Origin of the sequence: Candidatus Magnetaquiglobus chichijimensis (assembly GCF_045865675.1) — a bacterium.
In the GTDB taxonomy this organism is placed as follows: Bacteria; Pseudomonadota; Magnetococcia; order Magnetococcales; family Magnetaquicoccaceae; genus Magnetaquiglobus; species Magnetaquiglobus chichijimensis.
This window is the reverse complement of record NZ_BAAFGK010000005.1, coordinates 1-230,686: the sequence shown is the minus strand read 5'-3', so window position 1 is coordinate 230,686 and position 230,686 is coordinate 1. Positions and strand designations below refer to the sequence as shown.

At 59.7% G+C, this 230,686-nt stretch carries 184 protein-coding genes and 2 tRNA genes; 82 read left to right on the top strand and 104 right to left on the bottom strand.

Annotation, left to right across the window (positions count from 1 at the left end; translation table 11 throughout):
- Positions 1–44: 44 nt before the first annotated feature.
- From ACOY6C_RS14900 to ACOY6C_RS14865, 8 genes are all read right to left on the bottom strand, one after another.
- Positions 45–1,532: a complex I subunit 4 family protein gene (locus tag ACOY6C_RS14900; protein WP_420906310.1), complete on the bottom strand. Its 1,488-nt coding sequence runs from the start codon at positions 1,530–1,532 to the stop codon at positions 45–47.
- The gene (locus tag ACOY6C_RS14895) at positions 1,529–3,040 is read right to left on the bottom strand and encodes a complex I subunit 4 family protein (protein ID WP_420906309.1); all 1,512 of its coding nucleotides are present in this window, start codon (positions 3,038–3,040) and stop codon (positions 1,529–1,531) included. The genes ACOY6C_RS14900 and ACOY6C_RS14895 overlap by 4 nt, the downstream gene beginning before the upstream one ends.
- Positions 3,041–3,273: 233 nt before the next feature.
- Entirely contained in the window at positions 3,274–4,824 is a 1,551-nt protein-coding gene (locus ACOY6C_RS14890) for a proton-conducting transporter transmembrane domain-containing protein (RefSeq protein ID WP_420906308.1), read from the bottom strand.
- Complete coding sequence (locus ACOY6C_RS14885) at positions 4,817–8,083, bottom strand: DUF2309 domain-containing protein (RefSeq protein ID WP_420906307.1); 3,267 nt, start codon at positions 8,081–8,083, stop codon at positions 4,817–4,819. Before ACOY6C_RS14885 ends, ACOY6C_RS14890 begins: the two co-directional genes overlap by 8 nt.
- Positions 8,084–8,093: 10 nt before the next feature.
- Positions 8,094–9,551, bottom strand: a complete 1,458-nt coding sequence (locus ACOY6C_RS14880) for a complex I subunit 4 family protein (RefSeq protein ID WP_420906306.1) — start codon at positions 9,549–9,551, stop codon at positions 8,094–8,096.
- A 346-nt stretch (positions 9,552–9,897) separates the two neighbouring features.
- Positions 9,898–11,622 (bottom strand): SulP family inorganic anion transporter, encoded by a 1,725-nt coding sequence (locus ACOY6C_RS14875; protein WP_420906305.1) that lies wholly within the window; start codon positions 11,620–11,622, stop codon positions 9,898–9,900.
- Between the two features lie 96 nt (positions 11,623–11,718).
- Positions 11,719–12,189, bottom strand: a complete 471-nt coding sequence (locus tag ACOY6C_RS14870; RefSeq protein ID WP_420906304.1) for a hypothetical protein — start codon at positions 12,187–12,189, stop codon at positions 11,719–11,721.
- Complete coding sequence (locus ACOY6C_RS14865; protein ID WP_420906303.1) at positions 12,186–12,368, bottom strand: hypothetical protein; 183 nt, start codon at positions 12,366–12,368, stop codon at positions 12,186–12,188. Before ACOY6C_RS14865 ends, ACOY6C_RS14870 begins: the two co-directional genes overlap by 4 nt.
- Positions 12,369–12,715: 347 nt before the next feature.
- Between ACOY6C_RS14865 and ACOY6C_RS14860 the strand changes: the two genes are divergently transcribed.
- Positions 12,716–14,170 (top strand): sensor histidine kinase, encoded by a 1,455-nt coding sequence (locus tag ACOY6C_RS14860; RefSeq protein ID WP_420906302.1) that lies wholly within the window; start codon positions 12,716–12,718, stop codon positions 14,168–14,170.
- Positions 14,167–15,549: a sigma-54-dependent transcriptional regulator gene (locus ACOY6C_RS14855; RefSeq protein WP_420906301.1), complete on the top strand. Its 1,383-nt coding sequence runs from the start codon at positions 14,167–14,169 to the stop codon at positions 15,547–15,549. Before ACOY6C_RS14860 ends, ACOY6C_RS14855 begins: the two co-directional genes overlap by 4 nt.
- A 285-nt stretch (positions 15,550–15,834) precedes the next feature.
- On the opposite strand, the gene ACOY6C_RS14850 is transcribed toward ACOY6C_RS14855, so the two are convergent.
- The 10 genes from ACOY6C_RS14850 to rpmH all read right to left on the bottom strand — a co-directional run bounded on the left by ACOY6C_RS14850 (position 15,835) and on the right by rpmH (position 25,899).
- Positions 15,835–16,668 carry a type II secretion system protein N gene (locus ACOY6C_RS14850; RefSeq protein ID WP_420906300.1) on the bottom strand — a complete coding sequence of 278 codons (834 nt, stop codon included), beginning with the start codon at positions 16,666–16,668 and terminating at the stop codon, positions 15,835–15,837.
- 18 nt (positions 16,669–16,686) lie between these two features.
- Complete coding sequence (locus ACOY6C_RS14845) at positions 16,687–17,613, bottom strand: ParB/RepB/Spo0J family partition protein (RefSeq protein WP_420906697.1); 927 nt, start codon at positions 17,611–17,613, stop codon at positions 16,687–16,689.
- 5 nt (positions 17,614–17,618) lie between these two features.
- The gene (locus tag ACOY6C_RS14840) at positions 17,619–18,383 is read right to left on the bottom strand and encodes a ParA family protein (protein WP_420906299.1); all 765 of its coding nucleotides are present in this window, start codon (positions 18,381–18,383) and stop codon (positions 17,619–17,621) included.
- Positions 18,380–19,066, bottom strand: a complete 687-nt coding sequence (gene rsmG, locus ACOY6C_RS14835) for a 16S rRNA (guanine(527)-N(7))-methyltransferase RsmG (RefSeq protein WP_420906298.1) — start codon at positions 19,064–19,066, stop codon at positions 18,380–18,382. The genes ACOY6C_RS14840 and rsmG overlap by 4 nt, the downstream gene beginning before the upstream one ends.
- A 7-nt stretch (positions 19,067–19,073) precedes the next feature.
- Positions 19,074–20,921, bottom strand: a complete 1,848-nt coding sequence (mnmG, locus tag ACOY6C_RS14830) for a tRNA uridine-5-carboxymethylaminomethyl(34) synthesis enzyme MnmG (RefSeq protein WP_420906297.1) — start codon at positions 20,919–20,921, stop codon at positions 19,074–19,076.
- A gap of 463 nt (positions 20,922–21,384) precedes the next feature.
- Entirely contained in the window at positions 21,385–22,776 is a 1,392-nt protein-coding gene (gene mnmE / locus ACOY6C_RS14825; protein ID WP_420906296.1) for a tRNA uridine-5-carboxymethylaminomethyl(34) synthesis GTPase MnmE, read from the bottom strand.
- Positions 22,777–23,394: 618 nt separating this feature from the next.
- The gene (gene yidC, locus ACOY6C_RS14820) at positions 23,395–25,050 is read right to left on the bottom strand and encodes a membrane protein insertase YidC (RefSeq protein WP_420906295.1); all 1,656 of its coding nucleotides are present in this window, start codon (positions 25,048–25,050) and stop codon (positions 23,395–23,397) included.
- Between the two features lie 15 nt (positions 25,051–25,065).
- Positions 25,066–25,275 carry a membrane protein insertion efficiency factor YidD gene (yidD, locus tag ACOY6C_RS14815; RefSeq protein ID WP_420906294.1) on the bottom strand — a complete coding sequence of 70 codons (210 nt, stop codon included), beginning with the start codon at positions 25,273–25,275 and terminating at the stop codon, positions 25,066–25,068.
- Positions 25,276–25,378: 103 nt separating this feature from the next.
- Entirely contained in the window at positions 25,379–25,759 is a 381-nt protein-coding gene (rnpA, locus tag ACOY6C_RS14810; RefSeq protein ID WP_420906293.1) for a ribonuclease P protein component, read from the bottom strand.
- A 5-nt stretch (positions 25,760–25,764) separates the two neighbouring features.
- A complete protein-coding gene (gene rpmH / locus ACOY6C_RS14805; RefSeq protein ID WP_420906292.1) occupies positions 25,765–25,899 on the bottom strand; it encodes a 50S ribosomal protein L34 in 135 nt (44 codons plus the stop codon).
- A 157-nt stretch (positions 25,900–26,056) separates the two neighbouring features.
- Here rpmH and ACOY6C_RS14800 point away from each other — a divergent pair, with 157 nt between their 5' ends.
- Positions 26,057–28,054 carry a thioredoxin domain-containing protein gene (locus tag ACOY6C_RS14800; protein WP_420906291.1) on the top strand — a complete coding sequence of 666 codons (1,998 nt, stop codon included), beginning with the start codon at positions 26,057–26,059 and terminating at the stop codon, positions 28,052–28,054.
- Positions 28,055–28,252: 198 nt separating this feature from the next.
- Here ACOY6C_RS14800 and ACOY6C_RS14795 read toward each other — a convergent pair whose 3' ends face one another.
- Positions 28,253–29,359, bottom strand: a complete 1,107-nt coding sequence (locus ACOY6C_RS14795; RefSeq protein ID WP_420906290.1) for a hypothetical protein — start codon at positions 29,357–29,359, stop codon at positions 28,253–28,255.
- Positions 29,360–29,409: 50 nt separating this feature from the next.
- Here ACOY6C_RS14795 and ACOY6C_RS14790 point away from each other — a divergent pair, with 50 nt between their 5' ends.
- The gene (locus ACOY6C_RS14790; protein WP_420906289.1) at positions 29,410–30,168 is read left to right on the top strand and encodes a Nif3-like dinuclear metal center hexameric protein; all 759 of its coding nucleotides are present in this window, start codon (positions 29,410–29,412) and stop codon (positions 30,166–30,168) included.
- 311 nt (positions 30,169–30,479) lie between these two features.
- Here the strand turns inward: ACOY6C_RS14790 and ACOY6C_RS14785 are convergent, their stop codons facing one another.
- Entirely contained in the window at positions 30,480–30,683 is a 204-nt protein-coding gene (locus ACOY6C_RS14785; protein WP_420906288.1) for a hypothetical protein, read from the bottom strand.
- 195 nt (positions 30,684–30,878) lie between these two features.
- Here ACOY6C_RS14785 and petA point away from each other — a divergent pair, with 195 nt between their 5' ends.
- From petA to ACOY6C_RS14770, 3 genes are all read left to right on the top strand, one after another.
- Positions 30,879–31,451 carry a ubiquinol-cytochrome c reductase iron-sulfur subunit gene (gene petA / locus ACOY6C_RS14780; protein ID WP_420906287.1) on the top strand — a complete coding sequence of 191 codons (573 nt, stop codon included), beginning with the start codon at positions 30,879–30,881 and terminating at the stop codon, positions 31,449–31,451.
- 69 nt (positions 31,452–31,520) lie between these two features.
- Entirely contained in the window at positions 31,521–32,735 is a 1,215-nt protein-coding gene (locus ACOY6C_RS14775; protein ID WP_420906286.1) for a cytochrome b, read from the top strand.
- A gap of 27 nt (positions 32,736–32,762) precedes the next feature.
- Positions 32,763–33,584: a cytochrome c1 gene (locus ACOY6C_RS14770; protein WP_420906285.1), complete on the top strand. Its 822-nt coding sequence runs from the start codon at positions 32,763–32,765 to the stop codon at positions 33,582–33,584.
- A gap of 257 nt (positions 33,585–33,841) precedes the next feature.
- Here ACOY6C_RS14770 and ACOY6C_RS14765 read toward each other — a convergent pair whose 3' ends face one another.
- The 4 genes from ACOY6C_RS14765 to ACOY6C_RS14750 all read right to left on the bottom strand — a co-directional run bounded on the left by ACOY6C_RS14765 (position 33,842) and on the right by ACOY6C_RS14750 (position 38,753).
- Complete coding sequence (locus tag ACOY6C_RS14765; protein WP_420906284.1) at positions 33,842–34,942, bottom strand: B12-binding domain-containing radical SAM protein; 1,101 nt, start codon at positions 34,940–34,942, stop codon at positions 33,842–33,844.
- 324 nt (positions 34,943–35,266) lie between these two features.
- Positions 35,267–36,502 carry a radical SAM/SPASM domain-containing protein gene (locus ACOY6C_RS14760; RefSeq protein WP_420906283.1) on the bottom strand — a complete coding sequence of 412 codons (1,236 nt, stop codon included), beginning with the start codon at positions 36,500–36,502 and terminating at the stop codon, positions 35,267–35,269.
- A gap of 91 nt (positions 36,503–36,593) precedes the next feature.
- Positions 36,594–37,874: an ABC transporter ATP-binding protein gene (locus tag ACOY6C_RS14755; RefSeq protein ID WP_420906282.1), complete on the bottom strand. Its 1,281-nt coding sequence runs from the start codon at positions 37,872–37,874 to the stop codon at positions 36,594–36,596.
- Between the two features lie 12 nt (positions 37,875–37,886).
- Positions 37,887–38,753, bottom strand: a complete 867-nt coding sequence (locus tag ACOY6C_RS14750; RefSeq protein WP_420906281.1) for an ABC transporter permease — start codon at positions 38,751–38,753, stop codon at positions 37,887–37,889.
- Between the two features lie 575 nt (positions 38,754–39,328).
- Between ACOY6C_RS14750 and ACOY6C_RS14745 the strand changes: the two genes are divergently transcribed.
- Together ACOY6C_RS14745 and ACOY6C_RS14740 are read left to right on the top strand one after the other, a co-directional pair.
- On the top strand, positions 39,329–41,098 hold the full coding sequence (locus tag ACOY6C_RS14745) for an NAD(P)-dependent oxidoreductase (protein ID WP_420906280.1): 1,770 nt from the start codon (positions 39,329–39,331) through the stop codon (positions 41,096–41,098).
- On the top strand, positions 41,095–41,796 hold the full coding sequence (locus ACOY6C_RS14740; RefSeq protein ID WP_420906279.1) for a glycosyltransferase family 2 protein: 702 nt from the start codon (positions 41,095–41,097) through the stop codon (positions 41,794–41,796). Before ACOY6C_RS14745 ends, ACOY6C_RS14740 begins: the two co-directional genes overlap by 4 nt.
- A gap of 102 nt (positions 41,797–41,898) precedes the next feature.
- Here ACOY6C_RS14740 and ACOY6C_RS14735 read toward each other — a convergent pair whose 3' ends face one another.
- A complete protein-coding gene (locus ACOY6C_RS14735; RefSeq protein ID WP_420906278.1) occupies positions 41,899–42,585 on the bottom strand; it encodes an N-acetylneuraminate synthase family protein in 687 nt (228 codons plus the stop codon).
- Positions 42,586–42,883: 298 nt separating this feature from the next.
- Between ACOY6C_RS14735 and ACOY6C_RS14730 the strand changes: the two genes are divergently transcribed.
- Both ACOY6C_RS14730 and ACOY6C_RS14725 read left to right on the top strand, forming a co-directional pair.
- On the top strand, positions 42,884–44,662 hold the full coding sequence (locus tag ACOY6C_RS14730) for a carbamoyltransferase C-terminal domain-containing protein (protein ID WP_420906277.1): 1,779 nt from the start codon (positions 42,884–42,886) through the stop codon (positions 44,660–44,662).
- Between the two features lie 28 nt (positions 44,663–44,690).
- Positions 44,691–45,944, top strand: a complete 1,254-nt coding sequence (locus ACOY6C_RS14725; RefSeq protein WP_420906276.1) for a class I SAM-dependent methyltransferase — start codon at positions 44,691–44,693, stop codon at positions 45,942–45,944.
- Positions 45,945–46,079: 135 nt separating this feature from the next.
- On the opposite strand, the gene ACOY6C_RS14720 is transcribed toward ACOY6C_RS14725, so the two are convergent.
- Complete coding sequence (locus ACOY6C_RS14720; protein ID WP_420906275.1) at positions 46,080–46,748, bottom strand: rhodanese-like domain-containing protein; 669 nt, start codon at positions 46,746–46,748, stop codon at positions 46,080–46,082.
- Between the two features lie 243 nt (positions 46,749–46,991).
- On the opposite strand from ACOY6C_RS14720, the gene ACOY6C_RS14715 reads away from it, so the two are divergent.
- Positions 46,992–49,121 carry an adenosylcobalamin-dependent ribonucleoside-diphosphate reductase gene (locus tag ACOY6C_RS14715; RefSeq protein ID WP_420906274.1) on the top strand — a complete coding sequence of 710 codons (2,130 nt, stop codon included), beginning with the start codon at positions 46,992–46,994 and terminating at the stop codon, positions 49,119–49,121.
- Positions 49,122–49,287: 166 nt separating this feature from the next.
- Here the strand turns inward: ACOY6C_RS14715 and ssb are convergent, their stop codons facing one another.
- Positions 49,288–49,863: a single-stranded DNA-binding protein gene (gene ssb, locus ACOY6C_RS14710; RefSeq protein WP_420906273.1), complete on the bottom strand. Its 576-nt coding sequence runs from the start codon at positions 49,861–49,863 to the stop codon at positions 49,288–49,290.
- Between the two features lie 133 nt (positions 49,864–49,996).
- Between ssb and ACOY6C_RS14705 the strand changes: the two genes are divergently transcribed.
- The 9 genes from ACOY6C_RS14705 (at position 49,997) to dnaQ (ending at position 63,131) form a co-directional block, all read left to right on the top strand.
- Entirely contained in the window at positions 49,997–51,172 is a 1,176-nt protein-coding gene (locus ACOY6C_RS14705; RefSeq protein ID WP_420906272.1) for a TRAP transporter substrate-binding protein, read from the top strand.
- Positions 51,169–51,777, top strand: coding sequence for a glycerol-3-phosphate 1-O-acyltransferase PlsY (gene plsY / locus ACOY6C_RS14700; protein WP_420906271.1), 609 nt, complete (start codon positions 51,169–51,171; stop codon positions 51,775–51,777). Before ACOY6C_RS14705 ends, plsY begins: the two co-directional genes overlap by 4 nt.
- A 3-nt stretch (positions 51,778–51,780) precedes the next feature.
- Positions 51,781–52,941, top strand: a complete 1,161-nt coding sequence (gene dprA, locus ACOY6C_RS14695; RefSeq protein WP_420906270.1) for a DNA-processing protein DprA — start codon at positions 51,781–51,783, stop codon at positions 52,939–52,941.
- Positions 52,942–53,052: 111 nt separating this feature from the next.
- Positions 53,053–55,407 carry a type I DNA topoisomerase gene (gene topA / locus ACOY6C_RS14690; protein WP_420906269.1) on the top strand — a complete coding sequence of 785 codons (2,355 nt, stop codon included), beginning with the start codon at positions 53,053–53,055 and terminating at the stop codon, positions 55,405–55,407.
- Complete coding sequence (locus ACOY6C_RS14685; RefSeq protein WP_420906268.1) at positions 55,404–57,374, top strand: LTA synthase family protein; 1,971 nt, start codon at positions 55,404–55,406, stop codon at positions 57,372–57,374. The genes topA and ACOY6C_RS14685 overlap by 4 nt, the downstream gene beginning before the upstream one ends.
- 588 nt (positions 57,375–57,962) lie before the next feature.
- The gene (gene hemE / locus ACOY6C_RS14680; protein WP_420906267.1) at positions 57,963–59,030 is read left to right on the top strand and encodes a uroporphyrinogen decarboxylase; all 1,068 of its coding nucleotides are present in this window, start codon (positions 57,963–57,965) and stop codon (positions 59,028–59,030) included.
- A gap of 7 nt (positions 59,031–59,037) precedes the next feature.
- A complete protein-coding gene (gene hemN / locus ACOY6C_RS14675; protein WP_420906266.1) occupies positions 59,038–60,450 on the top strand; it encodes an oxygen-independent coproporphyrinogen III oxidase in 1,413 nt (470 codons plus the stop codon).
- Between the two features lie 561 nt (positions 60,451–61,011).
- Complete coding sequence (gene hemG / locus ACOY6C_RS14670) at positions 61,012–62,433, top strand: protoporphyrinogen oxidase (RefSeq protein WP_420906265.1); 1,422 nt, start codon at positions 61,012–61,014, stop codon at positions 62,431–62,433.
- Positions 62,430–63,131, top strand: a complete 702-nt coding sequence (dnaQ, locus tag ACOY6C_RS14665) for a DNA polymerase III subunit epsilon (RefSeq protein WP_420906264.1) — start codon at positions 62,430–62,432, stop codon at positions 63,129–63,131. Before hemG ends, dnaQ begins: the two co-directional genes overlap by 4 nt.
- Positions 63,132–63,248: 117 nt before the next feature.
- Here the strand turns inward: dnaQ and ACOY6C_RS14660 are convergent, their stop codons facing one another.
- Both ACOY6C_RS14660 and ACOY6C_RS14655 read right to left on the bottom strand, forming a co-directional pair.
- Positions 63,249–63,581, bottom strand: a complete 333-nt coding sequence (locus ACOY6C_RS14660) for a P-II family nitrogen regulator (RefSeq protein WP_420906696.1) — start codon at positions 63,579–63,581, stop codon at positions 63,249–63,251.
- A gap of 14 nt (positions 63,582–63,595) precedes the next feature.
- Positions 63,596–64,228: a TIGR04211 family SH3 domain-containing protein gene (locus tag ACOY6C_RS14655; RefSeq protein WP_420906263.1), complete on the bottom strand. Its 633-nt coding sequence runs from the start codon at positions 64,226–64,228 to the stop codon at positions 63,596–63,598.
- A gap of 134 nt (positions 64,229–64,362) precedes the next feature.
- Here ACOY6C_RS14655 and argB point away from each other — a divergent pair, with 134 nt between their 5' ends.
- From argB to mutM, 3 genes are all read left to right on the top strand, one after another.
- A complete protein-coding gene (gene argB / locus ACOY6C_RS14650; protein WP_420906262.1) occupies positions 64,363–65,253 on the top strand; it encodes an acetylglutamate kinase in 891 nt (296 codons plus the stop codon).
- Between the two features lie 165 nt (positions 65,254–65,418).
- Entirely contained in the window at positions 65,419–66,810 is a 1,392-nt protein-coding gene (locus tag ACOY6C_RS14645) for a glutamate--cysteine ligase (protein ID WP_420906261.1), read from the top strand.
- Between the two features lie 203 nt (positions 66,811–67,013).
- Positions 67,014–67,847 (top strand): bifunctional DNA-formamidopyrimidine glycosylase/DNA-(apurinic or apyrimidinic site) lyase, encoded by an 834-nt coding sequence (gene mutM, locus ACOY6C_RS14640; protein ID WP_420906260.1) that lies wholly within the window; start codon positions 67,014–67,016, stop codon positions 67,845–67,847.
- A gap of 383 nt (positions 67,848–68,230) precedes the next feature.
- On the opposite strand, the gene rpmE is transcribed toward mutM, so the two are convergent.
- From rpmE to ACOY6C_RS14620, 4 genes are all read right to left on the bottom strand, one after another.
- Positions 68,231–68,461 (bottom strand): 50S ribosomal protein L31, encoded by a 231-nt coding sequence (gene rpmE, locus ACOY6C_RS14635; RefSeq protein ID WP_420906259.1) that lies wholly within the window; start codon positions 68,459–68,461, stop codon positions 68,231–68,233.
- A gap of 20 nt (positions 68,462–68,481) precedes the next feature.
- Positions 68,482–69,894, bottom strand: coding sequence for a transcription termination factor Rho (rho, locus tag ACOY6C_RS14630; protein WP_420906258.1), 1,413 nt, complete (start codon positions 69,892–69,894; stop codon positions 68,482–68,484).
- A gap of 514 nt (positions 69,895–70,408) precedes the next feature.
- Complete coding sequence (gene coaE / locus ACOY6C_RS14625; protein WP_420906257.1) at positions 70,409–71,095, bottom strand: dephospho-CoA kinase; 687 nt, start codon at positions 71,093–71,095, stop codon at positions 70,409–70,411.
- Between the two features lie 64 nt (positions 71,096–71,159).
- The gene (locus ACOY6C_RS14620; RefSeq protein ID WP_420906256.1) at positions 71,160–72,374 is read right to left on the bottom strand and encodes an NnrS family protein; all 1,215 of its coding nucleotides are present in this window, start codon (positions 72,372–72,374) and stop codon (positions 71,160–71,162) included.
- Positions 72,375–72,941: 567 nt separating this feature from the next.
- Between ACOY6C_RS14620 and ACOY6C_RS14615 the strand changes: the two genes are divergently transcribed.
- Positions 72,942–73,268 carry a two-CW domain-containing protein gene (locus ACOY6C_RS14615; protein WP_420906255.1) on the top strand — a complete coding sequence of 109 codons (327 nt, stop codon included), beginning with the start codon at positions 72,942–72,944 and terminating at the stop codon, positions 73,266–73,268.
- Positions 73,269–73,272: 4 nt separating this feature from the next.
- On the opposite strand, the gene ACOY6C_RS14610 is transcribed toward ACOY6C_RS14615, so the two are convergent.
- A complete protein-coding gene (locus ACOY6C_RS14610) occupies positions 73,273–74,067 on the bottom strand; it encodes a prolipoprotein diacylglyceryl transferase (RefSeq protein WP_420906254.1) in 795 nt (264 codons plus the stop codon).
- A gap of 15 nt (positions 74,068–74,082) precedes the next feature.
- A complete protein-coding gene (locus ACOY6C_RS14605; protein ID WP_420906253.1) occupies positions 74,083–74,790 on the bottom strand; it encodes a hypothetical protein in 708 nt (235 codons plus the stop codon).
- 106 nt (positions 74,791–74,896) lie between these two features.
- Here ACOY6C_RS14605 and folD point away from each other — a divergent pair, with 106 nt between their 5' ends.
- From folD to ACOY6C_RS14590, 3 genes are all read left to right on the top strand, one after another.
- Positions 74,897–75,754 (top strand): bifunctional methylenetetrahydrofolate dehydrogenase/methenyltetrahydrofolate cyclohydrolase FolD, encoded by an 858-nt coding sequence (gene folD, locus ACOY6C_RS14600; protein ID WP_420906252.1) that lies wholly within the window; start codon positions 74,897–74,899, stop codon positions 75,752–75,754.
- A 372-nt stretch (positions 75,755–76,126) separates the two neighbouring features.
- Positions 76,127–78,700: an ATP-dependent chaperone ClpB gene (clpB, locus tag ACOY6C_RS14595; protein ID WP_420906251.1), complete on the top strand. Its 2,574-nt coding sequence runs from the start codon at positions 76,127–76,129 to the stop codon at positions 78,698–78,700.
- Positions 78,701–78,840: 140 nt separating this feature from the next.
- A complete protein-coding gene (locus ACOY6C_RS14590) occupies positions 78,841–80,133 on the top strand; it encodes a multiheme c-type cytochrome (protein ID WP_420906250.1) in 1,293 nt (430 codons plus the stop codon).
- Positions 80,134–80,282: 149 nt separating this feature from the next.
- Here ACOY6C_RS14590 and aroE read toward each other — a convergent pair whose 3' ends face one another.
- The 4 genes from aroE to ACOY6C_RS14570 form a co-directional block, all read right to left on the bottom strand.
- The gene (gene aroE, locus ACOY6C_RS14585) at positions 80,283–81,140 is read right to left on the bottom strand and encodes a shikimate dehydrogenase (protein WP_420906249.1); all 858 of its coding nucleotides are present in this window, start codon (positions 81,138–81,140) and stop codon (positions 80,283–80,285) included.
- A gap of 23 nt (positions 81,141–81,163) precedes the next feature.
- On the bottom strand, positions 81,164–82,240 hold the full coding sequence (locus tag ACOY6C_RS14580) for an NAD-dependent epimerase/dehydratase family protein (protein ID WP_420906248.1): 1,077 nt from the start codon (positions 82,238–82,240) through the stop codon (positions 81,164–81,166).
- A gap of 601 nt (positions 82,241–82,841) precedes the next feature.
- Complete coding sequence (locus ACOY6C_RS14575) at positions 82,842–84,179, bottom strand: B12-binding domain-containing radical SAM protein (protein ID WP_420906247.1); 1,338 nt, start codon at positions 84,177–84,179, stop codon at positions 82,842–82,844.
- Positions 84,180–84,185: 6 nt separating this feature from the next.
- On the bottom strand, positions 84,186–85,424 hold the full coding sequence (locus ACOY6C_RS14570) for a glycosyltransferase family protein (RefSeq protein ID WP_420906246.1): 1,239 nt from the start codon (positions 85,422–85,424) through the stop codon (positions 84,186–84,188).
- A gap of 344 nt (positions 85,425–85,768) precedes the next feature.
- Between ACOY6C_RS14570 and ACOY6C_RS14565 the strand changes: the two genes are divergently transcribed.
- Positions 85,769–87,685 (top strand): M23 family metallopeptidase, encoded by a 1,917-nt coding sequence (locus ACOY6C_RS14565; RefSeq protein WP_420906245.1) that lies wholly within the window; start codon positions 85,769–85,771, stop codon positions 87,683–87,685.
- A 177-nt stretch (positions 87,686–87,862) separates the two neighbouring features.
- Entirely contained in the window at positions 87,863–88,738 is an 876-nt protein-coding gene (gene prmC / locus ACOY6C_RS14560; RefSeq protein WP_420906244.1) for a peptide chain release factor N(5)-glutamine methyltransferase, read from the top strand.
- Between the two features lie 104 nt (positions 88,739–88,842).
- Here prmC and ACOY6C_RS14555 read toward each other — a convergent pair whose 3' ends face one another.
- Together ACOY6C_RS14555 and ACOY6C_RS14550 are read right to left on the bottom strand one after the other, a co-directional pair.
- The gene (locus ACOY6C_RS14555; RefSeq protein ID WP_420906243.1) at positions 88,843–89,460 is read right to left on the bottom strand and encodes an ATP-binding cassette domain-containing protein; all 618 of its coding nucleotides are present in this window, start codon (positions 89,458–89,460) and stop codon (positions 88,843–88,845) included.
- A complete protein-coding gene (locus ACOY6C_RS14550) occupies positions 89,457–91,379 on the bottom strand; it encodes an ATP-binding protein (RefSeq protein ID WP_420906242.1) in 1,923 nt (640 codons plus the stop codon). The genes ACOY6C_RS14555 and ACOY6C_RS14550 overlap by 4 nt, the downstream gene beginning before the upstream one ends.
- A 483-nt stretch (positions 91,380–91,862) precedes the next feature.
- Here ACOY6C_RS14550 and phbB point away from each other — a divergent pair, with 483 nt between their 5' ends.
- The 6 genes from phbB (at position 91,863) to ACOY6C_RS14520 (ending at position 98,039) form a co-directional block, all read left to right on the top strand.
- The gene (gene phbB / locus ACOY6C_RS14545) at positions 91,863–92,609 is read left to right on the top strand and encodes an acetoacetyl-CoA reductase (protein WP_420906241.1); all 747 of its coding nucleotides are present in this window, start codon (positions 91,863–91,865) and stop codon (positions 92,607–92,609) included.
- Positions 92,610–92,731: 122 nt separating this feature from the next.
- On the top strand, positions 92,732–93,187 hold the full coding sequence (gene phaR, locus ACOY6C_RS14540; protein ID WP_420906240.1) for a polyhydroxyalkanoate synthesis repressor PhaR: 456 nt from the start codon (positions 92,732–92,734) through the stop codon (positions 93,185–93,187).
- Positions 93,188–93,353: 166 nt separating this feature from the next.
- Positions 93,354–93,713 (top strand): phasin family protein, encoded by a 360-nt coding sequence (locus tag ACOY6C_RS14535; protein ID WP_420906239.1) that lies wholly within the window; start codon positions 93,354–93,356, stop codon positions 93,711–93,713.
- A gap of 290 nt (positions 93,714–94,003) precedes the next feature.
- Positions 94,004–95,248, top strand: coding sequence for a class III poly(R)-hydroxyalkanoic acid synthase subunit PhaE (gene phaE, locus ACOY6C_RS14530; protein WP_420906238.1), 1,245 nt, complete (start codon positions 94,004–94,006; stop codon positions 95,246–95,248).
- 3 nt (positions 95,249–95,251) lie between these two features.
- A complete protein-coding gene (locus ACOY6C_RS14525) occupies positions 95,252–96,316 on the top strand; it encodes a class III poly(R)-hydroxyalkanoic acid synthase subunit PhaC (protein ID WP_420906237.1) in 1,065 nt (354 codons plus the stop codon).
- 583 nt (positions 96,317–96,899) lie between these two features.
- Entirely contained in the window at positions 96,900–98,039 is a 1,140-nt protein-coding gene (locus tag ACOY6C_RS14520) for an ABC transporter permease (protein WP_420906695.1), read from the top strand.
- A 47-nt stretch (positions 98,040–98,086) separates the two neighbouring features.
- Here ACOY6C_RS14520 and ACOY6C_RS14515 read toward each other — a convergent pair whose 3' ends face one another.
- Positions 98,087–99,076, bottom strand: a complete 990-nt coding sequence (locus tag ACOY6C_RS14515) for an alpha/beta fold hydrolase (RefSeq protein ID WP_420906236.1) — start codon at positions 99,074–99,076, stop codon at positions 98,087–98,089.
- Entirely contained in the window at positions 99,073–100,701 is a 1,629-nt protein-coding gene (locus ACOY6C_RS14510) for a carbamoyltransferase family protein (RefSeq protein ID WP_420906235.1), read from the bottom strand. The genes ACOY6C_RS14515 and ACOY6C_RS14510 overlap by 4 nt, the downstream gene beginning before the upstream one ends.
- Before the next feature lie 294 nt (positions 100,702–100,995).
- Between ACOY6C_RS14510 and ACOY6C_RS14505 the strand changes: the two genes are divergently transcribed.
- Entirely contained in the window at positions 100,996–102,450 is a 1,455-nt protein-coding gene (locus ACOY6C_RS14505; RefSeq protein ID WP_420906234.1) for a sigma-54-dependent transcriptional regulator, read from the top strand.
- Positions 102,451–102,581: 131 nt separating this feature from the next.
- Here ACOY6C_RS14505 and ACOY6C_RS14500 read toward each other — a convergent pair whose 3' ends face one another.
- Positions 102,582–103,055 carry a peroxiredoxin gene (locus ACOY6C_RS14500; RefSeq protein ID WP_420906233.1) on the bottom strand — a complete coding sequence of 158 codons (474 nt, stop codon included), beginning with the start codon at positions 103,053–103,055 and terminating at the stop codon, positions 102,582–102,584.
- A gap of 430 nt (positions 103,056–103,485) precedes the next feature.
- Here ACOY6C_RS14500 and ACOY6C_RS14495 point away from each other — a divergent pair, with 430 nt between their 5' ends.
- From ACOY6C_RS14495 to ACOY6C_RS14475, 5 genes are all read left to right on the top strand, one after another.
- Complete coding sequence (locus ACOY6C_RS14495; protein ID WP_420906232.1) at positions 103,486–105,225, top strand: type I restriction-modification system subunit M; 1,740 nt, start codon at positions 103,486–103,488, stop codon at positions 105,223–105,225.
- On the top strand, positions 105,225–106,541 hold the full coding sequence (locus ACOY6C_RS14490) for a restriction endonuclease subunit S (RefSeq protein WP_420906231.1): 1,317 nt from the start codon (positions 105,225–105,227) through the stop codon (positions 106,539–106,541). The genes ACOY6C_RS14495 and ACOY6C_RS14490 overlap by 1 nt, the downstream gene beginning before the upstream one ends.
- The gene (locus ACOY6C_RS14485; RefSeq protein ID WP_420906230.1) at positions 106,541–107,593 is read left to right on the top strand and encodes a Fic family protein; all 1,053 of its coding nucleotides are present in this window, start codon (positions 106,541–106,543) and stop codon (positions 107,591–107,593) included. Before ACOY6C_RS14490 ends, ACOY6C_RS14485 begins: the two co-directional genes overlap by 1 nt.
- Positions 107,594–107,702: 109 nt before the next feature.
- Complete coding sequence (locus ACOY6C_RS14480) at positions 107,703–110,819, top strand: type I restriction endonuclease subunit R (protein ID WP_420906229.1); 3,117 nt, start codon at positions 107,703–107,705, stop codon at positions 110,817–110,819.
- Positions 110,820–110,825: 6 nt separating this feature from the next.
- Positions 110,826–111,041: a tyrosine-type recombinase/integrase gene (locus ACOY6C_RS14475; RefSeq protein ID WP_420906694.1), complete on the top strand. Its 216-nt coding sequence runs from the start codon at positions 110,826–110,828 to the stop codon at positions 111,039–111,041.
- Positions 111,042–111,054: 13 nt separating this feature from the next.
- Here the strand turns inward: ACOY6C_RS14475 and ACOY6C_RS14470 are convergent.
- Both ACOY6C_RS14470 and ACOY6C_RS14465 read right to left on the bottom strand, forming a co-directional pair.
- Positions 111,055–111,130: transfer RNA gene (locus ACOY6C_RS14470), tRNA-Arg, on the bottom strand.
- A gap of 138 nt (positions 111,131–111,268) precedes the next feature.
- Positions 111,269–111,345 (bottom strand) — tRNA-Pro (locus ACOY6C_RS14465).
- 346 nt (positions 111,346–111,691) lie between these two features.
- Between ACOY6C_RS14465 and hemA the strand changes: the two genes are divergently transcribed.
- The 4 genes from hemA to hemL all read left to right on the top strand — a co-directional run bounded on the left by hemA (position 111,692) and on the right by hemL (position 116,596).
- Positions 111,692–112,957 carry a glutamyl-tRNA reductase gene (gene hemA, locus ACOY6C_RS14460; RefSeq protein WP_420906228.1) on the top strand — a complete coding sequence of 422 codons (1,266 nt, stop codon included), beginning with the start codon at positions 111,692–111,694 and terminating at the stop codon, positions 112,955–112,957.
- Positions 112,958–112,961: 4 nt separating this feature from the next.
- On the top strand, positions 112,962–114,053 hold the full coding sequence (gene prfA, locus ACOY6C_RS14455) for a peptide chain release factor 1 (protein ID WP_420906227.1): 1,092 nt from the start codon (positions 112,962–112,964) through the stop codon (positions 114,051–114,053).
- Between the two features lie 7 nt (positions 114,054–114,060).
- Positions 114,061–114,549, top strand: coding sequence for a hypothetical protein (locus tag ACOY6C_RS14450; protein WP_420906226.1), 489 nt, complete (start codon positions 114,061–114,063; stop codon positions 114,547–114,549).
- 757 nt (positions 114,550–115,306) lie between these two features.
- Positions 115,307–116,596 carry a glutamate-1-semialdehyde 2,1-aminomutase gene (hemL, locus tag ACOY6C_RS14445; protein ID WP_420906225.1) on the top strand — a complete coding sequence of 430 codons (1,290 nt, stop codon included), beginning with the start codon at positions 115,307–115,309 and terminating at the stop codon, positions 116,594–116,596.
- Between the two features lie 471 nt (positions 116,597–117,067).
- Here the strand turns inward: hemL and ACOY6C_RS14440 are convergent, their stop codons facing one another.
- Genes ACOY6C_RS14440 through ACOY6C_RS14415 form a run of 6 tightly spaced genes read right to left on the bottom strand, consistent with a single transcriptional unit; the run spans position 117,068 to position 122,576 of the window.
- Positions 117,068–117,646, bottom strand: a complete 579-nt coding sequence (locus ACOY6C_RS14440) for a NapC/NirT family cytochrome c (RefSeq protein WP_420906224.1) — start codon at positions 117,644–117,646, stop codon at positions 117,068–117,070.
- A 55-nt stretch (positions 117,647–117,701) separates the two neighbouring features.
- Positions 117,702–118,163 (bottom strand): nitrate reductase cytochrome c-type subunit, encoded by a 462-nt coding sequence (locus tag ACOY6C_RS14435; RefSeq protein ID WP_420906223.1) that lies wholly within the window; start codon positions 118,161–118,163, stop codon positions 117,702–117,704.
- Positions 118,160–119,029, bottom strand: a complete 870-nt coding sequence (napH, locus tag ACOY6C_RS14430; protein WP_420906222.1) for a quinol dehydrogenase ferredoxin subunit NapH — start codon at positions 119,027–119,029, stop codon at positions 118,160–118,162. The genes ACOY6C_RS14435 and napH overlap by 4 nt, the downstream gene beginning before the upstream one ends.
- Positions 119,026–119,754 carry a ferredoxin-type protein NapG gene (gene napG, locus ACOY6C_RS14425; RefSeq protein WP_420906221.1) on the bottom strand — a complete coding sequence of 243 codons (729 nt, stop codon included), beginning with the start codon at positions 119,752–119,754 and terminating at the stop codon, positions 119,026–119,028. The genes napH and napG overlap by 4 nt, the downstream gene beginning before the upstream one ends.
- A 44-nt stretch (positions 119,755–119,798) precedes the next feature.
- On the bottom strand, positions 119,799–122,285 hold the full coding sequence (gene napA / locus ACOY6C_RS14420; RefSeq protein ID WP_420906220.1) for a nitrate reductase catalytic subunit NapA: 2,487 nt from the start codon (positions 122,283–122,285) through the stop codon (positions 119,799–119,801).
- A 27-nt stretch (positions 122,286–122,312) separates the two neighbouring features.
- A complete protein-coding gene (locus ACOY6C_RS14415; protein ID WP_420906219.1) occupies positions 122,313–122,576 on the bottom strand; it encodes a chaperone NapD in 264 nt (87 codons plus the stop codon).
- A 399-nt stretch (positions 122,577–122,975) separates the two neighbouring features.
- Between ACOY6C_RS14415 and htpX the strand changes: the two genes are divergently transcribed.
- Complete coding sequence (htpX, locus tag ACOY6C_RS14410; protein WP_420906218.1) at positions 122,976–123,830, top strand: zinc metalloprotease HtpX; 855 nt, start codon at positions 122,976–122,978, stop codon at positions 123,828–123,830.
- Positions 123,827–124,483 (top strand): ribulose-phosphate 3-epimerase, encoded by a 657-nt coding sequence (gene rpe / locus ACOY6C_RS14405; protein WP_420906217.1) that lies wholly within the window; start codon positions 123,827–123,829, stop codon positions 124,481–124,483. Before htpX ends, rpe begins: the two co-directional genes overlap by 4 nt.
- A 210-nt stretch (positions 124,484–124,693) precedes the next feature.
- Here rpe and ACOY6C_RS14400 read toward each other — a convergent pair whose 3' ends face one another.
- The 3 genes from ACOY6C_RS14400 to ACOY6C_RS14390 all read right to left on the bottom strand — a co-directional run bounded on the left by ACOY6C_RS14400 (position 124,694) and on the right by ACOY6C_RS14390 (position 126,654).
- Positions 124,694–125,683, bottom strand: a complete 990-nt coding sequence (locus tag ACOY6C_RS14400; protein ID WP_420906216.1) for a DsbA family protein — start codon at positions 125,681–125,683, stop codon at positions 124,694–124,696.
- An 83-nt stretch (positions 125,684–125,766) separates the two neighbouring features.
- Positions 125,767–126,198 carry a type II toxin-antitoxin system RatA family toxin gene (locus ACOY6C_RS14395; RefSeq protein ID WP_420906215.1) on the bottom strand — a complete coding sequence of 144 codons (432 nt, stop codon included), beginning with the start codon at positions 126,196–126,198 and terminating at the stop codon, positions 125,767–125,769.
- 24 nt (positions 126,199–126,222) lie between these two features.
- Positions 126,223–126,654, bottom strand: coding sequence for a type II toxin-antitoxin system RatA family toxin (locus ACOY6C_RS14390; protein ID WP_420906214.1), 432 nt, complete (start codon positions 126,652–126,654; stop codon positions 126,223–126,225).
- 274 nt (positions 126,655–126,928) lie between these two features.
- On the opposite strand from ACOY6C_RS14390, the gene ACOY6C_RS14385 reads away from it, so the two are divergent.
- From ACOY6C_RS14385 to ACOY6C_RS14370, 4 genes are all read left to right on the top strand, one after another.
- Positions 126,929–131,188 carry a PEP/pyruvate-binding domain-containing protein gene (locus ACOY6C_RS14385; protein WP_420906213.1) on the top strand — a complete coding sequence of 1,420 codons (4,260 nt, stop codon included), beginning with the start codon at positions 126,929–126,931 and terminating at the stop codon, positions 131,186–131,188.
- Between the two features lie 27 nt (positions 131,189–131,215).
- Complete coding sequence (locus ACOY6C_RS14380; RefSeq protein WP_420906212.1) at positions 131,216–132,460, top strand: type I glyceraldehyde-3-phosphate dehydrogenase; 1,245 nt, start codon at positions 131,216–131,218, stop codon at positions 132,458–132,460.
- A 90-nt stretch (positions 132,461–132,550) separates the two neighbouring features.
- Positions 132,551–133,234 (top strand): hypothetical protein, encoded by a 684-nt coding sequence (locus ACOY6C_RS14375; RefSeq protein WP_420906211.1) that lies wholly within the window; start codon positions 132,551–132,553, stop codon positions 133,232–133,234.
- 350 nt (positions 133,235–133,584) lie between these two features.
- Positions 133,585–134,196 (top strand): DUF3592 domain-containing protein, encoded by a 612-nt coding sequence (locus ACOY6C_RS14370; protein ID WP_420906210.1) that lies wholly within the window; start codon positions 133,585–133,587, stop codon positions 134,194–134,196.
- 110 nt (positions 134,197–134,306) lie between these two features.
- Here ACOY6C_RS14370 and ACOY6C_RS14365 read toward each other — a convergent pair whose 3' ends face one another.
- Genes ACOY6C_RS14365 through ACOY6C_RS14350 form a run of 4 tightly spaced genes read right to left on the bottom strand, consistent with a single transcriptional unit; the run spans position 134,307 to position 138,109 of the window.
- Positions 134,307–135,113 carry a formylglycine-generating enzyme family protein gene (locus ACOY6C_RS14365; RefSeq protein ID WP_420906209.1) on the bottom strand — a complete coding sequence of 269 codons (807 nt, stop codon included), beginning with the start codon at positions 135,111–135,113 and terminating at the stop codon, positions 134,307–134,309.
- Positions 135,100–135,969, bottom strand: coding sequence for a glycosyltransferase family 2 protein (locus tag ACOY6C_RS14360; RefSeq protein ID WP_420906208.1), 870 nt, complete (start codon positions 135,967–135,969; stop codon positions 135,100–135,102). Before ACOY6C_RS14360 ends, ACOY6C_RS14365 begins: the two co-directional genes overlap by 14 nt.
- Positions 135,966–136,670 (bottom strand): class I SAM-dependent methyltransferase, encoded by a 705-nt coding sequence (locus tag ACOY6C_RS14355; protein WP_420906207.1) that lies wholly within the window; start codon positions 136,668–136,670, stop codon positions 135,966–135,968. Before ACOY6C_RS14355 ends, ACOY6C_RS14360 begins: the two co-directional genes overlap by 4 nt.
- A complete protein-coding gene (locus tag ACOY6C_RS14350; RefSeq protein ID WP_420906206.1) occupies positions 136,667–138,109 on the bottom strand; it encodes a hypothetical protein in 1,443 nt (480 codons plus the stop codon). The genes ACOY6C_RS14355 and ACOY6C_RS14350 overlap by 4 nt, the downstream gene beginning before the upstream one ends.
- 310 nt (positions 138,110–138,419) lie before the next feature.
- On the opposite strand from ACOY6C_RS14350, the gene dnaA reads away from it, so the two are divergent.
- The 5 genes from dnaA (at position 138,420) to ACOY6C_RS14325 (ending at position 145,792) form a co-directional block, all read left to right on the top strand.
- Positions 138,420–139,742, top strand: coding sequence for a chromosomal replication initiator protein DnaA (gene dnaA / locus ACOY6C_RS14345; protein WP_420906205.1), 1,323 nt, complete (start codon positions 138,420–138,422; stop codon positions 139,740–139,742).
- A 272-nt stretch (positions 139,743–140,014) separates the two neighbouring features.
- The gene (dnaN, locus tag ACOY6C_RS14340) at positions 140,015–141,136 is read left to right on the top strand and encodes a DNA polymerase III subunit beta (RefSeq protein ID WP_420906204.1); all 1,122 of its coding nucleotides are present in this window, start codon (positions 140,015–140,017) and stop codon (positions 141,134–141,136) included.
- Positions 141,137–141,265: 129 nt separating this feature from the next.
- On the top strand, positions 141,266–142,387 hold the full coding sequence (recF, locus tag ACOY6C_RS14335) for a DNA replication/repair protein RecF (RefSeq protein ID WP_420906203.1): 1,122 nt from the start codon (positions 141,266–141,268) through the stop codon (positions 142,385–142,387).
- A 485-nt stretch (positions 142,388–142,872) separates the two neighbouring features.
- The gene (gene gyrB, locus ACOY6C_RS14330) at positions 142,873–145,317 is read left to right on the top strand and encodes a DNA topoisomerase (ATP-hydrolyzing) subunit B (protein ID WP_420906202.1); all 2,445 of its coding nucleotides are present in this window, start codon (positions 142,873–142,875) and stop codon (positions 145,315–145,317) included.
- A 1-nt stretch (position 145,318) separates the two neighbouring features.
- Entirely contained in the window at positions 145,319–145,792 is a 474-nt protein-coding gene (locus ACOY6C_RS14325) for a methylated-DNA--[protein]-cysteine S-methyltransferase (protein ID WP_420906201.1), read from the top strand.
- Positions 145,793–145,947: 155 nt separating this feature from the next.
- Here ACOY6C_RS14325 and ACOY6C_RS14320 read toward each other — a convergent pair whose 3' ends face one another.
- The 4 genes from ACOY6C_RS14320 to ACOY6C_RS14305 all read right to left on the bottom strand — a co-directional run bounded on the left by ACOY6C_RS14320 (position 145,948) and on the right by ACOY6C_RS14305 (position 151,025).
- A complete protein-coding gene (locus ACOY6C_RS14320; RefSeq protein WP_420906200.1) occupies positions 145,948–148,584 on the bottom strand; it encodes an ATP-binding protein in 2,637 nt (878 codons plus the stop codon).
- 86 nt (positions 148,585–148,670) lie between these two features.
- The gene (locus ACOY6C_RS14315; protein ID WP_420906199.1) at positions 148,671–149,372 is read right to left on the bottom strand and encodes a phosphatase PAP2 family protein; all 702 of its coding nucleotides are present in this window, start codon (positions 149,370–149,372) and stop codon (positions 148,671–148,673) included.
- Between the two features lie 364 nt (positions 149,373–149,736).
- Positions 149,737–150,054 carry a cupredoxin domain-containing protein gene (locus ACOY6C_RS14310; protein WP_420906198.1) on the bottom strand — a complete coding sequence of 106 codons (318 nt, stop codon included), beginning with the start codon at positions 150,052–150,054 and terminating at the stop codon, positions 149,737–149,739.
- 47 nt (positions 150,055–150,101) lie between these two features.
- A complete protein-coding gene (locus tag ACOY6C_RS14305) occupies positions 150,102–151,025 on the bottom strand; it encodes a selenium metabolism-associated LysR family transcriptional regulator (protein WP_420906197.1) in 924 nt (307 codons plus the stop codon).
- A 216-nt stretch (positions 151,026–151,241) separates the two neighbouring features.
- Between ACOY6C_RS14305 and ACOY6C_RS14300 the strand changes: the two genes are divergently transcribed.
- On the top strand, positions 151,242–152,198 hold the full coding sequence (locus tag ACOY6C_RS14300; RefSeq protein ID WP_420906196.1) for an HAD-IIA family hydrolase: 957 nt from the start codon (positions 151,242–151,244) through the stop codon (positions 152,196–152,198).
- 70 nt (positions 152,199–152,268) lie between these two features.
- On the top strand, positions 152,269–153,879 hold the full coding sequence (locus ACOY6C_RS14295; protein WP_420906195.1) for a fumarate hydratase: 1,611 nt from the start codon (positions 152,269–152,271) through the stop codon (positions 153,877–153,879).
- 549 nt (positions 153,880–154,428) lie between these two features.
- On the opposite strand, the gene argH is transcribed toward ACOY6C_RS14295, so the two are convergent.
- From argH to ACOY6C_RS14265, 6 genes are all read right to left on the bottom strand, one after another.
- Complete coding sequence (gene argH, locus ACOY6C_RS14290) at positions 154,429–155,808, bottom strand: argininosuccinate lyase (RefSeq protein WP_420906194.1); 1,380 nt, start codon at positions 155,806–155,808, stop codon at positions 154,429–154,431.
- Complete coding sequence (locus ACOY6C_RS14285) at positions 155,805–157,025, bottom strand: argininosuccinate synthase (RefSeq protein ID WP_420906193.1); 1,221 nt, start codon at positions 157,023–157,025, stop codon at positions 155,805–155,807. The genes argH and ACOY6C_RS14285 overlap by 4 nt, the downstream gene beginning before the upstream one ends.
- Positions 157,026–157,223: 198 nt before the next feature.
- Positions 157,224–158,174 (bottom strand): ornithine carbamoyltransferase, encoded by a 951-nt coding sequence (gene argF / locus ACOY6C_RS14280; protein ID WP_420906192.1) that lies wholly within the window; start codon positions 158,172–158,174, stop codon positions 157,224–157,226.
- Between the two features lie 11 nt (positions 158,175–158,185).
- Positions 158,186–159,358: an aspartate aminotransferase family protein gene (locus tag ACOY6C_RS14275; RefSeq protein WP_420906191.1), complete on the bottom strand. Its 1,173-nt coding sequence runs from the start codon at positions 159,356–159,358 to the stop codon at positions 158,186–158,188.
- A 212-nt stretch (positions 159,359–159,570) separates the two neighbouring features.
- Positions 159,571–160,038 (bottom strand): sulfur carrier protein DsrE2, encoded by a 468-nt coding sequence (gene dsrE2 / locus ACOY6C_RS14270; RefSeq protein ID WP_420906190.1) that lies wholly within the window; start codon positions 160,036–160,038, stop codon positions 159,571–159,573.
- Between the two features lie 26 nt (positions 160,039–160,064).
- The gene (locus ACOY6C_RS14265) at positions 160,065–160,289 is read right to left on the bottom strand and encodes a sulfurtransferase TusA family protein (RefSeq protein WP_420906189.1); all 225 of its coding nucleotides are present in this window, start codon (positions 160,287–160,289) and stop codon (positions 160,065–160,067) included.
- Positions 160,290–160,551: 262 nt separating this feature from the next.
- On the opposite strand from ACOY6C_RS14265, the gene ACOY6C_RS14260 reads away from it, so the two are divergent.
- Complete coding sequence (locus ACOY6C_RS14260; protein ID WP_420906188.1) at positions 160,552–161,136, top strand: hypothetical protein; 585 nt, start codon at positions 160,552–160,554, stop codon at positions 161,134–161,136.
- 161 nt (positions 161,137–161,297) lie between these two features.
- Here ACOY6C_RS14260 and ACOY6C_RS14255 read toward each other — a convergent pair whose 3' ends face one another.
- From ACOY6C_RS14255 to pyrR, 10 genes are all read right to left on the bottom strand, one after another.
- Positions 161,298–161,852 carry a DUF3576 domain-containing protein gene (locus ACOY6C_RS14255; RefSeq protein ID WP_420906187.1) on the bottom strand — a complete coding sequence of 185 codons (555 nt, stop codon included), beginning with the start codon at positions 161,850–161,852 and terminating at the stop codon, positions 161,298–161,300.
- A gap of 125 nt (positions 161,853–161,977) precedes the next feature.
- The gene (locus ACOY6C_RS14250) at positions 161,978–162,865 is read right to left on the bottom strand and encodes an alpha/beta fold hydrolase (RefSeq protein WP_420906186.1); all 888 of its coding nucleotides are present in this window, start codon (positions 162,863–162,865) and stop codon (positions 161,978–161,980) included.
- Complete coding sequence (locus tag ACOY6C_RS14245) at positions 162,858–163,064, bottom strand: hypothetical protein (RefSeq protein WP_420906185.1); 207 nt, start codon at positions 163,062–163,064, stop codon at positions 162,858–162,860. The genes ACOY6C_RS14250 and ACOY6C_RS14245 overlap by 8 nt, the downstream gene beginning before the upstream one ends.
- A 318-nt stretch (positions 163,065–163,382) precedes the next feature.
- Positions 163,383–165,473 carry an elongation factor G gene (locus ACOY6C_RS14240; protein ID WP_420906184.1) on the bottom strand — a complete coding sequence of 697 codons (2,091 nt, stop codon included), beginning with the start codon at positions 165,471–165,473 and terminating at the stop codon, positions 163,383–163,385.
- Between the two features lie 86 nt (positions 165,474–165,559).
- On the bottom strand, positions 165,560–166,240 hold the full coding sequence (locus ACOY6C_RS14235; RefSeq protein WP_420906183.1) for a DUF4276 family protein: 681 nt from the start codon (positions 166,238–166,240) through the stop codon (positions 165,560–165,562).
- Positions 166,237–167,343, bottom strand: a complete 1,107-nt coding sequence (locus ACOY6C_RS14230; RefSeq protein ID WP_420906182.1) for an AAA family ATPase — start codon at positions 167,341–167,343, stop codon at positions 166,237–166,239. The genes ACOY6C_RS14235 and ACOY6C_RS14230 overlap by 4 nt, the downstream gene beginning before the upstream one ends.
- A 342-nt stretch (positions 167,344–167,685) precedes the next feature.
- Positions 167,686–168,597: a dihydroorotate dehydrogenase electron transfer subunit gene (locus ACOY6C_RS14225; RefSeq protein WP_420906181.1), complete on the bottom strand. Its 912-nt coding sequence runs from the start codon at positions 168,595–168,597 to the stop codon at positions 167,686–167,688.
- A complete protein-coding gene (locus ACOY6C_RS14220; protein ID WP_420906180.1) occupies positions 168,575–169,864 on the bottom strand; it encodes a dihydroorotase in 1,290 nt (429 codons plus the stop codon). The genes ACOY6C_RS14225 and ACOY6C_RS14220 overlap by 23 nt, the downstream gene beginning before the upstream one ends.
- A complete protein-coding gene (locus ACOY6C_RS14215; protein ID WP_420906179.1) occupies positions 169,861–170,820 on the bottom strand; it encodes an aspartate carbamoyltransferase catalytic subunit in 960 nt (319 codons plus the stop codon). Before ACOY6C_RS14215 ends, ACOY6C_RS14220 begins: the two co-directional genes overlap by 4 nt.
- A 248-nt stretch (positions 170,821–171,068) precedes the next feature.
- Positions 171,069–171,620, bottom strand: coding sequence for a bifunctional pyr operon transcriptional regulator/uracil phosphoribosyltransferase PyrR (pyrR, locus tag ACOY6C_RS14210; protein WP_420906178.1), 552 nt, complete (start codon positions 171,618–171,620; stop codon positions 171,069–171,071).
- 530 nt (positions 171,621–172,150) lie between these two features.
- On the opposite strand from pyrR, the gene ACOY6C_RS14205 reads away from it, so the two are divergent.
- Together ACOY6C_RS14205 and ACOY6C_RS14200 are read left to right on the top strand one after the other, a co-directional pair.
- Positions 172,151–173,500: a hypothetical protein gene (locus ACOY6C_RS14205; RefSeq protein WP_420906177.1), complete on the top strand. Its 1,350-nt coding sequence runs from the start codon at positions 172,151–172,153 to the stop codon at positions 173,498–173,500.
- Positions 173,501–173,715: 215 nt separating this feature from the next.
- Positions 173,716–174,756: an Rpn family recombination-promoting nuclease/putative transposase gene (locus ACOY6C_RS14200; protein ID WP_420906176.1), complete on the top strand. Its 1,041-nt coding sequence runs from the start codon at positions 173,716–173,718 to the stop codon at positions 174,754–174,756.
- 83 nt (positions 174,757–174,839) lie between these two features.
- Here ACOY6C_RS14200 and fmt read toward each other — a convergent pair whose 3' ends face one another.
- The 4 genes from fmt to ACOY6C_RS14180 all read right to left on the bottom strand — a co-directional run bounded on the left by fmt (position 174,840) and on the right by ACOY6C_RS14180 (position 180,333).
- A complete protein-coding gene (gene fmt / locus ACOY6C_RS14195; protein ID WP_420906175.1) occupies positions 174,840–175,772 on the bottom strand; it encodes a methionyl-tRNA formyltransferase in 933 nt (310 codons plus the stop codon).
- A 7-nt stretch (positions 175,773–175,779) separates the two neighbouring features.
- Positions 175,780–176,295 (bottom strand): peptide deformylase, encoded by a 516-nt coding sequence (gene def, locus ACOY6C_RS14190; protein ID WP_420906174.1) that lies wholly within the window; start codon positions 176,293–176,295, stop codon positions 175,780–175,782.
- Between the two features lie 364 nt (positions 176,296–176,659).
- A complete protein-coding gene (locus ACOY6C_RS14185; RefSeq protein ID WP_420906173.1) occupies positions 176,660–177,451 on the bottom strand; it encodes a prepilin peptidase in 792 nt (263 codons plus the stop codon).
- A gap of 473 nt (positions 177,452–177,924) precedes the next feature.
- Positions 177,925–180,333 (bottom strand): methyl-accepting chemotaxis protein, encoded by a 2,409-nt coding sequence (locus tag ACOY6C_RS14180; protein ID WP_420906172.1) that lies wholly within the window; start codon positions 180,331–180,333, stop codon positions 177,925–177,927.
- Positions 180,334–180,592: 259 nt separating this feature from the next.
- Here ACOY6C_RS14180 and ACOY6C_RS14175 point away from each other — a divergent pair, with 259 nt between their 5' ends.
- The 8 genes from ACOY6C_RS14175 to ACOY6C_RS14140 all read left to right on the top strand — a co-directional run bounded on the left by ACOY6C_RS14175 (position 180,593) and on the right by ACOY6C_RS14140 (position 190,381).
- Complete coding sequence (locus ACOY6C_RS14175) at positions 180,593–181,846, top strand: paraquat-inducible protein A (RefSeq protein WP_420906171.1); 1,254 nt, start codon at positions 180,593–180,595, stop codon at positions 181,844–181,846.
- A complete protein-coding gene (locus ACOY6C_RS14170) occupies positions 181,833–183,581 on the top strand; it encodes a PqiB family protein (RefSeq protein ID WP_420906170.1) in 1,749 nt (582 codons plus the stop codon). Before ACOY6C_RS14175 ends, ACOY6C_RS14170 begins: the two co-directional genes overlap by 14 nt.
- A complete protein-coding gene (locus ACOY6C_RS14165; protein ID WP_420906169.1) occupies positions 183,578–184,213 on the top strand; it encodes a PqiC family protein in 636 nt (211 codons plus the stop codon). The genes ACOY6C_RS14170 and ACOY6C_RS14165 overlap by 4 nt, the downstream gene beginning before the upstream one ends.
- Positions 184,214–184,349: 136 nt before the next feature.
- Positions 184,350–185,192, top strand: a complete 843-nt coding sequence (locus ACOY6C_RS14160; protein WP_420906168.1) for an SDR family NAD(P)-dependent oxidoreductase — start codon at positions 184,350–184,352, stop codon at positions 185,190–185,192.
- Between the two features lie 232 nt (positions 185,193–185,424).
- Positions 185,425–186,696, top strand: a complete 1,272-nt coding sequence (locus ACOY6C_RS14155) for an AAA family ATPase (RefSeq protein ID WP_420906167.1) — start codon at positions 185,425–185,427, stop codon at positions 186,694–186,696.
- Positions 186,693–187,373: a hypothetical protein gene (locus tag ACOY6C_RS14150; RefSeq protein WP_420906166.1), complete on the top strand. Its 681-nt coding sequence runs from the start codon at positions 186,693–186,695 to the stop codon at positions 187,371–187,373. Before ACOY6C_RS14155 ends, ACOY6C_RS14150 begins: the two co-directional genes overlap by 4 nt.
- A gap of 676 nt (positions 187,374–188,049) precedes the next feature.
- Positions 188,050–189,363: a methylenetetrahydrofolate--tRNA-(uracil(54)-C(5))-methyltransferase (FADH(2)-oxidizing) TrmFO gene (trmFO, locus tag ACOY6C_RS14145; RefSeq protein ID WP_420906165.1), complete on the top strand. Its 1,314-nt coding sequence runs from the start codon at positions 188,050–188,052 to the stop codon at positions 189,361–189,363.
- A gap of 622 nt (positions 189,364–189,985) precedes the next feature.
- On the top strand, positions 189,986–190,381 hold the full coding sequence (locus tag ACOY6C_RS14140) for a hypothetical protein (RefSeq protein WP_420906164.1): 396 nt from the start codon (positions 189,986–189,988) through the stop codon (positions 190,379–190,381).
- 67 nt (positions 190,382–190,448) lie between these two features.
- On the opposite strand, the gene ACOY6C_RS14135 is transcribed toward ACOY6C_RS14140, so the two are convergent.
- From ACOY6C_RS14135 to ACOY6C_RS14110, 6 genes are all read right to left on the bottom strand, one after another.
- A complete protein-coding gene (locus tag ACOY6C_RS14135) occupies positions 190,449–191,519 on the bottom strand; it encodes an NAD-dependent epimerase/dehydratase family protein (RefSeq protein WP_420906163.1) in 1,071 nt (356 codons plus the stop codon).
- A gap of 209 nt (positions 191,520–191,728) precedes the next feature.
- Positions 191,729–191,974, bottom strand: coding sequence for a hypothetical protein (locus tag ACOY6C_RS14130; RefSeq protein ID WP_420906162.1), 246 nt, complete (start codon positions 191,972–191,974; stop codon positions 191,729–191,731).
- Complete coding sequence (locus tag ACOY6C_RS14125) at positions 191,971–193,062, bottom strand: DegT/DnrJ/EryC1/StrS family aminotransferase (protein WP_420906161.1); 1,092 nt, start codon at positions 193,060–193,062, stop codon at positions 191,971–191,973. The genes ACOY6C_RS14130 and ACOY6C_RS14125 overlap by 4 nt, the downstream gene beginning before the upstream one ends.
- Positions 193,063–193,091: 29 nt before the next feature.
- Entirely contained in the window at positions 193,092–194,345 is a 1,254-nt protein-coding gene (gene lysA / locus ACOY6C_RS14120) for a diaminopimelate decarboxylase (RefSeq protein WP_420906160.1), read from the bottom strand.
- Positions 194,346–194,350: 5 nt separating this feature from the next.
- Positions 194,351–194,521: a hypothetical protein gene (locus tag ACOY6C_RS14115; protein WP_420906159.1), complete on the bottom strand. Its 171-nt coding sequence runs from the start codon at positions 194,519–194,521 to the stop codon at positions 194,351–194,353.
- A gap of 261 nt (positions 194,522–194,782) precedes the next feature.
- Positions 194,783–195,145, bottom strand: coding sequence for a c-type cytochrome (locus tag ACOY6C_RS14110; protein ID WP_420906158.1), 363 nt, complete (start codon positions 195,143–195,145; stop codon positions 194,783–194,785).
- A gap of 408 nt (positions 195,146–195,553) precedes the next feature.
- Between ACOY6C_RS14110 and priA the strand changes: the two genes are divergently transcribed.
- From priA to ACOY6C_RS14085, 5 genes are all read left to right on the top strand, one after another.
- Positions 195,554–197,758, top strand: a complete 2,205-nt coding sequence (gene priA, locus ACOY6C_RS14105; RefSeq protein ID WP_420906157.1) for a replication restart helicase PriA — start codon at positions 195,554–195,556, stop codon at positions 197,756–197,758.
- Between the two features lie 122 nt (positions 197,759–197,880).
- Positions 197,881–198,735 carry a biotin--[acetyl-CoA-carboxylase] ligase gene (locus ACOY6C_RS14100; protein WP_420906156.1) on the top strand — a complete coding sequence of 285 codons (855 nt, stop codon included), beginning with the start codon at positions 197,881–197,883 and terminating at the stop codon, positions 198,733–198,735.
- A gap of 1 nt (position 198,736) precedes the next feature.
- A complete protein-coding gene (locus tag ACOY6C_RS14095; protein WP_420906155.1) occupies positions 198,737–199,504 on the top strand; it encodes a type III pantothenate kinase in 768 nt (255 codons plus the stop codon).
- A gap of 11 nt (positions 199,505–199,515) precedes the next feature.
- Positions 199,516–200,328, top strand: a complete 813-nt coding sequence (locus ACOY6C_RS14090) for an SPOR domain-containing protein (RefSeq protein WP_420906154.1) — start codon at positions 199,516–199,518, stop codon at positions 200,326–200,328.
- A gap of 295 nt (positions 200,329–200,623) precedes the next feature.
- Positions 200,624–200,872 (top strand): hypothetical protein, encoded by a 249-nt coding sequence (locus tag ACOY6C_RS14085; RefSeq protein WP_420906153.1) that lies wholly within the window; start codon positions 200,624–200,626, stop codon positions 200,870–200,872.
- Positions 200,873–201,029: 157 nt separating this feature from the next.
- Here ACOY6C_RS14085 and ACOY6C_RS14080 read toward each other — a convergent pair whose 3' ends face one another.
- Positions 201,030–201,467, bottom strand: coding sequence for a hypothetical protein (locus tag ACOY6C_RS14080; protein ID WP_420906152.1), 438 nt, complete (start codon positions 201,465–201,467; stop codon positions 201,030–201,032).
- A gap of 325 nt (positions 201,468–201,792) precedes the next feature.
- On the opposite strand from ACOY6C_RS14080, the gene ACOY6C_RS14075 reads away from it, so the two are divergent.
- Both ACOY6C_RS14075 and ACOY6C_RS14070 read left to right on the top strand, forming a co-directional pair.
- Complete coding sequence (locus tag ACOY6C_RS14075) at positions 201,793–202,791, top strand: AAA family ATPase (protein WP_420906151.1); 999 nt, start codon at positions 201,793–201,795, stop codon at positions 202,789–202,791.
- Between the two features lie 155 nt (positions 202,792–202,946).
- Positions 202,947–205,307, top strand: a complete 2,361-nt coding sequence (locus tag ACOY6C_RS14070) for a S8 family peptidase (RefSeq protein ID WP_420906150.1) — start codon at positions 202,947–202,949, stop codon at positions 205,305–205,307.
- A gap of 119 nt (positions 205,308–205,426) precedes the next feature.
- On the opposite strand, the gene ACOY6C_RS14065 is transcribed toward ACOY6C_RS14070, so the two are convergent.
- The 8 genes from ACOY6C_RS14065 to ACOY6C_RS14030 all read right to left on the bottom strand — a co-directional run bounded on the left by ACOY6C_RS14065 (position 205,427) and on the right by ACOY6C_RS14030 (position 216,207).
- Positions 205,427–206,359: a transposase gene (locus ACOY6C_RS14065; RefSeq protein WP_420906149.1), complete on the bottom strand. Its 933-nt coding sequence runs from the start codon at positions 206,357–206,359 to the stop codon at positions 205,427–205,429.
- An 11-nt stretch (positions 206,360–206,370) separates the two neighbouring features.
- Positions 206,371–207,033, bottom strand: a complete 663-nt coding sequence (locus tag ACOY6C_RS14060) for a TSCPD domain-containing protein (RefSeq protein ID WP_420906148.1) — start codon at positions 207,031–207,033, stop codon at positions 206,371–206,373.
- Positions 207,034–207,399: 366 nt separating this feature from the next.
- Positions 207,400–208,041 carry a VOC family protein gene (locus tag ACOY6C_RS14055; RefSeq protein WP_420906147.1) on the bottom strand — a complete coding sequence of 214 codons (642 nt, stop codon included), beginning with the start codon at positions 208,039–208,041 and terminating at the stop codon, positions 207,400–207,402.
- Positions 208,038–208,457, bottom strand: a complete 420-nt coding sequence (locus ACOY6C_RS14050; RefSeq protein WP_420906146.1) for an SUF system Fe-S cluster assembly regulator — start codon at positions 208,455–208,457, stop codon at positions 208,038–208,040. The genes ACOY6C_RS14055 and ACOY6C_RS14050 overlap by 4 nt, the downstream gene beginning before the upstream one ends.
- Before the next feature lie 116 nt (positions 208,458–208,573).
- On the bottom strand, positions 208,574–209,125 hold the full coding sequence (locus tag ACOY6C_RS14045) for a tetratricopeptide repeat protein (protein ID WP_420906145.1): 552 nt from the start codon (positions 209,123–209,125) through the stop codon (positions 208,574–208,576).
- Positions 209,126–209,251: 126 nt separating this feature from the next.
- Complete coding sequence (locus ACOY6C_RS14040) at positions 209,252–210,052, bottom strand: metallophosphoesterase (RefSeq protein WP_420906144.1); 801 nt, start codon at positions 210,050–210,052, stop codon at positions 209,252–209,254.
- Positions 210,049–214,857 carry a M36 family metallopeptidase gene (locus ACOY6C_RS14035; protein WP_420906143.1) on the bottom strand — a complete coding sequence of 1,603 codons (4,809 nt, stop codon included), beginning with the start codon at positions 214,855–214,857 and terminating at the stop codon, positions 210,049–210,051. Before ACOY6C_RS14035 ends, ACOY6C_RS14040 begins: the two co-directional genes overlap by 4 nt.
- A 216-nt stretch (positions 214,858–215,073) precedes the next feature.
- Positions 215,074–216,207, bottom strand: a complete 1,134-nt coding sequence (locus ACOY6C_RS14030; RefSeq protein ID WP_420906142.1) for an anhydro-N-acetylmuramic acid kinase — start codon at positions 216,205–216,207, stop codon at positions 215,074–215,076.
- 267 nt (positions 216,208–216,474) lie between these two features.
- Between ACOY6C_RS14030 and tyrS the strand changes: the two genes are divergently transcribed.
- Positions 216,475–217,686 (top strand): tyrosine--tRNA ligase, encoded by a 1,212-nt coding sequence (gene tyrS, locus ACOY6C_RS14025; protein ID WP_420906141.1) that lies wholly within the window; start codon positions 216,475–216,477, stop codon positions 217,684–217,686.
- Between the two features lie 15 nt (positions 217,687–217,701).
- Here the strand turns inward: tyrS and ACOY6C_RS14020 are convergent, their stop codons facing one another.
- The 6 genes from ACOY6C_RS14020 to ubiE form a co-directional block, all read right to left on the bottom strand.
- Positions 217,702–218,505, bottom strand: coding sequence for a sulfite exporter TauE/SafE family protein (locus tag ACOY6C_RS14020; RefSeq protein WP_420906140.1), 804 nt, complete (start codon positions 218,503–218,505; stop codon positions 217,702–217,704).
- A gap of 68 nt (positions 218,506–218,573) precedes the next feature.
- Complete coding sequence (locus ACOY6C_RS14015) at positions 218,574–221,360, bottom strand: hybrid sensor histidine kinase/response regulator (protein WP_420906139.1); 2,787 nt, start codon at positions 221,358–221,360, stop codon at positions 218,574–218,576.
- Positions 221,361–221,370: 10 nt separating this feature from the next.
- Positions 221,371–222,366 carry an ABC transporter substrate-binding protein gene (locus ACOY6C_RS14010; RefSeq protein WP_420906138.1) on the bottom strand — a complete coding sequence of 332 codons (996 nt, stop codon included), beginning with the start codon at positions 222,364–222,366 and terminating at the stop codon, positions 221,371–221,373.
- Between the two features lie 729 nt (positions 222,367–223,095).
- Positions 223,096–224,736, bottom strand: a complete 1,641-nt coding sequence (ubiB, locus tag ACOY6C_RS14005; protein WP_420906137.1) for a 2-polyprenylphenol 6-hydroxylase — start codon at positions 224,734–224,736, stop codon at positions 223,096–223,098.
- A 7-nt stretch (positions 224,737–224,743) separates the two neighbouring features.
- Positions 224,744–225,418 (bottom strand): ubiquinone anaerobic biosynthesis accessory factor UbiT, encoded by a 675-nt coding sequence (gene ubiT / locus ACOY6C_RS14000; protein WP_420906136.1) that lies wholly within the window; start codon positions 225,416–225,418, stop codon positions 224,744–224,746.
- Positions 225,419–225,423: 5 nt separating this feature from the next.
- A complete protein-coding gene (gene ubiE / locus ACOY6C_RS13995; protein ID WP_420906135.1) occupies positions 225,424–226,173 on the bottom strand; it encodes a bifunctional demethylmenaquinone methyltransferase/2-methoxy-6-polyprenyl-1,4-benzoquinol methylase UbiE in 750 nt (249 codons plus the stop codon).
- A 268-nt stretch (positions 226,174–226,441) separates the two neighbouring features.
- On the opposite strand from ubiE, the gene ACOY6C_RS13990 reads away from it, so the two are divergent.
- From ACOY6C_RS13990 to ACOY6C_RS13975, 4 genes are all read left to right on the top strand, one after another.
- Complete coding sequence (locus ACOY6C_RS13990; RefSeq protein WP_420906134.1) at positions 226,442–228,424, top strand: UbiD family decarboxylase; 1,983 nt, start codon at positions 226,442–226,444, stop codon at positions 228,422–228,424.
- Between the two features lie 212 nt (positions 228,425–228,636).
- On the top strand, positions 228,637–229,128 hold the full coding sequence (locus ACOY6C_RS13985) for a TlpA disulfide reductase family protein (protein ID WP_420906133.1): 492 nt from the start codon (positions 228,637–228,639) through the stop codon (positions 229,126–229,128).
- Complete coding sequence (gene cutA, locus ACOY6C_RS13980; RefSeq protein WP_420906132.1) at positions 229,125–229,433, top strand: divalent-cation tolerance protein CutA; 309 nt, start codon at positions 229,125–229,127, stop codon at positions 229,431–229,433. Before ACOY6C_RS13985 ends, cutA begins: the two co-directional genes overlap by 4 nt.
- 521 nt (positions 229,434–229,954) lie before the next feature.
- Entirely contained in the window at positions 229,955–230,683 is a 729-nt protein-coding gene (locus tag ACOY6C_RS13975) for a cytochrome c biogenesis CcdA family protein (protein ID WP_420906131.1), read from the top strand.
- Positions 230,684–230,686 lie beyond the last annotated feature (3 nt).

The following is a 230,686-nucleotide window of genomic DNA, read 5'->3' as shown; positions in this document are numbered from 1 at the left end:
ACGCATTCATCCCGTCATTTCCACGGTACGAAAAGGGTGCCCCATCACCTCCCCAATCCCGTTTGCGCGATCCGCTCCGCCCAGGCGGTCGCCGAGGCGCGCGAAAGCTCCAGGCTCCACTCCGGAACCATTCCCAGGATCAGAATCAACGCCGCGAAGGCGTAAAGCACCCACTTTTCCCGCGCCAGAAGTTCCGGCAGGGTCTCCGGCACGTTCATGCCGGGCGGGCCAAGAAAGGCCCTGCGGTAAAAGCCGAGAAAATAACCCGCGCCCAGGATCACCCCGCCAAGAGCCGCCAGGCCGGAGCCGGCATGGGCTTTCAGACTGGCGATCAGCAGCAGCAGCTCGCCGGGGAAGCCGGAGGTGAGCGGCATGCCCATGCTGGCCAGTCCCAACAGCAGGAACAGTCCGCTCGCGACCGGCAGGGGTCGCGCCAGGCCGCCCAGATGGATCAGATCGGTGGAGCCGAGGCGTGTGTGGAGGAAACCGGCCAAAAGAAACAGTCCTCCCGAGGTGAGGACGAAGTTGAACAGTTGGCTGACCGCTCCTTGCACCCCCTGGACGGTGAGGGTGGCCAGACCCAACACCACCAGGCCGACGTGGCTGATGGAGGAGAAGGCGAGCAGACGGCGCAGGTTGGATTGGGCCAGTGCCGAGAGGGCGCCGTAGACGATCGACACCACCGCCAGTCCGGCAAGCAGCCAATGCAGATCACGGGCCACATCGGAAGTCAGGGGCAGAAGAAAACGCAGCAGGCCGTAGGCCCCGAGTTTGAGGCCGGTCATGATGGCGGAGATGGAGACCGGACCTTCCATGGCGACGATCGGCAGCCAGACATGCATCGGCACCAGGGGCACCTTGACGCCAAAGCCAAGCAGAAGCAGGAAAAAGACCGGCCATTGGGTAGATTTGGGGAGGGGATGTTGCAGCCACTGGGTGAGATCGAAACTCAAGGCCGGTCCGGGTTGGGCCAGGGCGGTCAAAAGCAGGCCGAACAGAAGCGCGGCGCCGCCGGCCAGCATGAAGAGGGTGTATTTGCCTGCCGCGTGACGACGATTCGGCCCCATGCCCCACAGGGCGATCAGGAAGTGGATGGGGATCAGGGTCAGCTCCCAGAAGAGGAAGAACAGCAGACCGTCGAGGGCGCAGAACAGGCCGATGGTGACCCCTTCGAGCAGCAACAGCAGGGCAAGGAAAAGGTTGGGCATGGCCCGACCGGTAAGGTTCCAATTGGCGATCAGAGTGGCCAGGAACAGGAGTGCGCAGGCGGTCGGGAGCAGTGCGGAGAGGCCATCGACCCCCACCAGGTATTCGGCGTGGATGGAGGGGATCCAGGCGTGGCGTTCGAGCAGTTGAAATCCGGCCACGTTCGGATCGATCCTGGCGACCACCATCAGGGAGAGCAGCAGTTCGACCACCCCCACCGTAAAGGCGATGGCGCGTGCCTGGCGGGGTTGCGGGGCGAGCCAGGCAAGCAAGGCGCCGAGGAGCGGCAATCCGATCAGGGTCGAGAGAAGCGGAAGGGTATTCATGGCCGTTCTCCGAGGTGGACAAAGGGGGCGGCCAGGGTTTGGGCGCTGTTTTTCACCAGGGCGAGCCACGGATCGGCGTTGAAGCCCGAGGCCAGTTGCACGGCGATGAGCAAGGTGGCCAACCCCTTTTCGATCGGTGTCGCGCGCGGCAGGGAGGCGAGCGGAAGCGCCTGGGCGGATGGGGTGGCCAGGAAGGCGCGTTGGAAGGCCCAGAGCAGGCAGGCGGCAGCCACGACGTTCCCAAGGGCGGCCAGCACGGTGACCAGGGCGCCGAACCGTTCGATAGCCGCTTCCAGGAGCAGATGAACCGCGTCGAACCCTGGGGTGCCGGGCATGCCCACCACCGAGAAGGCGGCCACCAGGAAGGCGATGCCGACCCACGGCAGGGGGGAGAGCAGTCCGCCGAGCCGTTCGAAGGCCAGGGAGCGGGTGCGTTGATGGACGATTCCGGCCATCAGCATCAGGGTGGTGATGGCCAGTCCGAACGAGCCGGTGAGCATGATGCTGCCCTGAAAGGCGTGCGGATGGAGGCTGAACAGGCCGATCACCAGGATGCCGGTATGGCTGACCACGGCATAGGCGAGCAGTTTCCTTAAATTTCTCTGCACCAGGGCCAGGAGTGCGCTATAGAGGATTCCGAACGCGGCGATGGCGATCACGAATTCGTGCCAGCGCCAGACGGCATCCGGAAAAAGAGGGAAAACAAAGCGCAGCATCCCATGGATGCCGGTTTTGAGTCCCAGCAGCAGCACCATGGCCGCAGCGACGGTGCCGTGTTCCATGACCTGGGGCAGCCAGCCGTGCAGAGGAAAGAGGGGCACGCGGATGGCCAGTCCATAGAACAGCAGGTAGAAGATGACGCTTTGCAGGTAGGGGGAGCGTGGATCCTGGACCAGAGTGGTCAATTCAAACGACCAGTGGCCATGGGTGAGTTCCGCGTGGTGCCAGCCGAGCATGAGGGTAGCGGCCAGGATGAGCAGCAGACTGGTGCCCATGAACTGGTAATAGCGTTGGTTGGCGAGTCGTTCATCTGCCGTGAGTGACCAGTTGGTGAGCAGATAACCGACAAGGCCGGTTTGAAGTGCGGCCATGAGGGTATACCAGAGCAGGTCGAGAGCGGCGAACTGGCCGACCAGGGTGGACTCGCAGGCAAGCACGACGGCAAAGAAGCGTGGCAGGTGGTGGAAGCGACGCACCAGGCCGCCGTAAAACAGCACCAGCAGACACAAAAAGGTGGTGAGCAGCACGAACAGCACGGTGATCCCGTCTGCCGCCGATGCCTGAACCAGCCAATCGGTGAATGGCAGGCGGGCATACCACTGCCAGTTGGTGGTGGGGTCGAAGTTTTGATAGAGGCGCAGGCTCAGCAGCAGTTCGCCGATGCCGGTGGTCAGGGCGATGGGCCAGGCCAGCCAGGTGCGGTGAACAAAAAGCAGCCAGAGCGCGCCAAGTGCGGGCAGGAGTTGCAGCCAGCCGAGCAGGTGGGTATCGATGGTGTGGATGGTCATGGTTTAAGTGGTGAGCGCCGTTCCATCGTTACGGGGGTCCGGGGGCGATTATCGTCCCCGGCGGGGGCGGGGCAGAGCCCCGCGACTTTATTTGTTTTCAATTTTTCAATTTTCTTCTGCATTTTCAAAAACAAAACCTTGCAGGCTCTGCCTCCCAACCTCCGCCGGGGGCCTTCGCCCCCCCGTCCCCCGTAACCGTTGGTGATTGGCCCCGCCTCACTCTGCCTCACCCGCTACAAAATAATCAAAAACGTCAACACAATCATCAAGATCAAATACCTCGTCTCCCCCAGCGACTGCTCGGCACGGGTCAGATAGTTCCCCAGGAAGGCCAACGTCTTCACCAAACCATCACCACTGCTCTTGAGAACGAACTGCTCCTCAACCCACGACAAAACCCGCGCCACACGCTCCAACACCCGCCCGAACATGCCACGCCCACCCGCCACACCAATGCCTGCTCCATCCACCACACTGGAAAAATCGTTCCACTCCGCACGCGCGGCCAACAACGTATCCCGCAACGGACGCCCGGCAATGCGGTTGATGACCAACTCGTCGAACAACCGCGCATCACGGGCCAACGCCAGGGTCGGACGGGTGATCAACGCGTCGGTGAGGGCATCGAGCCAACCACGATGCAAGGCAAAATTGTACAGGTCATGACTGTTCCGCAAGACCTCATGCACCTGTGGCGCCGCACCTTCGCCCAAATGAAGATAGGATGGGGACAAGAGGAATTGATAAAGACGCCAGGAGGCATGGGCAACCAGATGCCACAAGGCGAGATCGAAAAAACCGGCACCACACTCGGCGAACATCAAACCCAACTGCGCCAGGGTGGAATAGATCAAAGCGCTTTTCACATCACTCTGCACCCGTCCGATGGCCATGGCGAACAAGGCGGTAAGCAGCCCCAGCATCAACATGAGCACCATCAACACCGGCGCATGCCAGAACAACGGCTCGGCGCGGATCACCAGAAAAATGCCGGCATGGGCCATCAGGGCACCATAAAAAACCGCGCTCGACGGCGTGGGGCCCTCGAGAGCACGGGCGATCCAGGCGGAAAAAGGAAGCTGCGCGGATTTGGCCAGGGCCGCGATCACCAATCCAAAGGCGACGATCGGTACCGGCGGTTGCAGACGTTCATGAGAGGCCATGAACAACACCGGCCACTCGAGCCCCGCACCCCAACTCGAGGCCAGGGCAATGGCCAAAAGCAGACCCGCATCCCCGAACCGGTTGGTGACAAAGGCACGGGTGGCGTTCTCGGCGGCCACGGCACGGTCGCGCATGTAGGAGATCAACAGATAGGAGGCCAGACCCGCCAGCTCCCAACCGACAAAGGTCAATACCAGATTTCCCCCCAGGGCGATGGTGAGCATGCCGCCGGTAAAGAGGCTCAGAATGGCGAAAAAACGGTGAAACCCGGCCTCGCGATGCAGATAATCCACCGAAAAACGGAGCGTCACCAAACATCCGGCAGCCGAAAGGGTGGCCATGAAGAGGGCCGGACGGTCCAGAAGCAGACTGACGGTCACCCTGAACTCCCCGCTCACCAGCCACGGGAAGTAGATCCGATGCCCCGGCGGAGCATGCAGCAGGGCGAGAAGATCGAGCGCCAGCAATAACAGGAACGAACCACCCGCCGCCAACAACGCGATGCGGGCCGTGCCCCGTTCACCCGCCTCGCCAACCCGGGAACCGGTCAGCATGCCGATGCCGATCCAAAGCGCGGCCAACAGGGGGAGCAACGGAATCAGGATCCAACCATCAGACATGGGCCGACTCCTCGGGCAGGGCGATGAGCGCGGGCGGCAGAGGTTCGGAGTGACCCTGATACCAATCGGTCGAGTTGGCCGCGAACGGTGGGGGTGGCAAGGTGTTCTCCCAGACCCGCCAGCCGCTCCCCGGCGTGAAATGCTGGATCTCCCCGCTCTCCGGGTCGATGCAGGCCAGCTCGATCCAACCGTTGCCGACCAGCTCGCGAATCGGCTCCTGACGCAGATAGATTTCGGTGAGAATCTCGGGACGCTGCTCCACGATCACCAACAACCGCATCGCCTCGTGGATCTCGATCATCTGACGCGGCAGACCGGTGCGCAGGTCCGAGGCACACCCCTCCATCACCCCGAACAGGCCGGTGATGTTGTGAACCACTTTGGTGCCACACCCGAACCGGTCGTTGTCCACCGTGGAAAAATAATACTCCAGACTGATGCCCGCGCCGACCGGTCCGGCGGCCAGCAGGATCGATTCGACGATGCGACCATCCCCATCGCGGGTGGGATCGTAGGAGATCAGATACATGCGCCGGTCGAAAAAAACGCCGCGCGCCACCGATCGCCGTCCGATCAGGGCCACGGCGTTGGTGGCATGACCCAGCTCCGGTCTGGCCTGGCTGAAATCCACCCCGCGCCGTTGCATGTGGGCATGGGCCCGCTCCCGCGATCCATCGTGCGGAGCCGAGGCGAGCCGCCGGGCCCGCTCATGGGCCGAGGCGAACCGGGCGGCCTCCAACGGAGCCTCCAGACGAACCAAAGCCCCCTGCCCGCCCGCTGGCAGACGGTCGCGATCGAACCAGAAAAGAGTCTCGTCGCCGGTGTTGTGTTCACCGCCGACAAACCAGCAATCCTCCGGGATGTCGATCCCCATGCCGCGCAGACGAAAACGCACATCGGGATGATTGGCCATGGCCGCGAACAGCCGGGCATTCGGCCCGCCATGCCGCCCGCTGCACGCGCCACAATCGTAGGCGGCCAGATGGGGGTTGTTCTGACTGCTGCCGCCGTGACCCAGGATCGCCACGACCGGCGCGAAACCGTCGGTCAAACCGATGGTGCGCAGAAATCCCGCCACCCGCTCGGCCTGCTCGTCCAGGGTGAAGCCGACGCGCGGACTCTCTGGAGACGCGGGAGTCTCGCTGTCGGGCGCGGTGAGGGTCATCTCGGTCGGGATGGACGCATCCAGTCTTTCGGCCACGGATCCGGTCAGGCGGGCGAACGGTACGGGAAACCAGCTCCGTGCGAACAGAGACACCCAAGCCAGCGGCGCCAGCAGGGGCGGGATCAGCGTGGGGACCAGGATCCCCCGGTGGCTGGCGCGCATGGTCAACCGTTGCCACCAGCCGCGCAGGCCCAGCCAGCGCCGATGGCGTCGCAAGGCCGGATCATGGCCAGGACGCGCCTGTTCGTCCACGATGTGGGACGGGACCACCACCACCGGACAGAGCGGGGTCAAGGCGGTGTCGTCGAGGCCGCGCCAGTTGACCGGCACCCCGAAGAAACCCGCCGCGCCCAAGGTCTCGATGCCGGGCGCGATCTCCTCCAGATGGCGCCGGATCCCCTCCTCGCGATCGTCCATGCAGAAGATCACCTGGGCCTCGGGACGCTGCTCCCGAACCGCCCAGCGGCCCCGCCCCCGATTGGCATGCAGAGCGGCGAAAATCCGCTCCCGATAGTGCCGCTCGTAAGCCTTGAGCCACAGAAATCCCTCCTGCTCCTCGTCCAACGACTCAAGCACCGCCACCAGGGCTTGCGCCCCCTCCACGCCCAGGTCGCGCACCTTCTCGGCGGTCAGGCCGAGATGCTGGCAAAGCACGAACAGCGGCCAGGCGTGCGCGCTGGCCGCGGAGTGGCTGCGCGTGTTGTTGAGTCCGTCGGTTTCGGTCCAGATCTGCCAGGCAAGCTTGCGCCATTCGGCGGGAAGAGCCGGGTCGCTGGCCGGTCGATGGATCAGCCGACTGGCGCGCGAGGCCAGAAATTCCGGCAAACTTCCGGAAAAAAGAGCGTGCCGCGCGAAAAACTCACCACGATAGCGCTGAAAATGCCACCCCAGCATCCCCAGGGTCGGTTCGAGCAGCCAAATCGCACGACACAGCCGCAAGGCGAACAGCCGCTCGGTCACCAGCCGCACGGCCAGATAATCGGCCATGCGCACAAGGGCCGTACTGCCGCCATATCCCGGACGCAGGGAGCGCCACATCACCATCCCGGACCAGCCGGGCAACTCCAGCGCCAACCGCTCCAGATACCCTCCCCAACGGGCCTCGGGCAGCTCCAACCGTTTCAAACAGAATCCGATCGTCTCCAGCGCGTCATCCGGAAGTTCCGCCAGTTGCTCCTCCCAGTCCGGCAGCTCTTCCAGTCCCTGCCCCTTCTCTTGCACGGCATGCCGTTTCCAGACCCGATAAAACCCCTCCTCCCGCTCCGGCAGGGTCCAGCTCGCCACCCCCAGATCGAGAAAACCGCTCAGATAGCGCAACAGATAGGGGCGAATCGATTCCAGCAGATCCTCGCCGGTTACCTGTCGCAACAGACCGCGCAGCGTCAGATCCCGTCCCACCCGTCCAACCAGCCCCTCCCACTGGCGCGCCGATTCGGCGCGAATCGCGGCGATGATCTCCCGCTGCTCCTCCAGTTCGGCCAAACGGGTGGTCTCGTCCGGAAACGGCGCGTCCTCCTCGCTGGCCAGATCCAGACGCTGTTCCCCATACCCGGCCCGATGGCTCAAACCAAAACTCTCCAGACAGGCGCGCCACAACGCCCCCACCCCTTCGCGCCCCTCTTCCAGCCCGATCCGATCCCGACTCTCCTGGGAGAGGTCGGGTTGCAACCGCTCCAGCGCCCCCTTCTCCGCGATCTCCCAGGTCAACTGCCGCGACGTGATGGCTCCGATGCCGAATTGCAACTTCAAAAGCAAAATCTCACCCCGTCGGGTCGGCCCGACCGGCTCGGCAGCGCACAAGGCCGGATCGGCCTCCAGCACCGCGCGCAGATCCTCATGGTCGATGCGCCCCTCGGCAAACAGCTCCCGGAACCGTTCCGCCGAAAGATAACCATAAATTCCGGTATATTTCCGAGCTTCGGACAACGCACTGGCGAAATCCAGGTGTTGAAAACCGTGCAGGGTGTTGTGATGGACGAAATCGCGAATCGAGGCCTGACCCGGAACCAGGTGTTCCAGATGGTGGATGGCAGCCTGGATCCGGTCGCGACCGGTCAGGGGGGTATCCGCGGCGTGTGAGGGTGCGTGGGCCATGACCCCTCCCCTACAGGCGCGCGGCGAACAGGTCGCCGAATCGGGTGAGGGAGCCGGCCATCAAGTCGATCAACGGCGCAGGCAGAAAACCCAACGTCACGATGCCGATGGCCAGGATTCCGGCGGCGGCCAGCTCCATGCGTCCCAGAGGGTGGATGGCCGGGAGTTTGGGCTGTTCCGGCCCGGTGCACAGACATCCGACGGTACGCACCGCGTAGGCGGCGCTCACCAGCATGCCCACCGACAGCAGAGCCGCCGGCCAACCCCACCGTTCCAGGCCGGCGAGCATGACATGCAGTTCGGCGATGAAACCCGAGGTCCCCGGCACCCCCACCGAAGCCATGAAGGCCAGAGCCACGAAAAAGGAGAGGCGGGGCGCGACTCTGGTCAACGAGCCGTATTCGCGGATGTCGCGGGTGTGGGTGCGTTCGTAGAGCAGGCCGATGATCAGAAACATCGCGCCGGCGGTCAGGCCGTGGGAGACCATTTGCAACATGGCGCCGGTGATGCCGTCGTGGTTGAGGGCGGCGATGCCGAGCAGCACCACCCCCATGTGGCTCACCGACGAATAGGCGACCATTCCTTTCAGATCGGTCTGTTTCCAGGCCAGAACCCCGCCGTGGATCAGGTTGATGAAGGCGAGGGTGGCCAGCAGCTCCCGCAGGGTCACCACCGCGTCCGGCACCATCATGGCGGCGCGAATCAGGCCATAGGAGCCCATTTTGAGCAGTGCGCCGGATAACAGGATGCTCACCGGACTCGGGGCCTCGACATGGGCGAGCGGGAGCCAGCCATGCAGGGGGAAGATCGGCATCTTCACCCCGAAACCGATCAGGAATCCGGCGAAGATCAGGATTTGCAGCTCTTTCGAAATCCCGCGCAATCCCTCGGCCATCTCCTTCATCAAGAAGGTATGGACCTGGGAGGCGTCGAAGGCCAGCAGCAGGGCGATCAGCATGAAAACCGAGCCGCCCATGGTATAGAGCACGAAATTGAGGGCCGCGCGGTTGCGTTGTTTGCCGCCAAAGGCGTTGATGAGAAAGAAGAGCGGCAGGAGGGTCAGTTCCCAGAAAATGTAGAAGATCGACCAGTCCTGGGCCATGAAGACCCCGAGCATGGCCGCCTCCAGAAGCAGGATCAGGATGTGGTAGGGTTTGATCCGCTCCTTGATTCCGCCCGATGCCAGGATCGCAACCAGGGAGAGCAGGGCCGCCAAGAGCAGCATGGGCATGGCGATGCCATCCACGCCGAGGGCGAACTGACTGCCGGATTGGGGGCGCCAGAGGGTTTTTTCCAGCAGTTGCCATTGGCCCTGGGTGGTGATGAAGCCGGTTGCCAGCCAGAGGGTCATGGCAAGGGTGGCGGTGGCCGAGAGGATCGCCACGAAGCGGGTGCGTGCGGAAGGCAGCAGGAGAATCAATCCGGCGCCGAGCACGGGGAGCAGCAACAGGGTCAGCAGAGGTTTCATCGATGACGGAACGAAAGGTTCTTCCATTGAGCGGGGTCCAGGGGCCCATGGCCCATGGCGGGATCCAAGGGCAAAGCCCTTGGGACTTTTTTTGCCTTTCTTTTTGATCTTTTTTATCTTTTGATTTTGTCTTTATCTTTTTTATTCGGCTTTTGGTGCGCATTTAACGACAAAAATTTTTTCTCGTCTTCTGCGGAAAAATGCTTGTCGTAAAAAGCGCACGATCTGATGTGCCCTGGGTCGTTGCCGCCTTCTGACAACGACCCAGGACGAATGGCATGCGGCAGCAAGCCACCTTAACAATCACACAATCATCATGTAATCTCCCGCCCGCTTCGTCAACGGTTCACGCAGGACTCTCCACCGGTAAAAGAGGCCGATCACGCATCCGCCCCAACCGATCGTAAATGCTCCCCAACGCACCCTGCTCGGTGGAAAAAATGTTCGCATCGCCACCAATCATTTCAAAAAGCCCGGTGGCATGCATCACCTGGAGAATCTGCCGCTTGAGACCCGAAAATACCATGACAATGCCATTTTTCCGCAACCGCTCCACCAGATGATGGATCACCTCCTCGCCGGAAGCATCGAGCTGATTGATCCCATCGCCAACCAGCAACAAATAACGGGCATCGGGCTTGGTGGATACGGCGCTCAAAACCATCTCCTCGAAATAGGAAACATTGGCAAAATAAAGTTGACCATCGAACCGAATCACGATGATCTCCGGATCAGTCGGAAGATGGGGGTAAAATGCCAAATCACGAAAGGTCCCATCCTCATAAAGACCAAGCAGCGCAACACGCGGACTCATGGTGCGATAGAGAAACAGAATGATCGCCAGGCCACCCCCGAAGAAAATCCCCTTGTCCAGATGCGGGGCAAAACCAAGAGAGGCGATGAAGGTGGCAATGGCTGCGATCCCGTCGTGACGGTTGGCATGCCAGGCATGACCAATGGCGTGGAAGTTGATCAAACCCACCACGGCCATCATGATCACCGCGGCAAGCACCGCCTCCGGGAGGTGATAAAGAAGCGGGGTGAGAAACAACAGGGTGACCAGAACCATCAACGACGTGAAAACAGATGCGAGACCGCTTTTGGCCCCGGCATCGAGGTTGACTGCGGAACGCGAAAAAGAGCCGGAGGTGGGATAGGATTGAGTGAACGCGCCAACCAGATTGCCAAGTCCCTGACCGATGAGTTCCTGGTTGGGATCGATGCTGTCACGAGTACGGGCGGCCATGGCCTTGGCGATGGAAATGGCCTCCATGAAACCGACCAGGGAGATCACCAGGGCGGTGCCGGCCAAAGACACGATCCGCTCCAAATCGAGCCCGGGCATGGCCAGGGTGGGCAATCCCTGCGGAATCGCGCCAACCACCTTGCCGCCCATGGCCTCGAAGCCGATCCCCCAGCTCACCAGCGTCGAAAGGGCCACGGCGATGAGCACGCTCGGCAGGCCGGGACGCTTTTTTTTCAAGATGAACATGATGGCAAACGACACCACGCCAAAGGCCAGGGATGGCCAGTGGACCAGATGAAGCTGCTGCAACACCCCCCAGATATCGACCAGGAAATGATCGCTGCGCCCCATCTTGACACCAAAAATCTTGGAAAGCTGCGACAAACCGATGATCAACGCGGCGGCATTGGTGAAGCCGAGAATCACCGGATGAGAGAGGAAGTTGACCACCACCCCCAGACGCAACAGACCGAGCGCCAGTTGCACCACGCCAATCAACAGGGACATGAGGATGGCTAAAGAGACGAATTCGTTGCTGCCAGGTTGCGCGAAAGGCAAAAGGGCCGAGGCGGTCAGAAGCGACACCACGGCCACCGGCCCGGTGGCCAGCTGACGCGAGGAGCCGAACAACGCAGCCACGGCGCCAGGCAGAAAGGCGGCATAGAGCCCGTAATAGGCGGGCAGGCCAGCCAGGTTGGCATAGGCCATCGATTGCGGAATCAACACCAGGGCCACGGTGATGCCGGCCACGACGTCGGCGCGCAAGGCGCCGAGCCGCATGGGAAACCATCCCAGGAATGGAAAGATTTTTGACAATGAAGACATGAATTTCAATCCTTATTCAATCGTTGCGACACGCCAAGAACAGGGATACCCTCCAAAGAGCCTCAACACGGATGTGAAGCGTGATCCTCGGTTTCATCAATGCACCGCCGGTCGGGCCACCACCAGCGGACACGGCAACCGCCGACTCCAGAACGGTGAACGCCGCCGCTCCGCATTGCCGGGCAAGCCCCATTTCTCCAACGACTCGACCAGAATGCAAACAATCCCGGAGACCGCGCGAGCATGGGCCAGAACCGTCTGCCAGGAGATGCCGGGACGGTGCACCATGCGCGCGGAACGACCCGAAACCATCACCTCGCGGACAAACCCATCCCAATCCGCATGCTGCTCGGTTCCGGATCGCGCCAACAAAATCTCCACCCCGGCATCCAGACGCTCCATCATCGCCCGGGTCGTGGCCAACAGCTCGGCTTGCGGCTCGTCTCCGCGCACCACCAGCAGGATCTCCCGCGTGGCGCGACTCATCTGGCGGGCTGTCTCGAACTCCCCGGCCTCGGCAAAGGCCGACGCGGTCAACAGTCGCTCCAGTGGCGCCGAAGTGATCATGTCGGCAACGCCACGGGCTGCCCATCCCGCAACACGATCGTCGGATCGTGACGATCCGTGTTCTCGCGCGGCGCGACCGGCGCCTCGAGCAGCCAGCACGCCTGTTCCGGCTCACCCGCCTCGGCAAAGGTCACAGCCAGCCAATGACGCTCCAACAAAGATGAAAAATAGGGGATCATGGTCGTACCTCTCGGTTCAAACGAACGAAATAGTGGAATCAAGGTTGCTTGAATGGAAGGATGGCAGATGCCATGCCATAAAATTTAATGCTTGTATTTCAAATTGTTGACTCAAACACCCCATAACAAATCAGGATACTTGTGTTGCATGATGCAACACAGGATGCACGGCGTGGATGAAAATCTTGATGGGATTTGTTATTAATTTGTAAACAATCAAATGCTTATGAAAAGGCTGGCGGAAGGGCGACTAAATGCAATACTCTCTTGCAAAATGCAACAGTCGTCCGTTGCATGGATGACTTGGACACCCTGTCACCGGTATCACCGCCTCTGGAGCACCCACGATGCTGCAAAGCTCTCTGCGCCGCAAGGTTCTGCTCGGTTACACCCTGATCAGCGCCCTCGCCCTGGGACTGAGCCTTTTCACCCTGGTGGAGCTGCGCCTGTTGTCCACCCGTCTGTTCACCGGCGAACAGTTCTATCGGTTCTTGAACGATGTGCTGGAGATGCGACGTTACGAGAAGAATTTCTTTCTGTATCAGCAACAGGGCGACCTCGAACAACTGCTTCACTACGTGGAACGGGCACGTCAGGATCTCAACGAGACCGAAACCCTCGTCGCCAGACCACGGGCCGAACTCATCGAGGCGCGCGGCTGGCTGGAGGATTATCAACAACTGGCCCATGCCTCCCTGAAGTCGGATCCGGAGCATTCGCAATGGCACGAATCCCGTTTGCGCAGACTGGGCAAGTCGCTGGTCACCACCGCCGAAGAGCTGGCCGATGCGGAACGTCAGGTGGTGCATCGCGCCCTGGAACGACATCGCTTGCTGCTGCTCGTGGCCATGCTGGTGGCCATCGCCGTGATCCTGTTGATGGGCGCGGTCCTCTCCCGGCGGATCGTCCAGCCTTTGCGTCAGATCGAAGAGGCCATGGCCGGAGTCGCGGAAGGACGGTTCACCCGCATCCACATCCCGGCCAACGACCAGGAGATCGTTTCGTTGACCCGCGCCTTCAACCGGGTGCTCAACGAGCTGCGTATGCGTCAGAAACATCTGCTGCGCTCGGAAAAACTCGCCTCCTTGGGCACCCTGCTCTCCGGTGTCGCGCATGAACTCAACAATCCGCTCTCCAACATCTCCACCTCCAGCCAGATCCTCGCCGAGGAACTGGACTCCGCAGATGCCGAATTCCGGCGTGAACTGGTGGAACAGATCGATCAGCAGACCCGCCGGGCACGGGATATTGTGCGCTCACTACTCGATCTGGCCCGTGATCGGGACTTTCAACGCGCCGAAGTGCCGCTGGCCGATACCATCGAAGAGGCGATTCGATTCAGCAAGGGAAACATCCCGACACGCATCCGGGTGTTGAGCGAAATCCCGTTCGAAACCGTAGTCGTGGGGGATCGACGTCGTTTGCAGCAGGCGTTCATCAACCTCATCAAGAACGCGGTGGACGCAATCCCGGACCAGGGCGAGGTGCGGATTCGTCTCGTCCATCCCCTGTCCGAATCGCGGGTCGATCCGGAGAGCTGGTTTGCCGCCTGTCGCTGCCGTGCCCCGTGGTGCGATGTCGAGGTGTTGGATAGCGGATCCGGTATCGCCGAGGCGGATCTGGGACGGATTTTCGATCCCTTTTTCACCACCAAGCCGGTTGGACAGGGATCAGGATTGGGACTGGCGGTGGTCTACGAAGTGGTCGAGGAGCACGAAGGGTGCATCGCGGTGGAAAGTGAACCAGGGCAGGGCAGTCGTTTCGTGGTGAGGCTGCCAGTCAAACAGGAGGGTGGGGCATGAGCGGAACCGGAGCCATTCTGATCGTGGATGACGAGACAATCGCGGCGCGCAATCTGACGCATGTGATGCGCAAGGAAGGATATCGGGTGAGTACGGCGGAAAACGCCGCGCGTGCCGTGGAGCTGTTGGCCCGTCAGACCTTCGAGGTGGTGTTGACCGACCTGCGCATGGAGGGGATGGATGGCATGGGGCTGCTGCACCACTGCAAGGCCCGCTATCCGGAAATCGAGGTGATTCTGATCACGGGATTCGCTACCCTGGAGTCGGCGATCGAGGCGATGCGCGCCGGAGCCTTCTACTACATCGCCAAGCCCTACCGATTGGAAGAGGCGCGCGGTCTGGTCGGCGAGGCGCTGGCCAAGGTCCGTCTCAAACGTGAGAACCGTCAGTTGCGCGAGCAGATTCATGGACTGCGCGCGCCAGGACCGATCATCACCCGTGATCCCGGGATGATCAAGCTGCTCGAAACCGCACGGCAGGTGGCACCGACCGGTTGCAACGTGTTGATCACCGGGGAAAGCGGGGTGGGCAAAGAGTTGATCGCCCGTGAGCTGCATCGGCATGGGGGGCGTCCGGAAGGTCCGTTCGTGGCGGTCAACTGTGGGGTGTTCACCGAAGAACTGCTGGCCAGCGAGCTGTTCGGTCACGAAAAGGGGGCTTTTACCGGCGCGATCCAGGCCAAGGCCGGATTGATGGAGAGCGCCGGAGGCGGCACGCTGTTTCTCGACGAGGTGACCGAAATGAGTCCGGCCATGCAGGTCAAGCTGTTGCGGGCGATTCAGGAGCGTGAGGTATGGCGGGTGGGTGGTACGCGGGCGATTCCCATCAATGCCCGATTCATCGCCGCCACCAACCGGGATCTGGCGGAAGCGGTGGTGCGCGAGCGGTTTCGCAAGGATCTCTATTTCCGCTTGAATGTGATCACCTTGGCGATCCCTCCGTTGAAAGAGCGGCGTGGTGATATCGAGCTGTTGGCCAACCATTTTCTCAAACGTGGCGCCGAGCGGATGGAGCGTCCGGCGCGACGCATCTCCCCGGAGGCGATGGCGTTGCTGCGAGAGTATGATTTTCCAGGCAACATCCGTGAGTTGGAAAATCTCATCGAACGTGCGGTCGCGTTGTGCGAAGGGGAAGAGATCGATGTCTCCCACTGGCCGGACATGTTACGGGTTGGAGTGATTCGTGCCTTTCACCGCCGTCCGGGCGGATCCCCGACGTTGGAGGAGTTGGAGGGGGATTACATTCGTTGGGTGTTGGGTGAGGCGGGAGGAAATCAAACCCTGGCAGCGTCAATTCTGGGGATCGATCGGGTATCGTTGTGGCGTAAACTCAAACGGTTGCGGTTGGTGGCAGGAGAAGAGGGTGGTGGGACGATCTGAGCAGCGTCAATTCTGGGGATTGATCGGGTATTGCAGGGGGGACCGAAGATCTCCGGCGCAAGTCCGGAGGCAGAGCCTCCGAGGTTTGGCTTTTGACTTTGCTTTTTAACGTGCCCGTCAAGAAACGATGTTTCGCAAAAGAAATATCTTATCGTAACCTGCATGATGGAGAAAAGGGTTCTTCCCCCCATCATGCAGGTTACGTAAAAAACAAAAATAAAAAATTTGGTGCAGTTTAATTAAAATAGCTTATCAAATTCAGCCAGATCAACCTGCTTCGTTGACTCACTTCTGCCGGCTGAACTCAAACGCGTGCGACTCGTTCCCGCGTCGTACCGTGAACTGCATCGTCTGAGCCGATCCCAATGTTCCCAATACCGCCATCCCCTTCATCGGATCCGTCAACTCCACCCCGTTCACCCAGGTCACTACATCCCCTGGCTGTACCCCGAACTGCTGCAAAAAATTCGGATCCCGACCAGGAAAAAGTTGTACCCCACCAAATTGTCCGTTGGTGAACACCGGCTCGATTCTAATATTCTCCAAAATGCTTTCCGGACTCTTCTCGAACTGATTCCACAATGTCCCGATCAATGCCTGCGTCTCTCCCGACACCTGCTTGCGCGTCTTGGACTCCACCACTGGTCCGGATTCAAGCTTTGGCAACAGCAACGTCTCTAACCGTCCCTGGTGCTCCAACACCACACGATCCCACGAAACACGCACAAGTATCGCCGGCCCCACCCGATCCCCTACCCCGTAGGAGCCCTCGGGAATCCCCTCTCCACGGATCAAACCCCGCCACAACACCGAGCTTTCCGAGTCGTAAAGAATCCCCATCAGACGCGCATTCAATCGGGTCACCGGAGTTTCGATAACCGTTGCCTCACTGGCAATCACGCCTGTGGTAGTGGATCCCCCAAAAAGACCTCGTACTCCCTCCCCCACCCCACCACTCGAGCGCTTTTGATCGCCAGGTACTCCCCTCCCCTCCCCCGTCGCGTGCTCAACAATCGCCATCGACTCCGGAACGACAAGGCGCCAGCTCCACTCCGCCGCCTCCCAAGCGAGCAGGGCAATCAGGGCCAGTCTTGACCAGAAGGCCAGGCGCGCAATCATCTCTCCATCGCCCAACGCCTACTCCGAAATCCGCAACAATTGATCCGCCAACCCCTCCAGCTCCTCCAAGGTCGCATACTCCACAATCACCTTACCTTTTCCCTTGAGATGCGTGATGGAAACCTTGGTGCCGAGCGTTTCGGTCAAACGCTCCTCGATGGAGAGGATCATCGGATCCTTGCGACGCTTGGCCAAGATAGGACTCCCTTCCTCCTCTTCCACGGACACCCCTTCCTCGCCAGGCTCGACCTGCTTCGCCTCCTCCTGCTCAAGTGTGCGCAACAGCTCCTCGGTTTGGCGCACCGAAAGATTCTGCTCGATCACCATTTCGGCAACCCGATCCAGAAGCTCAGGCTTGCTTTCCAAACGTACCATCGCCCGCGCATGCCCCATGCTTAAATGACCGGACTCGATCAACGCCAGGATCGACTCAGGCAAACGCAACAGACGCAGCAGATTGGTGATCGTTTCCCGACTCTTGCCGATGCGCAGCGCTGCCTTCTTGTGGCTGTAGCCGAATTTCTCGATCAGCTGGGCGCAGCCGCGCGCCACCTCAACCGGATTGAGATCTTCCCTCTGTACATTCTCCAGAATGGAAATTTCCAGCATCTGTCGATCACTGATGCGTCTGAACATGGCCGGAATCTGATCCAACCCGGCCAACTTAGCCGCACGCCAGCGACGTTCACCAGCAATCAACTGAAACGCCTCTTCGAACGTTGGCTTGTGACGAACGATGATCGGTAACAGTACACCCTGCTCCCGTATTGAATCCGCCAATTCGCTCAACGAGGCTTCGGAAAAATTTTGACGCGGTTGATACGGATTTGGAAAAATTTGATCAATTGGAATCATCAAGATTTTTTCTTTGACTGAGGGAGCCAAAGCAGCTTCGCCAAGCAAGGCGGCCAGTCCCTGCCCCATGTCAGTTTGTAAGCTTTTCATGATTCTCAATCCTTGTGTTGCAGTTCAAGAGTTAATTGCAGATAAGCTCTCGATCCAGCCGACCAGGGATGATACCAAACACCCGGACGGCCAACCGATGGCGCAATGCTTAAATTGGGATCGCGCGGAATGATCGTTGCAAAGGTCTGGCTGGCAAAGTGGTGTCGAACCTCTTGTTCGATTGCAAGATTGCTGGGGTTGAGCTGATCATACATGGTCAACAGAATCCCTTCCATCTCCAGGGAGCGATGGATGCTCTTTTTAATGATCTCCATGGTGCGCAGCACTTGACTCAACCCTTCCATGGCATAGTACTCGCATTGAAGGGGGATCAGAACACCATGCGCAGCAGCCAAGGCATTGAGAGTCAAAAGACCCAAGGAAGGAGGACAATCCACCAGAATGGTGTCGTACTCCCCCTCCAAACTTTTCAACCGCTCTCGCAATCGGTATTCACGGCTCTTGGTGTTCACCAGTTCTACCTCGGCGCCACTCAAGTCAGCCGTGGAGGGAATCACTCCCAGCATACCACTGCCCACAATAGCACGGGTTGCCTCCTTCCAACTCGCTTGACCGGTCAGGACATCGTACACCGTGGGGAGATTGCTCTCCTTGGAGATACCGAAGGCTGTAGTGGTATTGCCCTGTGGATCGAAATCAACCAGCAACGTTCTTTTTCCGGTCGCTGCAAAGGTAGCCGCAAGGTTGACCGCAGTGGTGGTTTTTCCCACGCCACCCTTGCGATTGACAATGGCAATGATCTGTTTCATCCCTTCACCCCTGTTTCACGTGGAACCTTGCGCAACTGAACGATCACCCCCTCACCTCCAAACGGCGAGGTATGGATGAACGGTTGGTTGAAAAAGGATGACTGTTTGCCATGCGCAAACTCGGATAACTCGTCATACACTCTTCTGCCCTTCATCGCCAAGCAGATGCCGTCCACTTTAAGAAGAAGTCTGGAGAGTTTGGCTAGTCCATCCAGATCCGCCAAGGCTCGACTTGTTGTGCAATCAAACGTTCCATGCAGTTCCATGGCCTCCTCGACACGCCGCTTATGCACAACCACCCGGTCGCCCATGGCGAGTTCAGAGGCAATAAATTGAAGAAATCTCGCCTTTTTCTGATTGGCTTCGAAAAGGTGGAATTGTCTTGATGGTAATGAGAGTAAAGCCAGCACAATCCCTGGCAGTCCCGCTCCGGAACCCATATCCGCGATTATCCCAGTCTCAGGCAAAAAGGGTATCAGCGAGGATGAGTCAAGCAAGTGTCGGGTCAACAGCTCTCGAACTGCCGCAGGACCTATGAGATGGTAGGTTTGATTCCAGCGCAGCAATTGCTCGACATACTGCTTCAGCTTCTCCTCGCTGTCAGAATTCAATTGGAAAACCAGGCGCAGTGCTGCAAAGAAAGCCTGCCAGTCATACGTAATGGCGTTGTGGATTGTGTTCATGCCAATCTCAGGAACATTTTACGACAGCCTTCAAGTGGACCATCAACACCGAGATGGCTGCGGGTGTTGAACCCGGAATACGATAGGCTTGGCCAAGGGTTCTGGGACGGATTTTCATCCACTTGAGACGCAACTCCGTGGACAAACCCGGTATACCCATCCAATCGAGGTCTTCTGGTATTCGGATAGACTCGGACTTGCGAAATCGGTGGATCTCATCCTCCTGACGTGTCAGGTAACCGGCATAGCTGGCTTCGGTATCCAGGGTATCTCGGATTTCATCTGGGACTCCTTCCAAACCAGCCAACTCAAAAATGCGATGCGACGACAGCTCCTCACCTCGCAACCACTCCCAGGCGCTCTTTCTATCCCGACCATCTGCAAGCCCGGTCTCCTGCGCATGAATGCGGGTGGCTTGCAGTCGTGTGCGCGTTGATTCCAGAAGCTCCTGCTTGGCTATGAAAGTCTGCCAGCGTGCATTGTCAACCAAACCGATCTCCCGACCCAAGGGTGTCAGGCGTGTATCGGCATTATCCGTGCGCAGCAGCAGGCGAAACTCCGCGCGCGACGTAAACATCCGATAGGGCTCATCCACTCCCTTGGTAACCAGATCATCGATCATCACACCCAGATAACTCTCCGAGCGATCAAAGCGAATCGGTGCCCGATTTTGATGAAAGCGCGTTGCCTGTATTCCTGCAATAAGCCCCTGACCCGCCGCCTCTTCATACCCGGTCGTGCCATTGATCTGACCCGCCAAATAGAGCCCTTTCACCCCCTTGACCGCCAAGGCATCATCCAACTGGGTTGGGTCCACCATGTCGTATTCAATGGCATATCCAGGTCGGATGATCACAGCGCGCTCCAAACCCTCCATGGAACGTACCAGGTCGTGTTGAATATCAATCGGCAGACTGGTGGAGATGCCATTTGGATAGATCTCCTGGGTGCGCCACCCTTCGGGCTCGAGAAAGATCTGATGGCGATCACGCTCCTTGAAGCGAACCACCTTGTCCTCGATCGAGGGGCAATATCGAGGACCGATTCCCTTGATCTGACCCGAGTATAGGGGAGCCCGGTGCAGATTGCTGGTAATCAGCTCATGGGTTTTCTCATTGGTGAAGGCAATGTGACAAACGACCTGTGGGCGACAGATCTCTTTTGTCACATGGGAGAAGGGAACGGGTGGCGTTTCGCCCGGCTGAGGTTCGAGATGCGACCAATCGATGCTGCGGCCATCCAGGCGTGGTGGAGTCCCGGTTTTCAGACGATGAAGAATCAGACCCAGTTCCCGCAATGAATCGCTTAAGGTCATGCTTGGCGCATCGCCAAGACGACCCGCTGGAAAGGTTCGTTCGCCGATATGGGCCAAACCACGCAGGAAGGTTCCGGTTGTCAAAACAACCGCAGAGGCACGACAGGGATATCCCCAGTCGGTCATAACACCACAAACACGATCACCTTCGATAAGCAGGCTTGTCGCTTCTCCTTGACGAATGGTGAGATTGGGGGTGGCATCCAGGGCTGCGCGAGTTTCCCGCCGATAGTCGAGCTTGTCCATCTGCGCCCGTGGACCTCGAACGGCAGGTCCCTTGCTGCGATTCAGGATGCGAAAATGAATGCCAGCGCGATCCGCCAGCAAACCCATGAGGCCGCCCAAGGCATCGATCTCTCGCACCAGGTGACCCTTGCCGAGCCCACCAATGGCCGGATTGCACGACATCTGTCCCAGAGTATCGAGATTATGGGTAAGAAGAAGTGTATGGGCGCCCATGCTTGCGGCGGCATGAGCGGCCTCGCAACCAGCATGTCCGCCACCTACGACGATGATGTCGAAACGGTGAGTGCCCAGCATGGGTATCCAGAATTAAAAAAGTATGTCGTGGTTTGGACGCGTGGCAAGAGAAAGCCAGACAGCAGATAGTATCAACACCAATGCAGGGTGGCAAGGGTTTGGGCGTGCGGATGGGTGAGGGTAGGGGGATTCCAGGCGAAAAGGATGGGTTCAGAAAATGGAAAACTTATCAATCTGATGTTCCACGTGAAACATCAACCAAAAAGAAGAACTCATCCGTGAGGGGGATGTTCCACGTGAAAGAAGAACTCATCCGTGAGGGGGATGTTCCACGTGAAACATCAACCAAAAAAACTCATCCGTGAGGGGGATGTTCCACGTGAAACATCAACCAAAAAAACTCATCCGTGGGAGGGATGTTCCACGTGAAACATCAACCAAAAAAACTCATCCGTGAGGGGAATGTTCCACGTGAAACAATGTTGAACAGAGTTTGAATGAGAATATATGATTTAAATTATAATTATTTTCCGATACAAAAAGAACTGAAAATGCGATCCAACAGTGCGTCATGGGTGACATGACCGATCATCTCTCCCAGAGCCTCCAACGCCGCGCGCAGAGGGAGTGCCGTGACCTCACCTGGTCTATTGTGCATGATCAGGGTTTCGCACTCAATCAGGGCGCGCAGGGCGCGTGTCAGGGCCTCCTTTTGACGTGCCGCCAGGATGATGGCCCCTTCGCCATCCACCGGTACAGGCAACAGCAAGCGCCCGATCGCCGATTCCAGCTCATCCAACCCTTCGCCAGTACGAATCGAGACCCGTGCCGTGGGCATGGTAGTGGTGATGTGCAAGTCATATGCGCCGGTATAGAGATCCATCTTGTTCCAGACCACGATGGCATGGCTATCGGCCACGTCGTTCAGCAGATCCTGATCTTCGGGGGTGAGTCCGGATTCGGCATCCAGGAGCATCAGCACTCCGTCCGCTTGGCGCAATTTTTCGCGCGTGAGCGCAATGCCTTCGGCTTCAATCGGTTCATCGGTGGTACGCAGACCGGCGGTATCCAGCAAGATAACGGGGATACCCGCGATCTCCAGGCTGCTTTCGATGCAATCACGGGTGGTGCCTGGAGTAGGGGAGACAATGGCGCGTTTTCGGCCCAACAGATGGTTGAACAGACTTGATTTGCCGACGTTCGGTCGTCCGATGATGACCAAATGGAACCCCTCGCGCAATCGTTCCCCCAATGGTGCTCCGCGCAGAAGCTTTCCCAGTGCTTCGGTGGCCTGACTCAGCTCCTGCAGAATCATGGGGGAGGGTAGGGGATCGATATCCTCATCGGCAAAATCGAGGCTGGCTTCAACATGCGCCAAGACGGTCAGCAGGCGTTCCCGGAGGGTTTCGATGGGTTGTTGGAGTGATCCTTCCAATTGGCGCAGGGCTTCGCGAGCCGCGCGCATGGAGGAGGCATTGATCAGTGCGGCGATGGCTTCGGCTTGGGTGAGATCGAGTTTGCCATTCATGCAGGCTCGGCGTGTGAACTCGCCGGGCTTGGCGGGACGGATGCCGATTTCGCCCAAGATTTCCAGGGTGCGTTGAATGAGGACCAGCGCGCCATGTCCCTGAATTTCCACCACCTCCTCGCCGGTGTAGGAGTGGGGGGCGGGGAAGTAGACGACCATGGTCTGATCGAGGGTTTGATGGGTCTGTGGGTCGATGAGATTCAGGCGTTTGAGGAGGCGTGGTATCAGGTCTGAGTGGGAGACTGGGTAGCCATTCGGATGGCGCAGGATGGGATACAGGCGATCGAGGAGTTGGAAGCCACTGATGCGGATAATGGCGACTGCGGAGGTGCCGGGAGAGGTGACCAGGGCGGCAATGGGGTGATCGTCGAGGAGGGTGGGGAGCATGAGACGGGTCGGAGTTATGGTACGGAATAAAACGATTGCAGGGGTCCGGGGACCGAAGGTTCCCGGCAGAGGTTCGGAGACAGAGTCTCCGAGGTTTTGTTTTTGCCTTTAGCGCGCTCTACAAAAAAGCGTTTTTTCGCATCTTTTGCGAAAAAACGCTGCGCGCCGCCTTGGCTGCGGCATCGTTTCGCGCCTTTAGCGAAACGATGCCGCCAACATGGCCCGGAATCAGTCCGCCGAAGGCGTCTATAGCTGCCGCAAGCCGTTCGCCCCCTCCATTGCCCTGACGGGCAACGGAAGGGGCATATAAAACCTCACACTTGCACGACTTTTCGCAAAGAATGCGAAAGATCGCTTATCGTAAAAGCGCGCGAAAGGCAAATGAAGAGTCCCAGGGCTTCGCCCCGAACCCCACCAGTGGTCACAAGCCCCCAACTGTTAGCCCGGCCCCCAAACAAATGGTATGCCCAGCCCCCAACTGTTAGCCTAGCCCCCAACTGGTATGCCCGGCCCCCAACTATGCCCGGCCCCCAACTGGTATGCCTGCCCCCTGATTGGAAGCCAGTCCAGGTATCTCCCTGATCAACTCATGTGCTGGCCTGCCCGACCTACCTGCACTCACTTCTCCAACTTCATGATATAGCCCTGCTGGGCGATGGAGAGGACGTTATTGACCAACCAATAAAGCACCAATCCTGCCGGAAAGCTCAAGAACATGAAGGTGAACACAACCGGCAAAAAGAGCATTACCTTGGCCTGGACCGGATCGGCAGGTGCCGGATTCATCTTGGTCTGGATGAACATGGAAATGCCCATCAAAATCGGCAAAACGTAGTAGGGATCCATGATGGAGAGATCCTGAATCCACAAAAACAGTGGCGCCTGCCGCATCTCCACAGAAAGAAACAACACCTTGTAAAGAGCGAAGAAGACCGGAATCTGCACCACGATCGGCAGGCATCCACCAAGCGGATTGACCTTGTTCTCCTGGTACATGCGCATGGTCTCTTGCTGCATCATCGCCTTGTCGTGGCTGTAGAGCTTTTTGATCTCCTCGAGTTTTGGCGCCAGTTTTTTCATGGCGTTCATCGAGCGATAGCTCTTGGTGGCCAACGGAAAGAAAAGGATCTTGATGATGACGGTCAACAGAATGATCGCGACACCGTAATTATGGAGAAAATCGTTGAAGAACAAGAGAATTTTAACCAGAGGCACCGCCAGGAAATGGAACCAGCCATAGTCGATGGAGCGCTCCAGGTTCAGGCCCAGGGCTTCCAGATTGCGGACCTCCTTGGGACCGATAAACAGTCGCGTGGACTTCTCGAGCATTCCGCCTGCACGCAACTCCTGCTTGCCGGCCACGCTTCCGACCCGATGGGTAGGATCGTCAAAATCGAAATAATACTTCTTGGTACCGCTGTTCGCTTCGGGCACGATAGCGGCCAGGAAATATTTATCGCTGAATCCTACCCACCCCTCCTGGCCATTGATACGCTGATCCTGTTTTTTAAGATCCTCGTAGATATGTTGCACGCGCGTGCCATCCAGGTAACCCATCGGTCCCTCGAAATCAACCGGGGCCATGGCCTGCTGATCGGCGGGTTTGGGCTCGATACGCGCAAAATGGGCGAAGTGAAACAACACCACCGGTTTGTCCGAGGAATTGATAACCCGATCGCTGGTGGTGATCAGGTAGGAGTTGGTTTGAAAGGTGAAGATCTTTTCGAATTTCAAACCCTTTCCATTTTCCCAAACCAGGGTGAGCGGGGCATTGGGACCGATTTTGCCGCTGCCGACCCGTGTCCAGACCGATTTGCGATTGGGCAGATCGACGCCGACCTCGCCGAGGAAACCGCTCTCTTCGAAAAAGAGATGATTTCCGGTTGGGCTCAGGAATTCGATCGGTTTCCCTTCTGGCGGCAACTTGTCAAAATTCTTTAAGAATTTGGCCTGGGTGAGGGTTGCGCCGAGGTTGGAGATCTGACCAACGATCACGCCGTTGTCAAATTCGAACCGTTGCTCGCGTGGATCGATGACCTTTTCCTGCGAAGTGGTCGTGTGGGCCTGCGGGGGTTTGGCAGCTTCGACGCTGGCCTGATCCTGAATCGATTTCTCGATGGATTGGCTCTCCTTGGGCTCCTGTTTGACCTCCTTGGCCTGTTGTTCCGTGGTTTGGGCAGGCTGGGGCGGGGTCAGGTAGAGATCCGAGACGGTCTGGAAGACGATCAGGAGTAGAAACGACAAGGTGATGGCCAGGAGAGTCCGACGATCCATGGAGGTATCCTAGATTCAAGGGACGGGGTCGAATCCGCCGGGGTGGAACGGGTGACATTTTCCCAGGCGGCGCAGGGTGAGCCAGCTCCCCTTGAGCGAGCCATGACGGGAAACGGCATCGGCGGCATAGTGGGAGCAACTCGGGTAGAACCGGCAACTGCTGGGCAGCACGGGGGAGATCAGAAGCTGATACAGACGGATCAGGCCGAGAAGAAGTTTTCGCATGGCAATCAAATCATCAGGATGGGGATCCCCCATCGCCTCCACCCATGAATCTCCCCTCCGGGATTCGACGGTGCCGTGCCATCCATCCACAACCCGTGCATGGTCATGCCGGATCAAGCGGACGAGCGGCCCATTTTTCCAGCCGGCTGAACAGATCGCGCAGGTCGTCATGCAACTCGGCGTTGATGGTGCGACCGGCCTGGGGTTTGGCGATGACCACGCAATCGTATCCCGAGGCAAACCGCAGACGACACAGACGAAACTGTTCGCGGATCACACGTTTGACGCGCGTGCGCTGCACCGCGTTGCCCACCTTGCGGCTGACCGTGATGCCCAGTCGGGTTTGGTCGGACTGGACAGGGAGGGTCAACAGGATAAAGAATTGGGTGGCAATCCGTCGCCCACGGGAGGAGACCCGCTGAAACTCTCCGGAAACGAGCAGCCGGGCGGATTTCGGAAAACGGAAATCCGACGTATCCGGCATATCGATTATGGGATCAGCTTGCGACGACCCTTGGCACGGCGACGGGAGAGCACCGCGCGACCATCGTGGGTTGCCATGCGCGCCCGGAACCCGTGGGTGCGATTGCGACGGATTTTGCTGGGTTGAAAGGGTCTTTTCACGGTTTGAGGATCCTTCTGCCTTGATTTGTATTGAACGGACCATCCATTATGCAATTTTTCCTTTGTCGCGTCAAGCCTTTTGACAATCCTGAACGGTTCATGCGGCCTGTCCCATGCAACCGACCCTTGACAGACCATCTCGCACGCGGAGTTTGCCGTGACCAACACCCCGAATCGTTTGATTCACGCCACCAGCCCTTATCTGTTGCAACACGCCCACAATCCGGTGGATTGGTATCCGTGGGGCGACGAAGCGCTGCATAAGGCCAGGCAAGAGGGAAAGCTGATTCTGATTTCGATTGGTTACGCGGCCTGTCACTGGTGTCATGTGATGGAGAGGGAGAGTTTCACCGATCACGAGGTAGCCTCCTTGTTGGCTGCGGATTATGTGTGCATCAAGGTGGATCGGGAGGAGCGACCGGATCTGGATGCCCATTTCATGGAGATTCTCACCACCATGACCGGTTCAGGTGGCTGGCCGCTGCATGTCATCGCCACCCCGGAGCTGCTGCCGTTGCACGGCGGAACCTATTTCCCGCCCGAGCCGGGTTGGGGTCGTCCCTCCTTCAAGCAGTTGATCACGCTGATCGCCACCCAGTGGCGGGAGCGACGCCAGGCGTTGCTCAAGGATGCCCGTGAGTTGCGCGACTGGTTGCAATCCCGTCTGCCGGGGTTGCCCAAACCGGGAGGAGGGGGATGGAATCTGCGTCCGGGCACGGATCCGGCCCTGGCGGCCATGCTTTTCTGGACCGAACGACTCGATCCGGAGTGGGGTGGATTTGGTGAACAGCCCAAATTTCCGCAACCCACGATCCTCTCGCATTTTCTGCGTCAGGGCGCGCGCGGTGCGGATCAGGCGTTGATTCAGCCGGTACTCGACACCCTGGATCGCATGGCCGCGGGTGGCATTCGCGATCAGCTTGGCGGGGCCTTTCACCGTTATGCCACGGATCGGGCCTGGCAGGTGCCGCACTTCGAGATCATGTTGTACGACAACGCTTTGTTGGCGCGGATCTATCTGGAGGCATGGCAGTTGACGGGGCAGGTGCGTCACGCGCGGGTGGCGCGGGCGATTCTGGATGATCTGCTCAACCGTTTCCGGCTGCCGGATGGCACCTTCATCTCTTCGCTGGATGCGGACAGTGCGGGTGAGGAGGGGTTGTACTACACCTGGACCCAGGACGAGGTGATTGCGCTGTTGGGGAAGGCGCGCGGTACGGCGTTCATCGAACGGTTTTTGCCCGATACGCCGGAGGCCGTGGTGGATGGTCGTGTGGTGGTGAATTTTCTTGGTGAGCCGCATGCCTTGTGGGAGAGTCTGGACGGTCGGGCCGGGGAGTTGGCCGCCTTGGCGCGTGAGCGGGCCATGCGACCGGAGCCGGCGCGGGATGACAAGGTGCTGGTCTCCTGGAACGCTTTGATGGTATCCGCCCTGGCCAAGGTTGGAGCGGCACTCGAGGTACCGGCCTATCTGGAGGCGGCGCGGTTGGCCCTGGGTGTCATGTTGAATCGGGAACCGCTGCACCACAGTTGGCGTGGCGATCGGGTGGCATCTGGGGTATTTCTGGATGATTACGCCTTTCTGATCCAGGCATTGCTGGATGGTTACGAGGCGTGGTTTGATCCGTTGTTGTTACGGCGTGCCGAGACGTTGGCCATGGAGATGTTGCGACGTTTTCAGCCGGTTTCCGGCGCGCCGTTGCAATTGACCCCGATTGACATGGCGAGTGGGATTCCGTCGCGTGTCGAATGGCATGATGGGGTGATTCCGTCCGGTCTTTCGGTGGCCATGAACGTGTTGCATCGTTTGGCGGCGCGGGATCCGGGGGGTGAACTGGCCCGCGAAACGCGGTGTATCTGGACTGGTTTGGAAGGATGTTGGCGTCAGGGAGCGCCGATGGTGACCGAGATGTTATGGAGCCTGGAGTTCAGCGGGCAGGCGTTGTGTGAGGTGGTGATATCCGGTCAAGGGGAACAGGAGTTGGCATTGTTGCGGGAGATTCGTCGGCGTTTGATGCCTGGATTGGTATTGAGCCGGCAGGTGGGGGAAGGGGAAGGGGAGAGGGGAGTCTTGTCGGTGCGGGTTTGTCGGAATGGCGCCTGTCATCCGTCCGTGGCGACCGTAGAGGGATTGCGTGGGTTGTTGGAGGGATAAGGAGTTTCCAGGTTACCATGGAACTCCCGAAGGGAGGTCCGTGGTACGGGGGGTGAGGGGGCTCTCCCCCCATCATGCAAGTTACGGGGTCGAGAGGCCAATGGTCCCTGGACCCCGTAACTTGGGAGATTCTGATCAAAAACCCCTGGACCCCGCCAGTTGGTCACCAACCCAGCCATTGTCTCCCCATCCAACCTCTCACGATCGATAGGCAAACGAATACCCAATCTGCGTGGTCTCATGCGGCACGATCGGAACAATGCTCTCCCGTACCAGATGCAACCAGTCCCCATGAATCTGCCCGCTATCCCGAGGTTGATTACCCAGCGTCGGCCTGGCCGCCTCGGTATGCGCATACTCGGCCTTGAGCACCACCAATCCCTCATGTTCGTCATCAATCGAAATCAGAAATTTCTTTCGAACGTCAATACGATGCTCATGACCCAGATCAATCAACTCGGATACTGCGGCACTGCTCAGCTTGATCAGGAAAAACTGCTCCACCGAGGTCTCCTGACTCTTGCCATGCACAGTCAACAAGGTCAATCGGCGGTCCTGTTGCGAACCCACCAGAATGGTTCCAGGTAACTTTTCCCGCAACAAAAGCTGCGCCGCGTGCACGGCAGCGGCACGCCGACCGCCGGCGTTGTGGTAGAAGTGGTAGTACTCGTAAAGCTTTTTCTCCAACGTCTCGATGAAATCATCCCCCTTTTCACGCAAGGAACGCTCGAGATAATTCAAATGGATGCCCAGATTCCGCAAGGCGTTGTCGGTCAACCGCTCGATGCGCACATGAAAATTGCTCAGCTCGATCTTTTTCACCGGATCCCCAGGCGCCGCAGTGTTCTGGATCAACAACGAATAGTCCAGAGGCAACAACATGCGCAGAAGATTCACAAACGCCGGGTGGCTTGAATCCCGATGGGAATCGCAGTAACTTTCCAAAAACGGGATATCCGGCGCCACGTCCACGATGTTTTCGCGGGTGACCCGGTTGCCCTCCCGACAACGGAAATGTTTGCGCAGATTGCCTGGCAAGGGGGAATCCAAAAGCGTGATCAGACAGGTGTTGTGCAAGGTGTATTCGCGACTGGCCGTGGCAGCCCGAGGACGCACCATCGAGGGCGAAACGTAGGGATAGGGCATCTGCCGCTTGACGAACTTCTTGAACGATTCGATCAACGTGTAGTTCAAGAGGAGTTTCAGAATTTTATCTCGTGCCGCCCAATAGTGGTCGGTAAGTACCCGCTCCCGCTCCTCGGGATCGGCATGCAGCACGGTGAAGGTGTTTTCGTTGGTAATCATCGGTCACATACACGCAAGTACAAAAAATTTTCGAATAAGGAGTCGAACGATTGATCAGTTTGATAGAAGTGGAACGATTTTTGGCCGAAACCCTGCAAGTCACCTCGATCGCCGATTACACCCCAAACGGGGTGCAGGTGCGCGGTCGCGAAAAGGTGCGCCGGGTGATTGGCGGGGTTTCGGCCTGCATGGATCTGTTCCGCGCCGCGGATGCAAAGGCGGCGGATCTGATTTTGGTACATCACGGAATGTTCTGGAACAAGGATTCTCGTGTGGTACAGGGCAATTTAAAGACGCGACTGACTTTTTTGCTGGAACGCGATCTGACCCTCATGGCCTATCACCTGCCGATCGACAAACACGTCGAATATGGCAATAATGCCATGATATTGAAAAAATTCAACTTAAAACCGACGGTTCCATTCGGATTTTATCAAGGTTCCCATCTCTCCAGCATCGGAGAGAGCGATCACGAAGAGTCGATCGAAAATTTCGTCATCCGGGTGCGGGAGATTCTGGGTGGGGAACCGCTGGTGTTGCCATTTGGACCGGAACGGATCCGGCGGGTGGCGGTGTGTTCGGGTGGCGCGCCGGAACTGGTGCGCGAAGCCAAGGATCTGGGAGCGGATCTGTTTTTGACCGGCGAGCCGTCCGAGCCGATTTACCACTTCGCCCGAGAGGAGGGGATCCATGTGATCGCTGCGGGCCACCACCGCACCGAGAAATTCGGAGTTCAGGAGGTGGGTGCGCTGCTGGGACGTCGCTTTGGCCTGGAATTTGAATTCATCGACATTCCCAATCCGATTTGACGGTTCGCAAGACCCTGGCATTGGACAGGGCTCCGGAAGCGCGAAAGACTCCCGGATCGCAACGCTTCAGGACCCCTACATTCGGCGAGGGCCAGATGCCGCGAACATGGCAGCGCGCAGCGTTTTTTCGCAAAAAACGCGAAAAAACGCTTTATTTTGAAGAGCACGCTAAAAACTAAAATCAACCAACCTCAGGAGACTCTCCGAACCTCTGCCGGGGATCTTGGCGGTCTTCCGTTCCCTGCAATCGTGGGAATCCTGAACAGTTACCCCGGATCCTTGAATCGTCCGACCGTCAAACGAGACGTGCATCAACCCGGCACGGCACCCATGCCAGGGGTGGGGGGTTCGATGGGACCCATCCAGTGACCCACGCATAAACCAAGCTGTTTGCCTTCAACCACGCCGACCCGATAGACGAATCCCTGTTTGATCAGGACCGCTTCGGCATAGTTGGGGACCGGTTTCCACCAGAACCAGCCTTGCTCTTTGGGTTTTTCACGTTTCCATTCCATGTTCGTCATCCATACTGGCGATAATGTTTTTGTCTGAATTTTCTATATTGCCTTAATTTTTTAAAAAAAGCCAGACTTCTTGTGGAAAATTTTCCATGGAAAGGGCTTGACTCCAAGCCATCAATTTGAAATAGTGGCAAGGTTTGAACCGGCTTGGTTCGCATCACCTCCTATTTGATACAGGTCAAGAACTTCATGTCCGCTTCCGCACACTCAACGGCCCATTCCCATTCACCGGTTCCGGAACAACCCGAGGAGGAGAGCCGCCGCGATTTTCTGATCCTGGCCACCGGCGCAGTCAGCGCGGTCGGTGTCGCTGGCGCGGCATGGCCCTTCATCCGCTCCTGGAGCCCCTCCGCTGATGTCCTCTCCCAGGCCACCACCGAAGTGGACATCAGCGCCCTGGGCAAGGGGCAGATGATCACCGTGCCTTGGCAGGGCAAGCCGGTCTTCATCCTCCATCGCACCGACGAGCAGATCGCCTCCGCCAAAAAGGGCGACGCGGAAAAACTGCCGGATCCGGCCAAGGATGCCGAACGGGCCCAAAAGCCGGAATATCTCGTGCTCCTGGCCATCTGCACCCATCTGGGTTGCGTACCGCAACCGATCGGTACCGGGAATTACGGCGGTTTCCTCTGTCCTTGCCACGGCTCCCACTACGATACCTCGGGACGCATCCGTCAAGGTCCGGCTCCCAAGAACCTCGAAGTCCCCTTCTATGCCTTCAAGGACGACAAGACCCTCGTGATCGGCAAGGCGGTCGGCTGATCCGGACCATGAAACGCCTCATGAAGAACCATCCTCACCAAAAAGTGCGCCACGCAAGGAGTCCTCACGGTGTCTAAATCGATCATGGATTGGGTGGATGCTCGTCTGCCCGTCACGGCTTTGATCAAAAGTCAAGCCACCGAATACCCAACGCCCAAAAATCTCAACTATTGGTGGGTTTTTGGTTCGTTGGCCCTGTTTTGTCTGATTGTCATGCTCTTGACCGGGCTGTTTTTGGCCATGCACTACAAGCCGGACGCCAACCTGGCCTTTGACGCGGTCGAGCACATCATGCGCGATGTCAACTACGGCTGGCTGTTGCGCTACATGCATGCCAACGGCGCCACCTTCTTCTTCATGACCGTCTACATCCACATCCTGCGTGGCATGTACTACGGTTCCCACCGCGCCCCGCGCGAGATCCTCTGGTGGTTCGGCATCATCATCTTCTTCTTGCTGATGGCCACCGCCTTCATGGGCTATGTGCTGCCCTGGGGTCAGATGTCCTACTGGGGCGCCGCGGTGATCACCAACCTGATGAGCGCCATTCCGGTGGTCGGCGAGGAGCTGGTGGTCTGGATCTGGGGTGGTTTCGCGGTGGGCGATCCAACCCTGAACCGTTTCTTCGCGCTGCACTTTTTGTTGCCCTTCGTGATCTTCGGCGTGGTGATCGTCCACCTCTGGGCCTTGCACGCGGTTCACTCCAACAATCCGGACGGCATCGAACTCGACGAGCACAAGGACACCATCCCGTTCCATCCCTACATCACCATCAAGGATCTCTTCTCGATGGGGGTGTTTTTGCTGGTCTACTGTGCCTTCGTCTTCTTCATTCCCAACTTCTTTTTGGAACCAGACAACTACATCCCGGCCAATCCCATGCAGACCCCGGCCCACATCGTGCCGGAGTGGTATTTCCTCCCCTTCTATGCCATTCTGCGTTCGATTGACTTTTTGGGATCCTACAGCAAGCTGGCTGGCGTCATCGCCATGATCGCCGCCATCGCCATCCTGTTCATCCTGCCGTTTCTGGATCGCTCGCCGGTTCGTTCGTTCCGCTATCGTCCGTTGAGCCGTCAACTCTTCTGGATTTTCGTCATCGACTGCTTCCTGTTGGGCTGGGTGGGGTACAATCCGGCGGATGCCACCCGTTTCAACGGCGCCCTGCCGTTGATCGTCGTGGGTCGCACCTGCACGGCCATCTACTTCGGGTATTTCATCCTGTTGTGGATCATCACCGCGTTCGATATCGAGAAACCCCAACCCGTGCCCAAAAGCTTGTAAGAAGGGGAGCATGCCAACATGGACTTCATGAAATTCCTTAAAACCGTGGCCCTGGCGGCAGCGGTGGTTCTTCCCCAACCGGCTCTGGCCGCTTCCGGCGGTCCCGCGCTGCCCACCCAATCCTGGGGTTTTCACGGGGTTTTCGGGCAGTTCGATCAAGCCGCTCTCAAGCGTGGCGCCCGCGTGGCGGTGGAGGTGTGCATGGCCTGCCACTCCATCAAGTACATCAAGTTCGATGCGTTGAAACAGCTTGGTTTCAGCGAGGCCGAGGTGATCGCGCTGGCCGAGGGGCAGAGTCACAACAAGAAGGACCGCATGACCAGCCCCATGGATCCCGTGGCCGCCAAGGACACTTTTGGTGTCATGCCGCCGGATCTTTCGTTGATCACCAAGGCGCGCAAGGGCTATGAGGATTACGCCTATGCCGTTCTGACCGGATATCTGACCGATGCCGATCGTGCCCTGGTGCAGAAGGTGATGGAGGATGGCGCCTTGTCGGATGGGGAGTTGAAGGAGCTTTCCTCGGCATTGGGTGTGGATGCCCATCAGCCCGAGAAGGTCAAGGAGATCCTGACCCGCATTCAGGCCAACGAAAACTTCAACAAGTATTTTCCGGGTCATTTCCTGGCCATGCCTCAACCGCTCAACGATGGTTCGGTGACCTATCCGGACGGGGTGGAGAGTTCGTTGAAGCAGATGTCGCAGGATGTGGTGACGTTTCTGGCCTGGGCCGCCGAGCCGACTCTTATGGAGCGCAAGGCGTTGGGTTTGAAGGTGATGTTGTATCTGGTGATCTTGACGGTGATGTTCTATGCGGTCAAGCGGCGCATTTGGGCCAAGGTGCATTGACGGATTGGTCTTGAAAGCGATGGTGTGCAAAAGCCCCCCGGAGACGGGGGGTTTTTTGTTGGGGTGGGTGGGAGATCATGGGGTGGCGATGGTGGCCAAGGAAACGTCCTCACGGGGGGCCAGAGGCCGATGATCGCTCCTGGCGGGGGGGGCGGGCAGGAGCCGCGACTTTGCCTTTGCTTTTTCACGCGCCTAGAGGCGGTTTGGCCATTGCCGAACAGCCTCTAACACATCTGAAGACACGCAGCCCTCACCTGTCAACGCTCATGTCTGACAGCTGCAATCAGTTGCTTTCTCAAGGCTCGCAAAGGCTTCCTGATGTAGTGATAATAATTATAATTGAGCGGGTTGAGACGAAACAAACACTCTGCATTCAGCAGTTTCACCCGCCAATCCGGCATATCGGTCATGTTGACTCTGAAATTCTTCAAGCTCAGGGATTGAGTCAACAGTTTCTCTTCCATTTCGATGCTGTAATTGTGCTTTGCAATCCATTCGTTATACAATTCCGAACCCGGATAGGGGGTTGCATAGAAATACCCGCCAGGCAGATTCATCTTTTTGCGCCAGCGTATGCTCTCCAAAGCGGTTTTTCTGGTTTCTCCCGGATAGGCAAAGATGAAAGTCGGATTGATTGCCATGCCAGTCTGTCTGACCAGTTGAATGCTGCGTTCCGCGCGCTCCAGGTTGAGTTTTTTGTTCATGCGCACCAACATTTCGCGGCTGCCGGTTTCCAGACCCACGTTCAACTCCCGGCACCCGGCATCCCGCATCGCATGCAACAGGGGCAGATCCGCTTCCGTGATGGAGTCTCCCCTGGTACTGCAACGCCATTCGATCTTGAATTCCTTGATTCTTTGACAGAATTCCATGACCCGTGATTTTTTTTGCATAAACAGTTCATCGATAATGATGATTTTAGACACCTTGCGCTGTTCGATCATGTAGCGCACATCTTTCATGATCTCATCCATTTCGATGGTACGATACTTTTCGGTGGGTTGATCTTCCACGCGACAGAAGTGGCATTTGAAAGGGCAACCCCGTCCGGTGAGAAGAAAGCCGACCCCTTTGGGAAAATAGTGATCCGACAGGAAATGCCAGGGAAGGTTTGGTATTCTCTCCAGGGCGGATATGGTTGCGGCTGGGGGATTGACGATCAGTTGCCCATCCTTTTTATATTGGATTCCGGGTGTATTCTCCCAATTCGGGAGATTGTTGATCAAGGCATCGATGACCGGTTCGCCTTCCTGCTCGCAGAGCATGTCGATTCCCGGAATATACGCCCAGAGGATATGCTTGATGGAGGAGGCGATGCGACCACCCAGGATGGTGGGGATGGTGTTGTGGCGCGCCACCAGATCTTTGAACAGCTGCTTGATGTAGGGATAACACGAATGCATGCCACCCGTGGCCAGCAGATCCGCGTCCGGGTGCTCGCCAATCAGCTGCATCACCCGGTCATGATCGCGTAGGACGTCGGCATCGATCCAGACCACTTCCACATGGCGCTTCAACAGGACCGAAGAGATGCACAACAATCCAAAGGGAGGACGGAAGGCATTGGGTCCCCGTCCCTGGTTGACAGGATTGATGATAACGACCTTCATGGATTACCTCCCGGTCAGATGCCGGAGACCTTGCGGGTCCCCGGATCCCTGCAAAAGTGGGGTCCTGAATCGTTACAGTCCAACAATCTTTCCGACCGTGCCGTAATCCTTTGCCTGCAAACAAGGCAGCATCTGGTCCAAGACACTCTGCAAATAGACCGGATGTTTCCGGATATCCACGTAAAAATATTGGATGATGGCATGAAGCAGTTGATCCAGGCGTGGGTCAACACAATAGCAGGTCTGACAGGCTGAAGGCATCCGATCGAAATCCCCGGTCAGATGGGCCTGTCTCCAGGACTGAATCAGCGGACCGTTGAACAGCTTTTCCAATGAATCTTCACCGATCTTGCCAAAAACGTTATCGCCATTGTAATCCCGACAACAGCATGTCAAAACACCTTCCTTGAGGGTATAGATGCTGTTCCACAACATGTCACACGGCGTTGCGGATCTGGCCTGCATGGGAAAGCAGCTTTTGGTGTTGAAATACACGTTGTCCGGACTCAGCGAAGAGATGTGATGAAACGTGAATTTCTCAGGTCGGGCGACATAGGAAAATACCATTGGAATGAATGCGATCTCATGGTAATTGTCCATGGAGACCACCGCATTGATGCCAATCGGATAGGGATTTTCGGCTTGATTGTTCCTGGTGACGAATTGGATCAAATTTTCATGCAGACTCTTCAAATTCCCGCCTACCCGGATCTTCGCGTAGGTTTCCGGGTTCACGGCATCAATGGAGAAGCGCATGGAACGTATGACATCCCGGTATTCGAACAGCAGATCCAGGTGGCGTTCCAGAAGCAGTCCATTTGTGGACAGAGCATTCACGGGAAGTTTGTATTGGCGCAGAATCGCCAGATAATCGCGCAGTTTTTTGTTCATCAGCGGATCGCCGATGGTATGCAGATTGGTGCGGGTGATCCCAGCCGCAACGCTGGCCTTGACCGTCTCTTCAAAGAGATCCAGATTCATCAACCCTTTCTGACGCGTGGACAGGGCCGTCTGACACATGCTGCAGTTGAGGTTGCAGGAGTCGTTGATCTCGATTTCTCCCATTTTCTTCGGGAGTGTGGCGATTGTTTGGTGGTTTTGGAACGACTCTTTGTGATACGCATCCGCGGAAACGGTTTCGAGGGAGTGCAACAGTTTTTTGATTGGGTTCAACCCATTCACTTCTGGTTTCCGCTTTTCAGAAGAGGTGCCGGAGAAGAGCCGCCGCAGATTGGCTTGCAAATGGTCGATAACTGATTTCATGGCACTTTTTTTGGTTGAACCGGACTTGATGAATGGCGATGTCAAGAATATGGCAAATCGAATTCATTTTCAATAAGGATCTTCCGAAATGCGCTGTCCATCCAGATGGTTGATCATCTGTTTGATTGTCGGAAGATTATACCATTTCCTGTTGCATGTTCCGCTGCTCGTCGGGATGGCATGGGTCCAAGGCTTGCCATGAGGAGGCCAATTCGACAAAAACGTTTTCGTTGGAAATGATGCTTTGTTGGGCATAGGGTATGATCTGTAAATGGGCCAATTGGGTAATGCGGCCAATCATCTCCACCTTGCCTTTTTTGAATACGGATGCACGGAATGTATAATGCCCTGGCAACAAGGATAAATGGGGAATTCTTGCCTCCAGGGTATGTCGTCCGCGCAGGAAGGAGGGCCGCTCCCCGTGATCGGAACTCTGGGTGATGATCGCGGCAATGACTTGTCGGGCCGGCGCTTCGATCATGAAAAAAAAGATCGGCGCCTCGAGATCGACCTTGGCTTCAAACGTCATGCGCAAGATCAACGGCGCACAGGATTCAAGCTGTTGTATCGCTTCGCCGGCGTCATTGTGCAACGAGACCTGTTCAACCCACAGGGTCTGTTCCGTGCCGGGATGGTGAAGATACTGGGCCCCTTTGACCTGCGGCGTGCAGGCCGCGACATAGCGGGTAATGATCTCCCGTGTCGGACCATCGGCGACGCATTGACCGCTCTTGAAAAAGATGGCTCTGGTGCAGAGACGATCCACTTGATCGAGATTGTGGGAAATGAAGATGATCGCCATGCCGGATTGGGCGAGCTGCTGCATGCGCGCCATGGCCTTGTTGCGAAAGATCATGTCCCCCACGGCCAGAATTTCATCCACCAGCAGGATATCCGGATTCATGTGGATGGCCACGGCAAATCCCAGGCGCGCCCGCATCCCGGAACTGTAGGATTGCACCGGCGAGTCGATGAACTCCCCGATATCGGCAAATTCGATGATCTGATCCAACCGGTGATGGATCTCGCTTTTGGACATGCCAAGAATGGCGGCATTCACGAAAATGTTCTCCCGACCGCTTAAGATCGGACTGAAACCGGCGCCCAGCTGAATCAGGGCGCCGATTCTGCCACGCAGATGGATCTGCCCTTGATCCGGGAGAATCAATCCGTTGATCAGGCGCAACAGGGTGGTTTTGCCCGCCCCGTTGGGTCCGATGATGCCGACGATCTCCCCGCGCTTGAGGGAGAAGGAGACATCCTGGATGGCCCAGAACTCATCGGTGCGCAACCGGTGCTCTCGAGCCTGGCCACGAACCGCGCGCATCATGTCCGTGATGCCGTAATGCAAGGAGCGTCTCAAATCGCGGCAGAATTTCTTGGAGACGTTCTCCACCCGAACCAGTTCATCGTTCACGAAATCGGTTCCTCAGGCGCCCAATCTTTCCAGGACGACCGGTATGGTGATGTGATAAAAAATCAGCGCGATCATCAACAGCAACAACGCGCCACCACTGGCCATCCCATAGGCGAACGGATCGCTCATCACCCCCTTGGCCATCCAATCCCGACACCCCTGCAACAACGGAACAACCGGATTGAGCGTCATCAACAAGGACCACGGCCACTCCTGTGGGGCCGGATAGGCAATGGGGGTCACCAGAAAGCCAATGCGCAGCAGCACGTTGGTTCCCTCGCCGACATCCTTGTAAAGAACGCCCAGAGGCACCAGAAGAATGCCAATGGCGGTACCGAACAGAATCAGTGGCAGAATCAGGAGTGGAACAAGCAGGATGGATGGTGAAATGCCATGGAAAAAGGCCAGCAGCATTCCGGTCAATACCAGTTGCATGGCCATGAGAAAGAGAACCTGAACCAGACCGGACAAAATCGGCGCTTCCCGATACATGTTGATCTTGATCATGATGGGAACGAACGAATTGAACGACTTCAAGGGTGTGGTGATGCTTTCCGAAAAGATTTGCCAGAGCATGGTTCCAAGCATGACATAGATCGGGTAGGGAATGTCGGTGGATTCAATATTTAATATTTTTTTGTGCAACAGCAGTGCAAAAATCAAGGTTGACAATAACGGGGTGATCAGGATCCAGAGAAGACCAAATCTGGATTGTCTGTAACGTTGCTTGGTTTCACGAACAATCAACAGCCATGCCAATTCACGCGATTTCCAAAAATTGCGTAACACCGAACGCAGGATCGCGACAGGATGGATGACGTTGGAATCGGATGTGTAGAGGGTCTCTTCCAAAGGCTCAATCCCAGGATGATCGGACATGGGTGGTGGATCTCGTTGAGGTTTGGTGGGGCGGTGGCCGCATGCTGCCGGGTTGGAAGCGGGTGGGATCGTCATGCGGCCCTATTCATGTGTCATGGTCAGGCGTGTCGGGAAGTCGTGGGAAATGGTGGATGATTGTCCTGGCCATGGACAATCCACGATCACCCCCGAGACCCTTCCATCCTTACCGTAGAACGCCCGCCAGGAAGGTCCATGGTACGGGGGGTGAGGGGGGTCTCCCCCCATCATGCAAGTTACCGTGGAACGCCCGCCAGGAAGGTCCATGGTACGGGGGGTGAGGGGGGTCTCCCCCCATCATGCAAGTTACCGTGGAACGCCCGCCAGGAAGGTCCACCCATCATGCAAGTTACAATCTTTAATCCACATCCTTCTTCCCGGTCAAGGAGTCATCAACCTTCATGTCTCCCGACCGTGGAACGCCCGAAAGGGAATTCCACGGTGAATATTTGTGAATCGAGTGGTTGCAGCCAAAGGCAAGGCCAGAGTGGAAATCCTCCGTGCATTTGCGCTATGATGGATCCGTCCGTCCACATCGAAACAGAGTCATCCACGCCATGTCCGATTTCACCGCTTCCTCCCCATCCCCCCGGATTCTTGCCGTGATTCAGGCCAGAAGCGGCTCCAAGGGGATTCCCGACAAGAACATCCGTCCCATTCTGGGACATCCGTTGATGGCCTATTCGATTCGGGCCGGGCTGGATGCCAGACTGGTCACGGATGTGGTGGTCTCCACCGACAGCGAACGCTATGCCGCAATCGCCCGGCGTTACGGGGCGGCAACCCCCTTCTTGCGTCCCGCCGAACTCTCCGGCGATCTGATCGCCTCGGCCCCCTCGTTGCGTTACGCGGTCCTGGAGACCGAACGGATCCTCGGCGTGCGTTACGACTATGTGGTGGAGCTGCCCTGCGTCTCGCCGCTGCGGGATGGACGCGACGTGGATGGCGCCCTGCAAAAACTGATCTCAACCGGCGCCGATTCGGTGATCAGCATGGTGGATACCGGTGAAAAACATCCGATCCGCCTGAAACGAATCGTGGATGACCAAATCGTCGATTTCACCGGGGAGTATCCCGAACCGGCCATCGGCTCGCGGCGTCAGGATCTCAAGCCCCCATCCTACATCCGCAACGGCGCCATCTACGCCATGACACGGCGTGCCATCGTCGAACTGGAAAGCCGGCACGGCGCCGACAGCCGACCCTATCTCATGGAACCGGAACGGTCGGTCAACATCGATGAACGGCTCGATTTCACCCTGGCCGAATGTCTGATGCGTCACGGTTTCTGCGACAACCGCCCGGTCCCGGTCGAAGAGTCCCGCGTGGAACGGTTGATCCAGGGGGGACGGCCCGTGGTGCTGGTGACCACGCCGATTCACTTTCTGCCCGAGATTCGCGCCGAACTGAGTGAATTCGCCGATTGCATCCTGGCCCACGGCGCCAGTCGCGATCAGGTGGCGGAGCTGCTCGGCGAGGTGGATGGCTGGATCTGCTCCCCGTGCCCCACCTACACCATCGATGCCGCGCTGCTGGAGCGCTCCGGGGGTCGTCTGCGCATCCTGGCCACCCCCTCCACCGGCTCCAATCACATCGACCGGCTCTGGTGCGCCGCCCGCGACCTGCCGGTCTCATGCCTCAAGGACAGCGATTTCGTCCACACCATCAAGGCCTCCTCGGAGTTCACCTGGGCCCTGATCATGGCCACGGTGCGCAAGCTCCCCCAGGCCGCCGAACGGGTCCGACAAGGCTACTGGCGCGACATCGAAGATGAACTGCGCGCCGTCGAATTCCAGGGACGCACCCTGGGCATCATCGGATTCGGTCGCATCGGCGGCAACGTGGCCCGTTATGCCCAACCCTTCGGCATGCGGGTTGTGGCCTTCGATCCTCACAAAACCATCACCGCCCCCGGCGTGGAACAACTCGACTCCCACGCGGCGGTGCTGGCCGTGGCCGACATCGTGTTGATCGCGGTCCACCTGGACGCCTCCACCACCGGCATGGTCGATGGTTCCTGGTTTGCCGCCATGCGACCCGGCGCGATCTTCATCAACGTCTCACGCGGGGAGATCGTCGATGAGTCCGCGCTGCTCGCCAGCCTGGAATCCGGCCATCTGGCCGCCGCCGGACTGGATGTGATCTCGGACGAATTCCTCTCCGACAAACGTCGCCATCCCCTGATCCGGTATGCCGCCACCCATGACCATCTGCTCATCACCCCGCACATCGCCGGTCTGACGCGGGATTCGGAACTCAAGGCCGCCCGTTTCGCCCTCGCGGCGGTGCGGGAGCATCTGACAGCCGTTCGACGGACCAACCCATGAGCAAGGAACTCGTCTATCTTCCCGATATCTCCGTGATCGTCGCCTGCTACAATCAGGGCGACTGGGTGGAACGGTGCGTGCGCAGCATCAGCCATCAGGAAGGGTTGACCCAGGGGGCGTTCGAAATCCTGGTGATCAATGATGGCAGCCTCGACCATACCCGTGAAGTACTGGCCAATCTGACGGTCTTGAAAAATCTGCGCGTGCTGATCCACGAAACCAACCAGGGATTGCCCGTGGCCTTGAACAACGCCATCCGTCAGGCCAGGGGACGTTATGTGATCCGCGTCGATGCCGACGATTATCTCAACCGCAGTTGTCTACAGATCATGAAGCTCTTCCTGGATGTCAACCGCCAGTATCAGGCGGTGGCCATCGATTACGTGAAGGTGGACCATCTGGAGAACACCCTGGGTCGCTTCAACTGCATGGAAGATCCGATCGCCTGCGGCATCATGTTCCGCAAGGAGTGTCTGTTTGACATCGGGTTGTACGATCCGGAGTTCAAGATGCGCGAGGGACACGAATTGCGGCTCCGGTTCGAGGCCAAATACCGCATCGGACGGTTGGAGTTTCCGTTCTACAAATACCGCCATCACGCCGCCAACCGCACCCTCAACCACGCGGATGTGGCCATCTACGACCAGAAATTGCATACACGCATCGCGGCTCAGGAGAAGGGAAACGGCGTTCCCTGAAATCCGACCAGGATTCGTTGCGCAAGCCTCAGGAATCCAGATTGAGCCTTGAAAAATACCGATGGTGAGGCGTATCGGTAGAAATGACGAGAAACGATTTCATCACACCGCCATGTCCAGATAACGCCGCATGCCGCGCCCCAGGGTCACCATGCGTGCGAACTCGTCGGGGGTGGCGCTCAGGACATGATCGCGGATGGTGGTATCGGATTTGTCCAGGGTGAAATGTTTTTCGATGATCCGGGCTCCGCGCGCGATGGCCAGAAGCGGCACCTCGATGCCCAGCGAATGGTCGCTGTAGCCCGCATAGGGTGAGCCGTCGAACGATTTGGGCAGAGCGGTCAGATCCCAGGGCTGGGCCGGATAGCTGGAGCGGCACCAGAGATAGGAGACATTCTCCGGCTCTCCGAACGGCAGACCCTCCCCCTGCCACATGCCCAGCGAGATGATCACCGGCAGGCCGGTGGCGACGATCCCGCGCACCAGATCCGGATGGTCGTTGACCGTGCGCGAGGCGATCTTGATCCGTTTGGGTTGAAACGGTCGCAGCATCTCCCAGGCATCGGAACGGATCACCGAGAACAGCAGCTCGATTTGATAAAATTCCGCGATGCGATAGAGCTGGGCAATGATCTCCGGGGTCAGACGGTTGATCTCCCCCTCGCCGTCCCGCCAGCCGAGCTGCATCTTGGCCACATCCGCTCCGGCCAGTTTGGCCTGACGGATCAACTCACCGGCCAGGGCGAAGTGGCCGTTATGGTTCATGCCGATTTCCGCGATGAACATCATGATGGGGTATCCTTGCAAGAAAAATCGGTTTCGTGTCCATTGGTTCGTTTGAACGCCCGTTTTGGCGGAGCGCCTTGTCTAACGGCTTCATCTTAGGCGCGGCGGTGCGATCGGTAAAGATTTTTCCCATCCCGGCTTCTAATGACTAACGGAAACCAGGACATTGACCACCCCTGGACCATGCGTTAGAGTCCTTTTCCAATCCCTCGATCCCGGCGATCCACGGTCGGGGGTGATGGGGGGATCCCCCCATCCTGTCAGGATTGCGATCACCAGCCGATAAGCGAGGCAAAGAATCATGATCATTCTCGGGATCCACGACGGACACGGCGCGAGCGCGGCCCTTCTGGTGGATGGCAAGCTGGTGGCGGCCATGAGCGAGGATCGACCCACCCGCCAGACCACCCGTTCCGGCTTTCCCTTTCACGCGGTGGAGGGTGTGTTGCGACTGGCGGGGGTGACCATGGGTCAGGTCGATCGCATCGCCCTGGCCACGCGCCGGCTGCCGCCGAAATATTTTTTCATTCCACGGGAGAATTTCTCCATCGCCGACTTCTGGCGCGAGCAGACCCACTATTGGAAACCGCGTCTGGAGGGAACCGGCAAGCCTGTTTATACCGAGGTGTTCGCCCATCGGGAAGACCCTTCCCGACGCATCTATGACGAGAGCCTGATCGCCCACGAGGATGACGCCGAAGGGATGCTCAAGGCGCGCCTGAAGCATCTGCAAGCCTACAGCGGTCTGCCCGTCGAGCGGATCAGCGTCCACGACCATCACACCTGTCACGCCTGGTATGGTTATCTGGCCCAATCCGCGCGTCGCGATGATACGCTGGTCTTCACCACGGATGGCGGCGGGGATGGTTGCAACGGCACGGTGTGGGAGGCGCGCGCGCGCGGTCCTCTGCGGGAGCTGCATCGCGACAGCCGTTGCAACATCGGTCGCATCTACCGTTACGCCACCCTGCTTTTGGGCATGAAACAGTTCGAACACGCCTTCAAGACCATGGGGTTGGCACCCTATGCCAACGAGAAGTACGGTCGTCTGGCCTATGAAGTCTATGCCTCGACCCTGCGAAACGATGGTCTGGGCTTCTCCTATGCCACCGAACCGACGGATCACTTCTTCTGGTTCAAGGAGCGTCTCGAAGGGGTCCGTTTCGACGGCATCGCCTGGGGGGTGCAGAAACGGACCGAGGAGTTGCTGGCCGAGTGGGTACGCAACGGCGTGACGGCCACCGGCATCGCGGATGTGGTGTTGACCGGCGGCGTGGCCATGAACATCAAAGCCAACAAGGTGATCTGGGAACTGCCCGAGGTGACCTCCCTGTTCGTGCCGCCCGGTTCCGGAGACGAATCGATCTCCGTTGGCGCGGCCCTGATCGCCGCCACCTCCCATCCGACGGTGGAGGCGGAGCGGGTGGAGGCGATCGCCCCGTTTGATACTCCCTATCTGGGGGATGCGTTTTCCGATGCGGAGGCGGAACGGGCCATCGCCGCCGGCGGGATTCCGGAGGGGTGTCGGGTACGGCGCGCCGATGCGGGCGACGTGGCTGACATCCTGGCCCGAGGCGAGGTGGTGGCCCGTTGCGCCGGACGCTGGGAGTTCGGACCGCGCGCCCTGGGCAACCGTTCGATCCTGGCCAATCCGCGCGATTCGGGCGTGGTGCGCGAGATCAACGAGATGATCAAGCAGCGCGATTTCTGGATGCCGTTCGCATCCAGCGTTCTGGCCGAACGGTCTGATGACTATTTCGTCAATCCCAAGCGTCTCGATGCCCGCTACATGACCCTGGCCTTCGATTCCACGCCGCTGGGACGCGCAGAGATGATCAGCGGTCTGCACCCGTATGATTTCACCTCGCGGCCCCATGTGGTGTTTCCGGAGGTCAATCCCGGCTACCATGCGTTGATTTCGGCCTTCGAGGCGCGTACCGGCATCGGTGCGCTGTTGAACACCTCCTTCAATCTGCACGGTGAACCCATGGTGGCCGGACCCGAGGATGCGGTGAGCACCTTCGTTCGTTCCGGCTTGCGGCATGTCTGGATCGGTTCGTGGCTGGTGAGCAAGCCATGATCCGGTTGGTAGAGAGCGAGAAACAATCATGACCATTGAACAGCGTCAACAGGTGGAACGGGAGGTTCTGCGGGTCTACCAGCAGGAAAACCCGTCGGTCCGTTTTCTGGAGTCGGATGAGCGGTTGGCCGAAGAGGAGCGGCGGCGGATCCTGCTGTTTCGGGACTACCTGAAACTTCCGCCCCAACTGTTTCGCGGCGCCCGCATGCTCGATCTGGGGTGCGGAACCGGGGAGCATGCCATCTTCTACAGCCGCTGGGGCGCGGATCTGACTCTGGTGGAGATGAATCCCCTGGCCCTGGAACGGGCGCGCGCCATCTTCGCGAAGCGCGCGCCTTCCGAGGCGCGCTATCGTTTCGTGGAGCAGTCGCTGTTCGACTTCGATCCCGGCGCGGAGCGTTTCGACATCGTAAGCTGCGAAGGGGTGTTGCATCACACCGCCGCCAAGGAAGAGGGGTTCGCGCGCCTGGCCTCCTGTCTGAAGCCGGGTGGTTTTCTGTTGTTGGCGATCTGCACCCGCGCCGGGATGTTCCAGCGCAATCTCCAGCGGTTGATCATCCAGGCCCTGGCTCGGGACGAAGCGGAGATCCCGGCCATGGCCGAACGGCTGTTCAAAGAGAATATCGATCGGGCGGAGCGGTTCGGAAGACGCAGCCGCGCGGCGATCATTCACGATACCTATGTCAATCCCAAAATCGATTGTCCCGGCAGTGGCGAGGTGTTGACCTGGTTCTCCCGGCACGGTGTGCGGCTCTATTCGTCCTGGCCTTCGCTGATGCCGTCCCGACTGGTGGATCCCCCCATCAAGGGGGTGATGCACGATCTGACCAATGATCCCGGCGTGGCGGGCGCGGCTGAACTGCATTGGATGGCGCATCGGGAGGATGATGCCCATCTGGGGCGGATCTGGTTGGAGCGTTCACGCTCCTTGAGCCATTTGATCGATACCCTGGTTGCCCAGGTTGACGATGTGACCTCCGCGCGGCGCGTGGATCCGAAGGCGTTGGCCGGGGCCGCCGAGGGGTTGCTGGCCGGGGTTCGGGCTGGATTGGACCGTTTTCCCGAAGAGGAAGAGGGCGCGGAAGGGTTGTTGCGGGAGGTCGAAGAGCTGTTTCGGATCCTGGCCACCGGTGAGGTGGGGCATGTGGAGGCGTTTCTAGGCCAGACGCGCGCGCTGTTTCGTGGCGCCAACGGCGTGGGTTTGAACTTTTTCGTGGGCTATCGCGAAGGACCGGCTCCCCACGGTCTGTTGTCCACCCAGGATGCGCAGGACGTGGCGTGAGGGGGGATCTCCCCCCATCCAGCCAGGTTTCCCGTGGAACTTCCGCAAGGGAAGGCCACGGATGGGGGGTGAGGGAAATCTCCCCCCATCCGGCAAGTCTGCCGGTGATGGCGATTCAAGCGCATCCGATCCGAATCACAACTCATCCGCAGGGGGAACCACGGTGAAACCGAACAGTTTCCACATCTGCATGCCACCCCGGTAGTAGAGGATCTTGTCTGCCGGGAATCCGAGTTCGAGCAACCCGCGAATGGCGGCGTGGGACTGTCCGCACCAGGGACCGTTGCACCAGATCGCCACTCTCTTGGCCTTGGAGAAATCCAGGGCGCCCGAATCCTTGAGCAACACTCCGAGTGGCTTGAGAACCCGTTCGATCTCCATGGGGTTGGCGCCCATCGATGGGGAGATATCCGAATAGGGGATGTTGATCGAACCGGGAATCACCCCTTGGGCATTCCAATCCGGGGTTCGGGCATCGATCAGAACACCGGTGTCGTTGTTGATCTCTTGTCTCATGAAATCAATCAACTCCAGCTCTTCGATGGTCTTGACCCCTGGCGCCGCCTCCATGGGCTGGATGCAGAACGGCGGACAGTTGCGGGCGATCTTGGCGAAATCGGGTTCGATCACCGCGCGGGTATCTTGATTGCGCATGACCGTGACCTGTTGGTTGCCGTGCTTGACGGTGAATTTCTCCAGATCCTTGGTGATGTTGACCGGCTGTGCCGATGCGGTGCCGATCGGGATCAGCCAGGAGAGCATCAGGAGCACGAACGAGAGTTTCCAAACGCGCGAGGGATTCATGAGAAGGTTCCTTTCGTTGCGGAGAGTTCGGAGTTGCTTCGGTCGCATGTCCGACAACGGACACGATCAAATAAATGGATGGTAACATCAATTGACTTGAATGCAATTAAAAAAAGATAAAATTTCGACTCTCTCGGCTGTTGTGAAACGGTTCTCCCTTCCTTGTCGAATCCATTCGTGATAGAGTGAAGATTCGTATTAATCAATTGTTTTACTTAAAAATTTTGCATCAGGAAACCGCGAATGCCCAAGGAAGATTTTGCAAAAACAAGCCCTTGTCCGTCAACGGGCATCGATCTGCAACCCGCCTCGCTGGCCATCTGGGACAGCAAGTATCGTCTCAAGACCTCCAGCGGCGAACCGGTCGATCAGGATCTGGAGGATACCTGGAAACGGGTGGCCGCCACCCTGGCGGCGGTGGAGTCCGAGGAGAAGCGTGCCGATTGGGAGCGTCGTTTTCTCGATGCCCTGCGTCAGGGGGCGATTCCCGGTGGCCGCATCGTCTCGAATGCCGGCGCCGGCGACCACAAACCGGCCACCAGCACCATCAACTGCACGGTCTCCGGCATCGTGGGGGACTCCATGGTCGAAATCCTCGACATGGTGCGCGAAGCGGGTCTCACCCTGAAAGCCGGCTGTGGCATCGGTTACGAGTTTTCCACGCTGCGTCCGCGCGGGGCCTATGTGGCGGGTGCCGGTTCCAGCACCTCCGGCCCGTTGTCGTTCATGGACATCTTCGACGCCATGTGCAAGACCATCTCTTCCGCCGGCGGACGACGGGGCGCGCAGATGGCCACTTTCGACATCTCCCATCCCGACGTGTTGGATTTCATTCGCGCCAAGCGCGAGGATGGCCGTTTGCGTCAGTTCAACCTGTCGTGTCTGATCACCACCCCTTTCATCGAGGCGGTCAAGGAGGATCGCGAGTGGGATCTGGTTTTCCCGGCCAACGCCCGTGAATTGCAGGACCCTGCCATCGAGCTGGTCTACCGTCCCTGGCCGGTGATCAACGCCCCCTATCGCCTCAACGACCGTGGCGAGGTGGCCTGTCGGGTCTATCGTCGTCTGCCGGCGCGGCGGTTGTGGGATCTGATCATGACCTCCACCTATGATTATGCCGAACCGGGGTTCATTCTCATCGACAAGGTGAACGAAATGAACAACAACTGGTTCTGCGAGGAGATCCGTTCCACCAATCCGTGCGGGGAGCAGCCCTTGCCGCCGCATGGGGCCTGTCTGCTCGGTTCCATCGATCTGACCCGTTTCGTGCGTGATCCGTTCACCCCGCGCACCGCCTTCGATTGGGAGCGGTTTCGCGAGGTGGTGCGGGTGTTCACCCGCATGCTCGACAACGTGGTGGAGATCCATGGTCTGCCGTTGGCCCCGCAGGCCGCCGAGATCGCCCGCAAGCGACGTCACGGCATGGGGTTCATGGGGTTGGGTTCGACCATCGTCATGCTCAACATGACCTATGGCGATGCCGCTTCGGTTCGTTTCACCGAGGCTGTCTCCCGTGAGATGGCGATCATCGGTTTCGAATGTGGGATCGAGCTGGCTTTGGAGAAGGGGCCGGCGCCGATCATGGCGGAGTTGTTCACCGTGGATGCCGCCATGCTGGCCAAGCGTCCCGAGATGGCCGCCGATGGCATTCGTATCGGCGATCAGGTGTCCGGCAAGGTGTTGCTGGCCCGTTACAGTCGTTATCTGGCGCAGTTTCCTGCGGTCTTGCGGGAGCGGATCGCCGAGCACGGCTGTCGGTTCACCCATCACACCTCGATCGCGCCCACCGGCACCATTGCCCTGTCGTTGGGCAACAACTGTTCCAACGGCATCGAGCCTAGTTTTTCGCACAAGTATTCGCGCAACGTGATCGTGGCCGGGCGCAAGACCAAGGAGAAGGTGGATGTCTACTCTTACGAGCTGCTGGCCTATCGTGTTCTGATCAATCCCAAGGCCGATCCCTTCGCCACGGACGAGTCAGCCCGTTTGCCGGCCAATTTTCAGGACGCCAGCTCCATTGCGCCCGAGGATCATGTGGAAATTCAGGCTGCGGCGCAAAAGTGGATCGATTCTTCGATCTCCAAGACCATCAACGTGCCGACCGATTTTCCGTATGACCGGTTCAAGGAGATCTATCTCAAGGCTTACGAGAGTGGTTTGAAGGGGTGCACCACGTTCCGGTTCAATCCCGAGGCGTTTCAGGGGGTGTTGGTGAAAAATCAGGATCTGGCCAGCACCACCTATCGGTTTGTGTTGGAGAGTGGGGAGAGTGTGGAGCTGCGTGGCGATGAAGAGGTGGAGTATGACGGGGAGATCCACACCGCCGCCAATCTGTATGATGCGCTGAAGGAGGGGTATTACGGGAAGTTGTGATGTCCGAGAAAGGGTGACGATGTTTGCGGGGGACCGGGGGCGCGACAATTTTTCTTGATCAGACGCGCCTTAAAGAAAACAAGACAAAGACAACAACCAAGTCCCAAGGGCTTTGCCCTTGGATCCCACCAGGGGCCATTGGCCCCTGGACCCCATCCATTTTCGCTCAGAACGGGATATCGTCGCTGAAACTCGGGGGCTGGGCGAAATCATCCAACGGCGGATGACTGGCACCACCGCCGCCGCCACTCCCGCCACCACTCCCGCCACCGCCACCACTCCCGCGACCTCCCGCCGCCGGCGCCGGACGGTGATACTCGGTCGAACCATAATCCTGCCCGCCCGCACCACCACCACCATAACCAGCCCCACCACCCTGCGGCCCCATGCCCGCGGGACGGGAGTCCAACATCATCATCTGACCGTTGTAAGGCTGCAATACCACCTCGGTGGAGTAACGCTCCTGATTCTGATTGTCCGTCCACTTGCGGGTCTGCAACTGACCCTCGATGTAAACCTTGGACCCCTTGCGCAGATACTGCTGGGCGATCTCGGCCAACTTGCCGAAAATGACCACCCGATGCCACTCGGTCCGCTCCTGCATCTGCCCCTGCTGATCCTTCCAGGATTCGGAAGTGGCAATGCGCAGATTGGCGATGGGACGCCCGTCCTGGGTGAAACGCACCTCCGGATCCGAGCCCAGATTGCCAATCAACTGCACTTTGTTCAATGATCTGGACATCCGCCAAGACTCCCATGCCTTCGAGAAATTTCGCCGTGTATTGTTAAGCGCCTTCGTGGCACAATAGAAAAAAACAGCCGGTTTTGCAAGCATCCCACACCGGCCATGGCCCTTTCATCGAGAACACTTCACCATGCACCACCCCAAGCCGCTGATCGCCTTTCTGATCTGGATCCTCTCGGCCTGCATCGCCCCGCTCCACGCCGAACCGACCCCGCCGCCACCCGATGCCGGCGAAACCATCCCGATGCGCCTGGCGGCCATCCACAAGGGGGATGTGGTCTATGTGCAGGCGCTCTCCCAATTCGCCAAGACGGTCGAAGAGGGCTCGGGAAAAAAAATCCGTCCGGAACTGCTCACCAACGGCAAGAAAGGGGCCGAGGAGACCGCCTTGCAGGAACTCCTCGCCGGAAATCTGGAAGGGGGATTCTTCTCGCCCCTCACCCTGGCACGCCAGGTGGCCCCGTTCCGCGCGCTGGCCACGCCACGCCTTTTCACCCGCCCGGAACAGGTGCGCGGCTTGACCGGATCCGCTCTGGACACCGCCTTGCGCGAGGCGGCGAAAGGTAAAAATCTCCTGGTGGTCGGCTATGGCTCGTACGGATTTTATGGGGTGCTGAACTTTCGCGCCGCGGCCAGCGGAATGCCCACCTGGAACGGCCTGCCGACACGGGTTCCCAACGATCCGTGGATGATCGAACTCCACCAGGCGCTCGGCCTGCAACCCTCTTCCATGCCGGCCTCCGATCTCACCGAGGCGATCAGCTCCGGCTGGGTCCAGGGGATCGCCGCCACCCCGGAGATGCTCAACCGCACCGCCTTCGCCAATGCCAACGCCAAGGCGTTTCACCAGACCCGCCATCTGCACGGCTGGATGGTGCTGGTGGTTCACCTGGAGTGGTTCAACAAACTCCCCCAGACGCTGCAAGAGGGGATCACCCACGCCGCCTCCACGGTTCTGCCACGGGTCATGGAACAAGCCTTCTCCCAGGAGAAGAAGATTCTGGATAAGTGGTCCGCCGAATACCACGTCGCCACCCCGACCCCAACCGAGCAGGAACTGACCTCCGATGCCCTCAAGGCCCTGAGCCAGAAAACGATTCAAGCGTGCGAGACTGAGCTCAATCAACCCGGCGTGGTGACCAAGGCCGCATCGTTCAATCAGGGACCGCCAGCACCGGCCAAACGGGAGTCGTCCGGCAAAAAGGAGGGCGATCCGGCCAAAAGCAAAAAAACCGCGCCCCCCAAAACCAATCCGCAACCAACCCCCGGCTCCGAACCGGCCAGCAAGGCAACACCCAAACCATGAACCTCCTGGAAATCGCCACGCTGATCGGCGCCTATCTGCTGGGCGCGGTTCCATTCGGCCTGATCGTGGCCCGCCTGGCTGGGGTCGGCGACATCCGCGCCCAGGGCAGCGGCAACATCGGCGCCACCAACGTGCTGCGGGTCGCGGGCCGCAAGGCCGGCGCCATCGCCCTGCTGCTCGACATCGGCAAGGGGGCCCTGGCGGTCGGAATCGCCATCGGGCTGCACGGCGTCGAGGCTCCGATCACCGCCGCCACGGTGGTGTGTACCTTCCTGGGCCATCTGTATCCGGTTTACCTGGGCTTCAAGGGTGGCAAGGGGGTGGCGGTGGCCCTCGGGGCCCTGCTGGCCTGGACCCCCTGGTCGGGCTTGCTGATGGTGCTGACCTGGATCGGCATGGCCAAATGGCTGCGGATTTCTTCCCTTTCGGCCCTGATCGCCTTCGTGGTCGGTCCGCTCTCCCTGCTCGTGCTGCCGGCCCCGGCCCTGGCACCCGGCATTCATGGCGTGATCGCGCTGCTGGTCTTCTGGCGCCATTGGGCCAACATCCAACGGTTGCTCGCCGGAACCGAACCGCGCATCGGCAAGAAACAATCCGACGGGTGAGACGTGACAGCCCGTCTGGACGATCCGAATCCCGAACGCGCCATCGACTGGTTGCGCCTGATCCGCTCGCCACGCATCGGACCGGTCCAGATCGCGGAACTGATCGAACATTTGGGTAGCCCGGAAGCGGTGCTCACCGCCTCGCGCGGTCGCCTGTCCGCCATTCCCGGCATCCGCCCGGCCCTGATCCGGATTCTGGAAACCTTCCGCCGCGACATTCCCATCCAGCCGATCGCCAACGAACTCAACCGGTTGCATGCCCTGGGCGGTCGCATGCTCCTGCTCGGCACCCCCGACTATCCGCCCATGCTGGCCGCCATCCACGATCCGCCCCCCGCCCTCTTCGTGGTCGGCGACCCGCGTCATCTCCACGGCGAAACCGCAATCGCCATCACCGGCACCCGTCACGCCACACCCAGAGGACAGGGATTCTGTCGGGAGCTGGCCGGAGCGCTCACCCGCGTCGGCATCGTCGTGGCAAGCGGACTCTCGCGCGGCATCGACGCCGCGGCCCATCTCGGCGCCCTGGAGGCCGATGGTCCCACCGTGGCGGTGGTGGCCACCGGGCTGGACGTGGTTTATCCACGCGAACATCAGGCGTTGCAACAACGCATCGCGGAACAGGGGTGCGTGGTGAGCGAGGCCCCCCTCGGTCTGCAACCGGTCCCCTGGGTCTTTCCACCCCGCGCCCGCATCCTTTCGGGGCTGACGCGCGGCGTGGTGATCGTCGAGGCGCCGGAAAACTCCGGCGCGCTCCTCACCGCCCGAATGGCCCTCGAACAGGGTCGCGAGGTGTTCGCCGTGCCCGGCGCACCCAACGATCCGACCCGGCGCGGCAATTTGAACCTGCTGCGCCAGGGGGCACGCCTGGTGGAACGGGCCGACGACATCCTCGAAGAGCTGGCCTGGAGTCGCCCCGCATCGCCGCTTCCGTCCGCCCTGTCGGCCCCTCCCGGCGCTTTCCACCCTCCCGCGGGTCGGTGTACCGGCGACGCGGCCACCATTCTGACCCTCATCGAAGCCGGTACCTCCCAGGAAGATGATCTGGCTCGGTGTTGTCAATTGACAGTGACCGCGCTTTCACGCATCTTACTGCATCTTGAACTGTCCGGTCTGGTGCAAAGGTTGCCTGGTGGTCGATACGTCACCACGCGACCCGGTTGAATGGCGCGCCGTTCGTGGTTGCATGGCACGCGGCTTGTCTTTGAACACAATCGACCCTGGAACGGTTTCCTCGAATTCCAACCTTCATCGCGAAGCGTCACTTAAAGATTCATGACCACTCTCGTCATCGTGGAGTCTCCGGCCAAGGCCAAGACCATCAATAAGTTCCTCGGCAAGGAATATGCCGTGGCCGCCACCTACGGCCATATCCGGGATCTGCCTTCCAAGGACGGCTCCGTGGATCCGGAGGATCAGTTCCGGATGCACTACGAGGTCTCTTCCGACTCGACCAAGCATGTGGCCGAACTGGCCAAGGCCGCCAAGGGCGCCGAAATGCTGTTGCTGGCCACCGACCCCGATCGCGAGGGCGAGGCGATCTCCTGGCATGTGCTCGAAACCCTGAAAAGCCGCAAGGAGCTGGCCAAGATCCCCTGCAAACGGGTGGTGTTCCACGAGATCACCAAGCGGGCCATCCTGGAGGCCGTCGCCAATCCGCGCGACATCGACATGAATCTGGTCAATGCCCAACAGGCGCGGCGGGCGTTGGATTATCTGGTGGGATTCAACCTGAGTCCGCTCCTTTGGAAGAAGGTGCGGCGCGGTCTTTCCGCCGGACGGGTGCAGTCCGTGGCCCTGCGCCTGATCTGCGAGCGCGAAAACGACATCCGCGCCTTCAAGACGCGAGAGTACTGGAGCATCAGCGCCGATCTGATCCGCGCCGCCCAGGAGCGGAACGCCCGTCCCTTCGAGGCGCGTCTGGCGGTGGCCGAGGGGAAGAAACTCGACCGCTACGACATCCCCAACGAGGAGCGCGCCCGGCAACTGGTCGCCGCCATCGAGGGTCAACCGCTCTACGTGGCCGCCATCGAAAAGAAACGGGTGGCGCGCAACCCCTCGCCCCCTTTCATCACCTCGACTTTGCAACAAGAGGCGTCGCGCAAGCTCGGCTTTTCCGCCCGTCAGACCATGATGGTGGCCCAGAAACTCTACGAAGGGGTCGAGATCACCATGGCCGACGGCTCCAAGGAGACCGTGGGTCTGATCACCTACATGCGTACCGACTCGGTGCAGTTGGCCAACGAGGCGGTCAATGCCATGCGGCAGTTGATCAAGGAGCGGTATGGCGCGGATTATGTGCCCAAAACCCCGCGCAAGTACAAATCCTCGGCCAAGAACGCCCAGGAGGCCCACGAGGCGATCCGACCCACCGATCCGACCCTCCATCCCGAGCAGCTGCGCAAGAGTCTGGATCGGGATGGTTTCCGGCTTTACGAGCTGATCTGGAAGCGGACCATGGCCTGTCAGATGGCCTCGGCGCAAATCGATCAGGTGGCGGTGACCATCTCGGTGGGGAGCGCCGATGCCCACGCGCCGTATCAACTGCGCGCCAACGGCTCTTCGGTGGCCTTTCCCGGCTTCATGGAGGTCTACAGCGAAAGCACCGACGCCAAGCCCGAACAGGAGCGCAACGAGGACGAAACCGATACCATGCTCCCGCCCATGGATCAGGGCGACGCCCTGGCCATGCGCGCGGTCACCCCGCGTCAGCACTTCACCGAACCGCCGCCGCGCTACACCGAGGCCTCGCTGGTGAAGATCCTGGAGAGCTTCGGCATCGGTCGTCCCTCGACCTACGCCCCCACCATGTCCACCCTCCAGGAACGCGGCTATGTGAAGCTCGATGCCCGCAAGTTCGTGCCCGAGGATGTGGGCGAGGTGGTGAACCGTTTTCTGGTCGAGCACTTCGAAAAGTACGTCGATTATCACTTCACCGCCCATCTCGAGGATGATCTCGACGCGGTGTCGCGTGGGGAGAAGGCCTGGGTGCCGCTGCTCGACTCCTTCTGGTCCCCCTTCAAGAGCCAGATCGAGGAGAAGGAGAGCACCACCAAGCGCTCCGACATCACCAGCGAGGCCACGGATCAGAAGTGTCCCGAATGTGAACAGCCGTTGTTCATCAAGCTCGGGCGTTTCGGACGTTTCCTGGCCTGCTCCAACTATCCGGAGTGTCGCTTCACCCAGAATCTGAAAAAAGAGGGCGAGGAGGAGAAACCGGTCGCCCCGCCCGAGGTGTCGGACGAGAAGTGCGACAAGTGCGGCGAACCGATGCTCATCAAGAGCGGTCGTTTCGGCAAATATCTGGCCTGCTCCGGCTATCCGGGCTGTCGCAACATCCAACCCCTTTCCAAGCCGATCGATACCGGCGTGGTCTGCCCGGAGTGCGGCAAAGGAACGTTTTTGGAGAAAAAATCCCGCTACGGCAAGATCTTCTACTCCTGCTCCGCGTATCCGAAGTGCAAAAAAGCCTTGTGGAACAAACCACTTCCCAACACCCCCTGCCCGAAATGCAACGCCCCCTTTCTCACCGAAAAGGTCACCAAGCGGTTCGGCACCGAACTCCTGTGCGCCACGGAGGGGTGTGACTATCGGGTCAAGGTGGCCACCAGTGAGCCGGGTTCGACATGATCCCCACCTCTGAAATCCCGGTCTCCCCAGGCGCCCGACTGCTCGCCTCCCGTTTTGGCGCGCTGCATCTGTTCATCCTCCTGTTTGTGGTCGTTTCGTTCGTGATCCGGGTCATCTTGAGCCTCAAGGCGCTCGATACCCTGGATCCGTCGTTCATCAACCTGGTGATGATCGAAGCCAGCGGATTGCTTTTCGACATTCTCGCCGCCTTTTATTTCTCCATTCCCCTGATCCTCTATCTGATTTTCCTGCCCGATCGGATCCTGCGCCATCCGGTGCAGCGTCTTCTGTTCAAGCTGGTCTATTTTTGCGCTCTGTATGTGTTGATCTTCAACGGCGTCTCGGAGTGGATTTTCTGGGACGAATTCGGGGTGCGTTACAACTTCATCGCCGTGGATTATCTGGTTTACACCCACGAGGTGATCGGCAACATCCGCCAATCCTACCCGGTGCCGAAACTGCTTTCCGCCATTCTGGTGGCCACCTTCGCCATCGGCTGGCTGATCCAGCGGCGCGGCTGGCTCGATCCCACCTTCGCCGCCCTTACCACCCTGCGGGAGCGGGGTCGTCGGGGTTCGCTCTATCTGATCGTTCCGTTGATCGCCTTTGTCGCCATCGATCAGGATCTCTCCGAGGTCTCCAACAACCGTTACCACAACGAGTTGGCCAAAAACGGCATCTATTCGCTTTTTTCCGCGTTCATCCACAACGAATTGCCATACGAGGTGTTCTATCTGCAACGCGACGACCGGGAGATGGCGGCGCGGGTACGGGAGCGGTTGCGGGTATCGCCGGACACCAAACCTCTCGATGCGATCGACCCGCTGGACATTGCCCGTTCCATCGTTCATCCGGGACCGGAAAAGCGGCTCAACGTGATTCAGTTGACCATCGAGTCGATGAGCGCCGAATACATGGCCCTGTTCGGAAACCAGGAGAACATCACCCCGAATCTGGATCGACTGGCCAAGGAGTCTCTCACCTTCACCAATCTGTATGCCACCGGCAACCGTACCGATCGCGGCATGGAGAGTCTGGTGTTGTCGGTTCCGCCCACGCCGGGGCGCAGCAAGGTGAAGCGACCCGATAACGAGGATCTCTTCTCCTCCGGGGATCTGTTCAAGCGACGTGGTTACGATACCCGTTTCATTTATGGCGGGTACGGTTATTTCGACAACATGAACCACTTTTTCGGTCACAACGGTTTCGAGGTGGTGGATAGAACCCTGCTCGACGCCAGCGAGATCACCCATGAAAACATCTGGGGTGTGGCCGACGAGGATCTGTTCCGGCGTACTGTGCGCGAGGCCGATCGGGCTCATGCGGATGGCAAGCCGTTTTATTATTTCGTCATGACCACATCCAACCATCGTCCTTTCACCTATCCGGCGGGTCGCATCGACATTCCTTCGCCGGGAGGGCGTCAGGGTGGGGTGAAATACACCGACTGGGCGATTGGAGAGTTTATCGCCCAGGCGCGCAAGCGGCCCTGGTTTGACGACACGTTGTTCATCATCACCGCGGATCACTGTGCGGGGAGTGCCGGCAAGACCGAATTGCCGGTGCATCGTTATCACATTCCGTTGATGATTCATGCTCCCAGGCATGTTCCGGTGCGCATGGAGTCGGCCTTGATGAGTCAGATCGACATCACGCCGACGATCCTGGGTTTGTTGAATTTCAGCTACACCAGTCGTTTCTTCGGTCAGGACATTTTCCAGACCCCACCCGAGGCGAGGCGCGCCTTCATCGGCACCTATCAGAAGTTGGGTTTTATCATGGGGGATCGATTGACCGTGCTCAGTCCGCAGCATCAGTCGAGTTTCTATCGGTTCGAGCGTCGGGTAGGGGATGAGCGGCAGGTGTTGCAGAAAGAGGAGGATGTCGAGGGGTTGCGGGATGCGATTGCCTTCTATCAGACGGCCAACATCATGCGCAAGAAGGGGTTGGACAAAAAAATCCCGTGATCCAGTCCAGGCTTGAGGTCCAAGGCTCCGGCATGGATAACTGGCAGGATAACTGGCGGGGTCCAGGGGCCAATGGCCCCTGGTGGGATCCAAGGGCAAAGCCCTGGCACTTTGATCTTTTGACGTTTCTTTTTATTTTCGCGCACTCTTCAAATAAAGCGCGCGAAAATAAGTAAAAATGTGTCTCCTTATGGGGGTACCACCCTCAACCAGAAGCAGACCAGCCATGTCAATCCTGAATCTCACCCCAACATCACCGTCACATTTTCATCCACAACCACCTGTGGATCACCTTGTGGATGTTTGCAGGCACAAACTGGGCAAAAACACGCCCATGACCGTCAAAACCCACGGTGCGCACAGTTAATCCCCTGAACCATCCACGCATCATGCCCAGGAGAATTGATAAAATTTGTAAATTATTTCAATAGTTTATCAAAAAGATCCACAATTCGGGCTCCCCTTTATTATTCCATCTTTTGATTTATAAAAGAAAATAGCATATAGAATGGCCTCAACCGACCATTCGTCACCATGTATCCTCAACCGAAATCTCATCCATTCGAAAAGGATCTCAAAGCAAAATCCATGCCCACGACCGAACCGAATCACCGTTTTTTAAGAGCCTGTCTGGGATTGCCCACGGATCGGGCGCCAATCTGGATCATGCGTCAGGCAGGTCGTTACCTGCCCGAATACATGCAGGTACGCCGGGAAGCTGGAGATTTCCTCTCCTTATGCAAAAATCCCGAATTGGCCGCCAAGGTGACCTGGCAACCCATCGAACGGTTCGGTCTGGACGCGGCGATTCTTTTTTCGGATATTCTGGTGATTCCCGAGGCCATGGGCATGGGGTTGAGTTTTGGTACCGGTGAGGGTCCGATTCTCAATCCCCGCATCGAGACATCAACCGATGTGGAGCGATTGCGCGCGCCGGATCCGGAAAAGGATTTGAAATACGTCATGGATGCCATCCGGACCATTCGTACCCTGCTTGCGGATCGGGTGCCTCTGATCGGCTTTTCCGGCAGTCCCTGGACCCTGGCCACCTACATGGTCGAAGGTGGGTCGAGTCGCAGTTTCACGCGGGTTCTGGGCATGCTGCGCGAACATCCCGAGGTGATGCAACGTCTGCTGGATCGACTGATCGAGGCGGTGACCGACTATCTCAACGCCCAGATTCGCCACGGGGTGCAGGCGGTTCAGATTTTTGATACCTGGGGTGGCGTGCTTGACCACGATGAATTCCTGAACTTCTCTCTGGAGAGCATGCGCCGCATTGTGGCCGGATTGCGACGCATCGGACCGGATGGCATGCCGGTTCCGGTGATTCTGTTTGCCAAGGGGTGCGGGGAGCATCTTGAGGCCATGGCCGAAAGCGGTTGTCAGGTGGTGGGATTGGACTGGACCACGGATATTGGTCAGGCCCGTTTGCGGGTCGGTGGCAAGGTGGCCTTGCAGGGCAACATGGATCCCGGCTTGTTGCGCGCTTCGCCCGAGGAGATCAGGCAGGAGGCGGAACGGATCCTGCGGGCGTATGGTCCCCATCCGGGACACATTTTCAATCTGGGTCACGGCATTGCTCCGGATTGTCTGCCCGAACGGGTGGGGGTGTTGGTCGAGGCCGTGCGGAATTTCTCCTTTCAGGGGTCTTGATCACGTCATGAGCGATGCCATCGTCATATCCCAGGAGGTTCGATTCGACCGCGCCCTGATCGAAAAGTACGATCGGTCCGGACCGCGTTATACCTCCTATCCCACGGCCCCGCATTTTCACGAGGGGTTTGGACCCGAGGATTTCCGGCGCGAGATCGCCCGTTCCAGCGCCGAAAAGCCGGATCGTCCTCTCTCCCTGTATCTTCATATCCCGTTTTGCGACACGGTTTGCTATTACTGCGCCTGCAACAAGATCATCACCCCGGATCGTACCCGCGCTGTGCCGTATCTGGATGCCCTGATCCGGGAAATCGAATTGATGGCCCGGAATTTCACCTCGGAGCGGCAGGTTCGGCAGATCCATTTCGGTGGGGGATCTCCCTCTTACCTGACCATGGAGCAGACCGTCCGGTTGTGGAGCGCCTTGCGCGATCATTTCCATCTGGCGGACAAAAGCGCGGGCGAATACGGCATCGAGGCCGATCCGCGCGAGTGTCCGACCGGGACCATCGCCCGGTTGGGGGAGATCGGGTTCAACCGTGTTTCCTTCGGGGTACAGGATCTGGAACCTGCGGTACAGAAGGCGGTGAATCGCATTCAGCCTCTTGAACTGACTCAGCGATGTGTGGAGGAGGCTCGCGCCAACGGCTTTCATTCAATCAATCTGGATTTGATCTACGGTCTTCCCTTGCAGACCGAAGCCTCCTTCATGAAGACTTTGGAGGTGGTGATCACCGATCTGCAACCGGATCGGTTGGCGGTGTTCAACTATGCCCATCTGCCGCAATACTTCACTCCGCAACGTCGCATCGACGTCAATCAGTTGCCGAGCGCCGAGGTGAAGCTGCGCATTCTCGAACAGACCATTTCCCGATTGTTGGCCGCAGGTTATGTTTATGTCGGCATGGATCATTTTGCCAAGCCGGATGACGAGTTGGCCATGTCGCAGCGATTGGGCACCTTGCATCGTAATTTTCAGGGTTATACCACCCGTGCCGAGTGTGATCTGGTGGGATTGGGTTTGACTTCGATCAGTCAGTTTGGTCATGCCTATGCTCAGAATTACAAGACCCTTCCGGAGTATTATGCCCGCATGGATGCCGGGGAGTTGGCGATTTTCCGGGGATTGGAATTGAGTGTCGATGATCGGATTCGGCGGGATGTGATCATGCGGTTGATGTGTGATTTCCAGTTGGACCGTCAAGGGACCGGGGAGCGTTTGGGGATTGATTTCGATCAATATTTTTCGGTTGAGAATGGTGAGATCGCCCGGATGGTGGATGAAGGATTGTTGGAGGATGATGGAAGGTGTGTGCGGGTGACGGCTGGGGGGCGGTTGTTGATTCGCAATGTATGCATGGCGTTTGATTGGTATTTGGCCAACGGGCCCCAGAAGAAGGCTTTTTCCAAGACGATTTGATGAAAATGAAGGTGAAGGTAGGTTGAGAAGGGGCGGGGGAGGAAGCAGGCGCTGACAACTGGCGGGGTCCAGGGGCCAATGGCCCCTGGTAGGATCCAAGGGCAAAGCCCTTGGTGGGATCCAAGGGCAACGCCCTTGGGACTTATTCTTTATGCCGTTCGCGCGCTTTACACGATAAGCCCATTTTCGCGTTTTTTGCGAAAATGGGCGCAAGCGCGCGGGTCTCATGTGCCCCCTCCTTATGCCCGCCAGGGCATAAGGAGGGGGCGAATTGCTCGCGGAAGGCGAGAGGCTTCCGGAGGTCTGATTCCGGGCCATGTTCGCGGCATCGTTTCGCCAAAAAGCGCGAAACGATGCCGCAGCCAAGGCGGCGCGCAGCGTTTTTTCGCAAAAAGCGCGAAAAAACGCTTTTTTGTAGAGCGCGCCAAAGGCACAAGCTAAAGACAAAGACATAAGACAAAGGCACAAGCAAAACCTTGGAGGCTCTGCCTCCAAACCTCCGCCGGGGACCTTCGGTCCCCGGACCCCTGCAACGGTTTTTATTCTTTCAATCACCGGTACATGAACACCACATTCCCTGGCCATACCCTGATCCTCGGCGGCGGCATCTCCGGCCTCTCCCTCGCCTGGTTTTTGCACCAACGCGGTCAACCCGTCACCGTGCTCGACGCTGGTCAACGCCCCGGCGGCTCAATCCGCACCGAACACGATCAGGGTTACCAGATCGAACTGGGCCCCAACTCCACCTTGCAAAAAGCCGGCGATACCGATGACGCCCTGGGCCGCCTGGTCAAGGATCTGAATCTCGATGAACGCTTGATCGAAGCCTCACCGGTCTCCTCGAAACGCTTCGTCATGCATCACGGTCGCTTGAAGGCTTTGCCAGACTCACCACCGAAATTCATTCTTTCGACGATTTTCTCCCCATGGGCCAAATTGCGACTCCTGGCCGAACCCCTCATCGGCTGGGTTCACCACGAGGAGCACATCGCCGAATTCGTGACCCGACGCCTGGGACGGGAGTTCCTCGACTACGCCATCGATCCCTTCATCTCCGGAGTCTACGCCGGCGATCCAGGCAGTCTGTCGGTGGCGGCGGCGGCACCCAAGATACACCAACTGGAACAAAGCTGGGGATCCCTGATCGTCGGCGGCATCATGGTCGGCAAGAAAAACAAGGCGATGGGCATGCCTCGGGGACGACTGGTGACCTTCGATGGAGGCCTGGAACTGCTGCCGGCCACCATCACCGCCCGTCTTCCCGCCGGCACGGTGCGCACCGGAATCGAGGTGATCACCGTGCGTCCGGTCGAGGGCGGCTGGCAGGTGGAATGGCGCAATCCCCAAGGTGAACGGGGTTTGGAACGGGCCGAACGGGTGGTATTGGCCATGCCGGCCCACGCGGCGGCCAAGGCGCTCTTCACCACCCTTCCCGCCGCCAGTCAACTGTTGGCGGGTATCGCTTACGCGCCGGTCGCCTCGACCGCGTTGGGTTATGCCCGCGACCAGGTGAGCCATCCGTTGGATGGATTCGGGTTTCTCTTGCCCCGCCGCGAACGGGTACGTCTGCTCGGTGCGCTCTTCTCCTCGTCGCTTTTTCCCGGACGCGCGCCGGACAACAAGGTGTTGTTGACCAGCTTCATCGGCGGGGCCATGGATCACCAGGCCCTGACCATGCCCGATCCGGTACTCGAAGCCTGGGTACGCAAGGATCTGGCCGATACCCTGGGGATTCGCGGCGAACCGGAATTGTTGCGCATGACCCGTTATCAGCAAGCCATTCCGCAATACAACGTCGGCCATCTGAACCGGATCAAGGCGCTGGACAAGATCCTGAAAGCCTATCCGGGGATTCACACCCGCGCCAACTGGCGGGATGGCATCTCGGTATCGGATTGCGTGCTCAACGCCGAGAAGCTGGCCAAACGTATGACCGGTGAGCTGCCGGAAGAGCCGGAAGAGGAGGAGGGACAACCCGCATGACCCGTCTGATCGCCCTGGATACCGAAACCACCGGACTTTCCCCCAACAGGGGGGATCGCATCGTCGAGATCGGTTGCGTGGAGCTGATTCATATGCGCAAGGGGGCGACACGGCAGTGGTTCATCAATCCGGAACGACCGATTCCCGCCGAGGCGACCCGCATTCACGGCATCACCGATGAGAAGGTGGCCAATGAACCGATTTTCAGGAAAATTGCCGAGGACTTTTTGGCTTTTATCGGTTCGGATCAACTGGTGATTTACAATGCCGGATTTGATCTGGGTTTTCTGAATGCCGAACTGGCGCGGATCAAACGACCCCTGCTGGATGGTTCCCGGGTGATTGATGCCCTGATGTTGGCGCGGAAACGTTTTCCTGGGGCCAAGGCTGATTTGGATTCGGTCTGCAAACGGTTGAAGATTGACAACGCGCATCGCAAGTTGCATGGCGCGTTGTTGGATGCGGAGCTGTTGGCCGAGGTGTATGTTGCCTTGAATGGCGGCGCGCAGTTCGCGATGGATTTGACTGGCGGGGTTGAAGAGGTTGTCGTCAAGGTTGCAACCACGGAGCAGGCGGTAACCGTGGATGTGGTTCGTCCGGTGCGTGTCTGGCCGATCGCCAGGGAGGAAGAGCAGGCCCATGCGGCGTTTCTGGAGTTCATGCAGAAAGAGCATGGTGCCTGTTTGTGGACGAATTGAGGGGGTGTTTCAACGGTCGCAAGGGTCCGGGGACCAAAGGTCCCCGGCTTAATGCGGAGGCAGCAGCCCCGCGCGCTTGCCATGGACCCCGAACCCCGCGAGTTTTTGCAACGCTCCTCACATCTCATCGATGAAATTGGGCACCTGACTCTCCAGACCCACCGCCTTTTCCACATCAAGGACAAAGGCGATGCCGGAGCCGGGTTGATGAAAAGCCCCCACTTTCTTGATGGTCTTTAGAACCGGCTTGACCAGATGCTCTTCGACCAAAAACAAAATCATGTCACGCTGAATGTCGAGGGTCAGACCAAAAATGGTCTTGACACCATGAATGCCCACACCACGCGCGGGAATGATCGTGGCGCCGGTCGCGCCGGATTTGCGTGCTGCGGCCACGATTCCGTCGCTCAAGTCGGAACGGATGGTCACCACGATCAGCTTGAAACGCATGCGACTCTCCGTGCTCATTCCAGACTGCCGTAAGAGGAGGTTCTACGCCGCCGCCGCATGATGAGTCCGGCAATGAAACCAACGATCAACACACCGGCACCCGCCAGGAAAAAAAGCGTGTCGGACTGCTTTTCCAAGATGCGGTTCTCATCGTTGGCCTGTTTCAGCTCCTTTTCCAGTCGCGAGGTCTTGGAGACCAGCTCCTGGTTCTCCTGCTCGATACGCAGGGCATTGCGGGAGACCTCCTGGATACGCTTGAGTTCGTTCTGGAGCTTCTCCTGGTTCACCAGCTTGGCGCGCAACTCGTCGATTTCGGCACGCAGCTGGTTGCGTTCGATCTCCGGCGGGATCTTGGTGGAAAGGGAACGATGCGCCACCCAGCCGTCACTGCCGTCGGGAAGACGAACATGATCCCATCCGGAACCGTTGCTTTCCAAGAACTCCAGCTTGTCCCCGGCCTTGAGGGTGCGGATCACCGGAGCATTCAAACCCGCCGAACGGCGCATATTGATCTGCTCATCCGCGACATAGCGATCCTCGGACAGGGCTGGCAGGGCTTGCATGGCCAGCAACAGGCCGAGGCAAAGTGCCGTGATCCATTTGATTTCAAGGCCACTACGCCTTGAGGGCGGAAAAAATTCGTTCATGCGTGAACCCGATCCTGTTGAAAGTAATCCGTTTTGATTTATGATGCCTGTTTGGCGGGGTTCGTCAACCACAGAAAGCCCCAAGCCCCGACCCTTTTTCCATTGATTGCCTCAAGCGATTCCAAGGAGCCGATATGTCGTTGGACAACCATGTCAGCAAGGCACGCGTGCTGGTCGAGGCCTTGCCTTACATGCGCCGATTCGATGGCGCCACCTTTGTGATCAAGTATGGCGGTCACGCCATGGTCGATGAGAGTCTCAAGAAGAGTTTCGCCCAGGATGTGATTCTGCTGCGCCAGATCGGGATCAATCCGGTGGTGGTGCATGGCGGCGGACCGCAGATCAGCCAGATCATGACACGCATGGGGTTGAAACCCCGGATGATCGACGGGCAGCGGGTGACCGACGAGGAGACCGTCAACGTGGTGGAAATGGTGTTGGCCGGCAAGGTCAACAAGGATATCGTCAACCTGATCAACCTCAACGGTGGCCGGGCCGCCGGATTGTCCGGCAAGGATGGTCACATGATCCTGGCGCGCAAGCGTCCGCCGAAACGCAAGGCGGCTCCGGATTCGGAACAGCCCGAAGAGCTGATCGACCTGGGTTGGGTCGGCGACGTGGAGGAGGTCGATACCACGCTTTTGAAGATGTTCCGGAATTCCGACGTGATTCCGGTGGTGGCGCCGGTGGGGGTGGGTCGTGCCGGCGAGACCTACAACATCAACGCCGATGCGGTGGCCGGCAAGGTGGCCGCGGCGTTGAAGGCGGAAAAGCTGATTCTTCTGACCGACGTTCCCGGCGTGCGCGATCAGGAGGGGGGGTTGATCAGCCGTCTCGGGGCCACGGAGGCGATCCGGATGATTCGCGAGGGTGTGATCAGCGGCGGCATGATTCCGAAGGTGGAGACCTGTCTGGCGGCGCGGCACGGCGGGGTGACCACCACCCACATCATCGATGGCCGGGTGGAGCATGCCCTGCTTCTGGAGATCTTCACGGATCAGGGAATCGGCACGCTGGTGGCATGACCCTCCCTTTCGGGATGGTTTGGACCGGACCTGCCAATGCGGTGAAAGATAGGGCATCGCGACAAGGGTTCGAACGTGTTGGGTTGAAATCAAGGCCGCCATCGGCGGTCCATGGAAAGGGTCAAAAAATGATCGCACCCGTTGTCGTGCAAATCCGGTGCCGCCATGCCTGAACAGGACGAAATGCCTGGCCAACCGCTAGGCAAGGATGCGTTGATCGCCTGGATGGAACAGGGTTGCAAGCCGTCCCGGGAGTGGCGCATTGGCACGGAACACGAAAAGTTCGGCTTTGACAAGCATGATCTCCGGCCCATTCCCTACGAGGGTCCCAACGGCATCGAGACCCTGTTGACCGGAATGGCCGGTCGTTTCGGTTGGGAGATCGAGCTTGAACAGGGCCGACCGATCGCCTTGAAGAAGGATCGGGCGGCCATCACCCTCGAGCCGGGCGGACAGGTGGAGCTTTCCGGCGCGCCCATGAAGGACATTCATGCCGCCTGGCAGGAGATCGACGACCATTTGCATCAACTCGGCCAGGTGTGTCGCGAGTTGGGGGTGGCCTTTCTGGGGATCGGCGCGCAGCCCTTGTGGCCCTTCGAGGCGATCCCGTGGATGCCCAAGGGGCGTTATCGGGCCATGCGTGCCTATCTGCCCACCCGTGGTCATCTGAGTCTTGACATGATGGCGCGTACCGCCACGGTTCAGGCCAATCTCGATTTCGGCGACGAGGCCGACATGGTGCGCAAGTTCCGGCTGGCGCTGGCCTTGCAGCCTCTGGTGACCGCGTTGTTCGCCAACTCTCCGTTCATGGATGGCAAGCCGACCGGTTTCTTGTCGCATCGGGCCTGGATCTGGCGTCACACCGATCCGGATCGGTGCGGCTGGCTGCCGTTCGTTTTCGAGGCGGGATTCGGTTTCGAGCGTTATGTCGAATATGCGCTCGATACCCCGATGTTGTTCATCCATCGCGACAAAACCTATCGCGATGCGGGGGGCGTGCCGTTTCGGGCCTTTCTGGAGGGCAGGCATCCGGCCTTGCCAGGCGTTCATGCCACCCTTTCCGATTGGGAGACCCATTTGACCACGTTGTTTCCGGATGTGCGGTTGAAGCGCTATCTGGAGACGCGAGGCGCGGACGCGGGCAATTCCGCGACGTTGTGTGCCCTGCCGGCCTTCTGGAAGGGGATTCTCTATCACGAGGATGCGATATCGGCCTGTTGGGAGTTGGTGAAGGATTGGGGGCATGAGGAGCGGGCGGCGATTCATGCCGAGGTGCCGCGTTTGGCGTTGCAGACGCCGATTCCCGGCCATCGCACTTTGCGGGATTTGGCGTTGGAGGTCTTGCCGCACGCCAAGGCCGGGTTGGCCGCGCACAGTCGGTTGAACGCCAAGGGGTGTGACGAGACGATGTTTTTGAAGCCTCTTTTTGCCACGGCGGCCAGTGGGGTGACGCCCGCGGAGCGGATGTTGGAGGCCTACCGGCAGCGTTGGGGTGGGCGGGTGGAGCCGGTGTTCGTGGAGCAGGAGTTCGAAACCTTTTTGGCGGAGTGTGGTTGAGGAGACGGCGCGGCGCTGACAACTGGCGGGTTCCAGGGACCCATGGCCCCTGGTGGGATTCAAGGGCAAAGCCCTTGGAACCCTGCTTTTGCCTTTTGTTTTTGCCTTTCGCGCGCTCTTCACGATAATCGTGGGGGTCCTGAATGGTGACCTCCAGACAGCCAATCCATTGTCACCTCCAACCCTCTGCTTCCCAATCCCCCATGCCCGAACTCCCCGAAATCGAAACCATCCGCGCCGGTCTCACCCCTCACCTGCTGGGCCGAACCATCCAAAACCTATCCATCCATACCCCTAAACTCCGCTGGCCCATCCCCATCGATACCCTGCGCCAAAACCTCGTCGGCCAAACCATCCATACCTTGCACCGTCGCGGAAAATACCTGCTCTGGTCCATGGATGCCGGCCACCAGCTGATCCACCTGGGCATGTCGGGACAACTGCTCATCCAGAACCCTGCCACCCCTGCCACACGCCACGATCACGTCATTTGGACGTTTGACGACGGAACCCGCCTGCTCCTGCGCGATCCGCGTCGCTTCGGCGCCCTGCTCTGGATCGAGGGCGATTGGCGCCACCACCCCCTGCTCGCCAAACTCGGACCCGAACCCCTGGAGCCGACCTTTCATGCCGATCACCTGGCCGCCTGGTGCCGAGGACGCCGCGTGGCGATTAAATCTTTGATCATGCAAGGTGCCGTGGTGGTCGGGGTGGGCAACATCTACGCCAACGAAGCCCTTTTTCTGGCCGGCGTGCATCCGGCCCGACCCGCCGGATCCCTCAAGCCCGACGAATGCATCCGTTTGACCCGTACCATCAAGCAGGTCCTGGAAGCCGCCATTCGTCAAGGCGGAACCACCTTGCGGGATTATCGGCAGAGCGATGGAAAACCTGGATATTTTTCAATAGAACTGAACGTATATGGTCGAACCGGCGAAACCTGCCCCATCTGCGCCACTCCGATCCGGTCACAACGCCTGGGCCAGAGATCCGCCTTTTTCTGTCCACGTTGCCAACCCGAATCCTCCCAGTCGTAACGACCCATCTTGTTCATACAGCATGGCCCGGTCTGCTTTCGACCCAAATCCGGCAGATGCGAAGCCCCCGTGGCAACCTGTTGATCCATCTGGCAGATTTGGAACAAAGCCTCATGACCGGTCAACCAGTAAGTACACCACCCAATCTTCCGTCCCAACCCGACAAACACCCACACACAAAAAGGCGTGGGACTCTCATCCCACGCCTGACCAGAGACCCTGAAGTCCCGGACCGCTAACTTGCATGATGGGGGGGGGAGAACCCCCGCACCCCCCGTACCGTGGACCTCCCTTCGGGAGTTCCGCGGTAACTTGCATGATGGGGGGAGAACCCCCGCACCCCCCGTACCGTGGACCTCCCTTCGGGAGTTCCACGGTCAAGCTCAGTGCTTGACCGGCTTGGCCGTGTACTGCTGCTTGCCATACTTCTGCATGAACCGCTCGACACGACCCGCGGTGTCCACCAGCTTGTGCTTGCCGGTGTAGAAGGGATGACACTCCGAGCAGACGCCCAAAGTCAAATCCGAACCGGTGGAACGGGTCTTGAAAACATGACCGCAACCAATGCAGGTGTAGGTGACGTCTTTGTACTGGGGATGGATATCGTTTTTCATGGCTGTCCCTTCCTTGACCATCAATTGTTCATGCTGGCGAAAAATTCCGCATTATTCTTGGTTGCCTTGATTTTGTCCAGGAGAAATGACATCGAATCCTGCGGACCCATGGGCAACAGGATGCGACGCAACACCCAGAGCTTGCTCAGATCGTCCTTGTCGATCAAAAGCTCCTCCTTGCGGGTGCCGGAACGGGCAATGTCGATGGCCGGGAAGATGCGCCGCTCCACGAGCTTGCGATCCAAACTCACCTCCATGTTGCCTGTGCCCTTGAACTCCTCGAAAATCACCTCGTCCATGCGCGAACCGGTCTCCACGAGCGCGGTGGCGATGATGGTGAGCGATCCGCCCTCCTCGATGTTGCGCGCCGCACCGAAGAACCGCTTGGGACGCTGCAAGGCGTTGGCGTCGATACCACCGGAAAGCACCTTGCCGGAAGAGGGGGCAACCGTGTTGTAGGCACGCGCCAGACGGGTGATGGAGTCGAGCAGAATCACCACGTCCCGCTTGTGTTCGACCAAACGCTTGGCCTTTTCGATCACCATCTCCGCCACCTGAACATGCCGGGTGGCCGGCTCGTCGAAGGTGGACGAAACCACCTCACCCTTGACCGACCGTTTCATGTCGGTCACCTCCTCGGGCCGCTCGTCGATGAGCAGAACCTGAAGGATCACCTCGGGATGGTTTTCGGCGATGGCGTGGGCAATGCTCTGCATGAGCATGGTCTTGCCGGTGCGCGGCTGGGCGACGATCAGACCACGCTGCCCCTTGCCGATCGGACACAACAGATCGATCACCCGCGTGCCGGCATCCTTGATGGACGAATGGTCGGGCAACTCCATCACCAGCCGCTGATCCGGATAGAGCGGGGTGAGGTTGTCGAAGTTGATCTTGTTGCGCGCCTTGATGGGATCCTCGTAGTTGATCTTTTCCACCCGCAACAGAGCGAAATAACGTTCGCTCTCCTTGGGGGAGCGGATCTGACCCTCCACGACATCCCCGGTGCGCAACCCGAAACGACGGATCTGCGACGGCGACACGTAGATGTCATCCGGACCGGGGAGATAGTTGGTGTCCGGAGCACGGAGGAATCCGAAGCCGTCCTGGAGGACTTCAAGCACCCCTTCGGCATAGATCTGTGCGTTGTTGTTGGCGCTCTCGGCCTTGAGGATCGCGTAGATCAACTCCTGCTTGCGCATCCCCATCAGACCTTCCACATTGAGCGCGGAGGCCATTTCCGACAGGGTGGTGACCGGAAGGGCCTTCAAATCGCTCAAATGGGTGATGGGATGGCGATCGGTTCTCGAGGGAGGCGTGTCCGGACGAGGAGCGGGTGGTGGTCCGAGATCGTCATCGCCGGAGAACGGGGGTTGCGCCAGATCCGGAGAGTCGGCGGTGGGATCGGTTTGCGGGTGTATACGTTTTTTTGGCATGCGGTGACAGCGATCTTAAGCAAGGATTGGAAATTTGTAAGATGCGGGGAGATCCCCCTCACCCCCCTGGCCGTGGATTTTCATGAGAAATTTTCACGGTAACAACAACCATCCGGCGTGTCTGACAAAACTTGCAAGATGGGAAACCCCTCTTTCCGACCGAGAATTCCCTGGCGGGAGTTGTTCGGTCAAGCAGAGGCTCGACAAGACGGACCGCGCGCAAACGGCATGGATTGAGCTGTGGATCCTAAAGATTCAGACACGATCCTTCGTGCGAGGTCAACTAAGTCGGGAAAAGGTTTGATCGGGCTTCGAGTGGTCTTTGGAAAGTTTCGGGGCGATCCACGATCTGGGCACGATTGGCGCACGATTTGGGCACGATTGGCGCACGCTTGAGACGCGTCTGGGCGTCGGGACTATTGGTTTTTGGCGTGGCGCGCGGGATTTAGATATCTGTAGTCAGGATGAAATGCCAAAATTCTAGCCACGGAATTTGCAAAAGTCAAATACAAAATCACGAACCGTCGAATACCGTATGATTTTGTAACCGATAAGCGTTCCATTGACCCGGCCAGGCGGGGTTTTGTGAAGGAAATTGACCGGTCAGTCGTTTCCAAAGGTTCAGAATTTGTGACAAAAGAGTCTCCGCATCGCATCGGTTGTCGAGGATCCAGTCGGCATGTTGCTGTTTGATCGTCTCGGGGAGTTGCTGGGCGATGATGTTTTGGCGTGTGGTGGTGGTGAGATTGGTGCGTTCGGCAAGTCGTTCGGTCTGACGGTCGCCGCAGATCACCACGGCAATCGAATCGCACAGGGATTCGGATCCGGTTTCGAAGAGCAGGGGGATCTCCAGGGCGACAATGCGGCATTGACCTGGCGCGGTTTGGGCGTCCCACCGTTCCAGGCTCGTGGCCATGGACGCGAAGACATGCGGATGGATGAGTCCTTCCAGCGCACGGCGTTGATCCGGATCGGAAAAGACCCGTTCGGCGAGCAGAGGGCGATTCAGGATCCGATCCGGGGTGAGCAGATCCGCGCCGAACCGTTCGGCCACCCGATCCAGGAGCGGGGAGCCGGGTGCGAGCGCCTGTCTGGCCAGTTGGTCGGCATCCAGGGTGAGGGCTCCCTGTTCGCCCAACAGGCGGGTGACGGTCGATTTGCCGCAGCCGATGGAGCCGGTGATGCCGAGCAGATAGAGCATGGTTCCTCGAGTCGCATCCCCAGCGCGGATCTTGGATCACATTTGACAAAGGCCGGACAGGCTCTCACGCATCGGGCTTGCTTCCGCCCAGACTCACCGGCACCAGGGTGTGAATTTTCAACAGCCGGTCCGCGGTACGCACGCCCCAGTATCCGAGGATGAGCGCGCCCGCCAGACTCATCCAGAGGGTCAACCGTTCGGGCATGGCCAGGATTGGAAAGAATCCGCGCGTCCAGGCCACGCCGGCCCAGAGCAGCAGCAGCCAGGAGGCGACCCGATCCCCCATCACCGCACCCGCCGAGAAAAATCCCGCCACGCGCACGGTCACGCCGATGATCAGCGTGGTCAGGCAGCCCACCCCCAACAGATGGACCGCCACATCCGGCGATCCCTCCCCGGTCACCAGCCAGGCCGCCGCCAGCAGGGCATGCAGAAAGCCGAGCGTCAGGGTGACGTTGATCGAGGCTCCTCCCATGCGCCACGCGGCCACAAAGAACTGGGTGCCGTGCAGAAGAAAAAACAGGGTGACCAGCCAGGCCGCGCCGGCCAAGGGCCAGATTTCCAGAGGTGTCAGACCTGCGAGCGCCGAGAAGAGCCAGGCCAGGGCCAGGGTGATGGCGAACAGGCGCGCGGGTCGGTTCTGGAGCAGACGACCGCCGAGCACGTTCTGGATCAACTGCTGTCCCGCCACCAGGGCCATGGTGACCGGTCCGCACCAGAGCAGGAACAGCGCCTCGCCCGGATCATCCAGGGAGAGCCAGGGTGCCGCGGCCATCAGGGTCATGCCGGCGGCCAGGGGATAGCCCCGTTGGATCCGGAAACCGGGGTTGCCTTGTCGGGTCACCTGAAACAAAAAATAACCCGCCCCGCCATAGGCCACGCTGACCAATACCGCTCCGGTCATCGCGAGCCACTCCAGGCTGAACAGCGAGAAGAACAGACCGGTCCAGAGCAGAAAGGTGAGTTTCAACAGGCTGGAGGAGGGGGGTGGCTTGCCGCCGGTGACATGCGGTCCGGATTGCAGGGCAAACCCCAGAAGAAACGAACCCAGGAATCCCTCGATCTGCACCCGGGCGTGCCAGAGTCGGATCAGGAAAAAATCCCCCTGGACCGGGAGTTGATCGTGTTGCCACATCCACAGAAAAAACCCGAACAGGAATCCCACGCCGGCAAACAACAGACCGCCCAGCCAGAAACGATGCAGCACCGGTTGGCGGGTGAAGGTCATGGGTGCGAAGGATTGATCTGCGGGCGCGAGGATCTGAATCAGACGTTTCATGGGATTTTTTGACCATGTGGATGGTGATTGAGTTGGATCGGCGCCATGCCACTGGATTTTCGAGTGGGGCGCGGAAACGGTCAAGCCTTGATGGCGATTATTTTCAGGTGAAAAATTTTTTTACAAACGGTCAAATTTTTTTACATTCAATCAATTGTTTGTTTTTGTTTGATTTTTTCATGATATTGCCTGTTTTTTCAAAATCTTATGTAACAATTTTTGTCGCTTGTATAGGGCATTCAAAAAATTATTTCTTAAATTTCAATCCATTGACTCCATAGCCATCCTGGCATGCAATCTGCTTGAATGTTAATGAGTATTCATACAATGTTTTACCATGGAACTCCCGAAGGGAGGTCCATGGTACGGGGGGTGAGGGGGTTCTCCCCCCATGCTGCAAGTTTCCATGGAACTCCCGAAGGGAGGTCCATGGTACGGGGGGTGAGGGGGTTCTCCCCCCATGCTGCAAGTTTCCATGGAACTCCCGAAGGGAGGTCCATGGTACGGGGGGTGAGGGGGTTCTCCCTCCATTCTGCAAGTTCCATTGCGTCTTCACAGGAGGGGGTCATGAAGAACTGCTGGGAAAAGAATCAGTGTGGACGAGAACCCGGAGGGAGCAAGGAGGCCAAGCTCGGCACCTGTCCGGTGGCCACCTTCGAAATGGCGGATGGATTCCTGGGCGGCAAGAACGGGGGTCGGGCCTGTATTTTCATTGTCGGTTCGCTGGCTCCGGCGGAGCGGCTCAACACCTGCGCCTCCCTGGTCAAGCAGTCCAAGCGCGACTGCCATCAATGCGCCTTTTTTGTCGAGCTGAAGAAAAAATACAAGAAGGCCTTTAATCTTGAGGTGTTCAACCGTTACATCGAAAACTCCGCCACCATGACGTTGGCGTGATCGTTCAATCCCTTCCACGCTTTTGGCGTCGGTCGCGCCAGACGGCGACGCTCCACAGCATCGCGCCCAAAAGGATCAACAGCAGCGCGAACCACTGATTCGACGTCAATCCTGCGGCCAATCTCTCTCCCTTCAGATCCCCGCGCCAGAACGAAACCATGAAATAGACCCCGAACAGGGCCACGGTTCCCAGACCGGTGAGGGCTCCCGGCATTTCTTTGCTGCGCGGCTGGATGGTCAGCAGCCAGCGGCTGGAGGCCAACGCCGCCAATCCCATGTAGAGCTGTGTCGGGTGGACCGGAATTCCGGCGGGCGGACCGATGCCAAAGGTTTCGCCGAAGGTCACGCCCCACGGCAGGGTGGTGGGGGTGCCATGGCAGCAGCCGGCGGAAAAGCAGCCAAAGGTGCGTTGCAGGCCGTAGCCGAGCACGAAATAGGGGATGAGAAAATCCATGACCCGCCAGAAGGGTAATTTTTTCCAGTGGCAGTAGCCGGCCAGCAGGAGAAAAAAGGCTGTGGTGACTGCCACGGTGCTCAGGCTTTCGAGTCTGGCGGGATTCAGATGGGCGCGCAGGTTGGCCAGGGAGTACTCCCCGGAGAGGAGCAGGAGGATCAATCCGCCGCCGAACCAGATGGAAAAGACCACCAGAAAGCTGATGTCGCCGAGATGGGACGGTTCCAGAAGGGTTTCGTCCCGATGTGCGCGCGCCAGAAAATAGATGAAAAAGAGCGCGGCCATCATCACGAAGCCGTAGGTATGGACGGTGATCTCTCCGAAGTGGGCCAGGATGGGATGCATGCGGGTTTTCTGGGGTCAGGTTGATGTATCGGGACGGAATTCGGCGATGCGGTGGATGATGACCGCGCTCAGACCCCAATCCATGGCCAGGGTGATGTCGATGCCGAGTGAGGTGAAATAAGGGTTGTAGTAGTGCCAGTAGCCGAGCTGCACGCAGGTGTACTCCCCGAGGGTGCCGAGCAGAGCGCCGATCACGAAGATCGACAGATCCGTTTCCGCGCGCCAGTATCCGGCCATGACGATCAGGAATCCGGCGTAGAGCAGATGGACCAGCGGCATTTTATCCATCAGGGTGAGGGTGAGAAAGGCATAAACCGATATCAGGATTGTGAGGATCCGGATATAGGGAACGCGGAAAGGGTTTCCGGCGGGCAGCATGGCCAGAAGCAGCCGGGTCAGGCGTCGATAGAGGGCGAACAGGTTGGCCCAGATGAGCGGGATCCAGATCGGCAGGCCGAGGATCAAGCCTGGCGCGTGGTAGGTCCACTCTCCCAGGTGGACGCTGACCGCTTCGGCGGGGGTGCCGAGCAGGGCCGCGGCCAGCATGGCGCGATGGTCGTTCGGATGGGGATGGTATTGAAGCTGGGCGATCAGAACCAGCGTCAGCACGATCGTGGTCAACGCGGGTTGATGCCAGCTCCAAACCACCGTCGCGAACAGCGTGGCTCCGGTGAGCGCGGCAAACAGGGCCTGGGGTGTCCAGTGGGTCATCCGGGGTTGCATGTCGATACCGTGTTATCCATGAAATCGGTCGCGATGGGTTGAATTATCTGCTATGGTAATGGTTTTTCGTTGGAAAGGCCACCGAACGTTACCTTGGAGGAGCATCATGACGCATGTGATCGATGGCAAGCGCATCGCCGCCGATATTCGGGAGACCCTGCGCCAGGAGGTGACCTTGTTGCGAGAGCGGCACGGCATCGTTCCGGGATTGGCTGTGGTGATCGTGGGGGATGATCCGGCCTCCAAGGTTTATGTACGCATGAAGCGTCAGGCCTGCGAGACTGCCGGCATCGCCTCGTTCCATCACGAACTGCCTGGCGACACCTCTCAGGAAGTTTTGCTTGCGTTGATTGCGCGGCTCAATGCCGACCCGGCGGTGCATGGGATTCTCACCCAGCTTCCTCTTCCGGGTCACATCTCCGAGCGGGCCATTCTGGAGGCCATCTCTCCGTTCAAGGATGTGGACGGGTTTCATCCTTACAACGTTGGCATGTTGGCCATTGGCGAGCCGTTGTTTCCGCCCTGCACCCCATTCGGGGTGATGGAGTTGTTGCGGGTCGAGGGGATCGATCCCAAGTCCAGGCATGTGGTGGTGGTGGGGCGTTCCAACATTGTTGGCAAGCCGATGGCGTTGTTGATGCTGGCTGCCCATGCCACGGTCACCATCTGTCATTCGCGCAGTGCCGATCTGCCGGCGTTGGTGGGTTCGGCGGACATTCTGGTGGCTGCGGTGGGCAGGCCGCGCATGATTCCCGGTGATTGGATTCGCGAGGGGGCGGTGGTGATCGATGTCGGCACCAATCGTCTGCCGGATGGTTCGTTGTGTGGGGATGTGGATTTTGAGTCCGCGCGGCTCAAGGCGTCGCACATTACCCCGTCGCCGGGTGGCGTGGGGCCGATGACCATTGCGATGTTGTTGAAGAATACCGTCAAGAGTGCCAGGCGGGCGCATGGATTGGATTGAGGTGGGGTGGGAGAGGGGGGCGACCGTTGCGGGGGACCGGGGGCCGAAGGTCCCCGGCGGAGGTTCGGAGGCAGCGACTCCGAGGTTTGGCCGTTGATTTTTTCCTTGCCTTTGACGCGCTCTTCAAAAAAGCGTTTTTTCGCGCCTGAAAAGCGCGCGAACGTCAAAAGTTAAAGTCCCAAGGGCTTCGCCCCTGGACCCCGCCAGGGCTTCGCCCCTGGACCCCGCCAAGGGCTTCGCCCCTGGACCTCGCCAGTTTTCCCGCCATTCACAAAGATTGACACCTTGTAATCGCCTCTCCTCATCCCTATCTCATCACTCGAAGAGAGCATCCCTCCGCATGCCCCACCCCTTTCGAGGAACGTTAGATCCATGCAACAGGAACGTTTGACCACCAAATCCCAGGAGGCCCTGCAACAGGCCATCGGCCTGACCGCAAGCCGACGTCAGCAACGCCTGGAACCGGAACACCTGCTGCTCGCACTCCTGGAGCAACAGGATGGCATGATCCGTCCGATCCTCGACAAGATGGGGGTGGCCACGCCACGCCTGGAAGAGGAGCTGTCCCGCCTGGTGGAACGAATTCCCAGGGTGGAAGGAACAGGCGCGGACCAGATCCACTTCTCCCGTCGCATGCAGGCCCTGTGGGCCGATGCCGATGGCCTGGCCCGAGAGATGCGCGATGCCTATGTCTCCACCGAACACTTCCTGATGGCCATGACCCGCGAGAAGGAGGGGGAGCTTGCCGGACTGCTCAAACGACTCGGAATCACCCTGGAAACGGTGCGCCGCACCCTGGCCGAGATCAACGGCAACCGCCGGGTCACCTCCGCGGATCCGGAGAGCGGATTCCAGGCCCTGGAAAAATATGGCCGCGATCTGACCGAACTGGCGCGCGGTGGGGAGCTGGATCCGGTGATCGGACGGGATGACGAAATCCGCCGGGCGATCCAGGTGCTGTCGCGCCGCACCAAGAACAATCCGGTGCTGATCGGCGAGGCCGGAGTGGGCAAGACTGCGATCGTCGAGGGTCTGGCGTTGCGGGTGGTGCGTGGTGATGTGCCGGAGTCCTTGAAGAATGTCCGTTTCGTGGCGCTCGACATGGGCGCGCTGATCGCCGGGGCCAAGTATCGCGGCGAGTTCGAGGAACGGCTCAAGGCGGTGTTGAACGAGGTGCGCGATGCCAACGGACGGGTGGTGCTGTTCATCGACGAGATGCATACCCTGGTGGGCGCGGGGCGCACCGACGGGGCGATGGATGCCTCGAATCTGCTCAAGCCGGCCCTGGCGCGCGGGGACCTGCATTGCGTGGGGGCCACCACCCTCGATGAGTATCGCAAACATGTGGAGAAGGATCCAGCCCTGGCACGCCGGTTCCAACCGGTGTTGATCGGCGAACCGGGGGTGGAGGATGCGATTTCGATTCTGCGCGGCATCAAGGAGCGCTACGAACTGCATCACGGCGTGCGCATCGCCGATGGGGCCATCGTGGCGGCGGTCACCCTGTCGGATCGCTACATCACGGATCGATTTCTGCCGGACAAGGCCATCGACCTGATCGACGAGGCGGCGGCACGCATCCGCATGGAGATCACCTCCAAACCCCAGGCGATCGATGAACTGGATCGGCGCATCCTGCAACTGGAGATCGAACGAACCGCGCTCTCCAAGGAGAGCGATCCGGTGTCGCGTGAACGTCTGGCGCATCTGGAGCGGGATTTGGCCGACGAAAAGGAGCGTTCGGCGGTCTTGACCCTGCGCTGGAGCCAGGAAAAGGCCCACATCGACGCAGGACAGAAATTAAAGGAGAGTTTGGAAAAGGCCCGTCAGGAGTTGACCGAGGCCGAACAGCGCGGGGATCTGAGCCGCGCCGGGGAACTTAAATACGGCATCATCCCGGATCTGACGCGACGCCTGGACCAGGCCGCCACCGAACCGAGCGCGGATCGTCTGTTGCGCGAGGAGGTGGGCGAGGAGGAGGTGGCCGGGGTGGTGGCGCGCTGGACCGGCATTCCGGTGGCGCGCATGCTCGAGGGAGAACGGGACAAGCTGTTGTCGATGGAAAACCGTCTGGCCGAACGGGTGGTGGGTCAGGAGGAGGCTCTGTCCGCCGTGGCGCGGGCGGTGCGACGCGGACGGGCCGGGTTGGGCGATCCCAATCGTCCCATGGGATCGTTCCTGTTCCTGGGTCCGACCGGCGTGGGCAAGACCGAGTTGACCAAGACCCTGGCCGATTTCCTGTTTGACGACGACCGCGCCATGACCCGGCTGGACATGTCCGAGTACATGGAAAAACATTCGGTGTCCCGTCTGATCGGCGCGCCGCCCGGCTATGTGGGGTTTGACGAAGGGGGACAGTTGACCGAGGCGGTGCGGCGTCGTCCTTATGGGGTGGTGCTGTTCGACGAGATCGAAAAGGCCCATCCGGATGTGTTCAACGTGTTGTTGCAGATCCTCGACGATGGCCGTTTGACCGATTCCCAGGGACGGGTGGTCAATTTCAAGAACTCGGTGATCATCCTGACCTCCAACATCGGTTCGCACCATCTGATCGCGGCGGGGGATACGCTCTCGGACGCCACCCGCGCCCAGGTGATGGGCGAATTGCAACGGGCCTTCAAGCCGGAGTTCCTGAACCGGCTCGACGAGATCATTTTTTTTCAGCGATTACGCGCTGAACAAATGGAGAGCATTGTCGAAATTCAGTTCAAACGGATCCAGAATGCCCTGGCGCGGCAGCGGATCACCCTGGAGATCACCCCGGCGCTGCGTCGGCAATTGGCCGAGGAGGGGTATGATCCTCACTACGGTGCCCGTCCGTTGAAACGACTCATGCAGCGGCGCTTGCAGGATCCCCTGGCCGAGGCGTTGCTGGCGGGCCGCTGTCGGCCTGGCGGACGGGTGGTGGCGGATTGGGATGGCGGGGAGGTGCGTTGGTTGGAATAGATGACGATGCGGTAAACGGTAACATTCACGGAGAATGCCGCAATCCCGATTGTCTCCTGGAGTCGCGCCGGGCACTCTGATATGATGGCCGGTGCCTTTGGGGGAAGGGCAAGGATTGACTTCAATCGGGAGAATTTTCAATGGTCGTGCAGGGCAGAGGTGGATTGGCGTTGCTGTTGGGAGTCCTGTTGCTCTCCGCGGCGACGGTTTGGGCTTCGGATACCCCGGCGGAGAGCGAACGACCTCCCTTGAAGCACATCCCCTCGGTCAACTGCGGCGAGTGCCACCAGGAGATTTTCCAACAGTGGCAGGGCTCCATGCATGCCAAAAGCACCGCCTTGACCGATCCCATTCATGGCGCGGTCTATCGCAACGAAGCCGGCGATCCCTCCCAGGAGGGGGTCACCCACAAGGTCACCAAATCCTTTCCCGCCTGCTTGCAGTGCCACGCTCCCATCGCCGCCCGCGACAAGACCACCAAGCTCGACGCCAAACCCATGTATGCCGAGGGTGTCAACTGCGTCGCCTGCCACACCATGACCTCGTTCAAGGGGGTCGAGGCCGAGGATGGCAAATTGAACTTCGGCGCTTCGGCCTATGAGTACTCCAAGGACAGCCTCCAGGGGCCGGAAGGGGCCTGGCGGGGCAAGGAACCGGTCGTGGTTCCCGGCGGCGACAAGGAGCCCAAGGTCAACAGTTTCCCGCATCGCGCCAATCCGCAGCTCTTCAAGAGTTCCGACATCTGCCTGGGCTGCCATCAGACCATGGTCAATCCCCAGAAGGTGGCGGTCTGCACCATTGGCGATCTGCTGCTCGGCAAGGATGTGCGCGAAACCAAGGTCAAGGGCAAGATGGTCAAGGAGAGTCGTGATGTCGTGGTGCCCACCTGTCAATCGTGTCACATGCCGGTGATCAATGGTGTCGCCAGCCACGAGATCCTTGGCGGTCACGATCCGGACAAGGTGCAGAAGTCCCTGGCGCTCTCCATGTACACCTCGGACGAGGAGAGCAGGCTCAAGGCGACCATCATCCTCAAGAACACCCTGTTGCACACCATGCCCAACAGTGCGCCGTTCCGCAATCTGGTGCTCAAGGTGCAGGCGTTGAACGACAAGGGTGAGGTGATCTGGAGCAACTTCAAGGAGGATCCGGGCAAGGAGGATCCCCAGGCGTTGTTCATGTTGAAACTGCTCAACAACGAGAACCAGCCGGTCATGCCGCCCCAGGCCACCAAGCTGGGTCCGGATTCCCGTTTGAAACCGGGCGAAAAGCGGGTGTTGAATTATCCGATTCCGGTTTCCGGGGTCAAGGTGGTGCGTGCCGAGTTGTATTTCAATCTGATCTCCAAGCCGATGATGGAGAAGATTGGCGATCAGTTGCCCGAGGAGTTGAAAAAGCCGGCCCTGGTCGGCAAAGCGGAAGTGACCTTGTAACGTGCATGCTGGGGGAGCCCCCCGACCGTGGATCTCCCTGACGGGAGTTCCACGGTCAATTCAAAAACAGAACCTCGGAGGCTCTGCCTCCGCACTTAAGCCGGGGACCTTGCGGTCCCCTGTCCTTTGCAACGGTTACCAACCTGTACTCACCCTCTCAGCGACGCCACGCCCATCCGCTCCTTCAATCCCCCACGCACTGCCGCCACCGGCATCATCCGTCCGGTCCAGATCTCGAAGGCCCTGGCGCCCTGATGGATCAACATTCCCAAACCATTTTCAACGTTCAGTCCCCGTCCGCGCGCCGCATCCAGCAACGGCGTGACCGCCGGGGCATAGACGATATCGTACACCACGGCATCCTCAGCCAGATCACTCAGATCCGGAACCGGCGCGCCATCATCCCCCATCCCCAGACTGGTGGTGTTGATCACCAGACGACAGGCCGGAAGACGGTTCGACCAGGACAACGGCGTGACCAACTGGTCGGGAAAATGCCCGGCGAACCGCTTTGCGAGCGTTTCGGCCCGGTTCAGGGTGCGATTCATCAAGGTGATCCGGTTCGCCCCTTCCTGTAACAATCCGGCCAACACCCCGCGCGCCGCACCCCCGGCCCCGAGCACCAGAATGTCGAGATCATGCAAAGGTTCAGAAAAGATCTCGCGCAGATCGGTGACAAAGCCGTAGGCATCGGTGTTGTACCCGGTCATCCGGCCCGAGGGATCGATCCGCACGGTATTCACCGCGCCGATCATGCGGGCAAAAGGATCGAGTTCATCCATCAGGGGAATCAGGTTCTCCTTGTGGGGGATGGTGGCGTTGAACCCTTCGATTCCCAACGCCGCCATGCCACGCACCGCTTCGGCGAGTCGCTCCGCGCGTACGTGAAACGGCAGATAACGACAGGTTGGCATGTTCAGTTCGGCATAGGCGAGCTGATGCATGAAGGGGGAGAGGGAGTGGTGGATCGGATCTCCGATCACGCCGTAAATGTGGGTTTTTTCCATGGCGTTCCTGGCAACGATTCGTATCAGGCGATTCCAAACAGAGGGGCCAGCATCGCCCGATGGGTTCGGATCCACCCATGAATCTCCTGCAAGGTCTGCTCCACCCCGCGTTTCGGCATCCAGCCCGTGGCATGGGTGATTCGGGTATGATCGGTGATGTAATAGGGGATGTCGTAATCCCGGGTCACCGGATCTGCGCGCAGGGGCACCACGTTTCCGGTGATGCGTTGGCACCAGTCGGTCAATTCGCTCAAGCTCACCGAGACCTCCCGACCACCGCCCACGTTGACCACCATTCCGGAGTACCGATCCAGATCCGCCATCTGCACCCGCAGCAGATCATACAGATCATCGACATGCAACAGATCCCGCACCTGTTTGCCCGTGCCGCCGAAGCCGATGTATCCCAGGGGCAGATTGAAAAAATGGTGTGCCATCCACAGCACGATCACCCCCTGATCCACCTTGCCCATCTGCCATGGACCGGTCAGGATGCCGCAGCGGTTGATCACGGTTTTCAAGCCGTACATGGCGCGGTACTCCTCGATCAGGAGTTCCGAGGCCAGTTTCGTGGTGCCGTAGATCGAGCGGCTGCCGGTCAGAGGGAAGGTTTCGTCAATGCCGACTTGTGACCAGCCGATGCCGCTGGCGTTTTTGGTCACCTCCAGGCGTGTGTTTTCTTCCATCATGGGGATCTGGCGCAGGGATGCGATCGGATAGACCCGGCTGGTGGAGAGGAAGATCAGGGCGCTGTTGTGTTTGCGGGCGTATTCCAGGCAGTTGATGGTTCCGGAGAGGTTGGTATGGATCACGTAGGCTGGGGAGCTGTTGTAACCGGCCTGAACGCTTGGTTCCGCCGAGCATTCGAGGATCAGGTCCGCAGGTTCGAGGTTGTCGAGATCTTCCGGGCAGCGGATATCGCCGTGATGGAATGTCACCCCGCCGTGTCGCAGTCGTTCCAGGGAGAGTTCCGAGCCGCGTCGTTTGAGGTTGTCGAGGGCGATCACCTCGGTATCGGGCAGGTCGCGTTTGCAGGCCAAGGCCAGGTTGGAGCCGACGAAGCCAGCGCCGCCGGTTATCAGGATGCGGTGGAAGGTCATGGTGGGGTGAATTCCTCGTGATGCCTCATGCTGATGGGGTCCAGGGGCCAATGGCCCCTGGTGGGATCCAAGGGCAAAGCCCTTGGGACGTGGCCTTTGACCTTGATCTTTTGACTTTGATCTTTTGACTTTGATCCTTTGACTTTGATCCTTTGACTTTGCTTTAAAGGCGCGTCTTTAAAAGAAAAAAATTTCACGCCTTTTGTGAAATTTTTTACGCGCCAGCCTTGGAAGAGGGGGCGTTTTGCGGTTTTGGCAAAACGCCCCCTCTTCGCCTTGCCTCAAACAGGCCGCCGGAGGCGGCTCAGTTGCCGCGAGCATTCGCGCCTGCCCGAGCATTCGCGCCTGCCGCGAGCAATTCGCCCTGAATCGTTGCCCAAAAACGGCAACGATTCAGGGCACATGAGACCGCGCGCTTGCGCCTTTTTTCGCAAAAGAGCGAAAAAAGGCTTATCGTGAAAAGCGCGCGAAAGACAAAGGACGAAAAATACAAAGTCAAAAACAAAACCTCGGAGGCTTTGCCTCCGAACCTCCACCGGGGACCTTCGGCCCCCGGTCCCCCGTAACAGTTTTTCGGGGACCTTTGGTCCCCGGCCCCAGCCTACCTCACCAGATGCTCGAACTTCAATTGCCCATCCGTGGCGCGCACATAATGCTCGTCCAACCGGGCCGACGGATAAGCATGCAAAAATTTCTGCCGACTCAACGTATGCAACGGCGCTCCCTCGATCTCCGCACACCCCGACTTCTGAATCGAATCCAAAGGCAAGGTGAGAATGTACGCCTCGGTACGCCGTACCTGCTCCGGAGTCTCGCCCGGTAACCCAAAGGTGAAAGTGCCATGCAACGTCATGCCTACCCGCCGGATCTCATGGGCCACCCGCTGCGCATCCTCCAGATTCAATCGCTTGTTGACAATCTTGTCCACAACCTCCTGGTCGCCACTCTCGAACCCAATCTTGACACCAAAACAACCGCTATCCTTCATCTCCTGCCATAGATGAAAACCAGATGTGTCGGAACGACACATCGCCGACCAGGGCACCTTGAGCTTGCGCATGATGGCACACACCTTCTCAACATGCCGGTCGCCGAGATTGAAGGTGTCATCGTCAAAATAAATGGACTTGAAATGGTATTTTTCTACCAACTCGGTCAGGAAGGCTTCCAGATAGTCGCCACTGTAATGACGCACGAAACGCTTGCCCGCACCGTCCGGATCGTTGCCGGTCATGGTGGCCGGCCAGACACAGAAAATGCACTTGAACGGACATCCGCGACTGCTTAACACCTGGGCGTGCGGAGCGCGCTGCCCCACCGGATTGCTGTCCCAGTACCGGTAGGCGTACAGATGGTCGAAATAAGGGAACGGCGCGCTGTTCATCTCCTCTGGGGTGAGCAGATCGAAATCGATCAGCCCCGTCTCACCCTGAACAGCCCGCACCACCCCCTTTTCATACTCGCCCCGAACCGCAGCCTGAATGTTGGGCGAGACGTTGAGCAACTCCTCGCCCAGGGAGGTGATCGGTCCGGTGACGATGAAACGAGTGTGCGGCAAACGCGCGACAATCCGGTGGATGAGATCCCGATCATGCTCCCAACTCGGCGAGGCCGACTCGATGACAATGACCTCGAAACGCTCCCGCTCCAGATAGTCGAAATAACGGTCATAAGACTCGCGCAGGGCGATGCTGTCGCGAAACACCACCGGTACCCCCAGGGCCCTGGCAGCGTAGGTGGTGGCGTAGCCCATGAAGAAAGGGTAGGGGAGATAAGAGCCGAATTCAAACCGATCGGGCGGAATCGAAAGTTGATAGGTGAATGGCCAACGGGATCCGGCCCGTACCCCGGCCCGCCAACCCAGGAGCATGGTCTCCTGATTCGAGGCCGTGGTGGTGATCTCCTGCCACCAGGGGGGATTGCTGAACAGGATCTTCATCGCAATTCATCCTACGCGCCCGGCATGCCAGGAGAGGATGGTGTCGAACAGACGCGGCGGACCGTTCAGGGCGTCCCACTGCTGCGAGGCGAGCCTGGCGCGCGCGGCCAGGGGATCGAAGTGCTGCAAGGCGGTGAGAATGGCCTGCAACACCACATCGGCATCGGCACGATCGGATGGGTCGTCGTAAACGATTCCAGGGCCACCAAACTGCTGCACCAGATTGGCCAGGGTGGTACGCGACGGGACTACCAGCGGAATGGCGTTGGCGATCGCCTCGCTGGCCACCGCAGAGTAGGTGGAGACGAAATGATCCCGATAATAGGGACAGACGATCAGATCGGACTGCTCAAGCATCTGCCCCCACAGCTCCGGTCCGGCAGTGCGCTCCTCAAGGATGAGACGATGATCGCCCAGAGCAATGGCACGCAACTGGTTCTGGAGATCCACGCAAAGATCCGGCGCGCCATTGTGAACCAGAACACGTACATCCGGAACCAGACTCAACAGCCGTCCGATCACCTCGGGGACCAGCCCGAACCCCTTTTCCAGACGTTGATGGCCGAGCAGAGAGACGGTGATGGGACGCGTTCCAACCCGATCGCGACAGGTGGTGAGGGTGCCGTTGGAGAGCGGCAACACATGCATGGGATGGTCGAAAAGCTTTTCATAGATCGCCGAGGCCTGGGAATCGAAGGTGGCCAGCCGCAGCCAGCCGTGATCCGCCGGGGTGAGGAGCTTTTTGGCCACGAAACGAAGCAGCAAGGGACGGGGATCGTTTTGATAACGTACCGCCAGTTCGATGCTGCCGTTTTCACCCTCTTGCGGAACCAGTCCGGCGAAATGGCCGAATTCGATGATCATCGTGGGACGCTGATCCATGGGCAAGGATTGGATCCAGCTCACCGCGGCATGAAACTGGGCCGGTCCGGCGGAGTTCACAAACACGATGTCATCATGACTCACCCCGTGCAGGCCGGTGAAATCTTCCTGGGTGACACGGGCCACGAAATCGAAATTGCTCAACCAGCCGCACAACGGATCGGTGTCGTAGATACCGTAAGGATTGCATCGGAACCAGGGTGTGGCCAGAAGCTCGTCGCGCAGCTCGGGTTCGATGTGGTTGTAGGCCAGAATGGCCGAGGGGATGCCACGTCGTTTGGCTTCGTGGACGATATGGCGGCACGAATTGGCGTGGTGTCCAAGATTGTTGGTCAGTCCGGCGTCGGCATAGAGAAAGTTCATGGAACGATCGTATCCTGGCTGATTGGGTTTTGGATGCTCCATTTTTTCGCAGTGAAAAGGAGGTTTGGCGATTTTCGCATGCTTTCTTTAAATGCAAAAGGGGAAACGCTGAAATGCGTTAATCAGACAATTTTTGACCCAAATCATCTCCCCCCATGCAGGAAAATTCTTGACATAAGAAAAGGGGGAAGTTAGAAAGAATGATTTATGCCCCTCCGTCAGCTTATAAAGCGCTTCTTGGGGATGTTGCATGTCAGATCGGACCGCAAATTGCAAGGGGCCGCTTGACACGGAAAGCAGACGGAATAGATAGATCAACTGCTTGAATTAAAGTGGAAAAAATTATGCAATTATCCTCCACGAAATGGTTGCGCGGCACGTTGTCGGCCTTGTTGATCCTGATGGCGACCCAGGTTGCCCAGGCGAGCACGGGTGGAAATCAGTCCCAGGACTATTTTCGCAAGATGCTCAAAAGCGAGGATCGCAACTCCCAGGCCTCGCGCATCGACGATCCGATCGCCGAGGGACGCGGCGAGGTTTCGCGCATCCCCTCGACCCCGGTTCGTCTGGCGTCGCTGGTGCCGATCCAAACCGTGGTCGAACCGCAACGTTCCGCCTCCAAGACCCGGGTGGTCATCGAGCGGATCCGGCGTGACGATACCTACGTCGAATTGATGCAGCGTCAAAACATTCCCAGAAAAACCGTCAAGCTTTTTGCGCTCAAGGCCAAACCGCTCTTCGATCTCCAGCAGCGCTTGCGCACCGATACCCCGGTCAAACTGACCTTCAATCAAAACAACCAACTGATCGGCTTCAGCTATCCGATCGAACAGGACCAGACCCTGCGCATCGCCATGGATGAGCAGGAGCGCATCACCGCCACTCTGGAAAAGAGCCGTCAACCGCTGCCGCAACCGGTCGCCTCCGACGACAACAAGCCCGAATCCCAGACCGAAGCCAAGACCGACAAAAAGAGCGACAACCGCAACACGGATGAGGAGGCGTCCAACAACGAGATCATCGTCGAGGATGAGACCGCCATGTCCGACGACGACGATGACGACTCCTCCCCGCCGATCGCCGAGGCGCTCTCCCGTGAGTTCTCCGGTCTGACCGTCACCACCAAGGAGATCACCATCCGTCCGGGCGACTCCCTCGGTACGCTTTTGGCTCGGCGTCATGTTCCCAATCTGACCGCCCTGCAGCTCTCCAAGTCGGCCCGTCCGGTTTTCGATCTGGCCAAGCAGCTCGCGCCGGGCAAGACCATCACCCTCTCCTTCGCGCCGAACGGCAACCTGATCGGCATGATGTATCCGGTCGATCGCGAGCGCACCTTCTGGATCACCAGTCGCGATGGCAAGCACTTCACCGCCAAGTTCGAAAAGAAGATGCTCGATGTGCGGCTCGAGTCCATTGACGGCACGATTCGCAACGAACGCTCCCTGTTCGTCGCCGCCAAGCGTGCCGGACTGTCGCGCAATCTGGCCATCAAGCTGGCCGGTCTGTTCGAGTGGGACATCGACTTCGCCCGTGATCTGCACCCTGGCGATCACTTCACCATCGTTCAGGAAGGTCTCTTCTACAAGGGCAAGCGGGTTCGGGACGGGGATATCGTCGCCGCCGAGTTCACCAACCAGGGTCAATTGTTCCGTGCCGTGCGTTACATCGATCCGAACGGCCATGTCGGTTATTACGACAAGGACGGCAACAACGTGCGCAAGATGTTCATCCGCGCGCCCATGGACTACACCCGCGTCTCCTCGGTCTTCTCGAGCAACCGTCTGCATCCGGTCTATGGGTTCAACCGTGCCCACAAGGGTGTGGATTATGCCGCGCCGGTGGGAACTCCGGTGCGTGCCGCCGGTGATGGCACCATCGAATCCGTCGGCTATCAGGGTGGCTATGGCAACATGATCGTGGTGCGTCACAGCCCCAAGTTCAGCACCGCCTATGCCCATCTGAGCTCCTTTGCCAGTGGCATGCGTCAGGGGCAGAGAATTCGTCAGGGCGAGGTGATCGGGCGCGTGGGCGCCACGGGCACGGCCACGGGTCCGCATCTGCATTATGAAGTCCGCATCAACGATCAGCAGGTCAACCCCTTCACCGTGCAACTGCCTTCCAGCGGGCCGGTGGAGAAGCGTTTTCTCTCTGACTTCCGTAACCAGAGCAATCAGTTGATGGCCCTGCTCAAGAAGCGCAAGACCGGTGATGTGACCCATCTGGCTTCGGCGGTCCTGACGCAGCGTTCCCAATCCCGTTAGGGGGTTGCCAACAGAGGTGGATGAAAAAAGAGGGGATCGCCCCTCTTTTTTTATGGGGAAGTTCAACGTTTGCAGGATCGAGGGAAACCCCCCCTTTACCCCCACGCCTGGACCTCCCGGGAGGTCCAGGCGTGGACAGGCCGCCCCAGGCGGCTTGCTTCAATATGAGCGATCGCCTTGAACCAACCCGCCATTCCCGCCACCTGGACGATTCGTACCCTGCTCGGCTGGAGCACCCCCTGGCTCGGTCAGCGTGGCATCGACTCACCGCGTCTGGATGGTGAGTTGTTGCTGGCCAGGGCGCTCGGGTTGCGGCGCATCGATCTGTTCATGGACCCGGACCGACCGTTGAACCCGCCCGAGTTGGCGGCCTTCAAGGCGTTGATCGTGCGACGCGCGGCGCGGGAGCCGGTGGCCCATATTCTGGGCCTGCGGGAGTTCTGGGGCATGGAGTTTTTTTCCAGCGCGGCGGCGTTGATTCCGCGTCCGGAGACCGAGTTGCTGGTGGAGACGGTTCTGGTCCATGTTGCGGACCGTTCCACCCCTCTGGAGATTCTGGAGCCCTGCGTGGGGAGTGGCGCGTTGTTGTGCGCGTTGCTCAAGGAGTATCCGAGTGCCACGGGAGTGGGGAGCGATCTTTCCGCCGAGGCGTTGGTGGTGGCGCGGCGCAATGTGGAGCGGTGTGGTTACGGGGCGCGGGTGACGCTTCTGGAGGGGGATCTGGACGGGTCCGTGGCCGAGGACAGGGTGTTCGATGTGGTGGTGGTCAATCCGCCGTACATTGCTTCTGGTGCGTTGCAGGGGTTGCAACCCGAGGTGCGGGATTGGGAGCCGCGACTGGCGTTGGATGGCGGTGTGGATGGTTTGGAATTGCTGAGACGGTTGCCGGCTTTGTTCAAGCGGCGCATGCGTCCGGGCGGGGTAGCGGTGACCGAAATCGGGTATGATCAGGGGGAGGCGGTGGAGGCGCTGTTCCGGGGTGCCGGGTTTGCGAGGGTTGAGCTGTTGAAGGACTATCAACGGTTGCCCAGAGCGGTGGTGGTGCGGGACTAGAGGGGTAAGGAGGGCTCCCCCCCATCATGCCAGAAACGCGGTTATTCAGAACTCCATGATTGCAGGGGACCGGAAATCCCCGATCCCTGATCCCCCGCAAACGTTCAGCCCTTGCCCCCCTCCATCCTGACCACCCGCTCGCCGAACAATCCGGCCCTTCCTTCCCGACTGGTGAACACCACCAACCCCACCCCATGCTCCAGACAAAACACGCGCAGATCCTCGGCCAACCCCACCTCTCCCGAATCGGACAGAGGATTTCCCGGCTCGTCGATCAACAACAGTCGCGGACGCAAGGCATACAGGATCGCCACGCCAACCCGATATTTTTCAGACGCGGAAAACAGATGCCACCCCCGATCCCAACACGCCCCATCCAGCCCGGCACGCCGCAACGCGGCTTCGACGCGCGCGTTTAGATCATCTCCGCGCACTCCGCGCGCCGCCGGGGCCAATCCGACCTCCTCGCGCGGGGTGGCACACAGGAACCGCAACTCCGGCACCCGGAACAACACCCCAACCCCCCCATCCTCAGGCCGGATCACCGCACCGGACGCGGGCTCGATCAGACCGGCCATGACCCGCAACAACCGACTCTTGCCAAACGACTCCGGCGCGAGAATCGCCAACCGCTCCCCGGCCCGCACCACCAGATCCATCGGCACGGATCCATGGGAGACGCACACCGCGCGCAAGGTCAACAGGGGATCCGAGCCGTTCACGCCTCCCCCATGCGCCCGGCGAGACGATAGACCGACTCCAGCAACGCGGAGGCCCGATAGGGCTTGGTGAGAAAGGCATCCATGCCTGCGGTCAATCCGCGCGCCATCTCCTCCTGCAACGCGCCGGCGCTCACCCCGAGAATCGGTATCCTGGCGACCGTTTCACCCAATACCCCGTCACGGATCAACCGCGTGGCCACGATGCCATCCATGTCTGGCATCTGCACATCCATCAGAACGATGTCGTAAGGGTCGGAGCGGAGTTTTTCCAAAGCCACGCGACCATCCTCGGCATGTTCGACCCGGTGGCCGTCGCGGCTTAAGATATGGGCGGCCAGAATGCGGTTGTCCACGCCATCGTCCACCACCAGAATCCGCAACGCACGACTGGCGCCTCCTGCATCGGTCAGGGAGTCCATGCCCGAAGTGATGTCGAAAACCTGTTCAGTGGTCGCACAGGGTTGAAAGCGGGCCACGACGTGAAAGGCGCTCCCCTCGCCCTCGCCACGACTCTCCAGCCACAGACGACCATGCATCATGCTGACCAGCTGCCGGGAGATGGTCAATCCCAGCCCCACGCCACCGAAACGGCGGGTGGTGGAGAGATCGGCCTGGCTGAAACGGTCGAAGATCAGCTCTTGTTTGTCCAGGGGGACGCCGACGCCGGTGTCGATGACCGTGAAATGGAGCGCGATCGGCCAGGACGCCTCGAACGGCTCGTCCGCGAGGTGCAAGAGCACGCGAATCCCGCCGCGCTCGGTGAACTTGATGGCATTGCCGACCAGATTGACCAGAATCTGCCGCAGCCGCAACGCATCCCCGCGCACCCGGACCGGCACGCGCGGATCGATGTCGTGATGCAGGACCAACCCCTTGCTCAACGCTGGCGCGCTTAAAATTTCACACACCATGAGCACCACCTCGCGGGGATTGAACGAGGTCACCTCCAGCCGCAACGCGCCGGCCTCGGCCTTGGAGAAGTCGAGGATGTCGTTCAGGAGCGCCAGAAGCGAATGGCTGGAGCGCTGGATGATCTCCACGTATTGACGCTGTTCCGGGGTGAGTTCGGTGGCGGCCAACAGATCGGTCATGCCGATCACGCCGTTCATCGGGCTGCGGATTTCGTGGCTCATCACGGCCAGGAAGGAGCTTTTGGCCTGATTGGCCGCCTCGGCGGCTTTGCGGGCGCGATCGAGATCCGCCTGACGGCTCAGGGCGGCATGGGATTCGCGGATGTCGCGACGCATGCCATCCATGGCTGCGGCCAGACGGCCCATCTCATCGGAGCCGGGCAAGGCGATGACGGTTTCGAGATCACCCTGACCCAGGGCCTTGGCGTGGTGGTCGAGACACCGGATCGGATCCGTGACGATTTTTTTCAACAGCAGCGACAGAGAGAAGCCCAGCACGATGAAGATGGCCAGAAACCAACCGATCAAGGCGCGGATGCGCGAAGAGGCGGCCAGATCGGCGTTGCGGGTGAGCAGGCCGATCTCCACCTTGCCGATCGGTTCGGTATCCGAGGGCTCCACGAGCACATCGACCCGAAACAGCCGTACCGTGCCGCTGGCGGCCAAAGAGAGGGAATCGACGGTGTTGAGATCCGGGGCCTGGGCGATCACCCGACCATTGGCGTCGAGAATGCGCACGAAACCGACGTCGTATTGGGTGCGGGTGAGTCGTTTGACGTAACTGGCGAGCACGATGTCGTCCAGGGTGAGCAGCGGTTCGATGGAGAAGATGGCCGCCGCCTCGGCCAGGGCGGCCCCCTGACGCTGGACGCGCTCCGACAGGGCCCGTTGCTCGGCGACCACCGCATTCCAGCTCATCAGGACCGTCGGAATGGCCAGCAACAACAGAGTCGAGCCGATCAGCTTGACATCCAGACGCATGCGTTGCCAGATCCGTAAGAAGAACATGCCTCGTTGTTTCAACCCGAATGAGTGGTCCCAACGCATCGTCTCGTCGGATGCACCGCGAGGAGGATCCGGAATTGGGGCGGTGAAAGGTTATGCCAGTTTGAACTTAACATGATGGAGGGAGAACCCCCTCACCCCCCGTACCATGGACCTCTCCTGGAGAGGTCCATGGTAACTATGACATGGCCAACCGCAACAAAACAAGCGCATCGATGGTCCGCCCCCTTGCAAATTGGAGATAAAGAGGTAATTATCATAATTTACCACTTTCCGGACGTGAGAACGATTCCGGATGCGCGAAATGGTAAAGACCCGATCGCAATAAAAGGGGCGGGCCACGTCGCTCTTCGACGCTGGCATGGGGGGTCGCCCTGCCCGTGGAACCTGCTCGGTTCGACAAGGCCGAATCCGCGGCGTCATGGAACCAACCGCCCGCAAGATTGATCCTAGGGACAACCGGTAACGAACAAGGAGAATGGAATCATGAGCAAAAGAGTTGCATTGGTGACGGGTGGCGCGGGCGGTATCGGTACGGCGATTTGTCGTGCGTTGAGCAAGGATGGGTATCAGGTGGTCACCACCTGCGCGCCGGTCTTCGAGTGCCCCAACCTCGACGGGTGGAAACAAACCATGCGCGACGAAGGACTCGACATCCCGGTCTATGAGGCCGACGTGGCCGATTTCGAGTCGTGCAAGCAGGCGGTCGAAAAGATCGAGGCCGAGGTCGGACCGGTGGATGTGCTGGTCAACTGCGCCGGCATCACCCGCGACAGCGTGCTCAAAAAGATGACCCCGGATCAGTGGAATCAGGTGATCGGCGTCAATCTGGACAGTGCCTTCAACCTCACCCGTCAGGTCTTTCCGGGCATGCTCGATCGCGGTTTTGGCCGCATCGTCAACATCGCCTCGGTCAATGGCCGCAAGGGTCAGTTCGGTCAGGCCAACTACTCGGCGGCCAAGGCCGGCATGCATGGCTTCACCATGGCCGTGGCCCAGGAAGGGATCCGCAAGAACGTCACCTGCAACACCGTCAGCCCTGGCTACGTGGCCACGGAAATGGTGAAGAAAATTCGCGAGGACGTGCTGCAATCGATCATCGCCCAGATCCCCGCCGGTCGCCTGGCCGAGCCGTCGGAGATCGCCCGCGTCGTGTCTTTCCTGGCTGCGGAAGAGTCCGGCTTCATCACCGGCGCCAACATCGACATCAACGGCGGCCAGTTCATTCACTGATCGCCCACCACCCGCGGGCGTGACCACCGGATCGATGATCGCCCAGGCCGGGGAACCGCATGCAACCCGTGCGGTCTCCCCGGCCCCTCATCAACGGGTCGGAAGAGGAGAGGCTCTATTTTATGGATGAGACCCAGATTCGAATCATCAAAAAATACGCCAACCGACGCCTGTATGATACCGAACAGTCGGCCTATATCACCCTGGACGGGGTACGCGATCTGGTGATGAACCGTATCCCGTTCCAGGTAGTCGATAACCGCACCGGGGCCGATCTCACCCGTCTGATCCTGTTGCAAATCATCAGCGAACAAGAGGACAAAGGCCATCCGGTCTTCGATTCCGATGCCCTGCAAATGATCATCCGATTCTATGGCGATACCTTGCAAGAGGCGCTGGGCGAATGGATGAAACAGAGCCTGGATTCCTTCATGGCTCAAAAGAATATCTTCCAAAACGCGCCCGATCCATTGAGCCTGATCAATGAAATGGGGCGGCGCAATCTGGAGATGTGGCACTCCCTGCATGGAAGCCTCTTCTCCTTGACTCTCGGCTCCACGCCTAAGAAAAAAGAGTAATGCCGTTGCCTGGCTGGTCAGGAGGGGAAACGAATTTTTTTCTCCTGGCCTGAAAAAAATCTATTGACAGGGTTGGTTGCATTCACTTATGCTGCACCGCAACATTGTTGCATTGCAGCAAACTGCGACGACATGTGCAGCACTCACTCGATAAGGATCAAAAACAATGGACAATAACAAGGTTGCCGAACGCATGACGGAATTGACCAAGCGGATGATGGATTCGATCTCCGATCTGCAGAAGATCAACGATCGCACCGTGCAAGAACTGACCAAGCAACAGCTCGAGGCCGCCGAGGGTTTCATCACCGCCGGTGCCCGGCAGCTCAAGGATTTGAGTTCCGCCAAGACCATTCAGGAAGCGGTCTCCACCCAGGCGGACATCGCCACCAATCTGGGCAAAATGATGGTCGAGAATGCCAAGCGCACCATGGATGTGCTGACCCAGGGGCAGAGCGAACTCAAGGATCTGATCGAAAAGAACATCACCAAACTGGTGGAAGAGGCCAAAGCCGGATTGGAATGATCCGAGGCCCCTTTTGCCGGCATCGGGGCGACCTCCGCATCCGGCGCGAGGTGGGACCAACAGCCCCGCAGTAACGGCGCAGGGACGCGCCGTCCAATTTTTTCGACCAGGATACCTGGTCGCAATAACGATTCATGTTATTAGCATTCAACAACAACTGTATTCATCAAGTCGATTCAAGCTGTTTTTTCGTAAAACTCGCAAGGTGGGGGCCCCCCCCGCCCCGTGGTGATCTCCATCAGGGAGCGCCACGGCAAGGCCGCTGATGAATCCCCTTCAAGGAGTCGAGCATGGACAAAAATCCGTTTACCGGTGACTGGATGGCCGGATGGCAGAACCTGCAACGCAAAATGTGGGAAGATTGGTCGGACGTGACCCAAAGCTCCTGGACCAACGCCTGGCAGAATGAAAACCCGATGAATTTCTTCAAGGACGGGATGGCGGGCTGGCAGAAAATGTTCGCCATGCCGCAGGCAACCCCCGAGGTGATGGCCATGCGTCACGCCATGGGCTCGATGGAAGAGTTCATGCGCATGGGTCGCGAAGTGTTCAAGATGTTCCAGAACATGTCCGAGGGAACCAATCTGAGCCAGGAGTGGACCTCCCAGCTCGACAAGACGATTCAGCAGGCCAAGGCGATGTTCAGCCAGGGTCAGGAGTCGTTCCAGGGTGTCATGGGCCAGTGGGGCAAGCTGGACGGCATGAACGCCATGATGAGCAATCCCATGAAAGCGTGGGTCGAATTTTTGAACACCAATCCGATCTTCGCCAACGATACCATGCGTGCCTTGCTGACGGGTGGTCAGGCCTCGGAAGAGGCGATGATGCGTTTTCTGTCGGCGCCGGGCGTGGGGTACAACCGCGAACGGCAGGAGAAGATGCAAGAAGGGATGCGGTTGGTCCTGGAGTTTCGCAAGGCGTTCGAAGAGTTCCAGACTCTCATGAACGAGACCTCCAAGAAGGCGCTGGACAAGCTGCACAAGAAGTTGTTGGAGATGGGCGCCGAGGGCAAGCAGCTGCAGAGCATGCGTGATCTGTATGTGCTGTGGGTGGATTGCAACGAGGAGGCGAATGCCGCCACGGTCACCACCAAGGAGTTCAACGAGCTTAATTCGCGCATGATGAATGCCTTGATGCGGGTGCGTCGCAATGTGGCCGAGACCATGGACAACGCCATGGGGGCGGTGAATCTGCCCACCCGGCGCGAACTCGACAGTGCCCATCGTCAGATCGCCTCCCTGCGTCGCCGTCTGTCGGCGCTGGAGGATGCCTTGCAGGAGCTGAAGGGAAAGGATTCGAGCGCGGAGATTCACGCTCTGCGCGATGACATGGAAAAGCTCGGCGTGCGTCGTCTGCGGGATGAGTTGGCGGATCTGAAGCGTCAACTGGAGGAGTCGTCGTCCGCCCCGACCCTGTCGGTGGTGGAGAGCTCCGGCACGGAACCGACCTCGGACAAATCGGCCATCAAGAAAACGGTGCGCATCGGCAACGCCAAGCCGGCCCTGGTCGCCGCGCCCGCCCAGAAAGGAGAGTAAGCCATGTTTCCGTTTGCCATCAATCCGGAAAAGGCGGTGGAAGAGCTGTCTCGTTTCAACAAGAAGCTCGCCGCCGGACTCAAGACCTTCACCGAGGTGGGCCAGATCGAATCGGGCATCAGCGCCAAGGAGGCGGTCTATCGCGAGGACAAGGTGACCTTGTATCACTACACCCCGAAGGTGGAGAATCCCCATCGGGTGCCCGTTCTGGTGGTGTATGCGCTGGTCAACCGTCCCTACATGGCCGATCTCCAGGAAGATCGCTCCATGATCAAGGGGTTGCTGGATGAAGGCATGGATGTCTACCTGGTGGACTGGGGCTATCCGGACGCTTCGGATCGCTACCTGACCATGGACGATTACATCAATGTCTATCTCAAGCACTGCGTGGATTACATCCGCGAAAAGCATGACATCTATCGGGTGAACCTGCTCGGCATCTGCCAGGGCGGCACGTTCAGCCTCTGCTTCACGGCCCTGCACCCGGATCGGGTGCGCAATCTGGTGCCCATGGTCACGCCGGTCGATTTCCACACTCCGGACAACCTGTTGAGCCAGTGGGTGCGCAACGTGGATGTGGATCTGCTGGTCGATACCCTGGGCAACATCCCGGGCGATCTGCTGAACATCACCTTCCTGTCCATGAACCCGTATCGGTTGACCGGCCAGAAGTATCTGGACATGGTGGATCTGCTCGACGACAAGGTGAAGTTGAAGAACTTCCTGCGCATGGAGAAGTGGATTTTCGATTCGCCGGATCAGGCGGGCGAGACCTTCCGTCAATTCGCCAAGGATTTCTTCCAGAAGAACGGCCTGATCAAGGGAAGCGTCAAGATCGGCGACCGTCGGGTGGATCTGGCCAACATCACCATGCCGGTGTTGAACGTCTTCGCCACCAAGGATCATCTGGTGCCGCCGAACGCCTCCAAGGCGCTCAAGCAGTATGTGGGCAGCAGCGATTACAACGAATTCGCCTTCAACGGTGGTCACATCGGCATCTATGTGAGCGGACGCTCTCAGGCCGAAGTCCCGCCGACCATCGCCAATTGGCTCAAAGAGCGGGGTTGATCCCCATTCGCCTGGTCTGACGGCGGGCCCCCCGGCATGGGGATACGCCCGCCCCCCATCCGTGGCGCGTTTTCGGACGTTCCACGGTAACGCGAGGCCCCGGTTGTCATGCATGGATGCATGGACCGGGGCCGAGCACCCCGCCCTAAGGGGGAGAACTCCCTCACCCCCCGTACCGTGGACCTCCCTGGCGGGCGTTCCACGGTAAACTCTCCGCTGTTACATTCGCAAATTGTCGTTGTCCGCTTTTCGCATCCGTATCACAATCATGGTTTGAATGTTCATGGCCCTGACGGGCAACGGCGGGGGCACATGAGACCGCGCACTTGCGCCCATTTTCGCAAAAGACGCGAAAATGGGCTTATCGTGAAGAGCGCGCGAAAGGCAAAGTCAAAAACAGAGGCAAAAGAATGAGTCCCAAGGGCTTTGCCCTTGGATCCCACCAGGGGCCATTGGCCCCTGGACCCCGTAATTTGGGGGGGATGAATGGTTGTTTATGCATTTTCGTTCCGATACCGGAGTGGCTACCGGATCATACCGGTTTGTCCATGCGGCATCAGACTCTCTGCGCGGGGCATCCATCATGCACGGACACGGCTTCTCCTGGTATCGGTTGCGCGCCATGATGTTCAAGGAGTTCATTCAGATGCGCCGGGATCGTCTCACCTTTGCCATGATGGTGATGATTCCGATGGTGCAGTTGATCCTGTTCGGTTTTGCCATCAACTCCGACCCCAGGAATCTGCCCACCGCGATTCTGGACCGGGATCACGGTCCCTTCGGGCGTGCGCTGATGGCCCAGATGCAGGCTTCGGGCTATTTTCGGGTCACCGAAACCAGCGGGGATGAAGTCCGGATCGAGGAGAGTCTGGCGTTGGGACGGGCACAGTTCGTGGTGACGATTCCGGAAGGGTTTTCCCGTTCGGTGGCGCGGGGGGAACGTCCGGAGCTTCTGATCGAGGCCGATGCCACCGATCCCGCCGCCACCTCCAACGCCCTGGGCACGGTGACTGCCCTGGCCTGGCACGCCCTGGACCGGGAGTTGACCGGGCCGTTGTCCGGGTTGCGGGTCGGGCCGCCGCCGTTCGAGTTGAAGGTCCATCGGCGTTACAATCAGGAGGGAATCACCCAGTTCAACGTGGTGCCGGGGTTGATGGGGGTGGTGTTGACCATGACCATGGTGATCATGACGGCGTTGGGGGTGACCCGCGAGCGGGAGCGCGGCACCATGGAAAATCTGTTGGTCACCCCGTTGCGACCCGCAGAGGTGATGCTGGGCAAGATTTTGCCATATGTGGTGGTGGGTTACATCCAGATGAGTCTGATTCTGGCGGCGGCGCGGGTGATTTTCGATGTGCCGGTGGTGGGCAACCTTCTGGTGTTGATGTTGGCGAGCGTGGTGTTCATTGCCGCCAATCTGGCGGTGGGCTTCACCTTTTCGACTTTGGCGCGCAATCAGTTGCAGGCCATGCAGATGGGATTCTTCTATTTTCTGCCGAACATCCTGCTCTCCGGATTCATGTTCCCGTTTCGCGGCATGCCCGAGTGGGCGCAGAACATGGGTGAGGTTTTGCCTTTGACCCATTTTTTGCGCATTGTGCGTGGGGTGATGCTCAAGGGGAACGGGCCGATGGAGATTGTCGGCGAGGTGGGGGTGTTGGGGGTGTTCATGTTGGTGGTGAGTCTGATTGCGCTCAAGCGTTATCGTGAGACGTTGGATTGAGTTTGGGTGAATGCGGGGTGTGGGGAGTGTCCCGGTTGTGGCCGTGATCAGCCCTGCTTATCCAACACCAACGAAAAAAACAGCTCCGCCTCAGCCTGGGAACCGTCGCCATCATGACGCGCACCGGGATGCACCCGCAATCCATACCAGGCGCGCTTGCGGTGATAACACGCCAGCAACCGTTCTCCATGCCGGGAGAATTCGTTGACCGGATCATAGAGATCCTGAATCAGGAACAGCGGCGGCAGTTTTTCTTGCGCGTCGGCAAGGGCCAGCAGATCCGGAACCGAATCCAGACTCTCGCCACGCAGGAAACCATACGGATTGGCGCGATTCTCCAGACCGTAATCCTCGATCTTGGCCTTGAGATCCACCTGGGGGGCCATGACGTAAATCCCTCGACAGCCGAGCGCGATTCCGTGATGGAGCGCGCCGAAACCGCCCATGGAACTCCCCATGCAGAAAAGCGGCTGGCTGGGATCGCTCCACTCCTGCCGGATCAGGGCCTGCACCATCCCGGCCACGAAACCGTTCCCCTTCTCGCCCCAAAACCAACTCCCCTGACGCTTCCAACCAAAGGTATCCCACGGGGCGAGCAGATCGAAATGGTCGAAGGGCCGCAACGGTCCGGTGTGGAACCAGGCGTTGAAACCGTGAAAGAAGACGATCAACCCTTTCGATGCCTTTCTGGCCGGCAGGCGGGTGTAACGGATCAACCGGTCACCGTGATGGAAGACCAACGGATAGATTTTGTCGATGTTCGAGGCGTCATGCATGGAGAGGGCCTCGGCCTCGCGGGCACGACGTTGTGCGCGGGCGGCTTCGACCTCGTGGGAGACCACATCCTGGAAATAGTGGCCGGTCCGATAGTTCGCCAAAGGGACGGCTTCGGCCTGGGTGCGCAGGGCATTGAGCACCGAAAGGCGCACCGCCTCTCTCCAGCCCAGCTCGTCGGCGCGGGCACGCAACTTGCGCCCGTTGGCCAGCCATGTGCGCCAGTGGGAGCGCCAGCTGGCGATCGGTTGGCGCAGGTTCATGCCTTGTACCCCAACACCCCGCCGATGCACAACAGATCCATGTCGGCCTTCATGAAGGTGCGTACCGCGTCTTCCGGACTCTCGACGATCGGTTCGCCCTGATCGTTGAAGCTGGTGTTGAGCAGCACCGGCACCCCGGTCAGCTCCCCGAAACGGCGGATCAGGGCGGCGTAGGGACGGGTTTCACCCGCGCGCAGCACCTGGAGACGCGCGGTGCCATCCACATGCACCACCGCCGGACAGGCCTGTTTGCCCCGCTCGGTGGCCGGGGTGGTGAAGGTCATGAAATCCAGATCCGCCACCTCGGGTGGATAGGCGAAATAGGCCGGAGCATCCTCGGCCAGGGCCACCGGTGCGAAGGGACGGAACCACTCGCGATGCTTGACCCGGGCGTTGATGATGTCTTTCATCTCCGCGCGGCGCGGATCGGCCAGGATGCTGCGATTGCCCAGGGCGCGGGCGCCCATCTCGGAGGCGCCCTGAAACCAGCCGATGATTTTGCCTTCGGCCAGGGTGCGGGCCGCAGTCTCGATCACATCTCCATCGCGCATCACCCGCAGACCGGCCTTGCGCATGGCCGCCTCGGCCTGTTTGTCCGAAAAGGCGTGACCGCAAAAGACCGAATCGAGCTTGAAAAAGCGCGGCTCGCCGAGCACCTGGTGGAGATAATACAGGGCGGCACCCAGTCCGATCCCCCGGTCCGAGGCCATGGGCAGGGGGAAGATGCGTCGATACCCCTGTTCCAGCAGCTTGCCGTTGAGCGAGGAGTTCATCACCACCCCGCCCCCCAACACCAGATCGGATTCGCCGGTGCGCTTGCGGGCGATGTCGCACAGACGACCGGCTACGTTCTCGAGCATTTTTTGGACGCTGGCGGCCAGGTTCATGTGTTCCTGGGTGATCGGTTCCGGATCGATGCGCCGGGAGAGGTGTTCATCGAGAAAATCGTTGTTCATCAACAGGCTGTTCAGATATCCGCCCTCGACCGCCAGACGCGATACCTCGGTGCGCAGTTGATCGCCCAGGCGTATCAGACCGCTGGGCAGGATTTCGATCTGCTCCATGTAGCGTTCGAACAGGGTGGGTTCGCCGTAGGGGGCCAACCCCTGGGTCTTCCCCTCGGCCCCATATCCGCCCAGTCCGAGATGATAGGTGGCGCGGGTGTACTCCAGGCCGATGCTGTTCTGGTCGTCGAGCCGCTCCAGAACCTCGATGGAGTTGCCGCGGCCATGGGCCAGAAGACCGCTGGCGCCATCGCCGAAGCCGTCCAGCGTGACGATGGCGGCAGAGTCGTATCCGGACGCGAAAAACGCTCCCGCCGCATGACAAAGATGGTGATCGGCCTCGATGTAGCGCTTTTTGGAGCCGATTCGCTCCTTGAGCCACGCCTTGCAGGGGAACGGGTCGGCATGACCGAACACCACCACGTCGATGTGACGCAAACCGATGTCCAGGGCCTTGAGACACACCTCGATCGGGGCCAACAGATCGTCATCCTCGCGGATGACGTGATGCTTGCGCCTGGAGAGCCGCTCGGCCTCGAACATGGCCACCCGACGCCCCTTCACGTCGATGATGGCGCAGTTGTAATCGTGCATGAAACCGCCGATGCCCAGGATGAACATATCGATGCCTCAGAATCTTGAAAAGTACCCGCATGTCGGACCTGCGGTCCCATGATTCATGATGCGATCAATCCAGGGGGGAAGTCAAATTTTCATGATGGAGGAGAATCCAACCCCGTATCTCTCCATGACAAGTGCGCCATGGTAAGAAAATTCCTTGCTCCTCCGCGCCCTGGTCTGGTTGAATCGCCGTGGATCGGATGGCCTGGGTGCATGAAATTCCGATCTGGCGGCGAGATCGCGCATCGAGCTCCCGCTCTCGCCCCTTCGCCATTGTCTTCCGGGAGATGGATCGTGAATGCCTTGTCGGTGCCTGAAGATCCGGCGGTGGTGCTGGTCGATGATGATCCCGACATCCTGATGCTCGCCTCACACATGCTGCGTGGCGCCGGAGTCGGCGAGATCATCACCCTGGAGCAGAGTCGCGAGCTGTTGCCCCTGATGGCCCGGCGCGAGGTTTCCGCCGTGGTGTTGGATCTGCACATGCCCACCCTGGGTGGCGCCAGGCTGCTGCCGCAGATCGTGCAGCACCATCCCGACACGCCGGTGATCGTCATGACCGCCACCGAGGAGGTCTCCACCGCGGTCGGCTGCATGAAGGATGGCGCCTTCGATTTTCTGATCAAGCCGGTTGAAGAGAATCGTTTCGTCGCTTGTGTGAAAAAGGCCCTGGAGTGGCGGGATCTGCGGCGTCAGGTGGGCGCCCTGAAACGCTCCCTGCTCACCGGGCGGCTCGAGCATGCCGATGCCTTTGCCGCGATCGTCACCGTCAGTCCCAAAATGCGTGCCGTGTTCGGATATGTGGAAGCGATCGCTTCCACCGGCGAGCCGGTGTTGATCACCGGTGAGACCGGCGTGGGCAAGGAGTTGATCGCCGAGGCGTTGCATCGCATCAGCGGGCGCGGTGGCGAACTGGTCTCGGTCAACGCGGCGGGATTGGACGACTCCCTCTTCTCCGACACCCTGTTCGGTCACAAGAAAGGGGCCTATTCGGGCGCGGACGACTCCCGCACCGGCCTGATCGCCAAGGCCGGACGTGGCACGTTGTTCCTCGACGAGATCGGGGATCTGGGTCAGACCTCCCAGGTCAAGTTGTTGCGTCTGTTGCAGGAGCGCAAATACTACCCTCTGGGTTCGGACGTGGCCAAGGTCAGCGAGGCGCGCATTCTGTGCGCCACCCATCGCGATCTGGATGCCATGATGGACGAGGGGCGGTTTCGTTCGGATCTCTATTTCCGGCTCCAGGTGCATCGGGTCGAGATCCCCCCCTTGCGTGAACGGCCCGAGGATATCGCCCTCCTGGCGCGTCATTTTCTGGTTGAGGCGGCCCGGAGTCTGAATCGCGAGGTGCCCGAGGCGCCGCCGATGTTGTTCACGTTGTTGGCTTCCGGTTCTTTTCCCGGCAATGTCCGGCAGTTGCGATCGATGATCTTCGATGCCGTGGCGCGTGGGAGCGACGGCGAGGTGTCGTTGGAGTCGATTCGCCGGTCGTTGCGGGCTTCATCCGGGAACGGGGTGGAAAAGGGGACGGGCGCGGTGGTCGTGCCAATCGATGGAGAGGGGATCTTTCGGGGATTGAGTGGTCGTCTGCCCACCTTGAAGGAGGTGGAGCGTGACTTGATCGCCGAGGCGTTGCATCGTTCGGGCGGCAATCAGGGGATGGCGGCCACCTATTTGGGGATCTCCCGGCAGGCGCTCAATCAGCGTTTGCGCAAGAAGCGGGAAGGCGAGGGGGAAGGTGAGGGGTGAGCGGGTATGAGGTGGAGCCCGTGAGGGGGTTCCCTTTCGTCATGCCCGTTACCGTGGAACTCCCGAAGGGAGGTCCATGGTAACGGGGGGTGAGCCATCATGCCCTTTTGCCGGTGGAATCCACCGGCAGGTCAAGCAAGCGACAACCGATCCACCTCCCCGAGAACGGCGGCGGCGTGTCCGGCGGTCTTGACCGATGGATAGACCTTGCGGACCACCCCATGGCCATCGACGATGAAGGTGGAACGGACGATGCCCATGTAGACCTTGCCGTAATTTTTCTTCTCCTGCCAGGCGCCGAAGGCTTCGCACAAGGCGCCGTCGGTATCGCTCAGCAGGGTGAATTGCAGGTTGTATTTGGTGCAGAAGCTGACATGGGATTTGATCGAATCCTTGGAGACGCCGATCACCGTGAACCCCTTCGCGGCGAATTCCGCGCCGAGGGTCTGGAAATCGTTGGCCTCGACCGTGCAGCCGGGGGTGTTGTCTTTGGGATAGAAGTAGATGACCGCCCCTTTTGCACCCAGGCGTTGCCGGAGCGGCAGGGATTGATCGTTCTGATCCGGAGCGCTCAGGTCCGGGATGGTGTCGCCGGGTTGCAGCATGGCGGAAGTCTCCTTTTTGATCGGTTCATTCCAAGGCCGCGCGCCGCGTTTTTTCGCAAAAGGCGCGAAAAAACGCTTTGTTTGTGGAGCGCGCTACAATCGCAGGCATAATTATAAGGTTTTGCCTGATCACTTAAATCTGGAATCGTGCCGCCACATGATCCCTGCAATAATGGGGCTCTGGTGACCTGGTTTCTTTGGCGCGCCCGGCAGGGGTCGAAAAGTCTTTCAGTTCTTTTTTCTGTAGACAGTGGATTTCCGATGATATCTGTCCGCTTTTGTCAATGCGACATACGATAGCCCAGGATGCCTGCAAAGACAAGAGAGCAGCCGATGTCTGTTCATGCCCGATTGACCGTTGATGACAAAAAATGTTCTACTGAGATTCGTGACGCACTCTTGACCATCTTTGAGGATAGCCAATCCCCCCATGAATCAATCCTCTCTCTCTGCCCTCGTCTGGTCCGTCGCTGATCTGCTGCGTGGTGATTACAAACAGGCTGAATATGGTCGGGTCATCCTGCCCATGACGGTGCTGCGTCGTCTGGATTGCGTGTTGGCCTCCACCAAGGCCGCCGTACTGGTCGAGCATGCGGAGCGCCAGAAGCAGGGATTGAACCCGGAACCCTTCGTGCTGCGCAAGGCGGGTCAGAGTTTCTACAACATCTCGCCGATGGACATGACCCGGCTGATGGGGGATTCGGACCACATCAAGGAGAATCTGTTCGGTTATCTCAATGGCTTCTCACCAGCCGTGCGGGATGTGTTCGAGCGGTTCGAGTTCCACACCCAGATTGAACGGCTGGCCAAGAGCGGCTTGCTCTATCAGGTGGTGGAGCGGTTCTCCGGGTTTGACCTGCACCCGGAGTCGGTCAGCAACTATCAGATGGGGTTGGTGTTCGAGGAGCTGATTCGCAAATTCGCTGAACTCTCCAACGAGACCGCCGGGGAGCACTTCACCCCGCGTGAGGTCATCCGCTTGATGGTCAATCTCCTGTTCATCGAGGATGACCAGGTGTTGGCCACTCCGGGTGTGGTGCGCACCCTCTACGACCCCACGGCGGGTACGGGCGGCATGTTGTCGATTGCCGGAGAGTATCTGGAGGAGCACAACCCCCAAGCCCGCTTGACGGTCTTCGGTCAGGAGTTGAACCCCGAATCCTATGCCATCTGCAAGGCGGATATGCTTATCAAGGGGCAGGATGTGACCAACATCGTCTTCGGCAACACCCTGTCGGACGACGGACACCCGCACAAGCGGTTTGACTACATGCTCTCCAACCCGCCATTCGGGGTGGAGTGGAAGAAGGTCGAAAAAGAGGTACGCAAGGAGCACGAATCCCAGGGGTACAACGGGCGGTTTGGTCCGGGTCTACCGAGAGTATCGGATGGTTCCATGCTCTTTCTGCTGCATCTCATCTCCAAGATGCGTCCTGTGGCCGATGGGGGCAGCCGTTTCGGCATCGTGTTGAACGGCTCACCCCTGTTCACCGGCGGGGCTGGCAGTGGCGAGAGCGAAATCCGGCGCCATGTGCTGGAGAATGACTTGTTGGAAGCCATCATCGCCCTGCCCACCGACATGTTCTACAATACCGGCATTTCAACTTATATCTGGATAGTCAGCAACCGCAAGCCCGAGCCGCGCAAGGGCAAAGTGCAGTTAATCGATGCCAGCGGGATGTGGCAGAAGATGCGCAAGAGCCTGGGTTCCAAGAGGAAGGAGCTGTCGGACGAGCACATTGAGGCCATCACCCGGCTGTTCGGTTCCTTCACCGAGGATGAAAGCGACGGCAGACCCATCAGCCGGATATTCAAGAACGAGGCGTTTGGCTATCGGACCATCACCGTGGAGCGACCGGAACTGGATGCGTCTGGCAAGATAGTCCTGGGTCAGAAGGGCAAGCTCAAAGGCAAGCCCATGCCGGACTCCTCTTTGCGGGATACCGAGAATGTGCCGTTGACCGAAGATGTGACGGTGTACTTCCAAGGCGAGGTACTGCCCCACGCTCCTGATGCCTGGATTGACCACGACAAGACCAAAATCGGCTACGAAATCCCCTTCAACCGTCATTTCTACGTCTTCCAGCCGCCAAGGTCGCTGGAAGCCATTGATGCGGATTTGCAGGAAGTCGTGGGTCGGATTCAGGCAATGTTGAGGGAGATTGTCTGATGAGCTTCCAACGCTATGCCGAATACAAGGATTCCGGGGTGGAGTGGTTGGGGGAGGTGCCGGAGCATTGGGAAATGTGTAAAACAAAATTTCTTTTCAATTTAATGAAACGACAGCCAAGAGATGAGGATAAAATTGTAACTGCATTCCGAGACGGCACTGTTACTCTCCGCGAAAATAGACGAACTGAAGGTTTTACTTATGCACTGCAAGAAATTGGTTACCAGGGAGTCCGCACAGGAGACCTTGTAATTCATGCAATGGATGCGTTTGCCGGAGCAATTGGGGTATCAGACTCTAATGGCAAGTCAACACCTGTTTACTCTGTATGTAAACCTATAGATGCTGTCAATGCTTGGTATTATGGGCGATTACTGAGACACATGGCTCTAAGTGGCTATGTGTCTTCACTAGCGAAGGGGATTCGAGAACGCTCAACGGAATTCCGATGGGTTGAAGCTGGAAACGTTGCGCTTCCTTTCCCTCCACTCCCCGAACAATCCGCCATCGCCGCCTTCCTCAACCGTGAGACCGGCAAAATCGATGCCCTGGTGGCCGAGCAGGAAAAACTTATTGTCTTGCTGAAAGAGAAACGCCAAGCCGTCATCTCCCACGCCGTCACCAAGGGGTTGAACCCCGATGCGCCGATGAAGGATAGCGGGATTGAGTGGCTGGGTATGGTGCCGGAGCATTGGGAGGTAAAACGATTTAAAGATGTATGCAGCGAAATTGTGGACTGCAAGAACAGGACACCAGAAGAAAACGAGCAAGGTAAGTATTTTGTAGTACGCACATCTTGCATAAAGGATGGGCGTTTTGACACATCTCAGGGCTATTTCACAGATTATGATAATTTTGTCGAATGGACAAAAAAGGGAGTGCCTCAAGCAGGTGATATCTTGTTTACGAGAGAAGCGCCCGCTGGTGAAGCCTGCATATCACCTGCTGATATACCTTTCTGCCTTGGGCAAAGGATGATGTATTTGCGTCCTGATAACAACAAAATAACATCGAAATATTTAATGCTATCAGTATACGGCCCTCTAGCCAGAGAATCTATACAATCAAAATCCAAAGGTAGTACAGTTGGACATTTGCGAGTTGGAGAAGTTGGGGAACTGCCTTGTATTGTACCATCTGTTACCGAACAGAAAGAAATAGTAACCTATATTGATAATTTGAACGATAGAATCGATTCCCTAACCCTCGAAGCCCAACGCGCCATCGACCTCCTGAAAGAACGCCGCTCCGCCCTGATATCCGCTGCCGTGACCGGCAAAATCGATGTGCGGGAATTGACCGCAAAGGAGCACTGATGCACTCACTGACGCCTGAATATCTATCCAGGTTGAGCATGCCACCCCGTTTGATTCGTTTGGTGGCGGCATTGACCGAATATCGGGGGAAGCAGACCTTGTGGGCACAGACCAAGCCTGAAGTGCTCAAACATCTGCGACAGATGGCGCTGATCGAGAGTGTCGAGTCTTCCAGTCGCATGGAAAATGTGGAAGTCAGGCCAAAAGCCCTGATTCGGATCGTGCGCAAGGGCGCCGAACCCGCCCCCCATGATCGTTCCCAAACCGAATTGGCGGGCTACCGAACCGCATTGGAGCTGATTCATAAAAATGCTGCGGAAATGCCACCAACCGTCAATCATGTACGCCAACTGCATCACGAGCTGATGCGCTATACCCCATCGGGAGGCGGCAACTATAAACAAGCCTCCAACGATATCGTCGAAAGGGATGCCACTGGCGCGACCATCCGCATCCGCTTGCGAACGGTTGAACCAGCTTTGACGGAAACCGCCATGTTTGGCTTACACGACAACTTGGCTGGCGCATTGGATGCCGGTGAGGTCGAACCGCTCCTTCTGATTCCACTTTATATCCATGATTTCCTGTATATCCATCCGTTCTCGGATGGTAATGGGCGTGTGGCACGTCTGATGACCATTCTACTATTGTATCGGATGGGTTTCGAGATTGGCCGCTATATCAGCCTGGAACGGTTGATAGAAGAGAGCAAGGCCAGTTATTACGATAGCCTCTCCCTCTCAGATGCCTTATGGGCCACTGGTGAACACAATCATGTTCCCTTTACCGAATACCTGTTGGGCATCATGCTGGCTGCCTACCGGGAATTGGAAGAAAGCACGGCCATTGATCTGGAGCACGGTGCGCGAACACGCATGGTGGAAAGGGCTGTGGAATCTTTACCGGTTGAATTCCGTTTGGCGGACGTGGAGAAGCGTTGCCCAATAGTCGGGCGTGACACGATTCGCAGTGCGTTAACAAAGTTGAAAAATGAAGGAAAAATTGTCAGTGTAGGCCGGGGGCCAGCTGCTGGTTGGCGAAGGATCTCGTAATGCAAACAATGGATGAAACTTCGTTGAATGGATTAATTACGGGGTATTTAATCCATTATGCTGTTACAAAAGAATGTTGACGGTTAACGACCAGAAACCAAGGGTCCGAATGAATCTGCATCGTGAAATCGCCTTCGAGAACGACATCTGCCACCATCTGGCCGCCCATGGCTGGTTGTATGATGCCGACGACGCCAGCCGCTATGACCGGAAACGTGCCCTCTTCCCTGCCGATGTGTTGACCTGGGTGCAGACAACCCAGCCCAAGGCGTGGGAAGCCCTGGTGAAGAATCATGGTGCATCCGCTGAAACGACCCTGCTGGAGCGCATCCGCAAGCAGCTCGATGACCGGGGCACCTTGGATGTGTTGCGTCACGGGGTGGAACTGCTGGGCGTGCGTCAGCCATTGACCCTGGCGCAGTTCAAACCGGCTCTGGCGATGAATCCCGAATTGCAAGCCCGCTATCAGGCCAACCGGCTGCGGGTGGTGCGTCAGGTGCGCTACTCGGTCCATAACGAAAACGCCCTGGACCTGGTGCTGTTTGTGAACGGCCTTCCTGTCGCCACGGTAGAACTTAAAAGCGATTTCACCCAATCGGTGCAGGATGCGGTGGACCAGTACCGCTTTGACCGCCAACCACGCCCCAAAGGGCAAAGTGCGGCAGAGCCACTGCTGGAGTTCCCACGAGGGGCGTTGGTCCATTTCGCGGTCAGCAACTCGGAAGTACGCATGACCACCAAACTGCAAGGGGCTGCCACCCGTTTTCTACCGTTTAATCAGGGTGACGACGGAGGCAAAGGCAATCCACCCAACCCCAACGGCCACAAAACCGCCTATCTGTGGGAATCGGTGTGGGCGTTCGACTCCTGGCTGGAGATTCTGGGGCGCTTTCTGGTGGCCCACAAGGACAGCAAGAAAAAAATCAGCGGGGTGATTTTTCCGCGCTTCCATCAACTCGATGTCACCCGGCAACTGGTGGCCTCGGTCCTGACCGAACCACCTGGACAGAAATATCTGATTCAACACTCGGCAGGGTCAGGCAAAACCAACTCCATCGCCTGGACCGCACACTTCCTGGCCGATTTGCACGACGAACAGCACAACAAGCTGTTTGACTCGGTGCTGGTGGTCAGTGACCGCACCGTATTGGATGCCCAACTGCGCGAGGCCATCGATGGCTTCGAACGCACCTCCGGCGTGGTCGCCACCATCACCGGCGAGCATCAAAGCAAAAGCAGCGAACTGGCCAAGGTGCTCTCCAGCGGCAAGAAAATCGTGGTCTGCACCATTCAGACCTTTCCCTTCGCCCTGGCGGCAGTCGAAGAGCTGGCGGCCACCAAAGGCAAACGGTTCGCGGTCATCGCCGATGAGGCCCACTCCTCCCAGACCGGCACCTCAGCCGCCAAACTCAAGCAGGTACTCTCGGTCGAAGAACAGCTTGAACTCGATGATGGGGGAGAAATCAGCCTCGATGACCTGCTGGCCGCCCAGATGTCTGCCCGTGCCACGAATTCACAAATCACCTATATCGCCTTCACCGCCACGCCCAAAGCCAAGACCCTGGAGATTTTTGGACGCCGACCCGACCCCTCACAACCCGCCTCGGCCACCAATCTGCCCGCGCCGTTTCATGTCTACTCCATGCGCCAGGCGATTGAAGAGGGGTTTATTCTTGATGTCTTGAAGAACTATACCCCCTACAAGCTGGCGTTCCGGCTGGCCCATGAGGGCAAGGAGTGGGACGAGAAACAGGTGGAACGCAGCGAGGCCATGAAAGGCATCATGCGTTGGGTGCGTCTGCACCCCTACAACATCAGTCAGAAGGTGCAGGTGGTGGTCGAGCACTTCCGCGAGAATGTGGCACCTCTCCTGGATGGCCACGCCAAGGCCATGGTGGTGGTGGGCAGTCGCATCGAGGCGGTGCGCTGGAAACAGGCCATCGACCAATACATCCAGAACTCCGGCTATGCGCTGGGCACCCTGGTCGCCTTCTCAGGAGAGGTGAAGGACCAGGAATCCGGCGATGACCCCTTCACCGAAACCAGTACCACGCTCAATCGAAATCTGCGTGGACGCGACATCCGGGAAGCCTTCGCAACCACGGAGTACCAAATCCTGCTGGTCGCCAATAAGTTTCAGACCGGCTTCGACCAGCCGCTGTTGTGCGGCATGTATGTGGATAAGCGTTTGGCGGGCATCCAGGCAGTGCAAACCCTCTCCCGCCTGAACCGCGCTCATCCGGGCAAGGATACAACTTACATTCTCGATTTCGTGAACGACCCGGAAGAGATTCTGGCAGCATTCAAAACTTATCATCAGACAGCGGAACTGGCCGCTGTCACCGACCCCAATCTGGTCTACGACCTGAAAGCCACCCTCGATGCCACAGGGTTCTACGACGAACCCGAGGTGGAACGGGTGGTAACTGTCGAAATAAACCCCAACGCCTCACAAGCCCAACTGGCCGCAGCCCTTGAGCCGGTAGCCGACCGACTTCTGAAGCGCTACAAGAGCGCCTTGACCAGTTTGCAGGAAGCCCGTGCCACTCAAGACCCCCAAGCCGAGCAGACCGCCCAGGATGAACTTAACGTGCTGCTCTTGTTCAAGCGCAACCTGGGTGCCTTCTTAAGGGCGTATGTGTTTCTTTCCCAACTCTTCGACTACGCCAACACCGCGTTGGAGAAACGGGCCATCTTCTTCAAGCGTCTGTTGCCCCTGTTGGAATTCGGGCGGGAACGGGAAGGGGTTGACCTCTCCCAAGTGACCTTGACCCATCACAAACTTAAAGACCAGGGGAAGCGCACTCTGCCCCTGCATGAAGGTGAAGTTGATAAGTTACAACCCATGACCGCAACCGGCAGCGGTGAGGTCCAGGAGAAAGAGAAGGTGCTGCTGGCGGAAATCATCCAAAAGGTCAACACCCTGTTTGATGGCGAGTTGTCCGATGACGACAAGCTGATTTACGTTAACCATGTTCTGAAGGGCAAATTGCTGGAATCCGAAATTCTGGTCCAGCAGGCGGCCAACAACACCAAGGAGCAGTTCTCCAACTCCCCAGACCTTGGTACCGAGTTGATGAACGCCATCATGGATGCTTTCGCTGCCCACAGCACCATGAGCAAACAGGCGCTGGACTCCGAGAAGGTCCGCCACGGATTGCGGGAAATCCTGTTGGGACCGGCGAATCTGTATGAGGCACTGAGGTCGCGCAGTGCCGCTGGGTAGCCCAATATCCATAACCTTCATCATACCTCAGCAGCATGGTTGGTGACTGGTGGAGTACCGTTGGTGGAAGTGCGCGATATTTTAGGGCACAAAACGATTCAGATGACCAAGAGATATGCGCATCTGGCTCCAGAAAATCTACGGATTTCCATGGCCCGCTTGAAGTGGATGTCACGTTTTAGTTACGATGCTGGGGATGAGAAGGCCAAAACAGTGCCATAATAATTGATTTCTTTGGCGCGCCCGGCAGGGGTCGAACCTGCAACCACCGGCTTAGAAGGCCGATGCTCTATCCATTGAGCTACGGGCGCGTACGTACAGAGGGGCGAAGCTCCCGGCCATCCCGGTTGCGTTGTACGCTTGAGGCCATGCTAACTTGCACCTCCGTACCGTGGACCTCCCTTCGGGAGTTCCAACGGGAAGGGACGGGGCCGCGTGGAGAGAAAAAATGGTCGGGGCGAGAGGATTCGAACCTCCGGCCCTCGGCACCCAAAGCCGATGCGCTACCAGACTGCGCCACACCCCGACTGACCTGGCGGGAGCGGAGAACAACCCCGCCAGCCAAGAACATTCCCGCGCGGAAGCTCTTCGAAAATCGTTGCCTGCTGGGGGAGAACCCCCGCACCTTTGCTCCGGGAAGCTCCCTTCGGGCGTTCCCTGGAGAAAAAAGCAGAAAATGGTAACCCAAAACCGGTTCCTTGGGCAATAGTTCAAGCGTGAAAAAGAGGCGGACTTTTTTTTGAAACATGGCACGGAGCGATGGCAATCCGGCAATTTTGGAGCTATAATGATCGATTGCGGCGGCTTGGGTCGAATGAGAGCCGCGCGCGGCGACTCGCGGCACTCGAAGCGGAACCATTGAAACGGCTTTCATGAAGATCGTCATCGTCGGCTTGAGCCACAAAACCGCGCCCGTGGCCGTTCGGGAACGCCTCGCCTTTTCCAACGAGGAGCTGCCCGGATGTCTGGCCGAATTGCGTGACATGCCCGGTCTGCGCGAGGTGGCGCTGCTTTCCACCTGCAACCGCGTGGAGATCTATGCCGCCGGACCCCAACCCGACAAAACCGCGGCCTCGATCCGCGCCTGGCTCGTCCAGAACCGCGCTCTGGAGGCCGAACAGCTCGAAGCCCATCTTTATCAGCTCGATGACCGCGACGCGGTTCGTCACGGCTTTCGCGTTGCCGCCAGTCTCGACTCCCTGGTGGTTGGCGAGGCCCAGATCCTCGGTCAGATGAAACAGGCCTATCAACTCGCCAACGAAGCCGCCACCTCTGGCGCGATCCTCGAGAAGTTTTTCCAGCACGCCTTTCATGCCGCCAAACAGGTGCGCAACGAAACCGGCATTGCCCGCAATCCGGTCTCCATCGCTTCGGCGGCGGTGTCGCTGGCGCGCCGCATCTTCGGGGATCTCAAAGGGTGTCGTTGTCTTCTGATCGGCGCGGGCGAAATGTGCGAACTGGCCGCGCGACATCTCGTGACCGACGGGGTTTCCATTCTGGTTGCCAACCGCACTTTGTCGCGCGCCGTGGCTCTGGCCGATGCCTTTGGCGGCGATGCCTTTGTGCTTTCGGATCTCGAGGCCCATCTCGACAAAGCCGACATCATCCTCTCTTCGACCGGGGCTACCGGACATGTGGTCACCGCTTCGATGATCAAGGCCGCCTTGAAAAAACGGCGTCAGAAACCCCAATTCCTCATCGACATTGCCGTGCCGCGGGATCTGGATCCAGCCATCGGCGATCTGGACAACGCCTATCTGTACGACATTGATGATCTGACCCGGATCGTCGAAAATAACCTCAAGGACCGTGGACGCGAGATGACCGCCGCCGAGGTGATCGTGGAGCAACGCTGTCTGGAGTTCATGCGCTGGCTCGAAACCTTGGATCTGGCTCCGGTTCTGACCGCGTTGCGCGAGAAACTCGAGGGGATCCGCGATCAGGAGGTGGCCCGAACCCTGGCCTCCTGGCCCGACATCTCCCCGGACGAACAAAAGCGGATCGAGCAACTTGGTCGGCTGCTGGTCAACAAAATCCTGCATGCGCCGTTGAGTCGCCTGCGGCATCTGGCTGCCGAACCGGATGGGGATCTTTACGTGGACGCGGCGCGTCAGCTGTTTCAATTGGATCGGACGTGATGGCATGAGCGATTCGTTGTTGCGGAAATTCGATACCTTGCGGCGTCGCCATGCCGAGTTGAGCGCCTTGCTGGGACAGCCTGCCACCCGCGAGAATCCCAGTGAATTCGCCCGATTGAGCAAGGAGTTCTCGGATCTCGACCCGCTGGTCGAGGCGTGGCTCGCTTATTTGCAACTTGAGGAGGAGATTCGCGACACCGAGGCCATGCTGGAGGATCCCGAAAGCGATCCGGAGATGAAACGGCTGGTGCGCGAGGAGGTGGATCGGCTCAAATCCCGTTTGGAAGAGAAAATCCCGGAATTGGAGTTGTTGTTGATCCCCAAGGATCCCCACGAGGGGCGCAACGTGATCCTGGAGATCCGTGCCGGCACTGGTGGCGAGGAGGCGGCGTTGTTTGCCGGCGATCTGATGCGCATGTACGGGCGTTTCGCCGAACAGAACCGTTGGCGTCTGGAACCCTTGTCGAGCAGTCCGACCCCTTTGGGCGGTTTCAAGGAGGTGATCGTCATGATCTCCGGCAAGGGGGCCTGGTCTTCTTTCAAGTTCGAATCCGGGGTTCATCGGGTGCAACGGGTTCCGGTCACCGAGGCGGGTGGACGCATTCACACGTCGGCTTGCACTGTGGCGGTGCTGCCTGAGGCGGACGAGGTGGAGGTGGTCATCAACGAGCGCGACGATTTGCGCATCGACGTGTTCCGTTCTTCCGGACCTGGCGGGCAGAGTGTCAACACCACCGATTCGGCGGTGCGCATCACCCATCTTCCCACCGGCATCACCGTCACCTGTCAGGACGAAAAGTCTCAGCACAAAAACAAGGCCCAGGCTTTGAAGGTGCTCAAGGCGCGGTTGTTCGACATGGAGCAGCGTGCCGTCGATGATGAGCGTTCCCGCGACCGACGCGATCAGGTTGGTTCCGGGGACCGTTCGGAGCGGATCCGCACCTACAATTTTCCGCAGAATCGCATTACCGATCATCGGATCAATCTGACGTTGCACAAGCTTGACAGTGTGATGCAAGGGGAGTTGCGTGAAATGGTCACCTCGCTGCTTGCGCATCATCAGGCAGAACAGTTGGCACGCATGGCCGAGGAGTGACCCAACCATGATACGCTCCACCGCGATTCGAATTGGCTTGGCCTGGTTGCTTGGCATCGGAACGTGGTTGACGAGCGACATGGTTCTGGCCAAGAGTTTTCGTCAATCGGCTTACATTGCCAACGCCTATTTTTCGGATCGCATGGTGCAGAAGGGTGAGACCATGCAGCCGATGTCGGTGGTCAAGACTCTGCGCACCAACACCAATGGCATGGCTGGTTATTTTGTGCTTGATCTGGTATTGACCGTGCGTGGGGAGCATCATTTCAAGGTGGATGTTTTGGATCAGGATGGCAAGGTGGTTACCCGGCTTGACTATCCTCCGGTGAAGGTTACCAAGGAGGATCATTTGCCCATGTATACTGCTGCTGGCGCCATTACCGGCAAGTTTACGCCGGGGTTGTGGTTTTTCAAGGTGTATGATCAGCTTGACCGGAAAAAGTGGGAGCATCTTGGTACTTTTGGGGTATTGGTGGCTTTGCCGGCGGGTGAGTAGGGGGGTGGGGGATTCAGAATCTCCATTGTTGCAGGGGTCCGGGGACCGCAAGGTCCCCGGCGGAGGTTCGGAGGCAGAGCCTCCGAGGTTTGGTCTTTTGTCTTTTGTCTTTTGTCTTTTGTCTTTTGTCTTTGATTTTTTGTCTTTGGTCTTTTGGCGCGCTCTTCAAAAAAGCGATTTTCACGTTTTTTGTGAAAATCGCTGCGCGCAGCCTTGGCTGCGGGAACGTTTCGCGCCTTTGGCGAAACGTTCCCGCGAACATGGCCCCCAAGCAGGCCGCCGGAGGCGGCTCGCCTTCCGAGGGCGATTCGCCCCCTCCATTGCCCTGGCGGGCAACGGAGGGGGCACATGGGACGGCGCGCGCTGCGCACTTTTTCGCAAAAAACGCGAAAAAGTGCTTATCGTGTAAAGCGCGCGAAAGGCAAAAGAAAAAGTCCCAAGGGCTTCGCCCCTGGACCCTACCAAGGGCTTCGCCCCTGGACCCTACCAAGGGCTTCGCCCCTGGACCCTACCAAGGGCTTCGCCCCTGGACCCTACCAAGGGCTTCGCCCCTGGACCCCACCAGGGGCCATTGGCCCCTGGACCCTACCAGGGGCTTCGCCCCTGGACTCCGCCAGGATCTTCGCCCCGGATCCTACCAGGAGCTTCGCCCCTGGATTCTACTCCATGTGAGAATCCTGAATGGTTTTTGCACCTGGCCCCTGAATTCCACGAACAATGGATGACACCAAATCGTCATCAACCACTGGAGAAAAATATGTCGCGTTCCGAAGAACTGTTTCTCAAGGCAAAAACCATGATTCCCGGCGGGGTCAACAGCCCGGTGCGCGCCTTCAAGTCGGTAGGCGGTACCCCACCCTTCATCCGCTCCGGCCAGGGCGCCCACATCACCGACGTGGACGGCAAGGTCTATATCGATTATGTCGGTTCCTGGGGTCCGCTGATCGTTGGCCATACCCACCCCCACGTCGTGGAGGCCATCTGTCGCGCCGCGGAAAATGGCTGCTCGTTCGGAGCCCCTACAGAGGCGGAAATCACCCTCGCCGAACGAATCATCGAACGGTTTCCTGGCATGGAAATGGTGCGCCTGGTCAACTCCGGCACCGAGGCGGTGATGAGTGCCATCCGTCTCGCCCGCGCCGCTACCGGACGCGACGTGCTGGTGAAATTCGAAGGGTGCTATCACGGCCATGCCGATGGGCTGCTGGTGGCGGCGGGATCGGGCCTGGCCACCTTCGGCGTGCCTACCTCGCCGGGTATCACCCGCGCCGCCGCCCGTGACACACTGGTTCTTCCCTTCAACGATCTGACGGCGGTGGAAACCCTGTGGGCCGAACGCGGCAACGAAATCGCGGCGGTGATCGTCGAACCGGTGGCCGGCAACATGGGATGCGTGTTACCCCTGCCCGGTTTTCTCGAGGGGCTGCGGAACGTCTGCGACACGCATGGTTCGTTGTTGATCTTCGATGAGGTGATGACCGGGTTGCGGGTGGATCGCGGTGGAGCCCAAACCCTCTACAACATTCGTCCGGATTTGACCACGCTGGGAAAGATCATCGGTGGAGGATTGCCGGTCGGCGCCTACGGAGGTCCGGCCAAATGGATGGAGATGATCGCTCCGGCTGGCCCGGTCTATCAGGCCGGTACCTTGTCCGGCAATCCGCTGGCGGTCGCCGCCGGTCTGGCGACTCTGGATCTGCTCGACGCGCCCGGCGCCTATGCCACGCTGGCAGCCAAGACCCGGTATCTGGTCAAGGGGTTGGATCAGGTGATGTGCGCCAACAACATTCCTTGTCTGATCAACCATGTGGGATCGATGTTCGGGCTGTTCTTCACCAGTGCCCAGACGGTCGCCAACTTTACGGATGTCTCCAACGGTGACATCAATCGGTTCAACCTCTGGTTCCATGGCATGCTGCAAGAGGGGATCTATCTGGCACCGAGTGCCTTCGAGGCGGGATTCGTGTCGTTGGCCCACGAGGAGACGATGTTGGATCAAACCTTGACCATGGCCGAACGGGTGGCCGGACAGCTGCGCGCGGCGTAATGAGGCTGTTTGACGCAAGCCGATGCGGACCATGGATGGCCCGCCAAAGTGCAACAGCCATTTTGTAACGATTCAGGCCCCCTTATGTACCCCCTCCGTTGCCCGCCAGAGCCATAGAGGACACATGGCTCGCGGAAGACGAGTTGCCTCCGGCGGCATGACTCCGGGCCATGTTCGCGACATCGTTTCGCCAAAGGCGCGAAACGATGCCGCAGTCAAGGCGGCGCGCAGCGTTTTTTCGCAAAAAAGCGCGAAAAAACGCTTTTTTTGAAGAGCGCGCTCAAAAGCAAACGTCAAAAACCAAACCTCGGAGACTCCGTCTCCGAACCTCTGCCGGGGACCTTCGGTCCCCCGTCCCCTGCAAGAGTGGGGTCCTGAATAGCTATAAAGGGGGGTGGGGAGCTCCCTACGCCACTTTTTCGAAATCGTGTGCGTTTGGTGATTCCAGCCATGGAATCACCAAACAGCCTCTCAGAAGTGACTGGTATCGTCCGCCGCCGTCATGCCCTTGGGCAACGCATGGGCAATTCCCTTGTGACAATCGATGCAGGTCTTGTCCTTGGAAAAACCACGCTCGTGGAAATCAAACGCCCGCGCACCCTGCCGCGTGAAGTCCATGGACTTGAAGTCGTGACAGTTGCGACACTCGCGGGAATCGGTGCTCTTCATGGTCTGCCAGACATTGCGCGCCAACTCCAACCGCTTGCCCTCGAACTTCTCCGGCGTGTCGATCGTCCCCTTGAACTTGTGCCACAACTCGTTGCTCGCCTGAATCTTGCGCACGATCATGTGCTGCCAGGCCTTGGGCACATGACAATCCGGACAGGTGGCGCGCACCCCGCTCGGATTGTAATAGTGCACGGTCTCCCGATACTCCTTGTACACGTTGTCCTTCATCTCGTGACACGAGATGCAGAAGGCCTCATTGTTGGTGGCGGCCAACGCCCAGTGAAAACCACCCCAAAACAGGATGCCCAGAAAGAAGAATCCTCCCAGGATCTTCCACTGGTTCCTGAAACTCCGCGGCGCGCGGTCCTGATCTTGACTCATGGCTGCTCCCTTCCCTCGAATGGCGTGGTCCCCGGCTGCATGGATCGCATCAACGTCACATCACCGAATCCACGGGCTTGAAGGAGTTGTCCACCAAGGGCTTGGCATCCTTCTGCGGAACGTGACACTGGGTGCAGAAATAACGCTGCGGCGAGACATCGGACAGTTCCGTGCCGAAACGGTTGCGGAAATGGGTCAGGCTGATCTTGGTGGCATGGGTCTCCTTGGCCTTGCTCCAACTGTGGCAGGTCATGCACTTGTTCTGACGCAGATCGATCTTGTAACCCTCGATGTGATGCGGAATCAACGGCGGCTGCTGAAGATAGTTGCGCGGCAGACCGTGGCTGTCCGGCATCCATCTGGCCATCTCCGGGGCCTGGTCCGCGCCCTCCAGAGGCACCGCTCCACGCAACGAACGCACCTCCCCGCCCTCCTGGGCCATGGCCACGCCACTCCACGCCCCGACGGCCACGATCACCAACGCCGCCCACATGATCAACCACAACCGTTTTTTCATGGCACCACCCTCGAAATGTTGGGTAAATGAAAGTCGAATTCAAAAACATCATCCGGACAGACATCGATGCAACGCCCACAGCGCGTGCAATCCATCCCGGTGATGCGCGGCCCGACACCCTTGTCGGCCCCCTTGAGCGCCGGATCGATCACCGCCGCTTCGGGACAGACCTGATGACAGGCGCGACAATCGGTGCAGGCGTCGCGCCGGACGGCACTGACCGCCAACGGGGTTCGCCGACCCAACAGGGCATATACCGCCCCGGTGGGACACAACCGCCCGCACCAGCCGTGGGGCGAGAGGATCAAATCGAACAGAAAGATCCCCACCACCGCCAGCCAACCGCTCCACACCCCGAAGATCAAGCCGCGATGGAGAAGACTCATCGGGTTGATCCATTCCCAGACCATCAGGCCACTCAATCCGGCGGTCGCGACCACCACGACCAGCACCGCATGACGGATGCGCCGGTCGCCGCGCCAGCCGCCACCGATGCCGAACCGGCGTCGCATCCAGGCGGCCAGATCGGCGATGGGGTTGACCGGACAGACCCAGGCGCAAAAGGTCCGACCGCCCAGGAGTCCATACAGCGCCACCACCACCACGAATCCCAGCATCGCCTGGGTGGCCGGCATGCCGCTGGTGGCCAACAGCTGCGCAAAGAGCAGCGGATCGGTCATCGGCAGCGTGTCCAGAAACAGACTCGCGGAGAGATTGCCCTGAATCAGCCACACATCGAACGCCGGACCGAGCAGAAACAGTCCCAGGACACCCAGTTGCGAGAGGCGCCGCCATACCAGCCAACGATGGGCCGGCCACCACCCCTTTTTTTCGATCGCCTCGTCACCGGCCAAACGTTTTTTCATGGTCCGTCTCCCGGACGCCGCACCGGCAGGCTGAGCGGTTCGGGAATCAGCGCATGCCCGGCCTTTTTCTTCTCTTCCCAGCCGACCCGGTAGTGCTTGCCCAACTCCCCCTTCACCGAAGAACGGGGAAAGACCCGGATGGCCGCCTCTTCCAGCACGCACCCCTTTTCACACTTGCCGCACCCGGTGCAGTGCTCCGAGTGGACGGTGGGCAGAAAGTGGACATGCTTGCCGCTGCGGGTATTGGGTCGCATCTCCAGGGTGATGGCCTTGTTCATCACCGGACAGACCTGAAAACAGACCTCGCAACGCAGACCCAGAAAGGCCAGACAGGTCTCCTGGTCGGCGAGCACCGCCAATCCCATGCGCGCCTTGGCGATGTCGGTGAGTCCGTGATCCAGGGCCCCGGAAGGACACGCCTGGACGCACGGAATCTCCGGACACATCTCGCACGGCGCCTTCCTGGGCATGAAGAAAGGGGTGCCCGGCGCCACCCCACTGCCGGTTTCGGCCAGGGTGAGGATGTCGTAGGGACACGAACGCACGCACAAGCCGCAACGCAGACACTTGCCGAGAAAATCGGGTTCGGGCAAGGCCCCCGGCGGACGCACCGCCCACACCGGCATCGCCTCGGTGGAACGCGCGCCCACCCAGGTCAGAAAGCCGATCAACCCCAAACCAACCGCGGCCCCCCCGCCCTTTTGCAAAAGGCCACGCCGCGTCATGGCGGTCCCCTGGGACCGCCCAGCGGATGAGTCGTTCATGTCGATCAGGCCTTCACCACCTTGACCGCGCACTTTTTGTAATCGGTCTCCTTCGAGATCGGGCAAGTGGCATCCAGGGTCAGTTTGTTGACCAGCCGCGACTCGTCGAAGAAGGGAATGTAGACCAGGCCCACCGGCGGACGGTTGCGACCCAGGGTTTCGACCCGCGCCACCACTTCGCCGCGGCGGGAGATGATCTTGGCCACCATGCCGCGCTTGAGACCCCGTTTTTCGGCGTCCTCCGGGTGCATGAAGAGCTGGGCATCCGGCACCGCGCGATGGAGTTCGGGAACGCGACGGGTCATTGAGCCGGAGTGCCAGTGCTCGAGCACGCGACCGGTCGAAAGCCACAGATCGAACTCCCCATCCGGGGATTCCGCCGCCGGCTGATAGGGCAGCGCGAAGATCCACGCCTTGCCATCCGGCTTGCCGTAGAACCGGATCTTCTGCCCGGCCTTCACATAGGGGTCATACCCCTCGCGGAAGCGCCACAGGGTCTCCTTGCCATCGACCACCGGCCAACGCAGACCGCGGGCCTTGTGATAGGTGTCGAAATCGGCCAGGTCGTGGGCATGGCCGCGACCAAAGGCGGCATACTCCTCGAAGAGCCCTTTTTGCACATAGAAACCGAAATGGCGCGATTCGTCGTTGAGCTGATCCTTCTTGAGTTCGTCCACCGAAAACTTGTTGACCTGCCCGTTGGCATACAGCACGTCGAAGAGGGTCTTGCCCTGGAGTTCCGGCTTCTTGGCGATCAGATCGGCGGGCCACACCTCCTCGACCTTGAACCGCTTGGAGAACTCCATCAATTGCCACAGATCGGATCGGGCCTCGCCCGGCGCCTTGATCTGCTGGCGCCAGAACTGGGTGCGCCGCTCGGCGTTGCCGTAGGCTCCCTCCTTCTCGACCCACATGGCCGTGGGCAGGATCAGATCCGCGGCCAGAGCCGTCACCGTGGGATAGGGGTCGGAGACCACCACGAAGTTCTTCGGGTTGCGATAGCCGGGATACCCCTCCTCGTTCATGTTCGGAGCGGTCTGCATGTTGTTGGTGCACATCACCCAGTAGGCGTTGAGCTTGCCATCCTTGAGCATGCGGTGATGGACCACGGCGTGATAGCCCGGCTTGTCCGGCAGGGTGCCCTCGGGCAGAAGCCACAATTTTTCCGTGATGTCGCGATGCTCCTTCTTCATCACCACCATGTCCGCCGGCAGACGATGCGAGAAGGTGCCCACCTCGCGGGCCGTGCCGCAGGCCGAGGGCTGACCGGTGAGCGAGAAGGGAGAGTTGCCCGGCTCGGCGATCTTGCCGGTCAGAAGGTGCATGTTGTAGATCATGTTGTTCATCCAGGTGCCGCGGGTGTGCTGGTTGACACCCATGGTCCACAGCGACATCACCTTCAATTTCGGATCGGCGTACATCTCCGCCAGGGCCTCGAGATCCTTCTTGGCGATGCCGGTCAACTGACTGGTCATATCGGCGGTGTACTCGGCGACGAAGGCCTTGAAATCGTCGAAGCTGATCGGAGCCGACACGTTCGGATCCTTGGCGTCGGCGGCATCCTTCTCCAGACCGTGGGTGGGACGCAGGCCGTAGCCGATGTTGGTGACCCCCTTGTGGAAGGCGACGTGGTTGGCGACGAACTCCTCGTTCACCTTGCCGGTCTGGATGATGTGGTTGGCGATGAAGTTGGCGATGGCCAGGTCGGTCTGGGGCTTGAAGATCAGACCCATGTCGGCCAGATCGAAGCTGCGGTGCTGGAAGGTGGAGAGCACCACCACCTTGGCGTTGGGATTGCTCAGACGGGTGTTGGCCAGACGCGACCAGAGGATGGGATGCATCTCGGCCATGTTGGAGCCCCACAGCACGAACACGTCGGCATGCTCCAGGTCGTCGTAGCAGCCCATGGGCTCGTCGATGCCGAAGGTGCGCATGAAGCCGGCCACCGCCGAGGCCATGCAGTGACGGGCATTCGGATCGATGTTGTTGGAACGGAACCCGGCCTTGAACAGCTTGACCGCCGCCACCCCTTCCCAGATGGTCCACTGGCCGGAACCGAACATGCCCACCGTGGTGGGTCCACCCTCCTTGAGGGCGGTCTTGTACTTTTCGGCCATGATGTCGAACGCTTCGTTCCAGGAAACCGGGGTGAAGTCGCCGTTCTTGTCGTATTTGCCGTCCTTCTTGCGCAACAGCGGGGTGGTGAGGCGATCCGCGCCGTAGGGGATTTTCGAGAGGAAATACCCCTTGATGCAGTTCAGTCCCTTGTTGACCGGCGCGTCCGGATCGCCCTGGGTGGCCACGATGCGGCCATTCTTGACACCCACCAGCACGCTGCACCCGGTGCCGCAGTAACGGCAGGGGGCCTTGTCCCAACGGATGTCACCCTCCTCGCTCTGAACCTGGGCCATGACGGGCAGGCTCATGCCGGCTGCCGCAGCAGCGGCGGCAATGGCGTTGGCCTTGATGAATTCGCGTCGGGTCACTTTCACGGTGCGGTCTCCTTGACTTATGATGCCTTATGGGTCGGAACTCTCTTCGGAGTGCTGATAAATCAAATCGGCGCTTAGTACGCCGTCGAGGGTGCGGATGGTATCGAATTGATCGACGAGTATTTTTGTTGTTTCGCCTTCCAGGGTGATCACCATCTTGCCCTGTTCGCTGGTCGCGTGGATGGCGGCGCCTGGCAGGTCGGTGATGATGGCCGCGACCGTCAGCAGCCGCGCGGGCTGAACCAGGATCACGGCGCTTGCCAGGGCAAAGGGGGTGTCATCGCGAGACATGGGGGTTGGCCGCTTTCAGTAGGTTATATTTAAAAATGTATCGTTCCCGACACGTTAACATGAATTCAGGGTGAAATACAGTGTTGGGACTGGGGTTACATTGATCTATATCAATTATGGGAGATTTTTTTTCACCCCCCAACGGAAACACGAGCATTGTCTCCATTTTTCTGTCAGCAATTGTTTATGTTAACATGTGCAAGCAAAAAATCATTTGTTCATTCCCACCCTTTTCATGCAGGAAAAGGGCATCCATCCGGTTGAACTTCTCGTAGAGGAGCACTATCTATAAACCATGAGGATCCATTCAAACGTTCATGATGGGCGCATTCTCCCACCCCGCGACCGTGGCACGCCCAAGGGGCATGCCACGGCACCACACCAGGCAGGAGTCAGACGATGAATCACCTTCGCTTTCTTTTGCTGCTCGCCGGTCTGACCGGGTTGTTTCTTGGCATCGGCCACCTGATCGGCGGTCGAGACGGCATGCTGTTGGCGTTGATCCTTGCCGCAGGCATGAACTTCTGGGCCTGGTGGAATTCGGATCAGGCGGTGTTGTCCATGTACAACGCCATGGAGGTCGGACCCGCCCAGGCGCCCGAACTGCATGGCATCGTCCAGGAGCTGGCGCGGCGTGGCGGCTTGCCGATGCCGAGGGTGTACGTCATCGACGACCCATCCCCCAACGCCTTTGCCACGGGGCGCGATCCCGAGCATGCGGCGGTGGCGGCCACCACCGGGATCCTGCGCATTCTCACCCGCGAAGAGTTGGCCGGGGTGATGGCCCATGAGATGGCCCATGTGCAGCATCGGGATATCCTGGTCGGCACCGTGACCGCTACCCTGGCGGGTGCGATCACCACGTTGGCCAATTTTGCCGGACTGTTCTCCTCGAGCCGTTCCGACGATGGGGAGGAGGGCGGACGTGGCTGGCTGGGTGAGATCGTCATGCTGTTCCTGGCGCCCCTGGCCGCCATGTTGATTCAGATGGCCGTCTCCCGTTCCCGCGAGTATGGCGCGGACGAGGGCGGGGCGCGGTTGTGCGGCAATCCGTTGTGGCTGGCCTCCGCGTTGCATAAACTCGAGATCGGTTCGCAGCGGGTGCCGTTGGCCGCCGCCGAACAGAATCCGGCCACCGCACATCTGTTCATCGTTTCGCCGCTCTCCGGTGGGATGGTGGCGGGGCTCTTTTCCACCCATCCTCCCATGGAGGAGCGTATCGCCCGGTTGCAAAGGATGGCGCATACTCGATGATCAAGATCGCCCCTTCGGTTCTCTCCGCCGATTTCGCCCGTCTGGGCGAGGAGGTCCGCGCCGTGGAGCAGGCTGGCGCGGATTACATCCATGTGGATGTCATGGATGGACATTTCGTTCCCAATCTCACCATTGGTCCTCTGGTGGTCCAGGCCATCGCGCGGGTGGCCACCAAACCCCTGGATGTCCATCTGATGATCTCGCCGGTGGAGGTTTACATTCCGGATTTCGTCAAGGCGGGTGCTTCGATCCTCACCGTGCATGCCGAGGCGACCCATCATCTGGATCGCACCTTGAACGTGATTCGCGAGTTGGGGTGCAAGGTCGGGTTGGCGTTGAATCCGGCCACGCCGTTGTGCAATCTCGGCAATGTGTTGTCGCTGTTGGACATGGTGGTGATCATGAGCGTCAATCCCGGATTTGGCGGGCAGTCGTTCATTCCGTATGCCTTGCAGCGCATTCAGACCGTGCGGCGCATGATCAACGATCGGGGTTTGCGGGTGGAGTTGGAGGTGGATGGGGGGATCAAGCCGGAGAACATTCAGGCTGCGGTCAAGGCGGGTGCGGATGTATTCGTGGCCGGGTCGGCGATTTTTTCCAAGCCCGATTATGGCGCGGTGATCCGGGCGATGCGGGAGAATGCGGCGGCTTGATGAGTCAAATCATCACTTGGAGCGCAGGTGTTCAAGGGGGAGCGACCCCGATCAGGCCTGTTTCGCGCCTGTTCGCGGGAAGGTTGCGCCAGAACCGCGCAACCTTCCCGCGAACTTGACAGGATGGGGGAGAGGCCCCCTCACCCCCGTACCATGGACCCTCCCGGTCCCCCGCGACAGGTGGAGCCTGATCCCTGATCGGACCCCGCCCTACTTCTTCTCTTTTTCCTTCTCCTTCAACTCGTCATCGATCACATTCTTGAACTTCTCGAACGGCTGCGCCCCCACCACACGCACCCCGTTGATGAAGAAGGTCGGCGTCCCGGTCACCCCCAGCTTCTTGCCATCGGTCAGATCCGCGGTCACCCGCGCACCATGCTTGCCACTGTCGAAACACTTGTCAAACGCCGCCATGTCCAACCCGATCGTCTTGGCGGCCTTCTTCAAATCCGCCGGATCCAACCCGGCCTTGTCCTCGAACAACAGATCGTGCATGGGCCAGAACTTGCCCTGATCCGCCGCGCACTGGGCCGCCTCGGAGGCCTTGGGCGCCTTGGCGTGGAACGGCAACGGATAGTGACGGAACACCATGCGCACCTTGTCGCCATACGCCTCGGTCACCTTTTTCAAGGTGGCCTGGGCACGCCGACAGTAGGGACACTCGAAATCGGAAAACTCGATGATGGTCACCGGCGCCTTGGCATCGCCACGGGAGAGATCCTCCGGACCGGTCACCGTGAAACGGGGCGCCTTGAGCAGAATCTCCGGCTCGAATTTCTGCAACAGCTTGGTCAACACCTTGCCCTCGGCATCCTTCCTGGCCTCGTCGCTCAGATGCTCCTTGATCTGCTCCTCCATCCCCTCGCCGTTGTTGGGGAGTTGGTCCTTGTTCTTCTGGATGAAGGTCTTGATCTCGGCGGCACTCGGCTCCGGCACCTTGCCCATCAGCTTTTCGACCACCTGCTCCGGGGGAACCTTCTCTTCGGCGCCCTTGACGGTCAGAATGTGCTCCAACACCAGCTCGCGAATCTTGGACTCGCGCAACTCGTGGATCTTGACCGCCAGAGCCCGATCCACCTCTTCGAGGGAGAGCACCCAGCTTCCCACCTTGGCCACGGGTTCGGCGAGGGCCGGCAGCGGCGCGCTCAACCACAACAGGGCCGCGCCAAGCGGCAACCAGGTCCATTTGGGTTTGATCATGTTACTCTGGAACGCCCGAAAGGAGGTCCATGGTACGGGGGGCGAGGGGGCTCTCTCCCCATCCTGCAAGTCACTCAAGCGGTTCATTTCGCGTAAATCTCCGTGGCTCGTTGTTTGAAAGCTTCGACCATCCGCTTGGACGCCTCGCCGAAGACCGGACCGAGGGTGAAATCCAACAGACGGTTCTTGAACGAAAAACTGATGAAAAAATCGATGCGCGCCCCGCCTTCGGCAGGGGAGAAACGCCATTCGCTCTCCAGATCGCGAAACGGACCGGAGACCAGTTGAATGCGGATCGATTCGTTGGGAACGACGAAATCCTGGGTGTGGAAGGTTTCGCGCAACCCCTTGAAGGCAAAGGTCATCTCCGACATGAAGCGGTCATCCTTGATGTCGTGCTTGCGTGCCTTGACGATCCAGGGAATGAACTCCGGATAACGGTCCATGTCCACCACGAGCGTATACATCTGTTCGGGCGTGAAGGGAACCAGGGTGGTTGAAGAGTGTTTGGCCATGAGCTTAGGGATGGTTTGAGGATGTTAGCGACGGTAGACCACGGCGGCGCGGGCCTTGAACGCCTCGAGCATGCGCCTGGAGGCCTCGGAGAAGACCGGACCCATGATCATCTCCTTCATCCGGCTCTGGAAGCTGAAGTCGATGAAAAAATCGACCCGCGAGCCGTTCGTGGCCGGGGCGAAGGCCCAGGTGCTGACCAGGTATTTGAAGGGACCATCGCGCAGGTTGATCTCGATGCGCTTGCCGGGATCGATGATGTCGAGGGTGCGGAAGGTTTCGCGGATCCCCTTGAAGGAGACGGTCATTTCGGCCATGAACTGGGTGGGGGTGCGGTCCCAGACGCGGGTGGCCGCGCACCACGGCAGGAAATCGGGATAGCGTTCCACGTCCACCACCAGGGCGTACATCTGTTCGGGAGCGAAGGAAACGGTCTCACTGATGCGAATGCGCGGCATGGGGCAAGGTCCGAAAGCGGTGATCCGTATTGTGATCGCGGCAAGATTCCAATATGCTCCCTCCATCCACGGAGGGTCTCGATCCTGAGACGATACCGCGATCCGTCTGTTTGGATCACCAATCCCGCGACTTCGGAAACGCCATGCAAGCGGTTGCCGGGGAGCGGGGATGGGGGGTTCCCCCATCAAGCCACGTAGTATGACGACTCGGAGGCGTTATGCAAAGGAAATTCCCATCCCGGCGGTGCAACTTCGCGTCGGGAGCGCGCCGGCCATGTTGACGAAACGGGATCCGGAAGGGCAGGTCTGGCCCGAATCCGACGCTCTGCGCGCCAATCTGGCGGTGACCGCGGTGGACGAGGTGGTCATCGACCCGCGTTTCACCCCCCTTCTGGAGGTGGTGCGCGGCTTTGCCGGCATTCTGAAGGATCTGGAACGGCTGCTCCGGGAACTCAACCACCCGTTTCGCAACTGGCCGTTGATCCTGCCGGAATTGAAGGGGTTCGTGCTCAAGAACGCGGTCCGCTACGCTCCCCATCCGCTGGGTCCGGCCTGTTTCGAATTGTTCGGCGCGCTTTTTTTCCAGGCCCTCGACGAGGTGAACAAACCGGTCACCATGCGGCTGGTGTTCGATGGTCTGACCGCCTACCTGGACAAGCAGGTCAATCTCATCGCACCGGACCGCCTGGGCGAATACGCGCCGGTTTTCGATCGCATCATGGCCCGTCTGGCCGAGATGTCCGACGAGCGGTTGCTGATCGTCTCCCAGAGCCATCTGCCGTTGCGACGCACCTTCGCGCGCATGATCGAGCGGTGCTCCGAGAGCGGACACCCCTTCCCGTTCGATCCGGCGCCTTACTGCCTCCTGGCGATCCGTTCCCTCACCGCCACCTATGATCTGTGGCTCGACCAGGCCGATCCGGTCTGGTACACGGTGCGCGGCCATCACGAGTGCGACGCCATCTCGCATCGCACCCTGCGCATCGCCAGCGAAACCTTGAAGAGTCTGGCCCGCGAGCACCCCTCGGAGGGGCTGCTCGGACGTTTGGCCATGCTGCCGGCCTATCTGGACATCGTGCGCGGCTATCGCGACGCGGCCAACGCCCTGGGACGGTTGCAGGCCCGGGACGGCAACGACGCCGATACCGACTCCGAACAGCTCGCCGAGGGACGCAAGCTGAGATTTCTGTTCCATATTCTGGAGACCGACGGGCTCTCGATGATCCACGAGGAGACCTTGCGGGAGATCAACCGCACCCTGGCGCACCTGGTGGAGCTGAAACAGAGCTACGAGGAGCTGCGGGAGTCGTTCCTGCGCACCTTCGCCTTTCTCAAGGCCAACGTGGTCAAATACCCCCACACCGCTTTGCAGTGCATCGAGGCGTTGGGCATCGAGGTGTTCAAGCGCGACAACAGCCGCCTGGTGGAGGCCTTCCTGGAACAGGCGGTACGCTTCGGCTTCCAGTACCGGGCGGTCACCGGCGTGGGCAGCGACTGGCAACCGATCTGCAATCCGGCCCACCTGACCAACATCCGCGTCTGGCTCAACCTGATCAACCTCAACCCCAAATGGTGCTCGACCCTGCTTTCGGCGCTGATCATCAACGTCAAGCTCTCCGGCACCCTGATCCGGGATACGGATCTGTTCCAGAAGGAGGTGACCCGGCTGTTGAACGGCGAGGTGGCGCCGGTGTTCAATCTGGTGAAACAATTCGCGCGGCTCCTGCCGGTCTATTTCAACGAGATCGGCGCCGAGGGGGAGCTGCGCGACGTCTCCACCGAACTCGACGAGATCTCCAAGCGCCAGGATCGGTTGATCCACTTCCTGCGCAAGGCCTGTCATGTGGAGAGCACCAATCTGATGGTCGAGCTGGTGCGCGAGATCCTCGACTTCTGGCACTCGGGCCATTTGAACGATCTGGCCGGTCTGATCGCCCAACCCACCCTGGAGTCGATCCAGGCCCCCGGTCCGTGGTTCGACGGCGTGCATCGGGTCACGCGCCACCTGTTCGCCGCGTTGGCCATCGACGATCCGGTGACCCTGCTCACCCTCCCCCTGGAGAAGATCGAACCGGTGATCCTGGCGACCCCGGATGTGCCGGAAGGGGAGCGGCGGCGGGTGTTTCTGCTGATCCGGCTTTATCAGCTGCTCGATCACAAGTACAATCCGAGTCGGCATGGGGTGCTCGGCCTGGTGAAAAAGGCCGGCGAGGAGGGGATTTATGGCATGGATTGGCTGGCCGAGGTGCTCGAAAACGGCGAGACGCGGGATGATGTCCGCCTGAACGCCCTGCTCGATGCCATGGAGGCCCTCAAACAGGTGGTGTTGTGTCGCGACACCTTCCCGGCCCAGGAGGAGATCTATCAAAAACGACACATCGCCGTGGACATCCCCTCGGTCTACGGTCGCTATCAGGAGCGCAAGTTCGATGCGCTGTCGCTGCTGTTCCGGCTCGAGGATATGGCCAACGTCCATCTGGAACGGCTGGTGGAGCGGATTCCGGAAGGGTTCATCACCCGCGCCGCCTTCTTCCGCATCGACAAGTACATTCAGTTCTACCTGCGCGGGCTCGATCTGGACGGGATCTCCTCACGCCGGCTGGAGAGCCTGCGCAACGTGTTGACCCGGTTTCTGGAACTGAATCAATTCTCTTTCCATCAGTATCTGGACATTTTCCGCAACTTCTCGGACAGCATCAAGGAGATCATCCACGCCTACTACGCGATCCATCACCGCGAGAACCTGGCGGTGATCGTGCCGATGATCCCGGAGCTGGCCATGGTGCCGCGTTACGCAGCCTTGAAGGATTCCGATCCCACCTCCACCCTGGAGCGGATCACCGAATCGTTCATGCGCGACCTGATCGCCGAGACCTTCGGGTTGCAGTCGTTCGACCGCTTCATCTCGCGCATCCTGCGCATCCTGTCGCGCCAGGAAGGCAAGCTCCCGCCCGAGATGATGAACAAACTGATGACCTATGACCCGGCCAAGCTCTTCTGCCCGATCCACGATCCGGATCCGCGGGTGCGCGATCTGATCCATCTGGGCAACAAGGGATTCAACCTCACCGAGCTGGCCGCCATGGAGCTGCCGGTCCCGGCGGGGGTGATCACCACCACCGAATTCTTCCGCTGTCGCGAGGTGGTGCGCGCCTACTCCCTGGCCGGCGAGGATTTTCTTCAGCGGCTGCGGGATCGGGTGCGCGACATCGAGGAGGAGACCGGACTGGCCTTCGGCTGCGAGCGCAATCCGCTGCTGCTGTCGGTGCGCAGCGGCGCGTTGATCTCCATGCCGGGCATGATGCAGACCGTGCACAACGTCGGCATCAACGAGGAGATCGTGCGCGGGCTGGCCACCTGGTCCGGCAACCCCTTCTTCGCCTGGGACAACTACCGGCGCTTCGTGCAGTCGTGGAGCATGACCTTCGATGTTAATCGCGGCGTCTTCACCGATCTGATGCGCCGCGCCAAAAGGCGTCACGACGTGCGCAAGAAACGGGAGTTCACCCCCGAGCAGATGGCCGATCTGGCCCGCGAATACCATCAGGCGGCCATCGAGATCGGCATCGAGATCCCCCAGGATCCCTGGGAGCAGCTCATGGCCGCCATCAACCAGGTGATGGACTCCTGGAACCTCCCCAAGGCCAGGGAGTACCGGCGCATCATGAACATCGCCGACGACTGGGGCACGGCGGTGGTGCTGCAACGCATGGTCTACGGCAATCTGCACCGTCAATCGGGCTCCGGGGTCTTTTTCACCGCCCATCCGCATCGCAAGCTCGATCGGGTGGTGCTGTGGGGGGACTATGCCACCGGGGATCAGGGCGAGGATATCGTCGGCGGCCTGGTCTCCACGGACGCCATTTCCCTCGAACAGTGTCGCTACGACCGTCGCGATCCCGAAACCTGCCTGGAGGTGCGCTTTCCGCGCATCTACGACGCCCTGCGCTGCACCGCGCGCCGCCTGATCCTGGAAAAGGGGTGGAACCACCAGGAGATGGAGTTTACCTTCGACGGTCCGGAAGAAGAGAACCTCTTTTATCTGCAAACCCGTGATATGATTACCGCGAAAGGTCGTAACGCCCTGCGCGCGGTTTTCGCCGACTCCCCGAACCTGGCCGCCAGCCTCCTCACCCAGGGGATCGGCGCCAGCGGCGGGGTGCTGTGCGGGGTGGCGGTCTTCAACATGGAGCAGATTTCGCGCAAAAGACACGAAGATCCGGATGTACCTTTGATCCTGATCCGCTATGATACCGTGCCGGAGGATATCCGCGAGATCTCCCGCGCCGATGGACTGCTCACCGCCCGCGGGGGACAAACCTCCCACGCGGCCATCGTCGCGGCCCGACTCGAGAAGACCTGCGTGGTCGGTTGCGAACTTTTGACGGTTCGGGAAAGCTCCAGCCGTTGCGAAATCGACGGCGTGGTCATTCAATATGGGGATGCCATCAGCATCGATGGCAACCGTGGCCTGTTGTACAAGGGCTGGCATCCCGTGACCACCGTGGTCACGGGCGACGCAGGTTTGTTGTAAGTCACTTAAATATCAGGAGAATCAGTCATGAAATTGGGTATCAACGGCATGGGGCGGATTGGCAAGCTCTCCTTGTGGACCCATGTGGCGCGCAAGCGTTTTTCCGGAATCGTGGTCAATCTGGGCCGTGACGTGGGTCAGAGTCTCTCTGATCTGGCCCAGACGGTGGAGAAGGACAGCACCTACGGACGCTTGACCCAGTATCTGCACGGCGTGCGCGGCGAACGGGTGATCGAGAATCTCGACGAGGCCAAGGGGACCATGACCATCGACGGAATTCCCGTGCAGTTCCTGCGGCATGGACGCAACCCCAGGGAGATCGGCTGGCGCGATCACGACGTGCAACTGGTGGTGGATTGCACCGGCGTCTTCATCGATCCGACCGTCTCCGCCGACGTCGGCAACGGCTCGCTCCGCGGTCATCTGGAGGCCGGAGCGCGCAAGGTGATCCTGTCGGCCCCCTACAAGATCAAGAGCACGGGGCTCTCCATGCCCGACGACGCCGTGACCACGGTGATGGGGATCAACGAAGAGGTGTACGATCCGGGCAAGCATGCCCTGATCTCGGCGGCCTCATGCACCACCACCTGCCTTTCGTTCATGATGAAACCGCTGATGGACCATTTCGGCGTGGATCGGATCCTGTCGGCTTCGATGGTGACCGTGCACGCCTCGACCAGCAGCCAGACCGTGCTCGATGCCGTGCCGCTGGCCGGAGCCAAGGATCTGCGCAAGAGCCGCAGCATCATGAACAACATCATCCTCACCACCACCGGCGCGGCCAAGGCGTTGCGTCTGGTGCTGCCGGACATGAAGGATGTGGGATTCATGGCCGAGTCGGTGCGCGTGCCGACCACCACCGGTTCGCTCACCATCCTCACGGTGAATCTCCAGTCCGAGAGCCGCGAAAGCCCGATCAACCGCAACGACATCAACGGCATCTACCGCGAAGCGGCCCTGGGGCCCTATCGGGGGTATCTGGCCTATACCGAGGAGCAGAACGTCTCCTCGGACATGATCGGTTTCCCCAAGGCGGCCACGGTGATCGAAGCCCAGGAGACCCATACCCGTACCGCCTTCATCCGCTTGAATCTCGACCGGGTTCCCGGACTCTCCCCGGAGATCCTGGAGACCCTGGCCTCCCTGCCGAAGCACATCCTGGAGGCTCCGGTGACCCAGGTGGTGGTTTATGGCTGGTACGACAACGAACTGGGCAGCTATGCCAACATGCTCGGTGATCTCACCGAGCACATCTCGGCCCGGATGGTGTGATGCGGTGAAGCACGCGGGGTTCTTGGAGAACCCCGCTCTTCCGGAGGGGCGCGACGCTCCGGATTATTCAACAATGAGGGAGGGTGGTCGATGGATATGTCTCAAGGAAACGAGGGCGAGGGGATTCCGGTCGAACTGGCGCCGATCATGCGCGGGGATGGTTCGATGCGTTACGACATCATCTGTGGCAAACGGTTGGAAATGGTTCTCCCGCAGGCGGTCCACCAGGATCCGGCGCTCCAGGTGATGGTCGAGCTGGTCGATCGGGGGATGTTTCATCCGTTGTGCGAGATTTTCGGCAACATCGGTCTGGAGCGGTTCATCGATGCGCGCAAGGCGTTGGAGGCGGCGGCGCGTGACCCGCGACTCGCCAGCGAACCGTTTGGACCCGCGGTGCGCCACTCGCTGACGCAGACCGTGGTCGCCATGAAAGAACGTGAACCCAAGGCACGCGCCGCCGAACATCTGATCGCCCAGTCGGATGCGGTGGATCAGCTCTCCCGCGAGATGTTGACGTTGGACTCCCGTTGCGCGGTGGCCGGAGAGTCCCGGCGTCGGCAAAGCTCGTGTCGTCAGGAGTATTGGCGACTGTGGGAGCTGGCCTGGGCGGTGCGGATCTTCTCTCCCGAGGAGAAGGTGATCGAATCGCTCGAGAAGATGTATGCCCGCTATCCCTGTCTGGAGTTGCGCGAGGGGGAACGGCGCAAATTGCAGTTGCCGGGTGGGTTGCGGGATCCGCGGTTGCAGGAAGAGGGCGCGGTGGAGTTGTGGTGATGCGGATCGGGTCGGGGATCGTCGCGCCCCGGCCCGCCTGTCATGTCCGGAGAGGATGCGTCTTCCTGATTCGTTGTGGTCGATCCTGAGTGGTCATCCCTGCGTGGCCTGTTGGTGCGCGGTCCTGGAAACGCCAGGCTCGAGTCGTGGGTCAGCGCGATTTTTTGAGTTCAACAAACCATCATAACGGCATAAGGATTGCTTGTTTTCCTGAAGGTTAAGGATCTTCAAGATCCACACCATTCATGGTGGCCATTTTTTGTAATGGGATGGATTCACGGGCAGGGATGCTCTATCATGCGTTAATTCAACGTGCTTCGAATCGCAACCAAAAAGAAGGATTGACGTGGATGGGACACAATCTCTACCTGTTGGTGCGCAATCTGGCTCTGTTTCTCGGCGGATTCTGTCTGGTCATTTTTCTTCAGCCCCTGCTCAAATACGTTGAATCCTCCAACTGGCCCCAGGCCGAGGGCACCATCGTGCAGTCCGACATGCGTCAAGATGGGGCGATGTTGTTCGATCTGTTGCCTCTTTACCGGGTAGAGATCGTTTATCGCTTCAAGTCTGGTGACACCGAATATCTGGGCACGCAACTCGATTCCGATCCCCAGGCCACGTTGTTTTTGTTCGAGCGGTTCGCCCGGGTCACCGTGGATCGTTATCCGGTCGGCAAGACGGTGCAGACCCATTACAATCCCAACAATCCCGCCGAGGCGTTCATTGCCCGTTCGGTCATTCCCGGGCTTGGTTTTTTCTGGGTGATTGGATCGTTGGTGATTTTTCTGGTGGCGGCGATCATCATGTGGAACAAGGCGCCGTTGGAGGATGCGCTGGAGAAGACCTTCAACAAATCCTTGCGCCCCAATGGTCGGGATCGTCAGGAGATTTTCAAGGGGTGTTATCCCAAGGCGGTCTACAATCCGCCGCCGTTGCAGCCGGGGCCGGAGAACCGGTCGTAATCGGGGGGGTGGGCCACTGGACTCCGATCGTTCGCAACGTCACCATGCCTGCGTTGAACCCGTTCCCCCGCCCAATGAGGTTTTTTTGAGTCGTTCCCTACCCAGATCCCTCACCGTTCCGTCATCGCCACCCGGAATCCTACCGCGCCATTGCGATAATCCGGTTGATAATCATGCCGATTGGCCACCCGCACAAAAGCTGCGGCATTGTTCCAACTCCCTCCCCGCAACACCCGACTCCTGCCCCGCTCCGGTCCAGAGGGATCCACAACCACCACACCCGACTCATACCGACCCTGCCAGTCGGCCACCCACTCCCACACATTGCCCAGCATGTCGTGCAACCCCCAGGCGTTCGGCGCCAACTGCCCCACCGGATGGGTTCGCTTCAGGGCGTTGCCCTGGTCATACCCAAACCAGGCATGCTTCTCCATCAACATCCCATCATCCCCCCAGGGATGAATGGTGGTCGTGCCGGCACGGGCCGCATACTCCCACTCGGCCTCGCTGGGGAGTCGATAGAGCCGCTCCTTTTCGCGATCGTTGAGAAGGCGCAAAAACTCCTGAATATCCTCCCAACTGACACTCTCCACCGGCAACCGCATGCCGACGAATTGCGACCGCTGCGCCCCCATCACCGCCAACCACTCGGCCTGGGTCACCTCGTATCGACCCAGATAAAAGGATCGGGTGATCTCCACCGCATGCGCCGGGGTTTCCGCCGCCACCGCATCCGGATCCACGGCGGGATCCGAACCCATGATGAAACGCCCAGGGGGAATGCGCACCAGCTCCATGCCGATGGTGTTGACGATGACCGCCTCGGACTCCGCATGTACGCCGTTCGACCAGGTTCCGGCCAAAAGAAGAACCAGCGCCAGCGCCCATCCGACCCATCTTCCCTTAAAAGCTTCCACGACGCATCAACTCCTTGAGCTGCACGGCCAACAAACCAATGGCGAAAACCAGAATCGCCAGAAAAATGTTGCCGATCCCGAGAATGAACAGGCTGAGCAGCTTGGTGGCCAAGGCCCCGACCAGACAGAACGCGGACAGAAGCAGACAGAAAAGGCTGAGCAGGATGAAGATCTTGATCGGGTTGTAATAGAGGATCGCCTCGATGATGTATTGCAGGGTGCGCAGGGTATCCCGAAAAAGACGCACCTTGCTCGAACCGATGCGGGAGTGGTACTCGATCGGCAGATGATCGATGAAACGACCGGTCATCTGATAGGCCATGGTCAGGGAGGTGGTGAAGCTGAAGGTGTTGCACAGCCGTGGCAGATAGGGAAGAATGGTCTTTCTGGAAAAGATGCGCAAACCGGAGTTGACATCCGGCACCGGCTGCCCGGTGGTGAACTCCACCAGCATGCGCAACACCGCCCGCAACGGCGACTTGAGGCGCGACTCCCGATAGTGGGGACCGGTCCGTTGTCCCACCACCATGTCGAATCCCTGCTGATAGCGCTGCCACAGATCGCCGACCCGCTCGATGGGATAGGTGCCATCGGCATCCAGGATCACCACCGTGTCGTGACTGGCGGCGAGAATCCCCTTTTTCAAGGCATTGCCGTAACCACCCGGCTTGGGATGGCGGATCACCCGCGCCCCCTGACGTCGCGCCTCCTCGCCGGTGGCATCGGTCGAGCCGTCATCCACCACGATCACTTCCGCCGGCTCCAGGGCGTGTTGACGGGCTACCGCCTGACATTTGCCCACGGTTTCGGCAATGGCGGCAGCCTCGTTGAGTGCGGGAATCACAAAACTGATCATCTCTTTCTGACCACCAGCATGAGGGATTGACCGAAAAGCCCCCGGGTCAAGGGGGTGAGCAGCCTGGAGATGGGCAGAAGATACCGCACGAAAAAGCGGATCTGGGCGTTGCAACCCGCGCCATCCAGATCATCATGGGCGATGAAGTTGTTCAACCCCCAGCCGAAGAATCCCACCGGATTGAAGAAATCGACCCGGATCACCTCTGCCGGCTGTTCGGAAAAGAGCGCCAGCAGGTCATTCCGGCCATAACGGCGCTGATGATGGGCCAGCCGGTCCAGATCGTTGTACAGGAAGGTGTGCGCCGGAACCTGGATGAGCAGATGTCCACCCGGTTGCAACAGCTCCAGCAGATGGGTCACCGCCTGGCGATCGTCGGGCACATGTTCGAGTACGTTGCAACAGAGAATGGAGCGCACCCGCCCCACCCCGGCCAGGGAGTCCCGATCGGCGATGTCGGCGGAAACGAAGCGCAAACCCGGATAGGTCCGCGCGGCTTCGGCCACGGCCTCAGGATCGATGTCCAGACCGATGTAGTCGCCGATGGCGGCCAGATCGGGCACGAAACCACCATGTCCCAGTCCGATCTCCAGAATCGGCCCCTGGAGATGGGGTCGGAAGGTGTCCAGAATCCAGCGCGCATAGGTCGTGGCTTCGGCCACCGCCGAAGAGTAGGTCGCGGAAGAGGCGATGACCGTCATGCGGACTCCTTGTCCGGGAGAGAAGGGTTGGATGACGTCACGACCGGCTGTTTCCAGGCGATCCAGCCGTTGTACGCGATCTGCCAGATCAGGAATCCGAGCAGGGGTTGAATGAAGATCGAGGTGGCGCGCAAATAGCGATCCATGGGAGGTTCGACCAGGACCACCAGCAGGGTCAAGGGCAGAAAGGTGGCAAGCGCCACCACGGACAACACCCCCAGATGGTGATGCCCCTGACTGGGAAAGCGGTTTGTGCCGGTTTTGAGCGCCAGGTAAAGACGCCACAGCACGATCAGAAACAGGATGGTCAAGGTGTACTCGGAGAGGATGAGCCGATCGCTGACGTAGATCAACGACTCCACCACCCCGGTGACCACCCAGCGGAAATAGTCGCCGGGATGGATCAGGATCAGCTCGCGCGACAGCCGGGAGAGCGCGGCGTTGACGCGCACCGGATCCGCGCCGTGCAGCTGTTCCGCCGCCGGGACGGTGATCCGCCAGATGTATTCGTTGTAGTGGCGCCAGGCGCCGGCGGTATGGATCCGATAGCCGAACACCAGACGTTTCTGATCGTCGCCGGGTTCGGGGCGCGGCGGATTCTGACCGATGCGGTGCAGGATCGCCTCGGCGAGGGGTCGGCTCTCCGGGGAGAGAGCGGGAAGCGTCTCCCGGGTCAACTGCGGGGTGGTGAGCCCCACCAGGTTGTAGCCGCCAAAGGAGACCAGTCCGAAATGGCCCACCACGATCAGGCGCAGCAGACAATAAAGGAAGAACGGCGCGATGGCGACCCAGAGATAGGTTGTGAGTTTTTGTTTGAACAGCCGCCGATCCACGCGGAATCCATCGACCGGGCCGCGGATCCACAACAGCAGCATGCCGAGCATCGGCACGATGAGGATCATGGGCAGATAGCTGGGCCGCATGTGGTAGCTGGCCGCCGTGCAAAGGCCGAGCAGGAGCCAGAGGAGCGGGTTTGTTTTCAACGGTCTGGCATTGATGAACAACAGCAGCGCCACCGTGAGCACCACCAGGGAGAGGGCCAGGGAGTCGGTGGCGATCTTGGCGAAGAAGGTTTTGAGGAGCAGGATCGGCAGCACGGCGCAAAGGGCGCCGGCGGCGGGGAGTCCGAAGCGGATCAGGGCGAAATAGAAGACCGTTCCCGTCAGGAGTTGGGCGAAGAACTGGACTGCGGCAATGCCGTGCTCGGAGCCGAACAGGGCCAGATGGGCACGCAGATAGAGGGGATAGCCGATGGTGCGGATCGAGGAGAGCAGTTCAACCCAGTCGAAGGGCGCGGCGACGAAATCGAGATAGTTGTCCCTGGTGGGTTTGTTGATCAGATGACCGGTGCGCCATTGATACCAGGCGTAGAGCGTGACGGTCAAAAGCAGCAACAGCGTGGGCAGATGGTCGCGTAACACGCGCGGGAAGCGTTTCATTCTGGCGGCCTGTCAGCGGGTGATGGCGAGGGTGGCGTGATCGCACCTGTCTGGAGCATCCACAAAAAAGCGCGTGTATCATCGTATAGATTTACGTTAATTCAAGCGCCTTTGTCAAGGTCGCCCGCTCGGCGTTGCGGCATGGCTTCAGCCTGATGATTTCTCCTGGAGGGCGGTAGCGTCGCGGGGTTGAATCGTGTTATGGTAACGTTCGAAAGCGCTGTTTGGTGCGTGCCGAACACCCTTTCACCCACAACGGACCCACCCAACGATGGATCACAAGACCAATCCGGCGAAACAGGCAATGGAGATGACGGCAATTTGGCAGGCAGCGCGCGCGCTGATCCAGGAACAGCTGGCTCCTCCTGTTTTCGATATGTGGATCAAGCCGTTGCGTCTTGGCCGAGCCGATGATCCCCAGCGCATCGAAATTCTGGCCAGCAACGATTTTTCCGCCAGCTACGTGCGGGATCACTACGGTGCCCTGTTGACCACCGCCTTCTCCTCGGCGCTCGGCCAGGGAGCCCGTCTGCTGTTTCACGTCGATCCGGATCCGCCGGCCCGACAGGTCGAGGAGTCCCCCGCCTCGCCGCCGCCACCCACCGGCGCCCGGTTCGGGGTGGATGGACGCTACACCTTCGAGAACTTCGTGGTCGGAAGTTGCAATCAATTCGCCCATGCCGCCGCGGCAAGGGTGGCGGACGCGCCTGCGACCGCATATAATCCGTTGTACATCCAGGGTGGGGTGGGACTCGGCAAGACCCATCTTCTGCATGCCATCGGCAACGCCCTGCTGCGCGCCCGACCGGAGAGCAAGACGCTCTACATCACCTCGGAAAAGTTCATGACCCAGTTGGTGGACTCATTGCGTTTCAAGCAGGTCCACAACTTCAAGGAGAACTTCCGTTCCGTGGATGTGCTGCTGGTGGATGACATTCAGTTCATCGCCGGGAAAAAGGCCACTCAGGAGGAGTTTTTCCACACCTTCAACGCCCTCCAGGAGGCCAACAAGCAGATCGTCATCTCCTCGGACAGCTATCCGGGCGAGATCGAACATCTGGAAGAGCGGTTGCGCTCCCGGTTTTCGCAAGGATTGGTGGCGGATATCCATCCCCCGGATCTGGAAACCCGCATGGCGATCCTGAAAAAAAAGGCCGCCGTGGAGGGGATGGAGCTGTCCGATGATGTGGCTTTCTTTCTGGCCGAGGCGATCCAAAGCAACGTGCGTGAGCTGGAAGGGGCCCTGATCCGGGTGTTTCTGCTCGCCTCCCTGGAAAAAGAACCGGTCACCCTGTCGTTGGTGCGGGAGTCGTTGCGCGGCACGTTGCGGCGTGGGGAGCCGCGTCTTTTGTCGATGGACAAGATCATCGAGACCGTGGCCGCCTATTACAAGATCCGCCCGTTGGATATACGGTCGGACAAGCGGGCCAGACGTTTCAGCCATCCGCGCCAGGTGGCGATGTTTTTGTGCAAGCAGTTGACCAAGGCCTCCTATCCGGAGATCGCCCGGGAGTTCGGGGACCGCAACCACACCACGGTGTTGTATGCCGTGGACAAGATCGCCTCCCAGCAACAGGTCGATGTCGATCTGGAGCAGGCGGTCGGAACCCTGGCGGGCATGTTGCGCAAGTGAGTCATGGATGGCAAGAATGATTTTTTGTCACGATTCAGGCCCCCCACCATGGCAGGGGACCGGGGACCGAAGGTTCCGGGCTTTATAAGTTGCGGAAACGGAGTCTCCGAGGTTTGGTTTTTGACGTTGCTTTAAAGTCAAAAGCAAAATCCTGGGAGAGGAATCTCCCAGACGCTCTACTTAAATTTCTTCAACGGTAAAAACCACACATTCCAAACCGGGTGCGGTTTAAACCGGGAATGATTGAAACAACGACGACAAGGCGGTTAAAAATGGAATTTTTCATCGACCGTGACCCTTTTCTGAAAGTTCTGGCGCGCATCCAGAGCGTGGTGGAGCGACGCAACACCATGCCGATTCTCGGCAATGCCCTGCTGGAGGTGGCCAATGGTCAACTCACCGTCTCCGCCACCGATCTGGAGGTGTCGTTGCGCACCGTGACACGGGTCGAAAGCGTGGTGGAAGGGGCGATGACCGTCGGTGCGCGGGTGTTGTTCGACGTGGTGAAGGAGCTGCCCGCCAAGGCGATCCGGTTGCGCGGCGAGGGTGAGCGGCTGCTGTTGACCTGCGATCGGGCCCGCTTCGATCTGGCCACCCTGCCGGCGGCGCAGTTTCCGCGCATCCCGGACGCGGACGGGGAGTTCCGTCTGGCGATCCCCCGCGAGCAGCTGATCGGCATGCTGGAACGGACCCAGTTCGCCATGTCCACGGACGAGACCCGTTACGTATTGAACGGCATCTTCATGCAGCTGACCGCCGCCACCGAGGTCGATCAGCCGGGTCGGATCCGCATGGTGGCCACCGATACCCACCGCATGGCCATGGTCGAACAGTCCCTGGAACACGCCGTACCGGAAAATCGGGAGGTGATCCTGCCGAAAAAAGGCATCCATGAGATCCGAAAGCTGCTCGAAGAGGACGATTCGCCCCCGGAGATGATCCTTGGCGAAACCTACGCCCAGCTGATCAAACCCGATCTGACCCTGGTCACCAAGGTGGTGCAGGGACGGTTTCCGGATTGGCGCCGGGTGGTGCCGACCGGCAACACGGTGCGACTGACCACCACCCGCGAGGCGTTCCATCAGGTGGTCAAGCGCATTTCCACCCTCTCTCACGAAAAATCCCTCGGGGTGCGGCTCTCCATCGAGGAGACGCGCATGCGTATCGTGACGGTCAGTCCCGAGCAGGAGGAGGCCGAAGAGGAGATGGCCGTCACCTTCGACGGTCCCAATCCGTTGACCATCGGCTTCAATGCCCGGTATCTGCGCGAGATTCTCACCGTGATGAGCGGCGAGACCGCCCAGTTCGCCCTCAAGGACGACGAATCCCCGGTATTGGTGTACGATCCGGAACGTGGCGATGCGTTGTTCGTGTTGATGCCGATGCGGGTGTGATGGCTGGTGTCGCGGGTTCGGGATGGGGATCGTTTCCGTGGTCCGCGACAGGCGGAATGGTCCCGCGACAGGCGGAATCGTCCTGCGACGGACGGAATGGTTTGAAATGACCGGATCAAGTGGGCTTGCATGCATCTGGAATCGCTTCGTCTCAAGGATTTCCGCAACATCTCCGAGGCCCATTTGACCTTTTCTCCCGGCCTCAATCGCATCATCGGCGCCAATGGTCAGGGAAAGAGCAATCTGTTGGAGGCCGTGGCGTTGTTGGCCAACGGTCGTTCGTATCGCAAGGCATCCGCCGCGGTCATGCGGCGTTGGGATCGGCCCTGGTTCCGGGTGAGTGGCGCGGCGCGGGCGGGCGGCATGCGCCGCGCGTTGGATGTGATCGGCGAGTCGGGTCGGCAGGTATTCCGTCTCGACGACAAGCCGGTGGAGTCGGTATCCGGCATGGAGCGGGTGTTGGTGGCTGTGGTGATCACCCCGGAGAGTGCCTTGTTGGCGCGCGGTGCGCCGGTGGAGCGGCGTGCCTTTCTGGATTGGGTGATCTTTTCCGCGGACCGGCGTCATGGGGTGGAGTCGCGGGAGTATCAGATCGCCGCGCGGGCGCGACAGCAGGTGTTGCGCGGGGCGGGCGATTTGCGCGAACTGGACGCCTGGGAGGCGCAGTTGGCGCGGTTGGGGGCGCGCATCGGTCAGCGGCGACAATGGGCGATGAGTCATTTGGCGCGGTGGTTGCCGGATCATCTGGAGCAGCTTGGTTTGGATCCCGGTTTGTGCGCGGTGGCGTTGGTGGGGGAGAGTGCGGAGGTTTGTGCGCGGGAGGGTGAGGTTGAGCGGGTGGAGGCGGCGTTGCGCGAGTCATTCCTATACGCGCGCGCGCGGGATCGCGATACCGGGCAGACCGGGGCCGGGCCGCAGCGGGATGATCTGGAGTTGCGGTTATCCGGTCATCTGGTGGCCCGTTACGGGTCGCGGGGGCAGCAGCAGCGGTTTGCGTTGGCTTTGAAGTTGGCCGAGGCGGATTGGTTGGAGGAGATGATCGGGGAGGCGCCGTTGATGGTTCTGGACGATCCGGCGGCGGAGTTGGATCCCGAGGGGGCGCGGGCGTTGATGCGGGTGTTGTTCGGGCGAGGGCGGCAGGTTTTCGTGGCCGCGCCGGTGATGGATGGATTGGGGTGGCCGGGTGGGCGTGAAGATGCGGTGGCGGTGGGATTTTCCGTGACGGCGGGGGTGGTGACGAAGCTGGTCTGACTGTTGCGGGGGACGGGGGCCGAAGGTCCCCGGAGATGGTGAGCTGATCTGACTGTTGCGGGGGACGGGGAGCCGAAGGTCCCCGGAGATGGTGAGCTGGTCTGACTGTTGCGGGGGACGGGGGGCCGAAGGTCCCCGGCGGAGGTTCGGAGGCAGCGCCTCCGAGGTTCTGTTTTTGACTTTATCCTTTGATCTTAAATTTTATTTCCGTATTTTGCCTTTGGCGCGCTCTACAAAAAAAGCGATTTTCACGTTTTTTGTGAAAATCGCTTGCGCGCAGCCTTGGAAGGTGCGTCGTTTTGCGTTTTTGGCAAAACGACGCACCTTCGCCTTGCCTTGAAACAGGTCGCCGGAGACGGCTTTATGTTCTGACGAGCAACGCTCCATAAGGCCGAAGGCTCTGCCTCCGTACTTAAGCCGGGGGCGATTATCGCCCCCGGTCCCCGGACGTACACGAATCACCGCCTTAATGAAGGAAACCCCGCATGACCACGACGGACGAAAACGATACCCCGGCCAATGCCAGCTCCGAATACGGCGCGGATAGCATCAAGGTCTTGAAAGGATTGGAAGCGGTCCGCAAACGGCCCGGCATGTACATCGGCGATACCGACGACGGCACCGGCCTGCATCACATGGTTTTCGAGGTGGTGGATAACGCCATCGACGAAACCCTGGCCGGCTACTGCGACCGGATCGACGTGATCCTGCGCGTGGATGGTTCGGTGACCGTGCGCGACAACGGACGCGGCATTCCCACGGATATCCACCTGGAAGAGGGACGCTCCGCCGCCGAGGTGATCATGACCGTGCTGCACGCGGGTGGCAAGTTCGATCAGAACTCCTACAAGGTGTCGGGCGGTCTGCACGGGGTGGGTGTGTCGGTGGTGAACGCCCTTTCGGAACGACTGGAGCTGACCATCCGCCGCAACGGCGAAAAATGGCATCAGGAGTACCGGGATGGCGACCCGGTGGAGCCGATCCGCCGCATCGGCACGGCCAAGACCACCGGTACCGAGGTGACCTTCCTGCCCAGCCGGCAGGTGTTCACGGATGTCACCTTCTCGTTCGATATCTTGTCGCAACGGCTGCGGGAACTGTCGTTTCTGAACTCCGGGGTGAATATTTTCATTCGTGAGGATGCCACGGAAAAGGAGCATCACTTCCATTACAAGGGAGGAATCCGCTCGTTTGTGGAACATCTGAACCGGGCCCGCACGCCGATCATGACCCCGCCGGTCTGTTTTATCGAAACCAAAGGGGTGATCCAGGTGGAGGCGGCGTTGCAGTGGAACGACTCCTATCAGGAGAACGTCTACTGCTTCACCAACAACATCCCGCAACGGGACGGTGGCACCCATCTGATCGGCTTTCGCTCCGCGCTGACCCGCGTGCTGAATCAATACGCCCTGACCATCGGACTCTTGAAAAAAGACAAGGGGGCCACCCTGGCCGGCGAGGATTGCCGCGAAGGGTTGACCGCCGTGCTGTCGATCAAGGTGCCGGACCCGAAATTCTCCTCGCAAACCAAGGAGAAACTGGTCTCCTCCGAGGTGCGGCCCGCGGTCGAAAGCGTGATGGCGGACCACCTGACCACCTATTTCGAAGAGCATCCCCAGGATGCCAAACGGATTCTCGGCAAGGCGGTGGAGGCGGCCACGGCCCGCGAGGCGGCCCGCAAGGCCCGCGAGTTGACCCGACGCAAGAGCGCGTTGGAAATCTCCTCCCTGCCCGGCAAGCTGGCCGACTGCCAGGAGAAGGATCCAGGCTTGAGCGAACTCTATCTGGTCGAGGGGGACTCCGCCGGCGGGTCGGCCAAACAGGCGCGGGATCGCAAGTTTCAGGCGATCCTGCCGTTGAAGGGCAAGATCCTCAACGTGGAGAAGGCCCGGTTCGACAAGATGCTCTCTTCCGCCGAGGTCGGCACGTTGATCACCGCGCTCGGCACCGGCATCGGCGCCGAGGAGTACAACATCGCCAAGCTCCGCTATCACCGCATCATCATCATGACCGACGCGGACGTGGATGGCTCGCACATCCGCACCCTGCTGCTGACCTTCTTTTTCCGGCAGTTCCCGGAGATCATCGAACGGGGTTATCTGTACATCGCCCAGCCGCCGCTCTATCGGCTGGCGCGCGGCAAGACGGTCCGTTATCTCAAGGATGAGGAGTCGCTGGTCGAGGTGCTGCTCGAGGGTGGATTGGAGGGGGTGGAGCTGATCACCGGTCAGGGGGAGACGTTGACGCCGGTCGAAACGTTGAACCTGGTGCGGGACGCGCGGCGTTATCAGGTGACGTTGGAGCGTCTGGCGCGGCGTTTCGACCGGCGGGTGCTGTCCGCCGCGGTGGAGCGGGCCCAGGTGACCGCGGACTCCCTGGCGAGCGCCGAAGAGGCGACCCGGACCGCTGAGCGGCTGCGTCGGGCGTTGGCGGACGAGGCCGGAGCGGATCGGTTGACCGTGTTGGTGGAGCTGGATGGCGAGAGCGACATGGCGGCGTTGGTGATCCGGCGCACCATTCACGGCGTGCCGGTGGACGCGCGGTTGGATGGCGAGTTGATCCGGTCGCCGGAGTATCGGGACATGTCGCAGGTGGTGCGGCGCATCACCGAACGGTTGGGCGCGGGCGCCCGGTTGCGCAAGGGGAGCACGGAGACGCCGGTGGCGGATCTGGAGGCGCTGTTGAGCCAGGTGATGGCCGAGGGTCGCAAGGGGTTGACGATCCAGCGGTACAAAGGTTTGGGTGAGATGAATCCCGAGCAGTTGTGGGAGACCACCATGGATCCGACGGTGCGCACCCTGTTGCAGGTGCGGGTGGAGGATGCCATCGAGGTGGATACGGTTTTCACGACGTTGATGGGGGATGCGGTCGAGCCGCGCCGGGAGTTCATCCAGTCGAATGCGTTGAATGTGGTGAATCTGGATGTGTGACATGACATCCCCCGATTTCGAGACCCCTCTGGGCCCGTACTGGCTGCATACAGACGCCGTCTCGATCTTGGCCCTGAGTACGCAACCAACGCCCGATTCGGCGGATCCCGCCTTGCGCCAGCAGGTGGCCGAATGGCTGGACGCCTATTTCAAGGGGAGTTTTCCGGCTCTGGATGCGCTGCCCCTCGCGCCACGGGGCACCCCGTTTCAGCGCCGGGTCTGGGAGGCGCTGCGGGAGATCCCTCCGGGCCGGATCGAGAGCTATGGCGCGCTCGCCAAACGGATCGACGCCGCGCCTCGCCCCGTGGGCGCGGCACTGGGCGCCAATCCGCTCCCGATCCTGCTCCCTTGTCACCGGGTGGTGGCCTCAGATGGCGCGTTGCGGGGATACAGTGGCCGGGGTGGGCTGGAGAGCAAACGGTTTCTGTTGCGATTGGAAGGGGTTGAGGTCACCAGGCGAGCGCGGCCTGTTTGATCCCGGATCCGGCGGTTGCGGGCAAGCGCCCGTGGCCACCGCTTGCATCCATCCGGCAAAATCGCGGCCTGTTTGATCCCGGATCCGGCGGTTGCGGGCAAGCGCCTGTGGCCACCGCTTGCATCCATCCGGCAAATCGGCAGATCCCCGCATACTCACCCGTCACCCGACTCATCTTGCGCCATCTCCAATCCGATGACCCCCACCAGCCGATGCAAGACCTGTCGGGCCTCCTGAAAATCCAGCTGGTCCAAACACCCGCCCAACTCCCGAATCAAATTCGAATAGTCCTTCTCCGAGGTCAACCCGGCCTCCAACATCGGTTTCAAACGTTCGAACAGCACGCAGGCATCGAAATCCTGTTGAATCAACATCGGTTTGAGTTGACGCAACAATTCGCCAACCGTCCGCGCATCGAATCCTTGTGCCTCCACCATCACGCCCGCCGCCGTTTCACTCCGCTCCCAGGCGCGCACCTCGGCAACCAGCTGGTCCAGGGCCCGTTCCAGGTCGTCCAACAACAACGACCATGCCGTGCTGACGGCCCCGGCCCGCAGAACCATTTCCAGGGCCCGTGCCGATTCGAATACCCGCCTGGCGGAGAGATTGCCGGCCATCCCCTTCAATGAATGGACCAGGCGCATGGCCCTGGTGCCATCTTCCGGATCGCCGCTCTCCAGCCACGACCGCAGGCGCGGTATCGACTGCTCCTGACCGCGCACGAACTCCTTCAGCAGCATGCGCGCCAGTTGCTGGTTGTGATTGACCCGATCCAGCAGTTCCTCCACCTCGATGCAGGTCAACCCCTCGAAGCTGTGACCGCCGTGCGTTGCCTCCTTCATCGCGGGGGCGCTGATGCGTTGCGACTGCGGCGCGATCCAGCGGGTCAGCAGCGCGAAGAGCTGCGCGGAGTCGATGGGCTTGGTGACGTGCTCGTTCATGCCCGCGTTCAGGCTCTCCAGACGGTCTTCGTGCATGGCATGGGCGCTCATGGCCAGAACCGGCAACTCCCGCCAGCGTGCATCGGCCCGCAGCGCCCGGGTGGCCGACAGACCATCCATGATCGGCATCTGGATATCCATCAACACCAGATCAAACGAGTCCTGTTCCAGCTTGTCGAGGGCCATCTGGCCATTGTCGGCGCACTCCACGATCAGACCCACCCCGGAGAGCATGGCTTCGGCCACCTGACGGTTGATCGGCTGATCCTCCACGAGCAGCACCCGTGCCCCGCCCAGATGGTTCACCAGGGCGTCGCGGCTCAACGGCGCGCGGCGATGCGCGGTGACGGCGCGGGTTGAGCACGCTTCACCGCTGGGTTGACCGATCTCCAACAGCACGGTGAAATGAAAGGTACTGCCGCGACCTGGCGCGCTGCGCACCCAGATTTCACCCTCCATCATCTCCACCAGACGTTTGCAGATCGCCAATCCCAGACCCGTGCCGCCGAAGCGGCGCGTGGTGCTTTCATCGGCCTGGGTGAAGGGTGCGAACAGGGCGGACTGTTTTTCCAGCGGGATGCCGATCCCTTCGTCCATCACCCGGAATTGAATCTGCTCTTTGCCCGCGGTCCGTCCGAGAGCCGCGACGCTCACCGTGATCCGACCCCGTGGCGTGAATTTCACCGCGTTGCCCACCAGGTTGAACAGCACCTGTTGCAGCCGCAGCGGATCACCGATCAGCCATTCGATCTTGCGGGCGGGGGTGATGATATCCAGGCGCAGATCCTTGTCCGCGATGTTGGGTGCGAACAGATCGGCCACGTCGGCCAGCAGATCGGGCAGGCGAAAGGGGATCTTTTCCAGGACCAGGGCGCCCTGTTCGATCTTGGAGAAGTCCAGGATATCGTTGATCAACCGGAGCAGGGTGAGGGACGATGCCTGGGCCTTGAACAGATACTCACGGGTTGTCGGCGAGATGGCGACGTTCAAGGCCAATTCGATCATGCCGAGCACGCCATTCATCGGCGTGCGGATTTCATGGCTCATGTTGGCCAGAAAGGCGCTTTTGGAGCGGTTGGCGGTTTCCGCCTCCTGGCGTGCCTGCTTGAGGTCGAAGGAGACCACCAGAATGCTGATCAGAAGGCCGATCAGCACGCACAGATAGCTGATCTGTTTAAAGAAATGTCCCAGGTCGAACCGTTCGTCGTACAGCTGGTCCGAGGTGGCCATGAACAGGGCCTCGCCCCAGAAATTGACCAGCAGTGCCAGCACCAGCCAGTGTTCGAAGGTGTTGTCCCGCCAGTTTCCCTTGTTCAGAAATCCGATCAGGGCGATCAGGAACAGGCTTGCCGGCACCCATTCTTGTGGTCTGGGCACGAACCATTCCGGATGGATGGCGCGCGGCAGGGGCATGAGCATGAAGAACAACAGGTTGGCCAGGGTGAACAGTCCCATGCCCCGGAGAACCCAGCGGGGGTTCAACCGCGATGGGTGGATGCGGGTGTCGTGACGGGTGAAAAACCAGCTCAGCACCAGGAAGAAGGCGAGGAAGAAGCGTGACGAAAACCAGCTCCAGGGGATGAGTGTGGTGTAATCCAATGCCATCGCCTGGGTAAAAGGGGCCGAGGTGACGATGGTGTGATACAGGTCCAGGAGCGCGGTGCCCAGGAATCCGGCCCCGATCAGCAGATAGAGGTCCTCTTTTTCGGTATGGTGGCGCATCAGGGCGAGCACGCCGACCATGAAGGCGAGCGTGGTGGCCACGGTTTCGAGCAGGGTATGCAGATGAACCGAGCTGGTCCAGGTGATCTGGCGTGCGAGCAGGTAGCCGGCAACCAGCACAAGGGACACGATTCCGTATTGACGGCCACGCGTCCGTGCTCGGTTCGAGGGTGCGGTGGTGGTCATACGCCCGATCGCGTTGGAGGTGGAACCGGTTATGTTACGGGGGTGTGAGGAGTTTTCCCCCTTTCAGGCCAGTATTTTTCGAATAGTAGCACGATTCCTTCGATGAGCAACCAGGCAAGCAGCATGGAGACGATGACATGGCTCAAATAGTGCGCGCCTTTCATCATCTGGTAGAGTCCCATGATCCAGCCGAGGGTGATGCCGGTGCCCAGGCCGACCCAGCGCCAGGCTCCCGGCAGCAGGAAAAAGAGCGACATGAAGGCGAAGCCGCCGGAGGGGTGGCCGGCGGGAAAGCATTTGCCTGGGCGTTTGGCTGGAAAATCGTTCGGATTGGTGGCCAGAAACGGCACATGGGGCAGATCCCCGCCGTAGCGGGTCAGGGACCAGGGGCAATGGACGTTGGAGATGTTCTTGAGGCCCGAGATCGTGCCCGGCACCACGATCAGCGTCACCAGGAGCAGGATGAGTTTGCGGCGCAGATGGATTCGGGTCTTGAATTTCCAGGAGTGGAGGAGTGTGAGCAGCGTGAGGATGGCCACGAGGGCGACGGTGCGTTTGGCGCCGGTATAGAAGATGGCGCGCCAGAAGGGATCGTCCTTGTCGATTCGCCATTGGTGGCTGTCGAACTGGAAGAAGAGATCCTGGACAGGCAGATCCATACCGGTGGTTTCGAGCAGCAGGATCAGGAGCAGCGCGACCGAGACCCAGAGGATGGAAGGTTTGATGCGCATCGGGGGAAGGGGGGCGATTGAGAACGTTTGCGGGGATGATAGGAACCCACCCGGTTGGCAACGGCCTCGAAATGGGCCAGACCGTGGATGGCGGTATTCACAGACAACACACTGGAAGGAGCCGACGGTGAAGAGTACGACAATCGCCTTGGATTTGGCAAAGAATATCATCCCGGATCCGGCGGTTGCGGGCGATCACCTGTGGCAACCTCCTGATCCATCTTGCAAATCGGCAGAAAGGCTCATCCCCTCTGGAGATTCGACATCCCATCGCCATCATTTTCACGGCTCGACGACGATCGTACCCCAAATCGGCAGAAAGGCTCATCCCCTCTGGAGATTCAACCTTCCATCTCCACCACCTTCACGGCTCCACGACGATCGTACCCTTCATGCGGTTTTCATGCGGGGTGCAGTGATAGGGATAGGTGCCAGGAGTGGTGAAGGTGTGGCTCCAACGCTCTCCGGGGAAAAAATCCGCTGACATGAACGCGCCAGCCTCGTCGCTGGCCACGGCATGATAGGTGGCGCCAGCCTCGTTGTTCTGCCAGGTGACGGTGGTTCCAACCCGCACGGTGAGGGTGGCCGGATGAAAGGCCATTTTCTGAATGCTCACCTCCGAGGAAGCCGGGGCCTGATCAGCCCATACGGCAGCCGGCGACAGACAAAGCAGAACCGCCAATACCCAACCATGATCAGACCTGAACCCTGGCATGGTCTCCCCCGGACTCAAATGGCAAATTTTTCCTTGATTTTGGAGCACTCGCCCTGGGCATAGGCGAGAAACTCCTCCACCGCCTTGGAGCGAAATTTCTGCTTTTGAAAGACGAAATTGAGTTTGCGCTTGATGGTCCCTTCCTTGAGGCGACGCACCACCAGACTGTTGAGCTGGACCTCCTTGCGCAACGCCATGGTCGAAACGATGCTGAACCCCACGCCACCTTCGACCGCGGCCTTGATCGATTCGGTGGCGCCCATCTCCAGGATGAGATCCAACTGCTCGTAATGGATTCCGAATTTGCTCAACTGTTCGGTGATCACCGCGCGTGTGCCCGAACCCTCCTCGCGGGAGACGAACGGATACTCCTTGAGACGGTGAACCGGCACCTCCTCGAGCTTGGTGAACGGGTGATTCGGGGCCATGATCAGCACCAGCTCATCCTCCATGCAGGAGGCGACGACGATGTTCTTGTTGCTGATCGGCCCTTCGATCATGCCGATGTCGATGGTGGCGTCCTCGAGCTTGCGCACCACGGTGCGGGTGTTGTGGACCGTCAGACGTACCTGTACGCCGGGAAAGCCGTCGTGATAACCGCTTAGAATGCGCGGCAGCAGGTACTCGCCCAGGGTGGTGGTGGCGCCGAGCTTGATCACTCCGCGGGTCACGCCGGTCATTTCGTTGATGGCTTTTTCCGTCTCCCGATAGAGTTCCAGGATCCGGTCCGCGTAGCTGAAGACCATCATGCCCGCCTCGGTCAGCGAGATGCGGTTGTGATGGCGATCAAAAAGGCGGGTGTTGAAATGTTCTTCGAGCTGTCGGATCTGGAACGTCACGGCGGGCTGGGTGAGGTAGAGCTCTTCAGCCGCGCGGGTGAAGGAGAGATGTTTGGCCACGGAGTAGAAAACCCGGAGCCGGGTATCGGAAAAGCTCATGGGATGTTCTGCCTTCTGACGGAATACCGAAAGCGATAGGGAGATGGCTCTATATGCTAAAAAAAAATTTGATGGATGTATAGGAAAAAAGGGTTTCAAACGAAAAATGGCGGCCAACAGCCACATGACTTGGGAATGACCGACAAAAGAGGGTATAGTGGCGGTGAAACACGGTATCGTCACGCTTTGGAACTGGAATGAGGTCTTGTTATTAAAATGAATCTCAAACCCCGCATTGAATCCCAGGAGGCGTTGACCCCGCGCTATGCCCGTTATCGGCGTTTGTGGTGCGAGGCGCGGCCCGGTCTCGATGAGACCCTGCGAGCCGGTCGGATGGTACGCACAACCCTGGCTGAATTGCGCCTGGAATTCGATGTGATCCTGTTGGACGCCTTTGGGGTGTTGAATCTGGGTGACGGGGTGATTCCCGGCGCTCCCGAGGCGGTTCGGGGGCTGTTCGCGGCAGACAGACAGGTACGGGTGGTTTCCAACAACGCCTCCCAGTCCCCGGCACGAATGGTTCGCAAGCTCAAGGAGATGGGCTATCCGTTCGAGGCGGGGCATATCATCTCCTCGGGCATGGCGGTTGGACCGTATGTGGCCGCCTCGGGCTATCGCGACCGGCCCTATCTGTTGGTCGGCAGCGAGGACAGCGCGCTGTATGCGCCGGATGCCGGGGCGTGGATGGTCAATCGCGCGGGTTCCCGCTGGGCCATCGAAGAGGCGGAATACCTGCTTTTTTGCAGCAATCGCGACTACCATGGCGGTCAGCAGGAGATCGATGCCAAGGCGTTGTTGGCGGTGAAAAACGTCCCGCTGTTGTTGGCCAATCCGGATCTGGTTACCCCCAAGCCGGATGGTCGGCTGGAGGCGGTGGCCGGTTTCGCGGCCATGGATCTGGTGGAAGCCTATGATCTGGTCATCGAGGGGATCGGCAAGCCGTTCGCGCCGATCTTCGAGCTGGTGCGCGCGCAGTTTCCGGATGTGGCCCCGGAGCGGATCCTGATGGTCGGGGATACGTTGGATACCGACGTGCTGGGGGCGGCGGCGATGGGGTTTGCCAGTTGTCTGGCCTTGTCCGGGGCGTGTGCCGGTTGGGGGGAGGCGTTGGAACGGTTGTGTGACGCGCGGGGCATACGTCCGGATTATGTGATTGATTCTTTGGGTCGTTAGAGTTGCGGGTTGCGGGTTGTGGCGACAATAAAATTCATTTCCTTTCCACCGATTGGGAGAGTCGAGGATCATGGCCGAATTTCGATATGGTGAGCTGTTCAATCTGGGACACGACGAGACCGAATTTCGTCTGTTGAGCCGCGATTTCGTCCGCGAGGAGAACTTTCGCGGCGCACGGATGGTGATGATCGATCCGGAAGGTCTGACATTGCTGGCCAAGGAGGCGATGCGCGATGTGTCGTTTTTGTTGCGTACCAGCCATTTGCAACAACTGCGCGCCATTCTCGACGATCCCGAAGCCTCCGGCAACGACCGTTACGTGGCCCTGGAACTGCTGAAAAACGCCAACATCGCGGCGGATATGGTGCTGCCGAGCTGTCAGGATACCGGCACGGCCACGGTGGTGGCCAAGAAGGGACAGCGGGTCTGGACCGGCGGCAACGATCGCGAGGCCCTGTCGCGGGGAATCTTCTCGGCCTATGCCGACAATAACCTCCGCTACTCCCAGGTGGCGCCCATCAATTTATACGATGAAAAGAACACCGGCACCAATCTGCCCGCTCAGATCGACATCGAAGCCGTGGATGGCGAGGCCTATAAATTCCTCTTTCTGGCCAAGGGAGGCGGCTCGGCCAACAAGACCTTCCTGTTCCAGCAGAACAAATCGCTGTTGAATCCCGCGTCGCTGACGGCCTTCGTCGCCGACAAGCTCAAAGGGTTGGGAACCTCGGCCTGCCCACCCTATCACCTGGCGTTGGTGATCGGCGGACTCTCCCCGGAGATGACCTTGAAGACCGTCAAGCTCGCCTCGGCGCGCTATCTGGATACCCTGCCCGAGACCGGCGATGGCATCGGCGGCGCGTTGCGCGACCGCGCCTTCGAGGCCGAGGTGTTGGAGTTGGCCAAAAACATCGGTCTGGGCGCTCAGTTCGGCGGCAAGTATTTCGCCCACGATGTGCGGGTGATCCGTCTGCCGCGGCATGGCGCCTCGTGTCCGGTGGGGTTGGGCGTGTCGTGTTCGGCGGACCGCAACATCCTGGCCAAGATCAATGCCGAGGGGATCTGGCTCGAGGCGTTGGAGCGTGATCCGGCCCGTTTCCTCCCCGAGGTGGAGCCGACCTCCGGCGAGACGGTGCGGGTGGACCTGAATCGTCCCATGAGCGAAATCCGCGCCGAATTGAGCCGTTATCCGATCCGCACCCGTCTGTCGCTGAGCGGTCCGATCGTGGTGGCCCGTGACATCGCCCATGCCCGCATTCAGGAGCGTCTGGATCGCGGCGAGGGGATGCCGGACTATTTCAAGGATCACATCGTCTATTATGCCGGCCCGGCCAAAAAGCCGGACGGCATGCCTTCCGGGTCGTTCGGTCCCACCACCGCCGGGCGCATGGACAGTTATGTGGACCGTTTCCAGAAGGCTGGCGGATCGTTGGTGATGCTGGCCAAAGGGAATCGCAGTCGCGAGGTGACCGCGGTCTGCAAGGCCAATGGGGGCTTCTATCTCGGATCGATCGGTGGCGCGGCGGCTTCGCTGGCGCAAAAGAGCATTCGCAAGGTGGAGGTGATCGATTTCCCGGAGTTGGGAATGGAGGCGGTGCATCGCATCGAGGTGGAAGATTTTCCGGCCTTCATCGTGGTCGATGACAAGGGTGGGGATTTCTTCGCGGAGTTGGGATTGTAAGCAATCTTGGAACGATTCAGAACCCCTGCATTTGGCGGGGGCCAGGGGCCCATGGACCCTGGCGGGATTCAGGGGCAAATGGCGGTCAGAACCCCTGCATTTGGCGGGGGCCAGGGGCCCATGGACCCTGGCCCCTGGTGGGATCCAGGGGCCCATGGACCCTGGCGGGATCCAGGGGCAAAGCCCTTGGGACTCTTCATTTGCCCGCCGGGGCCATGGAGGGGGCGAATGGCTCGCGGAAGATGAGTCGCCTCCGGTGGCCTGACCCCAGGCCATGTTCGCGGCATCGTTTCGCCAAAGGCGCGAAACGATGCCGCAGCCAAGGCGGCGCGCAGCGTTTTTTCGCAAAAAGCGCGAAAAAACGCTTTTTTGAAGAGCGCGCTAAAAAGACAAAGATAAAAGACAAAAGCCAAACCTCGGAGGCGCTGCCTCCGAACCTCCGCCGGGGACCTTCGGCCCCCGGTCCCCCGCAACGGTTGATTGGGGAACTTCAGGGGTGGGGAGATTTCCCTCCCCCCGTTTACCGGGGAGCTTCGCCCCCGATCCCCATTACACCACCTGACTCCGCGCTGCCTCGATGGCCGCACGCACCGTGGCAAACGCCGTCCCACCCACCACCTTCCGGGCGTTGATCGAAGCGGTCACCGTCAACACCTCCACCACGTCCGCGCCAATCCGCGGATCCGCCGCCTGCATCTCGGCCAACGACAACTGCTCCAACGTCCGCCCCGACTCCACGCATAACCGCACCAACCGCCCGGATACCTCGTGCGCCTTGCGGAACGGAATCCCCTGCCGCACCAGATAATCCGCCAGATCCGTGGCCGTGGTGAAACCAACCTTGGCCGCGGCGGCCATCGCCTTCTGATGAACGCGAATCTCGGCCAACATGCCGGCAAACACCTTCAAACATCCCCGCACCGTCTCGATGATGTCGAAAATCGCCTCCTTGTCCTCCTGCATGTCGCGGTTGTAGGCCAACGGCAACCCCTTCATCATGGTCAACAACCCCATCAGATGACCGGTCACCCGCCCACTCTTGCCACGCACCAGCTCCGGAGCGTCCGGATTTTTCTTTTGCGGCATGATGCTCGATCCGGTGGCAAAGGCGTCGGACAACTCCACAAAACCGAATGCCGGCGAAGACCAGAGAATCAACTCCTCGGAGAAACGGGAAAGATGCATCATCACCAACGAACAGGCCGCCGCAGTCTCGATCACGAAATCCCGATCCGATACCGCGTCCAGCGAGTTGCGACAGATCCCCTCGAAACCCAACTCCTTGGCCACCCACGCGCGATCGATCGGAAAGGGGGTGCCGGCCAGGGCGGCGGAACCGAGCGGCAGTTGATTGATGCGTTTGCGCGCCTCGCCGAACCGCTGCCGGTCGCGATCGAACATCTCGAAATAGGCCATGAGATGATGGCCGAAACTGACCGGCTGGGCGTTTTGCAGATGGGTGAAGCCCGGCATGACCGTCTCCACATGGGTTTCGGCCAGGGTGAGCAGGATGCGTTGCAGACTGCGCAACGCCTCGCGAATCGCATCGACCTCCTCGCGCAGCCACAAACGCAGATCCGTGGCCACCTGATCGTTGCGCGAACGGGCGGTATGGAGCTTGCCGGCCACCGGACCGATCAATTCGCGCAGACGATCCTCCACATGCATGTGGATGTCTTCCTGGTCGTCCCGGAACGGCAAACGCCCCTCCTCGATCTCCACCTTGACCCGCGCCAAACCCTCGACGATCAGATCCGCCTCGGATTCGGCGATGATCCCCTGACGGGCCAGCATGCGGCAGTGGGTCATCGATCCCTGGATGTCCTGGCGGAACAGCCGCGAGTCATAGTGGATCGAGGCCGAAAAGCTCTCCATGAAGGCATCGGTGGGCTGGGAGAAGCGCCCACCCCACGGTTTGCTCTTGCTCATGGCTTTCCTTGGCGCACCAGGGCGGCGATGCGCATCCGCAGGGCGTTGAGTTTGATGAAACCGCTGGCATCCGCCTGATCGTAGGCGCCATGGTCATCCTCGAAGGTGGCCACCACCGGATCGAACAGCGACTGCTCGGACTTGCGACCCGTGACGATCACATTTCCCTTGTAGAGCTTCAGCCGCACCACGCCGGTGACGTAGGTCTGGGAGGCATCGACCAGGGATTGGAGCATCAACCGCTCCGGCGAGAACCAATAACCATTGTAGACCAGCGAGGCGTAACGCGGGCCCAGTTCGTCCTTGAGGTGGGCCGCTTCGCGATCCAGCGTCAACGACTCCATGGCGCGATGCGCGACGCCCAGGATGGTGCCGCCCGGGGTTTCGTAGACGCCACGGGATTTCATGCCCACGTAACGGTTCTCCACCAGATCGACCCGTCCGATGCCGTTGGCCCCACCCAGGGCGTTCAGACGCGCCAGCAGATTGGCCGGCGACAGCCGCTCGCCGTCGATGGCCACCGGATCGCCCTTTTCGAAGCTGATTTCCACATAGGTTGGTTTGTCCGGCGCGCGTTCCGGGGAGACGGACAAAACAAACATCTCCTCTTCGGGTTCCTTCCAGGGATCTTCCAGTACCTTGCCTTCGAAGGAGAGGTGCAGCAGGTTGCGATCCATGGAATAGGGGACATCGCCGCGTTTGTCGCGCGCCACCGGAATGCCGTTGGCATCGGCATAGGCCAGGAGTTTCTCGCGCGAGGTCAGATCCCACTCCCGCCATGGCGCGATCACCTGGATTCCGGGACGCAGAGCGTAATAGGCCAGCTCGAAGCGCACCTGGTCGTTCCCCTTGCCGGTGGCCCCATGCGAGACGGCTTCGGCCCCGCACTGGGTGGCGATCTCGATCTGGCGTTTGGCGATCAGGGGACGGGCGATCGAGGTGCCGAGATGGTACACCCCTTCGTAAAGAGCGTTGGCGCGATACATCGGAAACACGAAATCGCGCACGAACTCCTCTTTCAGATCGTCGATGTAGATTTCGCGAACGCCGAGGTTCATGGCCTTCTGGCGGGCCGGTTCCAGCTCCTCGCCCTGGCCGAGATCGGCGCAGAAGGCGACCACTTCGCACTGGTAGTGCTCCTGGAGCCATTTGAGGATGATGGAGGTATCCAGACCTCCGGAGTAGGCCAGGACCACTTTTTGGACGGGTTTGGACATGGGGTTCCTCTTTGGTGATACGTAACGATACGAATTTGTAACGATTCAGGATCCCACAGTCATCGGGGTCCAGGGCTCAATGGCTGGCCCCTGGTGGGATCCAAGGGCAGAACCCTCGGGACTTTTCCCTGGCTCTGCCTCCGCACTTAAGCCGGCAACCTTCGGTCCCCGGCAACGATTGTTTTACCGTTCCACGGTTTAATGAATATCCACGCCCATCAGCCACTCGAGAACCGCTTTCTGGATATGCAACCGATTTTCCGCTTCGTCCCAGATCACCGATTGCGGGCCATCGAGCACCCCAGCCGAGACCTCCTCGCCGCGATGGGCGGGCAGGCAGTGCATGAACAACGCCTCGTCCTTGGCCTGGCGCATCAACGCCTCGTCCACGCAGTAATCCGCGAAGGCGCGCAGACGCCGCTGCCGTTCCGCCTCCTGACCCATGGAGGTCCAGGTGTCGGTGCAGACCAGATCGGCATGCGCCACCGCCTCGGCAGGAGCGCGCACCACGGTGATCGAACCCCCGGTGGAGGCGGCCTCGAGCTGGGTGTGGCCCAACAGCTTGGCATCGGGCTCGTAATTGGCCGGACAGGCCAACACCAGGTCGAATCCGAGCTTGGCCGCAGCCTGCATCCAGGAGTTGGCCATGTTGTTGCCATCCCCGATCCAGGCCACCTTGTGTCCGCCGATCGGTCCGCGATGCTCTTCGTAGGTGAAGAGATCGGCCAGAACCTGACAGGGGTGGAAGTCGTCGGAAAGGCCGTTGATCACCGGCACGGTGGCATATTCGGCCATGGTTTCGACCTTTTTGTGGGCAAAGGTGCGCACCATGATGATGTCCACGAACCGCGACAACACGCGGGCGGAATCGGAAACCTCCTCGCCGCGTCCGAGCTGGATGTCCTGGCTGGAGAGGAACAACGCCTGTCCCCCGAGCTGGAACATGCCGGTTTCGAACGACACGCGGGTGCGGGTCGAGGGTTTTTCGAAGATCATGCCCAGGGTGCGCCCCTGGAGCGTGGCCACGTCGCGTCCGGCGGCGCGGTTGCGCTTGAGCTGGGTGGTCCGCTGGAACAGATGGCGGATCTCCTGGGCGGTGAGATCGTCGAAGGTCAAAAGGTCCCGTTTGGTGGAGGAGCGCGCGTTCATGGAGTTGGCCGTCAAAAGAGATCGCTGAGCACGCTGTCCAGGATGGCCACGCCCTGATCGATTTCATCGCGGGTGATGGTCAACGGTGGCAGCATGCGCAAGGTGGTGCCCATCTGGCAGCTCAACAGCAGGCCGCGATTCAGGCACATGGCGGCCACCTCCTCGGTGCCGCCCTTGAGTTCCACGGCGGCCATCAGGCCGCGACCGCGCGTGGCATGGATCATCGCTTGATGACCCTTGAGGCCATCGAGTTTGTCGCGCAGGTACTGACCCAGGTCGGGCACGCCGGCGAGCACCCCGTCGTCGAGCAGCACTTCCAGGGTGGCGAGCGCGGCGGCGCAGGCCAGGGGGTTGCCGCCGAAGGTGGAGGCGTGGGTGCCCGGCGAGAACGACGCGGCGACCCGGCTGGTGGCCAGACAGGCCCCCATCGGCACGCCCGAAGCCAGACCCTTGGCCACGGTCATGATGTCCGGGGTGACGCTGCTCCACTGATGGCACCAGAACTTCCCGGTGCGGCCCATGCCGGTCTGCACCTCGTCGAGGATCAACAACAGACCGTGTTGATCGGCGATGGCGCGCAGGGACTCCAGATAGCCATCGTCCGGCAGGCGCACGCCGGATTCGCCCTGGATCGGTTCCACCAGGATGCCGGCGGTATAGGGGCTGATGGCCTTTTCCACCGCGGACGGGTCGTTGAAGGCCACATAGCGGAATCCGGGCACCAGGGGTTCGAAGCCGCGTTGCACCTTCTCCTGGGCGGTGGCCGAGAGGGTGGCCATGGTGCGGCCATGGAAGCCATGCACGGCGGTGATGATCTCGAAACGGCTCGGATGGCCGTGATCGCGCATGAATTTGCGGGTGAGTTTGATCGCCGCTTCGTTGGCCTCCGCGCCGCTGTTGCAGAAGAACGCCTGATCGGCGAAGCAGGTATCGGTCAAGCGCCGGGCGAGTTTCTCTTGCAAGGGGATGCGGTAGAGGTTGGAGGTATGGATCAGGCGTCCGGCCTGTTCGCGGATGGCGGCGGTGACCTTGGGCGGGCAGTGGCCGAGGTTGTTGACCCCGATGCCGGCCAAAAAGTCCAGATATTCCCGGCCTTCCTCGTCCCACAGGCGGGTTCCCTCACCCCGTGTGAAGGCCACGGGATTCCGTCCATAGGTGGACATGATGCACTGAATGTCGTTCATGCTGCCTCTCCGTACTGATTTGAAACGTTTTTTATAGCCTTTTACCACTCAGGCCGCAACGGTTCATGGAGAAAAAAGGGGCAGATGGGTTTTTCGACGGTTTTCGAGCGCAAGACAGGGGATGGCGGACGTGATTTTGGGGCGCTGGCGGGGCTTCGCGGAGGTCCAGGGATATCCGGGAACCTCCGCGAGGGAAAATCCGCGAGGGAAAACTAGATGAACAGCACGATGTCCGCTTGCTGGGCCACTTCGAAGAAGCGGGCGGCGCCGGCATACTCCAGACCGTCGATCAGCTCTTCGTGCTTGAAGTCGAACAGATCGACGGTCATTTGACAGGCGATCATCTTGACATCCGACTCGATGGCCATCTCCATCAGATCGTCGATGGAGGCCACACCCTTGCCGGCCATCTTCTGTTTCATCATGATGGTCGCCATGCTCTCCATGCCCGGAAGAACCTGCACCAGCACCGGCATCGGCACCGGCATCGGCATGGCCGGATTGCCCAGCGGGGAGATCTTGAGATTGCGATTCTTCTTGAGAACCTGCAAACCATAGAAGGTCCAGAAAATGGTGACCTCGTAATCCAGTGCCGCTGCCGTGGTGGCCAGGATCAACGGCGGATAGGCAAAGTCCAGGGTGCCTTTGGTGGCGATGATCGCCAAGCGTTTCTGCGCCATGTTCGGATGACTCCTCGGTCCAATGATCAGGGCTTGCGAATTTCGTAGTAGAAGACGCCAGCCGCTTCGGACGCCTTGACCAGTTCGTTGCCGGTCTGCGAGCAGAACGACTCGAAATCTTTGGCGGAACCGGGATCCGTGGCCTCGATGGCGAGAATCTGTCCGGATGCCATGTCCTTGAGAGCTTTCTTGGCGCGCAGGATGGGGAGCGGGCAGTTCAGCCCCTTGGCGTCGAGGGTGATATCAGCCATGATCGTTTTTCCTCCGGGTTGGACACTGAAGCGAGAAAGAGAGAGAGTCATATAAGAAAAACAGCAAACTCTGTTATAGTGAATCGCATTGGCGCGGGTTGCAAAGAATTTTTTCTCATCTCAAGATAAAAAACTGGCACGCGCCATGAAACTGACTGATCACGATGGGGGAAACCCTCATCCCCCTTCCTGGCAACACCCCTGACGGGCGTTACCGGGTGACCATCGGGAGTCAACCCTCCAGCTTTGGACAAAAACGGCCATGGAACATCCGATTCTGACGATTTTCATCGTTTTGCTCGTATTGATCGCGCTTTTCTGGTTTCTCCTGAAACTTCGCACCCTGCGCGAGGACTCGATTCAGGATGAGATGCCGCCAGACAAACTCACCGTGTTGCTGGGCATGTTCTATGTGTTGAGTCGCGCCTGCCTGAACTATTATCGGGACCGCAACACCTATCCCCCGGCGGTGAGCGGCACCCCCGACGGGTTGATGGAGCTGGGATATCTCAACGACGAGCCGTTGGCCCAGTTGAGCAAATCCGTGAAACTCTTTTCCATCGTGGTCACCGACAAGGGGGGATATGGGATCTGTCTGGCGCACATCAAGGCGTCGGTGGCCATGGAGTTCTTGCGGCGCGTTTCGGAAACCAAGACCACCATCGAGTTTCAGGACTATCGGGGCGGTCAGTACAAACCGTTGACCAGCACCGGGGATACCCTGATCAACTTGACGCTCCCCCTGCCGGTGCGTCCGATTGGCGCCAAGCCGCCTTCGCCCGTGGATGCGGTGGCGACGCCGGGAGCCACGGCGGTTCCGGTCTCCGGCGAGGATGACGAGGAGTGAGGCGGTCCAACCGCCTTACCCGCCCATCGAGACCATGACATCGCCGCCGGCGCCCATCGGAGCCCATGACATCGCCGCCGGCGCCCATCGGAGCCCATGACATCGCCGCCGGCGCCCATCGAGACCATGACATCGCCGCCGGCGCCCATGGAGCCCGGCGATCACTCCGCCGGACGGGCGTCCTGGGCCTTCTTGCGAACCGCCTTTTCGATCTGCCGGGCGGTCTCGCTGTCCGAGGGGGCATCCTGCCAGTTGCCATCCCCGCGCTGGGTCTGCTTGAGCACCACCACCTTCACATCCCCGTAGGGCGCCTGACCCGATACCCGGATGTTGACCCGATAGCGGGTGCGCCCATCGTTGGGATCCACCTTCCAGTCCGTGGAGATGAACCCTCCCTCCCGATTGGCCACCTGCACCGGCAGCTCCATCACCACATCCATGGCGCCCGCGTAGAGTTTGTTCTGACGGATCTGCTCCTGGGACAGCTTGGCGCCGCCGCCCAGACCTCCCATGCTGAAGATGCTCTCCTGACCGAGCAGTTCCGAAGAAACGTTCTCCGTGCGTCCCTCCTGGGCATCTTCACGCGCCTTCTTTTGGCCGAATTTGGCCAGTTTCTGCTGCTCCAGGGTGTTGGGACTGCTGATGATGGAGTTGGAGCAGCCGCTGATCGACAGGGCCAAAGCGGTGATTGCCGCGCTCATGAGTCGGATTTTCATGGAGGTTTCTTTCATCGGAGTCTTTTTGCAAAGGGGACGGGAATGGTCTCAACCGATCTCATTATGAAGCAAAACCGTTGCGCGGGGAAAGCATCTCCCGCGCGAGCATGGAATTTTTTGACGATTCACTCCGAATCGAGCAGACGCGCCAGAATCCTTCCATCCTGACGTTCCAGGGCATGGCCCTCGCCACTCTGGATCGCGGTCCTGGCCCGAACCTTCAAGGCGATGATCCGGGCCATCTCCTGGCTCCAGACTGGGACGGTGTTGTCGCCGGACAAGGCGAACCCTTCGCGTCGCACGATCGACACATACCGGGCCGTGGGATGGGGCTGCCGGTTGAGCCGATAGAGAAAATTGCCCGGTCGTTCCCGTTCCAGCTCCGCGTAGAGCGCCCGGGAGCGGTTGAGGGTATCGGCTCCCATCATCGGGGCCATCATCGCCAGCGGGGTGGAGGCGATCAATCCGGCCACTTCCGCCTTGTCGGTGCCCAGATGGGGGGCGGCAATGGTGATCAGGGTGTGGATGGCCAGTTCCGGACCGTTCACCATCAGCAGGCGCGCCACGACCCCGCCCGCCGAATGGCCGATCAGAATGGTTCTCTCCGTGCCGCGTTGGGCGCGCAGGGTGGTGAGGATCGCTTTCAGCCCCTCGGCCTGGATCGTGAGCGGCGCTTCGGAGGGGAGATCGGCCAACAGATAACCGTGTTTCTCCGTGCGGTTGGTCGGCTCCCGTTCGATCACCTCGCGACCGGTGGCGATCATCCGGCCCAGAGACTTCCAACCCGCGTTTTCCAGCTCCGCCGTCACGCCGGAGCGCTGCCAGGCGTCGTCGCCGCTGAAATAGCCATGCACCAGAATCGCCACGTCGGCATGCGCGGCTCGCGGCATGCCGAGCAGTACGATCACGCCGAGGACGACATGCGTAAAAAAAGCGCATTGCCTGGCAATGCGCTTGAGCGTCCGCTTGTCCGTGACGGACAAGCGGGTTTGGGAAGGGAGCCGTTTAATCACGTTTTTCCAGGGCTTTCAGGAAAAAGGATTGAAAATCCTTGCCATCGCTCTCCGCGAGCGTGGACTGGGAGAAGCCGGGTCGGGTCGTGGAGATGCGCGCCTGCACGCCGGTTCCCGGTTCAACGACCTGGCGGGTGGAGCGGGTGCGGTCTTCCCGACGGTAGAGTTGCAACAAGACTGGATAGGATACGCTGATCATGGTTTCCTCGTCGTTTACGCTTGACATCAGGAACGAACGTGCCGTCATGATCATTGAATCGTCCAATCGTGTGGATTTCTTGACCTCTTTTTTTGGATACGGTTGCCACTCTTTCTTGAACGTCATGATTCAGGCCCCCACGCTTGCAGGGGAGGGGAGACCCAAGGTTCCCGGCTTAAGTGCGGAAACGGGGTCTTCGAGGTTTGGCTTTTGACTTTGCTTTTTAGCGCGTTTTTTGCGAAAAATCGCTGCGCGCCGCCATGTTCGCGGCATCGTTTCGCCAAAGGCGCGAAACGATGCCGCGAACATGGCCCGGAATCAAGCCTCGCTCTTCTTCTCCTGCTCCAGGATCACCCGGGTGATGTGACTGGGGGCGATGGCATAGGCCGACAGACGCATGGTGTAGAGGCCGCGTCCCGAGGTCAGGCCGTTGAGCACATTGCCATAATCCAACACCTCGACCATCGGCGCCTCGGCGGCGATCACCTGACCTCCGCCGCCCTTGGGGGTCACGCCGAGCACCTTGCCGCGCCGGCTGTTCAGATCGCCGATCACGTCGCCGAGCACATCGTCCGGGACCGTCACCTCCATGGTCATCACCGGCTCCAGCAGCACCGATCCGGCCTCGGCCAACCCCTTCTTGAAGCCCATGGAACCCGCGGTCTTGAACGCGAAATCCGATGAATCCACCGAGTGGTGACTGCCATCCACCAGGGCCACCTTCACATCCACCACCGGATAGCCGCCCACGATCCCCTGTTCCATGGCCTCGATGATCCCCTTTTCCACCGAGGGGACGAACTGGCGCGGGATCACCCCACCGAAAATGCGATTTTCGAACGCATAGCCGCCATCGCGGGGCAAAGGCTCCATCTCCAGCCAGCAATCGGCGAACTGACCGCGGCCTCCGGTCTGCTTTTTGAGCCGTCCCTGCACCCGCACTTTTTTGGTGATGGTCTCGCGAAACGGCGGACGGGCGGTTTTCAAGGTGGCGATGCCGCCGTACTTGCGCTTGAGCCGATCCAGCACCACCCGCAGATGGGTCTGTCCCATGCCCGAAAGAATCAGTTCATGGGTGGCCGGATCGCGCCGCAGCCGCAGGGTGGGATCCTCCTCGACCAGTTTCTCCAGGCCGGCGGCCACCTTGTCCTCGGTTTTGGAGTCGGTCTCCACTGCGAAGGTGTGGGTTGGCTCCTGAAAATTGACCCGTTCGTAGCGGATCGGATGGTCGATGGCGCACAGGGTATCGCCGGTATGCACCCCTTCGAGCTTGGCGATGGCGCCGATCTCGCCTACGCCGAGTTTCTGGATCGGAATCATCTCCCGTCCCTGGAGACGGAACAGCCTTCCACCCTTCTCCTTGTGGGCGCGGGTGCCGTTGTAGAAGGGCTGTTCGTTCTCGATCACCCCGGAGAAGACCCGGATCACCGTCAATTTACCGGAAAACGGATCCATCACCGTCTTGAAGGCCACCGCCGAGAAGGGATCGGTGGGGGAGGGGGTACGCGACACCGCCCGTTCCGGATGGTCCGGATCCACCCCGACGAGCGGTTTGACCGTTGCCTTGTCGATCGGACTGGGAAAATATTCCGCGATGCCGTTGGCCAGCGATCGGACGCCGATGTTGGCCGCGCCGGAACCGCAGTAGACCACCAGCAGACGCCGGGTGATCACCGCCTCGCGCAACCCCTTGTGCAGCTCATCGAGCGAGGGCTCCCGGCCCTCGGACAAATACCGCTCCAACAATTCGTCGTCGCCCTCGACGATCTTTTCGATCAACTGGGTGCGGTAGTATTCGGCATCCGCGCGGGCGCTCTCCGGCAGGTCGATCTGAAAGAACACCCCGTCCCGCGCCGACCAGGCGGTCATGGGGATCAGATCGACGATGCCGCCGAAATGCTCGCCCACTCCGATCGGAATGGTGAGCGGCAGGGTGGTGATGTTCAGACGCGCCTCGATCGTGCCCAGCGTGCGGATGAAGTCGGCACGCGGACGGTCGAGCTTGTTGATGAATCCGATCACCGGCACCATCGACTCTTCCACCATGGCCCAGAGCCGTTCGTTCTCCGACTTGATCCCCACCTCGCTGGAAAAAAGCATCACCGCGCCCCCCACCACGTCGAGCACGCCGCGGGTCGATTCCAGAAAGTCGCTGTAGCCAGGGGTGTCGATCAGGTTGAACCAGCGGTCCCGCCACACGCAATGACCGATGTGCGGGACGATGGTGACCCGCCGTTCCACCTCTTCGGGTTCGGTGCTCATCACCGTGGTGCCCTTGTCCACGTCACCCCGCCGCGCGATCGCCTCGCCGTTGAACAACAGCGACTCCGCCAGCGTGGTCTTCCCGCCCCCGCCATGGGCGATCAGGGCGACGTTGCGCAACAGACTGATTTCCGGAACATTGGGCATGGGAGTTTCCTTTATTTTAGTAGGTGCAATCAACAACGCTCGCGAACCCTGGCTTGCTGCGTACCAGGATGATGATGACTCCTTGATTAATTCAATGGCGGCAAAGCGGCCAGCCCATCCATCCAATCCCGAAACAGGGCGCACTCGCGCCGCATGGCCTCCAGACCGATCTCCAGGGCGGCTAAAGAGCCATACAGCGGTTTTTCGTAGTCTGGAACCAATCTTGAGATCCTTTTTGCTGGTGCTGTCAATGGACTGTCATTGATATTTTCCGGCGTGGCAAATGCATTTCGTATCGTTTGGAAACGATCGGCCAGATCATTTCGAAAGATTCCCCTGGCCAACCGTTCCGGATCGCTGAACAACAATGCCTCGAATTCATGCAACTGTACATAAGGAATGAAGCGTTGCATGGCAGCGGCATATTTTTCGCCCAGCTCCCTTTGCAGTGATGACCGGATGGCTGTGGTAAGACAAGCTGCCTTGGCGGCAGGAGTTGGCAATCGGTCAGCTTCCACCTTGCCCGGTACGTCGTTTTCCATTCCATAATAATCGATCAGGGTAGTGCAATAGGCACTTTTATCATTCAGTAACAGTTGTACGTCTTCGAACAACCTGGCACAGTTCACCCTTCCACCTTTGTGCCCTGGCTTTCCGATCAGACGTGGCGTCAGTTTGATCTCATATTCGTTGAACCAGGGAACAAGCAATTCATGTACGAACGCCTCTTCCGTCTGACCCTCGCAGATTACATGCACGCGGATCATGCGCGGGGTCTCCCGCCCAGCAGGTTCTTCATCCAGAGATCCCCCACCGAATAGCTCTCCAGCCAGGCGGCAAACGACTCCTGCGTATGGCGGCGAAACACGGTATTGCCCTCCTCACGCTCCACGATCAGCAGATCATCGATGGAAAACTCATTGATCAACGGCACCGATTGGGTGGAGACGATCACCTGCATGCGCTGCGAGGCCATGCGCATCAACGCGCCCAGCAGCGTGATGGCATAAGGATGCAACCCCAGCTCCGGCTCATCGATCAGAATCGTGGAGGGTGCCTCCGGCTGCGACAAAGCGGTGACGAGACAGATAAACCGCAACGTGCCATCCGAAAGCTGACTCGGCCACAACGGGTAATCGCTCCCTTTCTGGCGCCACAGCAGTTGAATCTGCTCTTCACCCGTGGGGAGTTGGCGCGGATTCAAGACAAAATCATCGAAAAAGGGTGCTGCCAATGTCACGGTCTTGCGGATCATGGCGTAAACGTCGGGGTGAGACTCGCGCAGATGAAACAGATAGGCCGCCAGATTGGAACCATCGCCACGCAAGGTGGCCTGATCGTGCAGCGCGCTTAGCCGGCGCATCCCGGCAAATTCGCTGGTATCGTGGAAATGGTAGATTTTCCAACGCGACATGGCATTGTAACAGTGACTGGCGATTTCTATCTGGATAGGGTCATCGCCTTTCAATCGCAAATCTTTCAGATTTGATTCCTTGTGCCCAGCTTCGAAATCCGAAAGAATTTGTTCTTCATCTTTAAAAATAAATACTTTTTCGGCTTGAAAGACCAATCCACCATAAACCGTTGGTAGGAGACTGAACAAATAAGCATTTGATCCAAATCGGGATCCGATTGTAATATTATTGGTATTTTTAATACCAAATGAAAAAATACGATCCGCGCCCCCCTGTTTTTGCACCCAAAGTTGCAAACGGCCCTCGATTAATTCAGAATTCATCTGAAAAAGCGAGATAAAATTACTCTTGCCCGCACCATTCGACCCGATCAACACATTCAGATTGCGCAACTCCAAATCCAGATTGCGGATTGATTTGAAACCATGAATTTTAAGGCTTGAAATCGCGCTCACCAGAACCTCGAAAAGGATGGGGTCATTCTGAATCGTCCATGCCAGGCCCAATGATTCCCGACAGACCTTGAGAGGCCGACGCGCGCTTGCGCGATTTTTCGCAAAAGGCGCGAAAAATCGCTTATCGTGAAAAGCGCGCGAACGTCATAAAGTCAAAAGCAAATGCATAAAGATGGCAAAAGCAGAATCTAAAGTCGCGGGGCTCTGCCCCGCCCCCGCCGGGGACCTTCGGCCCCCCGTCCCCCGTAACAGTTGGAACATATCCCACCGTCTCAGTTCGTCCCCCCGTCCCCCCGTCCCCCCGTCCCCCGTATACAGTTGGAACAAATCCCACTGCCTGGCTTAATACTTCTCCCACGCCACATCCGCAATCTCAAACACCGGACCCTCGGTGCAGATTTTCCTGTAATGCCACGTCTCTTCTCCCATCCCGCGAACCGGCGCCACACACGCGGCACAGACCCCGAAACCACACGCCATCCGCTCCTCCAACGACACCTCACCCCGCAACCCGAACCGCACCGCCAACCCGTGCACCGCCTTCAACATCGGCGTCGGACCGCACGCATAAACCACCGTGCGCGACCGCTCCCCGTCGGAAATCCCCGCCAGATACCGCTCCGCCAATGCCGTGACATACCCCTGAAACCGGCCCGATACCGGTGCCAGCGACGCCAACCGGCTCGAAACACCCAACGCATCCAACCTGGCCAATGCCCGCGGGGCCTCCACGAACGGCACATCCAACGGAAACGCATCCAACCGGGCATCGATGGTCCGCAACGGCGCCTCGGTCTCGATGCCCCACACCAACACCGCACCCTGTCCACGCTCGGCCAACCGTCGCGCCAAAAAATGGACAGGCGCCAACCCCACCCCACCCGCGATCAACAACACGTTGACGCGCAAGTCGGGCATGGTGAAGGTCCGTCCCAGAGGCAACAGACAACGCACCTCCTCGCCACCCTGCCAGCCGGACATGATCCCGGTCCCCGCGCCCACGATCCGGTACAGGATCTCCACGGTGCCCTCTTCACAATCCACATCCATGATCGAGAAGGGGCGGGGCAGGGTGAGGTTGTCGTCACAGACGATCTGCGCGAAATGACCCGGTTGCACCCGCGCGGCGAGCGGCTTGCCCACCTTGAGACGCAACAGGCCGTGACCGCCCGGCAAGATCCGATTGACCAGCAACGGCGCGGTCAATGGTTTGGCACAGGTGTGAGGTTTGTCAGGCGCGCAACCGGTCATCATGCACCACCTTTCCGGAAACCATCGTCCATTTCACCCGACCGCGCACCCGCCGGCCATGAAAACAGGTGTTGCGCGAGGTGCCATGCAGCCGCGCGGCATCCACCACCCAACTCTCGTCGGGATCGAACAGCACCACGTCCGCCGGCGCGCCGATCGAGAGGGTGCCACGATCCAGACCCAACAGCCGCGCCGGCGTGACGGTCATGGCGCGCAGACAATCCACCAGAGTCATCACCCCATCGCGCACCAGCTCGAGCGATACCGGAAGCATGGTCTCCAGACCCACCACGCCGTTGGAGGCGTGACAGAACTCCACCCGTTTGCTGTCCTGGTCGTGCGGGGCGTGGTCCGTGGCGATCACGGTGATGATGCCGCGGGCCAGGCCCTCGAGAACGGCGTTGCGATCCTCGGTGCTGCGCAACGGTGGCGACATTTTGGCATCGGTGTCGTAGCCGAGTACCGCCTCGTCGGTCAACGCGAAGTGATGGGGGGCCACCTCGCAGCTCACCGGCAGACCCCGCGACCGGGCACGGGCCACCGCCTCGACCGCGCCGGCCACCGAGATGTGGGCAACGTGATAGCGCCCGCCGGTCAGCTCCACCAGACGCACGTCCCGATCCACCATCACCGATTCCGCCGCCGCCGGCAATCCCGGCAGACCCAGCCGGCTGGAGATCACCCCTTCGTGCATGCACCCCCCGGCAGAAAGGGAAGGATCCTCGGCGTGCTGGATGATCAGGGCTCCGAAGGCGCGGGAGTAGTCCAGCGCGCGACGCATCAGGCCGGCATCGGCCACCGGTCGGCCATCGTCGGAAAAGGCCACGCAACCGGCTTTCAGCATCAACCCCATCTCGGTCAGCTCGCGCCCCTCCAACCCCTTGGTCACGGCGCCGATGGGAAAAACGTTCACCGTTCCCTCGCTGGCGGCTTTCTGGCGAATGAAGGCGGTGATGCTCGGATCGTCGTTCACCGGCCTGGTGTTCGGCATGCAGGCCACCGTCGTCACCCCGCCCGCCGCCGCCGCCAACGTGCCGCCGGCGATGGTCTCCTTGTATTCGAACCCCGGCTCGCGCAGATGGACATGCATGTCCACCAGACCGGGCGCCACCACCAGACCATCGGCATGGAGGATCGTGGCCCCGGCGGGGATATCCACCCGACCCAACGCCCGGATCACCCCGTCGGCCACCAACAGATCACCGCTCGCATCCACGCCGTTGGCCGGATCGATCAGCCGTCCGCCCCGGATCACCACCACACCGCTCATCGTCCGCCTCCCATGCCGCACAGCCGGTAGAGCACCGCCATGCGTACCGCCAAACCATTGGCCACCTGTTCCAGAATCACCGAACGTTCCTTATCGTCCGCCACCTCCGAGGAGATCTCCACCCCGCGGTTGATCGGACCGGGATGCATCACGAACGCCCCCGGTTCCGCGCACGCCAGACGGGCGCGCGTCAACCCCCAGAAAGCGAAATACTCCCGCACGCTCGGAATGAACCCCACGTTCATCCGCTCCAGTTGCAGTCGCAGCATCATCACCACATGGGCGCCTTTCAGGCCCTCCTCCATGGAATGGAACACGCGCGTGCCGAACGCCTCTTCGGCTTTTGGCGGAATCAGGCCGGGCGGGCCGATGAAACGCACCTCGCCGCCCATGGTGCGCAGGGCCAGCGCGATGGAGCGCGCCACCCGCGAATGGAGCGAATCCCCGCACACCGCCACCACCAGCCCTTCGAACGAGTCCCGTTCCAGCAAGGGCAGATGGTCATGAATGGTCAACAGGTCCAGCAGCGCCTGGGTGGGGTGTTCGTGGCGTCCGTCGCCGGCGTTGACCAGCGAGGCGTCCAGGTGGCGGGCCAGAAGCTCCTGGGCTCCGGAATCCGGGTGGCGGATCACCACCACGTCGGGATTCATCGCTTGCAGGGTTGCCAGGGTATCGATGAGGGTTTCGCCCTTTTTCACCGAGCTGGAGGCCGCCGACATGTTGATCACATCCGCAGACATCCGTTTGCCGGCCAGCTCGAAGGAGGTGCGGGTACGGGTGGAGTTCTCGAAGAACAGATTGATGATGGTCTTGCCGCGCAGGGTGGGGACTTTTTTGATTTCACGGCGGTTGACCTCGCGCAGCGAGGCGGCGGCGTCGAGGATGGATTGAATCTCCTCGCGGCTCATATCCGCCATGCCGAGGAGATGTTTGCGATTCCACAATGGAGTACCCATGCAATACCCTGATTTTTTCAATGGTTAAACCATACCCATCACGGATGGCGTGGTTCTGCTGGCGGGGTTCGGGGCGAAGCCCTGAGGTTTTGATCTTTTCTTTGTATTGCTTTTGCCTTGTTGCGCGCTCGTTACGAAATAAGCCTGTTTTCGCGCTTTTTTCGAAAGTCCAGGTTTAAGCGCGCCGTCTTCGTGCATGGATCGTTGCCGTTTTCTGGCGACGATCCATGCGAGTGGCCCTGCGATCATCACCCCTCCGGCACCCGCCGCACCACAGTCCACTCCCCCGGGTCGCGCTCTGCCAGCTTGATCATCTCCCGCGCGCCCGCTTCGAAATGGCCACCCGCATAATCGGGTTGGATCGGCAACTGCCGTCCGCCACGATCCACCAGCACCGCCAACTCGACCCGCTCCGGGCGTCCATAGTCGAACAGGGCGTTCAAGGCGGCGCGGATGGTGCGTCCGGTGAAGAGCACGTCGTCCACCAGGATCACCTGTCGGCCATCGATGGACATGGAAAGATCCGTGGCCCCGACCACCGGATTGGGGGCGATGGTACGCAGATCGTCGCGATAGAAGGTGATGTCGAGATAACCGATGGGGATCTGGCGTCCCAGGGCTTCGTCCAGACGGGCACGCAACAATTTGGCCACCACCGCCCCACCACGTCGGATGCCGACCAGAACCTTTTTCTCCGGTTGCGAAAAATCACCGAGAATACGTTCGGCCATGCGTTGGATGACGGCTCGGGTATCGTTGGCCGACAACAGGATCTCTTCGCGAAAGGGTGTGGCGGACATCGGCGGTCCCCCCGGTTGAAAGGATGAGGAGGCTGTTACGGCCCCACCTTACACCAGAGGCGAGGGCGTCGGGAAGGGATGGCAAGTGACGGCCTGGTAATCTGGAATCTCTCAATGACGGCCATGACGAAATTGAGACGATATGAGACCCACTGTGGCAAAATCATGACAGTGTGGCCCGAATCCCCATGGCAGGATGGACACACCCGAAACATGGCAAAAATGGCGCGAAAAGAGACAATTCCGGGCTCTTGAAAGATTGGCCCACCAATTGCTTTATAAGATGGCAACCGCGGATGAAACGGGTCAAGAGCCAGACAAATCGAGGGCTTGAGACACGGTAACCAAATAAAGTGTAACAAAAAGGAAACAGATTCGATTTTTCGCTTGACAGGTGATGGGGAGATCCGATATAAGCCATCACATCAACACTGTGACACTTTCGCAACAGAGTGTTGCAAAAGAGACAAAACACAAAGATCCCGGTTTGGCCGGGGCATAACTGGCAACGAACTTTGGAGAAAAAGAACATGAAAAAATCCATCCTTTTGGGTGCTGCTGCCCTGGCCGCCGTCGCCCTCGCCGCTCCTCAGGCCGCTGATGCGGGTGAGGTCAAACTCGGCGGTTACTACCTGTTCCGCATGGTCTCCACGGACAACACCCCGACCGATGTCGCCGGTGACGAGAATGCCAACTTCTGGGCCCAGCGTCTGCAACTCAACGTGGACATGAAAGCCAGCGACAAGTCCCATGCCCACATGGTGACCCGCGTCCTGGATGGCAAGGTCGTCGAGGGTTCGGATCAGATCTTCGGTGGCGCCGCCGCCGCCGGTACCGGTGCCCTGGGCGCCGCCGACTGGCAGGTCCGTCAGCTGTGGTTGGAGACCGAAGCCTGGGGTGTGGGCCTGAAGGTCGGTAACATGCCGATCGCCCTGAACGATGGCCTGCTGGTGGACAACGATGTCACCTCCTATGGTACCATCCTGTTGGCCAAGAATTTCGGTGGCGTCACGGTCGTGGCTGCCGATGTCAAGGTGGACGAGGGCTATGCCGCCGCCGTCGCCGCTCAGGCCGCCATGCCGATTGACCAGAATCACAAGGATACCGATCTGTTCGTGCTGTCCGCCCTGGGCAAGATCGATGCCTACGATTATCAGCTGACCGGTGCCTATCTGAAGGGTCAGAACAAGTCCACCACCCTGACCGACATCACCGATGGCTGGATCGCCTTGACCCTGTCCACCAAGTTCCAGGGTATCGATCTGGTTGGTACCGCCATCTATGAGACCGGTGCCGATGTTCCGGCGACCGGTGTTGGCACCAAGCAGCTCGAGGACAGCGGTACCTTCCTGGCCCTGCGTGCCAAGGGTGCTGCCGGCTTCGGTGGTTGGAACGGTTATGCCTTCTATGGCTCCACCGACTTCACCTCCCCGCTCGTGCAGAACAACGAAGCCAAGTGGTCCCCGACCTGGGATAGCTCGGGCCCTGGCTCCCAAGACCTGATGCAGCGCGCCCTGACCGGCCTCGCCGGCAACAACTCGGCGACCGCTGGCGGCAACACGGCTGGCTTCTTCTCGAACGAGAGCAACATGTGGGGTATCGGTGCGGGTCTGGCGATCAATGCCGGCGCCTGGACCATCAAGCCGAGCCTGGACTATGCTCACGTGGTTGAGGATTATGATCTCACCAACCGTACCATTCAGGCCAACTACACCAGCGCCTGGGGCGGTACCGTGGGCTTCTCCACCAAGATTCAGGAAGCCACCACCTTCGACCTGTCCGGCACCTGGGTTGACCCGAAACTGTCCACCCGTCCCGCTGCCGTGCTGAATGCCGATGTGATGCACTACATCCAAGCCTCCGTGCGCATGGACTTCTAATCTCCATCGTCACACAAAGCTGGATCTTTTTAAAAAGGGAGGCGGAGCAATCCGCCTCCCTTTTTTTTTGGCCCGCACGCGAGAGGGTTCCAAGGTTGAAGGGGGATCATCGAGTGAGCTTGAGGGAGTCATGCGGAATTTAATGGATGCTCAGGCTGACAGGATGTAAACTGGCATGAAGAAAAAAACCGCGCTTGACCACCAGGGGGGGCCGCTTGACGGAGTATGATTCAGGCTACAAGCATCTTTTCAGCCATGCGGAAATGGTGCAGGATCTGTTGTTGGGGTTTGTCCACGAGGCGTGGGTGGCGCAACTCGATTTTTCCAGCCTCGAGAAGGTAAACGGCAGTTATGTGACTGACGATCTCAAGGATCGTTCGGATGATGTGATCTGGCGGGTCCGCTGGGGCGACAACTGGCTGTACGTCTATCTGCTGTTGGAGTTCCAGTCCACGGTGGACGGATGGATGGCGGTGCGGATGACCGCCTACACGATGCTGCTGTATCAAGACCTGATCAAGTCCGGTCAGGTGAAGAGCGGCGAACCACTCCCGCCCGTGTTGCCCGTGGTACTCTACAACGGGAAGCCCGCATGGAACGCAGCGCAGGATGTCGCGGCGTTGATCGCCCCGGTCCCAGGGGGATTGGAGCGCTATCGACCGAGCATGCGTTATCTGCTCATCGACGAGGTGCGCCATGACGACGCACAACTCGAATCGATGCGCAATCTGGTGGCCGCGCTGTTCCGTCTGGAGAAGAGTCGCAGCGTGAAGGAGATCCGGAGCGCCCTGGCGTGTCTGATCGATTGGCTGAAGGCCCCCGAGCAGTCGAGTCTGCGCCGGGCCTTCACGGTGATGCTGGGCCGGGTACTGATTCCCAAACGCGTGCCCGGCCAAACGGTTCCCGAAATGCGGGATTTACAGGAGGTGGAAACCATGCTAGCCGAAACCGTGCGGGAGTGGACCCAGCAGTGGGAAGAGAAAGGCCTGCAGAAAGGCCTGCAGCAAGGCCTGCAGCAAGGCCGTCAGGAAGGCCGTCAGGAAGGTCGTCAGGAAGGTCGTCAGGAAGGCCGTCAGGAAGGCCGTCAGGAAGGCGAGGCTGCCATTCTGATGCGCCTGTTGCAACGTCGCTTTGGTGTCGTTCCGGAATGGGTCCAAGAGAAAATTTCCCAGGCCGATTCCAATGCCTTGGAGGCGTGGAGCCTGCGGATTCTGGATGCCCAATCCCTGGAGGAGATCTTTGCTACCCGGATGTGAGAGGGTGGGTGATTCCTGAAAGGGTTGGTGCGGAACGTGACGTGTCGGATGATTGGCGGTGATCGATCTGCACGCTTTCCCTTCTATTCCCACACCCCTTCCAACCGCATTCCCCGACCGCGCAGCCAGTCGCCGGCTGACATGCGTCGTTTGCCGGCGGGTTGCAGCTCGGTGATCACGATCGAGCCCTTCCCGCAGGCGACCTCCGGGCCATCCGTGTGGAGCGCGAGGGTTGTTCCAGGCGTTCCGCTTCCCATGCCGAGGCGACACGCCAGCAACTTGACCGCTTGGCCGTCGAGCCTGGCCACGGCGCCGGGCCAGGGGTTGAGCGCCAGAATTCGGCGCCGGGCCATCTCTGCCGAAGCGGTAAAATCGATCGGCTCATCGGCGTTGGTCAGTTTGGCGGCATACGTCACCCCTTCATCTGGTTGAGGCCGTGCCTGGATCTCGCCAGTCTTGAGCCTGGCGATGGTTTGCAGGAGCAGACGCGCGCCGAGTTCGGCCAAGGCATCGTGCAACGCGCCGCCGGTCATGCCATCCGGCAGGGGGATGGACTCCATGGACAGGATCGGACCGGTATCCAACCCCTTTTCCATGCGCATGATGGCCACCCCCGACTCGCTATCCCCGGCCAGGAGCGCCCGATGGATCGGCGCCGCGCCGCGCCATCTGGGGAGCAGCGAGGCATGCACGTTGATGCATCCCTGGGGGGGGAGGGCGAGGACCGCTTCGGGCAGAATCTGACCATAGGCGGCCACCACGATCAGATCCGGCGTCAGGGCGATCAGATCGGCCAGGGCTTCCGGATTCTTGAGACGTTCCGGCTGAAAAAGGGCGAGACCGTGCGCGAGCGCCACCTCCTTGACCGGCGAGGCTCGCATGTGCATGCCGCGTCCGGTGGGTCGATCCGGCTGGGTGAACACCCCCACCACCGAATCCGGGCCGTCAAGGAGGGCCTTCAAGGCGGGCACGGCGAAATCCGGGGTGCCCATGTAGACGATGCGCCAGGGGGTCACGGCTGGATCACTCCGTGTTCTGTTTCTTTTTCTTGAGTTTTTGCAGAATGATGGAGCGTTTCAAGCTCGACAGGTGATCGATGAACAGCACTCCATCCAGGTGGTCGATCTCATGCTGGAAGCAGACCGCCATCACCTCGTCGGCGGCGATGATCACCTCCCGGTTGTGTTGATCGAGCCCTCTGACCTGGATTTGCGCGGCGCGGGTCACCTCGGCGGTGTGTTCAGGCACCGACAGGCACCCTTCGTTCCATTGGATCTCCCCCTCCTTGCGGATGATCTCCGGATTGGCCAGAAAGATCGGATTGCGTTTCCCCTCTTTTTGGCAATACTGCACATCCACCACGATCACCCGTTGCGAAACCCCGACCTGGGGGGCGGCCAGGCCGATTCCCTGGGCGTGATACATGGTTTCGGCCATGTCTTCCATGAGGCGACGTACCGCGTCGGTGACCGCCGGCACCGGCAGGGCCTTGCGTTTCAGGCGGCTGTCCGGGGCGGTGAGAATGGTCATGCGGGCCATGGTTGATTCCTCGGATAAGCTCTCAATAACTTGCATGATGGGGGGAGAACCCCTTCACCCTCCGTGCCATGGACCTCCCTTCGGGAGTTCCATGGTATAACTTGCATGATGGGGGGGAGAACCCCTTCACCCCCCGTGCCATGGACCTCCCTTCGGGAGTTCCATGGTATAATTTGCATGATGGGGGGAGAACCCCCTCACCCCCCGTGCCATGGACCTCCCTTCGGGAGTTCCATGGTATAATTTGCATGATGGGGGGAGAACCCCCTCACCCCCCGTGCCATGGACCTCCCTTCGGGAGTTCCATGGTAAAAATTCAACGGTATCCGACTCCGATTTTCCATGTCAACACAAAAGCGTTCGATCAGAACAGCATCACCATCCGTCCCAGATACCAGGCGTAGATCGCGGGTCCAAAGTGGAGATATCCCCAGGCCGCCAGAGCCAGATAGGGACCAAACGGAATCGGCAGGGAGCGATCCCGTCCCCAGACGAGGATCCAGGTGATGCCGACCACGCTGCCGATCACCGCAGAACCGAAGATGATCAACGGCAACGCCTGCCAGCCGAGCCAGGCGCCGAACAGGGCGACCAGCTTGACATCTCCCAGCCCCATGCCCTCCTTGCCGGTGAGCTTGTAAAAGATCCATCCGAACAGCCACAATCCGCCCCCGCCTGCGGCTAGGCCGATCAGGCTCTCTTGCCAGTTGGCCAGGGGTGGGACGAACCAGGGCGTCAACGAAAGAACGATGCCGACGGCGATGCCGGGCAGGGTGATCACATCCGGCAGGATGTAGTGATACAGATCGATGACGGTCAGGGTGATCAGGGCGTAACCCAGGACGGTCAAGGCGATGCCGGTGGGGGTGAGGCCGAAGCGGTGCAGGGTGGCGGCGGTCAGGATGGCGGCGGTCAGTTCGACCAGTGGGTATTGGATGGAGATTCGTGCCCGGCAGTGCCGACAGCGCGCGAGCAGGATCAACCAGCTCAACACCGGGATGTTGTCATGCCAGGCGATCATCTGCCGACAGTGGGGGCAGCGCGAACGAGGGAAGACAATGTTCTCCTCGAGCGGGATCCGGTGGATGAGCACATTGAGAAAGCTGCCGAAAATCAGGCCAGCGAATGCAAAGATGGCGAGCAGATGCCAGGACATGACGATGCGGTTCCTTGAGGTGGTCACCCATGTGGTCACGATTCAGGCCCCCCCATGGTTGGCGGGGTCCAAGGGCCAGGGGGCCCTGGCGGGAGTTCCATGGTACGCCAGTTTTCGCGTCTTTTGCGAAAATTGGCGCAAGCGCGCGGTCTCATGCGCCCTGAGTCGGTGCCGCTTTTGGGCAACGACTCAGGGCACATGGCACGTCGGCATTAAGCCACCTGGCGGCCCGTTTTTCAGGCCATGTTCGCGGCATCGTTTCGCCAAAGGCGCGAAACGATGCCGCAGCCAAGGCGGCGCGCAGCGTTTTTTCGCAAAAAGCGCGAAAAAACGCTTTTTTGAAGAGCGCGCCAAAAAGCTAAAGTCAAAAGCCAAACCTCGGAGGCTCTGCCTCCGAACCTCCGCCGGGGACCTTCGGCCCCCGGTCCCCCGCAACGGTCCATTCCCAGGCTTGAAGGGACGACGGTTGGTTCCTATACGGCGCCTTTCTCCTTGAGAGCCTTCATGACCGCATTGGCATCCTTGGACATGAAAAGCTGATCGAGCAGCACGAACATCTGCGAACGCAGGGTCTGGAAGGTCTCCATTTCGGCGATGGCCGCCTCTTTTTGTTGTTTGGCCACCATGCCGACCACGGTTCGGGCGGTCTCATGCACCTTCATGTGTACCTTGCCCAACTCCACGAACAACGGAATCGCCCCGAACTTGGCGGTCCCCTCGCTGTCGTACCACTTGCCGAAGGCGCATTCGTGACCGCTGGCCACCTCCTCAGGCTTGAGACGGGCGCGTCCCCGAATGACGTGCTCAAGCTTGCCGAGCCACTTCAGATGGGCATTCTTCACCGCCTGCACGTCGAAGGCCGGCGAGCTGTAGGAGAAACCTTCCTCCCATTTCTTGAGGGCGTCGCTGATCTCCTGGACCACGGTGGTGAGCATGCCGGCGTGATGGATCGAGCCGTTCAGGTACTCTTGCAGGTCGAGGGCCTGGAGGATCTGCTTCTGTACGTTGACCGAGGCGATGTAGATCTCCTCGGAGCCCATCTGCAAGGCGGCGGTGCGTTCCTGAGCGGTGGTGCTCTCCTGGGCGACGTTGGCCGCGCCCATGGCCACGTTGGAAGCGGCGCGGGCGATCTCGGTGGTGCCGGCAGCGGCCTCCACCGCGGCGCGGGCCACCTCCTGGGAGGCCATGGCCAGCTCAGAGGCGTTTCGGGTCACCTCGTCGGCGGCCTGGGTGACGTTGCGCATCGATTGGGCGATGTTGCCCACCGCCCGCGCCTGATCATCCACCGAACGGGTGATCTCCATGTTGGTTTCGGTGATCTGTTGGATCAGCGTGGTGACATCGCGGGTGACGCTGGCGGCCTCGCGGGTTTTCTGCTGGATCTCGCGAGTCTTTTCATGAATCATGCGGGTGGCGTCACCGGTCTGACGGGCCAGCTCCTTGACCTCGTTGGCGACCACGGCGAAACCCTTGCCCGCCTCGCCGGCACCGGCGGCCTCGATGGAGGCGTTCAGAGCCAGCATGTTGGTTTGATCGGCGATGGTCTTGATCATGCCCACCACCTTGCCGATCTCGCCGGCGGCCACGGCCAGCTTGTCCATCACCGCCAGACTGGAGCGGGCGTTGAGATTGGCCTTTTCCGAGCGTTGATCGGCCAGTTGACACCGTTCGCGCACCGCGCCCAGAGAGGTGGTCATCTGGGTCATGGAGGCCGACACCGTGCTCACCGCCTGATTGACCAGGGCGAGGCTGGAGTTGACGTTTTCGATGTTGGCGGTCATCTCCTCGGCGGCGGAGGCCATGGTGGTGACATTGACGCTCGCCTCCTCGGAGGCGGCGGCGATGGAGGAGACGTTGTTGGAAAGTTCATGGGCCACGAAGTTGACGGAGTTGATGTTCTCCTTCACCTCGTCGATCTTGAGTTTCAGTTTTTGGGTTTCGCTGTCCAGATCGTCGTTGAGCTGCAACACCTCTTTGGAGAGGTTCACCGTGCCATGGGAATCCTCGGCCAAAAGTTCCCGCAGCGGGATCAGTTCGTTGACCACCGCGATGACGCTTTCGCCCTGGAGTCGTTGCTGACGCAGGGAGAGGGTGATCTGTTCCGTGACCAGGTTGAATTTTTGCCCGATGAACTCCAGCTCTTCGACATACCCCTCGACGAAGTGGATCTCCAGGTTGCCCTGGGCGTACTCTTCGAGTCGTCCGGAGAAGTCGTTGATCTGGTGGGTGAGAGACCAGTTGCGCCAGCCAAGGAAGAGGAGTCCCGCCAGCACGAGCGCGAGATTGATGCCGACCAGGGTACGCACCGCGACCACCACATTGTCATTGGTTTGGCGCGACTGGGCTGCCATGCGTTGCACGGCCTTGTCCATGGCGGTGAGCAGGACGCCATTCTCTTCGATGACCTTTTTCTTGATCTGCTCCAGGTCGCCGGATCCGGCCAGACCGGACCGGACGTTGCGTTGGAACGACTCCCATTTTTCTGCCGCCGGTTGCAGTTCGGCGAGCACCTCGGCAGAGGGGAGAGACATGGACTCGAAGGTGGTTTGTTCGCGGTTGAGGGTGGCCGGGGCGTTGCCACCGGTCATGAGGGCCTTCAAGGTGAGGTCGAAGACCGACAGACTATCCTCGGCCAGTTTTTTGACCATGTGGTCGCCGGTGACCAGATAGATGAAGAACTCCTTGGTGGCTTTCTGGACCAGCATGCGCTGTCGTCCGGCCAGATTGATGGTGGCCGCGTCCTCGCTTTTGAGTTGCGTGGCAAAGTAGAGATTGCCGATGGACAGAACAGCCAGAAGCATCAACAGCACTCCCAGGATTTTGAGCGAGGCCTTGATGCCGATTTTTTGATCCCAGGCGTGGAGGTTGATTTTTGACGTCATGGAATTTTCCTGGTAAATAAAGATAGACAGGTCGTCGTTTGCCGCCAATCCGTGGCGGGTATGACTCGAAAACGCGGAGTTCCATGCGACACCCGGGCAACCATCCGGACACCATGATTCGGTGTCAGCTCATACCGTGGAATCCCGCGAGGGAGTCTACGGTCGGGGGGTCGGAGTTCTCTCCCCCCGTCATGCAACTATTATAGTCAAAATGGACGCCGCATCAAAAGGAATGCCGATCGAGTCACTCGCAAAAAACGTGACAAAGATCAACAACGACAACTGGACGCTCTGTCACGAATGTGGCGGACCGGCGATCCTGCCACCCACGCCGGTTGGCGGGGTGGCCTGTTGTTCGCGCTGCGGGGCCGAACTGGCGCGTCATCGTTCTGGCGGACTCGAGCGCCCCCTGGCCCTGGCCGTGAGCGGACTGGTTGTCTATTTGATCGCCCTTTTTCATCCTCTGCTCCTCATGAAGCTCGGCGGGCGCACCCTGGGCAATACCCTTTGGGATGGGGTCGCCGCCATGCAGCGCGAGGGGATGAGCGATCTGGCGGTGCTGGTGTTTCTGACCAGCATGTTGTTTCCGCTGATTTGGCTGGTCGGTCTCACCTATGTGCTCTTGCCGTTGCACCTGGGTCGCCGACCCTGGAAGGGCGTTTTGGTGTTGCGCGTGGCGCAGACGGTCAACAGCTGGTCGATGGTGGGGATTTTCATGCTCGGCCTGTTCGTGGCCTACGTGAAACTGGCCTCCATGGCCGGCATGGCGCCGGGCATTGCCCTGTTCGCCCTGTTTGTCCTGCTGATCGTGGTCGCCGCCACCCGCGCCGCGTTCGATCCCCATCAGGTCTGGCAACGGCTGGCGCCCCACGCGCCGCCGGTTCCGCAGGCCCGGAGCGATGCCGCGACCTGGATCCAGTGTCACGTCTGCGGTCTGATCGCCCGTCCCGAGGAGGCGCATGGCCAACCATGTCCGCGCTGCGGGGCTGGCCGGCACTTTCGCAAACCGGACAGCCGCAACCGTACCTGGGCCTTGTTGTGGGCCGCCACCATCCTGTACATTCCCGCCAACCTCTATCCGGTGATGACCGTGATCCGCATGGGGCGCGGACAGCCCGACACCATCCTGAGCGGTGTGAAACACCTGATCGAGGGGGGCATGTGGCTGTTGGCGCTGGTGGTGTTCGTGGCGAGCATCGTGGCGCCGGTGATGAAGATCGTGGTGCTGATGTTCCTGCTGGTCACGGTGGGGAACCGCTCCACCACCCGCTGTCGCGATCGCATCGCCCTGTATCGGGTGCTGGAGGTTTTTGGTCACTGGTCGATGGTGGATGTTTTTCTGGTCTCGATCCTCACCGCCCTGGTCGATTTCGGCGTTCTGGCCCAGATCAAGCCAGGCATCGGCGCCTCCTATTTTGCCGCCGTGGTGGTTCTGACCCTGTTGGCCACCCATGTATTCGATCCCCGATTGATCTGGGATCCCTTGAACGAGTCCAAGCATGAGCACTCCTGATTCCCCGCGCACCCCCCTTTCCGGAACCGATGCTCCGAGCGCCGACGCCGGGATTCCCCTGGCCGTCGTGGAGACGAAACGGGGCAATCTGCAACTGGTGTGGTTGATTCCTCTGGTGGCGATGCTGGTCGGCGCGTGGCTGGTTTACAAAACCTGGTCCGAGGCCGGACCCGGCGTGGTGCTCACCTTCAAAAGTGCCGAGGGGATCGAGGCCGGCAAAACGCGCATCAAACACAAGGAGGTCGAGGTCGGGGTGGTCGATTCGGTGACGTTGAGTCCCGATTTCACCCATGTGCGCGTGCATGCCGCCCTGGTCAAGGGCACCGAGCTGTTCTTGAACAGCGGCGCCAAATTCTGGGTGGTGCGACCGCGTTTGAGTCTGCGTGGCATCTCCGGACTCGGCACCCTGGTCTCCGGGGTGCACATCGAAATGGAGCCGGGTCAGGGCGAGTCCCAGCGGGAGTTCGTCGGGCTGGAGTCGCCGCCGCCGCTGCGTGTCGGCGCGCCCGGCACCCGTTACATCCTGGAGGCGCCCACCCTCGGCTCGCTGGAGGTTGGCGCGCCCATCTACTACCGCGACATCCAGGTGGGTGAGGTGCTCGGTTACGAGTTGAACAAGGATAAAAAGGGGATCACCCTTTCCATCTTCGTTCAGGCCCCCTACAACGCCCTGGTACGCGACTCCACCCATTTCTGGGAGACCAGCGGGGTGGATCTGGTGGTGGATGCGAGCGGATTCCGGTTGCGTTCGAGTTCCGTCACCCGTCTTCTGGTGGGTGGCATCACCTTCGATACTCCGGAGTCCCTCGAATCCGGCACCTTCGCCGCCGAGAACACCCGTTTTCCCCTCTACAAGAGCGAAAGCGCGGTCACCGAGGGTTCCTACACCCACAAGCTGATCTTCGTGCTCTATTTCAAGGGTTCGGTGCGGGGGTTGAGCGTCGGGGCGCCGGTGGAGTTTCGTGGCATTCAGGTGGGCAAGGTGACCGATATCCGTCTGGAGTATGATTTCCAGGAGACCCTCTTCCGCATTCCGGTGCTGGTGCAGATCGAGCCGGAGCGGGTGATCGAGTTTTCCACCAGCGGGGTGAAAACCATTCGCGACGACTCGCCGCGAGAGTTTCTGGAGACCCTGGTCAAACGCGGGATGCGGGCCCAGCTCAAGACCGGAAGTTATCTCACCGGGCAGTTGTTCGTGGAGTTGGATCTCCATCCCGGCGCGCCGCTGAATCTGGTGGGGGGCACGCAGAATCTCCATCCCGAGTTGCCGACCATTCCGACCAGTCTGGACGAGATCACCGCTTCGGTGACCCGTTTTCTGGACAAGATCCAATCGTTGCCTTTGGAGGGGATCGGCAAGGAGTTGCATGAAACCTTGAAGGGGACCAACCGCACCGTCAACGCCCCGGAGACCATGGAGACGATCCGCGCCGCCACAGCGACCTTGACCGAGGCGCGCAATTTGTTGAAAAATCTCAATCTACAGGTCGAGCCCATGGCCAACGGCGTCAAGGGGGCGAGTGGCGCGGCCACTGCCACGTTGCAGCAGTTGGAGGAGACGTTGACCAAGGTGGATGGGTTGATCGGGCCCAAGGCGCCGTTGCATTACGGTATGGTGGAGGCGGTGCGGGAGCTGGCTGCCGCGGCCCGTTCGGTGCGCAGTCTGATTGACTTATTGGAGCGCAAGCCCGAATCCCTGCTATTCGGCAAGGAGAAGGAGGGGGTACGTCGATGAAAAGGGGTTTGTTGGTTACGGGTTCGGTTTTGGTGGTGGTGTTGGGCATTCTGGCCGGTTGTGCGGGTTCGGGGTCGCCGCCGACCCGATTTTTCCTGTTGACCGCCCAGATCGGCCAGGAGGAGGGGAGGGTTGGGATGGATCGCAAGGCCGGCCTGGTGGTGGAGTTGGAGCCGGTGGAGCTTCCCCAGTATCTCAACCGTCCGGAGATGGTGACCCGTGCCGGTGGCAATCGTTTGCAGCTGGAGCGGATGAACCAGTGGGGCGGTGATCTGAAGGAGGACATCGGGCGGGTCACCATGGAGAATCTGGGGAGACTGTTGAATTCCGAGCGGGTGACGTTGTTGCCGGGTCGTTCGGAGGGTGAGCCTGATTTTCGGGTGGTGACGAGCATTCACCGGTTCGAACCGGACGAAACGGGAGAGGTGGTCTTGGAGGCGCGATGGATTTTGTTTGATGGGCGTGGTGGGCAGTTGGAGACCCGGCATGTGCGGATTGTCAAGCGGGCCGAGCGGGCGGATGATCAGGATGCGTTGGTAAAGGCGATGAGTCAGGCGTTGGCGGAGTGGGCGCGGGAGATGGGTGGGGTGATTCAGGCGCGGGGAAAGGGTGGGAGCAAGGGGAGGCGGTAAGGGCAAAGCGCTTCTTTTGTGTAAAGCGCGCGAAGTCAGAGTCACAAGATTAAGAACCTAAAGTCAATGGGCGCTGCCCGGTCCCCGGTGAGAATGTTGATTTCACCATCCTGATCACCAGACGAGAACTTCCGGATTGATCACCCCCTCCACCATTCTGATTACCGGCTGCTCGAGCGGCATCGGACTGTGCGTGGCCCAGGGACTGCGCGCCCGCGGTCATCGGGTCTTCGCCACGGCGCGCCAACACACGGACGTGCAGCGACTCATCGACCTGGGCTTCGAAAGCCATCTTTTGGACCTGGATGATTCGGCCTCGATCCGGCAAGCGGTCAGCTGGACCCTCGCCCAAACCTGCGGCACCCTGGACGCCCTGTTCAACAACGGCGCCTTTGGCCAACCGGGAGCGGTGGAAGACTTGAGTCGCGCCGCGCTGCGGGCCCAGTTCGAAACCAATCTGTTCGGCACCCACGAGTTGACCCGTCTGGTGTTGCCGGTGATGGCCCGTCAGGGCCATGGCCGGGTGATCCAGAACAGTTCGGTGCTGGGTTTTGTGGCGTTGCCCTACCGGGGAGCCTACGTGGCCAGCAAATACGCCCTGGAAGGGTTGACCGACACCCTGCGTCTGGAGTGGCAAGGAACCGGGGTTCGTTTCATCCTGATCGAGCCCGGCCCGATCCGAACACGCTTTCGCGCCAACGCCACCCTGGCCTTCAAACGACATGTGGACGCCGAATCCAGCCGGCACGCGGACCGCTACCAGGCCATGGAGAACCATTTTCGACAAAAAAGCCAACAAGGGGGCGGAGGTTTCTCCCTACCCCCCGAGGCGGTTCTGGCCAAGGTGATCCACGCGCTGGAAAGTCCCAAACCACGCATTCGTTACCGCGTGACCACCCCCACCCATCTGTTTGCGTTGTTGAAACGGCTCCTGCCGGATCGGGTGATGGATGCCATCCTGGCGCGCGCCTGGCTTTGAACCGCCAGGAAAATCCATCCGCGCCCGGAACCATCGGCAGGGCGTCGTCTCTTGCGGTTTGGCCGGGGTTCGCGCATGATGAGAACGACTCGCGCGCCGCGCGATGAATTGGATCGGGATCCACTCTTTCCGCTTGATCGTGACCCCCCGCAAGGGAGGTCCATGGTCGGGGGTGAGGGGGTTCTCCCCCCCATCATGCACATTTGAACACCATCCACGACGGATTGTTCGCATGCTCATCGAATTCAGCGTCAACAACTATCTCTCCTTTTGCGAACGCCAGACCCTGAGCATGGCGGCAAGTAGTAATTATCGGGAAAATCAGGAAAATACCTTTGCCACAGGTTTGGCCCGCATGCCAAAACTCCTGAAATCGGCGGTGATCTACGGTCCCAACGCCTCGGGCAAGAGCAACCTGATCCGCGCCGCGCTGTTCATGTGGGATTTCGTGCTCAACTCCTCCAAGGGACAGGAGGGGGATCCGATCGATGTTTATCCGTTTCTGCTCAACAGCAAAAGTTCCCTCTCCCCGAGCACCTTCGAGATGATTTTCGTCGAAGACGAGGTGCGCTATCAGTACGGTTTTTCGGTGACCCGCGAACGGGTGGTTCACGAGTGGCTGATCGCCTACCCGAGCGGGCGACCGCAACGGTGGTTCGAACGTTATCTGGATGCGGAGAGCGGCAAGGAGGTGTGGAATCTCCACAAGAAATACCTCACCGGCAACCGGGAGGTGTGGCGCGATGCCACCCGCAAGAACGCCTTGTTTCTCTCCACGGCCATTCAGCTCAACAGCGCGGTGTTGCGACCGGTTTTCGACTGGTTCGACAAACGGTTGCGGGTGTTCCGTCCTCATGCGGAGATCAGCAAGGAGTTTTCCGCCTCGTTGTGCAAGGATGCCGAGGGGCGACTGAAGGTGTTGAAATTCCTCAATCAGGCGGACATGGATATCGAGGGGATCCGATTGGAGAGCCGTGCCATGAGCGAGTTGGGCATGGAGGATCTCCCCCCGGACGTGCGTGCTGCCCTGCAAAAAGAGATGTCCAACACCCTGGTCACGGAGATCCGTTTCGAACGCTCCACCGCCGATACCGGCAAGCCGGTGCTTTTGCCCTGGGATGCCGAATCGCGCGGCACCCAAAAGCTGTTTGCCCTGGCCTGGCCGTGGATGAACATTCTGGGACAGGGGCGCGTGCTGTTCATGGATGAGATGGATACCAGCCTGCATCACCATCTGGTCAAGTTTCTTTTTGGTCTGATGCACGACGTGGGCAGCAATCAACAGCGTGCCCAACTGATCAGTACCACCCATGATACCGCGCTCATGGATCCGGGTACCTTCCGGCGTGATCAGTTCTGGATGATGGAAAAGAGCGGCGATCGGTGCAGCGAACTGTATCCCATTTCCGATTTCGACATCGAGCAGGGCGCCCCCTTGCAACGTCGATATCTGGAGGGGGATTTCGGCGCCGTGCCGACGCTCAAGCGGTTCAAGGCGTTGTGACCGCCAGCGCGCATCGGGTGGGCAGGGGAGCGATCCGGACGATCCGCGAGCGTGACGGCGTTTCATTGGAGCGCGTCACCCCCAGACACCCGGCGCGGAATCATTTTCTTGTCGTGGCTCCGGAACCGGCCTTGAGCTATCTGCGGGAAATGGCCGTGGCTTTGGAGATTGATGATAAAATCACGTTTGCGTTTGTGAGCGGTCTGGAGATGGTGGCTTCGGTGTGTTTGGAGTGGCACAAGCGGGCCGGTCCTTTTCAGCGTGCGCATGTGGTGTGGGAGTGGGATGGTGGCGATGTGGCGCGCATGGACTCGGAGTGGTGCGCTTTGGAGGAGGCTGTCTGGGAGCGGATTGCGTTGCGGCCTCGTCCGATCGTTTGTCGTCCGTCGTTTTTGTTATGGATTTTGTGGCATTTCGAGGATGTGGATCCGGATTGTTGTCAGGCCGAAGTTGTGCGCAAGCGGGTGGAGAGTGTGTTGAAAAAGACCGTGGGCGTGCATGTATCCGGGTTGCATGCGCGCACGGTCGGGCATTTGGGCGAGGCGGTGGGGCGTGCCCGGCGGATGAGTCGGTTGCGGCAGGGTGGGGAGATGGATCGTTTGTGGCCGACGGAGGCGGGGACCGATCTGCATGAGTTGGTGTTGTCCTGGTATCGGTTGGCGCGGCGGGAGGTGTAGGAGGCAGGCAACCGTTGTGGGGGATCGGGGCGGCCAGTCCGGACGGTGAATCAGGCTTCAACCGTTGCGGGGGACCGGGGGCCGAAGGTCCCCGGCGGAGGTTCGGAGGCAGAGCCTCCGAGGTTTTGTTTTTGATTCTGCTTTTGACTTTAATTCTTTAGCGCGCTCTTCAAAAAAAGCGATTTTCACGTCTTTATGTGAAAATCGCTTGCGCGCCGCCTTGAAGCCGCCATCGTTTGCGTTTTTGGCAAACGATGGCGGCTTGCCTTGCCTCAAACAGGCCGCCGGAGGCGGTTCGCTTCTCGTGAGCAATGTGCCCCCTCCTTTTGCCCTGACGGGCAACGGATGGGGCACATGAGACCGCGCGCTTGCGCGGTTTTTCGCAAAAGACGCGAAAAACCGCTTATCGTGAAAAGCGCGCGAAAAGCCAAAGACAAAAGCAAAGACAAAACATGAGACCGCGCGCTTGCGCGGTTTTTCGCAAAAGACGCGAAAAACCGCTTATCGTGAAAAGCGCGCGAAAAGCCAAAGACAAAAGCAAAGACAAAAATTTAAAGAAAGGATAAAGTCAAAGGCCAAACCTCAGGGCTTTGCCCCGAACCCCACCAGGGGCCATTGGCCCCTGGACCCCGCCAGTTTTGGCATCTCACCTATCGATCGGAACCTCATCTCTCCCATGAATACCGTCCGCATCATCGGCGCCGGCCTGGCCGGTTCCGAAACCGCCTGGCAACTGGCCAATCGCGACATCCGCGTTCAGTTGCTCGAAATGCGCCCCACACGCTACTCCCCAGCCCACCATACCGATCGCTGTGCCGAGTTGGTCTGCTCCAACTCCCTGCGCGCGGATGACTGGCAACACAACGCCGTCGGACTCCTGCACCAGGAGATGCGCCTGCTCGACAGCCTGATCCTGGCCGCCGCAGACGCCAACCGCACCCCGGCAGGCGGCGCCCTGGCCGCAGACCGCGACGGCTTCTCCCAGTGGATCACCGATCGGATCACCAACCACCCGAACATCGAATTGATCCGCACCGAAATCACCACCCTGCCCGACAATGACCTGCCCACCGTGATCGCCACCGGTCCGCTCACCTCCGATGCCCTGGCTGCGGCACTGGAAGAACGACTCGGCAAGGAACGGCTCTACTTTTATGATTCGCTCGCACCCATCGTGCATCTGGATTCCATCGATTTCAGCCGCGCCTTCCGACAATCCCGCTACGACAAGGGCGGGGCGGATTACATCAACTGCCCGCTGGACGAAGCCCAATACAACACCTTCATCACCGATCTGCTCGCAGCCGAACAGGTGCCGTGCCGCCCCTTCGAAAAACCGGTCTATTTCGAAGGATGCCTGCCCATCGAGGTGATGGCCGCGCGCGGTCCCGAAACCCTGCGGTACGGTCCCATGAAACCGGTGGGACTCCGAAACCCCCACCAGAACAACACCACCCCCCACGCGGTGGTGCAACTGCGTCAGGACAACCGCCAGGGAACACTCTGGAATCTGGTCGGCTTCCAAACCAAACTCACCTGGCCGGAACAGAAACGGATCTTTCGCGCCATTCCCGGCCTGGAGAACGCCGAGTTCGCCCGCCTGGGGGCGATCCATCGGAATACCTACATTCATGGTCCCACGGTGCTTGACGATCACCTGCGCTTGAAAAGCCAGCCGTCGATCTTCATGGCGGGCCAGATCACCGGCGTGGAAGGGTACGTGGAGTCCGCAGCCTCGGGATTGATGGTGGGGATTTTTCTCGCCAACTGGCTGCGCACGGGTGAACTGCCCGAAATCCCCCCCGCCGAAACCGCCCACGGCGCCCTGCTGCGCCATGTGACCCACGGCGATCCGGAGACCTTTCAACCGATGAACATCAATTTCGGTCTTTTCCCGCCGCTGACGGAAAAATGCCGCAAGGTGGATCGCAAACCGGTCATGGCCAAACGGGCCCTGACGGCGCTGGAGGGGTGGAAAGATAGAATGTGAGTTATATAATCTTGTTATTGCTGTTTATTTGTTTTTATCGTTGACAGAAAATTTGCGACATGTAATGATGTATACGTTCATTGGCCAAAATGGTATGTTTTTTGCTTTTATATGACTCGTTATGAATGTAACGGAGATACCGCGACTGGAGTCGCTCCAATGACGGTATTGTATTATTTCAAGAACTCCGTTCTTTCACGGTAACCATTAAGAATCCTATGGTGGCTCAGTGACCAAAATCTGGACAGCAGCCGATTTCCCGGAGTGCATGTCAGACGAATTGCGCGAAGAAGCAGCGCGCGCTTTCAATGAACCGCGAAGCGTCGCCTGTCATGTGACCGAAAACAGTGATAACGGTTGGGGATGGGGTCTTCCCAAATTTCCACCGGTGAAAAGGCGCTCCCCGCAGGCCGAAGAAACTCCCGTCGAGGAGGAGGCGCATGTGTAGGCCTTTTGTAACCGGTGAAAAACTGGAGCAGATGCTGGCGTTGCCAGAAGCTGAAACGTTTATTGCGAATGTCACCACATATTCCATGGAGGCATTTTACGACTGCTTTTCTTTTTTCTTGCGACCCATGGTAAAACTTTAGTTGATGCCAACATTCCGAAATCATCGCTTAGGTTGGAACCGGCGCTGCTGCGCGTTGCCATCGAATCCGCGTTTATCGATCTATACCGGGCATCCTTGATTCATAAATTCGTGGATGCACCTTCTTTGCCACGCAAGGCTGCCGCTGTCACCGCTTGGTTGAATCGCATCAAACCCATGCGCATTTATGGACAACAGGCAATCAAAGGCGAATTCATCTGGCTGGATCCGTTCTTCGCGCTGCTTGTCGGGTATTCGATCGCCTGGTCAGAAAAATTATTTTCAAATCAAGATAAAATGAACAAGAGCATCTATCAGTACACCTTGGATATCATGGTCGAAAATTGCGACGACCAAAAATTGATCATGTACCACCTGCTTTGGCATGCTCCCAATTTCCGCGAATTATCCCTGATCTTCAAATCCTGAATCAGGCAGGTCCGACACCGGACGGCCATCCCCGCGACCCATGAGGAGGCCCACATCGGGCCTTGATTTATCGTCCCAATACCCGCTCGCTCAAGGCGTCGTGGATCTCTTGCAGAATGCCGCGAATGTCGCGGGTGTACTGCCACGCCGGGTAATCCCGACGAAAACGCTCGACACTGCCGATCCACCAGATGTGATCGCCGATGCGGTTCTGTTCCTGATAGGACCAGTTCATCGGGCGTCCGGTGATCTCCTCGCACAAGGTGATCGCCTCGAGCATCGAGCAGTTGGCGTGACGCGAGCCGCCGATGTTGTAGACCGCCGCCACGCGCGGGTTTTGGAAGAAGTGCCAGAAGGCGTTCACCAGGTCGTGGGAGTGGATGTTGTCGCGCACCTGCTTGCCTTTGTAGCCCAGCACGGTGTAATGGGTGCCGGTGACCGCGCACTTCATCAGATAGGAGAGGAAGCCGTGCAGCGGTGCGCCGGAGTGGCCTGGTCCGGTGAGACAGCCGCCACGGAAGCAGGCGGTTTTCATGTCGAAATAGCGCCCGTACTCCTGCACCAACAGGTCACCCGCCACCTTGGAGACACCGAACAGGCTGTGGGTGGAATGGTCGATGCTCATGGTCTCGTCGATGCCATCCCTGGCCCAGGGATGGGCGGGATCAAGCTCCCAGCGGGTGGGTCGTTCGACGAGCGGCAGCTGGTTGGGGGTATCGCCGTACACCTTGTTGGTGCTGCAATGGATGAAGGTGGCTTCCGGGCAGTGGCGGCGCGTGGCCTCCAGGAGGTTCAGGGTGCCGTTGGCGTTGATGGAAAAGTCCACCAAGGGCTCCTTGGCCGCCCAGTCGTGAGAGGGTTGGGCGGCGGTGTGGACGATGAGTTCGATGTTCGCGCCATATGCGGCGAAGAGGGTGTCGATCGCTGCGGCGTCGCGGATGTCGAGGGCGTGATGGCGATAATCCGGCAATCGTTGCTCCAGCTCCCGGCGCGCCCAATCGGTACTGGCCTGATCGCCGAAGAAGTAGCGACGCATGTCGTTGTCGATGCCGAGAACGGTCATCCCTTGGGCCGAGAGGAAACGGACGGTCTCGGCGCCGATCAGGCCGGCGGACCCGGTAACCATGGCGATGCTCATGCGATTTCCCTCATTTGAAAGTAAGCGATTCAGGACCCCTACATGTAGCGGGGTTCAGGGGCCAAGGGCCCCTGGTGGGATCCAAGGGCCCCTGGTGGGATCCAAGGGCCAAGCCCTTGGGATTTTTGTGTTTCCCTTTGCTTTTCGCGCGCTTTTCACGATCAGCCAATTTTCGCGTCCTTTGGCGACAAGTGGCGCAAGCGCGCGGTTTACCCGGACCTCTCCACCTTCCGACCCAACGCCTTGCGAATGGCCGCCACATGACAGCGACAGTGGGTTTCATTCACCGGCGGCAACCCTTCGTTCTCCATGCGACAGAAATCGGTGTGATCCCCTGTGCCGTGCGGGATGCTTCGCAAGACCTGACGAAGCAGTTGCACCTCAGCCTCGGCGCGCGCCAGTCGTCGGCGCGCCTCGGCCAACTCCAGCAGGGGATCCTCCGGGGGTTGGCTCATGCCACGGCACTCAAAACCGCTTGCGCGACCGCCTCTTGCTGTTCGGCGGTCAGGTAAGGATGCATCGGCAGGGAAATCACCTCGTTGGCGGCCAGCGTGGCGTTCGGGAACGCCTCCCTGGCATGGCCGAGACCGGCGAACACCGCCTGATGGTGCAGGGGGATCGGATAGTGGACCGCGGTGGGGATGCCGGCCTGGGCGAGGGTGGCGCGCACCTGGTCGCGTCCGGCGATGCGGATCGTGTATTGGGCAAAGACGCTCACGTTCTCCGGGCGGATCACCGGAATGCGCACCTTGCCGCCCAACAGCGCGGCATAACGGGCGGCCACCTGCTGACGGGCCTGGATCTCGCCTTCGAAACAGGGAAGCTTGGCAAGCAGGATCGCGGCCTGGATCGAGTCCAACCGACCGTTGATGCCCAGCACCGCATGTTGATACTGGGCGATCTGTCCATGCTCGCGGATCACCCGCAGTTGCTGGGCCAGTTCGGCATCGCGGGTGAAGGCCATGCCGCCGTCGCCGTAGCAGCCGAGGGGCTTGGCCGGAAAGAACGAGGTGGCCGCGGCGGTGGTCATGGAACAGGAGCGACGCCCCTTGTTGGCGGCTCCGAACGATTGGCAGGCATCCTCCAACACCCACAGATCGTGCGCGGCGGCGATGGCGTTGATGGCATCCAGATCGGCGCACTGTCCGAAGATGCTCACCGGCATGATCGCCTTGGTGCGCGGGGTGATGGCGGCTTCGATGCGGTTGGGATCGATGTTCAGGGTATCGGGTTCCACATCGACGAAGAGCGGTTTGGCGCCGGTCAGGGCGATGGTCTCGGCGGTGGCGATGAAGGTGAACGGGGTGGTGATCACCTCGTCGCCCGGACCGATTCCCTTGGCCATCAGGATGGCCAGCAGGGCATCGGTGCCGGAGGAGAAGCCTACCGCGTGGTCGCAGCCGACGAAGGCGGCCAGGGCGGTTTCCAGCTCCTTGACCTGGGGACCGTTGATGTAGCGCGAGGAGTCGAGAACCGCCTGGATCGCCTGGTTGATCGGATCGCGCATGGCGCGGTATTGGGTTTGCAGATCGATGAATTCCATGGTTTAAGACTCGCTTCCCCCCGTGTTGGTTAAACGAATGGAACTTCGTGCTCCATCAACTGTTCGATGGTTTCGCGTGGACGCACCACGGCGAAACGGTCCTGATGCACCATCACCTCGGCGGCGCGCGGTCGCGAGTTGTAGTTGCTGCTCATCGAGAATCCATAGGCGCCGGCGGAACGGACCGCCAGCAGCTCGCCGGCGTGGAACTCCGGCAGCATGCGATCCCTGGCGAGGAAGTCGCCGGATTCGCAGATCGGACCCACCACATCGGCCATGATCTCCTCACGGTCGAAACGGCGGGTTACCGGCAGAATGGTGTGGTGGGCATCGTAGAGGGCCGGACGGAGCAGATCGTTCATGCCGGCATCGGTGATGATGAACCGTTTCTCCTCGCCGGATTTGACGTATTCGACCCGAGCCACCAGAATGCCGGCATTGCCGACGATCACCCGTCCCGGTTCCAGGATCAGCACCACGTCCAGCCCGGCGATTTCGCGCAGCAGGGCCTCGGCGTAGCGCTCCGGGTGGGGCGGGGTCTGTTGGGTGTCGTAGGGGATCCCCAGACCGCCGCCCAGGTCCAGATAACGGATGGCGATCCCCTGCTGGCGCAGTCGGAGCAACAGGGCCTTGACCCGTTTCAGGGCATCGACGAACGGTTCCAGGGTGGTGAGTTGCGAGCCGATGTGGCAGTCGAGTCCGATCGGTTGAACGTGTTCCAGGGTGGCGGCCAGTCGGTAGAGCTCTTCGGCCTGTTGATGCGGAATGCCGAATTTGTTGCGTTTGAGTCCGGTGGAGATGTAGGGATGGGTGGCCGGGTCCACGTCCGGATTGATGCGCAGGGCGATCGGCGCCCGGAGCCCCATCTGACCGGCCAGGGCGTTGATGCGCAGGAGTTCCGGTTGGCTCTCCACGTTGAACATCAGGACCCGATGTTCGAGGGCGGCGCGGATTTCGGCTTCGGTTTTGCCAACCCCCGAGAACACCACCCTCTGGCCCGGACAGCCGACCCGTTTGACCCGTGCCAGTTCGCCGCCGGAAACGATGTCGAAGCCCGCGCCGCGTTTGGCCAGGGTATCGAGTACCGCCAGGGTGGAGTTGGCCTTGACCGAGTAGCAGATCAGGTGTTCGATGCTGGAAAAGGCGTCGCGGAATACGTCGAAATGGCGTTCCAGGGTGGCGCGCGAGTAGCAGTAGAACGGGGTGCCGACGTGCTCGGCGATCTGGTCGAGGGGCACCTGTTCGCAATGGAGGCGGTGATCGAGGTAGCGGAAGTGATCCATGGCGTTCAGGCGATCCGGGTCGGGGAGGGCTGGCTGGGAAGCAGGGAGGTTTTCTGCTCTTTTTCCTTTTTGCCGGGGAGATAAAGCTCTCCCTTGTGGCCGCAACTGGTGGCGAGGATGCCAACGGCGATCAGCAGGACGAACAGCGGAACATGGCGCGCAATGGGTCGGAGCATGCCGGATCTCTTCCAGAAAAGGGGGTATCGACAAAGACGCACCACCCGCGACAGAGATGGCGGATGCGTTACTTTGAATCCACGGAGTCCCATTTTGCCACTCTTGGAGTGTGGATTTCAACGGTACACATGCGCATGACTTGGAGATCCCCCTCTCGGTGGAACGCTCATGCAGGCGTGCCACGAAAAAAAACGGGCCGAAGGTTGAGTTCGGCCCGTTTTTTTTTCGTGAAGTCCCGGTTGGTCAGACCGGCATGGGGATTACTTGACGCCCAGGAATTCGAGCAGGTCGGTGCGCTCGGTGGCATCCTTCATGCCCGGGAAGGTCATTTTGGTCTTCGGGAACATGCCCTTCGGATTTTCGATGAACTTCTGCAGGTTGGCGGCATCCCACTTCACGCCGGTGAAGCCATCGGAATACTTGAAGCCGGGTTCGGTGCCCGCGTCGCGGCCCGCGAGGGAGGAGAGGTTCGGACCGATTTTCTTTTCGCCCGGTTTGTTGGAGTGGCAGACCATGCAGTTTTTCTTGAAGGAGGCCTCACCTTTGGCCGCGTCGGCGGAAGCGGTGTTGGCGACCAGGAAAGAGGCGATGCCCAGGCTGGCGACGAGCAGAGAATATTTCATGGAGGTACCTTTTTTGTCTTGGGGTGGTTTACGAATCAACCGCGCATGCGGTGTGTTGCATTAAAAAATTCACTTCTTTTTCCTTAATATGAAGCGCGGTGAATATTAGAGCTTCGGCATGAAGATGTCAAGGCGGGGGTGGGAGCGGATATATTTTCCAGAGCAATTTTTCATATTTTCATGTTGATTATATTAAAGTTATATTCAATGAGCGGAACCTGTTTTTGATGTGGCCATTTCACCTGAAATCTGCAATCATAAGCTCTCTCGGGTGTGCGGAAATTGGGCGTGAGGCATGACGCAAAATAAAATCAAATTTTCGAAAATCATCACGTATCGACCAGCTTGCGGTCACCCATGATCACGATCCGCCCCGATTCTGGATTTTCATCCACGATTTGAACCACGATGCCCTTTGCCCAGGTCGCCCTGCCGATTCCCAAGCGTACCCTGTTCACCTATGCGATTCCCGACCATCTGGTCGTGGAGCCGGGATCGGTGGTGTTGGTGCCGGTGGGGCGTGGTCATCGCACCGGCGTGGTGTGGGAGATCGTCGAGCAGCCGGCCTGGCGGGACGGGACCATCCTCGACATCGTGGCCAGTCATGGCGATCTGCCGTTGTTGGGTGCGGATCTGCTGTTCCTGCTGGACTGGATGAGCCGCTACTACCTGGCATCGATCGGCACGGTGGCCGCCGCCGCCCTGCCGGGCGAGATCGCCTTCCAGAGTCGGATCCGGGTCCGCTGGGTCGGTGACGCGGAGGAACCGCCGGATCTTCCCGAGCGTCTGCGACCGCTGGCCGAACGGATCCGAAAACGCAAGGAGGGGTTGAGTCTGGAGACCCTGGCCGAAGCGTTCGGTCGTCAGGCGCTGGTCGCCCCGTTGCGGGCCCTGGTCGAGCGCGGTCTGGTCAGCCGCGAGACCCTCTGGCATGCGCCGCTTCCGGATCTCAAGCCTGCCGTGTCGGCCACGTCGGCGTGCGCTTCGCGTCTCGATCTGACCGACGAACAGCAGCACTGCGTGGACCGGTTTCACGACGCCCTGTCGAACAAAACCTTTGCGCCCTTTCTCCTGGAGGGGGTGACCGGCAGCGGCAAGACCGAGCTTTACCTGCGTGCCATCGAGCGGTGTCTGGAGCTTGAGCGTCAGGCTTTGGTGCTGGTGCCGGAGATTTCGCTGACCGCGCAGATGATCCAGCGGTTGCAGCAGCGTTTCGCCGACACTCTGGCCGTGTTGCACTCCGGGCTGACCGCCGCCCAACGACCCAGGGAGTGGTGGCGGATCCGGCGTGGTCTGGCCCGTGTGGCGGTGGGCGCGCGCAGCGCCCTGTTCGCCCCCTTCGCCGATCTGGGTCTGGTGATCGTCGATGAGGAGCACGACCCCTCCTACAAACAGGAGGGGAGTCTCTCCTATCAGGCCCGCGACATGGCGGCGGTTCGGGCCAGACGGTGCGGCGCGGTGTTGATTCTCGGCACGGCCACCCCGTCGCTCGAGTCCCTCGCCAACGTTCAGGCGGGTCGCTATCGCCATCTGCGTCTCACCCGTCGTGCCGGAGGCGGCGCGCCGCCCCGCGTGGAGGCGATCCACCTCGGCGATCCGGAACTGCGGCGCCAGATGGGCAAGGATGGTCTGATCGCACCTCCGTTGCGACAGGCCATGGCCGAGACCCTGGCCGCGGGTCGGCAGGTGCTGCTGTTCTTGAACCGGCGCGGATTCGCTCCGTCCCTGCTCTGTTACCGGTGTGGCCAGGCGATCTCCTGTCCGCATTGCTCGGTCACCCTCACCCTGCACAAGAACCGTTCCCGGCTCCTGTGCCACTATTGCGACTACAGCCGCGATCCCATGGACATCTGTCCGTCGTGTGGCCAGTTGAGTCTCTATCATTTCGGTCCCGGCACCCAGCGTTTGGAGGAGGAGACCCGCGCGCATTTCCCCGATGCGCGCATCGCCCGGCTGGATCGGGATGCGGTCTCGGCCAGCGCCCATCTGCTCGACGAGACCCTGGAGGCGTTTCGCGATCAGCGGCTCGACATTCTGGTGGGCACGCAGATGGTCTCCAAGGGACATCACTTCCCCGGTCTGGCGCTGGTGGGGGTGGTGCAGGCGGAAACCACCCTGCATCAACCCGATTTTCGTGCCGCGGAGCGCACCCATCAACTGCTTGTCCAGGTGGCCGGGCGTGCCGGTCGCGAAAGCCGGGATGGGCGGGCGTTGGTGCAGACCCTGGATCCGGAGCATCATGCCGTGGCCGCGGCCTTGGGGAAGCGGGATGATTTCGTGGCCCTGGAGATGGAATTCCGGCGTCAGGCCGGCTATCCGCCATTTCGGCGCCTGGCGTTGTTGCGCATTTCATCCGGCATGCAGGCCGAAGGGGAGGGGTATTGTCGCGTGTTGCGGGCAGCGTTGCCCGAACATGGCGACGTGCTGTTTCTGGGCCCGGCGCCGGCGCCGTTGTTCAAGTTGCGCAACCGGCACCGGTGGCAGTTGTTGATCAAGGAGCGGGAGGGGGGGCGGTTGCATCGGGCGTTGCCGGGATTGATGAGCCTGGCGGAACGGTTGGCCGGGTCCAGGATCCGGTTGGAGATCGATGTGGATCCGCAGATGTTCTTGTAGCGATCTCCGGGAGGGCGCCGGGAAGTCCGACACGCCCGTTCGCATCGGAATCAGGCGCCAGAACGGATATTCTTGACCAAATCCAAAACGATTGATGTAGCTTTCCCCGTGGCCTTGTTTCCATGGCCGTGAATCTCTTGAGTCGCCGCACGCTGGTTGATATGCCCACCGATTTCGACGGCCTTGCCCCGGCCTCCATTGCGTCCCGCCTCACCGGACCCCTGTTCACTCCGGAGCGCTACCATTTCCATCCCCATCTCGACTCCACCAACCGCCACGCCCTCGATCTGGCCCGTGCCGGCGCGCCGGAAGGAACCGTGGTGGTCGCCGACGCGCAAAGCCAGGGTCGGGGTCGTCTCGGTCGCGTCTGGTCCTCGCCTCCTGGCGAGAATCTCTACGTCACCCTGATCATGCGTCCCGAGATCCTGGTTGCCCACGCGCCACGCCTGACATTGGTGGCCGGATTGGCGACACTCGACGCCGTTCGGGAGGCCGGCGTCACGGAGGCGCGCCTGAAATGGCCCAACGATATCCTGGTCCAGGGTCGCAAACTGGCCGGCATTCTCACCGAAATGGCCACCGAGGGGGATCGGGTGCGCCATGTGGTGATCGGGGTGGGGGTGAACGTCAATGGCCGGGCGGAACGTTTTCCCCCCGAGGTGGCGGCGCGCGCCGTCACCATGGCCGATATCTTGCAAAATTCCATCGAACGGGGCATTGTATTGGCAAGGCTGTTGTCGGCCTGGGAAGCGTGGTATCGTCTGTTTCTGAGCGAAGGGTTCGCGCCGGTCCGACTGGCGTGGCGCGAACGGGCCCTGCTGACCGGACAGAAGGGACGCATCGACACAGCCCAGGGAACCCGGTGGGTGGAACTGCTCGATCTGGACGAAGAGGGCTTTCTGCTGGCCTGCGACCGCGAGGGTGGGGAACCGTTTCGCGTGCTGGCCGGCGACGTGCTGCTGACGGGATGGGATTGACATGCTTCTGGTGATCGACATCGGCAATACCAACATCGTTCTGGGGGTGTATCAAAAGGAACGGCTCACCCACCATTGGCGCATCAGTACCCGCGCCGGCGGTACCGCGGACGAGTATGGGATCTGGATGATCCAGTTGTTCCAACTGGCTGGCCTGGACCCCAGGGATCTCACCGGCGCCATCGCCGCCAGCGTGGTCCCGCCGGTGGAGGCCGCCGTTCTGGGCGGGGTGAAACGTCATCTGCGCGTCTCCCCGCTGATGGTGGGACCGGGTTTCAGAACCGGCATGGCGATTCGTTACGACAACCCGCGCGAGGTGGGCGCGGATCGCATCGTCAACGCGGTCGCCGCCTATCAGCGCATGCAGGCCGCCACGATCGTGGTCGATTTCGGCACCGCCACCACCTTCGATCTCATCGGTCCCCAGGGCGAATACATGGGTGGCGCCATCGCGCCAGGATTGGGGATCTCCATGGATGCCTTGTTCGAACGCACCGCCAAGCTGCCGCGCGTGGAGTGCGTGCGACCGGCAAGCGTGATCGGACGGGATACCGTGGGTGCGATGCAGGCCGGGATGTTCTGGGGTTATGTCGGGCTTGTCGATGGTCTGATCACGCGTATGATCGCCGAAGCCGGATTCACCCCGGTACGGGTGATGGCGACCGGCGGGCTGGCGCGTTTGATCGCGCGCGAGAGCGCGTTGATCGAGGAGGTGGATGAGTTCTTGACCTTGACCGGTCTTCGGATGTTGTACGAACGCAATCGTTGAGGGATCAAGCCGTGGCGCGCTCCTCTGAATTCAAGACAAGGGTCATGCCGTTGTTGGCTGTGGCTTTGTTGGCCGTGCTCAACCTGCTGGTGCAGGGGATGGGCATGATGGGCATGGGGTTCAAGACCCCGGACAATGCCATCTGGCCAGGGCCGGTGATGCCGGAAAAGATCCTGGAACTGCCCGATCCGGCCCATGCGCGGGTGATCAAGCAGGGGGATGCCCCGCCGCCGGTGGTGGCCGAGAAGCCTCCGGAACCCAAGCCGGAACCCAAGCCGGAACCCAAGCCGGAACCCAAGCCGGAACCCGTGGTGGAGAAACATACGCCGATGCCGGCGGTCGCGGGTGAGCAGTTCATGGTGCAGGTGGGGAGTTTCACGGTGGAGATGGGGGTGGACTCTCTGGTCGAACGGTTGCGGAAGGAGGGGTTGTCGCCGCGGGTGGAGACGGTGCGGGAGCGGACCGGTTTGAACAACGTGCAGGTGGGACCGTTTGCCAAGCTTGATTTGGCCAAGGAGGCCGAGGCCCGTTTGAAATCCGGTGGGATCGCGGCCCGGGTCGAGGAGAGTTGGGAGGGATTTGTGATCGTGCTTGGCAAGTCGTTGTTGTTGAGTCACGCGGTGGAGGAGATGGAGAAGGTCAAGAAGTTGGGGGTGGCGCAGGTACGTCTGGTGAAGGTGGAGAGTGACATGACGGTGCGCAAGGTGCTGCTCGGGCCTTATGAGAGCAAGGAGCGGGCGCGCAAGATGAGTGCGCGGGTGGCGGAGTTGGGAATTGCCTCGCCGGTGATCAAGACCTGGCCGCTGACCAATGCGTTGCCGTGAGGGGAGTGTTTGCGGGCGGAACGGGTCGATGTTGCGTGGGTACGGGGTTTGGTGGAAACCGGCTCCAGTCATCACGGGGGACGGGGGGCGAAGCGCACGCGGAGGGATGGCCGCTTCCGGCGACCTGTTGGAGGCAAGCCAACCCCTCATCGTTTAGAACTCCCGAAGGGAGGGCCATCAAGGCGGCGCGCAGGCGATTTTCACAAAAGACGGGCTAGGCCTTTGACAATTCGTAACATCCCACCATGGCATGAATTTGCCGAGCAATCCTATCAGCAATTCTATCGGTCACCTCATGATCAAGCTGCTTCCTCATCCGCAAGATTGCTTCCACCGTGAGCGGTGCCTTCTGAAGCCCCAGTTTGACAGCTGGCGCTTTACCTGTCGTCCAATGACGATGAACAAAGTTATGATTGATCAAATGAACATCCAGAGTCCTTTGCAGACCTCCCGTCGTTTTGGCATAGATGTTCGTGCGTCGTCGAAAGGCACTGTTGCGACGACGGGTGGCGGCATTCTGCCCCCTCTGGCATGGGTCTTCTGATCACGGATGTCTTGTACGGTTTCTGGATGTTCGGGTTGCAGGGCTTGGTACTTGGGCCGTTTCGGTTCCCGTTTATGTTTCTGGCTACCTTTGTTCTTGATTCTGACTTTGACCCCTTTGGGCAGCACATGCCGAGGGCACCCCCTCTGCCCGGTTTTCAGGACCTCCGAGCACAATTCAAACAAGGTCTGCCCATAACGACGTTCGCCATCTGATAAAGAAAGCAAAATCCTTCGTCTGTCGAACTAACCGGCACACCCCTTTCATGACATCTTTGAACAGTTTGCCGTCTTTCTTGCCGCAACGATGATCCATCAAAAACCGACTGCCGCGCTTCATGATGAGATTGGCTGGGATCCGTGTGTTTGCCAACGATGGTGTACACATCGTCGCCTTCAAACGTGAGCCGAAGGAATTCATGGCACAAGCCATACAGCATCAAAGTTTCCTTCTGACCCGCGAAGCGTTCCTCCCACTCGCTGATCGTATTCTTGTGCGAGCCGATGATACGTCCGGTTACCCTCAACCCCGTGCCTTCATCGCGGACCTTGATGGCGAGCGACACCTTGCTGATCGGTGATTTCAGGTGTTCCATGGGTGTTCCCCAGGTTTCGGAGAACTGGATGCCGCAGTTCTGGCACTGCATTAATGCTTCATCCCCGTCATGGACAGTAGCATAACGCTTATTGATGACGGTACCGACAAGTCAGCACGATGGACAAATTATAGTTTCATTAATATCCATGAGATTAGATTACAGCCTCTGCCAGCATCAGTCAAGGCGGTCAGAACAATCGGAGCCCAGTGCCAAGCAAATTTGAAATGCGATTACCCTGAGGAGCGTGACGCATTTCTTGACATTTCTGGCAAAATATTACATTTTGCCAGAAGGATAAATATGGTGTCAAGTGAGACGTCAAATGGCCAGTGCAGAACAAATCAAGGCCCTGCTCAAATCGCACATCGATGGCGATGACGGGCATTTTTTCTCTGTTGCAATGCAGGTCGCGGCCCACGAGGCCAAGCTGGGACATGGAAAGTTTGCCGATGAACTTCGGGCGATGGTTGACACTGCAAAATCGCGCCGCAGCTTTGAGCTTAACGCCAGGAAGCCAATTCCGATCAGTCAACCGCGTGGCGATCTGACCAATCTGCTTGAAGTGTCTTACCCTACTTCCAGACTTTCAAATATGATTTTGGACGATATAGTTGGAGAACGGCTCGTCAGGATTATTAGAGAGCAAAAAAATATTACCAAGATACAGGAATATGGGCTAGCTCCTAGGCGTAAAATTCTATTAGTCGGCCCTCCGGGAACAGGAAAAACCATGACCGCGTCTGTCTTGGCCGGAGAATTGGGAATTCCTCTTTTTCTGGTCAGGCTGGATGCATTGATCACCAAATACATGGGGGAAACGGCTGCGAAACTAAGGCAGGTATTCGAGGCTATCTCAAGCATGCGTGGCATTTATTTTTTTGATGAGTTCGATGCTATTGGCTCACAACGAGGTTTGGCCAACGACATCGGCGAGATCCGTCGGGTTCTTAACAGCTTTTTACAGATGTTGGAGCAGGACAATTCATACAGTGTTATTGTTGCCGCCACAAACCATCCGGAAATATTAGATTATGCCTTGTTTCGCCGTTTTGACGATGTAGTTGAGTATGGATTGCCCAACCAGCAGCAGATCATTATGACATTAGAGTCTCGTCTGGTTAATTTTAAACTGGATAAGATTCGGTGGGACCATCTTGCGGAAGTGGCCGAAGGATTAAATTACGCAGAAATAGTTCGTTCTGTCGAAGATGCGATCAAGGATACTATTATTCATGACCGAGAAATCATTACTGGGGATGATGTCCAAAAAATATTGGAAGAACGCAAGATGGTTCGCAATAGCAGATTTGCTTTATCATAACCAGATTCAGGTATGAGTTCCCAATGAAAAATGAGTCGCGCCAGCACTTGTTATTGAGCGGATACGCCAGGACTGAAAGATTCCGCTCCCCGTCATCTCCCCAATCCTCCGGGTCGTTCCGCCAAGTTGACCGTGGCAGGCATGGCCAAGTGTTGATGAGTCAAATTTCCAGTCTCAAGGAATATGCCTCATCGGTGTGCAGAGACCAAGAAGCCTCGGGTTATGAAATTGACTTCGGGATCCGAATTCAATTCAGAAGCCAGCCTGACATTGAGCTTGCTTTTGAAAGTCTTTCCCGTGAGCGGCAAGGCATTGAATTGCTCAACGTCAAGCGTGATGGAGATGTGACCTGCGCCACAGTTTTTGTGCCGGACGGCAAAATGGATGTGTTCGAGAAACTCATCCGTGACTACTTGGAGAGGGATACCGCTCCATCCAAGAAGTATCCTGAAGGGCATCCAAAAAATCAGAATTTGGTTGAGACAATCCATGAAATCAGGGAATCTGCCTTTGATGAGCTCTGGACCGACACATCCGATGCCATGCCTCGGACGAACGACGAGCTGATTTGGTGGGAAATCTGGTTGCCATTACGAGGTGATGGTGAAGCCACTCTGAGACGTTTCAAAACCCTTGCCAGTAGCATCGGTTTTGAAGTTTCCCTGGGTTCGCTGCGATTTCTTGAACGCATCGTTTTGCTCATGCGTGGCAGCAAGGGACAAATCACCCGTTCCCTGATGTTGCTCAACAGCATCGCCGAGCTGCGCCGCGCCAAGGAAACTGCTGAATTTTTCGACTCCCAGTCGCAGCAGGAACAGCGTGAGTGGGTGAATGATCTTTTGAATCGGACGCACTTTTCAAAAGATGAGGATCTTCCCTATGTCTGTGTTCTGGATACTGGAGTAAACAGGGGACATCCTTTGTTGAAACAGACGCTGGACTCAGTTGACCTCCATACTATTGACCCGGTGTGGGGGGTGTCTGATGAGTCAGGGCATGGGACCGAGTTGGCCGGACTCTCGTTGTTTGGAGATCTTACCTCGGTCTTGGAAACCAAGGATCCCATTCAGGTTCATCATCGGTTGGAGTCCGTCAAGTTGTTGCGGGATGATGGCGATAACAATGGCCGCCATCATGGCTATCTCACGGTCGAGGCCGTGGCTCGTCCCGAAATACAAGCCGCTCACCGTCGTAGGGTGTTCAGTATGGCCGTGACCGCGAAGGATAATCGGGATCGCGGCAAACCTTCAGCCTGGTCAGCCGCTATTGACCACCTTGCTGCCGACACCCAGAACAACGGTTTGACGCCGAGATTGATGGTGGTGTCATCCGGCAATGTGAGAGAAAACAGTGCCTGGGTCGAATACCCCAGCAGCAATACAACGGACAGCATTCACGACCCCGGACAGGCATGGAACGCGATTACCGTTGGGGCTTACACCGAGAAAGTACGCATCACCGAAAATGCTCAGGAATACCAGCCCATCGCGCCATCAGGAGCAATCAGCCCATTCAGTACCACATCGATGACGTGGGAAAAACCTTGGCCATTGAAGCCGGATGTTGTTCTTGAGGGAGGGAATGCCGCCAGGGATATTCTGGGAGCTGTTTGGATGCCGAGCTTAAGCCTGCTTACAACCCACCACAAACCAGAAGAGCGGTTGCTTTCCACTACTAACGCCACCAGTGCCGCCACAGCGCTTTGCGCCAGGATGGCAGCGCAATTGATGGCGGCCTACCCCCATTTCTGGCCCGAAACGATTCGGGCAATGATTGTTCATTCCGCCCAATGGACGGATGCCATGCGCCGCATGTTTATGACCGGTGGCACGCCGAAGGAGCAATACAGGCTGTTGATTAGGCACTGTGGATTTGGGGTACCGAATCTTGCCCGGGCGATGTGGAGTGCCTCGAATTCCCTGACCTTGATCGCCCAGGATGAGTTGCAACCCTTCGAAAAGAAGGGAAACGCAGCCCCATCGTCCAGGGATATGAATCTCTATGAATTGCCCTGGCCTATATCCGAGTTGGACCGACTTGGGTCAACCGCAGTCGAGATGCGGGTGACGCTCTCCTATTTCATCGAGCCCAATCCGGCGGAACGAGGATTCAAGGGGCGTTACAAATATGAATCTCATGGACTCCGCTTTCAGGTGAAGCGTCCGACTGAGACCATCGGTGACTTCCGCTTTCGGGTCAACAAGTTGGCGCGGGATGAGGAAGAAGGTACCGCAACTGGCGCAACGGATCCTGGCTGGCTGCTTGGTTCCCAACTTCGACATCTTGGTTCTCTTCATTCGGACATATGGCGTGGAGAGGCCGTTAAGCTGGCTCAACTTGGTGTTCTGGCAGTGTTTCCTGCGTTGGGATGGTGGAAAACCAGAACAGGCCTGGAGCGGTATCACAACAAGGCCCGCTATGCTTTGGTCGTGTCGATTCATGCGCCTGATGTGGAGGTTGACCTTTACAATATTGTCCAGAATGAGATTCTGTCCAAGGCAGCCATTGTTACTTGATAAATTTAAATTTTTTGTAAAAATATTATTGGTAATATTGCACCAAAACCTATCACAAATACGATTTGGCTCAATTTGGGTTCCGGGGGCTTGAGTATACCCCTTAAATTAGTGCCTCCTCAGAAAGCCCCTGCCGCAATCGGTGACCTCCCCTCTGGGAGTCGCAGGCGGTTGGCCATTTCTATCATCAAACCTTGCCAGGTGACCAGACAAGCCAGCAGGCTGGCAAATACCGTGTTCAGAGCGGGCCGATTCAGGGCAAAAAAGAACCCAACCAGCAGGTTCAGGTTCATCACCAGGAAAATGGCCCGGATCCAGGACGCGGAGGTATCAGCCAGTTTGGCGGGGATTTTTGCCAGACCATGCCGATTCTTGCCTTGCCCGAACTTGCCTTCAATGGGAATTCGCTCCAGATGATCCCGGCGGCGCTGACGCTTGGCTTCACGAAACTCCTCTCGATTGGCCTCGGTCTCCTTTCTCGGGCGGCCTAATGGCTTGCCACCAAAGCGAATTCCTCGATCTTTGCAGTAGCGACGATTCTCCCGCGTCCCGTAAATGCCATCGGCCAGCACCACAGCCGGATAATGCCCGTGCCGCTTTTTGAAGGCTTCCACCTGACCCGGCAGATCGGCGCTTTCGTTGAATGCATCCCAGCGCAATTCATCTACACGGGCCAGTCCATTGCCATCCAGGCTGGCGCTCAACTTGGCTCCAAACTCTACTGTCACCCCTGCCTTGCCCCGGACAATGGGGCGCACATGAGGCTGACTGATGCTGACAATCCGATGTGGATGACTCCGTAACTTGTTGTCATACATCTGTTTTTGTTGTTCGTAAACCGACCGGATTACCCAAAGTTGCCGAAGATGGCGATACAAGAAACCATCAGGCCACTTCTGACGCAAATTCGGTCTGAAACCACCCAAAGGCGCCGGTTCGAGAGGCGCAAACCGATCCAGAAGAGCATTGATGTGACCGAGATTCCGACGCAGGTACTGCAATTGCTGACGAATCGCCCGCCTGAGTGTGCTTTGCCAGGGTTCCCCCGGCAACGATTTGACCCTCACCCGCACTTGGAGTAGCCACACTCCAGACAGGTATCACACCCATCCAACCGGGTCACCGCCATCTGTCCACATTTGGGACACTGCCCGCTGCCCAATGCACCGCTTTCGGCCACCGCCTGCCGTTTGGCGATCAGCTCCGGCGAAAGCTCCGGCGGACTGAGCATGCCAATCTTGATCAGATGACGCTCGATGCACTCCCCGATCTCGGCCACCAGGCTGGGCATGTATTTGCCGCCCGGCTTGAAATAACCACCACGCGGATCAAAGACCGAGCGCATCTCCTCGACCAGAAACGTGGCATCTCCACCATGGCGGAACACCGCGGACATCACCCGGGTCAGGGCGACGATCCAGGCGAAGTTGTCCATGTTCTTGGAGTTGATGAAGATCTCGAACGGACGCCGCCGCCCTTGAACCACGATGTCGTTGATGGTCACATAAAAGGCATGCTCGAAGAGCGGGGTCTTGATCTTGTAGGTGCTCCCCTCCAGATCTTCGGGACGCCGCAACACCGGTTGCAACTGGATCACCTCGGCCAGGGTGCGGGGTGGAGAGGGCGCTTCCGGCGTGGAAAGGGTGGACGGGCTCTCCGTCGGTTCCTCGCCCTTTTTGGCCGCAACCTCGAATCCCACGATCTTGCTCTGAATCTTGACCGCCATGTTTGTGCATCCTCCTCGCGCCAAACTGCATTCAGTTTGGAATGTGTCGTTTTTACCGTTGAGAAAAAAGAGAGCGTCTGGGAGATTCCTCTCCCAGGGTTTTGACTTCACAAGTTACCGTGGAACTCCCGAAGGGAGGTCCACGGTAAGGGGGGTGAGGGGGTTCTCCCCCCATCATGCAAGTTACGGCGCTTTTTGCGAACAATGCGCCGCGCGCAGCCTTGCGGAAAACAACCCATCCCAGGATGGTTGCGGTTTGGACATGACCGATTCCACATGATCGCTTGCCCAAGCCCCGGCGTCAATCCTCGACCGGAAGCGAAGAAACCGATTGCCACCCCGGTTCAGCCAATCGGGCAAGGGGGGTCAGGATGGGTCCGACATCTCCCGAAAGAGCGACTCCGCCAGACAGGCCATTTCGGCATCGTGGGTCGGTCGCAACCCCTCGAACAACTCCTTGCCCTCGCCATCGACCACGATGCGCTCCTCCGGAAGAATCGGCACCGGTTCCGGCCATTGCCCTTCCACCGGAGCGCTGACCTGACACAACCGCGCCCCTTTCTCGTCACGCATCACCGGGTTGGCGATCAGGTCCAAACCCGGCAGATGCCAGGTGAACTCCACGGCGATACCGTTGGGATCATAGGAGTAGATGGAGTAAAAACAGCCGTGGTCGATCACGTCGGAGACCGGAAAGCCGGCTCCGTCGAGCTTGGACATCAATGCCCACAACGCCTCCCTGTCGTGGACGCCGATGGAAAGATGATCGAATCCGAACGGCCCGCGCACCGGTTGACCGTGACGCTTGAGCGGAATGGCGGTCACCTCCTCCCACTCGAAGAACGAAATGTAGCCGCTGTCGTGAATGTGAAAGAAGTACTGGCGGTAGCCGGGCTGCCCGTAACAGTAGACCAGCGGCATGCCGAGCAGATCACGCCAGAAACGGGTGGTCAGGGTGATGTCGCGGGTGGCGAAGGCCGCATGATGAATGCCCGTGTAAAAACTCATCGTTCCTCCTGATCGGGTTGGGCGATCAACTGGGCCAGGGTGGTCTCCTCCAGGAGGGCGCGGATCGATCGGTCGATGCGTGCCCAGTGGGTTCGGGACAGACAGGCGTCATCCAGGGCGCAGATGAAATCACTCCGACAACAGGGCGTCAACAGCACCGGATCCTCCATGGCGAGCAGTATCCGCGCCAAGGTGATGTCGGCGGGCGAATGAGCCAGAATGAATCCCCCCTGTCGTCCCTGACGGGAACGCACCACGCCGTGCAGGGCCAGCATCCGCAACACCTTGCGGATCGTGGCCAAGGCCAGGGGAATCTCCTTTTCCAGGCTGGCCGCAGAACGGGCCCGTTCCGGTTCCAGGGCCAGCCGGGTCAGGATCAGGACCGCGTAATCGCTCAAACGTTGGATGCTCAACATGGCGCCTCGTCCGCCGGGGTGAACCGGTTTGATGATGCAGGATGGATTTCGCGCCTGGCCTCCCATGGCCTTCCCTGGCCAGGTCAAAGCGGGAAGCCCGGCGCGAACCGACAAACTCACGCCGCCTGTCGCAACCGTTCGATCTCCTCGGGCGACAAAAAGAGTTGTGGATAGTCGCGATCTCCGTCGAGCAGTGCCTGGGAGGCATCGAACTGGGTTCGGATCATGCCCAGGGCATCGCAGAACCCCTGCATCGACGCCTCACCCTGCATCAGGGCCTTCTTCAGATCCCGATCCGCCTCCTCCGCGTGACCACGCGCCAGGTGGCAGTAGGCCCGCAGCAGATGGGCGATGCCGTGGTTGGGTTGAATGTCGATCGCCGCGTCCAGATTGACGATGGCATCGTCGAAACGCTGCATGCGACCAAACAACGCCCCGCGCAACAGATAGATCCGGCTGTTCTCGGGATCGATGCGCAGCGCCTGTTCGCAATCCGCGAAGGCGGCATGATACCGTTCGGCGCGCAAATGGCCCACCGCGCTCCTCATCAACCACCGCAGGGTGATCTGATCCTCGCCCAACAGCGCATTGGGTCGTGCCATCGGCTCCCGCATCGCCGGGCCGGCGGTCATGGCGGCGTTCTCAATCGAACAAAAGGGTCCGTTCATCGATCATGCTCCTTGCATGGAAATGGAATTCATTGGACGGTGATGTACCGTTTTGCTAATTGAGACTAAAATGGTATCAATTTAGTTCCCAAAAAAAGCGCGTTCAGCCGCGCACGCACCAAACGACTACAACCGCCACTCGAAGAACGGCAACTCCGGGCGGGCGCCGAAACGGAGCGGAATCACCGACATGCCGACGCCGCGCGAGATGTACATCGGCATTCCCTGATCGCGGCACCAACCGGCCAGACAGGGGTGGTTGCGGTTGAGAAACGGGAAGAGCACGATCTGACCTCCATGGGTGTGGCCGGAGAGCATCACCCGATCGGTCACCACCTTTTCCCTGGCGGGCACCATGGCGATGGTGTCGGGATTGTGCGCCAGGATCAACATCGAACCCGGCCAGGTCGGATGTTCGGCCAAAGCGCGCTCCCAGTTCGGGTGACCCAGGCGGGCATCGTCCAGACCGACCACCAACAGCGATTGCCGCTCCTTTTCCACCACGAGCGCGCCATTGACCAGCAGCGTCACCCCGTGTTGGGCGTGAAACCGGCGCAATTCCACCTTGTCCAGCCCGGTCCAGTACTCCCAGTTGCCCAGGATGGCGATTTTTTTCGCATGGTTGTCCAGTTTATCCAGAAATTTTCCCAACTCCGGCAGTTTGTCGCGATGGGACAACTGATCGCCGGTCAGCACCACCAGATCCGGCTTCTCCTGGTTGATCAATCCGATCACCCGCGCTTCGATCTCCGCGCCGCCGCGTATGTGCAGATCGCTCACCTGGGCGATACGCCATGTTACGGCGGATGCGGCGGTTTTGCCGAAGCGGTGGCGCGTCACCTCCAGATCGCCGGATTCGTCGTTGAGATAGACGAACAAGCCGACCAGGATCATGAGCAGCAACAGGCCATAAACCAATCGTATCATAACGGGCTCCCCTGGGTGCGACCGGCCACCCCCACGGCTTTGAGATAGGCTTCGATCGCGTCCCCAGTGGGACGACACCCCGAGGGATCGGCCAAACCAGAGATCAAGGCATCACCCCGGAATCCGAACAGGTGGCGCAGGATGATCACGCCATCGCTCCAGGGATCCACCACCCCATTGCCATCCACGTCCAAGAGCGGTCGGGCGGCGATCAGCAGCGTATCCAGAACCGTCGGGTCGGAACGGGGGGCCACGGCATCCACCGCGCCGGTCAACAAGTCGCTTCCGCGCGTTCCCGTCAGGTGGCGCAGGATCAGCAGGCCATCGCTCAACGGGCGGACCGTTCCGTCGCCGTCGATATCCCAATCCAGCCCTGCGGCCACGAAGGTGACCGGTTCGGGGATGAACCGCTCATCGGTCTCCGGATCGATCACGCTCACCTTGAAGGGGGTGCGGGTGTTCAAGGGGGTGTCGCCGACCATGCGGAAGGTCAGGGCCAGGCTCGCCCCCTCGCCGAGCACCGTCCCGGTGTAGGTCACGCGAATCCGTTGATCGGTGACCGGATCGCCATCCAGATCCGGGTTGTCCGCTTCCAGGCTTACCACCGGCTGCGTGCCCGATGCCAACACGGGCGGTTGCCAATCGACAAAGGCCATGCGCGTGCCATCGAAATGGAACGTCAGACCCTTTCCGGGCAGGCGCTGCCCCCCATCCGAACGGGTATGGGCCAGGCGGATGCGCACCAGCTCACCCGGCACCACCGGGTGTTCCGTGACCGAAGGGGTGAGGTGGATCAGCGTCATCCCATCGAAAACGCGCGGATCCGTGCCCCGTTGGGACTCCACCCGATTGGTCACCCCGTCCCCGTCGCTGTCCAAGGCGGCATCGCTGGCATCGAGGGGATTGAAGCCGTGGGCGATTTCGTAGGCGTCCGGCATGCCATCGTTGTCGTTGTCCGGATCGCACCCATCGCCGATCCCGTCCCCATCGCGATCCGTCTGGTCCGGATTGGCCAGGTCCGGGCAGGTATCGACCGCATCCGGCCAGCCGTCCCCATCCCGATCCGGATGGAGCGACTCGGCGCGCGCCACCACCAGCAGGTTGATCCCGGCCACGTTGCCTGCCGTCAGATCGACTCCCTTGGCCGCCGTGCCGTATACCAACGAGGCCGGCTCGCCACCGATCTGGTCGCCCCAGTCGCCGTTCCAATACCTTTGCGAGGTCACGCGCAGATGATAGCCATCCACCGCCGCGAGTCCAGGGATCGAAAAGGCCAGATCCTGACCATCGCCGGTCAGATCCACCCCCGCGGTGACCGTCGATTGCGTGGAGCGGGCCTGGAGATGGATCGTTTCGCCGGCCTTCACCCCGCGCACGATGCCGCTCATCACCCGACCCGACCCCTGGCTTGCGCCGCCGCACACCCCGGCATGGGCCACTGCCGCCGTGAACGGCAGGTTGGCAAGGTTTTCGAAGCGGATGTCGCGGATCATCCAGCCGCGTTCGCCCACGAGCGTATCCGTGGCGACCCGGAACCGCACCCGGATTTCGTGACCGTTGTAGGTGGCGCCCAGATCCGCGGTTTCGGTGATCGTGGCTGGATAGCCGGCGTTGGCGCCGCCGAACGCCGGGCGGTTGTAGAGCGCCGAGATCTCGGAGATGATCTTGCCGGTATAACCCGGCGTGAAGCTGTGGCCCAGATCGTTCCAGGGTCCGCCATCCACGCTGATCTCCACCACCCCGCCATCCCATTGGCCGTCCGAATCCTTTTCAAAGGCGTACCGGTGGGTGAAACGCATGCGCGTCGATCCGCTGGCCGCCACCCGCAACGGGGGTGAGGTGAGGGTGAGGTCGCTGGGATGGTCCGCATCCGCAACCGTCAGCCAGCGCACGCCATCCGCTTCGCTCAGGCTCCAGACGTCGCCCGCCTGCCCGGTGATCGTCGCCGTGTTCCAGTCGTGGACCGGATAGCTCACGGTATCCTGACGGAAGGCGGCGATCCGGTCGTGATTGACCCGCCAGGAGAAGCCATCCGCCCCGATTCCGGAGACATTCACCTCGAAATCGGGCACGAATCGCAACAGTTCCAGGGTCGCGGCGCTCTTTAAGGTCACATCCAGGGTGCCGGTGACCGTGTTGCCGACCTGGATCGCCGGAAAGGAGATCACCCCGTTGTTCGACAGGGTGGCATCCGCGCTGGTGGTGAAGGTGGCGGTGAAGGGGGTCGAGGTGGCCTTGCCGTCGTTGCGCAACGTCACGCTCAAACGGGCCGTTTCGCCCGGATCGAGAATCGCGTCGCCATCGCATGAATCGGTGTTCGGCACCAGGGTCGCGCTCACCAGGCTGATCGGCTGATCCGCGTCAAAGCTCTCCACCACGCCGGAGTGGTTATTCGAATAGCGGGATGGCGATACCGCGTCGATCCCCAGACCACGCCGGGCGAATGCGGCCTTGGCCAATTTGTGATCAGACGGGTCCGCCACCTTGATCACCGCCAGCACGGCATCCCGCGCCTCGGTGAAGGTGGGGTCGGTGCGGGTCAGTTTCAGCGCGGCGACCAGATAGTGGATCATCCGACGGCGTGCCTCGGCATGGCTCAACCGTTCCGAGTCGCGCAGCAGCGCGGCATACACCTCCCACAACGCGGTGGCCCAGATCTCGCCGGCGTTGTGCACCTCGGAGTTCTCCAGATTGGATTTCTGCACCGGATGGGTGGTCGGCAGGGAGACGGAATCCTTGATGTGTTTGAAGGTCAGCGCATTCCGGGTGAAATCGATGGAGTAGGGCACCCGCCGGAGTCCATAATAATAGGGTTGCTTTTCCGGTTCGTTGGAGTCCGAATAGGCGGCGATGGCATAGGTGCCGCGATAGGCATCCTCTCCCGTTTCGGGACGCACGGCCAACAGCAGGGACACGAAATCCGACCACCCCTCGCCCAGGCTCAACCCTTGATTGTTGTTCAATCCCGAGCCGTTGCCGATCAGGCGTTCGGTCAGATAGTGTCCCCATTCGTGGGCCACCACCAGGTTGTCCAGGGCGCCGTTGATGTCCGGGTTCTGGATCCGGGCGAGCTTGACGTTGACGGTCGCGCCCGAGGCGAGTTGATTGTCCAGGATCTCCCCATCCGCTTTGAACAGAAACACCGACGGGATGGTGATGGCGCTGTCCGTCCCCTCCATGGTGAAAAGTTCGTCGATCCCCTTCTGATCGATGATGATCACCCCGATGGCGCCCGCCGCCTGAGCGAACCGGACCTTTTCCGTGAACAGGCAGAGACCTCGATGGATCATCACGATCCGTCCGCGCAGCGCGTCGGCGTTGGTGGGGGTTTGGCAGCCGTCGCGGACCGGATCCACCCCATCCTCGAGTCGCGCCAGCGTGCCGCTGACCGAATAGTTCGAAGGTCCGAATTTGGCGTATTCGACCTGGGAAAAGGTCATGGCGGTGGGCTGCGTGATCTCCAGCAGCGGGCTTGTCGATCCGCTCCACAGGGACATCAGCATCTGCGGCGAACTCCCATCCGCACCCACGATCATGCTGGCATTGTCGCGATCGGTGGCGATATCGCTCAGGGTGGCGATTATCGGATCCCCGTCCGAGCCGCCGCGACCCTGGTTGCTGGCCTGACCATTGCCCGCCGACTCGTTGAATCCCAGGTCGTAGAACAGGTCGTGCAGATAATTGATCGTATAGAACAGTTGCACCAGTGCGGCATTGAGTTGGGAGGGGGTTTCGAGGGGCCCTTGATTCGGGTTGAAGCGGTGATCGAAAACGCCGGGTCCGGTCACCGGGGCCCGTTTGTTCTCCAGGGCCTGGTTCAGGGCAAAGCCGGATACGGATGCGACCACATCCGCATTGTTGCCGATGGTGGCCGTGGCGCTTTCCGGCAGCCAGGGATCGGCGGTGGAAATCGGGCCGTTTTGCAGGGTGATGAGATTTTGCGTCACCGGGCCGGGCAGATAGGGTGGGTATGTCGGCGCACCGGTGGGATTCGGGATCCCCTGGGTGCCGTTGGGATCGTTCATCGGTGCGTGATCCCCGTCGGTCTGGGCAAAGACCCGATAGCCAAACGAACGGTGATGGCGTTGATTCTTGTCGAACAACAGGCTTCCGTCTCGCGCCGACACCACATACAGATGGGCATCCAGGGTGTTGCGGTCAAAGTCGCCGGCGCGGATTTCGATGGCGTAGGCAGGCGTCAGTTCGGTTGCCGTGGGGTAGAGAACCGTCTTGACCCGTGCCGGTTCCCGCAGGCGGTATTCGGCCTTGGAAAAATCGGCGCTGTAGTATTGATAGCCATTTTTTTCATCGACTTGGATCCAACCATCCACCGGTTCGCTACCGCCCATTTTCCGGAACGCGTTGTTCAGGGCCTGATCGGCTCCGAGGGAGAAGCGTCGATCCGGGGGCACGGGTGGGAGGGGGTGATCGCCGCTGCTCGCGACCTGTTCCAGGGTGCGGTCGAAAAGCAGATTGGTTTCGTGGCCGAACACCTCCAGGCCATCGACCTGGGCATTGGCCTTGACCACGATGGGGCCGGAGCCGATGTCGTGGATGTGGCGGATCACCGGTTGGACCAGGCCATCCGTTGGGAAGGGGCGTGTTTGGCGCAGTTGGCGTTCCGCCACGGCGCGGATATCGGTGGTTGGGGTGGCGGATGGTGTCGGGGTGGTTGGCGGCAAGGGGGCGGGTGTTGGAGGGGATGTTGGCATGTGGGTTGGGATGGGTTGCTCTTCGGGCGCGAACCATCGGACTCCGGTCAGGAGGGCGATGAGCAGGGCGAGGAGGAGCAGCGAACGTTTCATGCCTGTTCAGGTCGTGCAAAGGGGCGATGAGTCCGGGTGCCGGGATGCGGTGAGGGGAGTCCCGGTTGCCGGTGCGGTGAGGGGAGTCCTGGTTGCCGGGGGCCAGGGGCCCTGCAAGACGCGCCAGAAAAAAACATAAAAAACAGATCAAGACAAGACTCTCGGAGGCTCCGCCTCCGCACTTTAAGCCGGGGACCTTGCGGTCCCCTGCGACAGTCAAACCTGTCCCACCGTCACCGGATGGATCGCCCCCAACACCGCCGGCATCTCCGCCCCGGTCGCCCCCGTCACCGAGGAGGTCAACCCCCGCAACGTCCGCACCGCAAACCACGCAAACGCCTGCGCCTCCAACGTGGAAACATCCACCCCCAAATCCTCGGCATCCGCAATCCGCGCCAACGGCAACCTGTGCGCCATCCCCGCCACCAGGGCTGGATTGCGCGCACCACCCCCACACAAAATCATGCGCTCCGGATAGGGCGGCAACAACCGACAGGCAGCCTCCACAACCGACTCGACGGTGAAGCGGGTCAGGGTGGCAAAACCATCATCCCCGGCCAAATGCGGAAAAATGGTCAGAAACCGCTCCAACAACTCAGAACCGAACGCCTCCCGCCCCGTGGATTTCGGAAACGGTCGCGCCAGATAAGGATGGGCCATCAACCACGCCAACGCCTCATCATCCACCCTGCCGCGCCGCGCGGCATCACCATTCCGATCCACGGCACGCGCACCACCGTTCAAACGGGTGGCCAACAGATCGAGCAACGTGTTGGCCGGACCCGTGTCCCCGGCGATCAATGGCGCACGGTCATCACCCGCCAGAGCGGTCACATTGGCAATCCCACCCAGATTCACCACCGCCACCCGCTGTCCGGGACGGGCAAAGAGCACCTGGTGAAACAACGGCACCAACGGCGCCCCTTCACCCCCCCGCGCCAGATCGGCGGGCCGGAAATCGGCCACCGTCACCACCCCGGTGCGCGCGGCGATCACGAACGGATCGGCGATCTGCAAGGTGAAATCCGGAGGACGATGCCGCACCGTCTGACCATGGGATCCGATCACCGCCACCCGCTCGATGGACAATCCACCCCGCTGGCAGACCCGCAAGGCCGCCTCCGCGAAACGCCCACCCAACTCGCGATGCAACACCCCCAAACGGTCGATCTCGTTCTCGCCGGGTTGATACAACGCCAGAATTCGCCGATGCAGATCCTCCGGGTAGGGGAGATGCAGATCCGCCAACACCCTCGGCGCCCTGACCCCATCGGTGCGCACCAGAACCGCATCGATACCATCCGCCGAGGTTCCAGACATCAAACCAATGGCAATCCTTGCCTCATCCATCCTCAAACAGGCCTCCCAACCCTCGGACGGAACCCGCGTTGCCGATTCCGCCACGATCCTTTATGGTGATTACTTTGCCAAACGGTTGTCAATTCGCGAATTGTCAAAAATTGTAAGAGCCTGCCCGGCAATCGCCAGACAGACTCCATATCCCAGGCCACAACCCGAATCGACGCTGCCGGTGGCAATGTGGATCCGGTTTGGCTATAGTGGATCGGATCCCGTCAGCCGGGATCCACCTTCAACCCCATCCTTGGACACGATACGATGAAATCCGTTGCTGAACAAATGGCCATCATCCGTCGGGGTACGGTGCAGATCCTCTCCGAGGATGCGCTCGCTCAAAAACTCACCCGCGCCATCCAAACCAACACCCCCTTGAAGATCAAGGCCGGCTTCGATCCCACCGCGCCGGATCTCCATCTGGGTCACACGGTCCTGTTGCAGAAAATGCGCCAGTTCCAGGAGCTTGGTCACGAGGTGATCTTCCTGATCGGCGATTTCACCGGCCTGATCGGCGATCCCACGGGAAAAAGCGAAACCCGCAAACCCCTCTCGCCCGAGGCGATCGCCGTCAATGCCGAAACCTACAAGGCCCAGGTGTTTCGCATTCTCGATCCCCAAACCACCCGCGTGGTCTTCAACAGCGCCTGGATGAACGCCATGACCGCGGCGCAGATGATTCAACTCGCGGCCAGGCAGACCGTGGCCCGCATGCTCGAGCGGGACGATTTCACCAAGCGTTACAAGGCCGAACGCCCGATCGCCCTGCACGAGTTCCTCTATCCCCTGGTGCAGGGATATGACTCCGTGGCCCTGCATGCCGACGTGGAGTTGGGCGGCACGGATCAGACCTTCAATCTGTTGATGGGCCGCGAGCTGCAAAAGGAGTACGGCCAGGAGCCGCAATGCGTCATCACCCTGCCGATCCTCGAAGGGCTGGACGGGGTGCAGAAAATGTCCAAGTCGCTCAACAACTACATCGCCATTCAGGATCCCCCCGATGAGATCTTCGGCAAGCTCATGTCGATCCCGGATGCGATCATGTGGCGTTATTTCGATCTGTTGTCGGATCTCTCCCTGGAGGAGATCCGTCACCTGGAACAGGAGACCCGCGCGGAACGGTTCCATCCCATGGAGGCCAAAAAGCAGCTCGGCATGGAGTTGACCGCCCGCTTTCATGGCGCCGCAGAGGCCCGACACGCCCGCGAACGGTTCGAAGCCCGCTTCTCCCAAAAGGAGATCCCGGAAGATCTGCCGGAAATCAGCGTGGAGAGTGCCGGTGAGCCGTTGGGTCTTGTCGATGCCATGCGCCTGGCTGGCATGGTGGCCTCGAACTCCGAGGGGATCCGGCTGGTGCGTCAGCAGGCGGTGAGCGTCGGTGGGGTCAAGGCCGATGATCCGCGCCTGATGCTGACCCCCGGCTCCCATCGGATCAAGGTGGGCAAGTTGCGCCATGCGGTGGTGGTGATCCGGTGATGCGGCCTGAACCGCTCACCGCAAGGCCAGCTTGATCCCCACGATCACCAGGAAAATCCCGAACCCCTTTTTCAACAGGATCGGATCCAGCACATGGGCGAGACGCACCCCCAAACGGGTGGTGAACAGCGTGCCGATGACGATGCCGACAAAGGCCAGCGGGTGAAAAAAGCCGAGCGTTCCCTCGGGCAGGGCCGGGTGATGCCAGCCGGCATGCACAAAACCAATCGCGCCGATCAGGGCCAGGGGTACGCCGATGGCCGAGGAGGTGCCCACCGCCTGACGCATCGGCAGTCCGGAGAGCAGGGTCAACGATGGGACCGACAGGGTGCCCCCGCCGATGCCGAACAGAGAGCTGATGGTGCCGATCACGATCCCCAGTGCCGGGGTGACCGGATCCGGAATCCGTTGCGCGCCGGAGTGCTGGGGCCTGGCGCGCACCATCTTGATGCCCACCGCGATTTCGAACAGTCCGAACAGCACGATCAACATCGTGCCGCTCATGACGGCGGCCAGTTGCGAGCCGATCCAGGCGCCGATCAGGGTGCCGGCGAGGTAGAGGCGTGCCAGTCTCCAGTTCACGCCGTCCCGTTGATGGTGCGCCCAGGTGGCCGAGATGTTGGTGATGACGATGGTGGCCAGCGACGTGCCGACCGCCAGCTGCATGACGACCGACGGATCGACCCCATCCAGATGAAAGAGAAACAGCAGGGCCGGCACCACGATGATCCCACCCCCGACGCCGAACATGCCGGCGATGAGTCCAGCGGCCAGGCCACAGAGCATGTAGACGGGTAAATGGGTGGAGAGCAAGGCCATGATCGTGTCCGGTGGCGATTGGAGCGCGCGGAAAGCGCGCGGATCCCCCCCACGGGGGCGTTGTCCGGTCAGTTCGCGTGGGGAACCACGACCGGGGAGATGGAAGCGGCGATCCGTTGCAGCATATCCAGCAACGTGCGCTTCTTGATCGGCTTGGAGAGATAGAAATCGCATCCAGCCTCCTGACTGCGTTCCACCTCCCCTTCGATGGCATGGGCGGTCAGGGCGATGATGGGCAGGTGGCGGGAACCATGCTCCTGCTCCCACTGTCGAATGTGGCGCGTGGCGGTATAGCCGTCCATGCGCGGCATCTGGACATCCATGATCACCACATCGAACCGCGCCTTCCGTACCTGGGCGAGCGCTTCCATCCCATCGTTGGCGACCACCAGGACGTGATCGGTCTTCATGAGATAGGCCTTGATGAGCAGTTGATTTTCAATGGTATCTTCCGCCAGCAGAATGTGCAGTCCTCTGGCATCCGTGGCAGGGGATCCCTGGCTGGCGATGCGCTGCAAGGATTCCAGAAACGTCATCCGGTCGATCGGCCTGGTCAGGTACGCGTCGAACTCGCTGGCCTGACCGCATGGCGACGACTCCTCTTCGTCATGGTCGGAAAGGGCGATGATCGGCACCGGTGCGCGTCGCATCTCCTTTTCCCAGGCGCGAATGCGACGGGTGGCCGCGGTCCCGTCCAGGACCGGCATCCGCAGAGCCATGAACACCACGTCGAACGGTTCCGTCTGAACGCGCGCCGCCGCGTCCATCCCATCCGTGACCATGACCAATCGATGGCTGGTGCCGTTCAGGAAGTCCTGGATCACCATCTGGTTCGCGATCTGGTCTTCCGCCAGCAGGATGCGCAGACTCCGCAAGCCGTCACGGGTGGACGACCCGTCCGGGGTGGTCCGGGTCGCCGGCGCTTCGACCGCTCGGACCGGCAAGGTGAAGAAAAAGGTGCTGCCATGGCCCAGACGGCTCTCCACCCAGATCTCCCCGCCCATCAACTCCACCAGGCGCTTGGAGATGGCCAGTCCCAGACCCGAGCCGCCATAGCGTCGCGTGATGCTGGCATCCGCCTGAATGAACTGTTCGAAGATGTCGTGGATCTGCTCCATGGCTATGCCGATTCCGGTGTCCACGATTCGAAACTGCACCATCCCCGCTTGCCGGGGAAAGGGGCTCAAGGTCGCCTCCACATGGCCGTGATGGGTGAATTTGATGGCATTGCCCAACAGATTCACCAGGACCTGGCGCACCTTCCCGTGATCGCCCAGAACCATCTCGGGCATGCCGGGTTGCACGGTCACATTCAACGCAAGACCTTTCTTCTCGGCAACCACCCGCATCGACTGCACGGTCTCCCGAATCACCCGCTGGAGCGAAAAAGGCGCCTCCACCAGGGCGATCCGTCCGGCCTCGATGCGGGAGAAGTCCAGAATGTCGTTGATGATCCCCAACAGAGCCTTGCCGGAGTGGTACATGGTCTGGGCAAAATGGCGCTGGGAGTCGTCCAGGTCGGTTTCCAGCAGGATCTCGGACATGCCCAGCACCACATTCATCGGCGTGCGAATTTCATGACTCATGGCTGCCAGGAATTCGCTCTTGGCTCTCGCCGCCTTTTCCGCCTGCTCCTTGGCTTCGCGCAACCGCTTTTCGTTCTCCCGCAGAATTTCCTCTCCGCGCTTGCGCTCGGTGATGTCCGTGGCGATGGCGCACACCGCATAGGGGTTGCCATCCACGTCCCTGAGCGGGAAACGGATGAAGATGTAAAAATGTGGGCCATCGTCATGCGGGACGATCTCATCGGTCTGGATCGGGGTCGCGCTGGAGAGGGCCAGCCGGTCGTTGGCCTCGAAGATCGCCGCCTGCTCGGGCGGAAAAATATCGAAATCGGTTTTGCCCGCCAGATCCTGGTTGGCAACATGGAACAGCTCTTCATACTGGCGGTTGATGAACAGATAGCGCCCGTGCAGATCCTTCATGAAAACCAGCGCCGAGGTGTTGTCCAGAATCGAGCGCAGGCGCGCTTCGCTGATCTGAAGCTCCCGGTGGGCGTTTTGAAGCGCCTCGTTGTTTTTTTGCGCCAGCTTCTCCAGCTTGCGGCGCGCATCGATCTCCAGTACCAGGGTGTCGGTCATGGCATTGATGGAGCGGGCCAGATCGGTGAACTCATCCGAGCCACCCGTTTCGATGCGGTGGGTCAGATCCCCGTCGGCGATGATGCGGGTGCTGTCATGCAGGGGGATCAGACGCCGGTTGATCAGGCGCACCAGCCGCAACAGCACCAGGATGGTGAGGGTGGTCAGGACGCTGGTGAGCAGGATGACCAGAACAGCCAGGCGCATGTAGTTGTGATTCATCCGTTTGGCGGTCCGATCTTGCAGATGCATGATCGCATCGTGGATGGTCGCGGATCTCAACAGGAGCTGACTGGAGAGGCGTTGCAGATATTCGTTGTGAATTTCGTAATTCAATGTATCGGTATTGATTTTTTCAATTATTTTAGTCAATTTGTCAAACTGGATGACCGAGTACTCGGCATTGATGAGGATGCTGGAGATGATCTCTTGATAGTCGGGTGTTTGATATTGAATTTTGGCCTGTTCCAGGATCTGCATGAAGGCCTGATTGCTTTCGTTCCAGCGCATGCGGGTCAATTCTTCATGATCATGCGCATATCTGTCGCTGCTCGAGGTGCGATCAAAAAAAATCGATTGAATTTTATGGGCCAGTTGGAATGCATCGTTGGCGTCGTTGGCGGCATCGTAGGACCAGATGAGAAAGGGGACCAGAACAACGATAATAGCTATCGTGACGATCACAATCGCATTCAACTGGCTTGTTACGCGCATGGTGTTGAATCTACCTGTTGCCACTAAACGCTTGTGGTTTGACAGCCATGAGGCTGTCCGAATGAATGAACTGGCGAAAATCCGGCATCTCCGTCTGTTCGGTCAAGCGATGCTTCATGGCCCATCTCGATTCATCTTCTAAGGTGATTACAAGCCTTTTGTCAAGCACCAGCTGATAATTGAAAATACTCCACACCTCACGCACCAGGTCCAAATCGGTTTTCGTTGCGGTGGACATGATGGCCTGAGCCTCGGCGGGATTCAGGCGGCTGAAATCCTCGGCCTTGATGATGGCGCGCAGGAACCGTTTCACGGTTTCCGGATTCTTGTGGACATAATCCTGATGTGCGGCGACATTGTAGGTTTCGGTATAGATGGTCGGATCGGCGAAGAGAATCCCGTTCTTTCCGAGTTGTTTGTTGATTTGCGTCAGGGGGTAGTTCCAGGTGGAGACCGCATCCACCTTCCGATCCATGACGGCCTCCTGCATCTCTTCGGGTTTCAGGGGAACGGTTTGGATATCCTCGCGCCGGAGCTCGTTGGCGGTCAGCAGAGAATCCAGAAAGAAATCCGAGGTGGTGCCGGGCGTGAAGCCGATGCGTTTGCCTTTCAGGTCAGATGGTTGGGCGATGTCGGCATCCCTTCTGGCGACGATCGCGTTGTTCAAGCCACTGGCCTCGATGTTGGCGATGATGAAAATTTTTTCGCCCTTGAGCACATTGAACATGAAGGGGGTTTCGGCGACCGTGGCGAAAACGGCCTTGTGGTCCAGCAGCGATTGCAGGGAGGCCTTGCCAAAGGTGTGGAGAATGGATTCGATCTCAAGCCCCTCCTCGGCAAAGTAGTTTTTGGCCACCGCAACCTGGATCAGGGTGCTTTGCGGCTGGTTCGTATAGGCCACGGCAATTTTCTGAAGCGGAACCGCCACCCGTGGCTTGGTATCCGGGGCGGGCGCCTGGTCGCACCCCATGAGCAGGGCCAGGCACAAGGGAATCAGTTGGTTCATGCGCATGATTGGTCTCCCCACGGTGTTGCAAGTGTCGCGAACCGGTGATCAACCTTTTCGCAATCGTAACGATTCATGATTCACGACCCCCACCATCGCAGGGGACGGGGGACCGCAAGATCCCCGGCTTCCGTGCGGAGAGGGAGTCTCCGAGGTTTGCTTTTGAGTTTGTTTTTTAGCGCGCTCTGTCTTGTTCTCACGCAGGCCAGACGCCCTGGCGAGTCGTCACGTTTGTCGATCACATCTCGACATTGGCCATGATCGGCGGATCGATGGCGTAGAAAAACCGGTCATGCCGATGATCAAGGCGCCCGCGAACAGGCGGATCCCAACAAATGCTCCTTGTCGCGCTTGGCCATTTTACGCGATTTGCGGGCGCTTTCCGAGTCATTTTCCGCACAAATCTGGTTTTTCGTGGGATTGTTTGGAAAAAGTGGCGATTTTCTACCGGAACCAGGGTAGGTGGTATTCAGGCGCGGGGCGTGGAAGAGTCCTTGCATCGATCCGGGCTGGGGGATTGGGGCACAATCGATGCGTGTCAAACGAAACAGGTTTACCATGGAACTCCCAAAGGGAGGTCCATGGCAAGGGGGGTGAGGGGGTTCTCCCCATCATGCAAATTATTAACAAACCATTAACAAGTAAAATTATAAAACAACGCAGTAGCCGGACACGGTTTTCCTTTCCAAACCTTCGGAAACATCGGAAGGGGTTGTTCTCGTTACCGTATTACCGAATGGGCCGCATGCCGCGCATGAAATAGATCGCTGCCAGGCCGAGCGGCGGACCGAACCACCAGACCGACAGGCCCGCGGATACCATGATCGCGCCGCCCACGAAAAGCGCGGCACCGGTGATCGAGGCCGACTGGCGATGGAAACCCAATCCGAGGCGTCGCTCCAGACGGGCCAGGGAGGCGGAGTGGATGTGGAGCCGGACCCGATCGGTGGCCAGCCGTTCCAGACCGTTGTAGAGCAGCTCCGGGAGCATGGCCACGGCATCGTTGGTCTTTTTGACCCGCTCCTTCATCTCGCGCATCTTGCCGACCGGACCGAGGTGTTCGATCATCCAGTTGGTGATCAGCGGCTCGGCCAACAGCCACATGTTCAGATCCGGATTGATCTCGCGACCCACCCCTTCGAGGGTGAACATGGTTTTTTGCAACAGCAGCAGTTGCGGCTGCACCGGCATGTCGAACTGTTCGGTCACCTTGAAGAGCTGGGCGAGCAGCTTGGCGATGGAGATCTCTTTCAAGGGTTGGCCGAAGATCGGCTCGCCGATCTGGCGGCAGGCATCCTCGAACTCGTCGAGATTGGTGCCGCGCGGGACCAGCCCCCCTTCCAGGTGAACCTCGGCCACCTTGCGGTAGTTGCGATCCAGAAAGCCGCGCATCAGTTCGGCCAGAAGGATCCGATCCCGCATCGAGATCCGTCCGATGATGCCGAAATCGAGGATGGTCAGGGTGCCGTCCGGGCGCACGAAGATGTTGCCGGGGTGCTGATCGGCGTGGAAAAACCCATCCCGGAACACCTGCTTGAAAAAACTGGTGATGATGTTGCGGGAGATCTTGGCCGCGTCGTGTTTGAGTTCCGGATGCAAGGAGAGTTCGTCGATGGGGATGCCGTCGCACCACTCCAGGGTGAGCACCCGGCGGGTGGTGAGGGGCCAGAGCACGGCCAGGGCATGCATCTCCGGATCGTGCTTGAAGTGATCACGGAACTTCTGGGCCCGTCCGCCCTCCACCAGAAAGTTCATCTCGTTGCGAATGGTGGCCGCGAACTCATCCACCACCCGACGGCTCTGGAACCGTTGCAGCTCCGGGATATGGGTTTCGATGAGGTTGGCCAGGGTGGTGAGCATCTGGATATCCTGCTCCACCAGCGATTCCACGTTGGGGCGCATCACCTTGACCGCCACCTCCTGGCCGTCGCGGGTGAGGGCGCGGTGGACCTGGGCCATGGAGGCCGAGGCCACCGGGGTGGGATCGAAGCGGGAGAAGAACTGCTCGACCGGACCGTCCAGATCGTCGGCGATGATGCGGCGTACCGTCTCGATGGGGAATGGCGGAACCTCGTCCTGGAGTTTTTTCAACTCCAGACCGACCCCCTCGGGCAGGGCATCCATGCGGGTGGAGAGGGCCTGGCCGAATTTGATGAAGGTGGGTCCCAGCTCCTCGAGGATGCGGCGCAGCCGGGCCTCCGGGGTCAGGGTGCGACGCAGCCGGCGCACGCCGGGCCAGAGCCCCACCAGCCAGGCGAGCAGGCGCAGAGGCAGGAAGCGCGAAGCCAGGGGTTCGGCGTCGTAGATGGCCAGGATGTTCAGGATTCCGAGCATCCGGCGCACGGTGCGGACATTGGTCAGAAGGAGCATCGCCGTGCTATTCGGTGGGATGCGGGTGGGCGGCCAGGATCGCGAACCGTTTCGAGGCGCGGGCGATGCGTCCCTCGAGTCGGTCCAGCTCCTTGGTCATGGCCTCGGACTGGTTCTTGAGCGACTGGAGATGCGCGGCGCGCGGCGCGTTCTGACGGTTGATCCAGGCCTCCAGATTCGATTCGGCGTGGGTCTTGCCGGTCTCGATCCGTTTTTCGGTGCGGCGCGCCAGATCCATCAGCACCTTGGCACCCTGGCTGCCGAACAGGACCGCCAGCTCCTTTTCCCAGTCGATCTCCACGTTGTCGAGGATGTTCTTGAAACGCAGACCGGTATCGGTCTCCCCGGAAAGTTGCAGCTGGCGCGAGAAGAAGAGCGAATCCGGATCCGTGGTGGAGAAGAGCAGCGACAGAAAGGCGCTGGTCTTGCCGGACATCACCACATGGGGCAGGGAGTCGGCATAGGTGTGGATGAGCACGTCGCCGGCATCGGTCACCTCCATGAAGAAGGATTGGGATTGATCCTCGACGTGGAACTCGAAGAGCTTGCCGGAGAGTTCCGTGAGCCGCTCCTTGAGTTCCGGGTAGCGCTTGAAGAACAGATTGAGCACAATGCTCAAGGTCACGGCGGTCACCGGTTTCGGGAGCAGTTGCAAGGGCATGGCGATCAGGGAGGCGAGCATGGCGATCACACCTTGTGGCCGATATGCACGGCGGCGATGCCGCCGGTGAGATTGTGATAGTGGACCTGAAACAGGCCGGCATCCTCGAGCATGGCCTTGAAGCGCTGTTGTTCCGGGAAGCGGCGGATCGACTCCACCAGATATTGATAGGCGTCGCGATCCTTGGCCACCCAGTGGCCGATCTCCGGCAGAATCCGGAAGGAGTAGGTCTCGTAGAAGGGTTTCAACAGGGGCAGGGCGACGTGGGAGAACTCCAGGCACAAAAACTGACCGCCGGGACGGAGCACGCGGGTCATTTCGGCGAGTGCCGCCTCGATCTGGGTGACGTTGCGGATGCCGAAACCGATGGTGACCGCGTGGAAGGTGTTGTCCGGAAAGGGGAGCTGTTCGGCATTGCCCTGCACCCAGCGGATGCCGGCCACGCACCCCTGATCGGCCAGGCGACCGCGACCCTGTTCGAGCATGGCGGCGTTGATGTCGAAGATGGTGATATCCCCCTGGCCGTGGATTTTTTCGTGCATGAGTTTGGCCAGATCCCCGGTGCCGCCGGCCACGTCGAGCAGGCGGTCGCCGGGCTTGATGCGCAGCCGGCGGATGGCGAACCGTTTCCAGAGTCGATGGATACCCATGGACATCAGATCGTTCATCAGGTCGTAGCTCTGGGCGACCGAATCGAACACCTGACGGACCTTGTGGACCTTTTCGCTCAAGGGGATTTCGCTGAAACCGAAGTGGGTGGTGGACGCTTCGCTCATGAAAGCGGGAACTCCTCTTGAATAAGTACGTCGTTTGGCTTTTCCGATTGGAGATCGGGTTGCCGGGGATTCTAACGATGTTGCGGCGGATTGGAAACCGTTTCCCAACAGATTTTCGATAATTGTTTATTTCTTGATCAAAAATCCCCAACCGGCGGGGGTGGCGCGGGGTTTCCCAGGTCGAAGGAGCGGGGATCTCCCGGATGATCGCGAAATGAAACGAGATCCCTTATTCTTCTTGGTTGAATCGATGTAGAATTCCAACCCCATGACGAACGCACATCCCACCCCATCCACCGGTCCACGCGCTTTCCGCGATCTGCGGGAGTTCATCCATCTGTTGTCGGCGCGCGGTCTTCTGGTCACCATCGACGAACCGGTCGATCCCCGCCTGGAGATCACCGCCATCTGTCAGCGCCTGCTGCACGCCGGCGGACCGGCGGTGCTGTTTACCCGTCCGAAGGGCTGCGCCATGCCGATCCTGGCCAACCTGTTCGGCACCGAGGAGCGGGTGGGCCTGGCCATGGGACGTCGGGTCGAGGAGCTGGAACAGCTGGGTGAACTGCTCTCCGCGCTGCGTCATCCGGAACCGCCCCGGGGATTGAAGGATGCCCGTGATCTGATCACGCGCCTGGCCCGGGTGCGTCACATGCCTACCACCACCCTGCGACATCCCCTGTGCCGGGAGATCGTCTGGGAAGGGGCGTCGGTGGATCTGGGACGGCTGCCGATTCAGACCTGCTGGCCTGGGGATGCCGCGCCGCTCATCACCTGGGGAGTGGTGGTGACCCGTGCGCCGGAGGGCGGACCCTTGAATCTCGGCGTCTACCGCATGCAGCTGCTGGACCGCCGGCGGGTGATCATGCGCTGGCTGGCCCATCGCGGCGGGGCGCAGCACCTGCGCGCCTGGGGCGGACGTCCGATGCCGGTCTCGGTGGTGATCGGCTGCGATCCCGGCACCCTGCTCGCCGCGGTGACTCCGGTCCCGGAGAGCCTTTCCGAATACGCCTTCGCCGGACTGCTGCGTTCCAGCCGCGTCGAGGTGGCCCCCGAACACGCCCCCTATCCGCCGGTGCCGGCTCATGCCGAAATCGTGCTCGAGGGGATGGTCGATCCCAATACCCTCGCCGCCGAGGGACCGTTCGGGGACCATACCGGCTATTACAACGAAGTGGACCGCTTTCCGGTCTTCACGGTCGAGCGCATGAGCATGCGCCGCGAGGCCATCTATCTCTCCACCTTCACCGGGCGTCCGCCGGATGAGCCGGCCATCCTGGCCCTGGCCCTGAACCGGGTCTTCACCCCGTTGCTGAAAAAACAGTTCCCGGAGATTCGTGGTTTCCATCTCACCATGGAGGCCTGCTCCTATCGGGTGGCGGTGATCGCCCTGGAGAAGGGCTATCCGGGTCATGCTTTTCGGGTGATGGCCGGATTGTGGGGGTTCTTGAGACAATTCCTCTATGTGAAATATGTCGTGGTGGTTGATCCGGGGGTGGCGATCGACGATTGGGGCGCGGTGCTCGGCGCCATCGAACGACAGGTCCATGGTGGTCGCGACCTGCACATCCTGCGCAACACGCCGATCGACTATCTGGATTTTTCCTCGCCGTTGTCCGGCCTGGGTGGCAAGATGGGGATCGATGCCACGAGCAAATGGCCGGTCGAGGAGCGCGCCGCATCCCCCTTGCCGGAGATTCGGGGCGTGGGCATGCGCGGTTGGCTGGATCGATTGCGCGCTCGCGAACCGGCGGTATTGGAAGGATTTTCCTTGCCAGGCGGACGGATGTGCGTCCTGCGGGTGGAGGACCGCAACTTGAATGACGGGGGGAGAATCCCCTCACCCCCCTTACCATCGACCTCCCTTCGGGAGTTCCATGGTAACCGTCCGGGTCTGGGCAATCGGGTGATCGATGGGGTATGGGATCTGGTCGCCCCTGGGGAGGGTGCCGATCAGGTGTGGATCGTGGATCGGGATACCCGTGTGGATTCGTTGGCGGATCTGGCGTGGTCGCTGGCCACCCGGACCGATCCGGGCAGGGATGTGCGGGTGGAGGCGGAAACGGGTCGTTGGGCCGTGGATGCCACGTCGCGAAGCCGCGACGAAACCGGACGGGATTGGGGGGTGCCGTTGGTGATGGATCCCGAGGTCGAGGCCAGGGTGGCTGAAAAGTGGCGCCGATTGGGTTTGTCGTCTTGTGACGATTCAGAACCTCCACCATGGCAACGGGGGACCGCAAGATCCCCGGCTTAAGCGCGGAGACGGAGTTTCCGAGGTTTGGCTTTTGACTTCGGGTTTCTGGCGCGCTCTAAGAGGCTGTTTGGCAAATGCATGGCACTCCCGAAGGGAAGGTCCATGGTGCGGGGGTTCTCCCCCCATCATCACAAGTTTCTGTTGAGAAAAGAGCGTTTGGGAGACCCTTCTCCAAGGGTTTTGTTTCTGACCATGATTGCAAGGTGCCTGGGATGACACGACGCCTGCTTGTATTTGCATTCGCACTCATACTGTTCACGCTGCCGCTGCATGCGGCGGATGATACCGGGATCAACACGCCGTTGACCCTCACGGATGGCAAGACGTTGCGTCTGCCGGAGTTGAAGGGCAAGGTGGTGTTGGTGAACTTCTGGGCCACCTGGTGTCCGCCCTGTCTGGAGGAGATTCCGGAGCTGATCAAGCTGCAATCGACTTATGCAGAGCGTGGATTGGTGGTCTTGGGCATTGATTACATGGAGAAGCCGGATCGGGAGAAGCTGGTGCGGTTCATGGAGGAGCACGGGATCAACTATCCGGTCGCCTATGGTGAGACGCGGGTGGTGCAGGGGTTGGCCAAGGCGTTGGGAGGTGTGTTCGCGTTGCCGGTGACGAAGGTATTGGATCGCGAGGGCAAGGTGGCCAAGGCGCATGTGGGTGGTTTGAATTTCAACGAGATGAAGAAGATGGTGGAGCCGTTGTTGTGACCGATGCGTTGGTGGTGGTGACGACCGCGCCGGACGAGGCGGTGGCCGAGTCGCTGGCCGAGGTGTTGGTGACAGAGGGATTGGCGGCCTGTGTGCATATTCTGCCGGCGGGGCGATCGATCTACCGGTGGCAGGGGGAGGTTCACAAGGAGCCGGAGTGGACGTTGTTGATCAAGACGGACCGTGCCCGATTTGCGCCGATGCGGACGCGGTTGCTGGTGTTGCATCCGTATGAGGTTCCGGAGATTCTCGCGTTGCCGGTGGAGGATGGGAATCCGGCCTATTTGGCGTGGTTGAAGGGGTGAGGCGATAAAATCGTTGCAGGGGACGGGGGACCGAAGGTCCCCGGCGGAGGTCCGGAGGCAGAGCCTCCGGGACTTCGGCCTTTGCCCTTGCCTTTGCTTTTGACTTTAGCGCGCTCTACAAAAGAGCTTTTTTTCGCGTTTTTTGCGAAAAAAAGCTTGCGCGCCGCCTTGGTTCCTTGGGACGTTTTGCTCCTTTGCAAAACGTCCCAAGGAACCCTTGCCTTGAACAGGCCGCCGGAGGCGGCTTATGCCGCGAGCCATTCGCCCCCCCCATGCCCCTGACAGGCAACAGAGGGGGCCCATTAAAGACCGCGCGCTTGCGCCCATTTTCGCAAAGGACGCGAAAACGGGCTTATGTGAAAAGCGCGCGCAAGGCAAAATCCAAAGGATAAAGTCCCAAGGGCGTTGCCCTTGGAACCCACCAGGGGCCACTGGCCCCTGGACCCCGGCAATTGGGAACCGTTCCGACCATCCCCACTCCCACCCATCATCCACCGCCACGACGACAAAGGTACACCACCATGGAAGTCACCTACGCCGCCGCCTTCTTCGCCGGATTGCTCTCTTTTCTCTCTCCGTGCGTCCTGCCCCTGGCCCCGGCCTATATCAGTTTCATGAGCGGCATTTCGGTCGAACAACTGCGCCAGGGCAACGATGCCCAATCCGCCTGGCGGGCCGGCTGGCACAGCCTGTGGTTCGTGCTGGGCTTCTCGCTGGTGTTCATCGGCCTGGGAGCCTCGGCGACCTATCTGGGCCAGCTGCTCTTGAACCACATGCAACTGCTCGCCAAATTGGGCGGCGCCGTGATCGTCCTGTTCGGACTCCACTACATGGGACTGTTCCGCATCGGCTTCTTGAACTTCGAAGCCCGCTTCAATCCGGAAAAGAGACCTTCCGGCCCCCTGGGAGCCTTTCTGATCGGCCTGGCGTTCGCATTCGGCTGGACCCCGTGCGTGGGACCGATCCTGGCCGGGATCCTGGCCGTGGCCGGCGGACAGGATAACATTGCCCAGGGGGTCTCCCTGCTGGCGGTCTATTCGGCAGGATTGGGAGTGCCGTTTCTGATCACCGGCGTGGCGATCAACATCTTCTTCGGCGTTTTCGAACGGGTGCGGGTCCATCTGCACAAGATCGAGATGATTTCCGGAGCCCTGCTGACCCTGGTGGGTGTAATGATTTTCTTTGGTGATTTCAATAGGATATCCAGCCTGATCCTGCAATGGTTTCCGGGTTTGGCCAAGCTCGGCTGAAAA

Coding starts and splice junctions, on each gene's coding strand:
- ACOY6C_RS14580 (WP_420906248.1), bottom strand. CDS start 82,240: ATGACCTTCCACCGCATCCTGATAACCGGCGGCGCTGGCTTCGTCGGC.
- ACOY6C_RS13985 (WP_420906133.1), top strand. CDS start 228,637: ATGACACGACGCCTGCTTGTATTTGCATTCGCACTCATACTGTTCACG.
- ACOY6C_RS14010 (WP_420906138.1), bottom strand. CDS start 222,366: ATGAACCAACTGATTCCCTTGTGCCTGGCCCTGCTCATGGGGTGCGAC.
- ACOY6C_RS14870 (WP_420906304.1), bottom strand. CDS start 12,189: ATGATCACTTCGGCGCCACTGGAGCGACTGTTGACCGCGTCGGCCTTT.
- ACOY6C_RS14030 (WP_420906142.1), bottom strand. CDS start 216,207: ATGGATGAGGCAAGGATTGCCATTGGTTTGATGTCTGGAACCTCGGCG.
- clpB (WP_420906251.1), top strand. CDS start 76,127: ATGCAACAGGAACGTTTGACCACCAAATCCCAGGAGGCCCTGCAACAG.
- ACOY6C_RS14895 (WP_420906309.1), bottom strand. CDS start 3,040: ATGACCATCCACACCATCGATACCCACCTGCTCGGCTGGCTGCAACTC.
- argH (WP_420906194.1), bottom strand. CDS start 155,808: ATGAGCAAGAGCAAACCGTGGGGTGGGCGCTTCTCCCAGCCCACCGAT.
- ACOY6C_RS13990 (WP_420906134.1), top strand. CDS start 226,442: ATGACGAACGCACATCCCACCCCATCCACCGGTCCACGCGCTTTCCGC.
- ACOY6C_RS14720 (WP_420906275.1), bottom strand. CDS start 46,748: ATGAATCCCTCGCGCGTTTGGAAACTCTCGTTCGTGCTCCTGATGCTC.
- ACOY6C_RS14605 (WP_420906253.1), bottom strand. CDS start 74,790: ATGCAACCCCGGATGACCCACTGGACACCCCAGGCCCTGTTTGCCGCG.
- pyrR (WP_420906178.1), bottom strand. CDS start 171,620: ATGTCCGCCACACCCTTTCGCGAAGAGATCCTGTTGTCGGCCAACGAT.
- ubiB (WP_420906137.1), bottom strand. CDS start 224,736: ATGCTCCTTCTGACCAATGTCCGCACCGTGCGCCGGATGCTCGGAATC.
- ACOY6C_RS14550 (WP_420906242.1), bottom strand. CDS start 91,379: ATGTTCTTCTTACGGATCTGGCAACGCATGCGTCTGGATGTCAAGCTG.
- ACOY6C_RS14295 (WP_420906195.1), top strand. CDS start 152,269: ATGGCCGAATTTCGATATGGTGAGCTGTTCAATCTGGGACACGACGAG.
- ACOY6C_RS14180 (WP_420906172.1), bottom strand. CDS start 180,333: ATGACGTCAAAAATCAACCTCCACGCCTGGGATCAAAAAATCGGCATC.
- folD (WP_420906252.1), top strand. CDS start 74,897: ATGACGCATGTGATCGATGGCAAGCGCATCGCCGCCGATATTCGGGAG.
- ACOY6C_RS14050 (WP_420906146.1), bottom strand. CDS start 208,457: ATGTTGAGCATCCAACGTTTGAGCGATTACGCGGTCCTGATCCTGACC.
- ACOY6C_RS14265 (WP_420906189.1), bottom strand. CDS start 160,289: ATGGCTGATATCACCCTCGACGCCAAGGGGCTGAACTGCCCGCTCCCC.
- ACOY6C_RS14135 (WP_420906163.1), bottom strand. CDS start 191,519: ATGAGCATCGCCATGGTTACCGGGTCCGCCGGCCTGATCGGCGCCGAG.
- ACOY6C_RS14730 (WP_420906277.1), top strand. CDS start 42,884: ATGATCATTCTCGGGATCCACGACGGACACGGCGCGAGCGCGGCCCTT.
- mnmE (WP_420906296.1), bottom strand. CDS start 22,776: ATGCTCCCCACCCTCCTCGACGATCACCCCATTGCCGCCCTGGTCACC.
- ACOY6C_RS14525 (WP_420906237.1), top strand. CDS start 95,252: ATGTTTCCGTTTGCCATCAATCCGGAAAAGGCGGTGGAAGAGCTGTCT.
- recF (WP_420906203.1), top strand. CDS start 141,266: ATGCATCTGGAATCGCTTCGTCTCAAGGATTTCCGCAACATCTCCGAG.
- ACOY6C_RS14610 (WP_420906254.1), bottom strand. CDS start 74,067: ATGCATCCCATCCTGGCCCACTTCGGAGAGATCACCGTCCATACCTAC.
- ACOY6C_RS14205 (WP_420906177.1), top strand. CDS start 172,151: ATGAAAAAATCCATCCTTTTGGGTGCTGCTGCCCTGGCCGCCGTCGCC.
- ACOY6C_RS14055 (WP_420906147.1), bottom strand. CDS start 208,041: ATGAGTTTTTACACGGGCATTCATCATGCGGCCTTCGCCACCCGCGAC.
- ACOY6C_RS14795 (WP_420906290.1), bottom strand. CDS start 29,359: ATGATTACCAACGAAAACACCTTCACCGTGCTGCATGCCGATCCCGAG.
- prfA (WP_420906227.1), top strand. CDS start 112,962: ATGAGCGATTCGTTGTTGCGGAAATTCGATACCTTGCGGCGTCGCCAT.
- priA (WP_420906157.1), top strand. CDS start 195,554: ATGCCCTTTGCCCAGGTCGCCCTGCCGATTCCCAAGCGTACCCTGTTC.
- lysA (WP_420906160.1), bottom strand. CDS start 194,345: ATGGATCACTTCCGCTACCTCGATCACCGCCTCCATTGCGAACAGGTG.
- ACOY6C_RS14860 (WP_420906302.1), top strand. CDS start 12,716: ATGCTGCAAAGCTCTCTGCGCCGCAAGGTTCTGCTCGGTTACACCCTG.
- gyrB (WP_420906202.1), top strand. CDS start 142,873: ATGACCACGACGGACGAAAACGATACCCCGGCCAATGCCAGCTCCGAA.
- topA (WP_420906269.1), top strand. CDS start 53,053: ATGACCACTCTCGTCATCGTGGAGTCTCCGGCCAAGGCCAAGACCATC.
- napH (WP_420906222.1), bottom strand. CDS start 119,029: ATGAAAAAACGTTTGGCCGGTGACGAGGCGATCGAAAAAAAGGGGTGG.
- ACOY6C_RS14435 (WP_420906223.1), bottom strand. CDS start 118,163: ATGAAAAAACGGTTGTGGTTGATCATGTGGGCGGCGTTGGTGATCGTG.
- ACOY6C_RS14045 (WP_420906145.1), bottom strand. CDS start 209,125: ATGAACGGACCCTTTTGTTCGATTGAGAACGCCGCCATGACCGCCGGC.
- ACOY6C_RS14875 (WP_420906305.1), bottom strand. CDS start 11,622: ATGTCTTCATTGTCAAAAATCTTTCCATTCCTGGGATGGTTTCCCATG.
- dnaA (WP_420906205.1), top strand. CDS start 138,420: ATGACGGCAATTTGGCAGGCAGCGCGCGCGCTGATCCAGGAACAGCTG.
- ACOY6C_RS14355 (WP_420906207.1), bottom strand. CDS start 136,670: ATGACGGTCATCGCCTCTTCCGCGACCTACTCTTCGGCGGTGGCCGAA.
- petA (WP_420906287.1), top strand. CDS start 30,879: ATGTCCGCTTCCGCACACTCAACGGCCCATTCCCATTCACCGGTTCCG.
- ACOY6C_RS14095 (WP_420906155.1), top strand. CDS start 198,737: ATGCTTCTGGTGATCGACATCGGCAATACCAACATCGTTCTGGGGGTG.
- ubiT (WP_420906136.1), bottom strand. CDS start 225,418: ATGCTCGCCTCCCTGATCGCCATGCCCTTGCAACTGCTCCCGAAACCG.
- ACOY6C_RS14565 (WP_420906245.1), top strand. CDS start 85,769: ATGCAATTATCCTCCACGAAATGGTTGCGCGGCACGTTGTCGGCCTTG.
- dnaN (WP_420906204.1), top strand. CDS start 140,015: ATGGAATTTTTCATCGACCGTGACCCTTTTCTGAAAGTTCTGGCGCGC.
- ACOY6C_RS14590 (WP_420906250.1), top strand. CDS start 78,841: ATGGTCGTGCAGGGCAGAGGTGGATTGGCGTTGCTGTTGGGAGTCCTG.
- htpX (WP_420906218.1), top strand. CDS start 122,976: ATGAATCACCTTCGCTTTCTTTTGCTGCTCGCCGGTCTGACCGGGTTG.
- ACOY6C_RS14750 (WP_420906281.1), bottom strand. CDS start 38,753: ATGTCCGATCATCCTGGGATTGAGCCTTTGGAAGAGACCCTCTACACA.
- ACOY6C_RS14245 (WP_420906185.1), bottom strand. CDS start 163,064: ATGATCAGCGTATCCTATCCAGTCTTGTTGCAACTCTACCGTCGGGAA.
- ACOY6C_RS14235 (WP_420906183.1), bottom strand. CDS start 166,240: ATGATCCGCGTGCATGTAATCTGCGAGGGTCAGACGGAAGAGGCGTTC.
- ACOY6C_RS14380 (WP_420906212.1), top strand. CDS start 131,216: ATGAAATTGGGTATCAACGGCATGGGGCGGATTGGCAAGCTCTCCTTG.
- ACOY6C_RS14130 (WP_420906162.1), bottom strand. CDS start 191,974: ATGAGCCAACCCCCGGAGGATCCCCTGCTGGAGTTGGCCGAGGCGCGC.
- ACOY6C_RS14440 (WP_420906224.1), bottom strand. CDS start 117,646: ATGAGTCAAGATCAGGACCGCGCGCCGCGGAGTTTCAGGAACCAGTGG.
- ACOY6C_RS14900 (WP_420906310.1), bottom strand. CDS start 1,532: ATGAATACCCTTCCGCTTCTCTCGACCCTGATCGGATTGCCGCTCCTC.
- ACOY6C_RS14060 (WP_420906148.1), bottom strand. CDS start 207,033: ATGGCGGTCAAGATTCAGAGCAAGATCGTGGGATTCGAGGTTGCGGCC.
- mutM (WP_420906260.1), top strand. CDS start 67,014: ATGCCCGAACTCCCCGAAATCGAAACCATCCGCGCCGGTCTCACCCCT.
- hemN (WP_420906266.1), top strand. CDS start 59,038: ATGAGCGATGCCATCGTCATATCCCAGGAGGTTCGATTCGACCGCGCC.
- ACOY6C_RS14255 (WP_420906187.1), bottom strand. CDS start 161,852: ATGAAAATCCGACTCATGAGCGCGGCAATCACCGCTTTGGCCCTGTCG.
- ACOY6C_RS14660 (WP_420906696.1), bottom strand. CDS start 63,581: ATGCGTTTCAAGCTGATCGTGGTGACCATCCGTTCCGACTTGAGCGAC.
- ACOY6C_RS14415 (WP_420906219.1), bottom strand. CDS start 122,576: ATGTCTCGCGATGACACCCCCTTTGCCCTGGCAAGCGCCGTGATCCTG.
- ACOY6C_RS14155 (WP_420906167.1), top strand. CDS start 185,425: ATGCTCATCGAATTCAGCGTCAACAACTATCTCTCCTTTTGCGAACGC.
- rnpA (WP_420906293.1), bottom strand. CDS start 25,759: ATGCCGGATACGTCGGATTTCCGTTTTCCGAAATCCGCCCGGCTGCTC.
- ACOY6C_RS14400 (WP_420906216.1), bottom strand. CDS start 125,683: ATGATCAAACCCAAATGGACCTGGTTGCCGCTTGGCGCGGCCCTGTTG.
- ACOY6C_RS14685 (WP_420906268.1), top strand. CDS start 55,404: ATGATCCCCACCTCTGAAATCCCGGTCTCCCCAGGCGCCCGACTGCTC.
- ACOY6C_RS14510 (WP_420906235.1), bottom strand. CDS start 100,701: ATGTTCATCCTGGGCATCGGCGGTTTCATGCACGATTACAACTGCGCC.
- ACOY6C_RS14360 (WP_420906208.1), bottom strand. CDS start 135,969: ATGATCAGTTTTGTGATTCCCGCACTCAACGAGGCTGCCGCCATTGCC.
- ACOY6C_RS14385 (WP_420906213.1), top strand. CDS start 126,929: ATGTTGACGAAACGGGATCCGGAAGGGCAGGTCTGGCCCGAATCCGAC.
- ACOY6C_RS14480 (WP_420906229.1), top strand. CDS start 107,703: ATGAATCTGCATCGTGAAATCGCCTTCGAGAACGACATCTGCCACCAT.
- ACOY6C_RS14085 (WP_420906153.1), top strand. CDS start 200,624: ATGATCAAGCTGCTTCCTCATCCGCAAGATTGCTTCCACCGTGAGCGG.
- rho (WP_420906258.1), bottom strand. CDS start 69,894: ATGCCAAAAAAACGTATACACCCGCAAACCGATCCCACCGCCGACTCT.
- dsrE2 (WP_420906190.1), bottom strand. CDS start 160,038: ATGGCGCAGAAACGCTTGGCGATCATCGCCACCAAAGGCACCCTGGAC.
- ACOY6C_RS14115 (WP_420906159.1), bottom strand. CDS start 194,521: ATGCTCCGACCCATTGCGCGCCATGTTCCGCTGTTCGTCCTGCTGATC.
- ACOY6C_RS14260 (WP_420906188.1), top strand. CDS start 160,552: ATGGAACATCCGATTCTGACGATTTTCATCGTTTTGCTCGTATTGATC.
- rpe (WP_420906217.1), top strand. CDS start 123,827: ATGATCAAGATCGCCCCTTCGGTTCTCTCCGCCGATTTCGCCCGTCTG.
- napG (WP_420906221.1), bottom strand. CDS start 119,754: ATGACGCGGCGTGGCCTTTTGCAAAAGGGCGGGGGGGCCGCGGTTGGT.
- ACOY6C_RS14850 (WP_420906300.1), bottom strand. CDS start 16,668: ATGATTGCGCGCCTGGCCTTCTGGTCAAGACTGGCCCTGATTGCCCTG.
- plsY (WP_420906271.1), top strand. CDS start 51,169: ATGAACCTCCTGGAAATCGCCACGCTGATCGGCGCCTATCTGCTGGGC.
- rsmG (WP_420906298.1), bottom strand. CDS start 19,066: ATGAACACAATCCACAACGCCATTACGTATGACTGGCAGGCTTTCTTT.
- ACOY6C_RS14035 (WP_420906143.1), bottom strand. CDS start 214,857: ATGAAACGTTCGCTGCTCCTCCTCGCCCTGCTCATCGCCCTCCTGACC.
- ACOY6C_RS14735 (WP_420906278.1), bottom strand. CDS start 42,585: ATGATGTTCATCGCGGAAATCGGCATGAACCATAACGGCCACTTCGCC.
- ACOY6C_RS14500 (WP_420906233.1), bottom strand. CDS start 103,055: ATGCTGCAACCCGGCGACACCATCCCGGACCTGAGCGCTCCGGATCAG.
- ACOY6C_RS14705 (WP_420906272.1), top strand. CDS start 49,997: ATGCACCACCCCAAGCCGCTGATCGCCTTTCTGATCTGGATCCTCTCG.
- ACOY6C_RS14225 (WP_420906181.1), bottom strand. CDS start 168,597: ATGATGACCGGTTGCGCGCCTGACAAACCTCACACCTGTGCCAAACCA.
- ACOY6C_RS14885 (WP_420906307.1), bottom strand. CDS start 8,083: ATGGCCCACGCACCCTCACACGCCGCGGATACCCCCCTGACCGGTCGC.
- ACOY6C_RS14515 (WP_420906236.1), bottom strand. CDS start 99,076: ATGAACCTGCGCCAACCGATCGCCAGCTGGCGCTCCCACTGGCGCACA.
- ACOY6C_RS14785 (WP_420906288.1), bottom strand. CDS start 30,683: ATGGAATGGAAACGTGAAAAACCCAAAGAGCAAGGCTGGTTCTGGTGG.
- rpmE (WP_420906259.1), bottom strand. CDS start 68,461: ATGAAAAACGATATCCATCCCCAGTACAAAGACGTCACCTACACCTGC.
- ACOY6C_RS14865 (WP_420906303.1), bottom strand. CDS start 12,368: ATGATCCCCTATTTTTCATCTTTGTTGGAGCGTCATTGGCTGGCTGTG.
- ACOY6C_RS14715 (WP_420906274.1), top strand. CDS start 46,992: ATGCCCAAGGAAGATTTTGCAAAAACAAGCCCTTGTCCGTCAACGGGC.
- ACOY6C_RS14185 (WP_420906173.1), bottom strand. CDS start 177,451: ATGTCCTGGCATCTGCTCGCCATCTTTGCATTCGCTGGCCTGATTTTC.
- ACOY6C_RS14300 (WP_420906196.1), top strand. CDS start 151,242: ATGAATCTCAAACCCCGCATTGAATCCCAGGAGGCGTTGACCCCGCGC.
- yidC (WP_420906295.1), bottom strand. CDS start 25,050: ATGGATCGTCGGACTCTCCTGGCCATCACCTTGTCGTTTCTACTCCTG.
- ACOY6C_RS14620 (WP_420906256.1), bottom strand. CDS start 72,374: ATGAAACGTCTGATTCAGATCCTCGCGCCCGCAGATCAATCCTTCGCA.
- coaE (WP_420906257.1), bottom strand. CDS start 71,095: ATGCTCTATCTGCTCGGCATCACCGGCTCCATCGGCTGCGGCAAATCG.
- yidD (WP_420906294.1), bottom strand. CDS start 25,275: ATGCGAAAACTTCTTCTCGGCCTGATCCGTCTGTATCAGCTTCTGATC.
- ACOY6C_RS14485 (WP_420906230.1), top strand. CDS start 106,541: ATGCACTCACTGACGCCTGAATATCTATCCAGGTTGAGCATGCCACCC.
- ACOY6C_RS14655 (WP_420906263.1), bottom strand. CDS start 64,228: ATGAACGAATTTTTTCCGCCCTCAAGGCGTAGTGGCCTTGAAATCAAA.
- ACOY6C_RS14725 (WP_420906276.1), top strand. CDS start 44,691: ATGACCATTGAACAGCGTCAACAGGTGGAACGGGAGGTTCTGCGGGTC.
- ACOY6C_RS14215 (WP_420906179.1), bottom strand. CDS start 170,820: ATGGGTACTCCATTGTGGAATCGCAAACATCTCCTCGGCATGGCGGAT.
- ACOY6C_RS14520 (WP_420906695.1), top strand. CDS start 96,900: ATGCACGGACACGGCTTCTCCTGGTATCGGTTGCGCGCCATGATGTTC.
- ACOY6C_RS14220 (WP_420906180.1), bottom strand. CDS start 169,864: ATGAGCGGTGTGGTGGTGATCCGGGGCGGACGGCTGATCGATCCGGCC.
- def (WP_420906174.1), bottom strand. CDS start 176,295: ATGGCCCGCATGACCATTCTCACCGCCCCGGACAGCCGCCTGAAACGC.
- ACOY6C_RS14575 (WP_420906247.1), bottom strand. CDS start 84,179: ATGAAGATCCTGTTCAGCAATCCCCCCTGGTGGCAGGAGATCACCACC.
- aroE (WP_420906249.1), bottom strand. CDS start 81,140: ATGGAAAAAACCCACATTTACGGCGTGATCGGAGATCCGATCCACCAC.
- mnmG (WP_420906297.1), bottom strand. CDS start 20,921: ATGCTGGGCACTCACCGTTTCGACATCATCGTCGTAGGTGGCGGACAT.
- hemG (WP_420906265.1), top strand. CDS start 61,012: ATGAACACCACATTCCCTGGCCATACCCTGATCCTCGGCGGCGGCATC.
- trmFO (WP_420906165.1), top strand. CDS start 188,050: ATGAATACCGTCCGCATCATCGGCGCCGGCCTGGCCGGTTCCGAAACC.
- ACOY6C_RS14615 (WP_420906255.1), top strand. CDS start 72,942: ATGAAGAACTGCTGGGAAAAGAATCAGTGTGGACGAGAACCCGGAGGG.
- hemL (WP_420906225.1), top strand. CDS start 115,307: ATGTCGCGTTCCGAAGAACTGTTTCTCAAGGCAAAAACCATGATTCCC.
- ACOY6C_RS14495 (WP_420906232.1), top strand. CDS start 103,486: ATGAATCAATCCTCTCTCTCTGCCCTCGTCTGGTCCGTCGCTGATCTG.
- ubiE (WP_420906135.1), bottom strand. CDS start 226,173: ATGAGCGAAGCGTCCACCACCCACTTCGGTTTCAGCGAAATCCCCTTG.
- ACOY6C_RS14370 (WP_420906210.1), top strand. CDS start 133,585: ATGGGACACAATCTCTACCTGTTGGTGCGCAATCTGGCTCTGTTTCTC.
- ACOY6C_RS14740 (WP_420906279.1), top strand. CDS start 41,095: ATGAGCAAGGAACTCGTCTATCTTCCCGATATCTCCGTGATCGTCGCC.
- ACOY6C_RS14070 (WP_420906150.1), top strand. CDS start 202,947: ATGAGTCAAATTTCCAGTCTCAAGGAATATGCCTCATCGGTGTGCAGA.
- tyrS (WP_420906141.1), top strand. CDS start 216,475: ATGAAATCCGTTGCTGAACAAATGGCCATCATCCGTCGGGGTACGGTG.
- ACOY6C_RS14325 (WP_420906201.1), top strand. CDS start 145,319: ATGACATCCCCCGATTTCGAGACCCCTCTGGGCCCGTACTGGCTGCAT.
- ACOY6C_RS14075 (WP_420906151.1), top strand. CDS start 201,793: ATGGCCAGTGCAGAACAAATCAAGGCCCTGCTCAAATCGCACATCGAT.
- ACOY6C_RS14240 (WP_420906184.1), bottom strand. CDS start 165,473: ATGCCCAATGTTCCGGAAATCAGTCTGTTGCGCAACGTCGCCCTGATC.
- ACOY6C_RS14170 (WP_420906170.1), top strand. CDS start 181,833: ATGAGCACTCCTGATTCCCCGCGCACCCCCCTTTCCGGAACCGATGCT.
- ACOY6C_RS14770 (WP_420906285.1), top strand. CDS start 32,763: ATGAAATTCCTTAAAACCGTGGCCCTGGCGGCAGCGGTGGTTCTTCCC.
- ssb (WP_420906273.1), bottom strand. CDS start 49,863: ATGTCCAGATCATTGAACAAAGTGCAGTTGATTGGCAATCTGGGCTCG.
- phaE (WP_420906238.1), top strand. CDS start 94,004: ATGGACAAAAATCCGTTTACCGGTGACTGGATGGCCGGATGGCAGAAC.
- ACOY6C_RS14855 (WP_420906301.1), top strand. CDS start 14,167: ATGAGCGGAACCGGAGCCATTCTGATCGTGGATGACGAGACAATCGCG.
- ACOY6C_RS14845 (WP_420906697.1), bottom strand. CDS start 17,613: ATGAAAAGCTTACAAACTGACATGGGGCAGGGACTGGCCGCCTTGCTT.
- ACOY6C_RS14840 (WP_420906299.1), bottom strand. CDS start 18,383: ATGAAACAGATCATTGCCATTGTCAATCGCAAGGGTGGCGTGGGAAAA.
- ACOY6C_RS14570 (WP_420906246.1), bottom strand. CDS start 85,424: ATGAACTTTCTCTATGCCGACGCCGGACTGACCAACAATCTTGGACAC.
- ACOY6C_RS14350 (WP_420906206.1), bottom strand. CDS start 138,109: ATGAAACGCTTCCCGCGCGTGTTACGCGACCATCTGCCCACGCTGTTG.
- dnaQ (WP_420906264.1), top strand. CDS start 62,430: ATGACCCGTCTGATCGCCCTGGATACCGAAACCACCGGACTTTCCCCC.
- ACOY6C_RS14890 (WP_420906308.1), bottom strand. CDS start 4,824: ATGTCTGATGGTTGGATCCTGATTCCGTTGCTCCCCCTGTTGGCCGCG.
- ACOY6C_RS14645 (WP_420906261.1), top strand. CDS start 65,419: ATGCCTGAACAGGACGAAATGCCTGGCCAACCGCTAGGCAAGGATGCG.
- ACOY6C_RS14125 (WP_420906161.1), bottom strand. CDS start 193,062: ATGGAATTCATCGATCTGCAAACCCAATACCGCGCCATGCGCGATCCG.
- hemE (WP_420906267.1), top strand. CDS start 57,963: ATGCCCACGACCGAACCGAATCACCGTTTTTTAAGAGCCTGTCTGGGA.
- ACOY6C_RS14040 (WP_420906144.1), bottom strand. CDS start 210,052: ATGATACGATTGGTTTATGGCCTGTTGCTGCTCATGATCCTGGTCGGC.
- ACOY6C_RS14490 (WP_420906231.1), top strand. CDS start 105,225: ATGAGCTTCCAACGCTATGCCGAATACAAGGATTCCGGGGTGGAGTGG.
- ACOY6C_RS14315 (WP_420906199.1), bottom strand. CDS start 149,372: ATGCGCATCAAACCTTCCATCCTCTGGGTCTCGGTCGCGCTGCTCCTG.
- ACOY6C_RS14015 (WP_420906139.1), bottom strand. CDS start 221,360: ATGCGCGTAACAAGCCAGTTGAATGCGATTGTGATCGTCACGATAGCT.
- ACOY6C_RS14110 (WP_420906158.1), bottom strand. CDS start 195,145: ATGAAATATTCTCTGCTCGTCGCCAGCCTGGGCATCGCCTCTTTCCTG.
- hemA (WP_420906228.1), top strand. CDS start 111,692: ATGAAGATCGTCATCGTCGGCTTGAGCCACAAAACCGCGCCCGTGGCC.
- ACOY6C_RS14285 (WP_420906193.1), bottom strand. CDS start 157,025: ATGTCCAAACCCGTCCAAAAAGTGGTCCTGGCCTACTCCGGAGGTCTG.
- ACOY6C_RS14880 (WP_420906306.1), bottom strand. CDS start 9,551: ATGAAACCTCTGCTGACCCTGTTGCTGCTCCCCGTGCTCGGCGCCGGA.
- ACOY6C_RS14305 (WP_420906197.1), bottom strand. CDS start 151,025: ATGAGCTTTTCCGATACCCGGCTCCGGGTTTTCTACTCCGTGGCCAAA.
- ACOY6C_RS14395 (WP_420906215.1), bottom strand. CDS start 126,198: ATGGCCAAACACTCTTCAACCACCCTGGTTCCCTTCACGCCCGAACAG.
- ACOY6C_RS14020 (WP_420906140.1), bottom strand. CDS start 218,505: ATGGCCTTGCTCTCCACCCATTTACCCGTCTACATGCTCTGTGGCCTG.
- ACOY6C_RS14745 (WP_420906280.1), top strand. CDS start 39,329: ATGTCCGATTTCACCGCTTCCTCCCCATCCCCCCGGATTCTTGCCGTG.
- ACOY6C_RS14080 (WP_420906152.1), bottom strand. CDS start 201,467: ATGGAACACCTGAAATCACCGATCAGCAAGGTGTCGCTCGCCATCAAG.
- phaR (WP_420906240.1), top strand. CDS start 92,732: ATGGATGAGACCCAGATTCGAATCATCAAAAAATACGCCAACCGACGC.
- argF (WP_420906192.1), bottom strand. CDS start 158,174: ATGAACGCGCGCTCCTCCACCAAACGGGACCTTTTGACCTTCGACGAT.
- ACOY6C_RS14390 (WP_420906214.1), bottom strand. CDS start 126,654: ATGCCGCGCATTCGCATCAGTGAGACCGTTTCCTTCGCTCCCGAACAG.
- ACOY6C_RS14165 (WP_420906169.1), top strand. CDS start 183,578: ATGAAAAGGGGTTTGTTGGTTACGGGTTCGGTTTTGGTGGTGGTGTTG.
- ACOY6C_RS13975 (WP_420906131.1), top strand. CDS start 229,955: ATGGAAGTCACCTACGCCGCCGCCTTCTTCGCCGGATTGCTCTCTTTT.
- ACOY6C_RS14535 (WP_420906239.1), top strand. CDS start 93,354: ATGGACAATAACAAGGTTGCCGAACGCATGACGGAATTGACCAAGCGG.
- ACOY6C_RS14100 (WP_420906156.1), top strand. CDS start 197,881: ATGGCCGTGAATCTCTTGAGTCGCCGCACGCTGGTTGATATGCCCACC.
- ACOY6C_RS14450 (WP_420906226.1), top strand. CDS start 114,061: ATGATACGCTCCACCGCGATTCGAATTGGCTTGGCCTGGTTGCTTGGC.
- phbB (WP_420906241.1), top strand. CDS start 91,863: ATGAGCAAAAGAGTTGCATTGGTGACGGGTGGCGCGGGCGGTATCGGT.
- ACOY6C_RS14375 (WP_420906211.1), top strand. CDS start 132,551: ATGGATATGTCTCAAGGAAACGAGGGCGAGGGGATTCCGGTCGAACTG.
- argB (WP_420906262.1), top strand. CDS start 64,363: ATGTCGTTGGACAACCATGTCAGCAAGGCACGCGTGCTGGTCGAGGCC.
- ACOY6C_RS14275 (WP_420906191.1), bottom strand. CDS start 159,358: ATGAACGACATTCAGTGCATCATGTCCACCTATGGACGGAATCCCGTG.